Here is a 228,438-nt window from a genome sequence, read left to right on the forward strand (position 1 = left end):
CCGGGCGCTGCTGCCGCTGATGCTCGCGGGCCTGGTGGAGGTCTGGGCGGTCGATCCCAAGCGGATGGAGTTGTCGTTCGGGCGTCCGCTGTTCGAGCGGTACGGGCGCTACAGCGATGACCCCAAGGGCGGCATGGTCGAACTGCTGGAGTCGGCCGCCGAGAACATGAACGCGCGGGCGGAACAGTTCGCCGGGGTGACGCGCTCCTTCCGCCCCAGCACCGAGCATCCGTTCCGGGTGATCGTGGTGGACGAGTTGGCGTTCCTGACCGCCTACTGCCCCGAACGCGACCTCAGAAAGCGCGCCGAATCAGCCATCGCCGTACTCACCTCGCAAGGGCGGTCGGTGGGGTACTGCGTGATCGGCGCACAGCAGGACGCCCGCAAAGAGGTCAACAACCTGCGCAACCTGTTCCCCACCCGGCTCGCGCTCCGCCTGGACGAGAGCGAACAGGTCGACATGGTCCTCGGCGACGGGTCCCGCGACCGTGGGGCGCTGGCCGACCAGATCTCCGCCGTCCCCGAGATCGGCGCGGGGGTCGGATTCATCCGGCTTGAGACCACCCCCGACCCGGTGCGGGTGCGGGCGGCCTACGTCTCCGACACCGACATCCGCCACATGATCACTCTCGGAGTCCCCGGCCTGGGCGGCCTGGAGGCGGGTGAGGCAGCATGACGCAGCTCTCCCTGGACGGTTCGCCCTCGCCTGAGACCGAGGACCCCTCGCCTGAGCCAGTGGTCAAGACGCTGCCGCCGTTGGCGCGGGAAGTCCTGCAAGCCGTCGCCATCGACCACGGCGTCTGTATCCGGCCCGTCCCGATGCGGCGGACCGACCTGCACACCGGTGAGTCCGAAGTGATCTACGTCCCCTGTAATCACACCCTCGCCTCGGTGTGTCCCACCTGCGCCGAACGCAAGCGCAAACTCCGCGCCGTCCAGTGCAACCAGGGATGGCACCTCGCCACCGAACCCGTCATCACCCGCGCCGACCCCGACGAGCAACAACGGTCCCTGCTGGAACTGCGGGCACGAGCCCAGACCGAACGCGACCAAGCCGCCGACACCGGCACCGCCCACGGCGAAGACCTCGACTTCTGGGACGGCCTGCTGCGCGAACTCGATGTCGAGATCGAACGCGCGGGGGTACGCGGCACCCTCACAACCGGGGAGGAGACCAGGGGCCGGCGGACCCGTTCAACTCGGCGACGCCAGGACGCGCCCGACCTTCCCCGGCGCCCCGTCGACTCCCGCACGGTCGGCCAGGTGTTCCGGGGCCGCGACGGCAAGACCTTCCGGCCCTCCATCTTCCTGACCCTCACCCTGGACTCCTACGGACGAGTCCGCTCCGATGGAACCCCCGTCGACCCGGCGACCTACGACTACACGCGGGCCGCGCGGGATGCGCTGCACTTCTCCAAGCTGGTCGACCGGTTCGTCCAGAACCTGCGCCGGTTCGTCGGCTACGACGTCCAGTACTTCGCCACCGTCGAACCCCAACGACGCCTGGCCCCTCACCTGCACATGGCCATCCGCGGAACCATCTCCCGCGCGGAACTGCGTCAGGTGGTGGCGGCGACCTACCACCAGGTGTGGTGGCCCTCCACCGACCAGGTGAAGTACGCGGGAGAGCACCTCCCGGTCTGGGACGACGCAGCGCACCCTGACGGCGGCGGGTACGTCGACAAACGCACCGGCGAACCGCTTCCGACCTGGGATGACGCGCTTGACGCCCTCGGCCTGGACGAGAATGCCGAACCCCTGCACGTGGTGCGCTTCGGCCGCCAGATCGACGCCCAAGGCGTCATGGCCGACTCACCTGAGTCCCGGCGGCTGATCGGCTACCTGACCAAATACCTCGTCAAAGGGGTGGCCGAATGCCACGAGGCCCAGACCAGCGCGCAGCGTGAACACGTCGACAAGATGGCCGAGACCCTCCGGTACGAGCCGTGCTCTCCGACGTGCGCGAACTGGCTGCGCTACGGCGTCCAGCCCAAGAACCCCCGGCGGGGGCTGACTCCCGGGTTCTGCAAGGGCAAGGCCCATCGCCGCGAACACCTGGGCTACGGCGGCCGCCGCGTCCTGGTCTCCCGACGCTGGTCCGGCAAAACCCTGACCGACCACAAAGCCGACCGCAAAGCCTGGGTCCTCGCCCGGCTCGCCGAAGCCGGAATCCCGGTCCTCAACCCGGCCGACCCCACCGCCGTCCACGTCTGGGAACGCGCCGGACCCAGCGACCCCGACGTCAAGACCCTCGAACGACGCCTCATGCACCTGATCAACGAACGCGTCACACGCCGCGCACAACTCGACGCAGCCATCCAACCCACCACCCCAGAACTCTCGGCAACTGCGGAGGCAGCGTGATCCATACGCGTCAGCAGATGAAGACCCTCGCCCCTGACGACCGGCTCCTGACCTACGCCCAAGCGGCCGAGATTCTCAACACCACTCCCCGGTTCCCCCGTCGTCTGGTGGAGGAACGACGTATCCGCTTCGTCAAGGTCGGCCGCTTCGTCCGCATCCCCGAATCCGCCCTCCGTGCCTTCATCGCCGCCGGGCTTGTCGAGCCGATCACCCTGCACGGACAAACCACCAGGAGGGCAGCCTGATGGCTGGCAAGCGACGCTTCGGACGTGTCCGCAAGCTTCCGTCCGGACGGTTTCAGGCGCGGTACCCAGGACCTGATGGCCTGGACCGTCCGGCACCGACCACGTTCGCGACCAAGCGCGATGCCGAACGATGGTTGGTACTCAAAGAGGCGGAGATCCAGGCAGGTGATTGGCTCGCACCCGATGCCGGACAAGTCTCCTTCAAGGAATACGCAGAGACCTGGATCCGGGAACGGCCTGGCCTGCGCCCCAAGACAGTGGAGCGGTACGAGGGGCTCGTCCGGCTGCACCTGGTCCCGACTTTCGGCAATTCGGCCGTCGCCGATATCAAGGACGCGCATGTACGGCGTTGGCGTAAGCGGCTGCTCGACGCGGGGGTCGGCGTCGTCACGCTGGCGAAGGCGTACCGACTGCTCAAGGCGGTCATGAACACGGCAGTCAGTGACGGCATGATCAAACGCAATCCGTGCACCATCAAAGGCGGGGGCGCCGAGAATTCCCCAGAGCGACCGGTCCTCAGCATCACGGAAGTCTTCACCCTGGCTGACGCCATCGACCGGCGTTACCGGGCGCTCGTGCTGCTGGCGACGTTCACGAACCTCCGGTGGGGTGAGGCGGTAGCGCTTCGGCGAAAAGACCTGGATCTCAAGGCGGGCACGGTGAGGGTTGAACGGACGCTCGTAGAGGTGACCGGCAAACCGCTCCACTTCGGCCCTCCGAAGACTGAAGCCGGTACCCGGACGCTCCCTATTCCGGCAATCGTGCTTCCGGACCTCAGGGAGCATGTCGAGAAGTTCGCGCAGAACGGCGACGACGGTCTGATCTTCGTCGGCGGCAAAGGGGCGCTACTCCGGCGCGCAAACTTCCGGCGCAACTGGTTGCGGGCGCTGGACAAGGCGGGGCTCAAGGGTGTCCGGTTTCACGACCTGCGGCACACGGGTAACACGCTCGCTGCGATCGCTGGGGCGACCCTTCCCGAACTCAAGGCGCGCATGGGGCATGCGAGCGATCGCGCGGCCATGATCTACCTGCACGCGACGGACGAACGCCATCGGGAGATCGCGGACACGCTGAGCGCGATGGCCAGGGCCGAGATGAAGAAGGCCCGGAAGCGATCGGGCACGCAACGGGCACGGAAGCGGAAGAAGAAGTCCTGAGAGCTGAGAGCCCGGGTCGGAGTTGTTGTTCTGACCTGGGCTTCTTGGTGGGTGGAGCCTAGGGGATTCGAACCCCTGACACCCGGCTTGCAAAGCCGGTGCTCTACCAACTGAGCTAAGGCCCCTTGTCATCTTGCTGTTTACCTGCGCCGCGACCGGTGTCGATCGTACACCGTGGGCGGAGCACCGGCTTTCCGGGCGGGGGAGGCGTGGTAGGGCCTCGGCCCGTTCGGTCGGCCCGCCCGGGTCAATTGATCACGCTGGGTTCTGTCCGCTGGTCGGGGTGTGGGCGGGTCTTCTTGAGGATCAGGTCTGGGAGGGCGGCCACGCTGGGGAGGATGTGGGTGGCGCCCGCGGTGAGGAGGCGTGCGCGGTCGTGGGCGCCGGTCAGGACGCCCGCGACCACGGACGCGCCGGAGCGGCGGCCCGTCAGCATGTCGTTCGCGGTGTCGCCGCAGACGGCGATGTGGCGGACGTCGTCCACGCCCAGGCGGAGGGCGGCGGTCAGGACGAGGTCGGGCCAGGGGCGGCCGCGCTCGACGTCCTCGGGGCAGAGGGTGAGGTCGGCGTGGTCCCACCAGCCGAGGGTGTCGAGGATGCGGGCCTGGGTGGTGCGGCCGAAGCCGGTGAGCAGGCATACGCGGACGCCGGCGCCGCGGAGGCGCTCGATGGCGTCGGCGGCACCGGGGACGGCGCGGAGGCCGTGCCGGTCGACGAGTTGGTCGTAGGAGCGCTGGAAGGCCATGTTCGCGGCCTGGGCGCGGGCCTCGTCGAAGAGCGAGCGGAAGATCTCGATCTTGGATCCGCCGCGTGACGCGCGGATGTGGGTCATGGCGCGCTGGTGCGCCGCCGTGCCGGGCGCCGTGCCGAGGGCGGCGATCGCCTCGGCGAAGGCGGTCTCGACGGTGTCGTCGTCGGCGACAGTGGTCCCGGCGAGATCGAGGCAGGCGACGGTGATCGACTCTGCTTCGCTCACGCCGGGGCCTCCCTCGAAGTCGGGCGTTCGCTCTCCGCGGGATTATCGCCGGCGTCTCAACTGTCGGACGAGGTGGCCTCGGTCCACAGGTCGAGCTCGGCCCGGTCCTGCTGGAGGCGGCGCCACACGGCGAAACCGCCAAGAGCCACGACAGCGAGAATGAGAAGCTTCTTCACGGTGGGGACCCCTTCACCTCGGTTATGAAGCAAACCCGGGCATGTAACGGATCAGTCTCTACTCCCCCAGGTTCTCCGAAGCCTAGCAACCGTAGCCCAGCGATCCGCACGTGGTCGTCGGTATCGGACCTGGCGTCCAAATCGCGGAGGTGTGGAGGGTGTCACGTCCGCGCCACCTCGCCGTGACGCGGGGACAGCCGCATAATCCGGTGTGACGACCTTCGGGAGTGCCGATGGCTGAGGACGACTTCGGGCTCTGGGAGCGCGAACTCGACTCCCGGGCGCCCGACGACGAGGCGTCCGGCGCGCGTGGGATGCTGCTCGTCGCGGGGCTGACCGCGACCGGCTGCACCGCGATGATCGCGTTGGGCGAGGTGCCGCTGGGCGCGGCGGGTCTGGTGTTGTCCTCGATCATCCTGCTGCTGTGGCGAATCGGGATGTGACCGGTCGCCCGGCCTGACCGGCGCCGGTGGCACCGCGAGCCTGGGGCTTCGGCGGGAGGGTGGCCGATCGTGGCCGCGTCCGACGCTTCCCGTATGGCGTCGGCCTTTCGGTCCGCCCGGCTCGATATGCGGCGTTGACATGGGGGTTCGTCCCGCGATAGATCCGGGACGTCCTGCTTGATCAGTGGGACGCGCCGGGCTCGCCGTCCCCCCGGGCCATCTCGCCCGCCGTGCGCGCCCGCGAGGAGGTCCGTGCATGTTGAGAGGTAAGGCCGGAGTGATCGGGACGGCGGCCGTGGCCGTCCTGCCCTTGACGATGACGATGCCCGCGCAGGCTGCGCAGGCGAAGGCCCCGGACGCCAAGGTGGTCCCGATCCAGGTCACGGGCGATCCGTCCAAGCGGTTCAACCTGGTGATCATGGGTGACGGGTACACGGCGGCGGACATGCCGAAGTTCCGGACGCACCTGGCCGAGCACCTGAACGGCCTGTGGACGATCGAGCCGTTCAAGTCCTACCGCAGCTACGTCAACGTGTACGCGGTCGAGATCCCGTCGCAGGAGTCCGGGGTCGGCTGCGATCCGAACCTGTCCTCGCCACGTCACAAGACGCCGTTGAGCATGGCGTTCTGGAGCGGGTGCAGGGAGGACGGCATTCAGCGCCTCCTCGTCATGGACTCCGCGGCGGCCAAGACGTACGCGGACCTCGTCCCTGGCGCGACCCTGGGGAATCGTCAGATCCTCGCCCTCGCCAACAGCGACACCTACGGCGGCGCGGGAGGCACGTACGCGACGGCGTCCGGGGGGAACGCGATGTCGGCGCTCATCGCCCCGCATGAGCTGGGGCACTCTCTGGGTGGGCTCGCCGACGAGTACGACTATTACCAACGTGGTGTCCCTGGGGGCACCTACACCGGAGCGGAGCCCGAGTCCATCCACCACACGTTGCTCACAGAGCAGCAGATGAAGGCGCAGAAGGCGAAGTGGTGGCGCTGGCTAGGGGAACGCAGCGAATCGGGCGGAACCATAGGGCGCTACGAGGGCGGCCTCTACTACAGCAAGGGCGTGTGGAGGCCGAGCCAGCACTCCATGATGAAAACGCTCGGCTACTACTACGACCAGGTCGCGCGGGAGCGCATGACCCAGCGGATCTCCGCCAAGGTCAATCTCGTCCAGGCGCAGACGCCCACGGACGCGCCCGTGGGCGACGACCGGGTGCTGTGGGTGGAGACGATGCACCCGACCGGGCATCCGCTGCTCACGACGTGGACGGTCGACGGGAGGGCCGTCCAGAGGGGGCCCAACCTTGACCTGTCGCGGCTCCATCTGCGCAAGGGCACGCATGAGGTCACGGCGACGGTCACCGATCCCACCGACTTCGTGCGCGACCCGGCTGTGCGGTCGTCCGCCGCGCTCACCCAGACGCGCACATGGACGGTGGACACCCGCCTGAGCACGCCGCCCTCGGACGTGCCCGCCGACTTCACCTCCTCTACTCCGACCGACCAGACCGTGGGCGCGGAGAGCGTCGTGTATGCCGAGACCACACATCCGGTCGGGCGCGCCCTCAAGGTCCGCTGGGAAATCGACGGCCACCGTGTGCGCGGTGGAGACCGTGACATCGACCTGGGACGTCTCCACCTGTCCAAGGGGAGGACGCATCGCCTCGTCGCACGTGTCGGTTCCAGGAGCCGCGCCTGGACGATCGACTCCCAAGGCCCGACGGTGAAGTACGAGTTGTCCAAGGCGTCGCAAGCGCGCGCGGGACGCACCCCCGAATACGTCTTCGACGGTCCTTTCACCATGCGGCTCACAGGGGCGGACGACCGTCCGGGCGTGGTGGTGTCGGAGTTCCGCGTGGACGGCGACGGCTGGTTCAACTACTTCGGCTGGCCCACCGACTCGTCCGCCCCCTGGCGGTTCAGCGAGACCGGCACCATGATCGACGGCCTGACCTACGGCAGGCTCGGCAAGGGGCGGCACACGATCGAGTACCGCGCCATCGATCCTGCCGGGAACATCGGCAAGGCCGGCAAGTTCGTCGTGACCCTGCGCTGAGACCGGGTAGGCCGCCGGCCTCGGCGAGGTCGGCGGCCTACGAGGCGGGTTCGGACGCGGGCTCGACGAGCACCTCGGGGGTGGGGGTGGCGGCGGGGGCGCGGCGCGCGGTGGCCAGGACCGACCCGCAGAGGATCAGCGCGAACGAGATCATGATCGTCGCGGTGAGCGGCTCGTCCAGGAACAGGACTCCGGCGACCACCGCGACGGCCGGGTTGACGTAGGTGAACACCATCGCCCGGGACGTGCCGACCTCCCGGATCAGCTCGAAGAACAGCAGGAACGCCAGCGCGGTGCACACCACCCCGAGCCCGGCCAGCGCCGCGAGGACGCGTCCACCGGGCACTTCTTCCGGCCAGGTGGCAACTGCCGGCCCCGTGTAGACGACCGCGGCGAAGGCCAGCGAGGACGCCGCCAGGTGCAGGCTCGGCAGCTCCTTGAGTTGGCGGGTCGCGATGATCGGCGCCGTCGCGTATCCGAGCGCGACCAGCATCACCTCGCCGAGCGCCCACGCGTTCCCGCCGCCGAGGTGCGGCCCCGCGAGGACGCCGACGCCCGCCAGCCCGACCAGCAGCCCCGTCCAGCGCACCGGCCCGAGCCGCTCGGCGTCGCCGGTGACCCGGGCCACCAGCACCGCGATGATCGGGACGGCCGCGATCAGCAGCCCGGTCATCGAACTGGTCAGCCGGTGCTCGGCGTCCGACAGCAGGGCCCACGGGCCGAGGATCTCCAGCGCGGCGAACACCAGCAGCGGGCGCCAGTGGCGGCGCACGACGCCGAGATCCCCGGCGCGGATCATCAACGGCAGCAGCAGGACGGCGCCGAGGAAGGTCCGCGCGAACACCAGCACGGGCACCGACACGTCCTCGACCGCCACTTTGATCATGAGGTAGGGAATCCCCCACAGCACGCTCATCAGCGCGAACAGCACCCAGCCGCGGCGACTCACCACAACCCCCCGTTCCGGTTCCCCCCGTCCACCGGACGGGCCCGGAGCCGCGACGGGCCCCGGTGACCCGATCAGGGTGCGGCCCATCGCCCCCGGAGGTCTTGAACGCAGTTGCGCGCCGGGAGCGTTCTCAACGCGGAGTTGTCGGACGCGTGCGGTCCGCTCCGATGGCGATACCGACGATCGTGCACGGCTCGGTGCCGTCGTTTCGCCATCCGTGCCGGGTGCCGTTCTGGACGAGGACGTCGCCCGCCCGCAGCACCGTCCGCTCGCCGCCGTCGAGGTCGAGCGTGACCTCGCCCGAGACGACCATGACGTAGTCGATGCTGTCGGTGGTGTGCATCCCCGCGGTGCCGGGCTCCATCGCCGCCATGGCGCCCGGCATCCGCCGCTCCAACTCGTCGAGCGCGGCGGTCATGTCCAGATCCGGACGCGGGACCACCTCGCCCGGCGGAATCGTATTGATCATGAACCGCGAGCCGTCGCGGGGCGGATACCACGCCTCGGCGGGACGCGGCGCGCCGTCGTCGGGGAACGTGGGCCGCTCGTCCCGCCCCCACAGCCGGTAGGCGGCGACGCCGGGCATCAGATCGGATGTGATGGGCTCGACGTCGCGATCGTCGACCACACGAGCCCGACCTGCGGAGTCATGCCCGGTGACCACACGGCGGACCTTCATCGGCACTCCTTTAGTACGGTGGCGTATGGATACGCCACCGTATCTTTTGCCTCCCGAACCCGTCAATACGGTGGCGTATCCTGTAGCCCGTGGTGAACGAGTCGACCCGGTTGTCCGCCCAGGACTGGGCGCGGGCCGCGCTGAAGGCGATCGCGGACGGCGGGCTCGCCGCCGTCGCCGTCGAACCCCTCGCGCGGACGCTCGGCGTGACCAAGGGCAGCTTCTACGCGCACTACCGGAACCGGGACGAGCTGATCACCGCGGCGCTCACGGAATGGGCGCGCAGCCACGGCGAGGCGGCGCTCACCGAACTCGCCGCGCTCACCGACCCGGCGCGGCGGCTGCGCGAACTTCTCACCGTGGTCGTGCAGGCCGTCCAGCCGCTGGCCCCATCGGTGCACCTCAGCCTGCTCGGCGACCGCAACGACCCCCGGGTCAGGGACGCGGTCCACGAGGTGAACCGGGCCCGGCTGGATCTCCTGACCCGCACCTACCAGGAACTCGGCCTGCCACCGGACCGGGCGGCGTCGCGGGCGCGGGTCGCGTACGCGGCCATCCTCGGGCTGCTGCACCTGGCCCAGACCGACCCTGACGGACCGGACTCCGCCGCCCTCGCCGAAGAGGCGACCGCGGTCTTCCTACCGTCCTGATCGCTGCCCGTCAGACCGTCCTGGCCGCCGGGGCCGTATATATGCCGCCGTTTTGAGACCGGCCAGGCCCGCACTGCTGTTTCCCTTGGGATGAGGCGGGACGAGGGTGGGCGTCACCCAGGACGCTCTTCCGATAAACGCCCGGCGTGACCCCCAATACGCGCCGGAACCAGCGGGTGAGGTGCGCCTGGTCCGCGAATCCGACGAGGGTCGCCGCCTCGGCGGGCCGATGTCCGGCGTCGATGAGCCCTCGGGCACGCGACACCCGGTGCTGAGCGAGCCACGCGTACGGCGGCATGCCCATGGCATTGCGGAATGCGCGGAGGAGTTGGTAGCGGGACATTTCCAGGTCGGCCGCCACTTCGGCGAGCGTCGGCGGGTCCACCAACTCGTCCGCGAGGCGCGTCGTGACCGTCTGGGCGATCCGGCGGGCATCGGGCTGGATCCCCATGGCGGCCCGGGGCACCTTCGCCGCATGGCGCCGGGTGAGCGCGCCGAGCATTTCGAGAAGCCTGGTCTCGCCTTCCAAGGGGTACTCGCCCAGCCACAGGGCGCGGTGGGCAAGGCGAAGCGCCTCTGCCAGCCGAGGGTCACGGATGACGGGCTCCTGGAAGTGCGTCTCGACCGTTCCGGTGATACCGCTCAGCAGCTCGACACTCGGATACAACGCCAGGTAGGCGTACCCGTCGGGCCCGGCCGGCCCGCCCGTGTGCGTCTCCCCGGGCTCGATCACGAGGACGCTTCCGGCTGCGGAGTACAGCCTCTCTCCCCGGTACCGCATCGTCTCCATGCCATCGACGCACACACCGATGGCGAATTCGTCGTGCGTGTGCGGGGCGTAGTGCCGACTTCCGAACCGGGCACTCAGCAGATCGAGCGAAGCGCCCTGAATTCCGTCCACACGCGTCCAGTCGGCCCGATCCCCCCGTGTGACCACCTGCTTCCCCACCTCCCGCGCCATTCCGACATAGTGACACCCCCTCGGACACCGCGCTCGTCCTCCACGCACCACGTCTTGACGATCGTGGCGTGGCCCGGGGAGGTGATCATCGAAGGGTTCTCCTCTGATCTGAGGTTTCGTCACTGAACGGGCGCGGCGCGATCAGCCCTCTCGCGGTCGGGATCGGGCCCATGGGCAAGGGCGGCGGCGTCGAAGGGGCCGGTCAGGCCGGACGAGCCGCGCGGCGTCGCCGGTGGTAGTGGACGGTGACCGCGATCAGCAGCGGGCCCCAGGCCACGACCGGCGCGAACGAGGCGTTCATCAGCCACGCCCATGCGCCGGTCGGGGATCCGGCGCTGCGATGCGTCCAGGTATAGAAGTAGCCGACGGTGTACAACAGCACCGTCATCGCTCCCAGCATCGCGGTGGTGACCGCGAACCGCACCGACACGCGTCTGCCGCCGACGAACGGCATCCAGCGGGGGAATCGCTCCCCCCACGGCTGGATCAGCCCGAGGGTGGCGAAGGACGCGAGCTCGCTCAGCAGGATCAGGACGAGCACGTACACCGAGCCCCATCCGGGGACGTGCAGGTCCGTCATGGCCTCGTCGGTGAAGCCCATCCCGTAGCCCCACGTCATCGGCAGCCGCCACAACGCGGACGGCAGCGTCGTCAGCGCCGCCGCGTGCGCCGCCCAGTACGCCCACCTGGGGACACCTGGCATCGTGCGAGCCCCTGTCTTCCGGCTGCGCCGCTCGGTTTGGACGGCGGCGGGCGCCGTTCCGGTGAAGGTCGTGGTCATCATGGCTCCTCAGGGGTTCGGCTCCGGATCCCTGCCCGGCATGGACGACTCTGCCGGGATCGGAGGCCGGATCCCTCCCCTAACCGGGTGGAGTGTGCCGTCCCGTCTCCCCCGCGAGAGGTAGGGCCGCATCCCGGGCATGACCTGTGGGAACTCACGTGGCCGACCCTGGCGATCTTGTGGTGTTGCTGCCGGGGGGTGGCCCTTAGGCGGGGGCGCCCGCGGTCCAAAGGCTTGGATGGCCGTCGCGTGCGGCGCGTTGCTCGGCCGCTGTCGTGGACCGGACGTGATCGCCGGTCGGTCGCGCTCGCGCCTACCGCCGACCGACCGTCGTCAGGGCTTCAGGCCGGCGAACGCGGCTTGCAGGACGGCGTCGATGAAGGCCGCGTCGTAGTTACCGGGGATCAGCAGGAAGCGGTAGTACAGGGGGCCGTAGAGCAGGGCGACGATGACGTCCAGGTCGTACTCGGTGGATAGCTGCCCCTGCTCCTGTGCCGCACGGAGGCGGATGCGGGTCCTCTCGGTGATCGGTTCGACCCAGCGTTCGTAGAGGGCCTCGGCGATGGCGGGGTCGTGCTGGGCCTCCCCGACCAGCGCGGCGTACAGGGGGCCGAAGTCCGGTCCGCCCACCAGTTCGCGGGCGGCGTTCATCTGCTTGCGGAGGTCGTCGACGATGTCGCCGGTGTCGGTGTAGGCCAGTTCCGTCTGGAGGGCGGAGAGCATGGCGTCGAGGAAGAGCGCGCCCTTGGAGGGCCAGCGCCGGTAGACGGTGTGCTTGCCGACGCCGGCGCGGGCGGCGATGCCCTCGATGCTGAGTTTGGCGTAGCCGACCTCGCGTGCGAGGTCGAGGGCCGTCCGCATGATGACGGCGGTGCGATCAGGGCTCTGGGGCGGTGGGCTGACTGTCACGAGAGCACACCTTACCAAAACGGCACGGCACGTGCCGTTGACAATCGACGGGCGATGTGGCCATGATCGGCGCAGTCAGAACGGCACGTGCCGTTTCATCCTCTTGGGATTCGGAGACATCCATGGGGGTCCTGTTTCTGGTGTCGGCGCTGGTGATCGGCGGGTTGCTGGCCGTCCAGGCGTCCGCCAACCTGCAACTCAACCGGGTGGTCGGCACGCCCTACGGCGCCTCGACCCTGCAACTCGGCATCGCCGCCGTCCTGCTGGCCGCGGTCGCCGGCGTCGCGGGCGGCTGGGGAGCCCTCGCCGGGGTGGCGGACGTCGCGCCCTGGAAGTTGCTGGGCGGGGTCGCGAGCCCGATCTACATCGCCAGCGCGATCCTGCTGTTCCCGCGACTGGGCGCACTGGCCTCGGCGGGGTTGTTCGTGGCCGGTCAGGTCCTGGCGTCCCTGGTCCTGGACATCGGCGGCCTCCTCGGCGTCGAGCAGCGTTCGTTCAACGCCGGGATGGCGCTCGGAGCGCTGGCCGTGCTCGGAGGCATCGCGATGGTGATCCGCAGCCAGCTCGCCGGAACCTCGTCGCAGGCATCTTCCGCCCGCGCCGGCTGGATCGCGCTGGGGCTGCTGGCCGGGGCCGTCCTCCCGGTCCAGGGTGCGATCAACGCCGCGCTGCGCGTCGAACTCGACGACGCGTTCGCGGTCGGCATGGTCAGCTTCACCGTCGCGACCGCCACGATCGCCGTCGTGCTGGTGCTTCTGCTGGCCCTGCGCCGCACGCCCCGTCCGCGGTTGAACTCGTTGAACACCGTTCCCTGGTGGGGCTGGCTGGGAGGGGCCGCGGCCGCGACCTACGTCACCCTCACCTTCCTGCTCATCCCCCGGATCGGTGCCGCGACCACCATCGCCCTGACCGTCACCGGGCAGCAACTGACCGCGGCGGCGATCGACCACTACGGCCTGTTCAGGCTCCCGCCCAGGCCGGTCACCGTCGCCCGGCTCGCCGGGCTGGCCTCCCTCGGCGCCGGTTGCGCCCTCGTGCAACTCGCCTGATCGACGTTCTCGCCGACCACGGACAGACCCCGATCCGTGACCTGGCAGGCCGCCCGCACCTGGGACGTGTCGTCCGCCTGACCAAGGGACTTCACACCAGAGGCCGGATCCGGACCGGATCCGGCCTCCCCCATCGCACGTTCCCCCGGGATGGTGCCAGGCGCGGGACGGACCAAGACGCGAAAGTGAACGCGGATGAGGCGCGGGGGTCGACACGGATGAGGCGCGAGTGAGGCGCGGGAGTGGACGCCGGTGAGGCGCAGGAGTGGACGCCGGTGAGGCGCGGGTGAGGTGCGGGGGTGGACGTGGGTGAGGCGCGGGAGCCTGATGGCGGCTAGGGCGCTTCTGATGAATCTTGGGCGGACCCAACGAGCAACGTGGTTGTTGCTGCTGTGGCAGCAGGTCGCCGAGAGGTGGTTTGTGGAGCCGTTCCAGGACCCGCAAGGTCGCCCTGATGATCCATCAGAAGCGCCCTAGTCGACGGTTGCCTTGGCCCGCCGCGTCCAGGCGCGTCCAGGCGCGTCCGGGCGGGACGGGCCTCACGCGGTGAGGGGGGACGCTCAGGCGGAGAAGATGTGGCGGAGACGCCAGCGGTCGTGTTCGCGGCCCAGCTCCGCGACGGCCACCCCTTCCGCTCCGGTCACGCGGACGCGGTAGACCCGGGCCTCCTGGGACGACCCGTAGGTCTTCAGAACCTCGTCGACGGCGTACCGCGCGCCCCTCCACTCGTACGCGGTCAGTCGCCCGGCCGGGTCGTGCTCGGCCAGGATCGGTTCGTTGAGAAGGTGCGCCATAGGTCCGCGATGCTAGCACGGGTTCGAACTGGTGTTCGCAGGTCGGAGGCCCTTCGGGGCCCGTCGGACGTGCGCGGACCGCGCCCATCGTAGGCGTGCGTACCCGTGTCCGCCGGGCGCGGCGCGGCGACGTTCGCGCACGGATTTCGACGTTCCGCAGAACGCCGAACCCCCGTACCGGCGGGACCGGCGCTGCCGTTGCCCGTCAGCGAACCAGCCCTTCATGCGGGCGACGCACCGCCCTGTCGCCTCACCCCTCCCCATGGGTCCAAGACCAAAGTTGTCCACAGCCTGGGGGCAACCTTGCCCACACTCTCACCGCCTGGAAATCAGGCGCTCGGGGTAGTGGATCCACAAGGAAATCCCCAGGAGGTGGGGCTTCGCGCTCGATCGGAACCCCGTGTCCTCAGGCTTCCACAAGGCCGGACGGCCGGACAGGGCATCCACAACCTGTGGATAACTTCGGTGCACAGCCTGGGTACGGTGCCGTGCGTCACGGTCCACCATTCTTCCCCAGGCGATCCCCAGCCACCGAGCCAACTTATCCACGCCGTGGAAAAGCCTGTGACCAGGCAGAACAACGCCTCCCCCCGGGGAGGGCGCACAGCCCGTCCACACCCTGTGGGCGGCGGGCCTCCACAGCGTGCTCGCGGCGGTGGATTGCGTCACCCACCGCTCATCCCCACCTGGATCCCCAGGCACAGCCCGGTTGCGGGCCGGGCTTCACAGCGCGGGGGTCACAGGTGGCGGTCGACGATGGCCCGTGCGGCCCGGCGGGTGGCGGGCACCGTCTCGCCGATCGTCTCCAGGGCCGCTCCGGCCATGGCGCCGTCCAGGAGGATGGTCAGCTCGCGCGCCAGCAGCTCCGGATCGGCGGCTCCCGCGGCGGCGGCGAGTTCGCCCACCCACGCGCGGACGGCCCGCTTGTGCGCGACGGTGGCCTCGTGGACGGCCGAGCCCGGCAGCGACTCGCTCGCGGTGTTGATGAACACGCATCCCCGGAACGGCCCGTCGCCGTCGGCGGCCTCCATCGCCCCGAACATGCCGACGAGCTGCTCGCGCGGGTCGTCGCCCGCGCCCTCCGCCGCGTCGCGCAGCATCTTCCGCCACTTCTCGTCCGAGTGGCGCAGGAAGGTGAGGACCAGTTCGTCCTTGGACTTGAAGTGCGCGTAGAGGGTCGCCTTGGCCACGCCGGAGTCGGCGATGATGCGGTCGACGCCGACGCCGCGGATGCCGTAGAGGTAGAAGAGGTCGGTCGCGGTGCGCAGGATCCGGTCCCGAGCGGGCTCGCGCGTCGATGTGGTCATTGGACGACTCCTCCCAGCTGGGCGCCATGATACAGACAGACCGGTCCGTATGGTCAGGCGGCGGCCCGACTCAGGGCACGCCGAGCAGCCGTAGCAGGGCCGTGCTCCCCGCCGCTCCCAGGACCACCACGAGGAACGGGGCCTTGCGCCACGCCATCACGCCGCCGACCAGCACGCCCGCGGGACGGGCGGTGCCCGCCCACTCGTGGGCCTCCAACAGCGCGGTGGTGCAGACGAGCGCGGTGAGCAGGACCACGGCGGCCCGCCCATCAGGCTTTCCATGGCCGGTGGGAGGTCGACCCTTGAGCGGAGCGCCGGCCCCGCGAGCCGGAAGGCGTACGTTCCGGCGGCGAGCGTGAGCATCGCGCCGATCAGCATGGGGGTGCCGGTCACCGGATCACCTCTGTCTCCCGCTTCCGTCCCACGGCCAGGACCAGCCCGGACAGGCCCAGCAGCACCGGCAACCCGACGGGCAGGAACGGGGCGGTGGCCAGGGCCAGGGCGGAGCCGGCCAAGGCGGCGCTCCGGGTCTCGCCGTCCCGGAGCGCCGGTAGGACCAGCGCCAGGATCACCGCCGGGAACATGGCGTCCAGGCCGAGCGCGTCGGTGTCCTCGATGACGGTCCCGGCCAGCCCGCCGAGCAGCGCCCCGACCGGCCAGCAGGCCAGGATGCCGAGCCCGCACAGCCAGTACGCCGCGCGCTTGCGGGGCAGGTCCGGCTGCGCGAGCGCGAAGACGACCGTCTCGTCGTTCATCAGATGCGTGCCGAGGATCCGCCGCCGGCCGTGGCCGAGCACGTCGGGCAGCGCCAGCCCGAAGGGCAGATGCCGGGCGTTGACCAGCAGCCCGGCCAGCACGGCCGCGATCGGACTGCCACCCGCGGCGATCACCCCGACGAACAGGAACTCCGAGGACGCGGCGGCGACGAGCAGGCCCAGCAGCACCGGAACCCACAGCGGGAGGCCGCCCGCGACCGCGACCGCCCCATAGGACAGGCCGATGACGCCGACCGCCAGACACACGAGCGCGATGTCACGCAACGTCCCGCGCTGTAGTGTTCTCCATATCGAACACATGCAAGGCATAATGAACGCCGGACGCCGCGTTCGTCAAGGCGAACGACCGACCGCTGGAGCGAACATCCCGATGGAAGACACCGCCGCCACGGGCAAGCCGCCGCTGGCGGTCATCGCCGCCTCGCTGCGCAGGGAGCGCACGCGCGCGGGCCTGACGCTGACCGAGGTCGCGCAGCGCGCCGGAATCGCGAAGTCCACGCTGAGCCAGCTGGAGTCGGGGACCGGCAACCCCAGCCTGGAGACGCTCTGGGCGCTCTGCGTCGCGCTGGACACGCCGTTCTCGCGGCTGCTGGACCCGCCCCGGCCCGCGGTCCAGGTGATCAGGGCCGGCGAGGGCCCCGCTGTCTCCTCCGACCAGGCCGACTACCAGGCGACGCTGCTGGGGGCGTGCCCGCCCGGAGCGCGCCGCGACATCTACCGGGTCGCCGCCGAGCCGGGGCACCAGCGCACGTCGGACCCGCATATGCCCGGCGTCGTGGAGCATGTCGTGCTCAGCGCCGGGCGCGCGCTGGTCGGGCTCGCCGACGACCCCGTGGAGCTGCGGCCGGGCGACTTCATCACCTATCCGGCCGATCTGCCCCATGTGTTCCGTGCGCTGGAGCCCGGTACCTGGGCGGTGCTGGTCTCCGAGCACGTGTGAGCGGCGGACGGGATGGCGTCGTTCGTTCGCGGTCGTTACGGGCGGAAGGCCTGGCCCTGTGCGCCGCCTTCGACGGCTTCGACATAGGCGCGGGCGACGTCGGCGGCCAGGGTGCCCCGCGTGCCCTCCAGATCGAGGCTCTTCCTGACCTCGGGGCCCATGCTCGCGAGGGTCTCGGCGACCCAGCCGGGGCTGACGATGTTCACCCGCAGGTCGCGGGGCATCTCGATCGCCGCGGCCTCGACGAACGCCTCCAGCCCGGTGTTGACCACCGCGGTGAAGGAGGCGCCCGGGATCAGACGGTCGAAGACGCCGCCGGTGAGCGTCACCGAGCCGCCGTCCCGCAGGTGGCGCATGGCGCGTCGGAGCAGGTGGATCTGGCCGAGGAGCTTGCCCTGGAGCCCGGCGGTGATGTCGTCGTCGGAGTCGAGCCGGGTGAGGGAGCCGCTGGCCGCGCAGCACACCACGGCGTCCAGGTCGTGGACGGTCTCGAAGAGCGCGTCGATGGAAGCGTGATCGTCCATGTCGACGCGTACCGGGCCCCGCCGTGACGCGCGGACGATCTCGTGGCCGCTCTTCTCCAGCGCGGTCGCGACCTCGGAGCCGAGGGTGCCGGTGGCGCCGATCAGAAGGATCTTCATCTCTGTCTCTCCCGTTCAGGCCGCGGGCTGCAGGACTCGGTCGAGCAGCAGTTCGCGGTAGCTTCGCACGTGGTCGGCGAGTTCACCGTCGCCGAAGGACGAGGCGCCGTGGACGATGAACGGCTCCTCGTAGTCCATGCCGGTGAGGTTCGCCGTGGCGTCGAACGGCCGCAGCAGGTCGGTCACCGGGAACCGGTTGAGGCCGCCGGGACGGTAGAGCGCCTCGCCGCCACCGACCGTCGTGGCGATCCGCAGGCTCTTGCCGTGGAGGGCCTTCCCCTTGGAGCCGTAGGCCCAGCCGTGCTCGAACACCTCGTCCAGCCACTTCTTCAGCAGCGGCGGCGCCGAGTACCAGTAGAACGGGAACTGCAGGACGACGCGGTCGTGCTCCATGAGGAGGCGCTGCTCTCGGGCGACGTCGATGTTCAGGTCCGGGTAGGCGGCGTAGAGGTCGTGGACGGTGACGTCCGGCAGGTCGCGGATACCGGCCGCCAGAGCCGTGTTGACCCGCGAGGTGTCGAGGTCGGGGTGGGCGAGGAGGACGAGCGTGCGCGTCATGGTCGATACTCCCTAGTGGAGACAGACAGGTCTGTCTGCTTCCGACGACCATGAGACTAGACAGACAGATCTGTCTAGTCAAGCGCCGACCCGGAACAGGGGTCTGAGCTCTAGGGATGACGTGGCGGGAGGGCGGCTTCCAGGTCGTCCAGGCGGCGGAACTCGTCATGGAGGACGGCGCGGTCGGGCGCGGGGAGCGGGTGCGAGCGGGCTTCGCTCGCGAGTTCGCGGGCCCGTGCCCATTCTTCGAGGTGAAGGGCCATGTCCGCACGCAGGACCAGGGCCTTCACACGTTCGGACGGGGTGAGCGGTTCGTCCGAGGCGAGCAGGTGGTCGAGGATTCTCGCGGCCGCCCGGTGGTCCTCCTTCGAGTCGCCCAGGAGCGCCGCCATGTGGAGCGTTCTGGCGACCGTCTCCTTGGGGATGGCTTCCGATTCGCCCGAGATCGGCTGGCCGATGCGGAGTTGGATGCCGTCGGGGTCGGTGAGGAGGAACTGGCGGACCCCGTAGGACATGTTCTTCAGAACGCCCAGCCTGGGGAGGCCGCGCGTCGGCACGCGTCCCAGGGCTTCTTTCAGACCGTCGCGGAACGCCTCGTACAGCGGATCGACATCGGCGGTGAGGACATAGCACATGTGCATGGAGGTGGCCGGGTCGTGGCGCTTCCAGCCGTAGAACTGCAACTCCATGCCGCCCCTGCGAATCGCGAGATAGGGGTTGGGCCGGGTCTGCCAGGACACCCGCTCGAACCCGAGCGCTCGATAGAACTCCCAGGTCATGTCGATCGACCGGCACGGAAAGATCGGGATCGTCGTCTCGCCCATGGCCCGAAGGTAGGTTCACCGCCCGCCTCTGGTCAAGTTTGATTAGATAATCGCCCCCCCGGCGCCCGCTGGACGACGAGCGCCCTCCGTGATCCAGCCTCGGGCCGGGCGAGCGTCCGGGGTCGCGGCCGGTGTCGCGCCCAAGAGGCCGCGCCCAAGGGGCCGCGTCGTTCAGCCGCGCAGACGCCCTCGGACGGGACGATGGGACAGGCGCCTTGCCCGCGATCAAGATCGTGGCGGCGAGCGCCGCTAAGACGATCTCCGCCGTTCCCAAGCCGCACGCGAGGAATTCCATGCGTCCGATCCCACCACTTCAGCACCCCGCGGGACATCGCGGTGGACCGCACATTCATGGTGGGGTTTACCGCAGGGTCTCACCCCATCCACAGACTGTGGAAAACCGTGAGATCTCACGCCGGACGACCGCCGTCCACCCACTCGGTGCCGTCCGGACAAGATCATCTGGTCTTATCGCCACCCGGCGCGGAAACGATCCAGGATCCCTTCCGGGCGGTTCGTTCACTCCTGCCCGCCTTGGCGGGCTCCCACCCATGCGGGTGGGCTCTTCCCTGAGGAGCATGACGTGAAGACGGACGGCGCCGACGGGCAGCCCCCGGGCATACCCCTGGGCGTGCCCACACCGGCGCGTATGTACGACGAGGCGCTGCATGGAAAGGACCACTACGAGGTCGACCGCCGCGCCAACGCCGTCCTGTACGAGGGCATCGGCGAGGCGTCCGTGCGCAACACCGCATTGGAGAACCGCCGCTTTCTCGGACGGGCCGTCCGATATCTGGCAGCGGAATGCGGTATCCGCCAGTTCCTCGATATCGGGTCCGGCCTGCCCACCATGCGTAATACGCACCAGATAGCGCAGGAGGCCGATCCGGACGCGCGGGTCGTCTATGTCGACTACGACCCGATCGTCGCCGTCCACGGCCGGGCTCTGCTGGCCAACAAGCAGACGCGGATCGTGACCGCCGACATGCGCGATCCCGAGTCGATCCTCGACCACGAGGACACGCGCGACCTGATCGATTTCGGCCGTCCCGTCGCCGTGCTGTTCGTGGCGGTCTTCCACTTCATCACGCGCGAGGAGGACCCGGCCGGCATCGTCTCGGCCTTCCGTGCGCGCTCCGCGCCCGGCTCCTACGTGGCGATCTCCCATCTGACGAGTGACGGGACCCCGGCCGAGGAGCAGCGCGCCTGGGAGGCGGCCTTCGAGGGCGCGACCTCACCGCTCGTCTTCCGCGGCGAAGGCGAGATCCGCGCCCTCTTCGGCGGCTACGACCTCGTGAGCCCCGGGCTGGTCCGTCCCTGGCAGTGGCATCCGTCCGATGACGGATCTCCGGAGACGACGTCCCTCTTCGGGGCCGTGGGACGGCTCGGCGCGTCCTAGCGCTCCAGGTGCGTCTTGCGGCAGGAGCGCGGCGCGTTCACCGGGTTGCAGCGCGCCGGGTCCGCTCCCGGTAGCTGGGCCACGTAGTCGCTGCCGTGCCGGGCCGCCAGGCCGACCACCGGGAAGTCGGTGCTGACGATCTGCGCGCCGCTCGCGAGCGCCGCGTCGAGCCGGGCGGTGCTGCCCGAGCGGGCCTGGTCGAACGGGACGTCCGCGCGGGTCCGCACGAGGTATCCGCGCCGGACGAGGTCGCGGATCTGCGCCTGCCCCGCGCCCTCCGGCTCGTTCTGCTCGACGAACGCGGCGTCGGGACGCCCCGGCGCCGCGTCGGTGAAGATGACCCGCCCCTCCAGGTTGGGGTGGCCCGCGAGGTAGGGCGCCTGGACGTCCGCGCCCTTGTTGTCCATCAGGAACAGGAACTTGCCGCGCGACTTCGACACCGACGGCCACCCGTACTTCAGGACGGACTGCTCCAGCGTCAGTCCGGGCCGCCGCAGGTCGTCCGGCTTGATGATCTTGTCGTCGCCGATCGCGGCTCGGATCTCCGCGTCGAGCCTGTCCATGAGCGGGCCGTCCCAGCGCGGGCTGCGCGGTCCGCCGAGCTTCTCCATCGCGGGGTCGGTGGACTTGAACTCCAGCAGGATCGGGATCGGCACGTGCCCCCGGTTCGCCTCCGACCACGTGCGGGCCTGCTTCAGGCAGTTGGTCAGCGAGACGCAGGACGAGCCGTAGTCGTGGTCGGCCCAGTGCAGCACCTTGAAACCGGGCTTCTTCATGTCGGGGTTGTCGATCTCGCCCAGGCCGGCCTCCCTCCGCACGATCGGCTTGGTGTAGAGGCCGCCCTCGGGATCGGGAAATATGTCCAGCTCGATACTGCGAACACGCTGCGCGGAGAACTGCGCGGGCAACGCCGCGTGGGAGTACTCAAGGTTCCACCACCCCGAGTCCCGTTTGGCTTGGACGGCCTTCTCCGCACTGGTCAGCTCGCGGTGGTAGCTGTTGTGCGTGGCGATCATCTGTATCTGGTTGAGCCGCACCGGTCCTTTGTCGCCATGGCCCGTGGCCTGGGCGGGGTAGGCGGCGGCGAGCGTGCCCGCGAGGGCGGTCACGGCGGTGGAGAGCGTGGCGAGGGCGAGAAGGTGGCGTCGCACCTGTTCCTCCTGGATAAACGCATGTCAGGGACGCCTGGAGCGTGATCGCCTTCCATGATCGCCAGCTGTCCGCGCGCGACCCCGCTCATGAACCGCTGCCGAACAGCCGCCGTCCAAAGCCTGTGGATAACTTTCGTCCCCAGGTGTGGATCCGCGCCGTCCACCGGTTGTCCACTGTTCGACCAGATCGCGTTCGCCAGCGGGAACGCTTGTCAATGCTGGTCAGAAGGCGGGGCCTGAACCTTGTCCGCAATAATCCACAGCCTGTGGATAAACAATCGGAAGGCCCTGGGGAAAGCGGTATCCCCACACCGTCCGCAGGGCCGTCCCCAGGTGCGCCGGTCATCCACAGGGTGCGGGGATCATGTGAAGGGTCGCAGAAACCCGGGATCTTCGCTGGCAACGACGCCGCCACCTGGACGGACGTCTTCAGCGGAGCCCCCGTCGGCCCAGAGCGCCCTAGAACGCCGCCAGGGCGGGCAGGGTGGCCCTGGCACGGCGTACGGCCACCGAGCAGGCCGAGCCGTCGCGGCGAGGCCGCTGGACGGCTCGCGTATCCGGACACGCGAAAGGCCCCCGCCGACGTACCGGCGGGGGCCTTTCGCGATGGTGGGCCTAGGTGGACTTGAACCACCGGCCTCATCCTTATCAGGGATGCGCTCTAACCGACTGAGCTATAGGCCCGTACTGCCGCCGCCCTTGCGGCGCAACGAGAGGTTACCCCATCCGGCGCGGCAACCGGAAATCGATTAGCCGGTGGCGGCGGCGCGCGGATCCACTGGTCAGCATGGCGTCCTCGGGCGTTGTCGGGGCGGCGGTCAGGAGGCCCGCGGGGCGGGCTACTCGGCTTCCTTGAGGGTGACCTCCACGCCGCCCACGAGATCGGCGGCGAGGTTGTAGATGACGGAGCCGACCGTCGAGAGGGCGGTGATGAGCAGGACGTTCAGCGCCCCGACGAGGACCGTGTAGCCGAAGACGCGGAAGAAGGAGAACCAGCTCCCGGCATCGACGCCGCCGGTGGTCTCGCCCTGCTGCTTGGTGAGGCTGTTGATCGTGTCGCTGATGGCGTCGAACACGCCGAGCCCGGCGAGGATCGTGTACAGGACGGTGACGGCGACCAGCAGGACGACGAAGCAGACCACCGACATCACGAAGCTGAACTTCATCACCGACCACGGTTCGAGCCGGGCCAGCTGGAGCTGCGCCTTGCGCGCCGGTTTGGCGTTCACCGCGGGCTTGGCAGAGGACGGGGCCACCGCCGGGGCGGCGGGCGCGGGCCGGTCCTTCAGGACGGTCCCGGCGAAGCCGCCCGAGGACTTCGGAGAGCTGGACGTGCCCCCGGAGCCCGACGAGTTGGACGACGGCGTGTCGCGGCGTCCGAAGGGCTTCCTCGGCCGAGTCCCCGACCCCGGGGACTCGGCCGGCTTCGACCACCCCGAGGAGCTCTTGGAACCCGAGGACGGGGAGGACGACCGCGCCGGGTCGCTCGGCTTGTCCGAGGAGGACGACGTGGCCGGGCGGTCGTCGGACGCGGGAGGCTCGGTGGTGTCCTTGATCGGAGCGATCTCCGGCGTGTCGCCCTCGGACGCCTCCGACTTCTCGGACTCGTCCTCGATGTGGGCGAGGTCGGCCCTGGTCTCGTCCGCGGACGTGATCTCGACGGTCGCCTCGTCCCGGCCGGGCTTGGCGGAGGCGGCGGCGACGGTCTTGCCTGACTTGCCGCCGGGGCGCTTGGCGGGGGCCTCGCCACCCGCGTCCGCGCCGGATCCGCCCTTGCTCTTGCCGGGCTCCGTGCTCACGTGTCCTCCTGGCCTAGCGGCTCGGTGACGAGGCCGGGCGCATCACTCACCGTCGCCCCCCTCGCCGTCGGCGTCCTCTGCGTCCACCATGGACTCTACGTTCCTCGCGATGGCGACCACGCTGTCCCCGTCGGCGAGGTTCATCAGGCGAACGCCCATGGTCTGCCTGCCGGACTGCTTGATCTCCGCCGCGGTGGTGCGGATCACGCCCCCGTTGGACGTCATCGCGAACACCTCGTCGTCGTGACCGACCATCAGTGCCCCGACCAGCCTGCCGCGCGTTTGAACGATCTTAGCGGTGAGAACGCCCTTGCCCCCACGACCCTGGCGAGGGTACTGGTCCGCCGGCGTGCGCTTGGCGTACCCGCCCTCGGTCGCGATCAGGACATCCTGGGACGAGTCCTGCACAACAAGCATGTTGAGGACTTCCTGGTCCTCCTCGAACCGCATGCCGATGACGCCGGACGTCGCGCGGCCCATCGGGCGGAGCGAGTCGTCGTCGGCGCGGAACCGGATCGCCTGCGCGCCGGTGGAGACCATCAGCAGGTCGTCCTCGGAGGAGACCAGCCGCGCCGCGATGACCTCGTCGTCGTCGACCAGGTTGATCGCGATGATCCCGCCGGTGCGCGGCGAGTCGAAGTCGCCCAGCGCGGTCTTCTTGACGCGGCCGCGCTTGGTGGCGAGCACGAGGTAGGGCGCGACCTGGTAGTCGCGCAGGTCCATGACCTGGGCGATGTGCTCGTCCGGCTGGAAGGCCAGCAGGTTCGCGACGTGCTGGCCGCGCGAGTCGCGGCCGGCGTCGGGCAGCTCGTAGGCCTTGGCGCGGTAGACGCGGCCCTTGTTGGTGAAGAACAGGATCCAGTGGTGCGTCGTCGTGACGAAGAACTGGTCGACGATGTCGTCCTGCTTGAGCTGCGCGCCGCGGATGCCCTTGCCGCCGCGCCGCTGCGCCCGGTACAGGTCGGTCTTGGTGCGCTTGGCGTAGCCGCCGCGGGTGATCGTGACGACGACGTCCTCTTCGGCGATGAGGTCCTCGTAGGACACGTCCCCGTCGAAGGGAATGATCTCGGTGCGCCGCTCGTCGCCGTACTTCTCGACGATGGGCGCGAGCTCCTCGCCGACGATCCGGCGCTGCCGCTCGGGCGAGGCGAGGATGTCGTTGTAGTCGGCGATCTCCGCCATCAGCTTGTCGTACTCGTCCATGATCTGCTGGCGCTCAAGGGCGGCGAGCTTGCGCAGCTGCATGTCGAGGATGGCCTGCGCCTGGATCTCGTCGATCTCCAGCAGGCCGATCAGGCCCCGCTGCGCCTCCTGGGCGGACGGCGAGCGGCGGATCAGCGCGATGACCTCGTCGATGCGGTCCAGCGCCTTGAGGAGGGCGCGCAGGATATGGGCGCGCTCCTCGGCCTTGCGGAGCAGGAACCGGGTGCGACGGACGATCACCTCGATCTGGTGCGCGACCCAGTACCGGACGAACTGGTCGATGCGCAGCGTGCGCGGCACCCCGTCCACCAGCGCGAGCATGTTCGCGCCGAACGTCTCTTGGAGCTGGGTGTGCTTGTACAGGTTGTTCAGGACGACCTTGGCGACCGCGTCCCGCTTGAGGACGATGACCAGGCGCTGCCCGGTGCGCCCGGACGTCTCGTCGCGGACGTCGGCGACGCCGTCGAGCTTGCCGTCCTTGACCAGCTCGGCGATCTTGAGCGCGAGGTTGTCGGGGTTGACCTGGTAGGGAAGCTCGGTGACGACGAGGCAGGTGCGGCCCTGGATCTCCTCGACCTCGACCACGGCCCGCATCGTGATCGAGCCGCGGCCCGTCCGGTACGCCTCCTCGATGCCCTTGCGGCCGACGATGAGGCCGGCGGTCGGGAAGTCGGGGCCCTTGACCCGCTCGATCAGCGCTTCGAGCAGTTCCTCGTCGGAGGCGCCGTAGTTCGCCAGGAACCACTGGACGCCCTCGGCGACCTCGCGCAGGTTGTGCGGCGGGATGTTGGTGGCCATGCCGACGGCGATGCCGGCCGAGCCGTTCACCAGCAGGTTGGGGTACCGCGACGGCATGACGTCGGGCTCTTGCGAGCGGCCGTCGTAGTTGGGGGAGAAGTCGACGGTCTCCTTGTCGATGTCGCGCAGCAGCTCCATCGCGAGGGGCGCCATGCGGCACTCGGTGTACCGCATGGCCGCCGCCGGGTCGTTGCCGCGCGAACCGAAGTTCCCGTTGCCGTCCACCAGCGGGTAGCGCATCGACCACGGCTGCGCCAGGCGGACCAGGGCGTCGTAGATGGCGGAGTCGCCGTGCGGGTGGTAGTTGCCCATGACGTCGCCGACGACGCGCGCGCACTTGAAGTAGCCGCGGTCGGGCCGGTAGCCGCCGTCGTACATCGCGTACAGGACGCGGCGGTGGACCGGCTTCAGCCCGTCCCGCACCTCGGGCAGGGCCCGCGCGACGATGACCGACATCGCGTAGTCGAGATAGCTCTTCTGCATCTCGACCTGGATGTCGACCGGTTCGATCCGCTCGCCTGGGTGTCCACCCTCTGTGGTCACGTCCGTCACTCTCAAGACCTCTTCTGCTTGGTGGGATGGAAGTACGTCGCCGCGCGGCGGCCCGGACGCCGCTCACGGTCTCGGGCCCCTCGGCCGATGGCCGGCGGTAGGCGGGTAACGGGAGCCGTGCCGGCCGGACGGATCGCGCCGGCCCGCTCGGGCCGGGGCCGCGCCGGGACCGGTCGCGCCGGGTGGCCGCCGGAGCCGCCGGGTCGTCGCCTCACCTGATCGGGGCGCCGCCTGGGCCGGCTCCTGGGCCGCGTACCTCAGATGTCGAGGAAGCGCACGTCCTTGGCGTTGCGCTGGATGAACTCCCTCCGGGGCTCGACCTCCTCGCCCATGAGCACACTGAACAGTTCGTCCGCCTGGGCGGCGTCGTCGAGCTGCACCTGGAGCAGGACCCGGTTGTCGGGGTCCATCGTGGTGTCCCACAGCTCGTTGGCGTTCATCTCGCCGAGGCCCTTGAAGCGCTGGACGAGGTCGCGGGGACGGGGGTCGCGCTTGCCCGCGGCGACACCGGCCTCGATGATCGCGTCCCGCTCCGAGTCGGAGTAGGCGTAGTCGGCGTCCGAGCCCCGGGCATCCCACTTGATCTTGTAGAGCGGCGGCTGGGACAGGTACACGTGGCCGGCCTCGATCAGCGGCTTCATGAACCTGAACAGCAGGGTCAGCAGCAGCGTGTTGATGTGGTGGCCGTCGACGTCCGCGTCCGACATCAGGATGATCTTGTGGTAGCGCAGGCGGGAGATGTCGAACTCGTCGTGCACGCCGGTGCCGAGGGCGGTGATGATCGCCTGCACCTCGTTGTTCTTCAGGATCTTGTCGATCCTGGCCTTCTCCACGTTCAGGATCTTGCCGCGGATCGGCAGGATCGCCTGGAAGTGCGGGTTGCGGCCGCCCTTGGCCGAGCCGCCCGCCGAGTCGCCCTCGACGATGTACAGCTCCGACCGCGACGGGTCGGTGGACTGGCAGTCCGACAGCTTGCCGGGCAGCGACGTCGACTCCAGCAGGCTCTTGCGCCGGGTCAGGTCGCGCGCCTGCCGCGCCGCCACCCGCGCCCGCGCCGCCTGGGACGCCTTGTTGATGATCTCCTTGGCCTCGCCCGGGTTCTCCTCGAACCAGTCGCGCAGGTGCTCGTTGCACGCCTTCTGCACGAACGACTTGGCCTCGGTGTTGCCCAGCTTGGTCTTGGTCTGGCCCTCGAACTGCGGGTCGGCCAGCTTGATGGAGATGATCGCGGTGAGGCCCTCGCGGACGTCCTCGCCGGTGAGGTTGTCGTCCTTGTCGCGCAGCAGCCCCTTGTCGCGGGCGTACCGGTTGACGATCGTGGTCAGCGCCGCGCGGAACCCCTCCTCGTGGGTGCCGCCCTCGGCCGTGTTGATCGTGTTCGCGAACGTGTGGACGGACTCGGCGTAGGACGAGTTCCACTGCATCGCGATCTCCACCGACATGCCCTCGGTGTCGTCGCTGAAGTAGACCACCGACTCGTGGGCGGCGTCCTTGCGCGCGTTGATGTAGCGGACGAAGTCCTCGATGCCGCCCTCGTAGTGGTACTTGACCACATGAGGGGCACCCTCGCCCTCACCGTCGCTGTGCTCGGGGCGCTCGTCCTCCAGCGTGATGCTCAGCCCGCGGTTCAGGAACGCCATCTCCTGCATGCGGCGGGAGAGCGTCTCGAAGTTCCACTCGGTGGTCTCGAAGATCTCCGGGTCGGGCCAGAAGGTGATGCGGGTACCGGTCTCGCTGGTCTCCTCACCCTTGCGCAGCTCCGTCTCGGGCCCCTGCCAGGTATAGGACTGGCGCCACACGTGGCCGTCGACCTTGACCTCGGCCTCAAGCCGGCTGGACAGCGCGTTCACGACCGCCGACCCGACACCGTGCAGGCCGCCGGAGACGGCGTAGGACTTGCCGTCGAACTTGCCGCCCGCGTGCAGCGTCGTCAGCACCAACTCGATGGCCGGGCGTTTCTCCACCGGGTGCTCGCCGACCGGGATGCCGCGCCCGTTGTCGAGCACGCTGACACCGCCGTCCGCCATCAGTGTCACCACGATGTCGTCGGCGTAGCCGGCCAGGGCCTCGTCCACCGCGTTGTCCACGATCTCGTAGACAAGGTGGTGCAGACCACGCTCACCGGTCGACCCGATGTACATGCCCGGGCGTTTGCGAACCGCCTCAAGGCCCTCAAGGACAGTGATCGAACTAGCGTCGTACGCCAAAGGAGATCCTCCTGCCGGGGATGTCGGCCGCCCCCACGCCCGGGAGGGAGCGCGGTGTGCCCCGTAACACACATGGGGCGCCCTTGTGCTCTGTACGTGTCGGTAGAGCCCTGGGCGACCCATGGCGGCGCAGCATCCTGAACCCGAACCCAGTCTACCGGGTCACGCGGCGAAAAGTGGCACTCACGAGCGCTGTGTGCGCGTGTGGCGGCTTGGTGGGCCTGGAGCTGCATCCCCCCATAGCCCTAGGGGGGTTCTCTGGCCTACGGCGCGCTCGCTGCTGAACTCGTCGCCTGATGTCCCGAACAGATGTTCTCACCCGCCACCGACATTCGGTCACAGCGAGCTACCTACCTTTCTACCCGGCCCGGACGAGCCCGCCCGGCAGGCCGCTCGTCTGCGGTGCCCGTGCGCCGGGCCGCCGCCGCTTCGCGCTCGGCCCCCGCGAGGCGCGCCTTCAGCCCCGCCGGGGCCGTGCTCGCGACACCTGATCCCCCGTCTGCTGGGGCGACTGGCGCCGGGCGCGTCGAGCGGCCTGGTGCACGCGGGCACACATGCCCGGCCACAGGGTGTGGATAGCTGAGCGCGCGCATCGTGGCTAAGGCCACATCCGCTCAGTGACTACGGCCGGCGTGTACCCGCCTTCGGGGGTTGTGGGGATGGTTGTGGACAGCGGTCAGCGGACACGCCAGGCGCCGGTTCTGCGCGGGCCGGAAGAGGGGCCCACCACTTTGACGCGGCGGACGGTGCCGTGGCCGAGCTCCTCGTTCAGGCGCCGGACGAGTGTGGAGGACAGCAGGCGCAGCTGGGTCGCCCACGTCGTGGAATCGGCCGCGATGGTGAGGACGCCCTCCTCGAAGTGATCCGGACGGGTGTGCTCCGCCAGATCGGGGCCGACGATCCCGGCCCAGTTTCCGAAGACCCCGCCGACGGCGGCCCGCTGCTCCCACCCGCGCGAGGCCAGCAGCTCGCGGATCGCGGTGCCGAACTGCTTGGGGTCGCCCCCCCGGCCCGGTTCGCGGACACGGACCAGCTTGGTGTTCTTGCGCTTGTTCCCCTGGCCGGGGAGGGTGCCGCGCTTGAGCGCGTCCGCCTTCGCCTGGGCGAGCGCCTCCCTGGCCAACTCGATCCCCGACTTGCCCGAGGCCCCCGGCGAGTCCGCAGACTTCGGCGAGTCCGCAGACTCCGCACGGGCGCCGGACTCCGCACGGGCGCCGGACTCTGAACCGCTTCCCGGGCCTGAGGACGGCGGGGTCGGCGCCGACCGGGGGAGGTCGCCGGAGTTCGCTGGGGGAGTTCGCGGGTTCACGGGTTCGGGGGAGTTGTGCACATCCTGTGGATCGTCCGGCATGACACTCTCCTCACCGGTGTGGATCACTCACGAACGACCTGGCCGTCCGAGACGGTATACGAGCCTCCCGTCAGTTCGGACGGGACGTCCGCCGGAACGGCGGCCGTGATCAGGACCTGCTCGGCCGGGGCGACCATCTCGGCCAGGCGGCTGCGGCGGCCGACGTCCAGCTCGGCGAACACGTCGTCCAGGATCAGGACGGGGTCGTCGCCGTCCGCGCGGAGCAGGTCGAACGCGGCCAGCCGGAGGCCGAGGGCGAACGACCACGACTCGCCGTGGCTGGCGTAGCCGCGCGCGGGCAGCTCCCCCAGCCGCAGGACGAGTTCGTCCCGGTGCGGGCCGACCAGGCTGACGCCGCGCTCCAGCTCCTGTTTGCGGGAGTCCGCGACCACGGCGAGCATCCGCTCGGCGAGTTGTCCACGGTCTGTGGACAACTCCTCCTCGCCCAACGAGCTCTTGTAGCGCAGGTCCGCCGCGCCGCTCGCCGGTGCCAGGGCCTCGTACGCGCGCGCGACGAGGGGACGGAGCGCCGCCACGAGATCCAGCCGCGCGGCCAGCAGTTCGGAGCCCGTCCGCGCGAGGTGCGAGTCCCAGACGTCCAGCGTGGCGAGGACCTCGGGGCCGGGGGAGCGGCGGTGGGCGGCCGCCGACTTCAACAGGGCGTTGCGCTGCTTGAGGACGCGGTCGTAGTCGGCGCGGACGCCGGCGAAGCGCGGGGCGCGCAGCGTCAGCAGTTCGTCCATGAACCGCCGGCGCTCCCCCGGATCGCCTTTGACCAGGGCCAGGTCCTCGGGCGCGAACAGGACGGTGCGCAGCATCCCCAGGATCTCGCGGGGTCTCGGGATGGGGGACCGGTTGAGCCGGGCCCGGTTCGCCTTCCCCGGGTTGATCTCCAGCTCGATCAGCGCCTTGCGGTCGTCCTTCACCACACCGGCGCGGACGATCGCCCGGGGCGCGCCCTGCCGGACCAGCGGCGCGTCGGTCGACGCCCGGTGGCTGCCGTGCGTGGCGACGTACCCGATGGCCTCGACCAGGTTCGTCTTCCCCTGCCCGTTGGGCCCCACGAAGGCCGTGACCCCCGGCTCGATCGAGACCTCGGCGGTCGCGTACGAGCGGAAGTCCTGGAGCGAGAGGTGGGCCACGTGCACGGGACACGAGCGTAGAGCCTCCCGTCCACCACATGGCCCCTTCACCTCCGCCCGCTCCCGGCCGCCGCGTCGGCCACGGCACCCATTGTCCGGCGGATGGGCGGCGTCCGGCCGAGAAATCCACGCCTGTGGATAACTTGCCCGCGGTGTCGCTCCGTCCGGCCGGGCGAGGCGCCGAAGGGGCGGGTCGGGTCGACCGGTGACCGGCCGACCCGGGCCGGAGTGGGTCAGACCGGAGGCGGGGTCACGTCGGCACCGGGGGAGTCGGCGCCCTTGGCGGACTCGACCGCGTGGCCGCCGAACTGGTTGCGGAGGGCGGCGACCACCCGCATCGCGGGCGAGTCGTCCTGCCGGGAGGCGAAGCGGGCGAAGAGCGACGCGGTGATCGCCGGCAGCGGGACGGCGTGGTCGACGGCGGCCTGGACCGTCCAGCGGCCCTCGCCGGAGTCGTTGGCGTACCCGCGGATGTCGTCGAGCTCGGGATCACCGGCGAGCGCGCGGTTCAGCAGGTCCAGCAGCCAGGACCGGATGACCGTGCCCTCCTGCCAGCTGTGGAAGGTCGCGGGCACGTCGGTGACGATGTCGCTGGCCTCGATCAGCTCGTAGCCCTCGCCGAAGGCCTGCATCATCGCGTACTCGATGCCGTTGTGGACCATCTTGACGAAGTGCCCGGCGCCGACCTTGCCGGAGTGGACGAACCCGAACTCCCCCTCGGGCTTGAGGGTCTCGAAGACCGGCATGAGCCGCTTCACGTTGTCCTCGTCGCCGCCGACCATGAGGGCGTAGCCGTTCTCCAGCCCCCACACGCCGCCGCTGACACCGCAGTCCACGAAGCCGATGCCCTTGGCGGCGAGCTCCTCGCCGTGCTTCTGGTCGTCCACGTAGTGGGAGTTGCCGCCGTCCACGACGACGTCGCCCTGCTGGAGGATCTCCCCCAGCTTCTCGATGGTGTCGTGGGTGGGTTTGCCCGCGGGCACCATCACCCAGACGGCGCGCGGGGGCGACAGCCGCTCGACGAGCTCCTCCACCGAGCCGACATCGCTGACGCCGGGATCGCGGTCGTAGCCGACGACGGTGTGGCCGCCCCGGCGCAGTCGCTCGGCCATGTTGCCGCCCATCTTGCCCAGGCCGATGATCCCAAGCTCCATGCTCACTCCCCTGTACGTACGTGCTGCGCGGGTTCCGCGGGGGCGGTTCCCCTGCGGATCGGTCGTTCCCGGGTATTGCCCCAGGATCGGGCCTTACCCAGACAACCGCACAGGCATGATCAGATAACGGTAGTTCGGGTTCTCGCCGTCCTGCGGCGGCTTGCCGGTGAGGACGGCGGGCTTGGTCGGGGTGGTGAAGGAGAGCCTGGCGACGTCCGAGCCGATCGCCGAGAGCCCGTCGAGCAGGAACTGCGGGTTGAAGGCGATGTCGATGTCCTCGCCCTCCAGCGTCGCCTCAAGCGCCTCGACGGCCTGGGCCTCGTCCCCGGTCCCGGCCTCCAGGACGACCTCTCCCTGGCTGAATGAGAGCCGCACGGGGGTGTTCCGCTCGGCGACGAGGGACACGCGCTTGACGGCCTCGATGAACGGGCCCGTCTGGATCTCGGCGAGCCCCGCGTACTCGCTCGGCAGCAGCGACCGGTACTTGACGAAGTCGCCGTCCAGCAGCCGCGAGGTCGTGCGGCGGCCGCCGCCCTCGAAGCCGATCATGCCCTCGCCGGCGCCGCCCGTCCCGGCGAGCGCGATCGAGACCTCCGCACCGGCCGTCAGCGACTTGGCGGTGTCGGCGAGGGTCTTGGCCGGGACGAGCGCGACGGCGGAGAAGTCCGGGCGCTCCGGCTTCCAGTGCAGTTCGCGGACGGCAAGCCGGTAGCGGTCGGTGGAGGCGAGCGTGACGGTCTCCCCCTCGATCTCCACACGGACACCGGTGAGCATGGGGATGGTGTCGTCCTTGCCCGCCGCGATGGCGACCTGGGCGACGGCGGCCGCGAACTCGTCGCTGCCCACGGCGCCCGCCGCCGGAGGCATCTCCGGCAGGGTCGGGTAGTCCTCCACAGGCATGGTGAGAAGTGTGAACTTCGCACTGCCGCAGCGGAGCATCACCTTCGCCCCGTCCGTCGTCACCTCCACAGGGTGGGGAGGAAGGCTGCGGGAGATCTCGGCGAGCAGGCGCCCCGACACCAGGGCGGTCCCCGCCTCCTCCACGTCGATCTCCGTGGAGACCTGCGCGGAGACCTCGTAGTCGAACGCGGAGAGCTTCAACCGGTCGCTGTTGCCCTCACCCCCGGCCACGATGTGCATGCCCGCCAGGACCGGGACGGGGGGACGGACCGGGAGCGTGCGCGCGGTCCAGGCGACGGCGTCGGCGAGGGCGTCTCTGTCGATGCGGAACTTCAAGGGGACCCGCCTCCTGCAGGTTTCGGACAAGGGTGAGGTGGAGAGATCTCGGTCGGCGCACCCGGGGCACGTTGTCCCCAGGCCCTGACTTGAGATGGATCTTTTCTTGAGTAGAGAAGTAGTGCAGTACTAGTCATAGGGGCCGTGGATAGTGTGGATATCACGCATCGTCCCAGGTGAGAGTGCGAATCCTCATCCACCGGGGCTGTGCATGACCCGTGGACGACGCGACGGCGCCTGAGGACGACGGATCCGTCCCCACACGTCATCCCCATGTCTTCCCCCGGTTGTCCACGAGTTCTCCGCAGGTTCTCCCGGTGCGACGCGGCCTCCGGTGACAATGGCGGGTGATCGCCGTGGTCGTCCCCAGGCCGTCCCCAGGAAGTCCCCAGGCTGTCCACGAGTTCGTCCCCATGATGCCGGGCGGCCGTCCCCAGCCGGTCCACAATCCATCCACGAGTCGTCCTCAGGTTGTCCGCAGGTTTTCCCCTGGCTTATCCACGGAGATCCCCAGGGTTTTCCCCAGGCTGTGAATTGCGATCCCCGTGGTCTGTCGCGTTTTCCGGTATTTCCTCCTGCTTCGGGACGGGCGGACCCGGCCCCCACCGGCCCTGTCACGGCCGCCGCGTGCACCTGCGAGCTTTCCACAACCGGGGAGCGGGCGTTCACGCGCCGTCCACAAGCCTCCGATGATCTCCGATGGCGTGCCGGAGCGTTGTCCACAGGGTGTTGATCAGCGCTTGCGGGCCTGGTGCTTGATGCGCCCCGTCAGCTCGGTGACCTGGTTGTAGATGGCGCGGCGCTCGGCCATCAGCGACCGGATCTTGCGCTCGGCGTGCATGACCGTCGTGTGGTCGCGTCCGCCGAACTGCTGGCCGATCTTGGGGAGCGACAGCTCCGTCAGCTCCCTGCACAGGTACATCGCGATCTGCCGCGCGGTCACGAGCATCCGCGAGCGCGACGGCCCGCAGAGGTCCTCGATCGTCGTCCCGAAGTACTCGACCGTCTGCGCCATGATCATCGCCGCGGTGATCTCCGGACCCGAGTCGTTGGGGATGAGGTCCTTCAGGACGATCTCCGCCAGCTTCATGTCCACCGACTGACGGTTCAGGCTCGCGAACGCCGTCACCCGGATCAGCGCGCCCTCCAGCTCGCGGATGTTCGTCGCGATCTGGGAGGCGATGAACTCCAGCACGTCGGGCGGCGCGGCCAGGCCCTCCTGGCGCGCCTTCTTCTGCAGGATCGCGATCCGCGTCTCCAGCTCGGGCGGCTGCACGTCGGTCGTCAGCCCCCACTCGAAGCGGTTGCGAAGTCGGTCCTCCAACGTCACCAGCTCCTTGGGCGGACGGTCACTGGAGATCACGATCTGCTTGCTCGCGTTGTGGAGCGTGTTGAAGGTGTGGAAGAACTCCTCCTGCGTCTGCTCCTTGCCCTCAAGGAACTGGATGTCGTCGACGAGAAGGATGTCCACGTCTCGGTAGCGGCGCCGGAAACCGTCCGCCTTGCCGTCGCGGATCGAGTTGATGAAGTCGTTCGTGAACTCCTCGGAGCTCACATAGCGGACACGCGCGCCATTGAAGAGGCTCTGCGCGTAATGCCCGATCGCGTGGAGAAGGTGCGTCTTGCCGAGACCGGAGTCGCCGTAGATGAACAGCGGGTTGTAGGCCTTGGCGGGCTGCTCGGCGACCGCGACGGCCGCCGCGTGCGCGAACCGGTTCGAGGAGCCGATGACGAACGTCTCGAACGTGTACTTCGGGTTGAGGCGCGCATGCTCGGACGCCCCGGAGGAACTCGTGTCGCTCGACGCCCCGGGGCCGCCGGGGGCGCCCGCAGGGATACCGGGGCCGCTCTGCACGGGGCTGGCGCTGGGAACACCGCCACCGGTACCGGTGCCAGGGCCGCGCGTTTCGGGGGGCTCCTCGTCCCGGAAGCCGGCCTCACCGCGGTAGGGCTCGTCCGCCCTGTACTGGTCCTCTGAGCGGTACTGCTTCTCCGACCTGTACTGGTCCGAGGGCCCTTTGCTCTGGTACGGGTCCTCGGGATGCCCCAGTGGGGGCTCGCCAACGCCGTGCTGGTTCTCCGGCCCCTGCGGTTCAGCTCTGCCTGGACGGAGCGGGCCGAGCGTCCGGTCGTTCAGGTGGGACGGCGCATGCGGTGGCCGTCCGGGAGGCTCGCCGCTGTACGTTTCCGGCCCGGTGCCGTAGTTCTCCGGGCCGTACCCCTCCGAACCACCAGGGGGGCGTCCGCGACCGCTCGGGTAGCCCTGGCCGCCGCGTCCGTCGTAGGGGGCGCCTCGTCCTCCATACGCGGGCGGACGAGGCGCGGGCGGATAGGCACCGCCATGCTCGGCGTCCCGTTGCGGCCATCCACGGTCCTCGTCCCCCTGTGGATATCCACCGGGGCCCCCGGGGTTGTGGGTAACTCCTGACTGGGGCCTGTAAGGCTGCTCCGGATAGGGACGCTGCTCTCCGTAGGAGGGCTCTGTGTAGGAGCGGTCCCGGTCGTGCTCGTCGTGGGGACGTTCGCCATATGCGGAGTCGTGGACCGGCGCCGCCAGAGGCTCGGCCCCGCCTCCCCCGGGCGGTTCCGGCTGGACGGTCACCGCGACACGGATCTCCCTGCCGAGCTCATGCGAAAGCGCCTGGGTGATCAGGTTGCGCAGCCGTGTTTCCAGGGCGTCCTTGGCGAATTCGTTGGGCGCGGCGAGGAGCGCCGTCCCTTCCACAAGGGCCAGGGGCCGGACCATCGGCAGCCATGCTCGGTAGCTGGGAGACAGGTCGCTCTCAGCCAGTGCGGTGAGGGTGCGGGCCCAGACCGATCCGAGATCCTGACCGTCCATGCGCAAGGTCCCCTCCCCACAACTCCGCCGAACGGAGTACCTGACTGCCCAGCTCTCCCACGGGATGCGGCCCGCCTCGTTGGGCCCGGCCGCGACGCGGAAGACTTACTCTCTCACGAGTTGTCCACAGAGTTGTCCACATGCTGTGCATGAACATGGGGCGCCCTGTGTAAAAGCCCGCGACGCGGGCCCGGACAGATGAGAACGGGGGCGCTCCCCAGCCGACTGAACGGCCAATGAAGAGGAGCGAATCTGGGGGGTGTCTGAAGCGGAGTGGTGGACGAACGCCGACCTTCGGATCCTTCATCAGGAGCGTCGGCTCGCCCGGGAGACCCTAACGCTGCCCGCCGCCGTCCGCAACACGACCACCCCCAGCCACCCACACCCCACCACCGCATCGAGGTTCGACGAACAACCCCAGACACCCCCACCAACCAGCGCTCCCCCAACACAGAATCACGACAGACCCGACCACACCAGCGTTGGGGACGAACGGCGTGCTGAGGGGCCGACGAGCCGTCCCCCAATGACGAGGCCAGAACGCCAGCAGGCGACCCCGAGGGCGACGCAGGCAGGCGGCGCGGCGTCCCAAGGCGATCGTTACAGCGGCAGGGGCGCCCAGCGCCACACGACGCGACACGGCGCCCGGACCATCACGACGCGCTCGCCAACGATGCAGAAGACGACACGAGTCGCTAGCGACGAGCAGCAGATGTCGGCGGCCCCGATGAGGCGGTCGCCATGGCCTAGAGGACGCCAGGAGAGGTAGCGCAGCGACCGAGCGCAATCCACAGAGCCAGCAGTGACCAACGGCAGCGACAGCGGAATGCCGGGCCAGCGGCCGACAAGCAGCGACCGATGGCAGCCGGAGGCGACGGCATCACGCGGTGAGGCGGGCGAAAGGCGGGGCGAAACGCCGCTAGCCGCATAAGTCGTCGGTGCTGAACACGGACGGCGGCGCGGAGAACCGTGGCAGGGGGCGGCGGCACGCGTGACGGCGGCGACATCTAGCAACGACTACGGAGGTCGCGCGGCCCACGAAGTCGGGGCAACCGCAGGGCGATTCCCGGTGGTGGCGGCGCCAAATGGCGGGTGCGGTGCTGAACTATCGGCAGCCGTCCAGCACTGTGAACGACGGCCACGGGGGCGAGGACGCGCCGTTTCGCAGCAGGATTCCGCCACGCGCCGCCGCGTCCCCGCCGGCTGGCAGCAAGACGACTCGCCGTCGCGGGCGACGAGGCGACGAGCGGGCCCGGGTGGCCGACCACCGGCGGCGCGGTGGCTGGTGCGACGGGCGCGAGACAGGATGCGACGGCGAGGCGACACGACCAGCCGTGGTCGACGGGCGACGCCGAGGCAGGGACGGGTCGCCGGGAGCCCTGACGCGCCAGACAGGACGCGTCCCGGAAGAGGCGACGGAAGCTCCGACACGGCCAGGCAGGACGCGCTCCAGACGGGGCAGTGAAGCTCTGCGCGGTCAGGCAGGACGCGCTCCAGACGGGGCAGTGAAGCTCTGCGCGGTCAGGCAGGACGCGCCCCAGACCGGGGGGAAACTCCGGCGCGGTCAGGCGGGTCGCGCCGGACGGGGCGGCGGGAGCTCTGGCGCGGTAAGGCACGTCCGCCGGACGGGGCAGCGGGAGCTCTGGTGCGGTCAGGCGGGTCGCGCCGGATGGGGCAGGGAGAGAGCTGGCGCGGTAAGGCAGGTCCGCCAGACGGGCTAGTAGCGACGAGCATCGGGTGATCAGGTGATGTCCTCGGCCAGCAGCTACTGACAGCGGCGGGAGAATGCCGCATGGACCTCGCATGGACCTGGCGGGGACCTGGCGGGGGCCTGGCGGGGGCCTGGCGGGGGCCTGGCGGGGGCCTGCGGGCGTTGTAGTGGTGATGGCGCGGTGCGGGCGACGGGGGTGGGCCCCGATACGGCCAGGTGGGTCGTGCAGCGCGACGAGGTCGTCGGCCGCCGCGACTGATGACGGAGTGGAGAGCCAGGGCCGGGCGACGCCCGCGCGTCGCTATTGGCTGAGGCCCGCGACGGCGGCGGTTGAGCGGTGCGCGAAGGCGCACTTGCGACGCGACTCCTGAGGACAGTGGCGCGGCCCAATGTCGGGGGCGCACTACACGACAGCGACGCGGGCAGGCGACAGGGCGACCATCGGTTGGCCGGTGTCTTCGGCACGTGCGGCGCGCGGGTCGTCCAGCTCTTGGTTTGGCCGCGCGGGGGTGGCGAGGAACAGACGCGGGAATCGCTCAGCGAGCCCTGCGCCCAGGGACGCGCCGGTAGCTGGTGGCGAAGGCCGTGCCGGTGGGCGCCAGCGGTTCCTGGTGGTCTGCGACGACGCCCTGAGGAGATGACGAGGGCGGGTGCTGGAGCGGGTAGCCGGCTGGGTGCTGGGGGGCGGGTGAGTCGGGTATGGCGCGTTGGTTTGGTGGAGTGCGACGCGGTGAGCGGTGTGGCGACGTGTTGGGAGGGGCGGTGGAGGTGGCGTTGGCGGATCGGGGCGGCGGGCGGGGTTCGCTCCGTTTGACCGCATGGGCGGGTAACCCGTAACGTTCTGAGGTCGAGTCGCATCGATGGAGCTGACGCGTGCCCGCCGGCTGCCCCTCCTGGGAAGCACGGGTGGGCCCCCGCTGCGGGGGACCAGACGCGACCCTCGGTGCGAGTTATCGAGCCCTTGAAGACGAACCGACCGCAGCACTGGAGCCTCAGGTGAGCAAGCGTACTTTCCAGCCGAACAACCGTCGTCGCCACAAGAAGCACGGCTTCCGGCTGCGCATGCGTACCCGCGCCGGGCGCGCCATCCTCTCCGGGCGGCGTGGCAAGGGCCGCGCCCGCATCGCGGTCTGATCGACCTCTCTCAATGCTGCCGTCCGGGAACCGGATGCGGCGGCGGGACGACTTCACGTTGGCCGTCCGGCGCGGTCGCCGCGCCGGACGGCCCAATGTCGTCGCTCACCTGCTTCCACCGGACGAGGGTGCCGAAGCGGTGCCCCCGTTGGTCGGATTCATCGTGTCGCGGACGGTCGGGAACGCCGTGGTCCGCAACTCGGTGCGGCGCAGGCTCCGGCACCTGGTGCGGCGGCAACTGGACCGACTCCCAGCGGGTAGCCTGCTCGTAGTGCGCGCCAACCCCGCAGCGGGGAAGGCGCGTCCTGACGAACTGGCCGCGGATCTGGAGTCGGCGCTCGATCGGCTGCTGCGGCCCGCGTCCAAGGGGCGAAGATGAGGAGTCGGCAGGGGGGCTCGTTCCCCTCGCAGCACCCGGTGGGGGCACCAGGCCCCGTGGCCAGGGTGCTGATCCTTCTCGTCCGCGCCTACCGCCGCTTCTTGAGTCCCCTGCTCGGGCAGCAGTGCCGATTCCAGCCCACATGCAGCGCGTACGGCCTGGAGGCGCTCCAGACGCACGGCGCGCCGCGCGGAACGTGGCTGATCGTCCGCCGGATCGGCCGGTGCCATCCCTTCCACCCCGGAGGCTATGACCCGGTGCCGCCGAAGAAGGCGGCCGGTGCGCATTTCTCCGGGGGGCCTGGAGGGTCGGCCTCCCAGTCGCTGTCCGCGGCGGCTTCTTCGAACTCCGGCCGCGAGGAGAGCGGTCCCGCCCTAGCAGAGCCCAAGGAGCTGCCCGGTGCTTGATTGGCTGTACGAGATCGTCGCTCAGCTCATCGTGTGGATTCACACGGCGCTGAGCACCGTCGTCCCCAAGGACAGTGGTTGGGCCTGGGGCGGCTCGATCATTCTGCTGACCGTCCTGCTGCGGCTGGCGATGGTCCCCCTCTTCGTGAAGCAGATCCACGCCTCGCGGAAGATGCAGGAGCTCAACCCCAAGGTCCAGGCGCTGCGCAAGAAGTACAAGAACGACAAGCAGCGCCTCAACCAGGAGGTCATGAAGCTCTACCAGGAGAACGGCGCCAACCCGCTCTCCGGCTGCCTTCCGCTGCTGGTGCAGATGCCGGTGTTCATCGGTCTGTTCCAGACGCTCAAGCGGATCTCGGACGCGAAGGAAGGCCACGACGTCTTCGCGCTCAAGTGGGATCTGGTCGAGAGCGCCCAGAACGCGAACATCTTCGGTGCCCACATCCCGGACACCTTCCTCAACGCCTGGGGCGCCGACCCCAAGAGCTGGACAGCGATCATCGTCACGGCCATAGCCGTGGTGATCAGCTCCTGCACCACGTTCTTCACCGTCCGGGCCAGCATGAAGCGCCAGCCCGTCACCGACGACGCCAACCCGATGATGCAGGCGCAGAAGATGATGGTCTTCCTGGCGCCCCTGTTCGGTCTCTTCGGTCTCGGCTTCCCCCTCGGTGTTCTCATGTACTGGGTGACGTCCAACAGCTGGACGCTCGCCCAGCAGCACTACATCTACAAGCGGTACCCACCGCTCAGCACGACGGGCGACGCGAACGGCACCCCCGCGAAGGGCGCCCCGCCCAAGGGCGGCCCGGCGAAGGGCAAGGCCGCCGGTACCAAGACGGCCGGGTCAAAGGCCGCTCCCGCCGCCTCCGGAGTCAAGGCGAGGCTCAAGAAGGAGACGGCTCCGGAGCCCGAGCCCGAGGACACCAAGGCCAAGGTCGTCCGCAACCAGCCGACCCGCAAGTCGCGCAGCAAGCGCAGCGGTAGCCAGAAGCGCTAGTTTGAACCCCGAGCCCGTGCCCGAGAAGGAGATCCCGTTGAGCCAGACCGACACCACCGAGGTCGACGTCCAGGCGCTCGAACAGGAAGGCGAGATCGCCGCCGACTACATCGAGGGCCTGCTGGACATCGGTGACTACGACGGCGACATCGACATGGACGTCGAGGGCGAGCGCGCGATCGTCGCGGTCGTCGGCGCTTCCCTGGACGAGCTGGTCGGCAAGCGCGGCGAGGTCCTGGAGGCGCTGCAGGAGCTGACCCGGCTCGCCGTGCACCGCCAGACGGGCAACCGGACCCGCCTCATGCTCGACATCGGCGGCTACCGCGAACGCCGCCGCGCCGAGCTGACCAAGCTGGGCACGGACGTCGCCGACGAGGTCAAGCAGGCCGGCGAGCCCAAGCCGCTCGCCCCGATGACCCCGTTCGAACGCAAGATCGTTCACGACGCGATCGCCGCCGCCGGGCTCCGCAGCGAGTCCGACGGGGAGGAGCCCGACCGCTACGTGGTCGTCTACCCCGCCTGAGGACGTGGCGCCGCCCGTTTGATCCATGACGGCGGGCGGGCTCGCCTTCGTTCGAGCGGGATCGGTTCTCCACCGACCGACCTGGCGAAGAAGGTCCAAGAGTTCGGCCTATCATCCGCAGCTCCCTTCGCGGCCCCGGCACCACCTGCCGGGGCCGTTCGCATTTCATGCTTCCGTGCTGGGGAGGCGGAGAGAAGTGGAACGAGGTTCTGTGGATAAGAGCTGCCCAGGGCCGTCCTCGTGGCGGTCGTCCGACGGATCTCCTGGCGGTCGTCGGGTCGCCGCTGTTTTGGTGATTCGGGCGGCTTGCGGGCGCTGAGGCCCTTGTTCTGGGCGGGGAGAAGCGGCTGGTTTGTCCCGGAGCCCGAGGCCCTGTCACCCGTTGTCTTGTGGCAGCGGGACGAGCGCGCCCCCCGACGACGAACGCGTCCGTGGGAGCCCTCATCGGCAGTTGTCTCAGGAGCTTCGCGGATGTTGAGCAGCTTCACCGCGTCTGACGGGGTGGCGGTGCGATGGCGCCGAAGGAGATGTCGTACTGGGCTCGGGTGTCTGCTCGGCGGGGCGTCGAACGACGCGTTCCGGCTGGTCGCTGATGGCCCGGCGGGACCATGCGGTCCCGGGGCGGGGCGTGAACGGAATGGCGGGTTGGCCGGCTCTGTCGATGGCAGAGCAGTACCGGTTGTCCGTGGCTCACGTTGGCGCGACCTGATCGCCGCCGCGCTGGCTGTGCCGTGTGCCCGCGCTGGAAACGCGTGTCGGGTCCTCAGGAACCCGGAAGCGAGGGCTTCGTGACGCTGCCGTGGGCGTAAGCAGGCAGTTCCTGAGCTGAGACGCTCGCTAGCGCTCGGTGTGTCGCGGACGGAGGCGACACACCGAGCGAGCGCTAGGTCCTACCGCCGCCGTTGGTGCGGTGTGCGGTCGTCGGACAGTAGGGGCCGCCTGTTCCCCCCCGCCGGATCCTGCGCGAGCGAGGGATCCTGCGCCCTCGCAGGGTCCTGGGCGAAGGAAGGGTCCTGCTCCACCTGGCCGTGCGGGGTTACCTCGTCCACTGGATGCTCGATCACGCGTTCGATCCGCGTGACGGGCCCACCCGCGGCGGGCGGGGGATCCTGGACGATGTGCTCCTCGCGGACGATCGTGCCCGGCTCGTCGCCATATGCCGGGTCCGTCCCGACGACCCGGCCGGCGCGACGCCGAGGACGGGTGTACGCCAGGGTGAAACCCATGCTGATCAAGCCGACCAGGATCAGGATCCATCCGACCAGGTGAATATCGAGTCCGCTGAGATCGACGCGAAGGGCGAACGCGAGGATCGCACCGAGGGCGATGAACGCGAGACTGACTCCGATTCCCATGTGCCAAGCTCCTTCCGGGGGCAGGCGCCGGTGACACCGACCCTTCCTGTACCCGGTGGACGGCGAATATGCCGACGGGTGTGTGGTTCTGACCATGTGGGAAGGGCCGCCCCGTCTCTGGGCTGGGACGTTTCGTGTGTACGTCCGCGCCGGTTTTTGTGGAACGATTCGTACGGTGGGGACTGCACGGGAGGTATTCGGTGACGCGCTTCCGATCGCGGAGCGCTACGCGGCGTTCCTTGCCAACGCCGGCGTCGAGCGGGGCCTGATCGGGCCGCGCGAGGTCGACCGGCTCTGGGAACGGCACCTGATCAACTGCGCGGTGGTGGCCGAGGCGATCCCGGACGGAGCGCAGGTCGTGGACGTCGGCTCGGGTGCCGGGCTGCCGGGGATCGTCCTCGCGATCGTCCGCCCTGACCTGCGGGTCACGCTGCTGGAACCCCTGCTGCGCCGCACGACCTTCCTGAACGAGTGCGTCGAGCTGCTCGGGCTGCCGAATGTCGAGGTCCGGCGGGCGCGGGCCGAGGAGGTGGTCGAGGAGTTCTCGATGGACGTCGCCACCGCGCGGGCCGTGGCCCCCCTCGACCGGCTCGCGAAATGGGCGCTTCCGCTGCTGCGTCCGGGTGGGGAACTGCTGGCCCTCAAGGGCGAACGCGCCGCGGCGGAGCTGGAGGAGGCGCGTCCCGTACTGAAGCGGTTCGGTGTGCGGACCTCCGAACTGCTTCAAGTGGGGCGCGGTATGGTCGATCCGCCGACAACGCTCGTCCGCGTGGTCACCGACCGGGAGGTCGTCCGGGACGGAGCGGTCGGGCGACAACAACGCGCGCCCCGGCGCGCTAAAGCGTCGAGGAAGAGGTCTTCATGAGCACGGGACCAGGACGGGGCTGGCCTGACCGCGCCGACGAATCCCCCGACGATCAGGCGCCCGCCCAGGCCGACGGGCCTGGGCGGTCTGAGCCCGCCGGTCCTGGCGGAGTGGCTGGGGCGGCCGGACAAGCCGGGCCTTCTGGTCAGACCGGCCCGGCTGAGACCGTCGGCCCTCAGGCCGCGAGTGGCCAGGAGCAGGGTGTCCCCGGGCAGATCGTCCAGGAGAACGGCAGTTCCGGGACGCCGGGGGAGCCGGGGTCGGGCACTGCTCCGTCCGGGCACGCAATGTGGGGCAATACGACGTCCGGGACCGCGGAGAACGTCGGTTATGTACCGACACATGCCGGCGCTCAGCCGCCGTCGGGTCCGCGCAAGGGACCATCTCAGGGGGAGTCAGAACTCGTGCGCGAGGCGCTCAAGGACGCCAAGGTTTCACGTGAAACACCGGCTGGCACGCTCAAGATGATGTCGGGCCGCAGGGAGAAGGAGTGGCCCCGGCCGGATCACTGCCGGATCATCACGATCGCCAACCAGAAGGGCGGGGTGGGCAAGACCACCAGCTCGGTGAATCTCGCCGCGTCCCTCGCGATGCACGGCGCCCAGGTGCTCGTGGTCGACCTCGACCCGCAGGGGAACGCCTCCACCGCCCTCGGGGTCGAGCACCATGCCGAGATCCCGTCCATCTATGACGTGCTGATCGAGGACGCGGCGCTGGCCGACATCGTCGTCCCGGCACCCGAGATCCCTAATCTCTTCTGCGCTCCGGCGACGCTCAACCTCGCCGGCGCGGAGATCGAACTCGTCTCCAAGGTCGCCCGCGAGTCCCGGCTGCGCCGCGCGCTGGAGGCGTACGAGACCGAGAAGTTTCACTATGTGCTGATCGACTGTCCCCCGTCGCTCGGCCTGCTCACGGTCAACGCGCTCGTCGGTGGCGACGAACTGCTCATCCCGATCCAGTGCGAGTACTACGCGCTGGAGGGCCTCGGCCAGCTGGTCCGCACCGTCGATCTCGTCAAGGCGCACCTGAACCCGAGGCTGAGCGTCTCGACGATCCTGCTCACGATGTACGACGCCCGGACGCGCCTCGCCGCCCAGGTCGCGGAGGACGTCCGGAACCACTTCGGTGACGTCGTCCTCAACACCGTGATCCCCCGCAGCGTTCGGGTCTCCGAGGCACCGAGCTACGGGCAGTCGGTCATGACCTACGATCCCGGGTCGAGCGGCGCGCTCGCCTACAGTGAGGCCGCGTCGGAGATGGCGCACCAAGGGGCGACCAAGTGAGCCAGCAGCGACGCGGTCTGGGCAAGGGCCTCGGGGCACTCATCCCCCCCGCCCCGCCTCCCCCGGTGGCGGAAGAACTGGGCGGTGCGGGCGAACCGGGCCTGCCCGGCGGTCCGCACAGCACGGGTTCGGATGCCGGTCCGGAGATGAAGACGGTCGCCGGAGCCCATTTCGCCGAGCTGCCCCTCCGGTCGATCACGGTCAACCCGCGGCAGCCTCGCGAGCACTTCGACGAGCAGGCGCTGGAGGAGCTCGCCGAGTCGATCGGCATCGTCGGACTGCTCCAGCCGATCGTGGTCCGCAGGGCGGACCTGGAGAAATACGACTACGAGCTGATCATGGGCGAGCGCCGGTTGCGCGCGTCCGAGATGGCCGGGTTGGACGTCATCCCGGCGATCGTCCGCGACACAGGCGACAACGACCTGCTCCGTGACGCGCTCATGGAGAACCTTCACCGGCAGCAGCTCAACCCGCTGGAAGAGGCGGCCGCCTACCAGCAACTGCTCCAGGACTTCGGCGCCACGCACGAGCAGCTCGCCAGCCGGATCGGGCGCTCCCGCCCGCACATCACGAACACGCTGCGGCTGCTGAACCTGCCGCCGGCCGTGCAGCGCCGCGTCGCGGCCGGCGTCCTGTCCGCAGGGCACGCCCGTGCGCTGCTGTCGCTCGACAGCGTCGAGGCGCAGGAGCACCTGGCGCAGCGGATCGTCCAGGAGGGGTTGTCCGTCCGGGCGCTGGAAGAGCTCATCGCGCTGCGCGAGGTGGACGAGGAGCCGAAGGCTCCGCGGCAGGGGCGCCGCAGGCAGCCCGTCGCACCGGCCCTGAAGGAACTCGCCGACCGGCTCTCCGACCGCTACGACACGCGCGTCCGGGTGGATATGGGCCGCAATAAGGGAAAGATCGTGGTCGAGTTCGCCACCCTGGAGGACCTGGACCGCATCATCAAGTCGATGGCGCCGGACGACGAGCCCGATGGCGAGGGACTGAACGGATCGGCGTGACACGGCGCGGCAGCGCTACATGAGCGTCCCGGGGCGGCTGCGCCTTGGGGCGCTCTTCCTTTGGTGCTCCGATCGCGATGGCTGTCCGACGGGGCGGGGTGATCGGCGGCTCTGCTGCCGGACGCTTGGAAGAGGGGCCTCGGGGCGAACCGGTAAGCGAGGCCAGTTCGGCTGTGACGTAGGACGGCGCTTCTCGATGCGTGGTTGGTGGCGGTGGCCATCGCCGGACGACGCGTGTCAACGAGCTGAGGCGGCGCGGGTGAAGTCGCGAACGAACCACCGCTAAGAACGGCAGGGCTGCTCCGGCGGAGCATACGTGGGCATATCGGTGATCGAGCGGAGCTGGCGCGCCCAGCGTCAGCCATGGGCTTCGGCGGTGTCCTGGTAGGCGAACGGGACTTCGGCGGTGGCCTGTAGGCGAACACGCGTGCCCGCGTTGCCACCGGGCCCACCTAGGCCGGGAGCGTCTACGGCTGCGTGCTCCTAGCTGATGCACGCTGTCCGACTGATGACCGACGTTGGTGGGCAGGGTGGCTAAGCCTTCCGTGTGACGACTCAAGCCGTCCACAGGCGATGGCGTCGGTGGGGTCGACCGAGCGCGAGGCGAGCCAGGTTGCCTACAGAGGGATGCCGGACGCAGGTCTGGATAGAAGCACTCTGGTGGATGGCGCCTGTGGGCGGTGGCGGGGGCGCCAAGGGGGCGCGATCGCATCCGACATCAAGTGGCCGACATGCGCGACGCGGCTGAGGGGCTGCCTGCGTTTGCGTGGCGCGTAGTGGCTTTCGATGGGCGAGCAGCCGGACGCACACGTAGGGAGCTTCGATGCGTGTTCAGGTCGGCCGACCCGGAGCGGCGGGGCAAGAGTCCGCGCGGGCATCTTCAGCCGGGCGATCGTCTACGACTCGGAGGTCGCATGCCGACGTGCATCGGCGCCCTAACCGCCTCCCCCGCGTGCATCCGGCGCGTCCCAACACCGAGGTTGGCGTTCGGGCACCGCTACGCGTCACACCATGCGGCGGCGTTCAGCAGACTCGAAGCCCCCGATGTTTCACGAGAAACATCGGGGGCTAGACGGCGGGCTGCTTAGAAGCGGGCGAGGATCAGGTCTCGGCAGACCTCGCCGAGGTCGAGGCCGGCGACACTGACGGCGCGGGGGAGAAGGCTCGTCTCCGTCATGCCGGGGGCGACGTTGACTTCGAGGAAGTGGACCTCGCCGTCCTCGTCGACGATGAGGTCCGTCCGGGAGAGGTCGCGTAGGCCGAGCGCGCGATGGGCGGTCACGGCGGCGGCGGTCGCGCGTTCGGCGGCCTCGGGGGCGAGGCGCGCGGGGGTGACGAACTCGGTGTCGCCGGCGTCGTAGCGGGCGGTGTAGTCGTACTTGCCGCCGGGTGCGACGATCTCGACGGCGGGGAGCGCGGTCGGCCGGCCGTGGCGTTCGATGACGCTGACCGAGACCTCGGTGCCGGAGACGCAGCGCTCCACAAGTGCGGCGTCGCCGTAGGCAAAGCAGCCGACCATGGCGGCCGAGAGGTCCGAGGCCTCGTTGACGATGGACGCGCCGAGCGCCGAACCGCCACGGGTGGGCTTGACGAAGAGCGGAAGCCCAAGGCTGCGGACGATCTGGTCCAGGACGGACGCGGCGCCGAGATCGTGAAAGACCTCCTTGGGCAGCGCGACCGACTCGGGGGTCCGTAGTCCCGCGCGGCGGACGACGGACTTGGCGGTCGGCTTGTCCCAGGCGACCCGGCACGCATCGGGGCGGGCGCCGACATAGCGGATGTCGAGGAGTTCGAGGACGTCGCGGATCGAGCCGTCCTCCCCCGCGGCGCCGTGCAGTACTGGGAAGACCGCGTCCGGCGGATCGTCGGTCAGCGAGTCGAGGAGGGTGGCGTCGGCGTCGCGAAGCTCGACGGGGATGTCGAGGGTGCGCAGGGCCTCCGCGACGCGTCGTCCGGAGCGAAGCGAGACCTCGCGCTCATAGGACAGTCCCCCGGCGAGTACGACGACATGCCCGAGTTCCAATGCAGTTGCCCTTCAGACGAATGAAAACGCGCCGGGGCATCCCCGACGCGTTTCACGTGAAACATAGGGTTCAGACGACGTCCGGCCCCGGGGTGTGAACACCGGTGGAGCCGCAACGAGCCGCCCCACCGAAAGTGTCCCGCAGCTTGATCTCCTGTTCCACCACCGCCGCCAGACGCCGGACTCCCTCGCGGATGCGGTGAGGCTCGGGGAAGCAGTAGGACAGCCGCATGTGGCGGTGCCCGCCACCGTCGGCGTAGAAGCCGGTGCCGGGGACGTAGGCGACGCGGTCGGCGATCGCGCGTGGCGCCATCGCCTTGGAGTCGAGCCCTTCGGGGAGCGTCAGCCAGACGAAGAAGCCACCGGCGGGACGCGTCCAGGAGCAGCCGTCCGGCATGAGCTGGTCGAGGGACGCCAGTATCGCATCGCGTCGCGCCCGGTAAAGCTCTCGGAAGTCCTTGATCTGCTCACGCCATGGCTGGGTTGCGAGGTACTCGCGGACGGCGAGCTGCGAGAAGTTCGACGGGCACAGGATCGCGGACTCGGCGGCCAGGACCAGCTTCGCGCGGACGGCGTGCGGCGCCAGCACCCAGCCGACGCGGAGGCCGGAGGCGATCGTCTTGGAGAAGGATCCGAGGTAGATGACGCGCTCGGCCTCGTCCGCGCGGAGGGCGCGCATGGGTTCGCCGTCGAACCCGAGGAGGCCGTACGGGTTGTCCTCGACGATCAGTACGTCGTACTCGGCGCAGATCTCAAGGATCTGGGCGCGACGGGCCGGGGTGAGGGTGACGCCGGCCGGATTCTGGAACGTCGGGACGGTGTAGAGGAACTTGACCCGGCGGCCTTCCCTGCGAAGGCGGTCGAGGGTCTCGCGGAGCGCGGACGGGATGAGGCCGCCCTCGTCCAGGGGGACGTGGACGACGTCCGCCTGATACGCGGCGAATGTGCCGAGCGCACCGACATAGGACGGCGCCTCGGCGAGGATCACGTCGCCCGGATCAATGAAGATCTTCGTGATGAGGTCGAGGGCCTGCTGCGCGCCGACCGTCACGACCACGTCGTCCGCGGACGCCTGGACACCTTCGAGGGCCATCACCTCGCAGATGTGCTCGCGCAGCGTCTCGTCACCCTGCGCCGAGCCGTACTGCAGCACCTCCGCGCCCTTGCCCGCGACGAGGTCGCCGATCATCGCGCCGACCGCGTCGAGGGGGAGCGCCGAGACGAAGGGCGCGCCACCCGCGAGGGAGACGACCTCCGGGCGGGCGACCATCGCGAACAGAGCCCGGATCTCCGACGGGACCATGCCGGCGGCACGGGCGGCGTAGCGATCGGTGTAGGCATCTGTCCGCGAGTGCTGTTCCACGAGGCACCTCCGAGGTGGGCTGACTTCCCTGCAAACTACGGCATCGGCCTTGGGAGCTTCCGGCGAACCCCGTACCTGGAGATCCGTTCGGATGCTCGTGTTCTCGCTGAACGAGGCGTCCCGGTGGTCTTTCGGTGCCCGCCTGCGTCCTGTGGCGGGCCGCTATCCGGGAGGGCTCGGTCGTGCTGCTCGTCGACTGTTTGGGGTAGTTGCTAGCTTTTTCCGGCCTTTCTGAACGGTGCCTCGGTGGGGGCGTGCCGCGCGAAGTCGGAGAGTTCCTCGTCCGATACGATGCCGGAGGGTCCCGGAGGGTTGCCGGGGATTTCCGCGGAGTGGCGTTCCGCCTGAGAGGCCCACCGATGGACCGCGTTCGCGCGGCACCTCGGGGCCTCGGCCGGCGGGCGAGGCTCGCAACAGGGGGGTGCCGACCCGGTGTCGCGTCGACTCGTCAACATCACGCTGGACAACCTGGACGATCTACCGCATCGCTGTCGCGGTTGTGTCTTCTGGGAGCTCGATCCCGTCAGCCGTGACCGTGCGCTGGAGAGCGGCGACTCCGGCCTTGAGAAGGAGGCGTGGATCTCCTCCACGCTGCTGGAGTGGGGCAGTTGCGGCAAGCTCGTCTACGTCGACAACGTTCCGGCGGGGTTCGTGCTCTACGCACCGCCGCTGTATGTCCCACGATCGGTGGCGTTCCCGACAAGTCCCGTGAGCGCGGACGCGGTGCTGCTGATGACCGCGCACATCCTGCCCGAGTTCTCGGGCGGCGGGCTCGGCCGGATGCTCGTCCAGGGCGTCGCGAAGGACCTCACCCGGCGCGCCGTCAAGGCCATCGAGGCGTTCGGCGACCTCAAGGGCGCCGAGGAGGGTGGCGGCTGCATGGTGCCCGCCGACTATCTCCTCTCGGTCGGGTTCAAGACCATCCGTCCGCATCACCGCTACCCGCGGCTGCGGTTGGAGCTCAAGTCCGCCCTGTCCTGGCGTGAGGACGTCGAGGTGGCCCTGGAACGTCTCCTCGGCTCCATGAGTCCGGAAGGCGCACTCCGACCCGTCTGAGGCGGTCTGAGCCGTTTTGTTCAGCGGAGCGGCTCGGAGCCTGGACAACGGCGCTGATGAGCTTCCTTGCGGCTGCCGCAGCGCCCGGCCAACTTCGGCAGCCGAGGGCACGCTGGCGCAACAAGGGCAATTGTGCGGCAGCAGCCGAGCCTCGGAGGCTGGTCCTGTTCGGCGAACGGCGCGCGGCAGCTCGGCTCCGATACGCCCGGCGGCTGCCAAGAGGGCGGGCGCACCCGACGACATGCCGCGACCGGTTTGCCCCGACGGGGGTGCACCCCTGGGTGGGGTGTCTCGGCCAGGGGTGAGCGGAGGCGCGGGTCAGATGTCCGTCAGATATCGGGGGCCGCTCGGACCGGACGGGACGGCCGGGGCAGCTCGGACGGGATGGCTTGGGTGGGATGGCTTGGGTGGGACGGCTCGGGTGGGACGGCTCGGACTGGACGGCTCGGGTGGGACAGCTCGGACCGGGCCGCTAGACCGGGCCGCTAGACCGGGGAGCTTGGACGGGGCTGCTCGGACGGGGCTGCTCGGACGGTGGCTTGGGTGGGGTGGCTCGGGTGGGGTGGCTCAGGCAAGTGGCCTTGGGGGGCCGCCTTGAGGTGTTGGGTGTCGCAGGCACGTGTGTAGGTGCTGAGGGGCGGAGGAGCCGGCGCGCTGTGCGCGTCGTTGGCTGGCGATGGTCCGTCGTGCGACGCCGAGCGGCACCTTGTCGGGACGACGCTTGGATAGGCCGCTCCCCCCGGTGCGGCGACGTTGTCTGGGCGACCGCGACGTCGGAGCGCCCTCTCCTGCCCAAGGCGCGACGGCTGATCGTTCGCACGACGGCCTGGTCTGCGACGGCGCATTCTGGGCGACGGTCGCTGAGGTGTCGTGGCGGCTGGGCGAATGCCGCGACAGGCGTGCAGGTGGTCGCGGGAGTCCGCGAGGCGGTAATGGGGCGACGTAGTCGCTGCCCTACCAGCCCTTCATAGCGGTCACAGTGTTGACGACCTGCGCGTCGCCCGCCCGATCCGCACGAATCCGGCTCGTGTCGCCCCCCGGACTCAGGTCTTGCTACTCCGGTCCGGCTGACGAACCGCGTTTCTCGCCGCGGCGCTTGGTCTGGAGGCGCTGTCGCCGATGTGCGGTTCCACAGCGGACGACGTCCTGCGACGCAGCGTCTGCGTCGTCGCCTGGCTGTCCGGTCGTGACGCGCGGGCTCGGCTGTCGTCGTGCTTGCCCTGCCGTGTCGTCCAGTCGGTTGAGGCGTGTCGTCGTAGCGCCGAGCAGACGACACGTCGGCGGTGCTATCGCCTGGGTCGTGTGAATGTCGGGTTGGTGGAGGACCGTGGCGGCCGCGATGTGGCCGCCGGAGCGTCGAGGTCGAGCCTCCCCGATTCGCCGCCTCGGCCGGGGGCTCTTGACCGGCGGCCGTTCGGCGGGGAACTCGACGATCGTGCGTTCGGTGGCCCCCCATGCGCCCTCAGCAGCCGCCCGCCCGGCTCGGCCACCCGCCGCAGCTCGCGCAGCGCCGCGCCGGTGTCGGCGACGTCGCTGAGGACGCGTTGGGGCGGAGCCTTAGGGCGATGTCGGGAACGACCGGCCGACCGTGTCGTCGTCTGGTGGGAGGACGACACGGTCGAGCATCGTTGGCGTCCGGCGTCCGGCGTGCTGTGCCGAGATCTGGACGCGACGTCGGCCGTCGCGACGGGGACGTCCGGACGTCCACGGCGGCCTCGCGTCGCTGTCCGTCGGGCGTGCGGCCGTCGTGGCGCGCCTCCATGTCGGGGCGACGCGCGTCCGAGATGTCGGGATGGGTCAGGGCTGGGGGACGGTCTCGGTGGCGTCCTGGTCCTGGAGCCAGTGCTCGGCGTCGATCGCGGCCGCGCAGCCGCTGCCGGCGGCGGTGATCGCCTGGCGGTAGACGTGGTCGACCACGTCGCCGCAGGCGAACACGCCGGGGATCTTCGTCTTCGTCGTGGGCGCGTCCACGAGCAGGTAGCCGTCGGTGTCGGTCTCAAGCTGGCCGGCGAACAGCTCGCTGCGCGGGTCGTGGCCGATCGCGATGAACAGCCCGGTGACCTCCAGGCGGCTCTGCTCACCCGTCCGGACGTCGCGCGTCTGGACGCCGGTGATGCGGTCGTCGCCGTGGATCTCCACGACCTCGCTGTCCCAGAGGAACTTGATCTTCTCGTTGGCGAACGCGCGCTCCTGCATGATCTTGGACGCGCGCAGCTCGTTCCTGCGGTGGATCACCGTGACCGAGCGGGCGAACTTGGTGAGGAAGATCGCCTCTTCCATCGCGGTGTCGCCGCCGCCGACGACGGCGATGTCCTGCTCGCGGAAGAAGAATCCGTCACAGGTCGCGCACCACGAGACGCCCCGTCCGGACAGGCGCTTCTCGTTCTCCAGCCCCAGCTCGCGGTAGCCGGAGCCGGTGGCGACGATCACGGCCCGCGCGAGGTAGGTCTCGTCGCCGACCTTGACGACCTTCGGATCGGCGGTCAGGTCGACCTCGGTGACGTCGTCGGTGATCAGCTCGGCACCGAACCGCTCGGCCTGCTTGCGCAGGTTGTCCATCAGGTCGGGGCCCATGACGCCATCGGGGAACCCGGGGAAGTTCTCCACGTCGGTGGTGTTCATCAGCGCACCACCGGCGGTCACAGACCCCTCGAACACCAGCGGCTTCAGATCACCGCGGGCCGCGTAGATCGCGGCGGTGTAGCCCGCGGGGCCCGAGCCGATGACGATGACGTTACGGACGTCGCTCACAGTTCTGTGCCTCTCCTCGTTGGCCCTGGTGCCGGACGATCTCTCGTTGGCCGCCACGGCGTCCGCCTCCCGCGCTCCCATCGTCCGCCGATGGTGCCCGTCCGGCACGACCAGGCCTGCCAGTCGCCACAACCGATCCTAGGCCCCAAGGATTCCCTTCACCCGAACTGCCGAGCCCTGTGGATAACCCGTCCCCCTTCGACCCGCCCCGTCCGCGCGGCACCGTCCCTGACCGTCACCTACGTCATGTCACGCCTCCGACGAAAAGAGATGTCGGCGCGGGTCGTCCGACACCCGTTTCGGCGGCCAACGGAGCCGATGATCTGCCCATAGGCTGGTGCGCATGGCTCGTATCTTGCTTATCCACTCGATGTACGGACTCCGCCCCGCCGTCCACCAGGCGGCGGACCGGCTGCGCGACGCCGGGCACGAGGTCCACGTCCCGGATATCTATGACGGACGGACCGTGGACACCGCCGAGGAGGGCATCGCGATCAAGGAGGAGATCGGCCGGGACGAGCTGCTGCGCCGCGCGGTCGCCGCGGCGGCGCCGCTGACCGTTGAGGGCGGTGTGGTGTACGCGGGGTTCTCGCTCGGCGCCGCGCTCGCGCAGAACCTGGCGCTCGCGGACGACAAGGCACGCGGACTGCTGCTGATGCACGGCACGTCCGACCTGGCGGACGACGCGGCCACCGACATTCCGGTGCAGTTCCATGTCGCCGACCCGGACACCTACGAGCCCGTCGACTGGGTCAACGCCTGGTACCTGCGGATGACCAAGGCGGGTGCGGACGTGGAGGTCTTCCGGTATCGCGGCGCCGGACACATGTTCACCGACCCCGACCTGCCGGATTACGACGCCGAGTCGGCCGAGGCCGCCTGGGCGGCCGCCCTCGACTTCCTGGCGCCCCTCTGAACAGCAGGTTCGCCGAGGTCGGCCGTCAATGGCGGCGCGCTCGGCACCCCGCCGGCCGCGATGGCGATACCCACTGAAAACGAGCCAGGACGGTCAGCTTCAAGATCTGTGACGGACGTCCCGGAGGACCGCCCCCGGATCCGCTGATCCCACCGCGAAGGCCGTGGACGACACGCGTGCGCATGCCGTCCACGGCCAAGCCGACCTCGCGGTCGTACAAAGGAAACAAGAGCCCCCGGGCAAGGGGGCGAAGCCGCCGGCCTCAGAACGGAGATCAGGCCGGCTCGTGCTTGAGAATGTGCGGATTCTGGGCGGTGCAGTCGGGTCCCACGACCCAGATGTTCCAGTTGCCCGGCTTGTCGCCGCGGATCGCGATCACCGTGGCCTGCTTGCCCTCGAAGGTGGCCCGGTCCACGAGCGCCGGTGCCTTTCCGCTGGTGACGCCGTTGACGCAGCCCACGAGCCGCTGGTCGGGCGGGTCGCCGTACTGCTTCGTCCGCTCCTGCTTGCCCACCAGGCGGTCGACCTGGCGGCCCAGGTCACCGGTGGTGTAGTCGGTGCCGCTACGCGCGACGACATAGGACGGGGCGTTCAGCATGGTCTGGCCAGAGGGCGACTGCCGAGCCGCTCCGGGCGCGGACCCCTGCGGCCTGGTGGCGTCCTGGACAGGGCTCCGCGCGACGCTCCGATGATCGTCGCCGCTCGACCCGTCCAAGGCGATCTTGCTGACCACCGCTCCGCCGCCGAGCACGACCACCGTAGCGGCCGCCGCCGACAGTATCCGCCAATGCCGCCTTCCGCGCCGCTGCTCCATGCTCACGACGGTGGCGTTGTTCAGCGACTCCGCCGCGATGGCGGAGTCGATGCGTTCGGCCAGCTCCGCGGGCATGGACGGGACGGGTGCCTCCGCCAGGATCCGGGAGACGTCCGCAAGGTCGGCGGAAAGCTCCCGGCATTCGGCGCAGGTGTCGAGGTGCGCGTTGACGGAGGCGGCCTGGTCGTCTTCGAGTAGTCCTTCAGCCAGGTCGGCCAGGACGTCGTAGTCAAGGTGCGCGGGGTTCATTTGGGCATGCCACCTCCTTCCACACCTCCGACGTTCCTGGGCTCCCGTCGGTTCCGATGGTGGGCGAGAAGTGGGGCGAGCCTCGCCCGTCCGCGCGCGCACCGGCTCTTGATCGTCCCGGGTGGCACCTCCAGGACCTTCGCCGCGTCGTCGACCGAATACCCCATCATGTCCACGAGGACGAGCGCCGCGCGCTGCTCGTACGGCAGGTGCAGCAGGGCCTTGTGGACGTCGAGGGACACGCCGTGCGCGTCCGTCGGGTCGGGCATCTTCGGCGCGATGGCGTCGAAGGTCGCGTCGTCGCCCATGGGCGTCGCGGGCCGGACGGACTTCCGCCGGATCCGGTCGAGGCACGCGTTGACGACGATCCGGTGCAGCCATGTGGTGACGGCCGCGTCGCCGCGGAAGCGCGCGGCGGCGCGGAACGCCGAAAGGCATGCGTCCTGCAGCGCGTCCGCGGCCTCCTCCGGGTCGCCGAGCGTCCGCAGCGCGACCGCCCACATGCGGTCGCGGTGCCGGTGCACCAGCTCGGCGAACGCGTGCGGGTCCCCCTCGGCGTGCCTGGCCAGGAGCTCCTTGTCAGGCATCTCGTCCACGCGACGCATGCTCACCGACGCCATGAGCGACCGCTTTCTCGTCCTGGACGCCCGGGCTGCCCGGTCGTTGCCGGGCTTCCGCGACCGGCCGCGCCTGCTGGGGAAGACACCACAGATTCCTGGGGGGAGAGGACGTTCCGTTTACAGGCACGATACCGACAAGCGCCACCCCACGTCACAGCCCGCGACCCCCGTCCGTTCCCTCGCCCGACCCGCGAATGCCCTGCTCCACGAATGCCCTGATCCACCGGATGACGCCCCCGCCCCGGCTTATCCACAGAACGACGTTCCACTTTCCGTGCCGACGCAGATATTCGACCATGAACGTAGCGGGTTCGGGGCGGGCATGGGCACCCCGCCGACCCGAGATCCATCCTTCCGACTTCGAGGAGGCCATGGGAAACGTGAGCGAGAGCAACTCGTGGCGAGGGTGAATGATCAGAAGTGAGGAGGTAGGGGCGGAGGTAGTGGAGGAATGCCGAGTCGGTGAGAGAGCCGGGCCAACAGGGGCCGGAGGCGGTCAGCGTGCCGTGCCGTAGACGGCGACTTCGCCGATCTTGCCCTTGAGTGAGGAGGGAAGCTTGGTGAACCACACGAGGATGTACTGCCCGGAGACCTGCGGATTCACCGAGTAGGTGAGTTCGCCGCCGGTGCCCGGCTGGCGGTCGACGGGCCGCATGTCCGCACCGGACGGGGAATTGCCGATCTTGACCTGCAGGGCGCCGCCGGCCTCGGGCGTGTACACCTTGACGGCGGAAACCTTGACCGGTCGGCCCATGTTGAGCATGACGCCGATGCCCTTGGAGTAGTTGCCGAAATCGGTGTCGGCGTAACTCTGGGTCTGCCAGAGCGTGCTCGGCTTTCCGTCGATGACCAGTCCGGTGTCCCGCTGGAAGGCCTGGTCGTGGTGGCCGCCGATCGGCTTCTCGAAACCGTCCGCGTTCTGGACGGTCAGCTTGCTCACGGTTGGCTTGGGGGGCGCGGAGGTCTTGGTCTGGTCCGTGACGCCGCCGGTCTTGGGCTTGTTGCCCGAGCTCTTGTCGGTGAGCGCCCAAGCACCGAGACCGACGATGACCGTCAGCGCGGCGGCGGCGACGCCGAGCAGGGCCCGGTTGGCGGGACGGCGCGGCATTCCCGTCGTGGCGTCGGCCGGGGCGGTGGGCGCGGGCGGGATGGTGTTGCCGTGGTCGGCCCGGGCACGCGGTTCCGGGATCTGCGCGGCCGGCCGGGTGGCGGCGTGCTGGCGCTGGCGCTGGCGCGCGGGTACCGGGGCGGCCGGCGGAGGCGGCGGCGCATGCTTGTGCGCCGGCGGGGCCACCGGGGCGGGGCGCGGCGCCGGCGGCGGGGAGTTGCCGAGGCCCGCGAACAGCGGCAGCGGCGTGCGCGGGACCCCGCGCAACGCCTTGGCCAGGTCGGCGGGTGTGGCGAGCGCCTCAGCCTCACCCAGGCCGAGGCAACGGCAGACGATCGCGTCGACCGCGTGGGAGATCCCGGCCTGAACCTGCCGGGGAGCCTGCGGCACGCCGCCGATCGCCGGGGCGGGCGGCAGGTCGGACCCCTCGTCGCCCGGCCAGTGGGCGGTGAGCGCCGCGTACAGCATGCGGCCGAGCCCGCGGACGTCCTCCGCCGCGGGGTCGTCGGCGTAGCGGTCACCGAGAACGGCGTCGGTGGCGATGCCGAGGATCTTGACCGTGCCGCCGGTCGTCCAGACCAGGTCACGGGGGGTGAGGCACAGATGGGCCAGCCCGGCGGCGTGCGCGGCGGCGAGGGCCTCGGCCGCCTCGTACAGCAGCGTCGCGGCGCGTCCCGGCTCCAGCGGCGCCTTGCCGAGCATCTGCTCAAGCGTCTCGCCGACGACCCACTCGCTCACGACATAGGCGCTCTCACCACTGTCGTCGGCGTCGAACACCTGGGTCAGACGCGGATCGGTGAGGCGGCTGGCGGCGCGCGCCGAGGTGACGACCTCGCCGACGCGGGGGAACTCGGGATCGAACGTGCGGACGGCGACGGCCCGGGCAAGGATCTCGTCGATGGCCTTCCAAAGCGCCGATCCGCCCGAATCGTTGATGCGCTTCTCAAGCCGGTAGCGGCCGGCGAGACGTGTGCCGGGCTCGATGACTGACGTGCTCAAGGCAACGTCCTGCACAGGTGGTCAGATCCCATGTTCGTGGCGTGGCAGCTTACGCCTCCGACCCTCCTCTTTGCGTTCCCCAGGGTGTCGCCCCGCAAGCCGTAGTCCCCCACATGGTAGTGGCTACTCGCACGAGTGGCCTCCTTATCGCCGCGCGTCCTGTGTACTTTGCCTCGCTTTACCAACCAGCCCGGACCCGGCAACCGACCAGCAACCCTCCAGCACATTCGATCACTTGACCCACCCGACCCCCAACGAACACGCCCCGACCACCCCCACCAACCACCCCACCCCTCCGCCACACCACTTCCCCCAGTCACCCTGCCCCTGCCTACCACCCCGCTACCTGTCGCCTCTCCCGACCCACGCCTAGCTCTCTCGTCCCGTACCTTGTCCCCTCGTCCTCTAGTTTCGTCCCCCGCGCCTCCTCCGCGCCGCCTCCTCCGCGCCGCCTCCTCCGCGCCGCCTCCTCCGCGCCGCCTCCTCCGCGCCGCCTCCTCCGCGCCGCGCCTCCTCCGCGCCGCGCCCCCTCCGCGCCGCCTCCTCCGCGCCGCGCCCCCTCCGCGCCGCCTCCTCCGCGCCGCGCCCGTCCCGTCGCCCCGCTTCGTCATTCCTCCTTGTCACGTGTCGCGGTGTCCGGCGGCTGCCGCGCGGCTGCGCGTCCCGGCCTTCCACTCCGTCGCGCTGCTCGCGTCGCCCCCTAAATCGCACGTTGAACTGGGCGCTGGATGCCATCTGATGCCTTCGCCGCTGCTGGGCCGCGCTGCTGGGCCGCGCTGCTCGGCCGGGGTTGTGGGTGGTGGGGACGTCGTACCCCCTGGTCCCAACTGAGGGGCCAGGGGGTTGTCGTGGCTTGGGGGCTGCTCAGACTGCGCTGACCCAGTGGGCTGCGATGGTGGTGCGGCCGTCGGCGTTGCTCAGGATGGAGGCGTTGTTGCCCTGGGAGCCGATGCCCTTGGCATAGAGGCTCACGACGTCGTTGGCTTCAAGGTCGACCAGGACGGTCTGCCCGGCGGTGGACTGGAGGATCAGGTTCGCTGGGCCGCCGCCCCCGGCCAGGGCCTGGCTGCCGTCGATGGGGGTCTGCCCCTTGTACAGCACCGTGCTGGCCCAGTAGTTGGTGTTCGCGGCGCCGGAATTGATCACGGAACGGGCCTGGTACGAGAGCTCCCACACGCCTGGGAAGGGGATCGTGATCGTCAGGCCGGACGGGTGGACCTGCGCGTAGGCGGTGGTGAGGGACTGGTTGATGTCGAGCGGACCGGTCTGGACCCACATCTTGGAGGGGCCCCGCTGGGACGGCGCACTGGCCGGTGTCGTCATGCGTGAAAGCTAGCCCGGCGTGATCGAACATGACAGGAACCTTGACAGCCCTACTCATGTCGCTTCACTGGTGATTGACACCGTTCTCGGTGCGGGCGGGTGAAGTTGGAGCCATCGCCCGCCCGTCCTCGCGTGGCTCGCATCCGAGTGGTCGGCGCCGTTGTCGTGGGGGTCAGCGGCCCGGGATGCGGGAGCTGATGGTGGTGATCATGGTCTGGACCTCGCTGACCCGGAGGAGTTTGGCGAAGAGCAGGTAGAGGATGCCGCCTCCGGCGCTGGCCACCGCCAGGGTCGCCAGGCCGGAGAGGAGCCCTTCGCCGAGGGCCGAGTCCACCACCAGGTGGATGGCGTAGGCGAAGCCGATCAGGGGCCAGAGGGCGACGGCCAGTTTGAGGTAGGTGAGGGCGATGCGGCGGCCGTCCATGCCGCCAAGGCGGCGGCGGAGGATGGCCCAGCCGACGAAGGCGCCCACGGTCTGGGCCAGGGCGAACCCGGCCGCGATGCCTACGATGATCTTGTCGGTGGGCAAGATCTTGTAGGCGGTGAAGGCCGTCGCGATGTTGGTGAGGACGACGGCGACGCTGACGAAGGCGGGGGTGCGGGTGTCCTGCATGGCGTAGAAGACGCGCAGCATGAGCTGGTACGCGGCGAACGGGACGAGGGCGATCGAGAACATCTCCAGGACGTTCGCGATGACCTGGGCGTTGGACGCGGTGGTCTGGCCGTGCGCGAACAGGACGGTGGTGATCTCGTCGGCGAGCGTCGCCATCAGGGCGGCGGCGGGCAGGATGATCACTGAGCAGAGCCGGAGGCCGCTGGAGAAGTCGTCGCGGACCTCGGTCATCCGGTTCGCGGCGGCGTGCTCGCTCATCCGGGGCAGCAGCGCGGTGATCACCGAGACGCCGATGATCGCGTAGGGGAGCTGGAAGAGCTGGTAGGCGTTGAAGTAGGGGGTGTAGCCGACGTCGCCCAGGTGCTCCTTGCGGCCGAGGACGCCGGCGGCGTTGCCGAGGGACGTCGTGACCGCGAACCCGATCTGGGTGATGACGACGTAGCTGAGCGTCCAGACGGCCATGCGGCCCATCTGGCCGAGTTCGCCCTTGCGGAAGTCGAGGCGGGGGCGCCAGCGGAAGCCGGAGCCGCGCAGGGACGGCCAGAGCGCGAGGGTCTGCAACGCCATGCCGCCGATGGTGCCGCCCGCGAGGAGCGTCACCTCGGTGCCCGTGATCGAGCCGGGCGTCACCGTCCCGGTGCTGACCAGGAGGAAGGCGCCGGCCGTCCCGCAGATCACGATGTTGTTGAGCACCGGAGCCCACATCGGCGCGCCGAACCGCTTGCGGGTGTTGAGGATCGCGCCGGAGAACGCGCTGACGCCGAGGAAGAAGATCTGCACCGCGAAGAGGCGCGCGAACAGGACGGCGAGGTCGCGCTGGTCGCCCTCCATCGCGCCGCCGTAGATCGAGATGAAGACGGGGCCGAGCAGCACCGCGACGACGGTGATCACCGCGAGGCCGAGGACGGCCAGCGTGAACAGGCGCTGCTCGTAGCGGTCGCCGTAGGCGGGGTCGCGTTCGCGCGCGCGGACGATCAGCGGCACGACCACGGCGGTGAGGACGCCGCCGAGCAGCAGGTCGTAGACGATGAACGGGACGGTGTTCGCGGTGTTGTAGGCGTCGGCCAGCGCGCCGGTGCCGAGGGCGGCGACGAGCATGGCGGTCCGCAGGAAGCCGGTGACGCGGGACGCGAGGGTGCCCACGGCCATGACCGCGCCGGACTTCAGGATGCCCGACGCGCCGCCCTTGCCGCCGTCGTCCCCCGACGGGCCGCCCCCGGGGGCGACGTCCACGACGGTCTCCGACGACGGACGGCCCGGTACCGGGAAGTCAGTCGCGGTTCTCGCCGCGATGTTTGCCGGTGGGCCGCCCGTTGGCGGGGGGTAGGCCGGGTTCCTCCGCCCGGGGGGACCCGTCGGTCGCGGGCCCGGCGTCTGCGGCGCCGGGAAGCCCTGGTTCGGGCCCTGCCCACTCATCCGTTGCGGGTAGCCCTGGTTCGGAGCCTGTCCACCCATCCGTCCCGGACCGCCCTGGGGCGGCCCCATTCGTCCCGGCTGGCCCTGGTTCGGGGGAGGGGTCTGCCTCGGGCGTCCCTGACCCTGCCCAGGGGCCGGCGAAATCGGTCGTCCACCAGGCTGCGCCGGTGCCGAAGGAGGCATCCGGTTCTGCTGGTTCCTGCCCGGACCCGGCCTCGATGGGCTCTGGGGTCGTGGCCCTGGGGTCCGCGGAGGGCCCTGCTGGGGCGGCGGGCCTGGAGGGGGGCCCTGTCCCGGACGTCCCTGGGGCTGGTTCGGCCAGTTCTGACCAGGCGGACGACCAGGATTCCGCTGAGGCGGGCGCCCCTGGGGCGGCGGAGGCGTCCAGCCGGGGTTCTGCTCCGTTCTGCGCGGGGGCTGCGGACGGCCCTGCGCCGGGGGCGGCGTCGCCGGGCGGGCCGGCGGACGGCCCATGGGCGTGCCCTGCTGATTCTGGGAGGGCGGGTTCGGATACCCCTGGTAGGGAGCCTGGCCAGGGTTCTGCGCCGGGGGCTGCCGGCCCTGGGGGTTCCGAGGGCCCTGGGGGTTCCGGGGGCCCTGGGGGTTCCGGGGGCCCTGGGGGTTCCGGGGGCCCTGGGCGGCCCGAGGGTCGCGGGGGCCCTGAGCGGCCCGCGGGTCCCGAGGGGGTTGGGCGGCGCGCGGGTCCCGCGGGGGTGGCGAAGGCCGAGGGGGCTGAGGGGTCGGTGGGGCCTGCGGGGCCCATGGGTCCGCCGGGGCCGGCTGACCCGGGGAAGCCGGGGCCGGGGAATCCGCTCCCTGGTCCTCCGGGTGCTGCTGGTCCCATTCCGGTCGACCCGTCACCGGCTGCCTCCGATTTCCGGCGGCGCCTTGCTCTGATGGCCCGCACTCCGACGCCCACGAAGAGTACGGCAAGTCCGCCGCTCGTGATGAGGAGGGCGAGACGCCCATACCCGGTGGTGCGGACGGTGATGTCCACGCCCTTGCCGAACCTTCTGCCGTTGGATTCGGGGATCTCCAGTTGCAGGTGAACGGGGAAGTTTCCGTTGCCCGCCGCCTGGGCCGGGAACCAGCGCTGGACGACCTCGCCGGGGCGCAGCTCGATGACCTCCTCGCCGGCGGCGAGCCGCCCGAGCCGGAGCTTGGCGCTGTTGGCCGAGGTGGCGCTGAGCCGCACCTTGACCCGCTGGCCGCGCAGCTTGTTCTCGACGGTCACGGGCAGCCGTCCCGAGCTGCCCGCCATGTTCGCGCGTCTTTTCTCGTTGGTGACGATCCGGACCTTGTCCATCTCCCGGGCGAGTTCGTCCGAAAGCTCGTCTCTGGCGCGTTTGGCGCGCTCGCCGTGGGAGCGCCAGGACGTCGACTCCGCCCGGAGCAGGGCGCGCTCGTAGGAGATGGAGACCGGGGGGACCAGAACGGCCTGGAAGGACGCGGCGCGCCGGGCGATGTTGCGGACCTGGCTGAGGTAGGGGAGCCCGAGCTCGAAGCGCTCGTACTTCTGGCCGACGCCGTTGAAGGTCCGGGTCTGCGGCTGCGCCGTTTCGAACTTGCTCAGCGGCATCGCGTTCAGCCAGGGCGAGTGGCTGCTGTACTGGAGCAGGTTCCGGGCGAGACCCGGCGCGGGGTTCCAGTTCCGGTCGGGGGCGACGATCACGGCGCGCTGGACGTTCGGCGTCTCCCCGGCGATCATCGCGGTCTCGGCGAGGAAGCGCTGCTCGGTCAGCAGCGCGCTGTAGGACGACCGCGAGGGGCTGCTGACGATCTCGTTGAGCTTGTCGTCGTAGAGCAGGGCCTTCTTGGTGCCCTGGGAGGTCGTCGGGATCGTCGTGACCGCGTTGGACGGCCCGCCCGACGGCGGCGGCTGGAAGTGCTCGCTGCTCATCAGGAAGGATCCGGCGCCCTGCTTCAGGGTGAGCTTGGCGAGCAGGTCGAGCGTGTCCGGACCGGCGAGGCCCATCGCCGGCCACGCGATGTGCGCGTCGGCGGGGCGTCCGAGCTCCTTCGCCACGAGGGAGGTGTTCCTCGGGTCGTAGGCGATCTGGACGTCGCGCGTCATCTTGTGCCGGACCAGCGCCAGCACGTCCGGGTCGGCGTAGGGGACGGTGAAGTAGGGGTCGCTCTTGGCCGCCAGCTTCAGCGTGTTCAGCCAGGCGGCCGCCTCGGGGCTCTTGCGCTTGTCGGCGCCCGACCTCGCCCCCGGCGCCTTCACCGCGTAGTCGTGCTCGGCCATCTGCCGGACGTCGTCCAGCAGCGCGGGGTCGATTCCCCAGGTGACCGGGGTGTCGGTCGCCGCGGCGGCGTTGACGAGCCCGTTCAGGCGGCCGCCTGCCGCGACGTCCTTGCGGAGCTGGTCGTCCAGGAACGTCCGGTCGTTCGCGCGGTGCTGCCGGTCGATCAGCGGCCAGACCCAGCCGACCGCGACCTTCTTGTAGTTCGCGGTCCTCGGCGTGAAGGTCAGGAACGTCGTCACGCCGCCCACGACCTGCTGGGCGGAGTTCAGCACCTCGACGCCCACCGGGTAGACGCCGGGGGCGCCGCCCGGAGCCTGCAGCCCGAGCGACTTCGTGGTGACCTTGAACGCCCAGTTGTGCCTGCCCCCGGGCGCGGCGGCCTGGGGAAGCTGGACCGGACGGCCGTACCCGGGCAGGACGGACGGCTGCCCTGCCGCGATCTGGTCCAGCTCGCTGCGGCTCCGGATCGGCTGCTGCCGGTACCGCATCCGGATCGTCAGCCCCGCGAGCTCGTGCCCCGAGCGGTTCAGGGCCACGCCGGCGAGTTCGATCCGCGAGTTCTCCCGGACGGTCTTGGGGCTCACCTTCGTCAGCCCGACCCCGACCTGCGCGCGCGCCCGTCCCTGTTCCGGGGGCGACTGGTGATCCGGCTGTGCCAGCACCGGGGTTTGGGACGCCCCGGCGGGAAGTGCCATCGCCGGTGCCGCCGCCGTCATGAAGCAGGGCAGGAGAGCGGCCAGCGCGACCGCGCGTTTGACCGCTCTCACGCCACGTCCGCCCAAGGGCCGCCCGCAGGGGCCGCCTCGGGACGGCGGGCGTCGATTTCCCGCACCACGGCCCCGATGGTAGTCCCGACATAGGCCCCATCAGACCTTCCCGCCCACCTGTGGCAAGGATTCTGGTCGTCCGGATGCCAAACCGCCACGCCAGATTTCCAGAAGTGGCTCCTGGGACGGGGGAAACTCGGCGAAACCCGGGCGAAATCGCGACCAGGGGCGTCCACCCGCGACCGGCCAGGCCCATGATTCAGCCGACCGGGTGGTGGCGGGGGTCCGGAGGGCCCGGACGGTCCGCGCCGGAGCCCGGCTCCGTTCCGCCGTCCTGCGGGGAGGAGAGGTCGACCGGCTTGGCCTCGCAGAGCCTGAACAGCGAGCGTCCGCGGATCCCGAGGGCCGTGGACGGTTCGCCGGTCGCCGTGTAGACCACGGCGTCGCCCGGAAGAGCGTCCACCAGGCGCCGGTCGATCAGCAGCGGCATCGAGCCCGGCAGGAGCAGCGGGCAGACGAGCCCCGCCGCGTACTCGGTGACGGAGTTGACCAGGTCGGCGCGGGCCGGGCGGATCAGCCGGGCGCCGGCGGCCAGCCGCACCGCCTCGGCCGCGGGGCGGCGGCCCGCCGCGACGATCACCCCCGCCAGGAAGCGGCCGCCCTGGAAGGCGCCGACGCAGGCGTAGACGCGGGTCGCCAGGCACCGGTCCGCCGGGAGGCCGAGCGCCGTGGGCAACTCGTCGGCGTGGGCCACCGCGACGGGCAGGCGCACGATCTCGTGCGCGATCTCCCGTTCGAGCAGCGCGCGGTGGATGGCGAGGGCGTCCTTCATGACCGGCTCCGTCCCGCGGGGACTCCCCCGCTGACCCCCCGACCTGGCTTCCCTGTCCCCCCGTGGTGCCTCGGTGGGGAATCGCCCCACCTGTGGTGATACGACCCGTTGGCCCCAGAAATACTCCGGTGCCGCACCCGCGGCGGACCGTGCCCCACCGGATCCCGCTACCGTTGTCGTGGGGGAGGCTCACGGCGATCGCGCCGGCGTCATCGGGGTGTCCAGAACGTAACTCGGGGTCCGCGCCGTGTGAAGAGCCCGCGTCCTCCTTCGTACGGTCTCCGGACCGGGCGCCGACCGGAACGAGGCCACCGCAAGGGCTCCGGCGCGTACCCCCGGGAATCGTCGAAAGTCCTTTGTCAGCTCGCTTCCCAAGGAAATACGCTCGATGGCCGTGCCCAACCAGAACGTGTCCCCCGAGCCCTCGCCGCCGCGCCGCGCCGCGATCGCCGAGCTGCTCCGCAACATCGCGCCCGTCGCCGACGGGCTCGGCGACCGGTTCGCGGCGGCCGGGCACGAGCTGGCGCTGGTCGGCGGGCCCGTCCGGGACGCGCTGCTGCGCCGCCCCACCAAGGACGTCGACCTCACCACCGACGCGCCGCCCGAGCGCATCCTGGAGATCATCGACGGCTGGGCGGACGCGGTCTGGACGATCGGCATCGAGTTCGGCACCGTCGGCCTCCGCAAGGACGGCGTCGAGCTGGAGATCACCACCTACCGCAGTGAGTCCTACGACCCGAAGTCGCGCAAGCCGAGCGTCTCCTACGGCACCTCGCTCGTCGAGGACCTGCGCCGCCGCGACTTCGCCGTGAACGCCATGGCCGCGCGGCTCCCCGGCTACGAGTTCGTCGACCCCTTCGGCGGCCTGACCGACCTCCAGCGCAAGGTGCTGCGGACGCCCGGCCGCCCCGAGGACTCCTTCAGCGACGACCCGCTGCGCATGATGCGCGCCGCCCGGTTCGCCTCCCAGCTCGGCTTCACGGTCGCGCCCGACGTCGTCACCGCGATGACGGACATGTCGGAACGGATCGGGATCGTCTCCGCCGAGCGGATCAGGGACGAGCTGTCCAAGCTGATCTGCGGCCTGTACCCGAGGCAGGGCCTGGCGCTGCTCGTCGACAGCGGGCTCGCCGAGCACGTCCTGCCCGAGCTGCCCAAGCTGCGGCTGGAGATCGACGAGCACCACCGGCACAAGGACGTCTACGAGCACTCGCTGATCGTCCTGGAGCAGGCGATCGCGCAGGAGCAGGAGGGCCCCGACCTCGTCCTGCGGCTCGCGGCGCTGCTGCACGACATCGGCAAGCCGCGCACCCGCCGCTTCGAGGCGGGCGGGCGCGTCTCCTTCCACCACCACGAGGTCGTCGGCGCGAAGATGACCCGCAAGCGGCTGTCCGCGCTGCGCTACCCCAAGGACACCATCGCGGACGTGTCGCGCCTGGTGGAGCTGCACCTGCGGTTCCACGGCTACGGCACCGGCGAGTGGACGGACTCCGCCGTCCGCCGGTACGTGCGCGACGCCGGCCCCCTGCTCGCCCGCCTGCACAAGCTCACCCGCGCCGACTGCACGACCCGCAACAAGCGCAAGGCCGACCGGCTCCGGCGCACCTACGACGATCTTGAGGTCCGGATCGACCGGCTCGCGCAGGAGGAGGAGCTGGCGGCGATCCGTCCCGAGATCGACGGCAACGAGATCCAGGAGATCCTCGGCATCACGCCGGGGCCCCTGGTCGGCCGCGCCTACAAGTTCCTGCTGGAGCTGCGGCTCGACCAGGGCATGATCGGCAAGGACGCCGCCGCCGCCGAACTCCGCCGATGGGCCGCCGCCGAAGGCGTGCTCGGGGAGGGCCAGGAATGATCCCGTTGCAGCTGGGCCGGATGAGCCCGACCGAGACCGAGCGGATGCTGGCCTTCGACCGCGACCACATCTGGCACCCCTACACGCCGCTGCCGGCGGCCGTCCCCGTCCAGCCGGTCGTGTCGGCGGACGGCGTGCGGCTGACCCTCGCCGACGGCACCGAGCTGATCGACGGCATGTCGTCCTGGTGGGCCGCCATCCACGGCTACAACCACCCGCGCCTGAACGCCGCCGTCACCGGGCAGCTCGGCAAGATGGCCCACGTCATGTTCGGCGGGCTCACGCACCCGGCGGCCGTCCGGCTCGCCGAGACGCTGGTCTCGATCACCCCCGAACCGCTCACCAAGGTCTTCTTCGCCGACTCCGGCTCGGTCGCGGTCGAGGTCGCGATCAAGATGACGTTGCAGTACTGGCGTTCCCAGGGGCGTCCGGAGCGGCACCGGCTGCTCACCGTCCGGGGCGGGTACCACGGCGACACGTTCGGCGACATGGCCGTCTGCGACCCGGTCAACGGCATGCACCACATCTTCAGCGACGTCCTCGCCCGGCACGTCTTCGCGCCCGTGCCGCCGCTCGGCTACTCCGCCGCCCCCGACCAGGCGTACCTGGACGAGGTGTCCGCCCTCGCCGCCGCGCACGCGCACGAGCTCGCCGGGATCATCGTCGAGCCGGTCGTCCAGGGCGCGGGCGGCATGCGCTTCTACGCCCCCGAGTACCTGCGGGCCCTGCGCGACATCGCCGACGAGCACGGCGTCCTCCTCGTCCTGGACGAGATCGCCACCGGCTTCGGCCGGACGGGTGAGCTGTGGGCCTGCGACCACGCCGAGGTCGTGCCCGACATCATGTGCCTCGGCAAGGCCCTCACCGGCGGCTACATGACGATGGCCGCGACCCTGTGCAGCGACCGCGTCGCCCACGGCATCACCTCCGGCGAGGCGGGCGCGCTCATGCACGGGCCGACGTACATGGCGAACCCGCTGGCCGCCGCCGTCGCGTCCGCGTCCATCGAGCTGCTGCTCTCGCGCGACTGGCGGGACGAGGTCGACACCATCGAGGCGATCCTCACCAGCGAACTCTCCGCCGCGGCCGACCTGCCGGGCGTCGCGGACGTCCGCGTGCTCGGCGCGATCGGCGTCATCGAGGCGCGCGAACCGGTCGACGTCCAGGCCGTCCAGGACATCGCGATGGCCCACGGCGTCTGGCTGCGCCCCTTCGGCAAGCTGATCTACGCCATGCCGCCCTACGTCTGCACCGAGGACGAGACGACCCATATCGCCGCCGCGATGACCGCGATCGCCGAGTCCCTCTGATCACTGGGCGACGGCGGCCCCGCGGACGCGGGCGGTGCCCGTCCAGTAGGCGACCGCCCCGGTCGCGTAGGCGATGATCACGGCGATGAGCGTGAGCCGGGCGCGGCCGTCGAAGGGCAGCCAGGACGCGGCGGCCGCCGCCGACGCGGCGAACGTCGCGTTGAACAGCATGTCGTAGACGGCGAAGACCCGGCCGCGGTAGGCGTCGTCGATGGACTCCTGGAGCGTCGTGTCGACGCACAGCTTGACCCCCTGCGACACGACGCCGAGCGCGAACGAGCCGGCCGCCCACGCCGGCTCCGCGAACGGCGGCCCGAAGAGGAGCAGGCTCGCCCCCGCCGCCGCCAGCAGCCACGTGACCCACGCCGGTTTGCTGATCCGCCGCACCACCGCCGGTGTGACCACGGCGGCGGCGAAGTATCCGGCGCCCGAGACCCCGAGCATGACCGCGAACGCCGTGAGCCCGGCGTCCGCGTTCTCGGTGAAGTGGTTCCGGCACAGCAGCAACGTCATGATCAGGATGACGCCGTAGAGCAGCCGGTGGAACGAGATCGCCGCGAGCGCGAGCGCCGCCTGCCGCCGCCGCGCGATGTGCCGCGCCCCGTCCGCCAGGCCGCCGAGCACCCCGCCGAGCGCCTCCCGAACCCCCATCGCCGCCTTCTCGGGAGCGGCGTCCTCGGACGGGTGCGGGCCGAGCAGCAGCCGGGGCAGCGTCGTCGCCGTCACTCCGGCGGCGAAGAACAGCACGGCGGCGAAGGCGAGGATCAGCGCCGTCCCCTCCGTCCCGCCGCCGAACACGCGCCTGAGCAGGTAGCCGAGGCCGGCACCGGTGAACGCGATCACCGTCCCGGAGGTCACCGCGAACGCGTTCGCCGTCACCAGTTGATCGCGCCGCACCACATGCGGGAGCGCCGCCGACAGCGCCGCGAGGAAGAACCGGTTGACGCCGAGCACGACGAGCACCACGAGGAAGAAGACCAGGCCGTCCTGGCCCGCCGCGACCAGGGCCCCGACCAGCAGCACCAGGGCGGCGCGCAGGATCGGCGTCCACAGCAGGATCTGCCGCCGCTGCCACCGGTCGATGAACACCCCGGCGAACGGGCCGAGGGCCGAATACGGCAGCAGCGTCACCGCGAACGCCGCCGCGGCCTTGCCCGCCGAGGTCTGCCGCTCGGGGGAGAAGAACACGTAACCGGCCAGCGCGACCTGGAACAGCCCGTCGGTGAGTTGCGAGGTCAGCCGCGTCGCGTACAGGCGCCGGAAGTTCCGACCCCGCAGGATCCGCCGCAACTCCCCAGCCCTCACCCGATCACCCTATTCGTCCTCGGGCCCACCGCTCCCGCCCGAGCGACCCACGACGCTGGACGTTTCGGTCCCTCCGGGGAGGACTTCGCGTCCCCCAGGCGCGGGGAGCGCATGGCAGACTCGTCCCTACGCCCTGCGGTCGCGTGAGGGAGGGCAGATGGGCGGGGACGATCCGCACATCCACGTGGAGTCCACGGTGGTCCGCCGTAGCGCCGCCGTCCGCGACCTGATGGCCTCCGCGTTCGGCCTGGCCGCCGACCTGCCGAGCCTGGTCAGGACCGGCTGCGGCCTGCGGGTGCCCTACGCGATGACCTCCCCGCGTCCCGACAGCGTCACCTGCCTCGCCTGCCGCGAGCACGCCGAGACCGAGCACCTGCGGTTCGCGGACGAGGTCGAGCGCCTGGGCGGCATGCCGGGATCGACCATCACCCCGGCGCAGGCGAAGCTCGCCGCCGACAAGCACCGCGACCTCGCGAGGAGGTTCTCCGGCGCGGACGAGTGACCGCCGCTCAGTCCTCGGCGAGCCAGAGCCGGGTGTAGTCGTATCCGGCGGCCGTCGGCAGGAACCGCGCCCCGCGGACCCGTGCCGAACGGAAGATCGTGTGCGACCGGTCGAGCAGCGGGACGATGGCGGCGTCCTCCATGATCTTCTGGTCGGCGAGCCGCCAGTACTGGTCGGCGCGCGCGGTGTCGGGCGCGGTGAGTGCCGCGTCGATCAGCGCACTGACCTGCGGATTGTCATAGCCGCCGTAGTTGGTGGAGTTCGGCCCGTAGGTGCGTCCGTCAAACAGCGGCTGGATGATCGAGCGGCCGTTGTTGCCGTACCAGTCGGGCGTCCAGCCGGGAGCCGCGATGTCCCACTGGCCCTCGCGGGCCTTCGCGGGCGTGGCGATCGTGCTGGAGTAGAACGACCCGCCGGTGTCGGCGACGAGATCGGCCCTGACGCCGCAGGCCGCGAGGTTCTGCTGGAGGGACTGCGCGATCAGCTTGTGGACGCTGTTGGTGCGGTAGGGAAACTTCAGCGTGAGCCCCGGATGCCCCGCCTTCCCCAGGAGATCACGACATCTCGCCGGATCGCCTGACCCGCCCGGTGTCGGATACTGATCGGACGCGGCATACCCGGCGTTGCCCGGCGGGATCACCGTGTGCAGCGGCCGCGCGATCGACGGCCCACCAACGATCTTGATGAGCGCGCTCCGGTCGACGGCGTACTCCAGCGCCCGCCTGACCTCCCGGTCGCCGAGCGCGCCGCCGTTGTTCGGGCTGCGCGTGTTGAACACCAGGTAGGGACTGTTGTTCGGCGTCTCCCGGACCGCGAACCTCGGGTCGTCGCGCAACCTCGGGATCGCCTGCCTCGGAACCGGCTGGTCCCACGCGAGGTCGGCCGCCCCCTGCTCGATCTGCTGCTGGACGGTCTCGGGGGAGTCCTGCCCGAGCGTGATCTGGATCCTGTCCACATGCCGTTCGCGCAGCGGATCGGTGTTCTGCCGCCACGCCGGGTTCTGGCTGAGCAGGTACGACGCACCCGGCCGGTACTCGCTGATCTGGTAGGGCCCGTCGGAGATCGTGTGCTGCCGGAACTCCTGCCCGTCCGGCAGGAACGCGTCGTACTCCCGTGGCGCCGCCGCGGTGAACGGCAGGGCCAGCAGGTTCAGGAAGTCGCTGGCCGGACTCTTCAGCCCGAACACCAGCGTCTGGTCGTCCTCGGCGCGTATGCCCTCGACGTCGTGCCCGTTCTGGTACGCGGAGATCGCCCCGGGATCCTTCGCGTCGACACCGCCGAACCCCCGGCAGAAGCCCTCCATGCCCCTGATCGTCGAGATGTAGTAGCTCTTGCCGACCGACGGCGAGGCGGGGTTGCACAACCGCTTGAACCCGCGCACGAAGTCCCCCGCCGTCACCGCCCGCGCCGGACGCGTGTTCCACAGGACGTTCCCGCGCAGCCGCACCGTGTAGGTCCGCCCGTCCTCGCTGACGTCGCCGTTCTCCCGCGTCGGTACCCGCGCCGCGACATCGGGCCGCACGGGCACGGTCTCGCCGAAGTCGTTGGACGCGCGGCTCCCGAGCAACGTCCGCGCGTAGATCCGCGCGAGCCCGTACGCGCCCACGCTGGCCACCGACGCCGTGTCCAGATGCTCGACGTCGGACGACCCGACGACCCGCAACGTCCCCCCCTGCCGGGGCGGCCCGTCCGCCCCCGAGGCCGGGTCCCCCCCACCGCAGGCCGTTAACCCGACCGCGAGCCCGGCGAGCCCGGCCGTCACCTTGATCACCTCGCGTGCCATCACGTCCTCCACTCGGTTCCCGGAAGCAGGCGCGCAATCACCGGCGGTGTCACAGTAGGGCCAGAGCGTGACAAAGAGCCGCTACATCGCCGTTTTCCTCTACGAGCTCTACAGAAGTAAGGACGTCCTGACACGGTCGTGTCCACTGTCGGCACGCCCTTTTGACACATTGTGATCAGACCCCCGACACACCCGAACTAACACCCCACACAGGCACCCTGACCTGCGGCGGCACCGGCCCGATCCCCGGTGATTCGCCCCGCCCGCAAGGAAACGCCCACGACCGATCGAGACACGCGCCCCCGAAATACCCTTGAGCGCCCAAACGCACCACCCGGGGCCCCACAACAACTCAAGCTTGCGAAGACCAAGGCCCCAGGAAGCCTCCATCCCGATGGGGTCTTGCACTACAGAGGAGCATGGGCAGACTTGACCCGTGATCAAAACGCTCAGTCCCAAGGACTACAACGAGGTGGTCCACGTCGGACACTTCTTCCGCAAGGGTGACCCCGTGATCATGGATCTCACCCTGCTGCCCGACGACGTCGCCAGGCAGCTGGTGGACTTCTGCGCCGGGCTGATCTGCGGACGAGGCGGCGAGATGGAGCGACTGGACAAGAAGCTCTTCCTCCTCCAGCCCCCCGCCAGACCCCAGATCGCAGCCGCCCACATCCCCGACCTGGCCCACCTGGCCGGTTGACACAAACCGCGCACGACATCACCAACCAGCTCGAACACCCCACAAACACGAACCGCACCCCCCGCGACGCCCACCCTCGCAACTCCGCCCCCCGAACGGCGACCACGGAAGAACAACGCGGAACACCCGCACACTTAGCCGACCACGCAACCGGCGCCAGCAGCGAGCCGCACCGAGACCGCGACAACCCCCCTTGCCAGCACCAGATGCCAGCGGAGCCGACGAAAGCCACCACCCCGCCTCGCCTGCCCAGCCCTTCGGACACGCGGCACGACACAGATGCGAGGCATGTCGGATAAGCGGGCGCCCGCATGCGCGGCGATGATCCCCCCTGTCACGCCGCCGGATGTGGGATGCCGCTGAACGTGGCGAGGCAGGGTGGGTGCGGTGAAGCGAGTGAAGGCGGGCAGATGACACCACCCGCACCGTAGGCAGGCGATGGCGCTTCGCGCGTGCAGGGCCTCAGGTGGTGGGGTCGGTGCAGGGCACGCGGGCGCACCTCTCGGGTGCGCGGCGTGTTGCGCATGCGGCACGTTGGGCGTGCAACATCCGGGGAGGGCGGTGAGCACCCGCGGCGCCTGGGGGGCCAGGGCGGTGAAGGCACTGGAGAACATCACCCCGCACCGTGGGCGTGGCGATGGCGCTTCGCGGGTGCAGGGCCTCAGGTGGTGGGGTCGGTGCAGGGCACGGGGGCCTACCACTCGGGTGCGCGGCGTGTTGCGCATGCGGCACGTTGGGCGTGCGACATCTGGGGAGGGCGGTGAACGTCTGCCGTCTGTCGGTGCCGAGGTGGTGGAGGCGCTAGAGAAAATCACCCGCACCGTGGGCGCGGTGATGACGCTTCGCGCGTGGAGGGCTTCAGGCGGGGGCGATGCAGGGTGCGGCCCACCCCTTGGGTGCGCGGCACCTGGGGTGGGTGGCACCTTGGGCGGGGCGGTGAGCGCCCGTGGCACCTGTGGGTGCCGGGGTGGTGGAGGCGCTAGAGAAAATCACCCGCACCGTGGGCGCGGTGATGGCGCTTCGCGCGTGGAGGGCTTCAGGCGGGGGCGATGCAGGGTGCGGCCCACCCCTTGGGTGCGCGGCACCTGGGGTGGGTGGCACCTTGGGCGGGGCGGTGAGCGCCCGTGGCACCTGTGGGTGCCGGGGTGGTGGAGGCGCTAGAAAAGATCACCCGCACCGTGGGCGCGGTGATGGCGCTTTGCGCGTGCTGGGCTTCAGGCGGGGGCGATGCAGGGTGCGGCCCACCCCTTGGGTGCGTGGCATGTGGGTGGGCGGCAGATTGGGCGGGGCGTGGTGAGCGACTGCTGTGCCTTCGCGGGGGTGGGACGCGGATGGCGGCCTGACGTGGGTGTGTCAGGCCGCCATCGCTAGGGCGCTGGTCAGGGTCAGCGGTCCACTTCGCCGCGGATGAACTTCTCGACGGCCTCGCGGGCCTGGTCGTCGTTGTACTGCTCCGGCGGCGACTTCATGAAGTAGGAGCTGGCCGACAGGATCGGGCCGCCGATGCCGCGGTCCTTGGCGATCTTGGCGGCGCGGACGGCGTCGATGATGACGCCGGCGGAGTTCGGGGAGTCCCAGACCTCAAGCTTGTACTCCAGGTTGAGGGGGGTGTCGCCGAACGACTTGCCCTCCAGGCGGACGTAGGCCCACTTGCGGTCGTCCAGCCACGGCACGTGGTCGGACGGGCCGATGTGGACGTCGGCCTTGGCCATCTCGTGCGGGATCTGCGAGGTGACCGACTGGGTCTTGGAGATCTTCTTGGACTGGAGGCGCTTGCGCTCCAGCATGTTCATGAAGTCCATGTTGCCGCCGAAGTTGAGCTGGTAGGTGCGCAGCAGCTCAACGCCGCGGTCCTCGAACAGCTTGGCCATCACGCGGTGGGTGATGGTCGCGCCGACCTGGGACTTGATGTCGTCGCCGACGATCGGGACGCCGGCGTCGGTGAACTTCTGGGCCCACTCGGGGTCGCTGGCGATGAAGACCGGCAGCGCGTTCACGAACGCGACCTTGGCGTCGATCGCGCACTGGGCGTAGAAGCGGTCGGCGTCCTCCGAGCCCACGGGCAGGTAGGACACCAGCACGTCGACCTTGGCGTCCTTCAGCGTCTGGACGACGTCGACCGGGGTGGCGTCGGACTCCTCGACCATGTCGAGGTAGTACTCGCCGAGGCCGTCGAAGGTGTGGCCGCGCTGGACGATCACGCCGGTCGGCGGGACGTCGGCGAACTTGATGGTGTTGTTCTCGCTGGCGTGGATGGCCTCGGACAGGTCCATCCCGACCTTCTTGGCATCCACGTCGAACGCCGCGACGAACTCGACGTCGCCCACGTGGTAGTCGCCGAACTGCACGTGCATGAGGCCGGGGACTCGCGTCTCGGGCGCCGCGTCCTTGTAGAACTCGACACCCTGGACGAGCGAAGAGGCGCAGTTGCCCACACCCACGATGGCTACGCGCACCGAACCCATCCGGTTGCTCCTTCTCTCTAGCGGAACATGTGGTGTTCTTCACCCGACCCCGAGGGCACCGGGCCGCGGGTCAGCGGCCGTTCTCCCGAGGCATGTCCTGATTAGTTTGCGAAGATGATCTTGCCTGTTGTTCCTGCTCCGCCCGCTCGCGCCCGATGAGCTCGTTGAGCCACCTGACCTCGCGTTCGACGGATTCGAGCCCGTGGTTCTGCAGCTCAAGCGTGTAGGAGTCGACCCGTTCGCGCGTGCGTGCCAGGGCGGCGCGCACGCTCTCCAGGCGCTCCTCCAGCCGGCTGCGCCGGCCTTCGAGGATCCTCAGCCGGACATCGGCGCGGGTGTGCGAGAAGAAGGCGAAGTGCACGCCGAACCCCTCGTCCTCCCAGGACGCCGGACCCGCCTCGGTGAGGAGCTGCTGGAGCCGCTCCTTGCCGTCGGCGGTGAGCTTGTAGACGATCTTCGAGCGGCGGCTCTGCAGCGCCAGCGCCGTGTTCGGCTCCTCCGGCCGGTCCTCCATGATCAGCCCGCTGGTGAGGAGCTGCTTGAGGCACGGGTAGAGCGAGCCGTAGGAGAAGGCGCGGAACATGCCCAGCAAGGTGTTGAGCCGCTTGCGCAGCTCGTAGCCGTGCATGGGGGACTCGTGCAGCAGGCCGAGCACGGCGAGCTCCAGCACGCCCGCGCCCTTCTTGCCCGCCATGTCGATTCCCCCGCAGAGCCGATGTCTCAGTTCGATGTATCGAGTGAATGTATCGGTTCGATACATCGCAAAGATACGTACGGGCGGTCGTCCTGGCAAGTCCAGCACTGGGAACCCTCCCTTGGACGGGGTTTGATCGCGTCCGAAACCGCCGTCCTGGGGGTGTGCGGAGGACCTGGCCAGGGCGGGTGCTGTCTCGTCGCTCCATGTTCCGGGGCGCGGGTGGGCCGGGTAAGTGGAATGGGGTTCTGTGGACAACCTCGCCGCGATGATCTGTCGGCCCGGCCGGGGCCGGGCTTACCCTGCTGGCATGCGGGGTCGACGGCGCCGATGAGACCGAGGCTCGTGGTCGACTACGGGCTGGCGAAGCGGGCCGCCCTCGCCGAACTACGGTCCGGCTCCGTGACCAGGGACGACGCGTGCGACGCGCACCCCTATCTCCTGCGTGCGGCCAAGTACCACGGTGAGCCCACGGACAAGCCCTGCCCGGTCTGCGATCGCGAGCGCCTCACTCACGTGACCTACGTGTACGGGGATGAGCTGGGACGTTACGCGGGGCGCGTGAAGGTTACCGCCGAGCTCGCCGAGATGGATCGCGAATACGGAGAATTCAGGGTGTATGTGGTGGAAGTATGCCAAAGTTGCGCCTGGAACCATCTGGCCATGTCGTATGTCCTCGGCCACGGGGAGCAGAGCCCCGAGCGGTAGACGACCAAGGAGCAAGCCGCCGACCGCGCCGTCCACGAGGGCGTTGACCAGCCGGAACGGAGTCTCGGCGTGCACAACGCTCCCCCCGCTCACCAGCCCGCACAGTACCCTTCGGACGGCATACGAGCCGTTTGTCCCCCTGTCGATGAGGTCGCGTGAGTAATCCAAGCCAGCCCCGGCCGGAGTCCGGGTCGCCGTGGCCGGGCGGGCAGCAGGTCCCCCGTCTCGGCCGCTCAGATGTCCCGGAGGATCCGGATGCCCAGGTTGAGGCGAACCCGGGCGACGGGCCACCACCCCTCGGCGGCCCTTCTTCCAGCCCGGGGCCCTTCGGTGTCCCTCCCGCGGCGGGAAGCGGTGCTCCGGAGCCGGACGCCACCGCCATTTTCGGCCCTCCCCCAGCGGGTGTCGCTGGTGGGCCGCAAAATCCTGGCGCCTCGGTAACTCCCCCGGGCGAAGATCCGCTAGCCCCGGGCATGCCGCCCGCCGCCGGTGGTCCCCCGGGCGCGCGTCCGTCTGAAGACTTCGGTGGGTCGCCGGATCCCTCGGGTGCGCCGGGTGCTTCTCCACGGGGGCCCGGTGGGATCCCGCAGGGTGGCTCTCCTGGTGGGTCCGGCGAGGCGCCGGTTTTGGGATCGTCCGATATATGGCCGACTGACCTTCCTGGCGACCCGGCCGGTTCGGGGGAAGTCACTCAAAGTGATCTTAATAAGACCGTTGGCGATATTGGTGGGTTGAGTGGTGTTCCGGCGCTGGGCGGCGGCCCTGGGGGGCCGGGTGGCGGCTTTGGTGGATCTGATGGGCTGAATGGGCCAGGGGTGCCTCCCGGAGGGAATCCTCCTGGCGGTCCCGGTGCGCCTGGTGGCCCTGGCGGCTTTGGTGTTCCGGCCGGTCCCGGAGGTCCCGGGCCCGGTGGGGCGGTTGTGCCTAGCGCTCCTGGGGGGCCCGTTTTCGGTCCGCCCGGCGGGCCTAGAGCTTCTGGTGGGTTCGGTGTTCCAGGCATTCCTCCGGCTGGTCCCGGTGGTTTTGGGGGGCCTGGTGCTCCTGTTGGGCCTCCTTCTTTCGGTGGGCCTCAGGGCGGCGCTCAGTTCGGAATGGGTGCCCCCGCCGCTGGTGCGGGGGCCGCCGGCGGTGTCAAAGGACGGCTTTCCAAGCTCAGCGTGCCGGGCCTCAAGAAATCCAGTGCTCCTGGACGCAGGCGCATGGGCGCGGCGTCCGGCGCCGGAGGGGTCGGCGGGCCGGGCGGGCCGGGAGGCCCCGGTGGACCGGGTGGTCCCGGATCCGGGAAGCCGCCCCGCGGAAGACGGACGTTCCTCGATCATTTCCGCTCGCGCAGTACGGGATGGCGGCGGTTCATTCCCTCGTGGAAGCTCGTCGCCGGTGTCTGCGTGCTGGGGTTCGCCAGCATCATCACGCTGATCTGGGTCGCGTACGCGAACACCCCGACGCCCGCCGAGCCGACGGTGGCGGGTGTGGAGGACCAGGCGTCGATCTTCTACTACACCGACGGCAGCGAGATCGGACGGATCGGGAAGAAGCGGCAGAGCGTCGAGTTGAACCAGGTGCCGCCGATCGTCCAGGACTCGGTGCTGGCGGCGGAGAACCGGAGCTTCCGCACCGACCCCGGGTTCTCGGTCAAGGGGACGACGCGGGCGGTGTGGGCGAACCTGACCGGTGGGTCGGGCGGCGGGTCCACGATCACGCAGCAGCTCGCGAAGAACTACTACTCCGACCCGAACAACCGGACGATGGACCGGAAGTTCAGGGAGCTGTTCATCTCGCTGAAGCTGGAGGACAAGCATTCCAAGGACGACATCCTCAAGCTCTACCTGAACACCATTTACTTCGGCCGTGACACCTACGGCATCCAGGCGGCCTCCCGGGAGTACTTCGGGAGGGACGTGTGGAAGCTGACCCCCGACCAGGCGGCCGTGCTGGGCGGGATCATCCAGAACCCGAACCGCGACCCGGGCGACAAGGCGAACCGGGCGTGGCTGACCGAGCGGTACCAGTACACGCTCCGGGGCCTGGTCTCGATGAAGAAGCTCAGCCAGGCGGACGCCGACCGGTACATGAAGAAGCTGCCCAGGATTCACGAGGCGGGCACGGGCGACCAGCTCTACAGCGGCCAGCGCGGCTACATGCTGATGCGGGCCAAGGAGGAGCTGCGCCGCCTGAAGATCGACAACAAGGAACTGACGACCAAGGGCCTGCGCGTTTACACGACGTTCGACAAGAAGAAGATGGAGCAGGCCCGGCAGGCGGCCGAGCACACCGTCCCGCAGGTGAATCCGAAGCGGCTCGCGCGGAAGAAGATCCGCGTCGGGCTGGTGTCGGTGAACTCGGCGAACGGCGAGGTCGTCGCCTTCTACGGCGGGCCGGACTATCTCTCGCAGGCGTTCGACAACGTGTGGTCGGGGTCGGCGCAGGCCGGGTCGGCGATGAAGCCCTATGTGCTGGCGACCGCGCTCAAACAGGGATACAGCCTGAAGAGCATGGTCGAGGGACGGTCGATGACGCCGATCGACCCGCAGGGCAATGTCGTGCCGAAGGGCACGCCGAACGCCACCGTCGTTCCCAACAGCCACAATGAGGGCCCGGCGATCGACCTGGTCAAGGCGACCCAGGACTCGGTGAACACGGCCTTCTTGCAGCTCATGGGAAAGGTCGGCATCAAGGAGGTCATCAAGACCGAGACGGACGCGGGTATCGCGCCCGACCTGTTGAAGCCGCACTCCTGTTGCATCAACCTCGCGCTGGGCGTGAACAACATCCGTCCGATCGAGCAGGCGAGCGGGTACGCGGCGTTCGCGAACGGCGGTGTGTACCACCAGCCGCACGTGATCCGGAACGTCAGGATGACCGACAACAAGACGATGCGGCTGAAGCCGAAGTACGAGTCGCACCGCGTCTTCGAGCCGAAGGTCGCGGCGGACGCCACGTACGCGATGCAGCAGGTCATCAAGGGCGGCACGGCGACGGCGGCGGCGCTGCCCGACGGCCGGGCCGCCGCGGGCAAGACGGGCACCACCGACCGCAATGTCGCGACGTGGTTCGTCGGCTACGTCCCGCAGATGTCGACGGCGGTGACGCTCTACAACGACGCGACGGGTCCGGACGGGAAGAAGAAGTCCCTCATTCTGCCGGGCGTGGGAGAGGTCCAGGGCGGCACGATCCCGGCGCGGATCTGGCGGAGCTATATGGCCGACGCGACGCGGTCGATGGAGGCCAGGGCCTTCCCGCCTCCGGTCTGGAGCGGCATCGTCCAGAAGTGGGCGAAGCCTCCGGTCAAGAAAAAGAAGAAGCACGACGAACGGCCGCCGTGGTGCGACACCCCGGTCGGCGACTACGACCCGCGCTGCCAGGGCGATGACGGCGATGACGGCGACGGCGGCGGCAAGCCCCCGTGCCAGTCGCCGTTCCCCGAGGGCGGGAAGTGCGACCCGAACAAGCCGCCGAGCAATCCGCCGCCGCGGTGGTGGTGCAACATGCACAACGGCGATCCGGCCTGCCGCAGAGGCGGCGGGGGCGGCGGACCGGGCTTCCCGGGCGGAGGCGGCTGGCCCAACTCGGAAAGCGTCACCCCCCTGCCTGTGAGACCGCGCGAGTGAATCCGCGCGCCGTCACACGTGACCGCGCATGTGACGACGTCCGAGAAGAGGTCCGGCGGTGGACAGGACCTCGCTCGGCGTCGTCGCACGCGAATGAACCGCATATGTGACCAACGCGAACGAACAGATGGACGTGAATCGGCGGCGGCGGACGGAGGCGCGCGACATGGCCCATGGACGGTGCCCGCGCATGCGTTCGCGCCCGCCCGCCGGTCCATCCGTTTCCGCGCTTGGAGGGGTGTGTGTATGGGAACGGTCCCGGCGAACCGCCCCGACCTGGCAAGATCCAATTTGTCCGGCTTGTCAGGGCGCTGCGGACCTTGCACCACTGACCCCCACGCCTCCACACGAGCAGTACTCTCGGACGACGCACAGCCGTACCCCAGTTGATGAGGTCGCGTGAGTAACCCAAGCCGATACGGACCGGAATACGGAGACAGCCCGGGAAGGAGGGGTTCGCCCCGTCCCTCCTCATCGGGTGGGCCCGGCGCCGTGCCGCCCGGCGGTGCACCGCGCGGCGCCGTCCCCCCCGGAGGCGCGCCCCGTGGCGGGGCGCCGCGCGGCGGACCGCAGGCCGGTTCCCCGATGCCCGGCCGTGTCGCCCGCCCGGGAACGCGGCCCGGCGGACCCGGCGGACCTGGCGGACCTGGCGGACCTGGCGGCCCCGGCGGGCCTGGCGCGGCCCCCCAGCGCGGGGGAGCGCCCGGCGCTCGCCGGCGCGCTCCCAACGCTGTGCGCACCGGCCCGGGAGGGCCTGGTGGTCCGGGTGGACCCGGCGGTCCCGGCGGGCCTGGCGGCCCGGGTGGACGCGGCGGCCCCAGCGGTCCGAACGGCCCCGGAGGCCCCGGGGACGGCGGCGGCCGCGGACGGCGCGGCAAGCGGGCCGGCAAGCCGAAGAAGACCGGCTGGCGGCGGTACGTCCCGTCCTGGAAGATCGTGCTCGCCGTCTTCACCGTGCTGGTGCTCGGCATGGCCACGCTGGTCTTCGTCGCGTACCAGAACACCCCGATCCCGGACGAGGCGCAGCAGGACGCCGTCAAGCAGGAGTCGGTGATCTCCTACAAGGACGGGACGGCGTTCGCCCGGATCGGCACGCACCGCGAGAGCATCCCGCTGACCAAGGTCCCGCCGATCGTGCAGAACGCCGTGCTCGCGGCGGAGGACCGCAACTTCTGGCACGAGCCGGGCATCTCGCCGACCGGCGTCGCGCGCGCCCTGCTGAAGGCGGGGACCGGCGGCGACGTCGAGGGCGGCTCGACGATCACGCAGCAGCTCGCCCGCAACTACTTCCAGGGGCTCAGCCAGGACCGCACCATCAGCCGCAAGCTGAAGGAGATCCTGATCTCCATCCGGGCGGGCCAGGAGTACGACAAGAAGAAGATCCTGGAGCTGTACCTCAACACCGTCGCGTTCGGTCGCTCGGCGTACGGCATCCAGGCGGCCTCCCGCGCCTACTTCCACACGACCGTCGACCACCTCAACGTGTCGCAGGCGGCGATGCTGGCGGCGATGATCCAGCGTCCGTACTACTTCGTGTCCTACGGCCAGAACAACAACCCGGCCAAGCAGGCGCTGATCCAGCGCTGGACCTACGTCCTGAACGGGATGGAGAAGGAAGGCTGGATCACCTCCGCCCAGCGCACGGCGGCGAGGTTCCCGAAGACCCAGAAGGCATGGAGCGACGTCAAGGGCGGCCCCCAGGTCGGGTACATGCAGGACCGGGTCATGGCGGAGCTGGACGACCTCCACATCAGCAAGCAGGACGTCGAGACCGGCGGTCTGAAGATCACGACCACCTTCGACAAGGAGCTCCAGGACTACACCGCCACGGTGGTCAACCAGGTGAAGAAGGACTCGAACCTGGGCAAGGACATCCACTTCGGGCTCACCTCGATCGACCCGGCCACGGGTGGCGTGGTGGCCTCCTATGGCGGCCCGGACTACGCCAGACAGCAGTTCGACGACTCCTTCCAGGGCAGCGTCCAGCCGGGGTCCTCGTTCAAGCCGATCGTGCTGGCGACGGCGCTGGACCAGGGGGTCAGCCTCCAGACCACCATGGACGGCAGCTACCGCAGGGTGATCAACGGGACGCCGTTCACGAACGACAGCAAGGGTGAGAACGGCGTCTACAACCTCAAGGAGATGACGGCGCAGTCCATCAACACGGCGTACGTCGAGCTGGGCCAGAAGGTCGGGCTCGACAAGGTCGCCGACATGGCGATCAAGATGGGCATGCCGTCCGACACCGAGAACCTGAAGAGCGGCTACACCAGCCTCCCGCTCGGTGTCATCAACGCCAGCTCCCTCACGATGGCCTCGGTCTACTCGACGTTCGCGTCGGAGGGCGTGTACCGCAGGCCGCATGTGATCGCCAAGATCGTCGACCGGAACGGCAAGCGCGTCAAGCTGCCCTGGGACAAGGACGACGGCAAGGGGAAGCGGGCGTTCACGACCGGCGTCGCGCGGGACGCGACGTCCGCGATGCGCGCGGTCGTCACCACCGGTACCGGTAAGGCGGCGAGCCTCGGCGCGCGTCCGGTGGCGGGCAAGACGGGTACCACCGACCAGAACAAGTCGGCCTGGTTCGTCGGGTACACCCCGGAACTCTCGACGTCGGTCGCGATGTGGCGCGAGGACAAGCGCAAGGTGCGGCAGTCGCTGGTCGGCATCGGCGGCTACAGCCAGATCTACGGTGGCACCGTCCCGGCCAAGGTGTTCAGGCTCTTCATGACGAAGGCGCTGGAGGGCCGGGACATCACCCAGTTCGGCGCGCCCGTCAACGGCGGCAGCATGGCGCCGTGGGCCGTGGCCAAGCCGACGCCCACGCCGACGACCACGCCGACGCCGACGACCACGCCGACCTGCACCCGCCCCGGGCAGCAGCCGCAGCAGCCGAACGCGCGCCCGTGCCAGTCGCAGTCGCCCACCACCCCGACGGAGACGCCGACGACCACGACGCCGGCGAAGGTGCCGTGCGACAAGTTCCACATGCCGCTCGGCTGCGACCCCAACCTTCCGCCCGACGGGGAGGACATCGAATGGTGGTGCCAGCAGGGCCACCAGGACCACCCGAGGTGCCGGGAAACGGGCCCGGGCGGCCCGAACGGCCACTGACGGCGCCGTAGGAACCGACAGCGCCGTGGGAGCGGCCCGGAACCCGCACGGGTTCCGGGCCTTTCCCTTTGCCCGGACGATCTCGGCGCCCGTGTGGGCGCGGGCGCCGGTGATCGGCCAATAGTCTGCTGTCCATGTCGTCCTCTTCGGAAAGGCTCGGTTCGTCCACCGCCGGCACCGGCGGCGACGGGGTGGACGGACGCGGGCGACTCGCGAGGCTGGCCCCCGTCCTCACCGGCGTGACGGCCCTTGTGTGCGCGCTGGGCTGGTTGCAGAAACAGCCGTGCGCGACGACGAGGTTCGACTTCGTGAAGACCACGACGCGGGCCTGCTACACCGACGTCTATCCGCTCTATTACGTGCGCGGGCTGAACGACGGCAAGGTGCCCTACTTCGACTCGTTCGACGTCGCCGGATCCGATATCCACCACGTGGAGTATCCGGTGCTGAGCGGCGGATTCATGCAGGTGGTCGCGTGGCTCGTCCGTCCGTTCGGGGTGGACGAGCGGGGGATGGCGTTCTACCACGTCACCGCGCTCCTGCTCGCGCTGCTGGCGATGGCGGCCGTGCTGGCGACGGCGTACGCGGCCGGGCGCCGCTCCCTCCGGGTCGGGTTGATGGTCGCGCTGTCGCCCGCGCTGCTGCTGACCGCGTACATCAACTGGGATCTGCTGGCCGTGGCGTTGTCGGCGCTGGCACTGGCGGCGTGGTCGGCGCGCCGCCCCGCGCTCGCGGGCGCGCTGCTGGGGTTCGCCATCGCGGCGAAGTTCTATCCGCTGCTGTTCCTCGGGCCGCTCGTTCTGTTGTGCGTGCGCGCGGGCCAGTGGCGCGCGATGGGACGCATGCTCGCCGGGACGGCCGGCGCGTGGCTGCTCGTGAATCTGCCCGTCATGCTCTTCGCCTGGGACGGCTGGAAGGAGTTCTATATCTTCAGCCAGCAACGCGGCGTCGACTGGGGCTCGATCTTCTTCTTCCTCCAGGACCACGGAATGAAGGGATTGGACGACACCGACCACCTCAACATGCTCGGCACGGGCACGTTCCTGGTCCTCGCCGCCGGAATCGCCGTGCTGACGTTGGCGGCGCCGCGCCGTCCGCGGCTCCCCCAGGTGATGTTCCTTGTGCTGGTCGCGTTCATGCTTCCGAACAAGGTCTGGTCGCCGCAGTATGTGCTGTGGCTGTTGCCGCTCGCCGTTCTGGCCCGTCCGAAGCTTCCGGCTTTCGTGCTGTGGCAGGCCGGTGAGGTCGTCTACTTCTTCGGTATCTGGTGGTACCTGTTGTCGGTGTCCAGCCAGGTGCCGGGGTCCGATCTGGGCGGCACCGTCTCCGCGGTCCTCAGCCTTGACGCCCCGGAGGGCGGGATCAGCCACGACGTCTACGGACTCGCCCTGCTGGCGCGTTTCGTGACCGTTCTGCTGCTGGCGTCGCTGGTCGTGTGGGACATCCTGCGGCCGTCCGGCGACCCCGTCCGGGCGGACGAGGTGGACGACCCCGCCGGGGGTTTCCTGGACGGCGCGCGGGACGTCATCTCGCTCGGCCGCCGGCTCGGTCCCCGCCGCGCGGCCGTCCCGGCGCTCTGACCAGGCGGCCCAACCGGATCAGGCGGCCGAGGCGGGACAGCCGGCTCAGGCGCGCAATGCTTCGGCGAACCATGCGAACGCCGGTGTCAGCGTCGGCGGCACCGGCCAGCCGTTGATGATGGCGAGCAACTGCCAGTAGCGCTCGGCCCGGCGGTCGTTGCCGATCTCGATCCGGGCCGGCAGGTCGCGCCTGAACTCCGGCCCGTCCTGCTCGTTCAGCACGGCGGCATAGGCGCCGGCCAGTTCGTCGGCGACGGGACGCGCGGACGCGGCGTCGGGCGCGATGCCCGCCGCGATCGCCTCCTCGACCTTGCGCCGGGTGAGTTCGGTGAGTTCCGCCCAGACGCCCTGGTCCCGGCCTTCCTCGGGCATCGCGTCCGCCTGGTGCTCGGCCATCCGCCGCACGGACGCGCGGAAGTCCGGGTCGCCGACCAGTTCGGCCAGCTCCACCCAGGCGTCGACCTGCTCGGGCTCGGGGTCGTCGGGCAACTCCGGCAGCGCGGACCGCATCCTGGCCGCGAAGCCGGGGTCCACGTCGAGGCCCGCAAAGGACGCGTCGACGAAGTCGGTGATGATCCGCCGCCGCTCCTCGGCGGACAGTTTGGCGAGCTCGTGCATGAGTTCCATCTCCTCGGGACTGGACCGGAGTTCGGCGACGGCCCGCAGCACCGCGCGGCGCATCCGGAGGGTGCGGATCTGCGCGTCGAGCGCGTCGGCGTGGGCCGCAGCGACCTCGCCGACCGTGATCTCGCGTGCCAGCAGCCGCTGGACGGTCGCGAGGTCGACGCCGAGGTCGCGGAGTGTGCGGACCAGGTCGAGCCGGGCCGCCGCCGCCGGGTCGTACAGCCGGTATCCGGCCGACGTCCGGCAGGTCGGCGGCACCACGCCGGAGTCGGAGTAGAACCGGATCGTGCGGACGGAGAGGCCCGTCCGACGTGCCAGTTCCCCGATCGTGTAGAGGGTGCTGCCGTCCATGTCCCCTTACCTTGCGGCCTCCAGCGGGTGGAGACTCAAGCACCGATAACGCGAAAAGCAGAGAGCGCGTACGGAGGACCGTACGCGCTCTCCCCGGATGCCCCGTCGGACGTCCCGCCGTATCCCGGGGCGGGCCGTCCGGCCGGATCCGAGTCATCCGCCCTGGGCGCCCCCAGGATCGGCCGTCGCCATCAGGCGACTCGCGTCGGGTCGTCGATGGTGGGGAAGCCGCCCTCGCGGTGGGCGCGCCGCACGTCCTTGACGTACTCGCGGGTGAACATCGCCGACAGCGTCGCGATCCCGCCGCGGTGGACGCGGATCTCCGCGTGCCGCATCTCGCCCTTGATCACGACGCGGCGGCCCGCGCCGCCCCGCCCGGTCCAGTCCTTGACGCGGCCCCGCCCGGCGAAGCGCAGGTCCCAGTGGTCGATGTTCGCGTCCTCGGGCACCAGGAGCTTGAGCATCGAGTGGTCCAGGTCGACGTCGATCTCGATGTCGCCGTCTCCGATCAGCGGCGACCGCAGGTCGAGGACGACCGAGCCGCGGCGGCCGCGCACCTCGAAGGCGCGGGCCTCCGTCCAGGAGCCGAGCTTCTTGACCGACCTGTAGTGGGTGTGGACGCGGACGGGGAGGGTGGTGGGCGTGGTGTCCATCTCGGTCTTCCTTCCGGAATCGGGCAACTACCTCGCGCACAGAGTCACTCTTGCCATGAGTCTCTCTAAAAAAGAGAGTAACTAGAACAGAGAGGATCGTCAACAGGGAAGGCGGGCGTGCGCGCGCCAAGAAGGATCGACCCAGGTCTTCGCGTCACCAACGATCCGAGCGGACGCCGGTGTGCGAGCATCGAGCCGCATGCGCGGAGCGGCGGGAGAGGGTGTGAACGCGGACCGGGCGATGGACGAACTGCTCACCGAACGGCTGAGGCCGGGCGTCTACCAGTGGCGCGCGGTCCCGGCATCCGGCGCGGTGGGCGGCGGCGGCTGGGCGGGACGGGCGGAGGAGGCGGGCTGGCGCGCGTTCCATCTGGACGGACGGCGCGTCCGCGACAAGGAGGCGTTCCTACGGCTGTGCGCCGAGGTCTTCGCGTTCCCCGAGTGGTTCGGCGGCAACTGGGACGCGCTGGAGGACTGCCTGGCCGACCTCTCGTGGGCGCCCGCGCGCGCCGGCTACGTGGTGCTGTACGAGTCGTGGGCCGAGTTGGCCGAGGCCGACCAGTGCTCCTTCCGGACGGTCCTGGACGTGTTCGCCGACGCGGTGGAGGCATGGCGGGACACCCCCACCCCCATGACGGTGCTGCTGCCGAGCGTGGGCGTGGAGGTGGCGGGCGTTCCCCGGCTCGCCTGAGCCGTCAGACCGTCAGACCGTCAGAACGTCAGGTCGTCAGTAGGTGGACGAGTCGTGGTTGATGCTCCAGATCGCCGCGCCGTAGAAGCCGACGATGACGATCCAGTAGAGGAGCCCGAGCACCGCGAAGATGTAGCCGAGGACGAGCCCGGTGGTCGCCATGCCGCCGCCCGCCTCCCCGGTGCGCTTGATCTGCCCGTGCGCGACGTGGCCGAAGATGACGGCCGCGGCGGAGAACACGACCCCGCCGCAGGTCAGGACGCCGATGATGCCGAGCACCATCGAGGCGACGGCCATGCCGTTGTTGCGCGGGACCACCGGCGGTCCGCCGCCGTAGTAGTGGTGCTGCACGGGGGGCTGCTGGTAGTGCTGGCCGTAGGGATCCGACCCGTAACCGCCGTACGGGTCGTAGGGGGGTTGTGCCATGGCTTCCCGATCGGTCGCGCGCCCGCCGTCGCAAGGGTGCCGCACGTGCGCTGAGTGCTGGGATTTCGATTGTGTCGGCGTGGTCGAAGCCCGAATGACGTCGCCACAAGGATGATCCTCGCACTTTTAGATGCCCGAAGATCCAGTCCGGTTCCCGGTGGCTCCCAGGTCGGTGCGGGCTTCGGCCCGGTCAGGGCTCGACCGGGGCGGCGGCTCGGGCCGGCCGAGCGCCGACGCGGCCGTGGCTCCAGCCCGTTGAAGGACCGGTCCGGTGGGGGGTTCGGCACGGCGAGAGAGATCAGCCCGAGCCCATGGAAGCCCGGCTCGGGGTCAGCCCAGGTTGGCGCGCAGCCAGGAGATGTCCTCGGCGTGCCCCGCCGCCGGGGTCTCCACGACGACGGGCGCGGCGGCCGCCCTGACCACCGACAGGATGAGGTCGGTGTCGATCTTGCCGGTGCCGAGGTTGGCGTGCCGGTCGGCGCCCGACCCGAACGCGTCGCGGCTGTCGTTGCAGTGCACGAGGTCGATGCGTCCGGTGATGGCCTTGATCCGGTCGACCGCGTCGATGAGCTCCTCGCCCGCCGCGTGTGCGTGGCAGGTGTCGAGGCAGAAGCCGAGCTTGCCGTCGAGGCCGTCCACGCCCGACAGCACCTCCCACAGCCGGGAGATCCGGTCGAACCTGCGCGCCATCGCGTTGCCGCCGCCCGCGGTGTTCTCGATGTAGACCGGGATCGGGCACTCGACCCGCTCGAACACCTTGCGCCAGTTCTCGAACCCCAGCTCGGGGTCGTCGTCCTTCAGCACGTGGCCGCCGTGCACGATCAGCGCCTTCGCGCCGATCGACGCCGCCGCCTCCAGCTGCTGCGTCAGGTTCTTGCGGCTCGGTATGCGGATCCGGTTGTTGGAGGTCGCCACGTTGATCGTGTACGGCGCGTGGACGTACACCTCGACGCCCGACCCGGCCAGCGCCTCGACGCCCTCGGGCAGGACGGGCTTCTTCCAGCCCTGCGGGTCGCCCAGGAAGAACTGGACGACGTCCGCGCCGATGGCACGCGCGTTGTCGAGCGGGTTGGTCTGGTCGACGTGGGCTCCGATGCGCATGACACCGAGGTTAGCCGCGACGTCCGACATCCACGCCCGGATCCCGACCGGATCAGGGGCCGATCAGGGGCCGGGCGAGGGCCGGACGGGTCGGACGGGTCGGACGGGGGTCAGACGGTGAAGCCGCCGTGGCTGAGGGCGAAGCCGCCGCCGACGAAGGCGGTGACCATCCCGATGACGTTCAGCCAGCGCTCGTTGGTGGTCGCCGAGATGAGCTGGGAGTAGAGCGCGAGCGGCAGGCCGATCACGGCCGCGAGCGCCCCGAAGAAGTGCGAGGCCGGGATCGAGCCGAGGATCAGGGCGGCGACCCCGATCGTGATGGCCGCCACCGCCAGCGCGTTCTCCAGCGGATGGCGGTCGGCGTCGAGGTCGACGGCGGCCTGCTCTCGCCCGGCTGCCTCCTGTGACATCGGGTCCCTCCTCCAGATCGTGGCGAGCACGTCCGGCGCCGGCGGCGCGCCTGCGGCCGGACGGGTCGTCGCTAGAGGATTCCCAGGGGATCCATAGATCAACCTGCGTGCTCGTGCGGAAAATGTCGGCGGCACCCGGTAACGTCGAACATGGTTTCGAAAGGTGCCCGCGAGCGGCCGAGCGGAGGCGAGGCGATGAACAAGAGCGAGCTGGGGATCATCGGTGACGCGGAGCTCGTCGAGGAGTTGTCGCTGCTGACGACCCAGACGGCCCGGATGCGCGCCCGCATGGCCGACATCATGGCCGAGCTGGAACGCCGTCGCTGCGCCAGATCCCCCCATCCCACCGGCGCGAGACGCTGACGCGGGCCGCCTCCGGGCACCGGTCCGGCGCCCGCGGCGGGTGCGGCCCGGCGCTCGCGGCCGGTGCGGGCCGGAGGCCGCCGAGGGGGCGAAACGGCTCGTACGCTGCTGACAGTTGGTAGCCTGTATCGGTCTCGCGGCGGGCGCGTCCGGCGAATCCGGATCCGGCGCCACCGCGGGAGACGCAACAGCCCTCCTGTCACGGAGAGACCGTGACCGCACCAGTCCAGAGGAGGTAGGGACCAGCATGCGTCGTTACGAACTCATGACGATTCTCGACCCCGCCATCGACGAGCGCACCGCGAGCGCGGCGCTCGACCCGTTCCTGAAGGTCGTCAAGGACGGCGGCGGCAGTGTCGAGAAGGTCGAGGTCTGGGGCCGCAGGCGCCTGGCGTACGACATCCAGAAGAAGTCCGAAGGCATCTACGCGGTGGTCGACCTGTCGGCTGAGCCTGCCACGGTCAAGGAGCTCGACCGTCAGCTCAACCTGAGCGAGTCGATCCTCCGCACCAAGGTCATCCGTCCCGAGGTCCACTGAGCCCGGCTCAGTCCTCACACCAGCCGGAGCGAGCCCCATGGCAGGCGACACCGTAATCACGATCGTCGGGAACCTCGTCGAGGACCCGAATCTGCGTTTCACCCCGAGCGGCCAGGCGGTCGCCTCGTTCCGCATCGCCTCGACGCCGCGGAGCTTCGACCGCCAGTCGGGCGAGTGGAAGGACGGCGAGTCGCTGTTCCTGACCTGCAACGTCTGGCGTCAGGCCGCTGAGAACTGCGCCGAGAGCCTGCAGCGCGGCATGCGGGTCATCGTGCAGGGACGGCTCAAGCAGCGCTCGTACGAGACGCGCGAGGGTGAGAAGCGCACCGTCTTCGAGATCGAGGTCGACGAGGTCGGCCCGTCGCTGCGCAACGCCACCGCGAAGGTCAACAAGACCCAGCGGCAGGGCGGCGGTGGCGGCGGCTTCGGCGGCGGCGGTGGCGGCGGCCAGGGCGGCGGCTTCGGCGGTGGCGGCGGCCAGGGTGACGGCGGCGGCTTCGGCGGCGGCCAGCAGCAGGGCGGCGGCGGCTTCGGCGGCGGCCAGCAGGGCGGCGGCGCTCCCGCCAACGACCCCTGGGCCACCGGCGGCGGTGGCGGCGGGGGCGGCGGCTACTCCGACGACCCGCCCTTCTAACCGGGCTCCGGCCGGGCCCCGCGGGGGCCTCGGCCATCCGGCCCGGCGGCGCGCGGCGTCCGCCGGGCCCACGGCAAGACCAAGACATGTACACGCCCATTCCCGCGTGAGCGGGGCTCTCATAAAGGAGCACCACGATGGCGAAGCCACCTCCCCGCAAGCCGAAGAAGAAGGTTTGCGTTTTCTGCCAGGAGAAGATCTCCTACGTCGACTACAAGGACACCGGTCTGCTGCGGAAGTTCATCTCCGACCGCGGCAAGATCCGTGCCCGTCGGGTGACCGGTAACTGCACCCAGCACCAGCGGGACGTCGCCACGGCGATCAAGAACGCCCGCGAGATGGCGCTGCTGCCCTACACCAGCACCGCGCGCTGAGTCAGGGGGACACGATCATGAAGCTCATCCTGACCCAGCAGGTCTCCGGCCTCGGCGAGCCCGGTGACGTCATCGAGGTCCGCGACGGCTACGGCCGCAACTACCTCGTCCCCCGCGGGTTCGCCATCAAGTGGACCCGGGGCGCCGAGAAGGAGATCGACTCGATCAAGAAGGCGCGTTCGGCCCGCGAGATCGCGACCGTCGAGCACGCCAAGGAGGTCGCCGGCCGGCTCCAGGCGCTGCGCGTGACGCTGCGCACCCGGACCGGCAGCAACGGCCGCCTGTTCGGCGCGGTGACCGCCGCCGACATCGCCGAGGCGGTCAAGGCCGCCGACGGCCCCGACCTGGACCGCCGCCGCATCGAGATCGGCAACCCGATCAAGACCGTCGGCACCCACCGGGTCAGTGTGCGCCTGCACACCGACGTCAACGCCACGATCGACGTCAACGTCGTCGAGGCCTGACACCCGTTCGACGCGACGGCCCCCACGTCCCCCGGCAGGGAGGCGCGGGGGCCGTTTCGCTTCCCCCCGGCGGTTCGGCTTCCGGGTGGTGCAGACCGCCCGGCCCGCGCTCGCGCCGCGTCATCGGAGCCGGTCCGAGTTCGGGGTGAAAGTCCCTGAATCGCCCTGAGCTTGGTCGTTCGGTCGAGTGATCGCTACGTTCCGTAAGGGATCATCGCGGGGCGAAGGGGGACGGTGTTGATCGAGCAATCGTCGGGCGGCGTGACCGGCCGGGAACGCGACGGCTCGCCGGTGACGCGCCGTTCGGTCCTCGGCGGCGTGGTGGGGGCGGGCGTGCTGGCCCTCGGCTCCTCGGCCGACCACGTGGCCCTGGCCTCCCCCCTCCCCGATCCCGGTGACGCGGGCGACCTGGACGACCCGGGCCGGTTCATGGCGGACGCGCCGAACGTCCACCCCCGTGCCGACTGGAACGCCAGGGCCCCGAGGCGTCCCGCGACCGTCCTCAACCGCGCGCCGGACCGGATCATCGTCCACCACACCGACACCGCGAACTCCGACGACGGGTCGCTCGCCCACGCCTACGGCCTGTCCCGGTTCATCCAGGACTTCCACATGGACAAACGCGGCTGGGACGACGCGGGCCAGCAGCTCACGATCAGCCGCGGCGGCATCGTCATGGAGGGGCGGAACCGGTCGCTGAAGTCCGTCCGGGCGGGCGTCCTGGCGGTCGGGGCGCAGGTGCTGCACCACAACGAGCACACGATCGGGATCGAGAACGAGGGCTCCTACATGACGAAGGAGGTCCCCGACCGGCTGTGGGCGTCGCTGGTGGAGGTGTGCGTGTGGCTGTGCCGCGAGTACGACCTGACGCCGTCCGACGCCATCGTCGGGCACCGCGACTACAACAAGACCGCGTGCCCGGGTGACGTCCTCTACGCGCGCCTGCCGGAGTTGCGCAGGTCGGTGGGGGCCCGCCTGGACGGGGCGCCGAAGAGTTCGCAGGGCAAGCCCCGTCCGAAGCCGCGGCCCAAGCCCCGCCCCGAGCCGTTCCCCGACGACCAGGGACCGGGCCAGATGCCCGACTTCCCCGGCTTCCCGTCCTTCGACGACTTCAACTGACGACGGTCGCCGGTCACGTCTCGGGCGTGGTGTAGCGGGTGCGGCGGCGGGCGATCTCGGGGTCGATGCCCTCGACGAGCGACCAGATGCCCGCGACCCGTTCCACCAGGGTCTCGGGGGGCAGCCCGGCCAGGCCCTCGGCCGCCAGGTCGTCGATCGCCTGCGTCAGCCGGGCCATCCGCTCGCCGTGCGTGGAACACATGTTCGAATAGTAGCGAGTGTGGCGCCCGGTGCGGGTGCGGTTCGCGGATTCCGGTCCGCGGTTCCGCCGGAGGGGCGAGGTTTCGCGGTCATGGTTTCCGCGCCCGTGACCTCCGCATGATGTGATCTAGGGCATGGCATCGCCGAACTCCGTCTCGCTCAGCGGGGACGGGCTCGTCCTGCGCGAGTGGCGCGACGACGACCTCGACACGCTGGTGGAGCTGTTCGACGACAGCGAGGTCGCCCGCTGGACCCCGCTCGCCTCGCCGTTCGACCGCGCCGCCGCCGCGCGGTACCTCGCCCGCGTCCGCGACAACCAGGCGCGCGGCGAGCGGCTGCACCTCGCGATCACGACCGACGGCGGTGAGCCGAAGGGCGAGGTCATGCTGAACCGGGTCACGGGCACGATCGGGTACGCGATCGGGGCGGCGCATCGCGGGCGGGGGCTGGCGGTCCGCGCGCTCCGGCTGCTGACCGACCACGCCCACGAGGCCGACGGGCTGCCCCGGGTGTACCTGGAGATCGAGCAGTCGAACGCCGCCAGCGCCGCCGTCGCCCGCGCCGCCGGCTACACGCTGACCGACGCCCTGCCCGTGATGGTCGAGGACAAGGGGCGGCAGCACAACCTCCTGACCTGGGTCCACGAGGAATCGGCCCCCGCCTAGGGGGTCCGCAGGGAATGGACCGTGGGCCCTAGCTCGGGGTCGGCGGCGAGGGTGTTGAGCGCGGACGAGAGGACCTCCGCGTAGGTGGCGCGCGCGGCCTCGTAGCGCCGGCGGCCCTCGTCGGTGATGACGGCGTAGACGCCCCGCCTGTCGGAGGGGCACAGGTCCTTGTAGGCGAAACCCGCCGTCTCCAGGCGGCCCACCAGCCGGGTCACCGACGACTGGTTCAGGCCGACCTTCTCGGCCAGGTCCTGCATGCGCAGCTCGCTGTTCTCGGAGCCGTGCAGGTGCTCCAGGGAGCGGAACTCCGAGAGGCCGATCGCGTGCCGCCGCTGGAGCGCCGCGCCCAACTCGCGCTCCACGTACGCGTGGAGCGCGAGGACGCGGCTCCAGGCGGCGTGGTCGGAGGTGCGCGGGAGCGCGCGGGTGGAAGTGGCCATGCGGCTGTCCTCCTGGGAGAGCGGGTTGACAACAGGATACATGTACATGCAAACTCTTCTCGTCCCCGCGGTCGCCCTACCGGGTGCTTCTGGGCGGATTTAACTTGCATGTACAAGCACATAGCCCCAAGGAGTCCCCATGCACTGGCTCTACCTGGCCATCGCCGTCGTCTTCGAGATCGCCGTCGCGCTCGCGGCGGGGAAGGCCGAGGGCTTCACCAACCGCAAATGGACCGCCGCGACCCTCCTCAGCGGCGCGCTCGCCACCTACTCCCTCAGCCGGGCCCTGCTGACCTTCGACGTCGGCGTCGGATACGCCCTGTGGACCTCGGTCGCGGGCGTCGGCATCACGCTGCTCGGGGCCCTGCTGTTCGGCCAGCGCCTCACCTGGCGCAAGGCGCTGGGCATCGTGATCGTCATCGTGGGGGTCGTCGGCCTCCAGCTCAGCGGCGCCGCCTGATCCCGCCGTTCCCGACCGTCCGCCCGCACCATCCTCACCGAAAAGGACCCCTGACCATGTTCTCCTTCAGCCGCTCTGAAACCGGCACCAACGCCTGGCCCGTCCTCCTCCTGGCCGGAGGGTTCGAGATCGCCTATGCGCTCGCGGTCGGCGGGAGCCAGGGCTTCACCGTCCTGACCTGGTCGCTCGTCGCCATCGTCTTCTTCCTCCTGACGCTGTGGGCGCTGAGCGTCGCGCTGCGCACCATCGACGTCGGCATCGGCTACGCCGTCTGGGCGGGCATCGGGGCGGTCGGGGCGGCGGTGCTGGGGCCCGTCTTCTTCGACGAGAGCCTCACGCTCGTCCGGTCCCTGTGGCTCGGCGTCATCATCGCCGGCGTCGTCTGGCTCAAGCTCGCCGACAGGACCGAGACCGCGCGGGACGTCCAGGAAGGCGCGAACAGGGCGCGGGCCGTGCAGGGCGCCGGCCTGTGACGGCACATCCACGACGCCGGGGCGGCCCGCGTCCGAGGCGACGGGCCGCCCCGGCGGTCCGCCCTGCCGGCCGGCGGGCCGGGCCGTTCAGCGGACGGCGCCGGTGACCAGCCAGCGGTCGCCGCGGGCGCGGAGGCCGAGGGTGAGCATGCGGGCCGCCATCCACAGGCCGATCGCGAGCCAGAGGCCGACGAGCCCCGCGTCCGCCCAGTACAGGAGCAGGGCCGCGGGGAGGAAGACGACCGTCGCGACGAGCGTGGTGGCCGCGAGGTAGCCCCCGTCCCCCGCGCCGATCAGGATTCCGTCCAGGACGAAGACCACGCCCGCGACCGGTTGCAGGACCGCGACGACGATCAGCGAGACGAGCAGCAGGTGCCGGACGTCGCCGTCGGAGGTGAACAGGCCGGGCAGCCACGGGCGGACCGCGAGGATCCCGAGCCCGAGCACGACGCCGCAGACCACGCCCCAGCCGACCATCCGCCGGGTCACCGCGCGGGTGCCGGCGACGTCGGCGGCGCCGAGGTAGCGTCCGGTGATCGCCTGGCCCGCGATCGCGATGGAGTCGAGGGCGAACGCGAGCAGGCTCCACACCTGGAAGCCGACCTGGTAGGCGGCGATCTCGGCGTCCCCCATGCGCGCGGCGACCGACGTCCCGACGATGAGGACGACCCGCAGCGCCGCCGTCCGGACGAGCAGGCCGAACCCGGCGGTGGCGGACGTCCGCAGCCCGGCCGGGTCGGGGCGCACCGACGTTCCGTGGCGCCGGGCGGCGCGCAGCACCACCGCCACGTACACGGCGGCGCTCGCGGTCTGGGCGATGACGGTGCCCCAGGCCGATCCCGCGATGCCCCAGTCCAGGACGAGTACGAAGACGATGTTGAGCAGCAGGTTGAGCGAGAAGCCGCCGATCGCGACGTACAGGGGGGTCCGGGTGTCCTGGAGGCCGCGGAGCACCCCGGTTCCGGCCAGCACGATCAGCATGGACGGGATCCCGAAGAGGCTCACCCGCAAGTAGGTCTCGGCATAGGGCGCCACGGACGGGGACGCTCCGAACGCGTCCACGATCCATGAGACCAGCGGCAACCCGGCGAGGATCAGCGCGGCGCCGATCGCGAGCGCCAGCCACATGCCGTCGACGCCCTGCTTGACCGCCGCCCGCAGGTCCCCGGCGCCGACCTGCCGCGCCACCCCCGCCGTCGTCCCGTAGGCGAGGAAGACGCACAGGTAGACCAGCGTGCTCAGCGCCTGCCCGGCCACGCCGAGGCCGCCGAGCTGGGCGGTTCCGAGGTGCCCGACGATGGCGGAGTCCGACAGCAGGAACAGCGGCTCGGCGACGAGTGCCCCGAACGCCGGGACGGCCAGCCGCAGGATCTCGCGGTCGTGGGCGGTGACCCGCCGCAGGGGTGAGCCGATCATGTCGCCCACAGACTACCAGTCTGTAACTTTCTAAGAAATTTCACCCATTACATCGAGAGAAGCGGCCGACTTTCTTTTCCGCACAGCCGGTGGATGAAGTCTTCGCAGCTCACAAGGGGTCAGCGCGGTTCGTCCACCCGTTTTCCCCAGAGTTGTCCACAGGTCGTGCACAACCGGATCGGCGTGTCTGCACAGGGCCTCCACAGGCTTGTCCACAGCTCGCTTTGCTCGGGACGGCGCGGGCTGGCGAGAATGTCGGACGCCTCAGGTAAACGTGGGATGGACGGCCGGCGCTGGGGCGGACGGGGACGCCGGGTGGCCGAGATGAAGGGGGTGCGACCGTGAGCGTGTCCGAGCTCGGACCGCACGAGCACGAGTTCGAACGCACGCCCCCGCACGACATCACGGCCGAGCAGGGCGTGCTCGGGGGCATGCTGCTCTCGCAGGACGCCATCGCCGAGGTCGTCGAGGTCCTGCGCAGCGGCGACTTCTACCGGCCCGCGCACCAGATCGTCTACGACACCATCCTCGACCTGTACGGCCGCGGCGACCCCGCCGACGCCGTGACGGTCGCGGGCGAGCTGACCAAGAACGGCGAGATCGCGCGCATCGGCGGCGCCCCCTACCTGCACACGCTGATCTCCCTGGTGCCCACGGCCGCCAACGCCGGGTACTACGCGAAGATCGTCCACGAGCGGTCGGTGCTGCGCAAGCTCGTCGAGACCGGCACCCGCATCGTCCAGATGGGCTACGCGGCCGACGGGGCCGACGCCGACGAGGTGCTCGACCGGGCCCAGGCCGAGGTCTTCGCGATCGCCGAGAAGCGCTCCGGCGAGGACTACGTCCCGCTGAGCGAGATCATGCCCGGCGCCCTGGACGAGATCGAGGCGATCGGCAGCCGGGGCGGCCAGATGGTCGGCTGCCCCACCGGCTTCGCCGACCTCGACGCCCTCACCAACGGCCTCCACCCGGGTCAGATGATCGTGGTCGCCGCCCGTCCCGCGATGGGCAAGGCCCTCGACCTGCGCACCCCGCTGCCGACCCCGACCGGCTGGACGACGATGGGCGAGATCGCCGTCGGCGACCTGCTGCTCGGCGCCGACGGCCGCCCCACCCGCGTCGTCGCCGCGACCGGGGTGATGCACGGCCGCCCCTGCTACGAGGTCGAGTTCTCCGACGGCGAAGTGATCACCGCCGACGCCCGGCACCAGTGGCGCACGAGAGCCCACGACCGGCTCCGCCCGGCCGCGGGGGCCCCGGCGTGGTCGCGAACTCCTCCCCTCACCGCCCCCCGGGCGGATAAGGCACGGGCGACCCACGCGGGCGTCGGCGGAACGGATCTGCTGCTCAGGTGCCGCACCGCGAACGCCGCCCCGTCCGGTGGCGCGACGCGGACGGCGCTCGACCCGAGCGACCTGCCGATGCCCTACGCGTCCTTCTCCGGGAGCACCCGCACGAGCGCGACCATGACGACGGAGGAGCTGGCGGCGACGCTGCGCCGCGCCGACGGCGGCCCGCGCCACGCGGTGGAGGTCGCCGCGCCGTTCGAGCTGCCCGACGCCGACCTGCCGGTCCCCCCGTACGTCCTCGGCGCCTGGCTCGCCGGGGGCGGCGAGGACGAAGACCTCACCCGCGCGCACACCGCCGGGCTCGAAGCGCTGCACCTGGGCCGTGACATGCACGTCCCCGCCGTCTACCTGCGGGCCTCCGAGTCCCAACGGCGGGCCCTGCTGGCGGGCATGCTCGACACCGTCGGCCACCTCTCGCCCCTCGGCGAGGTGGAACTGCCGCTGGTCGGCAGGAGGCTGGCCGAGGGAGCCCGCGAACTCGTCCTGACCCTGGGCCATCGGGCGACCCTGAGACCCGCCGTCCCGTCCGAGGCGACCCACCGGATCGCCTTCACGCCCACTTGCCGGGTGCTCCGGCGCATGGCGGGCGGCGCGGTGGACGCCTCGCCGGGCGCCCGTGTCCGCCACATCGTGGACGTCCGGCCGGTGGAGAGCGTGCCGGTCCGGTGCGTCCAGGTCGACAACGACGACCACATGTACCTGGCGGGCCGCTCGTGCGTCCCCACGCACAACTCGACGCTCGCGCTCGACTTCGCCCGCGCGGCCTCCATCAAGCACGGCCTGACCTCGGCGTTCTTCAGCCTGGAGATGGGCCGCAACGAGATCACGATGCGGCTGCTGTCGGCCGAGGCGCGGGTGGCCCTGCACGCGATGCGCTCCGGCACCATGCAGGACGAGGACTGGACGCGCCTCGCCCGCCGCATGAGCGAGGTCGCCGAGGCGCCGCTGTTCATCGACGACTCGCCCAACATGTCGATGATGGAGATCCGCGCCAAGTGCCGCCGGCTGAAGCAGCAGCACGACCTGCGCCTGGTCATCATCGACTACCTCCAGCTCATGAGCTCGGGGAAACGGGTGGAGAGCCGGCAGGTCGAGGTGTCGGAGTTCTCCCGTTCGCTCAAGCTCCTCGCGAAGGAGCTGGGCGTCCCGGTCATCGCGTTGTCGCAGCTCAACCGTGGTCCCGAGCAGCGGACCGACAAGAAGCCCATGGTGTCGGACCTGCGCGAGTCGGGCTCGATCGAGCAGGACGCCGACATGGTGATCCTGCTGCACCGCGAGGACGCCTACGAGAAGGAGTCGCCGCGCGCGGGGGAGGCCGACCTGATCGTGGCCAAGCACCGCAACGGCCCCACCGCGACCGTGACGGTCGCCTTCCAGGGCCACTACAGCCGCTTCGTCGACATGGCCCAGTAACCCGAACCCCCGGTCCGGCTCGCGTAGGGCGCGGCGGTCGGCTCAGGCGGCCGTGCCGCCGCCACGTTCGTGGCCGTGTCCGCCGCCGTGTCCGCCGCCGTGCGCCTATGCGCTCGGGGGCGCCTTGGCTTCCCCACCGGCTCGTCCAGCTATGGCGGGCCTCCTGCCGCAAGGGAATCGGAAGCCAGTAGGCAGGAGACCCGCTGGTCAAAGCACACCGGAAGCCGTCCCCGTAGGCAAGCACATGATCAAGCGCGGCGGGTGGCGTCGCCGTCTTCCGTCGCGGCTTGCCCGTCTTGTCGGGCCGTGTCCGATGTGGGATCCGGCTCGGCGGTCCGGTGCCGGGCGGCCTCGGTCCGGATTCCGGCCAGGACCGTGTCGAGTAGACGGTCGAACTGGGCCTCGGAGCCGAAGTCCGCTTGCAGGGGGGTGAGGGCGGACAGCGTCGGGTGGTCGGCGGGGTCGAGCGCCGGGCCGTCGGGGCTGCCGTCGAGGACCGCGAGCAGGTGGCCGTTGAGGAAGCCGAACAGCGCCATCGGCGCGTCCGCGACCACCTGGTCGGGCAGGCCGGCCCGGCGCATCGCGGCGGCCAGGCGCTCCAGGGCGGCCAGGGCCGCCGGCGAGGTCTGCGGACGGGTGGCCAGCAGCGGGAACACCCGGGGGTGCCGGTAGGCCATCCGCCGGTAGTCGTGCGCCGTCCGGCGGGCGAGCTGTTCCCAGGTCCGCGCGGTCCGCCGGGCGCCGGTGTCCAGCTCGGCGATCACGGCCTCGGAGATCGCGTCGAGCAGCGCGGCCTTGCCCTTGATGTGGTGGTAGATCGACATCGGGTCGACGCCGAGGTCGTCGGCGAGCCGCCGGACGCCGAAGCGGTCCAGGCCGTCGCGATCGACGAGCGCGACGGCGGCGGCCGCGATGCGGGCGCGGTCGAGCCCGGCCGAGGTGCCGCGGGTGCGCCTGGTCACATCCGTCCTCCCGCCTTGCCAAATCTACAGCGTAGAATCTACCGTGGATCGACAATCTACGGCGTAGGTTTGGGGGAGGCATGGTCGAGTCCGCCGGTGCGGCGAAGCGATCGGTTCTCGCGGCGATGTGCGCGGGGCTGGGACTCACCGTCGTCGCGGCGGTCGTTCCGTATGCGGGCACCCACCTGCTGGCCGACCACATCCGTGATGGCTATCCCGCCTACAGCCGTTCGCGGGTGGACGCGGCCGTCACCGTCTATCTGACCCTGCTGTCGGTCGTCGGGGCGCTCGGCGTCATCGCCTGGCTCTGGACGGCCTGGGCCGTCCAGGCGGGCAAGCGGTGGGCGCGGTCCGCGGCGACCGCGATGCTCGCGCTCGGCGCGGGGGTCGGAGCGTCCGGGCTGCTCATCAAGGACACATCGGGCGACACCGGCCTGCCGCCGGTGCTGGGGTGGCTTGGGACGGCCCCCTGCCTGGCAGGGCTGGCGGCGGTCGTGCTGCTGTGGAGGCGACCGCCGGCCCCGCACGCTGGTGCCGGGCATTTTCGCAGGTGACGGTCAGCGACCAGGGCCAGGGAGAGGGTGCAGTGAGGCGCATCGGGATCATCGGCGTGGGGGAGATCGGCCGGGCCATCGTGGACGGCCTGCGGGCCGGGGGCGGTGACGCCCCCGAGGTGTTCCTGTCGCCTCGGGGAGCCCGGACGGCCGCGGAGCTGTCCGAACGCTACGGGAGCGTGCTGGTCTGCCCCGACAACCAGGCGGTGGTGGACCGCTCCGACATTGTGATCATCGCCGTTCGGGGCCAGGACCGGCACGAGGCGCTCGGCGGCCTGCGGGTGGCCGCCGACAAGATCGTGATCAACGTGATGTCCGGCGTCGGCAACGGCGACCTGCGCCGGACGCTGGACACCGGGGCCCCGCTCGTCCGGGCCATCCCGCTGCCCGCCATCCGCGAGCGCCGCGCCGTCACGGTGACCTACCCGTCCCATCCGGTGGTGGACGGCCTCTTCGAGGACCTGGGCGGGGCGCTCCCGGTCGCGGACGAGACGGCCTTCAACGTCCTCTCCGCGGTCACCGGCACGCTGACCGCCCACTACTCCTACCTCGCCACGCTCACGTCGTGGGTCGCCGGGCACGGCATCGCGCCCGCCGACGCCGACGGCTACGTGCGCGGGCTCTTCCAGGGCGTCGGCCGCGCCCTGGACGACCGGTCCCGCTCGCTGAGCCGGATCGCGGCCGACCACGAGACGCCGAACGGCAACAACGAACGCGTCCGCACCACGTGGTTCACCGCCGCCAACGCCGAGGCCCTCACCCGGGCCCTCGACGACCTCCTCCTGCACCTTGAGGGCCCCGCCGCCGAGTGAGGCCCGGCGCCCTCGTCAGTCCGCCAGGAGGCGTGCGACGAGGGTGCGGGTCCAGTCGGGGGACAGCGGCAGGTGGGTGAAGACGGCGCGGAAGTAGACGGGGGCGATGATGGCGTCCGTCGTGTGGTCGAGGGTCGGGGGCCGCCCGCCCCGGGCCTCCTCCCGTTCGAGGATGGCGTCGAGCTGCTGCCGGCGCTCCCCCAGGCACGCGGCGGCGCCCTGCGCTCCGGCGACGCCGATGGTGGCGCGGATCAGCGCGAGGCTGTCGGGGTCGCCGAGGTCCTTGGCGAGGTTGAACGCGTAGCGTTCCAGGTCGCCGCGGAGGTCCCCGGTGTCCGGCACCACGAAGCCGCCGGAGAAGCGGCTGCCGGTGACGTCGGCGAGCAGCTCGCCGACCGAGCCCCAGCGCCGGTAGACCGTGGTGGGGTGCACGCCCGCGCGGGCGGCCACGACCGGGATCGTCGGCGGTTCGCCGGCCTCGTCCGCGAGCAGTTCCCTGACGGCCCGGTGGACGTCCGCGCGCACCCGGGCGGAGCGGCCGCCCGGCCGGCTGCCGGTGTGGGGCGAAGACGAGGTGGAGGCGGGCATGTCACCATTATTGCACTGATCATTGCTTTATAGATGCAGTGATCGATGCGTTTGTGTTACCTTCGGGACCACTAACGCAACGATCACTGCGAGGCTTGCATGCCTGCCGTATCCCCCCTGATCAAGCCGCCCGCCGGCGGGCCGCGCGTGCCGTGGAGGGGCGCCTTCACCTCCGCGGCCGCCGTCCTCGTCCTGTTCGTGGCCGCCTCCGGTGCCCCGACCCCGCTCTACGTGATCTACCAGCAGCGATGGCACTTCACGGCGTGGGTGCTGACGGTCGTCTTCGCCCTCTACGTGCTCGGCGTTCTGGGCTCGCTGCTCACGGTCGGAGCGCTGTCGGACCATCTCGGCCGCCGCCCGGTGCTCGCCGGCGCGATCGCGGTGCAGGCGGTCGCGCTCGTCCTGTTCCTGGTCGCCGGGAACGTGTTCGTCCTGGCCGCCGCGCGGGTGCTCCAGGGTCTCGCGACCGGCGCGGCGACGACCACGCTGAGCGCCGCGCTCGTCGATCTCGAACCGTCGCGCGGACGGGCGGGCGCCGTCACCTCGGTCGCGCCCCTGACCGGGCTCGCCTTCGGCGCCCTCGGCAGCGGCGCGCTGGTGGAGTTCGGCCCCGCCCCGACCCGGCTGGTCTATGGGGTGCTGCTCGGCGCGACGGCGCTCGCGGCCGTGTTCGCCCTGGTCATGCCGGAGACCTCGGCGCGCCTGCCGGGAGCCGTCGCCTCGCTGCGGCCGCGGGTCGCGATGCCCGCGCACCTGCGCGCCGAGATCGTCCCGGTGGTGCCCGTGATGATCGCGAGCTGGGCCCTGGCCGGGATGTACCTCTCGCTCGGCCCGTCCGTCGCCGCCGGACCGCTGGGGCTGCGCAGCCATCTGATCGGCGGTGTCGTCGTGACGCTCCTGGGAGGCACCGGAGCGCTCACGGTCCTCGTGCTCCGGTCCCGTTCCGCGTCCTCGCTGCTCGGTCCCTCGTCCGTGCTGCTCGCGCTCGGGACGCTGGGCTCGCTCGCCGGGGTCACGGAGGATCTCGCCTGGCTCTGCGCCGCGGGCACCGTCGTCGCCGGTCTCGGCGTCGGCGCGGCGATGCTGGCGTCGTTCGGCACCTTCGCCCGGGTCGCCCGGCCGGACGAGCGCAGCGCGGTCTTCGCCCTGGCGAACGTCATCAACTACCTGGGGAACAGCGTGCCCGCCGTGCTCGGAGGGATCGCCGTCACCGCGCTGGGGCTGCGGACCGCCACCGACATCTACGCGCTGACGATCGCCGTGATCTCCCTTTCCGCCCTCGTCCTGCATCTGAACCGGGTGCGGACGAAGCGCCGCGCCGTCCTGGCCCAGCGCTGCTGAGACGCCGGTTCCGCGGCACACCGAATCGGCCTGACAAGGAGAAGAACATCGTGACCACGGTCAGCAGGACCCGGTCGAACCGTGAGGTTCGGCGGGCGGACCATACGACGATTCGCTACTCGGCCAGCGGTCCGGCCGGGGGTCCGGCCCTGGTCCTCGTCCACGGCTGGGGATGCTCGCGCGGCGACTTCGACGCGGTGACCGACCACCTGCCGGGGGATCACCGCGTCCTCGCGGTCGACCTCGCGGAACACGGCGACTCGCGGTCCACGCGGGACGTTTTCACCATGGCGGAATTCGCCCGCGACGTGGCGGCGGTGCTGGAGGCCGAGGCGGTGGAGTCGGCGGTCGTGGCGGGGCACTCGCTCGGCGGCGCGGTCGCCGTCGAGGTCGGACGGCTGCTCCCCGACACGATCACGCACATCGTCGCGCTGGACGCGCTGCATTACCTGTCCCTGTTCCCGGCGCTGAGCGAGGGAGAGGCCGCGGCGTTGGAACGCCTCTTCCGCGACGACTTCGCCGGAGCGGTGCGGGGACTCGTGGAGGGCGGTTCACCGGAGGGCACCGATCCGGCCTTGAAGGACGCGTACTTCGAGAAGATGGTCGCGGTACGGCAGCCCGGGGGCCTGCGCGCCATCGAGGGCCTGGTCCGCTGGGACATGGACGCGGCGCTCAACGGGACGAGGCAGCCGGTCACGGTGTTCGCGATACGCGACCTGGTGGCGCGCGAGGCGATCGACCGCTACGGCGACCGCCTCGACATCGTGCTCGTCGACTTGGGCAGCCACCACTTTCCGGTGGAGTCCCCGAAGGAGACGGCGAAGCTCCTGGCCGGCGTGAGGGGCTGACGAGAGGGGCGGCTCCGGGGCCGGGGTCCTCGTCCTCGGCGGGGCCGCCGAGGGCGAGGACGCCGCGGGTCGCTAACTGACCATGTCGTGCAGCAGGTTCGCGGCCATGGTCGTCCCGTCGGTGCGGCTGGCGGCGGCCACCGCCCCCGCCCGTTCCCGGGTCTCGGGGGCCAGGGCCAGGGCGAGCGCGGCCGACAGGGACTCGACGGTCGGCTCCCGGCCCTCGTGCGCCGCGCCTATGCCGAGCTCGGCGACGCGGGCGGCCCAGGAGGGCTGGTCGGCGATCTGCGGCACCACGACCTGGGGCGCGCCGGCGCGGGCGGCGGTTCCGGTGGTGCCCGCGCCGCCGTGGTGCACGACGGCGGCGACCCGGGGGAACAGCGCCTGCTGGTTGACCTCGCCGACGGCGAAGCAGTCGGCGAGGTCGTCGACCGGGGCCAGGTCGGCCCAGCCGCGCGCGAGCACGACCCGGCGCCCGTGCGCGCGGCTCGCCTCGATGGCCACCCGGGCGATGCCCTTCGGGGCGTAGGCGGCCATGCTGCCGAACCCCACGTAGACGGGGGGCTCGCCCGCGTCAAGGAACGCCTCCAGATCGGCCGGGAGGGGACGGTCGTCGGGCAGGATCCACGCGCCGGTCTGCACCACGTCGAGGTCCGTCCTGCCCGCCGCCGGGCACAGCGTCGCGTCCGCCGCCAGCCACGGCCGTTCGGTTAGGACGTAGTCGCGGACGTTGTCCACCGGCGGCAGGCCGATTTTCGCCCGGTGGCTGTTGAGCGCCTCGCCGTACAAGGCGTTCACCCGTTCCGCGTCGTGTTTCCAGAGGACCCGATTGTCGGTCTCGCCTTCCGGGGACGGCGCGCCCGGCCGCTTTCCCGGCGGGAAATGCCGCGACGGCAGTCCGAGCGTGTGAAAGCAGGCCAACACATAATGGATGCCCATTTTCTCGGCCACGTCCCGCGCTCCGGCGGGCATCAGCCCGGTCGTCAGCAGCACGTCGCATCCCTCGGCGGCCGTGCTGAGCGTCTCGAACCGCGCCGCCACCAGTTCGGGAGCGAGGCTGAACGCGGCCTTCTCCGAGGGCGGCTTCGGGCGCGCGACCACCGAGCGCACGGACGGGCCGAGCGGAATCAGCGGCACGCCCGCGCGGTCCATGAGCGCCTTGAAGTCCTCGTCCGGCGGCGCGCAGACCCGGGTCTCCGCGCCGAGTTCGCGTAGCCGCGCGGCGAGACCGGCCACCGGTTCGACGTCCCCGCGCGATCCCCACGTCGACAACAAAACACGCACTGCGTGTCCCCCCATTTCGCTGGTGCTGACCTTTCGGCCGCCCATCTTGAGGGATGACCGGGGTCTTGCCGCAAGCCCCCGGTCGTGTTATAAATTAGTAGTGGCAGGGAGTGTCGACTCCCTGCCTTTGTCTTTGCCGGGGTGCCGCTGAAGCGGCGCTCCGCGCGGCGGAGAGTTCTTCCTTCCGGATATTCGCGGGCGGCTTCACGCGGCTTCACCCGGCCGGGCGACCTCGCGCGGGTCGGCGCGGGACACCGCGCCTGGGGTCAGGCCGTGCCGGTTTCCCTTCCCCATGCGGGGCGGAGGCGCCCGGCGACCTCGCCCGCCTGGCGGAGACCCGCCCGGTAGGACGGCTCCCAGGCCGCCGCGTCGCTCACGTCGGGGCCGAAGGCGCGCAACGCCGCCGGGTCGGGGCCGACGGCCACCACGTCGTCGGCCGGCTCGATGTCCTTCCGCTCGCCGAGGAACACCATCGGTTCGATCACGACCAGCGTGCGGGCTCCGGCCGCGAGATCGGTGTTGGTGCCCGACCGCAGCGCACCGTCCATGTAGCGGCGGCCGCCGATGGCGACCAGCGGCGCCAGCCCGGGGAACGCGCTGCTCGCCGCCACCGCGCGGGCCAGCGGCACGCCGCTGTCGCGGTCCCACACCACGGGTTCGCCGCTGGTAGCGTCCACGGCGGTGATCAACAGCCGCCGCTCGGGCCAGGTGTCCGCGCCGATCAGGGTGGCGCGGCTCCTGACCAGCGCCTCGTCGGCTCCGGGCTCGGCGCCGTCGAGGCCGAGGCGGCCGACGCGCCGGCGGGCCTCGGCGGGGTCCAGGGAACGGTCGCCGAGGAGGGCGAACACCGCGTCCAACCGTCCGGGATCGGGGGCGGCGTCGCGCGCCGCCGGGTCGGCCGCGGTCGCGAGCCGCGCCAGATCCTGATCGGTGGCGAGCAGCGCTCCGACGATCGCCCCGGCGGACGTGCCGACGATCAGGTCGGCCTCGGCCAGGTCCACGCCCACCCGGCGCAGGCCGTGGGCCAGTCCGACCATCCAGGCCGTGCCGACGACACCGCCGGGGCCCAGGACGAGAGCTCGGTCATGCGTGTGCGTACTCATTATTGAAACACTTGTAGCATATATAGGTGAACGCCGTCCCGGCTCCGAGGTCCCGAGGAGGAGAGCGGTCGTGGGGAGACCCCCGGACCCCGCCCGGCGCGAACGCACGCTGGCGTTGGCGACCGACTACGTGCTGGTCCACGGGCTGGCCGGGCTGAGCCTGCGGCCGCTGGCCGCGGCCCTGGACACCAGCCCGCGGATGCTGCTCTACGACTTCGGCAGCAAGCAGGAACTGGTCGCCGCGATCCTCGGCGAGGCCCGGCGGCGGGGCGCGGCGCGGATGGCCGAGCACATGCCGGCCGAGGTCTGCTCCGGCTCCGTGCACGACCGGCTGCGGCGGGTCTGGGCGTGGATCAGCGCCGACGACCGCGCGCCGTACGTCCGGCTGTTCTTCGAGGTGCACGCCGACGGCCTCGTCCGCCCCGAGGGCCACCCCCACCCGGACGAGGCGCTCACGGACTGGTTCAACGCCTTCGGCGCGGCGTTCCGGGACGTCGCCGCCGGCCCCGACGACCCCGTCACGCCCACGCTGATCATGGCCGTCATCCGGGGCCTCCTGTTCGATCTGACGACCACCGACGACCGGGCCCGCGTCGATCACGCGCTGGACCGCTTCGCCGACCTGCTCAAGCCCGGGGCGCCGGGCTGATCACCGACGCCGTGGGGACGGCCTGGCACCAGGGCTGGCCCTCCGTCGCTTGATCCACCTTTCGCGCTGGCGAACCGGCCTCGGAGCGACCCGCCGTGGACGAGTGGGCATGCGACCACTAGTGTGGGCGCATGCCCACTCAATCTTCGGAACAGCCGCCCTCCAGCGCGCCGGAACCCCATCGGCACCGGAACGTGGCGGAGTCGTTCGGCGTGGACGCCGAGCGCTACGACCGGACCCGCCCCCGCTACCCCGACGCGCTGGTGGAGCGGATCGTCGCCGCCAGCCCCGGGCCCGACGTCGTCGACGTCGGCTGCGGCACCGGCATCGAGGCCCGGCAGCTGCGGGCGGCGGGCTGCTCGGTGCTCGGCGTCGAGCCCGACGCGCGGATGGCCGGGTTCGCGCGGCGCGCCGGGTTCGAGGTCGAGGTCGCGACGTTCGAGGCATGGGAGGACGCCGGACGGCGGTTCGACGCCGTCGTCGCCGGCCAGTCCTGGCACTGGGTGGAACCGGTCGCGGGCGCGGCGAAGGCGGCGCGGGTGCTGCGGCCGGGCGGGCTGCTCGCGGTGTTCTGGCACGTCTTCCAGATGCCGGACGAGGTGTTCGACGCGTTCGCCGAGGTCTACCGGCGGGTCGCGCCCGACTCTCCGATCCCGGTCCCGTCGGCGAAGCAGCCGCTCAATCTCTACGAGGGGATGTTCGCCCGGACCTCCGACGGCATCCGCGCCGCGGACGCGTTCGGCGAGCCCGAGCACTGGCGCTACGAATGGGAGAAGCGCTACACCCGGGACGAGTGGCTGGACCAGATCCCCACCCACGGCTCGCTCACCCACCTCCCCCCGGACAAGCTGGCGGAGGTCCTGGAAAGCGTGGGGGCCGCCATCGACCGCCTGGGCGGCGGCTTCACGGTCCCCTACGTCACGGTGGCGGTCACCGCGTCCCGCCCGGCCTGACGCCCCGCCCGGCGGTGGCCTCCCGGACCGCCGGGGCGATCTCCTCGGCCCAGCGCCCCAGCGTGACGTCCACGGGGTCGCCGCCGGTGGGGAAGAGGATGAAGCCGCCCGCGCCGTGCTCCAGGACGGCGCCGGTCAGCTCCTCGATCCACTGGCCGGGCGAACCGCCGATCCAGCGCCCGTCGCCGTCGCGGGTGGCCCTGAGCGGGGTCCCGGTGATGCGGCCCGGCAGGTTGTAGATCGTGGCGATGTCGGCGGGGGCGCGCCCGGCGGCGGCCGCGGCCTCGTCGATGACCGGACGGGACGCCCGGTACCGCTCGCTCAGCCAGTCGGCGGCATGGCCGGGCAGCCAGCCGTCGGCGACCCTGCCGGTGGCGGCCAGCGACCTGGCGCCGACCGAGCCGGTCCAGATCGGCGGGACCGCGACGGGAGCCGCTTCCAGCTCCGTGACCTGGTAGAACTCGCCGTCGAAGGTCACCGGCCCGGTGCCCGAGCCGAGCCTTCTGATGAGGGTGATCGCCTCTTCGAAGGCGCGGACCGCCGCCGCCGGCGACAGGCGCGGGACGCCGAGCCGCACGATGTCGTCCCAGGAGCCGCCCGCGCCCATGCCGAGGACGACCCGTCCGTCCGACAGGGCGGACAGCGACGTGACCATGCGCGCGAGCATCGGCGCGGGCCGGCTCGGCAGGTTCGTGACGTTCGCCATCCCGGAGATGCGCGTGGTGCGGCCGAGGATCACGCCGGTGACCGCGTAGGCGTCCAGCCGGGCCGCGACATAGGGGTGGTCGGAGACGCTGAAAAGGTCGAGCCCCTGCCGGTCGGCCTGGGCCGCGAGCCGCAGGGTCTCGGGAACGGCGGCGATGGAGTTGTCGATTCCGATTCCGAACATGACATCGTCCTCAGGTAGTTCGCGTACCGAATTATGGGTGCCGTACTCTGTGTCGCATGAAGGCCGGAGCGGATCGGATGGGAGTCGTCACCGCGCTGGTGCGCTCCTCATTCCTGGTGGACGCGGTGTACGCCGCGTCGGCGCGGGAGTACGGGCTTACACAGCAGCAGGGCCAGTTGCTCTGCGTGCTGATGTCGCAGCCGTACGGGATGAGCGAGTTGGGCGCGATGCTCGGGTTGGCGAAGTCGAGCCTCACCGGCCTGGTCGACCGGACCGCCCGAAACGGCCTGGTGCGCAGGGAACCCGACCCGCGGGACCGCCGGGCCGCCCGCGTCGCGCTCACCCCGAAGGGTTCGGCGCTCGTGGCCGACTTCTACGCCGAGACCTGCCGGCGCATCGAAACTCTGGCCGACGGCCTCGGTGCGGACGAGCGCGAGGCGCTCGCCGACCTGCTCGGCAGGGTGGTGCGGGACAACGAGGTCCCGGTCGTCTTCATGGAGAAGAACGAAGACACGTCCCCCACGCCCTGACCCGTCCGCCACCGGCTCGCCGCCCGCCTCGCGCCTTGGGCGCGAGGACGGCTCCGGGTGTGCGGAGCCTCGTGCTCCGGCTCCGGGCATCCGCGTGCGCACTCGTCCTCCACATGGTCGTTCGCTCTACGAACCATATTGGTTCGTAGAGCGAACTTCAAATGTGGGGTGTGCGGCCGCGCCGACGCCGGCCGATCTCAGGGAGGCGGGTCAGGCGGTGAGCCGTTCGGAGAGTTCGCGCAGGCGGGCGCGGGCGGCGGTGTCGTAGGACTGGTCGTTCGCGCGCGCGGCGTCCAGGCCGTTGAAGAAGCGGCCCGAGACCTCGTCGAGGGCCGGGTCGGTGACGAGGCGGTGGGTCGCGCGGACGCCCTCCTCCAGGGTGCTGATCGGCGCGGGCACCATCTTGGTGGGCATGAAGGTGGCCGGGTGGAGGGCGTTCGCGGTGACGCCCGTCCCGGCGAGTTCGGCGGCGAGGTCGATCGTGCACATGATCTGCGCGAGCTTGCTCTGCCGGTAGGCGCGGGTGCCGCTGTACCCGCGCGTGATCATCACGTCGGCGAAGTCGATCGGCTGCTGGCCGAGGCTGCTGACGTTGACGATCCGCGCGGGCGCCGAGGCGAGCAGGGTCGGCAGCAGCAGGCGGGTGAGCAGGTAGCCCGCCAGGTAGTTGACCGCGAAGCGCAGCTCGTGGCCGTCCGCGCTCTCCTGGCGCCCGTCGGCGTCGGCGAAGCCGATGCCCGCGTTGTTGACCAGGACGTCCAGGCGCGGGTGGTCGGCGCGGACGGCATCGGCCAGCGCCCGCACCTCGGCGAGGGACGACAGGTCGGCGCGGTACCAGGAGGCGCGCCCGCCGATCTCCTCCAGGGTGGCCTTGCCGCGCTGGTCGTCCCGGCCGTGGACGAGGACGGTGGCGCCCTCGGCCGCCAGTTCGGCGGCGAGGGCGCGTCCGAGGCCGTCCGTCGCGCCGGTGATGAGGATGGTCTGCTCCTTGATGGGCCGCATGCCCCCCATCGTGCTCGGCGCGCATGCGCGCTAACCAGGTTCTGCGGATCGTGGTATTGGCGATAACCCCCAGGTTGGGCGGCGGTCCCAGGATCAGCGCCAACCGTAGGTCGAGCCGCGAACCTAGGTTGGGATCGGCTAGGGGCGGGCCAGGAAGTCCCTGAGGAGCTTGACGAAATCGTCCGAACGCTCCGCCAGCGCTATGTGGCCGGTGTCGAATTCCGCGTATTCGCTTCCGGTGATGGCGGAGCACAGCGCGCGGTGGTTCTCGACGGGAATCGTCGCGTCCCGCGTGCAGCCCACCACCAGGGTGGGGGCTTCGATCCTGGGAAGGAGGTCCCGGATGTCCAGCCGCAGGAGGAGATCCACCTGGCGGAGGACGCCGTCGGTCGGCCGCATGTACGCGGTGGCCTGCTCGACCGCGTCATGGCCGATCTCGTTGAGGAACCGGGCGCTGAAGGAGAGAAGCGTCGCGTACCGTCCGAACGCCTTGGGGTCGTCCCCCAGCAGACGCCAGGTGCTCATCATCAGCTGGAGGTACTCGTCGCCGGCGTGGGTCAGGCCCGCGACGGGCACCAGCCGCCGCACCAGGTCGGGACGGAGCGCGGCGGCGGCCGCGACGGTCGAGGCGCCCAGCGAGAAGCCGACGAGGTCGACCGGCGCGGCGCCGGAGTCCTCGATGACGGCGATGACCTGGGCGGCGAGCGCCTCGATGGTCAGCGGCGCGCCGTCGTCCTCGGCGGGGTCGCTGCCGGCCAGGTCGGGCAGGATCACGGTGTAGCGGTCGGTGAACCGCTCGATCAGGGTGTCCCACATGTTCGAGCCGGGACCGGCGCCGTGCACGAGGACGAGCGCGGGCCCCGACCCTTCGGTCCGGTAGGTGATACGGGCGTTTCCAACGGTGAGTGTCGTCATGCCCCCGACCTCACCAGCGCGAGGCGGAGTTGAGGAGCGGACCGCTGTGGCTAGGACAGCCGGTCCCAGGCTGAGGGGTTTTCGGACGGCCCGGCGGGCGCCGATCATAGGAACATGGACCGCCGTGAACTCGCCGACTTCCTCCGCCGTTCCCGGGAGCGGCTGCGTCCGCAGGAGGTGGGGCTCGCCGCCGGGCCGCGACGCCGGACGCCGGGGCTGCGCCGCGAGGAGGTCTCGCAGCTCGCGGGCATGTCGGCCGACTACTACATGCGGCTTGAGCAGGCCCGGAGCCCGCAGCCCTCGACCCAGATGCTCGGCGCGCTGGCCCGCGCGCTGCGGCTGACCGAGGACGAGCGCGACCACCTGTACGTCCTCGCGGGGCACCGCCCGCCCGCCGGGCCGTTCGCGGGCGACCACGTCCGGCCCGGCCTGCTGTACCTGCTGGACCGCCTCCAGGAGACGCCCGCGCAGATCATCGGTGACCTCGGGGACGTGCTGGCGCGGAACGCGATGGCGGAGTTCCTCTTCGGCTGCGTGTGCACGGTCGAGGAGCCCGACCGCAACATCGTGTGGCGCTGGTTCACCGATCCGTTCGTCCGGGAGGCGTATCCGGAGGGCGATCACGAGCACTACAGCCGCATGCACGTCGCCGACCTGCGCGCCGCCGTGGCGCGCCGAGGGTCCGACGCGGCCGCGTCCGCCCTGGTCAAGCGGTTGCGGGACGCCAGCGAGGAGTTCACGCGGCTGTGGGAGCGGCACGAGGTCGCCGTCCACCGGACCAGCCGGATGCGGGTGCTGCACCCCGAGATCGGGATGATCGAGTTCGACACGGAGGCGCTGCTCACCCCCGCCGAGGACCAGCGGCTGTTCGTGTTCACCCCGCCGCCCGGCAGCCCGAGCATCGAGGCGCTGGAACTGCTGCGCGTGGTCGGCCCCGAGACCGTCCACCGCAGCCATATCTGAATCAGGCGCGGCCCCTGAGGCGCCAGAGGGAGGTGACCTCGGCGGAGCGGGCGGCGTGGAGGGGGTCGTCGGGATCGGCGGCGCGGGGGTGGGCGGGCGCGGCGTCGAGGCGTCCGGCGACCTCCAGGCCGGAGGTCCCGATCATGCCGAGCAACTCGTCCCGGGTGCGGAGGCCGAGGTGTTCGGCCAGGTCGGAGAGGATCAGCCAGCCCTCCCCGCCCGGCTCCAGGTGGTCGGCGAGGCCCCGGAGGAACCCGCGCAGCATGCGGCTGTCGGGGTCGTACACGGCGTGTTCCAGCGGCGACGTCGGTTTCGCGGGAACCCACGGCGGATTGCAGACGATCAGCCCCGCACGTCCGTCGGGGAACAGGTCGGCCTGGACGACCTCCACCCGGTCGGATACGTCCAAGCGGTCGAGGTTCTCTTGGGCGCAGGCAAGCGCGCGCGGGTCCTGGTCCGTGGCGATGACCTTCCGCATGCCTCGGCGTCCGAGAACGGCGGCCAGCACACCGGTGCCCGTGCCGATGTCGAAGGCGAGGGCTGTTCCGGGGAGCGGCGCTCGGGCGACCAAATCCACGTACTCGCCCCTGACCGGGGAGAACACCCCGTAATGCGGGTGGATCCTGTCTCCGTCCAGTGCGGGTATCGGCACGCCCTTCCGCCGCCACTCATGCGCGCCGATCAGCCCCAGGAGTTCGCGTAGGGACGTCACGTAGGGCTCGTCGCACGGCCCGTACGCCTCCGTGCACGCCTGGACGACATCGGGTGCGCGCCTGAGCGGAACGACATGTCCCGGATCGAAGGGGATGAGGAGCATGCCCAGCGTCCGCGCGCGCTGGGCGCGGGCCTGGCGGTAGAGGTGGAACGCCTGGACCTGGGACGGTTCCGCGCCCTTCCGCCTCTGGCGCCGGGGCGGGCGGTCGATCCGGCGGGCCAGCGCCGACAGGAGCTGGCGCGCGTTCTGGAAGTCGCCGCGCCACAGCAGCGCCGTCCCCTCGCAGGCCAGCCGGTAGGCGTCGTCCGCGCGGGTCTCGTCATCAGCGACGACGACCCGGCGCGGTGGCGGCGCGCCGCTCTCCGAGCGCCACCGGACGCGGCGCTCCGCGCCGTCCGCGTCGCGCCAGCCGATGACGGCCTCTTCCGTGCGGGTCGGTCCTTCGTTCACGTCGTCCATTCGCCGCTCGTCGACCGTTCCGTGAGATCCCCGCCGATCGTACGGCGCCCGGGGACGGGGCGTGCCCGGCGGCCGCGCCGGGGGAGCGTGTGGTCGCTTGTTCACCCTGGTGGGAGGATTGCCCGATGCGACTACCAGGGCCGATGCACGTGATCAACGAGGGTGCGGCGTTCGTGCTGGAGGTCGTGGCGATCGGCGCGCTCGCCTGGTGGGGGTTCACGGCGGGCGACGGCGCGCTCGTCCGCGCCTTCCTCGGGCTCGGGGCGCCGGCGTTGGCGATCGTGCTGTGGGGCCTGTTCGCCGCGCCCAAGGCCCGGTTCAGGGTGCCGTTGCCGTTCGTCCTGCTAGTGAAGGCGGTGGTGTTCGGCGCCGGTGCGTTGGCCCTCTACGGTGTGGGGCGGCATGCGCTTGGGCCCGCCTTCGCCGTCATCGCCCTGGTGAACACCGCCCTCGCCACCCTCGACCGGCGGACTCTCCAGGTCACGGACCGGTGAGGTCGGCGCTCGACCGGTGCTCGGAGGTCTCGGCCAGCTTCCGCAGCGCCCGCTCCGACGGCGAGCCCGGTTCGGCCGCGTAGAGCATCAGGCGGCTCAGGTCGGGGTCGCCGGGCAGGTGCAGGGTCTCGAACGGGAGGACGAGCGGCCCCACGTCCGGGTGCCGGAGCCGTGCCTCGCCGTGCGTGAGGTCGGTGACGTGGTGCGCGGACCACAGCCGCGCGAACTCCGGGCTCCGCTCCAGCAGGCCGTCGATCAGCGACCGCAGGCGCGGGTCGTCCGGATCCTGGCCGGACCGGAACCGCAGGTAGGCGACGTTGCGGCGCGCCACGGTCAGCCAGTTGTCGGCCAGCCGGGCCCGGTAGTCGGCGTTGAGGTGGATCTGGTGCGACCAGGTCCGCTCGTCCGGCGGGACCTCCGCGAGGTCGACGAACACGGCGGCGGTGAGGCGGTTCCAGGCCACGACGTTGGTGTAGTGGCCGACGATGTAGGCGGGCGCGTGGTCGATGGCGTCGAGCAGGTGCTGGAGCGGGGCCCGCAGCCGGGGCGGTCGCGGGGTGTGCGCGCGGCGCGGCGGGTGCGCGAGGCGGTGCAGGTGGACGTGCTCGTCGGCGTCCAGGCGCAGCGCCCGCGAGATCGCGTCCAGCACCTCGGTGGAGACGTTGTCGGCGGTGCCCTGCTCAAGGCGGATGTAGTAGGCGACGCTGACCCCGGCGAGCTGCGCGAGCTCCTCGCGGCGCAGCCCGGGGACGCGGCGGCGGCTCCCGTAGGAGCGGACACCCACGTCCTCAGGTTGCAGGCGCGCGCGCCGCGACCTGAGGAACTCCCCGAGCTCACCGTTCCTCGCCATGCGTGTGAGGCTATCCGGCGCGGCGTGCCGGGCGGTGCGGAGGTTTCCCGTGAAACCTTCGGCGATCAGGCGGGCCTCGCGGTGATGTCGCCGTTGCTGGTGGTGAGGTCGAGCCGGTGCGGCGCGGACGGGTCGTTCGTGACGCCGATCTTCCGGTCGCCGTTGCTGGTGTGCGTGGTGACCTGGTAGCGCCCGGCCGGGACCGTGAGGGTGATCGACCCGTTGGACGTCCTGGCGCGGATGTCCTGCTGCGTGACGGGCGTCAGCCGGATGGACCCGTTCGACGTGCGCGCCTCGATCCGGTCGCCCCGCAGGCCGCTGCCCTCGATCCGGCCGTTGGAGGTCCGGACGTTGATCGGGCCGTTCACGCCGTCCATGTGGATCGATCCCGAGCTGGTGTGCACGTCGACCTTCCCCACCCGCGTCAGGGTGATCCGGCCGCTCGACGTCCCGCCGGACACCGCGAGCCCGGCGGGAAGGTCGACGGTGTAGCTGGCCGAGCAGCCCGAGCCGCAGCCGTTCAGGACCAGGACGCCGTTCTCGACGCGGTGCGTCTCCCCCTCGGGACGCTCCCCGCGGTACTTGAGCTTGCGGTGCAGCGACGTTCTGGCGGCGCCGCCGCGCAGCGTCACGCTCCCGGCGCCGTTGTCCAGCCGGACGGCGGTGAATCCGCCCTTCGGCGCGGCGTCGTCCTCGTAGGTCGAGGCGAAGGCCATGTCGGCCGCGCCGCAGGCGCTCAGCGTGGTCGCGGCGACCGCGACGGCGGCGATGGCGTAGAGCTGGCGGCGCACGGAGGTCCTCCTCGTTCAGGGTGATCATTGGAGAACCTACGGAGCCGGGGGCCGGACGGTCGCCACGCCCGGGAGCCATGTCGGTTCTCACTCCCAGGTCTCCGGTCCTGCTACTGGCGGTGGTACCAACAGCGGAGGGCTGGGTAGGCGCGCCCGCCCCGGCGACCCTCGTCATCATGACCTTCACCACCGCCGCCCCCGCCGTACAGCGGATGTCGTCGCGGCACAAGCTGACCCTGACCCTCCTGCTCGGCGCGCAGTTCATGCTCGCCATCGACTTCTCGATCCTCAACGTCGCCCTGCCGGTCGTCGGCGAGGGACTCGGCTTCGGCCTGGACCAGTTGCAGTGGATCGCGACCGCGTTCGCGCTGCCCGCGGCCGGTTTCACGTTGCTGTTCGGACGCGTCGCCGACCTGTTCGGGCGCCGCCGGATGCTGCTCGCCGGAATGGCGCTGCTCGCCGTCGGATCCCTCATCGGCGGGCTCGCGACCGACCCGGCCGTCCTGCTGACCGGACGCGTGCTGCAAGGGCTCGCCACCGCGATCGCGACCCCCGCCGCGCTCTCGCTGCTCACCACGTCCTTCCCCGAGGGGCGGCTGCGGACGCGGGCGCTCGGCCTCAGCGGGGCGCTGATGTCGGCCGGGTTCACCGTGGGCGCGATCCTCGGCGGCGTCCTCACCGACCTGCTGAGCTGGCGCTGGGCGTTCCTGGTCAACGTCCCGGTCGCGGTGCTGATCCTCGCTGTCACGCCCGCGCTGGTCGCCGAGAGCCGCGCCGCCGGCACCACCCGGCTGGACGTCCCCGGCGCGGTGACCGTGACCGGCGGGCTGCTCGCGCTGGTCTACGGGGTCACCACCGCGGGCGCGGACGGCTGGGGCGACCCGGTCGCGCTCGGCTCGCTGGCCCTCGCCGCCGTCCTGCTGGTCGCGTTCGGCCTGGTGGAGCGGCGTTCACCGGCGCCGCTCGCGCCGCCGCGGGTACTGACGAGGCGCACCGTGACCTGGGGCAACGTCGGCGGGTTCGTCGCGTTCGCGACCGAGACCTCGCTGGTGTTCCTGATGACGCTCTACCTGCAGCGCGTCCTCGGCTTCTCGGCCCTCGCCACCGGCCTCGCGCTGGGCGTGCTCGGCGCCGGGACGTTCGCGGGCGGCGTCGCCGCGCCCCGGATCATGGCACGCTTCGGCGGCCGGGCCACGCTGGCCGCCGGGCTCGTCCTCCAGGCCGCCGCGACGCTGGCGCTGCTCGGCCTCGGGTCCTCGCGGGACGGGCTCGCGCTGCTGCTCGCCGCCACCGCGATCGGCGGGTTCGGGAACCTGGTCGCGATCGTCGCGTTCATGGGGATCGCGACGTCCGGGCTGCCGGACGGCGAGCAGGGCCTCGCGACCGGCCTCGCCACCATGACCCAGCAGGTCGCCATCACGCTCGGCATCCCGGTGATGAGCGCGGTCGCGACGGCGGCCGGGACCTCCGTCCTCGCCGGGGTGCACGCGGCGACGCTGGTCAACGCCATGATCGCAGTCGCGGGGGCGGCGCTCGTCGCCGTGTTCCTGCGCCGCTCCGCACACTGATCTTCCGCGCCCGTCCGAAGGAGAGAACGCCATGGATCTCGAACTGTCCGGCAGGGTCTACATCGTCACCGGCGCGTCCGCCGGGATCGGCGAGGCCACCGCCCGCCTCCTCGCGGACGAGGGCGCCCACGTGGTCGGTGTCGCCCGGCGCCCTTCGGGGGACGGCGTCGCCGCCGACCTGACCGACCCGTCCGCCGCCCAGCGGATCGTGGACACCGCGCTCGACCGGCACGGACGGCTCGACGGCCTGGTCAACAACGCCGGTGCCCTCGAATCGCGGATCGGCTTCCTGGACGTCACCGACGCCCAGTGGCACGACACGTTCGAGCTGAACCTGCACTCAGCGATCCGGATGACCCGCGCCGCGCTGCCCGCGCTGATCGACCAGGGCGCGGGGAGCCTCGTCCACGTCGCGAGCGAGGCCGCCCGGTTCCCGGACACGCCGCTGGTGGACTACGCCGCGTCCAAGACCGCGATGCTGTCGGTGTCCAAGACGCTCGCGGGGGAGTTCGGGCGCTGCGGCATCCGCTCCAACGTCGTCACGCCCGGCCCCACCCGCACCCGGCTGTGGGACGCGCCGGGCGGGTTCGCCGACCAGCTCGCCGCGCAGTACGGGCTGCCGGTCGAGGAGGCGATCGACCGGTTCGTCCGGGAGGAGCGGCGGCTGCCCGCCGCGCGCCTGGGCACCCCGCTGGATGTGGCGCGCGTCATCGCCTACCTGCTGTCCCCGCTGGCCGTGCAGGTCACGGGCGCGGAATGGGCCGTGGACGGCGGCGCGCTCCGCCAGCTGTGAGATCGGGCGGGCCGTGTGCGGTCTGCCGGGCCCGCGGGGGCCGGCAGACCGCCGCCGCGTGTTCAGCCGGGGACCTTGTCGAGGAAGCCGTGCACGCGGTCGACGCGCCCGTCCTCGGCGAAGACCACCACGTCGAACCCGACCGCCAGCGCCTCGCCGCCCTCCGGGCCGAGTCCCCAGGTGAAGCGGGCGATGTCGTGGTGGGCGTCCACGTCCCCCTCCAGGCTGAACACCAGGCCGGGGAACTGCTGCTGCGCGGCGGCGATGAAGCCGTCCACGGCCTCGCGGCCCTCGGCCACGCCGAGCGGGTCGACGTAGACCGCCTCCTCCGTCCACACCTCGTCGATCGCGGCGCGGCGCGCGGCCGGGTCGGTCTCGTTCCAGATGGCCAGGTACTGCTCGATACGCTGCTGAACGTCGCTCATCACCGCTCCTGTGGTGTTCGTCCGGGTCTGTCCGCCCCGGTGACCACTACGGTGCCAACCGCGCGGCGGAAGATCGATTACCTCGGACGTCATGCCGGGGCCTCGGTGACGTTGATGTCGGATTCCCGCTAGTGATGAGTCCTGGCCATCGGTGATGCTGGGAGCATGCACGAGGATGTCGAAAGGTGCGTGCGGGCCGTCCAGTCGAAGGACGCGCGGTTCGACGGATGGTTCTTCACCGGGGTCGTGACCACCGGGATCTACTGCCGTCCGAGTTGCCCCGTCGTGCCGCCCAAGCCGGAGAACATGCGTTTCTACCCCAGCGCGGCGGCCTCCCAGCAGGCCGGATTCCGGGCCTGCAAGCGCTGCCGCCCCGACACCTCCCCGGGCTCCCCCGAGTGGAACCACCGCGCGGACGTCGTCGCCCGCGCCATGCGGCTCATCTCCGACGGCGTCGTCGACCGCGAGGGCGTCCCGGGGCTCGCCGGACGGCTCGGCTACAGCACCCGCCAGATCGAACGCCAGCTCAACGCCGAACTGGGCGCGGGCCCGCTCGCGCTGGCCCGGGCCCAGCGCGCGCAGACGGCGCGGCTCCTGATCGAAACGACACCGCTCCCCATGGGAGACGTCGCCTTCGCGGCCGGTTTCGCCAGCATCCGCGCGTTCAACGACACCGTGCGGGACGTGTTCGCGCTCACCCCGAGCCAACTGCGCGACCGGGTCGCCAGGGGACACCCGCCCGCGGGTTCCGGATCCCTGTCGCTGCGGCTGCCGTTCCGCGCGCCGCTCTGCCCGGACAACCTGTTCGGCCACCTGGCCGCCACCGCCGTCCCCGGCGTCGAGGAGTGGCGGGACGGCGCGTTCCGCCGCACCCTGCGGCTCCCCCATGGTCATGGCGTCGCCACGCTCCGCCCGCAGCCCGACCACGTGGCCTGCACGCTCACGCTGAGCGACCTCCGCGACCTCACGATCGCGATCAGCCGCTGCCGCTGGATGCTCGACCTCGACGCGGACCCCACCGCCGTGGACGACCTCCTGCGCGCCGACCCGGTGCTCGCCCCCCTGGTCGACAAGGCGCCGGGACGCCGCGTCCCGCGCACCGTGGACGCCCCGGAGTTCGCCGTCCGCGCCGTCCTCGGGCAGCAGGTGTCGGTCGCCGCCGCGCGCACCCACGCGGCGCGCCTGGTCACCGCCTACGGGGATCCCATCACCGACCCCCTGGGCGGGCTGACGCACCTGTTCCCGACGCCGTCCGCCCTGGCCGAGCTGGACCCGGAGAGGCTGGCGTTCCCGCGGTCCCGCCGGACGACCCTCACGTCGCTGGTGAGCGCCCTCGCGCGAGACGAGATCGACCTCGGCGTAGGGAGCGACTGGGAACAGGCCCGCAAACGCCTCGGGGCGCTCCCGGGCTTCGGGCCCTGGACCGTCGAGACCATCGCGATGCGCGCACTCGGCGACCCCGACGCGTTCATCCCGGGGGACCTGGGCATACGCGCCGCCGCCCGCGCGCTCGACCTGCCCGCCACCCCGGCCGCCCTCATACGGCGTGCCACCGCGTGGCGCCCCTGGCGCGCCTACGCCGTCCAGTACCTGTGGGCGACGGGTGATCACGCCATCAACCTCCTCCCGGCCTAGAGAGGATCGACCCCATGAAAACGACGCATGCCGTCCTGGACAGCCCCGTAGGGCCGCTCACCGCGGTCGTGACGGACGGCGGCCTGTCCGGTCTCTATATGCACGAGCAGCGGCACCGCCCGCAGGAGGAGACCTTCGGCACGCCCGCCACCGACCCCGAGCCGTTCAGGACCATCAGTGAGCAGCTCGACGCCTACTTCGCGGGCGACCTCACCGAGTTCGACGTGCCCCTGAACCTGCGCGGCACCCCCTTCCAGAACCTCGTCTGGACGGCGCTCCAGGAGATCCCCTACGGCGAGACGACCACCTACGGCGCGCTCGCCGTCGAGATCGGCAGGCCCTCCGCGTCCCGCGCCGTCGGCCTCGCCAACGGCCGCAACCCGGTCAGCGTGATCGTCCCCTGCCACCGCGTCGTCGGCTCCACCGGCGACCTCACCGGCTACGGCGGCGGCCTGGAGCGCAAGCGCTTCCTGCTCGACTTCGAGCGCAAGACCAAGGGGGCCGCCGCCGCGCTCTTCTGACGGGAATGTCAGAGGGCGGGGATACCGTGCTTGACAGGGCCGGGTCTCCGGCCCTGCCAGGTCATGGAGGGGCAGGTCAAGGTGGAGTTCCGGGTCGACCGTCAAAGGCTCGCCGAGGCCGTGGCGTGGGCGGCGCGGACGCTGCCGTCCCGCCCCGCGCTGCCGGTCCTCGCGGGCATGCTCATCGAGGTCACCGGCGACGGTGAGCTGACGCTGGCGGGCTTCGACTACGAGGTGTCCGCGCACTCCCGCGTCGAGGCGGACGTCGCCGAGCCGGGGCGCGCCCTCGTCCCCGGGCGGCTCCTCGCCGAGATCGTCCGGAACCTCCCCGCCCAGCCCGTGGAAGTCTTCACCAAGGCATCCGAGGTCGTCCTGCGGTGCGGGCCCGCCGAGTTCGGGCTGCTCACGATGCCCGTCGAGGACTACCCCACCCTCCCCGAGCCGCCCGCCCGCGCGGGCACCGTCCCCGGCGACATCTTCGCCGCCGCCGTCGCCCAGGTCGTCCCGGCGGCGGGCCGCGACGACACCCTGCCCATGCTCACCGGCGTCCGCATCGACATCGAGGGCGACACGATGTGGCTCGCCTGCACCGACCGCTACCGCATCGCGGCCCGCGAGCTCACCTGGAGCCCGTCCGACCCGGCCTTCACCGCGGGCGTCGTCGTCCCCGCCCGCACCCTCGCCGACACCGCCAAGGCCATCCGCCCCGGCGCCGAGGTCGCCATCGACCTCGCCGGAACCGCCGACACCCTGATCGGCGTCTCCGGCGGCGGCCGCAGCATGACCAGCCGCCTCCTGGACGACCAGTACATCAACTACAAGTCCCGCCTGGCCGGCACCTGGGCCTCCATCGCCGAGATCGACACGGCCCCCTTCGTCGAGGCCCTCAAGCGCGCCGCCCTCGTCACCGAGCGCGGCACCCCGATCCGGCTGTCGTTCACGGCGGGCGAGGTCCGCATCAGCGCCGCGTCCGGCGACTCCGCCCGCGCCAACGAGAGCCTCGCGGTGGACCTGACCGGCGACGACGTCGAGGTCGCCTTCAGCCCCCAGTACCTCCTGGACGGCCTCGCCGGCATCGACACCCCGCGCACCCGCCTGGAATGCGCGGGCCCCACCAAGGCGTCCCTCCTGACCGCCATCCCCGAAGAGGAGGACTCCGAAGCCGCCGACACGGGCTACCGCTACCTGGTCATGCCCGTCCGCCTGACCTCCTGACCGACCCAAGGAGCCCCTGCCCGCCCCCCCCGAATCCCAAGCACCCCCGTCCCCACCGCCCTGCCACCGAAGACAAGGCCGCGCCTTGTCCGAGCCCACCGGACACGCACCCCGAACCGCGTGCACTAGAGAGCTGCGCGTGACTTTGTCCCCTTCCGAGCCTGAAGCGCACACGGGCGCGGTCACCCTTATCCGTCCCGCTCCAGATTTCCGTCCTGCGGGCCTCACGAGGCGCGGCACGGCCCGCCAGGGAGGAGCAGGACGCCCCCATGCGCGCGGCCCCTTCGCCTCATTCAAGGATTTGATCGCCGGGAGTTCATTGGCGAACCTGGGTCAGTAGGATGACCGGGAAGTTCACTAGATCGACCACAGCGGAGGGGCCGGAATGCTGGAGCGGATCACCGTCGATGAAGCTGTGCGCGCCCTGCGTCCGGACTTCGCCGTGCTGATCATGACGGCCGAGGGGCTGACGAACGGTCCGAGTGACGAGCAGTCGGCGGACTGGCTTGCCGGGGCCGCCGCGAAAGCGGCAGACGACCCGCACGTGGAGGCGTGGCGCGAGGCGTACCGGGCCTTCGGCGCCAAACCGCAGCGCACCCGCCCCTCGGTGGACGCGCTGCTCCGCCGGGCCGACGCGCTGCCGTCCATCAACCGCGTCGTGGACGCCTACAACGCGGTCAGCGTCGAGTACGCGCTGCCGATCGGCGGCGAGGACCTCGACGCCTACCAGGGACCGGCGCGGCTGGTCAGGGCCACCGGAGACGAGCCGTTCGACGTGATCACAAGCGGTGAGCCCGCCGTCGAGCACCCGTCCCCGGGCGAGGTCGTCTGGCGGGACGACGAGGGCGTGACGTGCCGCCGCTGGAACTGGCGCCAGTGCGTCCGGACGCGCCTGACGGAGAACACGGAGAACGGCCTGTTCCTCCTCGAACGCCTGGAGCCCTACTCCCTCGACCGGCTGACCGAGGCAGGCGAGGAACTGGCGACACGACTCCGCGCGATCTCGCCCGGCGCTCACATCCGAAGCCGCCTCATCGGCGGGCGGTGATGGTCACGGTCCTAGCGCTCAGCGCGGCCCTCGCCTACGGCGTCGCGGACTTCCTCGGCGGCGCGGCGGCCCGCCGCTCGACCGCGCTGAAGGCCCTGGCCTGGTGCGTCCCGATGGGCTTGGCCGTCGTGCTCGCCTCCGCGCTGCTCACCGGCGGCGGCACCGGATGGGGCCCGATGGCCTGGGGATTCGGCGCGGGCCTGGCGGGCGGGACGGGCCTGATCACCTTCTACCGGGCGCTCGCGCGGGGCCCGATGAGCGTGGTCGCCCCCGTATCCGCCCTCGCCGCCGCCGTGCTGCCGGTAGCGGTAGGCACGATGCAGGGCGAGCGGCTGGACGCGACGGTCCTGCTCGGCGTCCTCCTCTGCCTGGTCGCGATCGCCCTGGTCAGCATGGAGGAAGGCAGCGCCGACGAGACCGCCCCCGCCGCCTCCGGATGGCGGCGCCTCCTGGACTCGGGCCCGCTGATGGCCGGGGTGTCCGGCACCTGCTTCGGGATCTTCTTCATCCTCCTGAAGGAGGCCGGGGACGGCGGCGGCCTATGGCCGCTGGTCGCCGCCCGCGTAGGCAACGTCGTGGTCGTCTTCACGGCCCTGCTGTACCTGAAGATGTTCGGCGGCGCCTCCGAGCCCACCCCACCAGGAGCCCGACGCACGCTCATCGCCCTGACCCTCCTGTCGGGCGCCCTCGACGCCGGCGCGAACGCCCTCTACTTCATCGCCGTCCAGGACGGCCTGCTCAGCCTCGCCGCCGTCCTCACGTCCCTCTACCCGGCGATCACGGTCCTCCTGGCCCGAATCACCTACAGCGAGCGCCTCCGCACCGTCCAACGCCTGGGCATGGCCATAGCAGTAGCCGGTGTAGCCCTCGTAACCGTCGGCTGACCACACCCCCCACCCAAAACGCCCTGACCCCAGATATCGAACCCTGGTGGGGGCGACGAGGCCGCGCACGCCGAAGGAGCAGTTGCAGACCCTCGTGGGGGCGATGAGGACCGGGTACGGGCTCTGGCCCCCGCACATGACCTCGGTGTTGCGAACCCTCGTGGGGGCGATGAGGACTCGTCAACGCCGGTGTGCCGGCCCATGTCATGTTGCGAACCCTCGTGGGGGCGATGAGGACTATGGCCACCGAACGCCGCTACACCATCACCTGGTTGCGAACCCTCGTGGGGGCGATGAGGACCTGTGAGCGGGGGCTTCTAATGGCGCTTACGTCCGGTTGCGAACCCTCGTGGGGGCGATGAGGACCACGGCGCACATCACGGCGTACAGCCGCAGGCGTCGCTGTTGCGAACCCTCGTGGGGGCGATGAGGACCCCATGGTAAAGCCGCTGGCTGGAAGGCGCACGGATGGCCGGGCATGGAGCGCGATTTCAGCGAGCCTTCGGTTGTGCACGAGACCCCGGCGTGTCGCTGAAACGGTAGCGCTCTCGGACGGCACGCGGCGCCACCGGGCGCTGACGAGGTCGTTGCTCATGGGGGGAGCAGGTTCTGGGTGGCGGTTCGTAGGGCGCGGGCCGCGTTCTGGGTGAGTGGTTCGCCGTGGCCGAAGCAGGCGATCTCGGTGTCGAGGGCTGCCAGCCGCTGGAAGGAGGCGGCCGCTGCTGGTGGGTCGGCGTTGAACACGCCGAGGATGACGCTTCCGTCGGGGGTGCGGGCCACCGTGTCTCCGGTGAACAACACCTTCGGGCCGGGGAGGTGCAGAGCGACGCTGCCGGGTGTGTGGCCTGGCGCGGCCACGGCTTGGGCGCCGCCACCGAAGTCGAGGACGTCGCCGTCGTCGAGCTCGTGGTCCACATGCACCGGTGCGGGTGGCTCTGCTGGCAGTTGCTTGCGGGCCTGCTCCAATATGGGCCGCTCCCAGTCGGCGAGGATCGGGGGCGGGCCTGTCGTCTCGCCGCGGATGAACGGCGCGTCGGCGCGATGTGCGATGACGCGTACGTCTCCCCACTCTGCGATCTCGGCTGCGGCGCCGACGTGGTCTTCGTGGAAGTGTGTCAGCACCAGTCGTCGCAGGTCCGCCGGGTCGTGGCCGAGATCGCGGATCGCCTTGGCGATCAGTGGTGCGCTGCCGGAGGCGTAGGTGTCGATGAGGGTGAGGCCGTCGGGGTCCTGCCACAGATACGCGTTCGCCACGGGGAAGCGGAGCAGGTGCAGGCCGGGAAGCAACCGGATGACGTCCATGCGGCCGATGCTAGGAGCCCGCCGGACACCGCAGAGAGATCTACGCCCTGCGCGGATCGGCTATGAGCGGAAGCAAGACGGCGGCCGGAGGGCGGGACCGTAGGGCCCGCCCTCGTGGCTGTCGGTGGCGGTGGTGGTGGGATTCGAACCCACGGAAGCTTGCACTTCACACGCTTTCGAGGCGTGCGCCCTCGTCCACTAGGCGACACCACCGCGGGGAAGCCTACCGGACTCTGCGGTGCGTGAAGAACTCGGAGAGGAGTGCGGCGCACTCGGGGGCCATCACCTCGGCGACGACCTCGGGGCGGTGGTTGAGGCGGCGGTCGCGGACGACGTCCCAGAGGGAGCCGACCGCGCCGGCCTTCAGGTCGACGGCGCCGTAGACGAGGCGGTCGAGGCGGGCCTGGACGGCGGCTCCCGCGCACATCGTGCACGGTTCGAGGGTGACGACCAGTGTGCAGCCGGACAGGCGCCAGGTGCCCAGGGCGGACGCGGCGCGCCGCATGGCGACGATCTCCGCGTGGCCGGTGGGGTCGGCGGTGCGCTCGCGGTCGTTGTGGCCGGTGCCGATGATCTCGCCGGAGGCGTCCAGGACGACCGCGCCGACCGGGATCTCGCCCGCTTCGAAGGCCACGCGCGCCTCGTCCAGTGCCCGGCGCATCGCCTGCTCGGGGTCAGTCACGGAGGCGGTCGAACTCCTCGCCGAAACCGGCCTGCTCGGCGACCGCGAGCAGGGCGTCGCCGGGCAGGGCCCGCTCGCCGAGGTCGCTGAGGCGGCCGGGGTCGATGCCGAGGTCGTCCAGCAGGGCGGGGTCGCCGGCGGCGTCGCCGTCGGGGACCTCGCCGACGAGTTGGGTGAACAGTGAGCCGATGCCGTCCTCGCGGACGGTCGAGACGTACGCGCGGGGCTCGTCCTGGCCGTCCAGGCGCAGGACGGCGAACCAGTCGTCGTCCTGTTCGATCAGCAGCACCACGGGGTCGCCGTAGGACTCGACGGCCGCCTCCCGCATCAGGTCGGCGACGTCGTCGACGCCCTCGGCCTCGGCGAGGACGGCCTCGGTCCCGATCCAGCCCTGCGGGGTCCGCGCGAAGACGGCGGCGAAGTACGACACGTGGCCATTGTGGCCCAGGCCGGCGCCCCGATCACACCCCTGGCCAGCAAGGTGTCCGATTCGTTCCCAAGGTCAGCCGACGGTGTCGAGGGCGCGCTCGAAGGCGGCGGCGAAGCCGAGCCGGCCCGCGATGCTGAGGAGCATCTCGTCGGGGTACAGCTCCAGGTCGCCGGAGATGGCGCCGATCTCCATCTCGTCCAGCCCGAGGTCGGCGAAGATCGACATGTCGCCGACGGGGAGGACCTGGTCGAGCTCCTCGTCGTCGGGGATCGGGATGTCGAGGTACTCCAGGACCTGCCCGGCGAGCGGCCAGTCGACCGAGGCCGTGACGTCCGACAGGAAGACCATCACCTCGTCGCCCAGCAGCCGGATCGCGACGAAGAAGTCGTCGCCGACCGACACGAGCCCGACGGTGCCGCCGAGGCTCGGCTGCTGGCGCAGGGCATGGATCAAGCCCGCCAGATCCCCGGTGAGGGCCACCGGGAGGATCTCGGCCTCCCAGCGCTCGTCTTCCCGGTACACCACGACGGCGAAGTCCGTCGCGTCAACATCCGTCATTTCCACCCCACCGGCGCGGTTCCTGCCAGGGCATGGTCGCAGATGCGGCGCGCCCTCGCGTGCCCCACGGCCAAACTCGCCACCGCACCCGCGTGTGAGATCGGGAGTCAGTGCCGCATTTCCGGCGCACGATGTAGAAAGCTACTGGATGTCCGTCAGTTCAGGCGGAAGGTGCGGCGGCGCAGCGCCGCGTGGATGCGCGCGCGGCGGGAGCGGTGCGGGGTCACGCGTCGGCGCAGCTCGCGGGCCTCCGCGAGTTCCCGCAGGAAGATCGCGCGGCGGCGCAGCCGTTCGCGCACCTCCTCGGGGGTCACGTCACCCTGCCGGTCCTCGGCGGGGCGTGCTGTGACTTCGGTCACCGGGGGCGTCGGGGGGTCGGGCGCGGGCTCGCGGACCCGCGCCGGCTGCTGATCACTCTCGCTGCTCATATCGGCATACTGCCCAGCTCAGAGACGTCCTATCCTGGTCCACAAGGGTCTGGCAGGCGCTGCACGGTGCACTACGGTGTGCCCATGCAGACCCTCGCCGTCGACCATCCGCTCGTCGCGCACAAGCTCACCACGCTGCGGGACGTCCGCACGGACTCCCCCACGTTCCGCCGCCTGGCGGACGAACTGGTCACCCTTCTGGCGTACGAGGCTACCCGCGACGTCAGGGTCGTCGAGGCGACCGTCGCGACCCCGCTCGTCGAGGCCGGCGGCGTCCAGCTCGCGAGCCCGAAGCCGCTGGTCGTGCCGATCCTGCGCGCGGGCCTCGGGATGCTGGACGGTATGACGCGGCTGCTGCCCACCGCCGAGGTCGGCTTCCTCGGCATGATCCGCGACGAGGGCACCCTCCAGGCCCAGACGTATGCGACGCGCCTCCCCGACGACCTGTCCGGCAGGCAGTGCTACGTCCTCGACCCGATGCTCGCCACCGGCGGGACGCTCGCCGCCGCGATCAAGCTGCTGCTCGACCGGGGCGCCGACCACGTCACCGCCCTCTGCCTGCTCGCCGCCCCCGAGGGCCTGAAGTACCTGGAGCAGGCGTTCGCCGACACGGCCGCGCCCGTCCGGGTCGTCACGGCCGCGATCGACTCGCACCTGAACGAACAGGGCTTCATCATGCCCGGCCTGGGGGACGCCGGAGACCGCCTCTACGGCGTCGTCTGACCCCGGGTCGTTCAGGATTCGTTCGTCACCGGTACGGCGGATGTTCGTTCCAGGTGGCAAGGGGTAATAACGCGCTACGGAACGTCAGTGCGCGTTCCCCTCCGCCGTCCCGGCACAGGGGACCGTTTCGGACCGGGCGGTGCGAGCGAGGCCGAGGATTCATGATGGCTCACCAAGGGGATGGCGACCTGCGGCGCTACGCCGTGATCGGCGAGCGGCTGGGCGAGGAGTTCGAAGGGGTGCACGCGGACGAGACGGTGGCCCGCTGCGTGTCCGCCGCGCGGTACGGAGCCGAGGAGGTCACCGGGGCGGCGCCGCCCGAACTCGTCGAACGGATCGCGCGGCGGCATCTGGAGGTGCTCGCCACGGTGGCGGCCGAGAAGCGGCGCCGGGCGCGCCGGTCCTCCCTCGACAACGCGCCATGACGGTCGGGCCCGTCCCGCTCGTGGTCTGAGGAGTCACGCCAACGCGCCATAGTCCTTGCTTTGCCGGTGATGCGGGCTGTGCGAAACTGAACCGGGGTTCGTGACGCTCCGGGAGGCAGCCTTGCCCGCAGGGAAGTACATGACAGCGGCCGCCGCGGCCTCGGTGCCCGCGGCGGGTTCGCCGGCCGCCCTCGTCCCGGCGCTCGGCTGAGGCCCGGATGAGGCTCGTCACCCCCGGCGACTCCGCCCCCGCGTCCGTCAACAAGTACCTCCTCCCGCACGAGAACCAGGTCATCACCGTCCGGCGGCACCCGGCGGTGCTGATGGTGCCGGTCGGGTTCCTGCTCGGCGGTCTGATCGTCGCGAGCATCCTGAGCAACACCGCCGGGGGCGGCGGCTCGGCCATCTCGTGGATCTGGTGGGCCTGGCTGATCCTGCTCGCCTGGTTCGTCTGGCGGGTCGCGGAGTGGTCGGTCGACTACTTTGTGATCACCAACCAGCGCATGCTGCTGACCACCGGCCTCATCACGCGCAAGGTGGCGATGATGCCGCTGGCCAAGGTGACCGACATGAGCTTCAAGCGCACGATCGCCGGACGCATGCTCGGCTACGGCGAGTTCGTGCTGGAGTCCGCCGGTCAGGACCAGGCCCTGTCCACCGTCGAGTACCTCCCCTACCCCGAGCAGCTCTACCTGGAGGTATGCGAGATGATCTTCCCCAACAAGAACCCCTCGGACGACTGACCGCACGGCCATGCGACCCGCGTTCCGCTCGGCGAGCGCCACGCGGGACGAGCGAGCCGCGCCTCCGAGGGCCGATCGGCCTGCGGTTTTCCACGAGGACGGGCCGGTATCCCGGGTTTCCCGGCGATCTTGGGGGGATCGTCGGATACGGTCGGAGTCGAAAGGCGTCGCGCTCGCCGGGGGTCCCGGCGGGCCGCCGACCCGTCCGCAGGCCGCGCGCAGGGGCGCGGCAGGACAGCGCGGACGGACGCGGCGGGCCGCGCGGGGGCGGCCCCAACCGCCGTCGAACCGGCACCGCGCGGCGCTCGAACCACCGGTCCAAGGGGGGTGGACAGGTCTGAACGCGCGGGTGCTTGTCTTGCCGCTTCATTACTCTCGATGTGCGATAACCCGCAATGTGCAATCATGTCGGCACCCCAGCCGCCTGATTACTTCCGCTAAGTGAGTCCACATGCCGGGTCCAGGCAACGTCGGCGAACGTGTCCGCAACCTGCGGCTGACCAGACGCTTGTCGCAGGCACAGCTCGCCGGTCACGACCTTTCCGACAGCTACATCTCATTGATCGAGTCCGGTAAGCGCACGCCGACGCCGACCGTGCTGCGAATGCTGGCCGAGCGCCTCGGCTGCACTCCGGAGTACCTCGCCGAGGGCGTCGAGCCGGAGCAGCGCGCCCATCTGGAGGTGCGGGAGCGCCATGCGCACCTCGCGCTGCTGGGCGGCGACCCCGTGACCGCCGAGGCGGGCTTCGACGAGGTGATCGCGCGCAGCGACGACCAGGAGCTGACGGCGCGCGCCCGCTGGGGCCGCGCCCGCGCCCTGGAGGAGCTCGGCCGCACCGACGAGGCCATCGCGCTGTTCGAGGAGCTGCGCGAGCAGGCCGAGCGGGATCCGGGCCGCGCGAGCTGGCTGCCGCCGGTGATCGCGCTGGCCCGCTGCTACCACGCGGTCGGCGACCTCGGCCAGGCGATCGCGCTCGGCGAGCGCGCCATGGAGCGGCTGCGGCGGCTCGGCCTCGGCGTGGGCCAGGAGCACACCGAGGCGGGCCGGATCCTCCTGCTCGCCTATGTGGATCGCTCCGACCCGCGGCGCGCCCACGAGATCGGGCGGCGGCTGCTGTTCCCCGAGGTGCCGGGGGACGTCTCGTCCACCAGCGCCTCCTACCAGCGGGCCAGCCTCCTCGCGCTGGACGAGGGCACGATCGGCGATTCGCTGTACTTCGCCGACCAGGCACTGGCGGCGCGCGGCGACGGCCTTCCCGTCCAGACGCACGCGCGGCTGCATCTGGCGGCGGCAAAGGCGCTGCTCAGGGGCGTCCCGCCGTTCTCGGACGCGGCGCCCTCGCCGCTTCCGGGGGACGCCGGCGGGGTGGTCCCCACGTCCGGCGAGTACAGCGGGACGGGTCTGCCGGGCATCGAGCGGCCCCGCGCGGAGGGGACGAGGGAGAGCGCGCAGGAGGCGCTCGGACTTCTCCAGGGCGCCGCCGACCTCAGGGGCGCCGAGGCGACCGAGAGCGTCATAGCCAAGGCGCGCGCGCTCGTGCTGGTGGGCGAGGTGGACCAGGCGATCGTCCTGCTGGAGGAGTTCATCGACGCGGGCATGGCGCTCGCGCCGCCGGGCAACGGACCCCGTCCGGTGCCCGCGCCGCCCGACAACGAGCTCGTCGCGCGTAGCCAGCGCACCGTCCTGGCCCGGCTGGTCCTGGCGCGGGCCCGTGTCGCCCAGGGCGACCCCGGCGCCGCCCAGGCCGTCCTCAGGGCCGCCTCGGAGCAGCTCACGACCCTTCCGGCCGGGCGTCCGGCCGCCCATCTCTACCGTGAGCTGGGCGAGATGTACGAGCTCGTGCGCAGCAACGACGACGCCGCGGCGGCCTACCGCCGGGCACTGGAGGCCGCCGGCCTGCACCCCGCGCGGGCGCAGGAGGCGACCAGCGACCTCGGACGCGTCTGACCGTCCCTGGTTGGTGACACTGGACCCCGGAATAAATCCTGGGTACCAGTGTTCCTAACATAGAGACATGGGATGACCGGATGTCGCTGTGACGGGCGGCACCCGGTGTTCCGGACCGCAGCCGACCGAGGGGGACCGTTGACCCTGCGCACCGCCCGCCGCTCGTCGCTGGTCGACCAGGTGATCGAGCAGCTCAGGAGCGAGATCACCGGTGGGACCTGGCCGCTGGGCGCGAAGATCCCGGCCGAGCCGGTGCTGTCGGAGACCCTCGGCGTCGGCCGCAACACCGTCCGGGAGGCGGTGCGCGCCCTCACCCACGCCGGGCTCCTGGAGAGCCGCCAGGGCGACGGGACGTACGTGCGCGCCGTCAGCGAGCTGTCCGGCGCCGTCCGGCGGCGCCTGGAGACGGCGGAGCTGGTCGAGATCCTGGAGGTCAGGCGCGGGTTCGAGGTCGAGGCCGCCCGGCTCGCCGCCGAGCGCAGGACGCCGGAGGACATCGCCGCGATCACCACCGCGCTCGCCGGGCGGAACGCGGCCTGGGCGGCGGGCGACCACGCCGTCTTCGTCGAGGCCGACCTCGCGTTCCACACCGCCGTCGTCGACGCCACCCACAACCGGGTGCTGACCGACCTCTACCGCGACTTCAGCGCGGCGCTCCGCGCCAGCATCGGCGCCGCCGGGATCCTCCTGGAGCACGCCGACGTCCCGCACGGCCCCATCGCCTCCGCCATCGAGGCCGGGGACGTGACGGCCGCCACGGCCGCGACGCATGCGTGTCTGGACCAGATCCTGGCCTCGACGAAACCCCGCGTCCGCACCACTTGAAGGGACGCCCCCGCCGGGACGTCCGTGCCGCCTCCGGCTTCCGCGATCGCCAGATCTCCTAGCGCCGCCGAGTAGCCCGCCTGCGCCTCGGCACGCCCGGGATCGTTCGTGCGGCCCTCCGAAACCGAAGACCTGCCCAGTTCGACGCGCCATGACGGCGCATGACGAAGGTGAAATGACTACCTCGGCCATGACCCCGACCACCCGCGTCTCGCGCGCCACGGCCGCCTGGTCGCTCGCCGGCCTGGTGCTGCTGACGATCAACCTGCGCGCCGCGATCACCGGCGTCTCGCCGCTGCTCGGCGATCTGCGCGACGCGCTCTCGCTCTCGGGCGTGCAGGTCAGCGTGCTGACCACGCTCCCGGTGCTGTGCCTCGGCCTGTTCGCGTCGCTGGCGCCGGTGCTCGCGCGCCGGGTGGGGGCGGAGGTCGCCATCGCCGGATCGCTCGTGATGATCACGGCGGGGATCGTGGTCAGGGTCGTCCCGTCGCCGGTCGCGCTCTACCTTGGAACGGTCCTGGCCGGGGCGGGGATCGCGATGGGCAACGTGCTGATGCCCGCCGTCATCAAGCGCGCCTTCCCCGAGCGCGTCGGGTCGCTGACCGGCCTCGCGATGATGCTGATGGCCGCGAGCGGCGCCGTCGCGGCCGGGCTCGCCGTGCCGCTGGACGCGGCGGGCGGCTGGCGGCTCGCGCTCGCGGTGTGGGCCGTCCCGTCGCTGATCGCCGCGCTGACCTGGGGGCCTCTGGCCCGCGGCGCCCGCCGCGACCGCCCCCGGCAGGAAGGCGCCCCCCGCGCGGCCCGCGCCGGCGGAACGCTGCTGCGCTCGGCCAAGGCGTGGTTCGTGGCCGCGTTCATGGGCCTGGCGTCGCTGATGTTCTACGTGCTGATGTCATGGTTGCCGGAGATCATGCGGGACGCGGGATACGCGCCCGCGACGGCCGGGATGATGGTCTCGGCCATGCTGATCGTCGGTATCCCGCTCGGGTTCCTCGTCCCGGTGTTCGCCGCGCGGCTGCGCGACCAGCGTGCCCTCGTCGTCGCCGTGGCGGCGACGATGGTCGTCGGGATCCTCGGGCTGCTGGCCGCGCCCGAGGCCGGCTGGGTCTGGGTGCTCACGCTCGGCGTCGGGACCGGCAGCGCGTTCCCGCTCGCCTACACGCTGCTGAGCCTGCGGTCGCCGAGCCCCTCGGTCGCCGCGCGGCTGTCCGGGATGGCCCAGACCGGCGGCTACCTCCTCGCCGCGGCGGGGCCGCTGGCCGTGGGCGTCCTGCACAGCGTCACGGGCGGCTGGGAGGTCTCGCTCGTCCTCCTGCTCGCGCTCGTGGTGCCCGAGCTGGTCTTCGGCCTGCTGGCCGCGCGACCCGGGTTCGTGCGGCCGAGCCCGGACCGGGTGGAGCACCTGGTCGAGGCCAAGGAGATCAGGCTCCCCGAGCCCGCCAGGGCCCGCTGAGGCTCCAAGCCGTCCGTGCGACCGTGGCCTCAGAGTTCGAGCTTGAACCCCTCGTGGCTCCGGACGAAGCCGAGCGAATCGTAGAAGCGGTGCGCGCCGTCGCGGCGGCGATCGCTGGTCAGCTGCATCAACGTGCAGCCCCGCGAACGCGCGCGGTCGATGGTGTGGCGGAGCAGGAGACGCCCGAGCCCGGCGCCGCGCCGGTCGGCCCTGATCCGGACGGCCTCCACATGCGCGCGTTCCTGCCCGTGCCGTCCCAGGCCCGGGATGTAGGTGACCTGGAGGCAGCCCACGGCGGCGCCGCCGTCGTCGAGGACGAGAATCTCGTTGCGCGGGTCGGCGTCGACGGTCTCGAACGCGCGGACGTACGCCTCGTCCACCGTCGCGACGCCGTCGGTGAGCAGCGCGACGATGTCCGCGAGGTCGGCACGGACGGCCGGACGGACGATCACCCGTGCATGTCCACGGCGTCGAGGTCCAGGACCCGCGCGTGCAGGACGACCCGCTGGTGCAGCGCGGCGCGCAGGGCGCGGTGCAGGCCGTCCTCCAGGTAGAGCTCGCCCTTCCACTGGACGACGTGCGGGAACAGGTCGCCGTAGAAGGTGGAGTCCTTCGCCAGGAGCGACTGGAGGTCGAGCTCGCGTTTGGTGCTGACGAGCTGGTCGAGGCGGACCTGGCGGGGCGGGATCTTGGCCCAGTCCCGGGACGAGAGTCCGTGCTCGGGATAGGGCCTTCCGTCACCCACCGCCTTGAAGATCACGCCCTGAGTCTACGGGGTCGCATGGGGCCGGAGAAGGCACGGCAACTGAAGGGGTCACCGGGTTTCGCGAATCCGGTAAACCACTGACACCGCCACTCGGCGACGCGGTGAATAACTACGTCGCCGTGGCCGCGTCCAGCCCGGCCCCGCCGCGCCCGAGAGGGTCGCCCAGATCACACCCGGCCCTTCTTGGCCGCGTCGAGGAAGGCCCTCCAATCCGCCGTTCCGAAGCGCAGCACGCCCGCACCGGGAGCCTTGGAGTCCCGGACCAGAAAGGCGCCCCGTCCATCCCGGGCTATTTCGACGCAGTCCTGGCCGTCCCCGCTGTGCCTGCTCTTTCGCCAGGTGGGGCCCGATGGGGTGGGCGTGATCAAGCTGGGTCTCCGATCCGTGGTGGTCGTGGGGGGCGTCCTACATCTCGTCCGCGGCGCGGCGGATGAAGGCGCTGGATTCGTCCGGGGGGATCGCCCGTTCGCGGAGCTGCTCGAAGGCGAGATGGTAGCGGTAGACCTCCATCTCGTCCTCCACGTAGACGCTTCCCCGGAGAAGTTCCACAAAGACCATATCGGTCTGCGGATGGGGGAATTTGAGCGTGATGAATGATCCGGCCATCGCGGCGTGCGCGCCGGCGTCGAACGGCAGCACCTGGATCACCACGTTCGGCATCTCGGCGAGCGCGGACAGATGTTCGAGCTGCGCCTTCATGACCGCCGGGCCGCCCACGCGCCGCCGGATGGCCGCCTCGTCCAGCACGACGTGCAGATCGACGGGCGGCTCCTCACGCAGGCGCCGCTGCCTGCGCAGCCGGACGTCCACCCGCCTCTCGACCCTGCCCGGGGCGGGGTCGACGACCATGCCGATCAGGGCGCGGGCGTACTCCTCGGTCTGCAGGAGCCCGTTCAGGGACTGCGCGCTGTAGCAGCGCAGGGCCTGGGTCTCGGCTTCGAGGCCGATGTAGTCGGCGTAGTCGCTGCCGACATCGGGGAAGGCGTCCCACCAGCCGCGTTCCTCGGCCCCCCGCGCCATCGCGAGCAGCCGCTCGCGGTGGCTGCCGGTGACGTGGTAGAGGTCGATGAGCTTGCCGAGGTCGCCGGGCCGGACGAGCGTGGCCGCCGTCTCGACCCGCGACACCTTGGCGCTGGACCACCCGAGGCTGCCGGCGACCTCCTCGCCCGTCAGCCCCTCGATCTCGCGCAGCCTGCGGAGTTCGCGGGCGAGCTGCCGCGCCCGCACCGGTGGTGAGCGGCGTTCTGCCATATGGACCTCCGCCAGGCAGCCGACTGCTATGTTGCAAGGCTGCAAGCAATACTACGTGAAAGCTTGCATGTATCGCTACGTTCCCGCATGCTGAGACTTGGGGAGTGGGGCCCTGTGGCCTCGGGAGGCGAGAGCCTTGGCGATACCGGCACCAGAGCACGCACGTCCGGCGCGGGCGTGACCGCGGATGGACGAGCGAAACGGCATGATCGCGGGGGAGCCGCGTCCGGACGAGGGGCGGCTCGGCTACCACTTCCTCGCCGCCGTCGACATCGAGGGCTTCAGCCGCCTCCACACCCTCGAACAGGTGCGGACCCAGCGCGCGCTGAGCGTCGCGCTGGACGCCGCCGCGCACGCGGCCGGCCTCGACCGGCACCGCTGGACGATCCAGGTCACCGGCGACGGCGAGCTCGCCGTCCTGCCGCCCGGAATCGACGGGCCGCGCCTCGTCGCCGACTACCCGCACGAACTCGCCGACGCTCTAGCCGCCGTGAACCGGACCCGGCACCCGGCATCGCCCCCGTCCGCGCCCCGGCTGCGGGTGCGGCTCGCCCTGCACCACGGCCCCGTCGCCGACGGCCACCTCGGCCCGGCCGGCAGCGGCCCCATCGTGATCTCGCGCCTGCTCGACCTCGACCCCCTGCGCGCCGAGCTGTCCCGCCAGGAGGACGAGGACCTCGCCCTGATCGTCTCCCCCGCCCTCTACGACGACGTGGTCAGGAGCCGTTTCCGCGGCCTCGATCCGGAGGGCTTCTATCCGGTGGAGCAGATGGTCAAGGGCGTGCGGCACCTCGGCTACATCCGCGGCGGCCGGGAGCCGTCCGCTCCCGCCGCCCGTCCGCGCGCGGGCCCGCCGCGGACGCCGGTTCCCCTATTCTCTCTCGGCCGAAGGGGACGGACAATCCCGGCGCCGCAATGACCGGCGGGCGAACTCTTGCCGAGCGGACAATACCGGGATAGAACTCGATCAGGGACGAGACTCCGGTATGTGTTCGAACCCCGGCACCATCCGGTCCGGGGTCCTTTTGGCTGAGAGGGATGTAATGTCGGCTCCTGATTGGTCCACCGCCGCGTGGCGCAAGAGCGCTCGCAGCAACGGTATCGGCAACTGCGTCGAGGTCGCGGCATCCGGCGACATGATCGGTGTCCGCGACTCCAAGGACATCTCCGGGGGCGTGGTGCTCGTCTTCGCCAAGGACGACTGGTCGGCGTTCACCGGCACCGTCAAGGCGGCTCGCGCCCGCCACTGAAACGCTCCCTCCCCCGGTTTTCGTCCGCCCCCCGCTGATCAAGCGCGGTCCCTGCGGCCATCACCGGCGAATCCGGAGTACGTTCGCGGCTTGGACGTGTCATTCGTTGGGGGCACGTCCAAGCCGCGTTTCGTCCTGCCGCCATGCGGAGTCTCTGAACGATCATAGTTTTGGCCGCACGCCCACAACAGGAAGGCGAAAACGTTTGATCCCAACCGAGCTGTAAGGCCCAAAAACGGAACCGGAAGATCCCGCCATCGGGCCGCGCCGTCGGCTCGGCCGGCCCACCGGCCCGCCCCGACCGGGTGGCGGCGGCAGCCGGGGTATAGCTTGCAGCAAAGGCATCGGCAGAGCCCCATCGGCAGGGCCCCACCGGAGGCAGGCGCTTCATGGCTGAGTTCAAGGTCTTCCCCGATCCCGCCTCGCTCGCGCGGGAGGTCGCGGCGAGAGCGATAAGGGAGATCGACGAATCCGCCGGCGAGAATGGCGCGGCGACCTGGGTGCTGGCGGGCGGCAGCACTCCGGCGGCGGCCTATCGCATCATCGCCGAACACGCGGCGGACGTCGCCTGGGACCGCGTCAGCGTCATCATGGGCGACGAGCGATGCGTGCCGCTCGACCACCCCGACTCCAACTGGCGCCAGGCGGTCGACCTGCTGCTCTCCAAGGTCCCGATCCCCGAGTCCGGTCGGACGCCGCCTCCCGTGCACCTGCCGCCGGCCGAGGCCGCCGCCGAATACGCGAACGTCCTGGGCGCCCTCCCCGGGCAAACGGAATTCGGCCCCCGCCTCGACCATGTCTGGCTCGGCATGGGAGAGGACGGCCATTGCCTCTCCCTCTTCCCCGGCCACCCGGAACTCGACGTCACGGAACCGAGCGTCATTCCCGTCCTCGATTCCCCCAAGCCGCCGCCGGCCCGCATCACCCTCACCCTCGGCGCGCTCCGCGCGACCCGGAACTGCCTGATCATCGCGGCGGGCGCGGGCAAGGCCGCCGCCGTCGCCGCGGCGCGATCGGGCGACCTGGACCTTCCGGTGGCACTGGCCGCCCACACCATCGAAGAAGCGGGCGGAACAGTCACCTGGCTCCTGGACGAGGCCGCCGCGGGAAACTAGCCGGTCACCGCGCCGAGAGCCGAATCAGGGCCGGACGACCCTCGGACGCTCGACCGTGCCGGGAAGGTCGGTGACCTCCCAGGCCGCCTCGATCATCTGGAAGATCTCGTTCAGCGCGGCGTCCGGATCGGCCGCCTCGCGGGCCAGGGAGAAGGCGTCGATCGCGAACCTGGCGATCGTCCGGCAGGACGTCGTGGAGTCCGGCAGGCCGAACCCGGCGGCCATGGCCGCCGCCAGCGATTCCGCGTGGCGCAGCCGCATCGCGCTCTCGTACTGCCGCAGGGCGGGTGACCCGTCGATCATCTCCCAGATCGGGAGGGCGCCCTCGGCCCCGCAGTGCGCGACCAGGGCCTCGATCTCGCGGCGCAGCGCGGGGATGAGCCCTTCGTGCGGCGCCCGGTCGGTGACGGCCCGGACGAGGCGCAGCTCGAAGTCCTCGTCCTGCTCGAACACCAGGGCCTCTTTCGAGGCGAAGTGGGAGAACAGCGTGGTGACGGCCACGTCGGCCTCGGCGGCCACGTCGCGGATGCCCACCGCGTCGTAACCGCGCTCCAGGAAGAGCCGCAGGGCCGCGTCGGCGATCTTCTGGCGGGTCGCGGCCTTCTTGCGCTCGCGACGTCCGGGCACCGTCATGGCCTGATGCTACCAGATCCAAAACTGAATCAAGTGCTAAAAGCTAACCGTTAGTGCTATCGTCGGCCGCATGAAGAAAGTGATCTACACAGAGTTCGGCGGTCCTGACGTCCTGCGACTCCTGGACGCCGAGGAGCCCCACGCGGGCCCCGGCGAGGTGCGCGTCGCCGTGCGGGCGGCGGGGGTGAACCCCGTCGACTGGCGGCTCCGAGAGGGCCAGGTCCTGGGCGCCCACCCGATCACCCTGCCCGCCGGTGTGGGGCTGGACGCCGCCGGCGTGGTGGACGAGGTCGGCGACGGCGTCGAAGGCGTCGCGGTCGGCGACCAGGTGTTCGGCGAGGGGACCGACACCTACGCCGAGTTCTCCGTGCTGTCCGGCTGGGCCCGTATGCCCGCGGGCCTGACGTTCGAGGAGGCGGCCGGCTACCCCTCCGTGGTGGAGACCGCGCTGCGCGTCATCCGCGAGGTCGGCGTGCAACCGGGGCAGACGCTGCTGGTCAGCGGCGCGGCCGGGGGAGTCGGGTCCGCGGTGCTGCAGATCGCCCGCGACCGGGGCATCACGGTGATCGGCACGGCCGGCGCCGAGAACCAGGACTACGTGCGCGGCCTGGGCGCCGTCGCCACGACGTACGGCGCGGGCTGGGTCGAGCGGGTGCGCGGGCTCGGCAGGCCCGATGCCGCGCTCGACCTGGCCGGCGCGGGCGTGATCGGTGACCTCGTCGAGTTGGCCGGCGACCCGCGGAAGGTCGTCACCATCGCCGACCTCGACGCGCCCAGGCTCGGTGTCCGGTTCTCCAACCAGGCCGGGAGCATGAAGGACGCGCTGGCGGAGGCCGTCCGGCTCATCTCGGACGGCGGGCTCCACATCCCCGTCCAGAAGTCGTACACGCTGGGCGAGGCCGCGGCCGCGCACATCGACAGCCGCTCCGGCCACACCCGCGGCCGCCGGGTGATCCTCATCTGACACCCCGCCGTAAAGGCCGTGAGCGCGCCCCCGAGTCGCCTCGGGGGCGCGTGGTGCACACGAGGGCCGGCCGCCCTCACACCACGTCGAGGAACCGGAGCACGGCCAGCACCCTGCGGTGGTCGGCGTCGGCCTTGGGCAGGTCCAGCTTGGCGAAGATGTTGTTGATGTGCTTGGCGACGGCGCTGTCGCTGATCACCAGACCCGCCGCGATGCCCGCGTTGGAGCGTCCGCTCGCCATGAGCTCCAGGACCTCGTGCTCCCGCCGAGTGAGGCGGTCGAGCGGACCGCTGTGTCGGCGGAGGAGGAGCTGCGAGACGACCTGCGGGTCGAGCGCCGTGCCCCCGGCCGCGACCCGGCGGACGGAGTCGGCGAACTCCTCGACGTCCGCGACCCGTTGCTTGAGCAGGTACCCGATCTTCGAGGTGTTGGCGGCGAGCAGATCGGTGGCGTACCGCTCCTCCACGTACTGCGAGAGGAGCAGCACCGCCGTGTCCGGCCACCGGCGGCGGATCACGGTGGCGGCGCGCACGCCCTCGTCGGTGAAGTCGGGGGGCATGCGCACGTCCACCACGGCGATGTCGGGGCGGTGCTCGGCGACGGCCGCGAGCAGCGCCTCACCGTCTTCCACCTGGGCGGCCACCTCGAAGCCCGCCATCTCCAGCACCTTGACCACTCCGATCCTGAGCAGGACGGAATCCTCGGCTATCACGGCGCGCACGGCAGCTCCACGGTGATGACGGTCGGCCCCCCGAGGGGGCTGTGGCAGGTGAACGTGCCATCGACGGACGCGGCGCGCTTGGCGAGGCCCGCGAGCCCGGTACCTCCGGACGGTCCCGCGCCGCCCACCCCGTCGTCGGCGATGACGACCACCAGTGTCCCGCCTCTCCGCTCGACGGTGACCTCCGCCTTCGACGCCCGGGCGTGCTTGACCACGTTCGTCAGCGCCTCGGAGACGGTGAAGTACGCGACGGCCTCGGCGGTCGCCGGCGGACGGGTCGCCAGGTCCACCGAGAGCCGGACGGGGATGGGCGCGCGGGCCGCGACGCCCGACAGGGCGGCGTCGAGCCCGCGGTCGTCGAGGACGGCCGGGTGCAGCCCGCGCACGAGATCGTTCAGCTCGGCGACGGCCTGCTTCGCCTCGGTGTGGGCGTCGTCGATCACCCGGCGCGCCTCCGCGGAGAGGTCGGTGAGCGTCGCCCTGGCGATCCCGAGGTTGACCGCCAGCGCCACCAGCCGCTGCTGGGCGCCGTCGTGCAGGTCGCGCTCGATCCGGCGCCGCTCGGCGTCGGCCGCGTCGACGACGCCCGCGCGGCTCTCGGTGAGGTCCTCGACCCTGCGTTGCAGTCGCTCGGCCCGGGTCTGACCCAGCAGGACGTTGGCCACCCCGGCCTCCAGCCGCGCCACACGCCCGGTCAGCCACGGCATCACCGCCGTCAGGGCGAGGCCGCCCGCCGTGATGTAGGCGGCCTGTGTCGTGTATCCGACCTGGGTCAGCCGCTGCTCGGGCGGCAGCGCCCAGATCCACACGTAGATGCTCGCCGCGGCGAATCCCGCCGCCCACAGGACGAGCACGGCGGCCTCCACCGGGGCGAGGAGCGGGCCCACCAGACCGTGGTAGGCGATCTGCCGCCAGGCGCCCGGTGATCGCAACCACTGGATCGGGTGCCGCAGCGCCGGCCGTCCCGTCCTCGGCGGCACTTGGAGCGCGCCCGGCCCGCGCAGCGTCCGGTACCTCCACCGCTGCACCGCCGTCAGAACCCCGGCCGAGACGATCAGGAGCGCCGCCGGGAGCGGGGCGAACCCCGGCACCACCACCGCCAGGCCCACCAGCCAGACCCACAGCGCCACCGCGACGAGGTGCGGTGGCAGGCCCGCCGCGACGAAGGCCGTCGAGCGTCCCGCTTCCCGGAACGGCCGCCGCAGGGACTCCGGCGGGTGAAGCGCGAAAGGCATGGGCACGACAGTAAAGCCCCAGGACATGGCGGAGCCATGGCGCCCGTGCCCGCATCGGGGTGCGGTTTTCCGCACCCCGAGCCGGGCCGGACGCCCCGCCCGGTGCCGGTGCCGGTGCCGCACGCGTCGAAGCACCCCGATGGCGGGCGCGGCGGTCAGGAGATCGACATGCCGCCGTCGATGCACAGCACCTGGCCGGTCATGTAGTCGGCGTCCAGCAGCAGCTCGACACCGCGCGCCACCTCGCCGGCGGTGCCCATGCGGCCGAACGCGGTCCGGGCCACGAGCGCGGCGCCGACCTCGGCGGGCACGGTCTCGGTGAGCGCGGAGGCCATCAGTCCGGGGGACAGCGCGTTGACCGTCACCTTCCACCGACCGCACTCCAGGGCCAGGCTCCGCGTCATCCCCAGCACTCCGGCCTTGGAGGCCGAGTAGGCCGTCTGGCCCCGGCTGCCGATGAGCGCGGCGGGCGAGACGACGTTGATGACGCGTCCCCAGCGGGCCCCCACCATGTCCGGGAGCACCGCCCGGCAGGTGTGGAAGGTGCCGATCAGGTTGACGGCGATGGTCTGCGTCCAGTCGTCGACGGACTGCATGGCCATGAGCCCGTCGCGGCGGATCGCGCCCGCGTTGACGAGCACGCTGATCGGACCCAGTTCGGCGCGCACCCGGGCCACCATGGCCTGCGTGGCGGCCCAGTCGGCGACGTCCGCCCGCACGAGCACGCTGGGCCCGCCGAGTTCGGCCGCGACCTCGCGGGCGCGGTCCTCACCGGAGGCGTGGTGCAGCGCCAGCCGGTAGCCGCGCTCGTCGAGGACGCGCGCCACGGCGGCGCCGAGCGCGCCCGAGGCGCCGGTGACGAGGGCGACGCGGCCGTCGCTGCCCGGCGGTGCCATCAGATCGGCGCTCCCGGCGCCCCGCACAGGCCGTGGGCGCTCCGTGCCGAGGCGAAGCCTCCGATGGTCATCGCATCCACTCCGAACTCATGAGATACGGGACAGCCCTCCAAGCGCGGCCGACCCCCTGGCGCCGCGTACGGGCGCCTCGCCAGCGGGTTCCCTGCGGTTCCGCTACCGGCCGGGCTCGTCGGCGGCGTCCACCACGAACCGCTCGGCCGCCGCCGCGTCGACCCCGAGCGAGGTCAGCAGCCCGGTGCCGTTCTCCTCCTCCAGCAGCCCCAGCAGGACGTGGCCGGTGCCGACGCCGTCGTCGTCGAGCCGCAGCGCCGTCCTGAAGGTCAGTTCGAGCGCCTTCTTCGCGGGGGCGCTGTAGGGAATCATCACCGGGTCGGCGTCGCCGCGCGGCGGCAGGGTCGCCACCGCCGTGTCCCGCGCCCGGTCCGGGTCGACGCCCTGGGCCCGCAGCGCGGCGACCGCGGTGCCGTCGGTGCCGAGCAGGCCGAGGACGAGGTGCGCGGGCACGATCTCGGCGTTGCCCGCCTGCTTGGCCTCGTTCATGCCCGCGACGACCGCCTTGTGGGCGGGCCGGGTGAGCTTCTCGAAGGCGGGCGGGCCGGCGGCGGGGGGCTTGGCGACGAAGCGGCTCTGGACGGCCTGCTTGGTGACGCCCATCGCGCGCCCGATGTCGGTCCAGGACGCCCCGGAGCGGCGGGCCTGGCCGACGAAGTGGTCGAGGAGGCGGTCGGAGACCTCGCCGATGTGGTCGGCCATCCGCACCGCTGCGGTCAACCGGTCGAGGGCGCCGGTGTCGTCCGTGGCGATCGCCGTGATCAGGTCGTCGAGCCTGACCGGCGGAGTGCTCTGGGTCATGTCGTCAGCCTTCGTTGTCGATCCGCTGGCGTCAAGGTGAAGTTGACGATCCATCGCCGGAGGTGCGCGACCCATCGCCGGAGGCGCGTGCGCCGCGGTCGGCGGGCGGCGAGCCCCGATATGCGTCGAACACCTGCTCGGGGCCGCCGCGCTCGCCTCCCGGGCACGCGCGACGGCCGGTGCGCCTACCAGGTGATCGGCATTTCGGCCGGGCCGAATGCCTGGATCGAGTGGTACTTGTACGTCAGCTCCGATTCGGGCACCGCCAGCGCGAGCGTGGGGATCCGCTCGAACAGCATCGTGTAGACGATCTCCAGCAGGTCCGGCACCATGCGGTTGGCCGGGCACCGGTGCGGCCCGTGGCCGAACGCCAGGTGCTTGACGGGCTCCTCCCGCATGAGGTCGAGCCGGTTGGGGTGCGGGCACACCGCCGGGTCGCGGTTGACGGGGAACATCGGCAGGGCCAGGCCGTCGCCCGCCTTGACCAGCGTGTCGCCGATGAGCACGTCCTCCGTCGCCAGCCGCATCGGGGTGCCGTCGTTGACCGAGAAGAACCGGAGCATCTCCTCCACCGCGATGGTCAGCCGGTCCGGGTCGGCGAGCAGCGTCACCCGCTCCTGCGGATGGTTCAGCAGGGTGAGCACGCCCAGCGAGATCATCGTGGCGACCGAGTTGTGGATGCCCTGGGCGTTCGCCAGCATCATGGGCGCCAGCCTGAACCAGTCGACCTCGCCGTGCTCGTCGCGCTCCCTCATGATGAGGCGGCTCATCATGTCGTCGCCGAGGTTGTTCGCCTTCTCCTTCAGGACGTCCATGGCGTGGCCGTTCAGTCGCGCGGCCATCGCCTCCTCCTCGTCCTCGCTGGAGAGCAGGAGGTTCCGGACGTTGTCCCGCATCTCATGCAGTTCGGCCGCCGGAATTCCGAGGACCATCTCCTGGAGCCGCCAGGCGACCGGGAACGACAGTTCCGACACCAGGTCGACCGGCTTCTCCCCGCGCTCCAGCAGGGCGTCGATCTTCTCGCTCGTGGCGGCCCGCATGAGCGGACGCATTTTGGCGAGCGCGCGCGGGGCGAATTCCTGGAGGATCGACCTCTTCTTCTCCATGTGCGCCGGGCCGTCCAAATTGATCATGAACGGCGCGCAGTACTTCAACTTGTTCAGCGCGCTCGGCGTCAGCTTCGGGAAGTCGGGCCGCAGCTTGTCCGAGCTGAACCGCGGGTCGGAGAGCACGAGCCGGGCGTACTCGGGCCGCACCACCATCCACGCCAGTTTTCCGGTGGGCAGCGTCACCCGGCCGATGCCGCGCTCCCGCAGCGTCTCGTACTCGGCCGGCAGCACGCCGGGCTCTTGTCGCCGGATGGGGAAGGTCGGTAGCTCCGTCATGCTATGCCTCCGCGGTCCAGTGGTAGAAACGGGTGGCCAGTGAATGGCTGTTCGGGTCATAGGGCGGAATGATCCGCGTCAGGTCGTCGACGAGTTGCAGGAAACGGGGATCCCCGTCCGTCCACACCTTGCTGATCGCCTCGATGCTGTTGGAATCGGAGAAGTCCTGGATGTGCAGGTAGACCCCGCGCCACAGATAGATCTGGCGGCGCAGCGTGCCCATGCTCTGCGGGATGTCGGTCGCATCCGATTCCGCGAAAAGGCGCGCCACCTCGGGGATGTGCTCCCGCAGCTGCTTGTTCACGATGATCGCGCTGTAGGTCTGCTCCAGGTTCTCCAGCCGCTCGGCCGGCCACAGATAGAAGCGCTCGGCCTCCCGCTGGTCGTGCGGGCCGTCCCATTCATCGGTCGCGGTGTAGTCGCCGAAATAGGCCGAGAGGCGCTCGTTCAGACGCGCGCACCGGGGATCGGTGGTCGCCGCCTGGTACGCCTCGGCCGCGTCCGCGACGTCCCAGTCCTGTAGGTGGATGTAGAGATCGCTGTAGGTGAAGACCTGCCTGCGGCGCAGTTGGGGCAGCTCGGACGCGACCTCGCCGTCGAACTCCTGGAAGATCTTCTTGACATCGGGGATGTCATCACTGTCGAACGTGCCGACGGCGACGGTGCTCGGCATAGGCGTCTCCTCACGGTTCGCTGATGGAACTGCGCCGCGTCACGGACCCCGCGGGGTTCGCTTCAAGGTCGCGGCCAAGACTGCGCTCGCGCCTTCGACGCCGGATCGACGACGAATAGATGACCGGTTCGCGCCCTCCGCGGGCCGCGTGGCGGGCTCGACGGGTCCTCGAACCGAGGTCGAACGGCGCCGGACATCGTCGGGGCGACGGTTCCGAACCCGCGACGGTTGTGAGGTGTCTGGTCGTGCCGAGCACGCAGCAGCAAATTGACCACGGCGTGGTCGTCGACGCCGGCTATGAGACGGTGTTCGACCTGGTGGCCGACGTCGGGCGCTGGCCGCAGTTCCACCTTTCCGCCGTGCACGCGGAAGTGCTCCACAGCAACGAGAAGGGCGACCTGATCCAGCACTGGGCGCTGGACGGCGACTCCACCGTCCGCACCTGGCGGACGGTGCGCCGCTCCGACCGGGCCGGACGCCGCATCACGTTCTCCTACATGGACGCCGATCCGCCGGACACCGAGGTTCGCGGCGAATGGGTGTTCACCGAACTGGCGCCGGACCGGACCCGCGTCGAACTGCGGCACACCATCGAGGGACCGGCCCGCGCCGATCTCGGCCCGCTGCTGGACGGGATCGGCCTGGACGGCAAGGAGCATCTCGACACGCTGCGCGACACGGCGGAACGGCGCGCCGAACTCGACGACCTCGTCGTCTCCTTCACCGACCCGCTCTTCATCGCGGGCTCCGTCGAGGACGCCTACGAATATCTCTACCGGGCGGACCTGTGGCCCGAGCGCATCCCGCACGTGGTGGGGCTCGACCTGACCGAGGACGTGCCGAACGTCCAGTTCTTCGACATGGACACCAAAAGCCCGGACGGCACCACGCATTCCGTCCGCTCGGTGCGGATCTGCCTGCCGCCCAACCTGATCGTGTACAAGCAGATCTCGCTGCCCGCCGTTCTGGACGCGCACACCGGTCACTGGCGGTTCACCGAGACGCGGGAGGGCGTCGTCGCCGAGTCCCGGCACAGCAGCACGATCAAGCCCTCGGCGGTGTCGCAGCTCGGCGGCGGGACGGTCGACGGCGCACGCCGGTACCTGCGGCGCCTGCTGAGCGGCCACAGCATGACCAACCTCCGCCTCACCAAGACGTTCGCGGAGGAGCGCGCCGGTCTCCGACCGGGTACGGACCGTTGAACCGACAGGAAACCGCTGAGTCAGGAGGGGTCATGGCCGAGGAGACGACCGCGAGAGGCGGGGGGATCTGGGCGGCCGCCGATCTGCTGACGCCGATGGCCGTCCGGGTGGCGGCGACGCTGCGGCTGGCCGACCACATCGCCGCGGGCACCCGAACGGCGCGGGCACTGGCCGAGGCCGTGCACGCCGACCAGGACGTGCTCGGACGCCTGCTGGACCATCTGGTGACCGCCGGAGTGCTGTCGAGCACGGGGGAAGGCGCCTATGACCTGACGGACATGGGCGGCCACCTCCGGGACGGGGAGCCCGAGGGGATGCGGTCGGTGCTCGACATCGAGGGCGCCATCGGGCACGCCGAGTTGAGTCTCATCCATCTGCTGCACACGGTCCGCACCGGCGAGCCGGCGTTCCCGCAGCAGTACGGCCTGACGTTCTGGGAGGACCTCTCGGCCGACGACGGGCGCGCCGAGTCGTTCGACGCGCTGATGGGCGCCCGGCTGGCGGCGCACGCGCCCGCCGTGGCCACCGCGTACCCCTGGGGAAGCCTGCGCCATGTCATCGACGTCGGCGGTGGCGACGGCAGCATGCTGATCGCCATCCTCCAGGCCCACGGCGAGCTGCGCGGGACGGTCCTCGACCTGCCCGGCCCCGTCCGCCGCGCTGGGAAGGCCATCGCCGCGGCCGGTCTCGACCACCGCGCCGACACCGTGGCCGGCAGCTTCTTCGACGAGCTTCCCACCGGGGCGGACGGCTATCTGCTGTCGAGCATCCTGCACAACTGGGACGACGCGTCGGCCGCCCGCATCTTGCGGCGCTGCGCCGACGCCGCGTCCACGTCTACGTCCGCGTCCGTGTCCACGGGCGCGGGCACGGGCACGGGCGGCAGCGTGCTCGTCGTCGACTACTTCACCGACCAGAGCGTCATGACCGAAGGCGACCTCCGCATGCTCTGCTACTTCGGAGGCAGGCAGCACAGCATCGAGCAGCTCGGCGAACTGGCCGGGGCCACCGGCCTCAAAATCGCCTCGATCATGCCCGCCGGACGCCTCTCCGTCGTCGAGCTGCGCGCGTCCGGCTGAGGCGTCACATCACGGGCGACCTGGTTTCGACGCGGTCACCCGGCCGGGCGTGAACCGCCGTTCCCGGTTTTCGTCAGGAACCGGGCCTGCACCCCGTCCAGGAGTATCGCCAGCCCGTTCTCGAACCGTTCGTCGGCCTCGCCGATCTCCGAGGCCCGCATCATCTCGCTCAGATGGGGGAACTCGCCGGTCGCGATCATGGACTTCAGATACGGCCCCATGCGCAGCCGCCAGGCATGGCGGTCGACGCCGGACCGGTGAGCGGTCGCCCGCTCGGTCAACTCGGCCTGCACGGTGCCGCTGACCCAGGAGTGGAGCAGGTTCAGCACGTCGAGCGTCTCGTCCATGCCGAGCCCGCCGCCGGCGAGCAGGGCGAGATCGCGCTCCATGCCGCGCAGGAGGTTGGGGCCCATGACCGGGCGGGTGCCGAGGAGCGGGGCGAGCCAGGGATGCCGCAGGAAGGTCTGCCTGCGGCGGCGGGCCAGGGCCGTCAGATCGGCGCGGACGTCACCGGTCGGCTCCTGCGGCTCGAAGCCCGTCGCCTGGTCGATCATCACCGTGTACAGGTCTTCCTTGGCCGGCAGGTACCGGTACAGGGTCATCGTGCCGGTGCCGAGCCTCTTGGCGATCGTCCGCATCGACGCGGCCTCGATGCCCTCGGCGTCCGCGATCTCGATCGCCGCCTCGGCGATCTGCTCGCGGCTGTGCTGGGGCGCCGGACCTCGCGTGGGCTTGTCCGCCCGCATCCAGATGATGGGTTCCGAGTCCGACACGACGACCATCGTACGCGCGCGGTTCCGCCTGTTGCGTGCGTCGCTCGCGGCTGGTTATGTTGAAACCGCGTACATTGTACTCGGTCAGGAGGTGCTCCATGGATGACGCGATCGTGCACACCAGCCGGCTGCGGAAGCAGTTCGGGGAAGTCGCCGCGCTGACCGGCCTGGACCTGATGGTGCCCTCGAACATCATCTATGGCCTGCTCGGCCCGAAAGGCGCCGGCAAGAGCACCGCCGTGCAGATCCTGAGCACGCTGACCAAGCCCACCGGCGGACGGGCCGTCGTCGCCGGATTCGATGTGGCCCGGTACCCCGAGGAGGTCCGGAAAATGATCGGGATCGCCGGTCAGGACGCCTCCCTCGACGACAGGCTGACGGCCCGGGAGAACCTGCGGATCTTCGGCCGCCGGTCGCGGCTGGGCACGCGCGGCGCCCGGCGGCGCGCGGACGAGCTGTTGGAACGGTTCGATCTCGCTCAGGCGGGCGACCGTCCGGTCGGCGGCTACCCCGGCGGCAGGCGCCGCCTGGTGCACCTGCTCGCGAGCCTGCTGCCCGGCCCCGCCGTGCTCCTGCTCGACGAGCCCACCAAGGGGCTCGACGTCCGGAGCCGCCGGGCGATCTGGGCGAGCGTCCGCCAGCTGGTGGCCGACGGGACCACGGTCCTGCTCGCCACCCAGTACCTGGACGAGGTGGACCAGCTCGCCTCGGCCGTCGGCGTGATCGACCACGGCAACCTGATCGCCGAAGGCGGACCGGCCCAGCTCAAGTCCCAGATCGGCAGGCACATCGACGTCGTGGTGGAGGCCGCCGAGCACCTGCCGTGCGCCATGGCGCTGCTGGAGAGGATCACCGGCCGGTGCCCGGAGGCGGACGGCCTGCACATCGTCGTCGCCGCCGTCGACGCGGTGCCGACCGTGCCGCAGATCGTGCGCGAACTCGACGCGTCCGGCGCCGTGATCCGCACCATCGGGATTCGCGAGCCGAGCCTCGACGACGTCGTCCTGTCCCTGACCGGCAAGAACGCCCCACCGGCGGAACCGGTCGGGTGCGTCGCAGGCGGGACGGGAGCGCGGTTCCCGGCTCAGGAGGGGCACTGATGCGGGTCGTCATCGTCGGAGGTGGGACCGTCGGGCTGTGCACCGGCGTCATGCTCGCCCGCCACGGGATCTCCGTCCACGTACTGGAGCGCAGGACGCGGGCCGACGACCATCCGAGGGCGTTCGGCGTCAACGACCGGTCGGCGGAGATCCTGCGCGAGGCCGGTATCGAGATCGAGACGGAGGAGCGCGCCCGGGGCCTGATGAGCGGTCCCAGCCTGGCCGAGGCGAAGGCCGTCACCGCCCGGTTCGAGCCGCCGGAGATCGGACCGGCGAGGCTGGGAAGCTGCCCGCAGGACCGGGTCGACCGGGCCGCGGCGGCGCGGCTGCGGGAACTGGGCGGCACGGTGGAGTTCGGCGGCGAGGTGGTCGCGGTCGCCGATGGCGCCGTCACGACGTCCGACGGCAGGACCGTCACGGCCGACCATGTGATCGCCGCCGACGGCGGCCGCAGCACGGTCCGGGACCTGCTCGGCATCGGCGTGACCGGGCCGGGCGCGATCGGCACCGGCCACATGCTCAACGTGCTGTTCCGCGCCGAACTGCCGGCCCCGCCGTCCTCCATGACGTTCCTGCGCAACGAGCGGGCGTCCGGAACCCTGATGAAGGTCGACGCGAGCCGCTGGGTCTTCCACATACCGAACGGCGACCCGAACACGCCCACCGAGCGGATCCGGCAGACGATCAGGGACGCCACCGGGGTCCCCGATGCCGAGCCGGAGATCATCAGCCTGCTGCCCTGGTCGGCACGGGCCCAGGTGGCCGACAGCTTCAGGCGGGGGAACGTCTTCCTCGTCGGCGACGCGGCGCACGTGGTGCCCCCGGTCGGCGGTTTCGGGCTCAACATGGGCATCGCCGACGCCCACAACCTGGCGTGGAAGCTGGCCGCCGGCGGTGACGGGCTGCTCGACACCTACGACGCCGAGCGCCGGGCGGTCGCGCTGTTCACCATGCGGCAGTCCATGATCCGCCTCCGCAACCGCGACCTGCACTGGGACACCGATCCGGGCCGGGCCGCCGACCGCGCGGCCGTCGGCATGGCGGACCTCATGATCCCCGTGGTCGGGTACCGGTACGAGTCGCGCGCGATCATCGCCCCGGAACCGCTCGCTGACCTGCGGAGCCTCACACTGGACGGGGCGCCGGGCAGCCGCCTGCCGCACCGCTGGCTCCCGGACGGGCGGTCCACGGTCGACCTCGTGGACGGCTTCACGCTGATCACCGGGACCGCGGGCGACCACTGGCTGGAGGCCGCGCGGAAGCTGGGGATCACGGCGCACGCGGTCGACCGGTGGGCCGAGGCCGCCGACATCCGCGAGGACGGCGCCGTGCTCGTCCGTCCCGACGGCTTCGTCGGCTGGCGTGTGGCCACGACGCGAAACACCGCGGCCACCGGCGGGCAGCAGTTGCGGGACGCACTCGACCGGATCCTCTGCCGCCGGTAGGACGACCGCCACCGCACACAAGGACGCGCACCGCCGGACGCGATCGCACCGCGTCCGGCAGCACCCTCCTGCGCCGCCGCGCGGGCGCCCTCCTGCGCCGCCGCGCGGGCGGCCCCGGTCGAACCGGACACGAAGCCGCCTCGAATCACCGCCGCGAAGATCGGCACAGCGTCTTCGCCCGTACCTCGCGGAGCGGATGAAACGGCGTTGTGGCGGCCGGCATCGAGATGCCTGTCAATGCGGAGGAGGCGAACGGGTGGATTTCGGAGCTGATCCCTATCCCGAGTACGCGCGGCTGCGTGAACACGAGCCCGTCCGGCACGTTCTGGAAGGCCAGGGGCTCTACGGAGTGCTGGTGACCCGGTATGAGGACGTGCGCATGCTGCTGAACGACCCCCGGATGAGCAAGGACCCGCGCAACGCGCCGGGCGATTGGCAGGAAGCGGGGAAGGGACGGCCGCTGGAGGACCGTTCCGGGCTCGGGACCCATCTGATGACCACCGACGCGTCCGAGCACACGCGGCTGCGCCGGCTGGTCTCGACCGCGTTCACCGCCCGCCGCGTCGAGGGCCTGCGCGGCCAGGTCCAGCAGATCACGGACGGGCTGCTCGACGAGATCGTGCCGGCGGGACGCGTCGACCTCGTCTCCGAGTTCGCGTTCCCACTGGCGATCACGGTGATCTGCGAGCTGCTCGGGGTGCCGGCGGCGGACCAGGACGTGTTCCAGCGCTGGACGAAGGACTTCCGCCGGTGGACGAACAAGGCCGCCGACGACCCGGGCGGCGGGGCGGGCGAGCGGCCGGTCGGCCTGCGCGACCTCCTCGCGTACCTGACCGAGCTGGTCGAGATGCGTCGCCGCGAACCGGCCGACGGCCTGGTGGACGCCCTGATAGCGGCCAGGGACGCGGGCGACAGGCTGAACGAGACGGAGCTGCTGTCCATGCTCGCCCTGCTGCTGGTCGGGGGCTTCGAGACGACGGTCAATCTGATCGGGAACGGAACCCTCGCCCTCATCCGCCACCCCGACCAGCTCAAGCTGCTGCGGGAGCGACCGGAACTCCTCGATTCGGCGCTGGAGGAAATGCTCCGGTACGACGGATCGTTCGAAACGGCGACCTGGCGGTTCCCGCTGGAGCCCATCGAGATCGCCGGCACCCGTATCGAGAAGGGCTATCCGGTCCTCCTCTCCTTGGCGTCGGCCAACCGGGACCCCGGAAAGTTCATGGCGCCTGACCGGTTCGATGTCGCCCGAGCCGAGAACGGGCACGTGGGCTTCGGACGCGGCGCGCACTTCTGCCTCGGTGCCCCGCTGGCCCGGATGGAGGGCCGGATCGCGTTCGAGGGCCTCCTGCGCAGGCTGCCCAACCTCGCCCTGGCCGTACCGCCCGAGCGGCTGCGCTGGCAGCGGAGCCTCACGATCCGCGGCCTGGAATCGCTGCCGGTCACGTTCGACGCCTGACCCCGCCTTCGGCGCGGGCCATCAATGAAGGGCCATCAGTGAAGGGCTATCAGTGAAGGGACTCACATGCTGAACGCTGCGTTCATGGTGCCGACGGTGGGATCACGATGAGCCGCCGGGTCGTCATCACCGGAATCGGCGTGCGCGCCCCGGGCGGCGGCAACGCCAAGGAATTCTGGGAGCTGATCTCGTCCGGCACCTCGGCCATTCGCGCCATCACGCAGTTCGACGCGTCGGGGTTCCGCTCCCGCATCGCGGGCGAATGCGACTTCGACCCGGTGGCGGAGGGCCTGTCGGAGCGGGAGATCCGGCGGCTGGACCGGGGCGCGCAGCTCGCCGTCGCCGCGACCAGGGAGGCGGTCGCGGACGCCGACCTCGACGTCCAGAAGATCGACCCGCAGCGCACCGGGACCAGCGTCGGCAGCGCCATCGGCGGCACGATGAGCGTGGCGGAGGAGTACGGCATCCTCTCCGACGGCGGCCGCGAATGGCTCCTCGACCACGAGTACGCGGTGCCGCACATGTACAACTACCTCATCCCGACGTCGATGGCCGCCGACGTGGCCTGGGAGGTCGGCGCCGAAGGCCCCGTGGCGCTGGTGTCCACGGGGTGCACCGCGGGAATCGAGTCGGTGTCCCATGCGGCGCGGCTCATCCGCGAAGGCTCGGCCGACGTGATGCTGGCCGGCGGCTCGGACGCGCCCATCTCGCCGATCTGCGTCGCCTCCTTCGACGCGGTCAAGGCGACGACGCCGCGCAACGACGAGCCGGCCACCGCGTCCCGCCCCTTCGACCGCACCCGGAACGGGTTCGTGCTCGCCGAGGGCAGCGCGATGCTGGTGCTGGAGGAGTCGGAGCACGCCAGGGAGCGCGGCGCGCGCGTCTACGCCGAGATCGGCGGGTGGGACGTGCGCGCGAACGCCTACCACATGACCGGGCTGCGGCCCGAGGGCGTCGAGTTGGCGAAGGCCATCGAGGTGGCGCTGCGGATGGCCGGGCGCACCCCCGAGCAGGTGGACTACGTGAACGCGCACGGCTCCGGCACCGCGCAGAACGACAGGCACGAGACCGACGCGTTCAAGCGGAGCCTCGGCGAGCACGCCTACCGGACGCCGGTCAGCTCGATCAAGTCCATGATCGGCCACTCGCTGGGCTCGGTCGGCTCGGTCGAGATCGCGGCGTGCGCGCTCGCCCTCGAATCCGGGCTGATCCCGCCGACGGCCAACCTGAACGAACCCGATCCGGAACTGGACCTCGACTACGTGCCGCTGGAGGCACGGCGCGCGGATCTGCGCACGGTGCTCAAGGTCGGCAGCGGATTCGGTGGTTTCCAGAGCGCCATGGTGCTGACCAAGGGGGAGGACCGATGACCGCGACCTTCGCGGAACGCGACGCCCGCGCGGAGCGCGGGCTCCAACGCGCGGTGATCACCGGCCTCGGGACGGTCGCGCCGAACGGGTTCGACGCCGGTGAGTACTGGGACGCCGTCCTGCACGGGCGGGGCGGCATCGACCGCATCACCCGGTTCGATCCGGCGCGGTACCCCGTGAGGCTGGCGGGCGAGGTGCCCGAGTACGACGTCCGCGAGCACGTCCCCGGACGGCTGGTGCCGCAGACCGACCAGGCCACGCGGCTGGCGCTGATCGCGATGGGCGGCGCGGTCGGCGACTCCGCCCTCGACCTGGCCGGCATGCCGGGCGACCAGGTCGGCGTCGTCACCGGCATGGCCGTCGGCGGGCTCGAATACAGCCAGCGCGAGCTGGAGAAGCTGTGGCGCCTGGGCGGCGACCATGTGAGCGCCTACCTCTCGTTCTCCTGGTTCTACGCGGTGAACACGGGTCAGATCTCGATCCGGCACGGGGTGTACGGGCCCGGCGGCGTCCTGACCGGCCAGACGAGCGGGCTCGACGCCATCGGGCATGCCCGCAGGTACGTGGCCGAGGGGCTGCCGGTGGTGATGTGCGGCGCGGTGGACAGCGCGATGTGCCCGCTCGGGTTCGTGATCGAGCTGGCCGCCGGGCGGATGAGCACCGTGGCCGACCGGACGCGCGCCTACCTGCCGTTCGACTCCGCCGCGTCCGGCTACCTGCTCGGTGAGGGCGGCGCGATGTTCACCGTCGAGGAGGCCGGGCACGCACGCGATCGCGGGGCTCGGCCGTACGGCGAGATCGCCGGGTACGCCACGACCTTCGACCCGCGTCCCGGTTCGGGACGCGAACCCGGGCTGCGCCGCGCGATCGAGGCCGCGCTGGCGGACGCGGGCGTGACCCCGTCCGAGGTGGACGTGGTGTTCGCGGACGCGGCGGGCGTCGCCGAACTCGACCGCGCCGAGGCCGCCGCCATCACCCGCGTGTTCGGCCCGCGCGCGGTTCCGGTGACCGCGCCGAAGACGATGACCGGACGGCTGTACGCGGGCGGCCCGGCGCTCGACGTGGCCACCGCGTCGTTGAGCATGCGGCACGGGGTCATCCCGCCCACGATCAACGTGACCGACCCGGTCCGCTCCGATCGGCTCGACCTCGTGCTCGGCGAGCCGAGGGAGACGACCGTGTCCACCGCGTTGGTGCTGTCCCGCGGTGAGGGCGCCAACTCCGCGATGGTGCTGACGGCCGTATAGCGGGCGGCGCCTGCACCGCGGTCGCGGTGCAGGCGCCGGCGCGTACGCTCACGGCCTGCCGACGATCTCCAAGATGGCGACCGTCCAGGTGAAACCGGCGCCGACGCTGGCCAGCGCGCAGATCTGGCCGTGCTCCAGGGCGCCCTCCGAGGCGAGATGGGCCAGCCCGCCGAACTGGTCGCCGGGGCCGAGGTGGCCGACCCGCCTGCCCCACGACCAGGTGGAGCGCTGCGGGTCGATGCCGAACGGGTCGAAGTACTGCGCCCGCATACGGGTGCGGCCCAGGTTGGGCAGCACGTACCAGTCGACGTCGCCGAGCTTCACGTCCGCCTGGTCGCAGGCCCGGCCGAACGCCTCCCGCTGGCCCGCCTCGATGCGGTGGAGCAGGGCCTCAAGCCCGAGCTCGCGCACCAGGGCGTCGCTGTTGAGGCCCAGGTCGATCGGTGATCCCGCGGCCATCGGCGCGTCGCTGAACAGGTCGCCGTGGCTCCCGCGCTCCAACCCGGGGTCGGACACGGTGGCGAGCCCCCGGAGCGTGGCGAACCCGCCCCGGGTGGACAGCACCACGGCGGTGGCGCCGTCGCCGCAGACGGTGCTCGGGTCGCTGTGCCAGCGGTCGAAGCCGGGCGGGCAGTACCGGTCCGCCGTGGTGATCAGGGCGGCCGGGCGATCGTCCGCGACCAGGTAGCCCGCCGCCAGTTCCAGCGCCGCCATCCCGCCGTTGGACATCTGCCGGACCTCGATGGCCGGACACGCGCCACCACCGCAGAACCGCTGGATATAGGACGCCGGCGGCCACATGTCGTGCCCCTGGTGGTAGGCGCACGCGTGCAGGAGCAGGTGGAGGTCCTCCGGCGCCGTCCCGGCGCGGTCGAGCGCGGACCGCGCGGCCAGCACCGCCATGTCCGGCGCCGACTTCTCCGCCGAGACGCAGACCGACTCGATGCCGGTGTTCCAGACCCGCGACCGGTCGGCGAGACCGGCGCGTTCCGCCTCGTCGAGCGTCATGCGCTCGGGAAGCCACGAACTCGCGGCGGCGACGTAGAGTGCACGGCTCATCGGGGTCTCTCACAGCTTGATTCAGGTGCGCGCATTCGGACAGCGTCGTCATGTCCCGCGGAGCCTCGTTCGAGCCCCGGGCCAGGCCGCATCGCCGTCGATTGGAACTCGATCGAGTGTTTAGGCCGTCCGGCGATGTTGGGTTTCAGGACGAGGAGAAGGGCGTTTCCATGGCGACTTTTACCCTGGCGGACCTGGTGGGATACATCCGGCAGGCGGCGGGTGAGGACGAGGATTTCGACCTGGACGGCGACATCGGAGAAATCACCTTCGCCAATCTCGGCTACGACTCGATCGCGATGGTCGAGGTGGTGGTCTCGGTCGAGCGGGAACTCGGGATCAGTCTGCCGGGCGAGGGGACGGACAAGGACTCGACGCCGACGAAGTTCGTCGAAGTGGTCAACGAGCTGATGCCCGCGTCGGTCCAGCCGTAGGCGCACACCGGCGGCCCCCCGAAGGCCCCGGGAGCCCGGGGGCCGCCCCGGTCGGCCCGAGGGTCCCGGTCGGCCCGGGGGCCCGGGAGCCGGGCGGGACGGGACGTTCACCGGGCGCGAGCGACAGGAGAACCCCATGTACAACACAGACCACGAGGAACGCTTCGACAATGACGCGCCGGTGGCGGGCGAGCAGTTGGCCCTGCTCGCCCAGATCCTTAACCGGGAGACGTTCGGCGTGCTGGGCGAGGTGGTCGTCAGCCACGGTTACCGCAGCTGGGACGTGGGCACCGGGGACGGCTCGGTCGCCCGCTGGCTGGCCGCGCGGGGCGGCGTGAACGGGCACGTGGTGGCCAGCGACCTCAAACCGCAGCACGTGCCCGACCACCCGCGGATCGAGGCGATCCGCCACGACCTCACCGCCGACCCGTGGCCGGAGCCGAAGTTCGACCTGATCCACGCCCGGCTGCTGCTGATGCACCTGGTCGACCGGGACGCCATCGCGGTGAGGTTGGCGGAGCACCTGCGTCCCGGTGGCGCGCTGGTGCTCACCGACTGGGCCTGCGCCTGCGCTGACGGGAGCCTGATCAGATCGCCCGTGGACGAATACAAGGAACGCGTCTTCGATGAGTTCCACAGCGCCGTGCACAAACTCGGCGAGCAGACGGGAATGGATCTGGCCTGGGCGTCGCGCACCCGGGACGTGCTGTCCGCCGCCGGATACGAGGACATCACGGTGCGGGACTACCAGGCGCCCGGCCGGGGCGGGGAGCCGAGCGCGAAACTCGCCCGCATGCACATCTCCATGATGGAGTCCTTCCTCTTGAACCAGACCGGCCTGACCGAGGCGGACATCACCATGATGCTGGAGACGCTTCTTGATCCGGAATTTGAGATGGTCACCAACCACGCATACACGACCATCGTCCGGATACCGAAGTGACGTGGCCATTGCATTCGACGCTGTGACACCTCAGGAGGTCTGAGTTTCGAGGTCAAGGCGACTTGCTATCGCATGCCCGGCGGCGGGCGAGGACGGCGGGTGAGGGCTCGGCTTCGGTGTGCTCGGGTTTGGTCGGCCCGGTGTGCGAGAGTGCGGCGAGGCCGCCCGCCCATGTCGGCGGGCCGGGGTCGCCGTGCCCGCCCCGGGCCGCGCCGATGTGCCCTGCCGGAGTCCGCGCCACACACACCTGACGGGGCGGGCGCCGCCGTTCCGGGACCTCACGTCCCGCTCCGGGCCGACCGCGGCCGGTGGCCACCGCTCCGGCGCCGCTCGGCGTCGAGGCCGCCGTGCTCCCGGGCGACGCCCGCGCCGGGACGGGGACCGGCCGAGGCCGCGGCGCGCGCGGATTGCGAAGCTTCAGGGATTGGGTGGTTTACGTTTCGGGCTCAACCGGATGCCGCCCACCGGTTTCCCGGCTGTTAGTGGATGTTCGCCCATGACGTCGGCGGGCGTGTTTCAATCGAGGGTTAGCGGGTCTATTGTCAGGTGCTCGCGCTACGGCCCGAAGTTCGTCGCATCAGATGGTGACAGGCCCGCGCCCCGGGGAAGTACTGGCGCGGCGGCCAGGCACCCGTGACCGCCCATCCGTGCCTGAAGCAACCGCTTGGTCCCGAGGGCTCGGAATGGCGCGACGCTTGCCCTCGGCGGGGCCGAAGCTGACCAGATCCGTCCGCGTTCGGGTGCTGGATTCAGTTGAATGCGCCATGTTTGCTCATACTCCTGCCGTGCGGTAACCTCTGGATGATCATCGTTGCGAACAACGGAATCGTAGTGACAGATGTCACAGACGAGCGTTCGGGGGGGTGATGGGGATGGGGAATGTGGCAGCTTGTGCGGCTCGGGAATTAAGGGAACATCGGCCGATCGGACTCGACCGCCTGTGTCTGCTCGCGGAGCGCGAGCCGGCGGGCGGCCTCGGTCACCGGGCACGCGGAAGACCTCTGCCGGACACCATCCGCGAGGGCGGGTCCGGTGAAGGCCGCCGCCTCGTGCGCGACCTCCGGCACGTCACCGTCGACGGCGCCGTCCAACGAACCCTGCGGAGTCACCTCGGCGAGGAGAGACCCGACCAGGCCACCAGCGTTGTAGTCGCCGGCCGTGTCGCGGGAGGCCGCCCGGCCTTCGCGAAGCCGGATGGCAACGGGCTCCCACCCGCCCCGGCGCGAACGCGGCTGCTCGACGGAGAGTTCTCTGTGCTCGATCTCCCGAGGATGCCCGCACCGCTGTAGGAATCGTCGTTCCCGCTGGGGGAGTGGATGATGCCGAAAGGCCACGACAGTCAGCTACGAATTGTACTGATCGACGACCACACGATGCTGCGCGAGATGATGCGCGAGGCGCTCGACGTGGAACCGGATATGGTCGTGGTCGGCGACGCGGCCAGCGGTGCGTCCGGTATCGAACCCTGCCGGACCGAACAACCCGACGCCGTTCTGCTGGACGCGGATATTTCCGGCGAGTCGGTCACCGAGACCGTGCACGCCATTCGCGCCGTAGCGCCGGGCGCCCGAATCCTGGTCGTGAGCATGACCGATGCGCCGGTGCTGCTGCGTCAATTGCTCGACTGCGGTGTTCGCGGCTATCTCATCAAGTCGGTGAGCCGCACCGACCTGGTTTCCAGTATCCGCGCGGTGTGCGCCGACGACAGCCGCATTGTGCTGCACGTGTCCGCGGACGCGCTGACCCATATCGCCTCGGCGGCGAACTATCCAGAGGTGCTCACCGAACGCGAGCTCGAAGTTCTGACACTGGTGAGCAAGGCGATGAGCAACCGGCAGATCTCACGGCGGCTGACCATCGCCGAGGGCACCGTGAAACGCCATCTGGGGGCCATTTTCGCCAAGCTGGGCGCCCGCACGAGGCTTGAGGCGGTCAACAAGGCGATCGCGGGCGGCATCATCACCCCCGCCGGGCAAGACCTTTATTGGAATCCGTAGAGGCAACCCGTGGAGCGTGGCAAACCGGAGAAGGCTGCCGCGCCCTGGAGCGTGCCGCACCTTGAAGCGTGCCGCGCCCTGGAGTGTGCCGCGCCCTGGAGTACCGGGCGCACCGTCATCATCGACGGTGGCCGGTCGCTCCGCGGCGGACGGTTCCTGGCAGCCGGACCCGGCCCCCGGGTCCGGCCGCGTCGTCCTAGCTGTCGGCCGGGAGCCGCTTCGCGGCCGCGCCCGGGGTGAGCCAGTCCGACCAGGAGTCGCGTCCGGTCAGCACTTCCTGGTGCAGCCGTTGCAGCACGTCCGACGGTTCGAGCCCGAGTTCGATCGACAGTGTCTTGCGCAGGTCCTGGTAGGCGAGCAGCGCTTCGTGCCGCCTGCCGATGCTGGCCAGCGCCTTGATGAGCTGCGCGTGGTACCACTCGTTGAGCGGGTTGGTCAGCAGCATGGCCTTCAGCTCTCCGACGAGCTCCCGGTGCCCGCCGAGCATCGCGTCGGCCTGGATGCGCAGTTCCAGGGTGTGCGACCGCTGCTCCATGAGATGGACGACGTGCGCCTCGATGGCCCGTCCCGCCGTCACGTCGGCCAGCGCCGGCCCCGACCAGAGGTCGAGCGCCTGCCGGAGCAGCCGCGCCGCCGCGGCCGGATCACCGGCGGTGAGCGCGGTGCGCCCCTGCTCGGCCAGCTTGAGAAACGCCTCCAGGTCGAGCTGGTCGGGGTTCACCCGGAGTATGTAACCGGTGCCGTAGGTGCCGAGCACCTGCTCGACGGTATCGGCGGGCAGCCACGGTTCGAACTGGCGCCGTAGCTGGTAGATGTAGGTCTGCGCGGTGGGGACGGCGCTCTTGGGCGGTTTGTCGCCCCACAGCTCGTCGATGATCGCGTCGAGCGTGACGATGTTGTTCGTGCACAGGAGCAGCAGCCCGAGCACACGCCGCACCATCGGCGCGGTCGGCGTGCAGTCACCGAGATCGTTGGTGACGGTGAGGCGGCCGAGCACCTTGAATCGCAACACTGGTGAATCCTTTACCTGGTGTCCGATGGGTCGAGGCCTCGATTCAGATTCTGCCGAGCCCTTTGCCGGGCTTGCAACGCTCAGGGGCGAAGATCCCACGCCGGTGATCATGTCGGGTCGCGTCGATACAACCTTCGTCGCATTGCCATGGACGAAGAGTTCGCGTCCGGTGCTCCGGCCCGTCCCTGAGAGCAGAGTGAGAACCCGCTGCCATGACAGATAACTCCGGGATATCCAATGGTCACGACGTCGTCGCGGTGGTCGGGCTGGCGTGCCGCTTTCCGGGCGCGAACTCGCCCGGGGCGTACTGGGACCTGCTCTCGGCCGGCCGAGAGGCCGTCGGCGAGGTGCCCGCCGACCGCGCCGCGCACGTCGGCACCCGGGCGGGCCGGGCCGGGCTGATCGGCGGGGTCGCGGATTTCGACGCGGGCTTCTTCGGGGTGTCGCCGCGCGAGGCGGCGGCGATGGATCCGCGGCAGCGGCTGCTGCTGGAGCTGGCATGGGAGGCCGTCGAACGCGCGGGAATCGAGCCCTCGACGGTGCGCGGCGACCGCGCGGGCGTCTTCGTCGGCGCGATGGGGGACGACTACTCCAGGCTGGTGCACGACCAGGGCGAGGGAGCGGTCGACAGCTTCACCCTGTCCGCGCTCCAGCGCGGCATCCTCGCGAACCGGATCTCGTTCTTCCTGGGACTGACCGGCCCGAGCGCGGTGGTGGACTCGGCGCAGTCCTCGGCCCTGGTCGCCCTGCACCAGGCGTACGAGAGCGTGCGCCGGGGCGAGTCGGCGTGGGCGCTGGCGGGCGGGGTGAACCTGATCCTCGCGCCGGAGTCGACGGCGACCGCGAGCGGGTTCGGCGCCCTGTCGCCGGACGGCCGCTGCTACACCTTCGACGCGCGCGCCAACGGGTACGTGCGCGGCGAGGGTGCCGGAATGGTCGTCCTCATGCCGCTGGCGGACGCCCGCGTCCACGGCCACGAGGTGCTGTGCGTGATCCGCGGCGGCGCGGTGAACAACGACGGCGGCGGCGAGCAGTTGACCCGGCCGAGCCGGTCGGGACAGGAGAAGGTGCTGCGGCTGGCCCTGTCCGACGCCGGGTCCGACCCCGCCGACGTGGGCTACGTGGAACTGCACGGCACCGGCACACCGGTCGGGGACCGGGTGGAGTCGGCGGCGCTGGCCGCGGTCTTCGCCGACCGGGACCGCCCGCTGGTGGTGGGCTCGGCGAAGACCAACGTCGGGCATCTGGAGGGCGCGGCGGGGATCGCCGGTTTCATCAAGGCGGCGCTGGCCGTCCACCGGGGGCAGGTCCCCGCGAGCTTGAACTTCGTCGCTCCGCCGGACGACCTGCCCCTGGCCGGGCTGGGCATCGAGGTCGCCACCGAACTGCGCGGGTGGCCGCGCGACGGGCTGCGGGTGGCGGGTGTGTCGTCGTTCGGGATGGGCGGGACGAACTGCCACCTGGTGCTCGCGCAGGCCCCCGATGCGGCACCGGGCGAAGGGGGCCGTCCCGAGAGCGCGGGCACGGTCCCCTGGCTGGTGTCCGGCGCCACCGCCGAGGCGTTGCGCGCCCAGGCCGCCCGGCTGGCTGAGCACGTCGCCGCACCGGACGCCCCCCGTCCGCTCGACATCGGATTCTCGCTGGCCACCACCCGCGCCGCGTTCGCGCACCGCGCCGCCGTGTTCGGCGCGGACGCGGCCGAACTGGTCGGCGGCCTGACCGCGCTCGCGGCGGACCGTCCCGCGCCGAACGTGGTGTCGGGCGAGGTCTCCGAGGGCGGCACGGCGTTCATGTTCACCGGGCAGGGTGCGCAGCGAACCGGTATGGGACGGCGGCTCCACGCGGAGTTCCCGGTGTTCGCCGAGGCCCTCGACGCCGTGTGCGCGGAACTCGATCCGCTGCTGGACGCGGAGCTGCGGGAGATCATGTGGTCCGACGCCGCCCCGCTGGAGGAGACCCGGTTCACGCAGGCGGCCTTGTTCGCGCTGGAGACGGCGCTGTTCCGGCTGGTGGAGTCGTTCGGAGTGCGTCCGGATCACCTGATCGGCCATTCGATCGGCGAGGTCACCGCCGCACACGTCGCGGGGGTGCTGTCGCTGCCCGACGCCTGCGCGCTCGTCGCGGCGCGCGGCCGGTCGATGCAGGCGGCGCCGGCCGGAGGGGCGATGGTGGCCGTGAACGCGGCCGAGGACGACGTGCGGGCGCTGCTCCCCGTCTCGGGGGTGGGCGTCGCGGCGGTCAACGGCCCCGGTTCGGTCGTGATCTCCGGCGACACCGGACCGGTGCTCGCGCTGGCGGAAGTTTTCCGGGCCACGGGGGTGAAGACCAAGCGGCTCAACGTCAGCCACGCCTTCCACTCCCACCACCTCGACGGGATCCTGGACGAGTTCGCCGACGCCGTCAGCGGGCTGGCCTTCCACGCCCCGCGGATCCCGATCGTCTCGAACCTCACCGGGCGCTTCGCCGAGACGGCCGAGCTGACCGACCCCGGGTATTGGAAACGCCACATCCGTGATGCCGTCCGCTTCGCGGACGGAATCCGCACCCTCCGGGACGCGGGCGTCTCCCGGTTTCTCGAACTCGGCCCCGAGCCCGTACTCGTCGGAATGGCCAGGGAAACGCTCGCCGACAACACCTCGGCAACGGCCTCCACGCTGCGGAGCGGGCAGGCCGAGGTCCGCACGCTTCTGAGGGTGCTCGGAACCATGCACGCGACCGGCGCCGTCGTGGACTGGACGCCGCTGACCAACGGCGGCCGCAGAGTCGCGCTGCCCACGTACGCCTTTCAGCGCCGTCGCCATTGGATCGGTGAAACGCGGGAGGCCGAACGCGCGGCGCAGCCGCTGCCCGTCCGCGATCGCGAGGGAGTGCGCGACCTGGTGCGCAGGCACCTCGCGGCGGTTCTGGAATACGACACGGTCGACATGACGACGTCGTTCAAGGACCTCGGGCTCACCTCACTGACCGCCGTCGAGTTGACCGACGGGCTTTCCCGCGAACTCGGGCTGGTCCTGTCCGGATCGCTGGTGTTCGACCATCCGACCGTCGAGCGGCTTGCGGCATACCTGCACGCGGAACTCACCGGTGCGGACAACGCGGTGAGCATCGTCGCTCCCGCATCGGCGGGGAGGGAGGAGCCGATCGCCGTCGTCGGTATGGGCTGCCGTTTTCCCGGTGGTGTCCGGTCGCCGGGCGAACTGTGGGATCTGACGCTGTCGGGGCGCGACGCGATATCGGAACTGCCGCGAGACCGGGGCTGGAACCTGGACGACCTGTTCGACGCGGACCCGGCGGCCTCCGGCCGGGCCTACGTCCGGCATGGGGGCTTCCTCGACGGCGCGGGGGATTTCGATGCCGCGTTCTTCGGGATCTCGCCGCGTGAGGCGTTGGCGATGGATCCGCAGCAGCGGTTGTTGCTGGAAACGGTGTGGGAGACGTTGGAGCACGCCGGGATCGAACCGGGCTCGCTGCGCGGCAGCGATACCGGTGTGTTCATCGGCGCCATGGCGGGTGACTACGGCCCACGGTTGGACAGTCCGTATGGAGGCGTCGACGGATATGTCCTCACCGGTACCGCCGGAAGCGTCGCGTCCGGCCGGGCGTCCTTCTTCCTGGGTTCGGAAGGGCCGGCGGTGACGGTGGACACGGCGTGTTCGTCGTCGCTGGTGGCCTTGCATCAGGCCGCCCAGGCGGTGCGGGGCGGGGAATGCTCTCTGGCGTTGGCCGGCGGCGTGACGGTGATGTCTTCGCCGGGGATGCTGGTGGAGTTCTCGCGGCAGCGCGGGTTGTCCGTGGATGGGCGGTGCAAGGCGTTCGGGGCGTCGGCCGACGGCACCGGCTGGGGCGAGGGGGCCGGTTTGGTGCTCCTCGAACGCCTGTCCGACGCTCGCGCCAACGGTCATCGGGTGTTGGCGGTGTTGCGGGGTTCGGCGGTGAACCAGGACGGCGCGTCGAACGGGTTGACCGCGCCCAATGGTCCTTCGCAGCAGCGGGTGATCCGCCGGGCGCTGGCCGACGCCGGGCTCACCGGCGCCGATGTCGACGCGGTCGAGGGGCACGGCACGGGCACCAAGCTCGGGGACCCGATCGAAGCGCACGCGCTGCTGGCCACCTACGGCAACGAGCATTCGCCGGATCAGCCGCTGTGGCTGGGCTCGCTGAAATCCAATGTCGGCCACACGATGGCGGCGGCGGGCATCGGCGGCGTCATCAAAATGGTCGAAGCCCTGCGGCATGGCGTGCTGCCGCCCACTTTGCACGCCGACGAGCCGACCCCTCAGGTGGACTGGAGCAGCGGCGGTGTCCGGCTGCTCACCGAGGCCCGCGAATGGCCTTCGACCGATCGGCCGCGTCGAGCGGGGGTGTCGTCGTTCGGTATCAGCGGCACCAACGCCCACGTGATTCTGGAGCAGGCACCACAACCGGAACAGGTCACCTTGGAGCCTTCTGCGGAGGGGCCGGTGGGGTGGGTGCTATCGGCCCGCTCTGAGGAGGCGTTGCGGGCGTATGCGGGACGGATCGCCGCAGCCGCCGACTCGGACCTGTCTCTCGCCGACGTCGCCGCGACGCTGGCCGCGCGCACGGCTTTCGAGCACCGCGCCGTCGTGGTCGGCACCACCCGCGAGCAGTTGCTGGCCGGGCTGGCATCTCTGGCCGAGGGTGAACCCTCGGCGGCTGTCGTGACCGGGGTCGCCGGGAGCGGTAAGTGCGTGTTGGTGTTCCCGGGCCAAGGTTCGCAATGGGATTCCATGGCCCGCGACCTCTACGCGGCTTCCCCTGTGTTCCGGAACCGTCTCGACGAATGCGCGCATGCCATCTCGGCCCACGTCGATTGGGACCTGTTGCAGGTTCTGCTGGCCGACGACGGCGCGCCGCTTCTGTCACGGGTTGATGTGGTGCAACCGGCGTTGTTCGCGGTGATGGTGTCCTTGGCCGCGCTCTGGGAATCCCACGGACTCCGTCCGGCCGCCGTACTAGGACATTCGCAAGGAGAGATCGCCGCCGCATGTGTCGCCGGAGCGTTGTCGCTGGAGGACGCGGCGCGCGTCGTGACGCTGCGCAGCCAGGCGATCCGTGCCCTGGCCGGGCAGGGCGGCATGGTCTCCATCGCGCTGCCGGTCGACCAGGTCCGGCCCCGCCTGAAGCAATGGAACGGTGATATCTGTGTCGCCGCTATCAACGGCCCAGGGGCCACCGTGGTCTCCGGTGGCGCTCACGCCCTCGATGAGTTGCAGGCAGTTTTTGAGGACGAGAGCACCCGCACCTGGCGCATTCCCGTCGACTACGCCTCACACTCCCCGCACGTCGACCAGATCCGCGAGGAGCTACTGAACCTGCTCGCCCCGATCACCCCCCGGCCCAGCGACGTCCACTTCTACTCCACGGTGACCGGGCAGCGGATCGACACCACCGAGTTGAACGCCGACTATTGGTTCCGCAACCTTCGCGGCACGGTCGAGTTCGAGACCACCACACGGCGGCTCCTCAAGGACGGCTACGACACCTTCATCGAGTCCAGCCCCCACCCCGTCCTGGCGCCCGGGGTGCAGGACACCATCGACACCACGGGTACCCCGGCCCGCAGCATCGCGACGCTCCGCCGCGACGAGGGTGACCTGACCACCTTCCTGCTCGCCACCGGACACGCCTTCACCGCCGGCGCCGGCACCGCCCACCACCACAGCGGCGGCCACGCCACCCTGCCCGCCTACCCCTTCCAACGCGACCGCTACTGGCTCACACCCAGCCGGGGCGATGTCAGCGGCGCGGGGCTGACCACCGCCGACCACCCGCTGCTCACCGCCGTCACCGAAGGCGCCGCCAGCACGGTCTTCACCGGCCGGATCTCCCTGACCACCCACCCCTGGCTCGCCGACCACAAGGTCGCCGAGACCATCGTGCTGCCCGGCGCCGCATTCATCGAACTCGCGTTCTTCGCCGCCGACCATGTCGACTGCGGCACCATCCGCGAACTCACCGTCCAGACGCCGCTCCTGCTCCCCGAACACGGCGCCCTGCGACTACGCGTGGAAGTCGGAGAGCCCGCACCCGGCGACGAGGCGCGGCCCATCCGCATCGACGCCCGCCCCGACACCGGCACCGACACGCCCTGGACCAGCCACGCCACCGGCCTCCTCGACACCGGGACACCCCCCGCCGACTGGGACCTCACCGCCTGGCCCCCGCCCGGCGCACGCCCGCTCGACCCTTCCTACGAAGCCCTCGCCACCCTCGGATACCACTACGGCCCGATCTTCCAAGGGCTCCAGAAGATGTGGCACCACAACGACCGCGTCTACGCCGAGATCACCCTCCCCACCGAGCCCGACACCTTCGACATCCACCCCGCGCTCCTCGACGCCACGATCCACGGCGCCCTGATGGGTCAGGTCCTGCCGAACGACGGCGGGATACGGCTGCCCCACACCTGGGAAGGCGTGACGCTGCACGCATCCGGCGCGTCCACACTGCGGCTCGCGGTGTCGCCGGTGGGGGACAACGCGCTCCGGCTGCGCGCGGCGGACGGTGCCGGAGCGCCCGTCGTCGGGGTGACCTCCCTGGCCATGCTTCCGGCCGACGTCGCCGACCTCGGCGCCCCGGCCGCGGACCACGACTCCGTCCTGCACCTGGAATGGGTACCCGCGCCGACGGCGCCCGCGGAGCCGCCCACCCGGATCGCGCTGGTCGGCCATGACCCGTTCGGCCTGCGCGCGGTGACGGGGACCGTTGATCGGCATGAGGCCGCCGAGCTGCCCGAGCTGCCCGACGGCTCGCGCGACGTGGTCGTGTGCATCGCGGGTGACGACGCGCCGGACGTTCCCGAAGCCGCCCGAACGGTGCTGAACGACGCGCTCGACCTCGTCCAGGCGTGGCTGTCCGACGACCGGTTCGCGGACGCGCGGCTGGTCGTCGTGACCCGGCACGCCGTGATGACCGGACGCGGCGAGCCCGCCCCCGATCTCACCACCGCACCCGTCTGGGGGCTGCTCCGCTCCGCGCAGACCGAGAACCCCGGGCGGCTCGTGCTGGTCGACGTCGAGGACGATGGTCGCTCGCTCGCCGCGCTGCCGTCCGCGCTGGCCGGTGGCGCCGCCCAGTGCGCGCTGCGCGACGGCCAGGTCCTGGTGCCGAGGCTGGCCAAGGCCGGTTCAGAGGACCGACCACGGGTACCGGAAGGTGTACCCCGGCGCCTGGACGGCGGCACCGTGTTGATCACCGGCGGCACCGGAACGCTCGGCGGGCTGTTCGCCCGGCACCTGGCCGCGAAGCACGGGGTGAGGGACCTGTTGCTGGTATCGCGGCGTGGAGGGGACTCCCCCGGAGCCGCGGGCCTGGTCGCCGAGCTGTCCGGACTGGGCGCCGAGGCGACGGTCGCCGCCTGCGACGTCGCCGACCGGGACGCGCTCTCCGCGCTCATCGCGCAGATCCCCGCCGACCGCCCCCTCACCGGCGTGGTCCACGCGGCGGGGGCCCTGGACGACGGGCTGATGACCGGGATGACGCCGGCGCGGCTCGACGCGGTACTGCGGCCCAAGCTGGACGCGGCGTGGAACCTGCACGACCTGACCAGCGACCTCGGGCTCTCCGCGTTCGTGCTGTTCTCCTCGATCATGGGCACGATCGGCAACGCGGGCCAGGGAAACTACGCCGCCGCGAACACCTTTCTCGACGCGCTCGCCCAGCACCGCCACGCCACCGGACTCCCGGCGACCTCGCTCGCCTGGGGCCTCTGGGGCGAGCGCAGCGAACTGACCGGCGACCTGGGCGATGCGGACATCGCTCGGATGGCCCGCACCGGGCTGAAACCGCTGCCATCGGACGAGGGCGTCGCGCTGTTCGACGCTGCGCTCGCCTCCGGTGAGGTCACCGCGACTCTGGCCGCGCTCGACCTGGACCGGTTGCGCGCACAGGCCCGGGAGGCGAGCCTGCCCGAGGTGTTCCGCGGACTCGTCCGGACGCGGCGCGCGGCCACCTCGGTCACGGCGGCCGGCACGTCGCTCGCCGACCGGCTGGCCGGACGCCCGGCCGAGGACGTCGATCGCGAGCTGCTCGAACTCGTGCGCTCGCACACCGCCACCGTGCTCGGCCACGCCGGTGCGGGCTCCGTGCAGCCGGACGTCGCGTTCCGGGAACTGGGCGTCGACTCGCTGTCCGGGATGGAGCTGCGGAACCGGCTGAACGACGTCACCGGGCTGCGGCTGCCGTCCACCGTGGTGTTCGACCACCCGACCCCGTCGGCACTGGCGGTGCTCTTGCGCGGCGAGTTGCTGGGCGAGGTCGTCCACGTCGCCGCCCCGGCGGCGCCGGCCCCGGCGGGGAGGGAGGAGCCGATCGCCGTCGTCGGTATGGGCTGCCGTTTTCCCGGTGGTGTCCGGTCGCCGGGCGAACTGTGGGATCTGACGCTGTCGCGCCGGGACGTCATCGGCGGGCTGCCGCGAGACCGGGGCTGGGACCTGGACGACCTGTTCGACGCGGATCCGAGGCGCACCGGCAAGAGCTATGTCGACAAGGGCTACTTCCTCGACGGCGTGGGGGAGTTCGATGCCGCGTTCTTCGGGATCTCGCCGCGTGAGGCGTTGGCGATGGACCCGCAGCAGCGGTTGTTGCTGGAAACGGTATGGGAGACGTTGGAGCACGCCGGGATCGAACCGGGCTCGCTGCGCGGCAGCGATACCGGCGTGTTCATCGGCGCGCTGTCCCAGGATTACGGGCCGCCGATGCACGAGGGTTCGGTGGAGGCCGACGGATACGTTCTGACCGGCACCAGCGGGAGCGTCATCTCGGGTCGAGTGGCGTTCTTCCTGGGTTCGGAAGGCGCGGCGGTGACGGTGGACACGGCGTGTTCGTCGTCGCTGGTGGCCTTGCATCAGGCCGCTCACGCGGTGCGGAACGGCGAGTGTTCTCTGGCGTTGGCCGGCGGCGTGAGCGTGATGTCCTTGCCGGGAGTGCTGGTGGAGTTCTCGCGGCAGCGCGGGTTGTCCGTGGATGGGCGGTGCAAGGCGTTCGGGGCGTCGGCCGACGGTACCGGCTGGGGTGAAGGGGCCGGTTTGGTGCTCCTAGAACGCCTGTCCGACGCTCGCGCCAACGGTCATCGGGTGTTGGCGGTGTTGCGGGGTTCGGCGGTGAACCAGGACGGCGCGTCGAACGGGTTGACCGCGCCGAACGGACCCTCGCAGCAGCGGGTGATCCGCCGGGCGCTGGCCAACGCCGGGCTCACCGGCGCGGACGTCGACGTGGTCGAAGGCCACGGCACAGGCACCCGGCTCGGCGACCCGATCGAAGCGCAGGCCCTACTCGCCACCTACGGAAAAGAACACTCGCTCGACCGCCCCCTGTGGCTGGGCTCGCTGAAGTCGAACGTCGGCCACACGATGGCGGCGGCGGGCATCGGCGGCGTCATCAAAATGGTCGAAGCCCTGCAACGCGGCGTGCTGCCGCCCACTCTGCACGCCGACGAGCCGACCCCGCACGTGGACTGGAGCAGCGGCGGCGTCCGGCTGCTCACCGAGGCCCGCGAATGGCCTTCGACCGATCGGCCGCGCCGTGCGGGGGTGTCGTCGTTCGGTATCAGCGGCACCAACGCCCACGTGATTCTGGAGCAGGCACCACAATCAGAGTCGGCCACCGAGGAGCCGTCCGAGGACGGGCCAGTGGGATGGGTACTCTCAGCCCGAACCCAGCAGGCATTGCGAGCCTATGCGGCACGGATCGCCGCAGCCGCCGACTCGGACCTGTCTCTCGCCGACGTCGCCGCGACGCTGGCCGCGCGCACCGCTTTCGAGCACCGCGCCGTCGTGGTCGGCACCACCCGCGAGCAACTGCTGTCGGGACTGACCTCGCTGGCGGAGGGCGTCCCCTCAGACGACGTCGTCACCGGGACGGCCGGTGACGGCAAGTCCGTGCTGACCTTCCCCGGCCAAGGTTCGCAATGGGATTCCATGGCCCGCGACCTCTACGCGACCGCCCCCGTGTTCCGGAACCGTCTCAACGAATGTGCGCACGCCATTTCCGCCCACGTCGATTGGGACCTGCTTCAGGTTCTGCTGGCCGACGACGGCGCGCGGCTCCTCACCCGGGTGGATGTGGTGCAACCGGCGTTGTTCGCGGTGATGGTGTCCTTGGCCGCGCTCTGGGAATCCCACGGACTCCGTCCGGCCGCCGTGCTAGGACACTCGCAAGGAGAGATCGCCGCCGCATGTGTCGCCGGAGCGTTGTCGCTGGAGGACGCCGCGCGCGTCGTGACGCTGCGCAGCCAGGCGATCCGTGCCCTGGCCGGACAGGGCGGCATGGTCTCCATCGCGCTGCCGGTCGACCAGGTCCGGCCCCGCCTGAAGCAATGGGACGGTGACATCGGCATCGCCGCGATCAACGGTCCCGGAGCGACCGTGGTCTCCGGCGGCGTCCAAGCCCTCGATGAGCTGCAAACACTTCTAGAGGCCGATGACGTCCGGACCTGGCGCATTCCCGTCGACTACGCCTCGCACTCCCCGCACGTCGACCAGATCCGCGAGGAGCTACTGAACCTGCTCGCCCCGATCAGCCCCCGGCCCAGCGACGTCCACTTCTACTCCACGGTGACCGGGCAGCGGATCGACACCACCGAGTTGAACGCCGACTATTGGTTCCGCAACCTTCGCGGCACGGTCGAGTTCGAGGCCACCACACGGCGGCTTCTCAAGGACGGCTACGACACCTTCATCGAGTCCAGCCCCCACCCGGTGCTGGTCCCCGGTATCCAGGACACCATCGACGACACCGCCGCGTCCGCCCGCAGCATCGCGACGCTCCGCCGCGACGAGGGTGACCTGACCACCTTCCTGCTCGCCACCGGACACGCCTTCACCGCCGGCGCCGGCACCGCCCACCACCACGGCGGCGGCCACGCCACCCTGCCCGCCTACCCCTTCCAACGCGACCGCTACTGGCTCACACCCCACCCCGTCCGGGGCGATGTCAGCGGCGCGGGCCTGACCACCGCCGACCACCCGCTGCTCACCGCCGTCACCGAAGCCGCCGCCAGCACGGTCTTCACCGGCCGGATCTCCCTGACCACCCACCCCTGGCTGGCCGACCACAAGGTCGCCGACATCACCGTGCTGCCCGGCGCCGTCTTCATCGAGCTGGCGTCCCATGCCGCCGACCACATCGGCCACGGCGTGATCCGCGAGCTGACCACCCACACCCCGCTCCTGCTCCCCGAACACGGCGCCCTGCGACTACGCGTGGAGATCGGAGAGCCCGCACCCGGCGACGAGGCGCGGCCCATCCGCATCGACGCCCGCCCCGACACCGGCACCGACACGCCCTGGACCAGCCACGCCACCGGCCTCCTCGACACCCGGACGCCCCCCGCCGACTGGGACCTGAGCACCTGGCCCCCTACCGGCGCGCGCCCCCTCGACGTCTCCTACGACACCCTCGCCACCCAGGGGTACCACTACGGTCCGACGTTCCAGGGCCTCCACCAGATCTGGCGCCACAACGACCGCGTCTACGCCGAGATCACCCTCCCCACCGAGCCCGACGCCTACACGATCCACCCCGCGCTCCTCGACGCCGCACTCCACGCCGCTTACGGCGACGGCCCCGGGCTGGCGACGACCTGGCGCGGCGTCGCGGTGCACAGCGTCGGCGCGACGATCCTGCGGGTGCGGATCAGCCCGAACCAGGCCGGGTCGGTGTCGATCCTGCTGGCCGACAGCGTGGGCGACCCGGTCGCCGAGGTCGGCGGAGTCAGCATCACCCCGACGGATTCGGGGCAGTTGCAGGCGGCCAAGGCCGCGCAGCTCCACGCGCTGTACCGGGAGGCGTGGGTCGACCACCACGACGCGAGATCCCTGCCGCGCAAGGCGAGCTGGGCGGTCATCGGCCCGGACGCGCTCCTCGCCGTGGCGGGGCTGGCGGCCGCAGGCGTGCGGGCGGAGGCATTCCCGGAACTCGGCGCCCTGGCCGGAGCCGCGCCGGACCACCTCGTGTTCAGCGTCCCGCCGGACGGGGAGGTCGGCTTCACCGCACGGGAGGCGTTGCGCCAGGTGCAGGCCCTGCTGGAGACGGAGACGCCGGCCTCGGCGACGGCGGTGTTCCTGACCACCTCGGCGGTACCGGCGTTCGATGACGCCGCCGTCGACGTCGCGGGCGCGGCGGTCTCCGGCCTGCTCCGGTCCGCGCAGGCGGAGAACCCCGGCCGCTTCGTGCTCGTCGACATGGACGCGGACGAACGCTCCTGGCGAGTTCTACCGAGAGCCGTGATGTTCGGCGAGCCGCACCTGGCTCTGCGCGAGGGGAAGGTCAGGGTGCCGAGGCTCGTACCGGTCAAGCCGGTCAGCGACACGGAGCGGCCCACCGAACCCGACACCACCGTGGTGGTCACCGGCGGACCCACCGCGATGGGTGAGTGCTTGGCGCGGCACCTGGCCTCCGCACATGGAACACACCGGGTCGTGCACACCGACGCCAGGAACCCGGCACTGCGCGAGCTGATCGAGGGCCTACCCCCAGGCCGTCCGCTGAGCACGGTCGTCCACATACCGCAGCCGCCGCCGGGCGACCTGACGACCCCCGATTCGCTCGCCGAGACCCTGCGCGCGACGGTCGCGGCCGTGGAGTTCCTCGGGCGGGAGGCCGGGAAGGCCACCGTCGTCCTGTGCTCCTCGTTCGCCGGGACCGCGGGCGGCGGAACCGCGGCCGAAGCCGCCTCCGCCGCCGCCCTGGACGCGCTCGCCCGGCGCCGCCGCGCGGGCGGCGCCCCGGCGGTGTCGCTGGCCTGGGGTCCGTGGGCGCTTGGCGACGAACCGCCCGGTGCTCGGATCGCGGGAGTCGGCGTGCTGGGAGAGTCGGAGGCCGTCGCGCTGTTCGACGCCGCCCGCCTCGCGAGCGAGCCCGTGTTGATCCCGGCCAGGCTGGACCTGGACGATCTCGCCCGGCAGGCCAGAACCGGGACGGCGCTGCCGCCGGTGTTCAGGTCGCTCGTCAGGACCACCGCCAAACGCACCGCGCGCGGAGGCGCGGTCTCCACGACATCGCTACGGCAACGGCTCGCGGCGATGGCGGAGGCCGACCGGGACGAGGCGCTGTCCGACCTGGTCTGCACGCATATCTCGGAGGTGCTCGGGCTCGGGCCGGCGAACGTCGTGCGGCCGAACCAGGTCTTCCGGGAACTCGGGTTCGACTCGCTGTCCGTTCTCACCCTGCGGAACCGCCTGAAGTCGGCGACCGGCCTGCTTCTGGATTCCTCGTCCATTCTTCAGCACTCGACACCGGGCGAGCTGGCTCGGCACCTCAAACAGGCCCTGCTCGAAACCTGATGGGACGGGCCTCTCACCACCCGAGGAGATGATGATGAAATCCGCACGGGTCGTCAGCCCGACGGGCCATGGGTATCTCCTGCTCGAATCGCATCCGGCCGGGTGCTTCCGCGGCGTCGCGCGGATGTGGGACGAGGTGTCCGCGCCCGGGAGGCCGCCGGCGCGGCGTCCGACGGCGCTGGTGATCGGTGCGAGCGGGGGCTACGGCCTGGCGATCACGGTCGCGGGGCTGGCGCGCCACGGCATCGACGGCGTGGGCGTCAGCGTCGAGCGCCCGGCCGGGCGCCGCACCGCCTCGCCAGGCTGGTACCGCACCATCGCGACCGAGGCGATCGCCCGCGAGTCCGGGTCGGACTTCTCCTTCCGCAACGCCGACGCCTTCGCCGACACCACCAAGGCCGAGACGCTGGACCTGCTGGCCGAGCGGTTCGGCGGCGTGGACTACCTGATCTACAGCGTCGCCGCGCCCCGGCGCACCGACCCCCGCACCGGTACCACCCACCGCTCGGTGATCAAGCCCCTCGGCACGCCGTACACGACCTGGAGCCTGGAGTTCTCCGGCGACGGCGCCGCGTCCCTGCGCGAGGCCGTCCACCTCCCGGCGACCGAGGCCGAGACCGCCGCGACCGTGCGCGTCATGGGCGGCGAGGACTGGGGCCGCTGGATCACCGCGCTGGCCGACCGGGGGCTGCTGCGCGACGGTTTCCGCACGGTCGCCCTCACCTACATCGGCTCGCCGATCACCGCGCCGATCTACCGCGCGGGCACGATCGGCGCGGCGAAGAGGGACCTGGAGTCCACCGCGGACGCCCTGACCAAGCAGCTCGCCGAGGTGGGCGGCCACGCCTACACCTCGGTGAACGGCGCCGCGGTCAGCCACGCGCTGACCGGCACCCCCGGCATCCCGCTCTACGCCAGCCTGCTCCGCGCCGTCCTGGGCGACCGCTTCCCGTCCCCCGTCGAGCAGTCGGTCGAGCTGTGGGAGCAGCTCACGACGGACCGGCCCGACCTGGACGAGTCCGGCCGCATCCGCCTCGACCGCTGGGAGCTGGCCGATCCGGTCCAGGCGGCTGTGACCGAGCGCTGGCGGACGATCACCCCCGAGACCCTCACCGAGCTGGCCGACATCCCGTGGTTCCGTGCCCAGGCCCGCTCGCTGTACGGATTCGACGTCCCCGGCGTCGACTACGACGTCCCGGTCGAGACCGACCTCCCCTGGCCGAACCCGAGCTGACCACCTTCGACACCGGCCCGAGCCGACCACACCTGACACCGACGAGTCCCGCTCCCGGATCCGGGGGCGGGACTCGCGCGTCGCGTCAGCCGGCCTCGGCGGCCTGGCTGGTCCAGGTCGCATACATCCGGGCGTAGGCTCCCCCGGCGGCGACGAGCCGGTCGTGCGAACCGGTCTCGACGATCCGGCCCTCGTCCACGACGACCACGCGGTCGGCCTTCATGGCGGTGGACAGCCGGTGCGCGATCAGGATCGCGGTGCGGCCCTCCAGCAGCACGTCCAGCGCGCTCTCGATCCTGGCCTCCGACCGGAGGTCCAGGTTGGACGTGGCCTCGTCCAGCACCAGCACCCGGGGCTGGGCCAGGAAGGCCCTCGCCAGGGCGACGAGCTGCCGTTCGCCGGAGGACAGGGACTGGCCCCGCTCCTGGACGACGGTGTCCAGGCCGTCCGGCAGCCGCTCGACCACCTCGTCCAGTCCGACCGCCCGCACCGCCTCCCAGACCCGGTCATCGGACGCGTCGGAGGTGGCGAAGCGGATGTTGTCCCGCAGCGGCCCGGCGAACAGGAAGGGCTCCTGCGGCACGACGCCGAGTTGCCCGCGCAGCGACTCGATCCGCACGTCCCGCAGGTCGCGCCCGTCGATGAGGATCCGCCCGGCGGACGGGTCGTAGAACCGGGTGACCAGCTTGGCGAGCGTGGACTTGCCCGCGCCGGTCGGACCGACGAACGCCACCGTCTCGCTGGCCCGGATCTCCAGCGACACATCGGAGATCACCGGCCGGTCCGGAAGGTAGCCGAACGACACGTCCTCGAAGGTGATCTCACCCTCGACCCGCGGCAGGTCGACGGCTCCGGGCGCCTCCGCGACCTCCGGCCGGGTGCTGAGCAGCTGCCTCAGCTTCACGACCGACGACTGCCCCTGCTGGTAGGTGTTGTACTGCTGCACCAACTGCTGGATGGGCTGGAAGAACGATCCGAGGTAGAGCAGGAACGCCACCAGCTCGCCGATCGTCAGCGTCCCGTCGGTGACCATGCCCGCGCCGATGGCCAGCAGGACGATCTGCCCGGCCACGCCGACGACCTGGGTGCCGGGCGTGTAGATCGAGTTGATCCGTCCGGTCTGGAGGCTGGCGTCGAAGTACCCGCCGGTGACCTGCCGGTGGTGCTCGGCGTTGCGCCGCTGCCGGTTGTGCGCGGTGACGACGCGCACGCCCTGGAGGCTCTCGGAGAGGTCGGCGATCACGTCGGCGGTGGCGTCCCGCACCCGCAGGTAGCCCTTGGCGGACGCGCGGCGGAACCACAGCGACATCGCGGTCATGACGGGCACGACCAGCACGATCGTGATGAGCGCCAGCTCCACGTCGTAGGTGAACAGCACCACCGAGACGATGACCATCGTCAGGCCCTGGATCGCGAACTGCACCAGGCCCTCTTGCAGCAGCGCCTGGAGGTTCTCGATGTCGGCGGTCATCCGGGTCATGATCACACCGGCCTTCTCGCCGGTGTAGAAGCTCAGCGACAGCCGCTGCAACTGGGTGAAGACCCGGACCCGCAGGTCGTTCATCACCCACGCTGCGATCCGTCCGGTCACCTTGACCCGCGCGGCCTGCGTGAGGCCGGTGACCACCAGGTTGACCAGGTACACCCCCGCGACCACCACCAGGACGCCGAAGTCCTTCGCCGTGATGCCGTCGTCGATGCCGATCTGGGTCAGCAGCGGACCGGCCTGCAGCGTCACCGCCTCCACGATCACGAGCACACCGGCCAGCAGCGCCAACGCCCCGTACGGGCGGACCAGGCGCCGCAGGCTCAGCCCGGCGCCGTCGGGGTCGGGCGTGCCGTGCTCGAAGACGACCTCGGGATCGGGATGCTCCGGCTCGGTCTCCAGCAGCCGCTCGACACCCGGCCGCATCTCCGGCGGCACACCGGCGAACGGGTGGGCCGACGCGCCCGCCTTACCGCCGGTGAACGCCGCTCCGCCACCACCTCCGGGAAACGTCATCGGCCCGTACCCTCCAGCTCCTTGACGCGCTCGTCCGCCTGCGCGAGCACTTCCGCATACAGCGGCGTGCTCGCCAGCAGTTCCGTGTGCGTGCCGTCGGCGACGACGCGCCCGCCGTCCAGCAGCACCACGCGGTCGGCCAGGCTGATCGTGGACGGCCGGTGCGCGATGATCAATGTCGTCCGGCCGCTGAACAGGGTCCGCAGCCCGGCATGGATCTCCTGCTCGACCTGGACGTCGATGGCGCTGGTGGCGTCGTCGAGCACCAGCACCGGCGGATTCACCAGCAGGGTCCGGGCGATCGCGATGCGCTGCCGCTGCCCGCCCGACAGCGTGTAGCCGCGTTCGCCGATGACGGTGTCATACCCCTCGGACAACTCGCCGATGAACCCGTGCGCCCCCGCCAGCCGTGCCACGCGCTCGATGTCGGCGATGCCCGAGTCCGGGCGCCCGTAGGCGATGTTGTCGCGGACCGACGCCGAGAACAGGAACGGCTCGTCCAGGACGATGCCGACGGCGTCGCGCAGGCTGTGCAGGGCCAGCTCCCGCACGTCATGCCCGTCCACGATGACCGCCCCCTCGCGGACGTCGTAGAAGCGCGGCAGAAGCCTGGCCACGGTGGACTTCCCGGAGCCGGTCCGGCCGACCAGCGCCACGGTCTCGCCGCCGCGTAGCCGCAGCGAGAACCCGTCCAGCACATCGGGTCCGTCGCCGTAGCCGAAGCGGACGTCCTTGAACTCGACGTCGCCGCGCGCCCCGGTGAGCTCCAGCGCGCCGGGGGCGTCCACGATCTCCGGCTTCTCGTCCAGCACCTCGTACAGCCGCTTGGCCGCCGCCGACGCCCGCTGACCGAACGTGATCAGCTTGCCGAGCACCCGGAACGGCACCTGGAGCATCAGCAGATACGAGCTGAAGGCCACGATCGCGCCGATCCCCAGACTTCCCTCGATGACGAGGTGCCCTCCGTACAGCAGCACGATCGCCATGCTGACGCTGGGCAGGTTCTGCACCAGGGGCGTCCACCGCGCACGCAGATCGGCGTCCTTCACATAGGCCCAGCGAACCCTCGTCGCCGCCTTCTGGAGCAGCGACAGCTGGTTCCGTTCGGCCGCGAACGACTTGACCACGCGGACGCCGTTGACGTTCTCGTCCACCACGGTCGCGACATCGGCCAGCCGGGCCTGGATCAGCCACGACACCGGGAACATCGAGCGCTGCATGCGCTTGCTCGCCACGTAGAACAGCGGCATCGGCAGCATGGCCATGACGGCGAGCGGCACGTTGATCGCCAGCATGTACACGAACGCCACCAGCGAGACACCGCACTGCACCAGCAGATACGGCGCGAACCCCAGATACATCTGCACCGTGCGGATGTCGGAGTTGGCGCGGGAGATCAGCTGCCCGCTCTGCACCCGGTCGTAGAACGGGAACGACAGGCCGGTCAGATGCGCGTACACCATGTTGCGCAGGTCGTACTCGATCCTGGCGGCGGCGCGGAACAGCAACTGCTTGGACAGGTAGCCGACGACCAGCATGATCACCGTGAGCGCGACCAGCCACCACACGTAGTGCGACAGCGGTACCCGGTCCGCCACGACCGAGTTGTCGAGCGCCTCCTGGATCACCTTCGGCACCTGGACGGCCACCAGCGTGCTGGCCCCGGACGTCACCAGCGCCGTCCCGAACATCCACTTGTGCGCCCGGACCAGCGGCCACGCCCGCCGCAACCAGGAGCGACTCGGATCCGGGTCGATCGCCGCGCTCGGCGGCGGATGGACCTTGCTCACCTGGACTCCTTCCTCCGCGCGCCCTCGCGGGCGGCCCACTCGGCCTGCTTCTCACCGGCCAGCGCCTCATGCCACAGCGACAGCGCGGCCATCGCCCGCTCGGCCTGCTCGGCGTCGAGGAGCGAGGCCAGCTCGCCCAACCTGCGGTTGATCTCCTCGTTGGCCGTGGCCAGCAGGTGCCTGCCCTCGGACGTGATCACGAGCGTGACCTTGCGCCGGTCGTGCGGATCCCGCTCACGCCGCACGTACCTTCCGGCGACCAGACCGTCCATGACCGCGGTGACGGTCGCCGGCATCACCGACAACATCCACGCCACGCGCGACGCCGTCGGCGGTTCCTCCACCGTGAGCACCGACAGCATCCGGTACTGCGGCAGCGTCAACTCCACGCGGAGCAGGGCGTGTTCAACGGACTTCGCCAGCGCGGCCACCACCACGCCCGGCTCAACTGCTTCGGCCATCACACATTTAGATTATCAAACTTAGTACAGTGTGCGCAGTAGCACTCCAGCAGCCTCGCACACACGACGAAGACCATCAAGAGAACCGCCGCGACCCGGCCCCACGGCTCAGCCGACCGTGATCACCGCTGCGCACACAAGCCCGAAGACCCAGGGCGACCCGGCTGCCGGCAACGATGACGAAGACGACAAAAAGCCGGTGCTCTGGCGAGCACCGGCTGTTGTTGCCTGGTCAGGCGAGCGGAGGATACGAGATTCGAACTCGTGAGGGCGTGAACCCAACACGCTTTCCAAGCGTGCGCCCTAGGCCACTAGGCGAATCCTCCACGGGAGAGCCTACCGGGTCCTGGGCAGTGGGAGGACCTCAATAACCGCCGAGGTGGGTATCGGGCCGTACACGTGCGGGAACACCTGATCGCCCACAGGCTCGTACCGGACGGGCGAGCCGAGGCCCGCGACGTCGATGACCAGCAGCACCAGGCCGTCCCTGGCCACGCCGGTGTAGAAGTTGGCGAGCACGCCCTCGACCTGCGCCATGTCGGACGAGCAGTGGACGAAGCCCTCCTCGTCCAGCGTCCTCCCCAGCGTGGACATGGTGTAGGGCGCACCGGCGTCGCGGGCCGGTTCCCAGTGCTGCCGTTCGGCGATGTGCAGGAGCGTCTCCTGCCGAGGCACGGACATACAAGGAGCCTAAAGCCCACCTGCCAAACCACGGCTCACGCATCGCATGGACGGGTTACTGTTCCCTGCGACGACGCGCCCTTAGAGGGGGCTGGCCAGGAGGCAGGCGGAGTTGCCGGATCTACAGGAGCGGCCAGGCTCGCCGGTAATCGGCCCACTGCCGGCCCAGGTCGGCTAGCTCGGCTTTCCAGGGGGTCACAGGGTCGGTGGTGCTGCGGCGCCGCCAGGTTTCGGCGTATGCCCAGGCCAGGCGGTCGATGTCGCTAGGGGCGGCTTGCGTCCAGGAGGGGAACCGTTCCAGCCAGTGCGCCACCTGGTCGGGGGTGTGCCCGGCTTTGAGGAGCCAGGGAATGAGCAGGCCCAGTTCCACCCAGGCCGCCCCACGCGAGGTGAACGCCCAGTCCACCGCGTAGGCACGGCCGGTAGCAGTGATCAGCAGATTGTCAGGGTTCAGGTCCGCGTGGATCAACGAACCACCCGCCATGGCCGACACGTCGTCCAGGAGCGGTTGCCAACGCCGCTCCACCTGGAGCACCACCGCATCGGGCGCGGGCATCACCTGGAAGGTCTCTACGGTCTTGGCCAGCAGGGCAAGATCCGGAGAACCGGGTGAGTAGTCGGCGTGGCGGGCCTGAACGTGCTCGACGCCCAGCAGCAGCCAACCCGCCTCCTCAATGATCCAGTGGAGGCGGGGGGCGTACGGCTGGACGTACGGGTTGATCCGGGCTTCGTTACGCAGTGCCGCGACCTCGGTGCCGTCCCGGTCGGGTTCCTTATGGGCGCCCTTGACGAAGACGGTGCCGGTCGTCGTCGTGAGCATCCCGGTGAAGTGGGCGTGGTTGCCCGCCGGGGGCGGCGTCACCTTGGTCACCTGACCGGTGTGTGCCTGGACGGCTTCTCTCACTTGCTCGGGGAGGTCGGTCCAAGCACAGCGCCCCATCGGGAGCCCTTCCTGGGTGAGTCAGACGCCGGGGTTTTCGGGGCAGCACGATTCACCGGTGGACCAGAATTCCAGCTCGACGGGGTAGCCGGTGGCGTGAAGCGCCGGGATGGTCCTGGCCATCGCGGCGCCGGAGCCGATGTCCTCGATCATGACCGGGACGTGGTGGATGAACCGCCCGGCGACACGTTCGCAGAACTCGGCGTACTCGCGGGTGTGCTCGATGAAGCAGTGCCAGCCGGGGTCTACCGAGACGTCCGGGACGATCCGGATGGCGGGGTTGTCGCCGACGGCCTTGAGGTAGATCAAGGTCTGTTCGATGACGCGCTCGGCGTACCGTCCGGTGACGCGGTGCCGGGTCACCATGAAGCTGACGAGCGTGGAGAAGGTCTCCGGCGAGACGAGGTCACGGGCTTCCTTCACCGCCTCGGTCGTTCTCTCGGAAGTGATGGTCACTGCGGATCTACCTCCCTGGGGCGAGCGCGGTCCGTCGCCGCGCTTGAAATTCCGGACGGCGGCCAAGGATGGGGACGAGTAGGGACTCACCGCGACAATCCAGGCGGAATATCAGGTGATCGGTTCTGTTCCGCTCGCCCTGCGCCGCTCATACCAGGACGGTAGGAGAGGCCCGCCGGCGCGCTCCAGGATGTTTACAGATGTTGCAAGGCGACTATGGCGTCGTTGACGAGGCGCCGGGCCTCCCGTCCGTAGACCGCCTGGCCCTGGAGCAACTTGAAAGCCTTTTCGAAAAGCGCGATCTCTCGTGGCTGTGTCACCTTGATACCCGCGGACGTGGTTTCGATCTTGACAAGCTGATCGTCGAAGATCCAGAACCCCTCGCCGGGCCACAGGCGGCGTACGACCTGCGGCGGGATGATGCCTAGGGAGACGCTGGGAAGCGCCATCACCGCCAGGAGGCGATCGAGTTGGCCGAGCATCACATCTCGGCTCCCGAACACAGTCGAAAGAGTCCGAGCTTCAAGCACGAACGCGAACTTTCGATCGCCTCTGTACAGATAATGCTGACGTTCCATTCTGGCTGCGACGGCTGCGCCGATGTCCGTTTCGGCTTGGTAGAAGGCGGCGGCGATCTCAAGTATCGCCAAGGAGTACTCGGCTGTTTGGAGAATCCCGGGGACGACGTCCGATTCGTACACCCGGAAGCGCCCGGTCGCCTCATACAGAGGGTAGGACTTCTCTTGCAGGCGCCTCAGGCCGCCACGAAGCTGGCGCTGCCACTCCAGCCACATTCCTTCGATGCCGCGCAGTGTCGCGATCAAGGCTGGAACCTGGTCGGTAGCATCACATAACGCGCACCAGGTGTGCACGTCGTTCTCGGAGGGATTCTGACGCCCGTTCTCGATGCGGTAAATCTTGGTGAAATGAATGCCCGAGAGCGCGGCCAGCGCCCGTCCTGTCAGGCGTGCGTCCTTCCGGATCTCGCGAAGGCGGCCGCCGAACTCCTCGCGGGCCCGCTGGACCTGACTCGACACCGGCGGGGTCAGGCGGGGTCGTACTCGTGGTCCGGGACGCCTAGGGTCCAGACCCTCTCGAACGCCTGCCTGCACAGATGTACGACGTCCGGCTCTTTCCAGAGTTGGCGCTCGACAACTTCGCCGCTCGCGGCGAAGACGGTGAAGACCGCCGCCTCGTCATCGAAAAGCCAGAAGTCATTTCCGGGGAGTGCGATGCCCGACACCAGGCGACGAGGGACCCAAACAATCTGCTCCCCCGCTTCGACGAACAGATGCGAGTCCGACAGAACCCAGCGCTGATAGTCGCTGACCGGCTCGGAAACGATCCGTGCTCTCCGGATCACCTTACCTGCCCGTGTCGCGGATCGCACCGTGTCGAACCAGGGTTGCAACCACTTGCGATCGTCCCGCTCCCCGTCCCGCCATTTCTTCAGGTGTGGCTTCTCCACCTGGGTCCCGTAGGAGTCGCGCATCTCCAAGTGCAGCGCTTCCCGGCGGAAAGTACTGAAGAACTCCCGTCGCGCTTCACCTGTGATCAGTTCCAAAATCTACCCTTCACCGAGCAGAGCCCTCAGGGCTGACTTCGGGGTCTCCACGCAGTCCTCATGATCTGGGATGTCCATCTGGCCACGTGCTTCGGCGCTGGCCACCCGAGCACCCCGAACGATGAATTTCCCTTCTTTGCCCACGTGCACGATCGGCGGTGCCCAGTTCGTCACGCGACCTGTGACGCCATCGTTGACCAGGTGGTCGAAGAGGCCGGAGGGACCTCGACGATCTCCTCGCCTTCCGGCACATCGAGCTTGTCCAAGATCTCGGGATCGGTCACGATCCAACCCTGAATGATGTAGGTGTCCTGGTCGGTGGCGTACAGGGTCGGAGATTCATCCGGCTTCGAGTCCTTGCCCAAGAACGTAAGGCGCATGGATGCCCCTCGGTCCGAAGCGTTGACGGATGTTGCAGCACCAACACTCCGCGCCGGGGCGGGATGACGTCAAGAGGTCCCCGCAGTCTGACTTGTGTTCCTCGTGCCAGTTCCCAGCAAAGCCCTGCGCCGTCCCTCCTCAGGGGTCTGTTGGAGCGGACGCCTGGGCTCAGCGGATTCCTCTGGTCGGAGACGACCTGGCCTTGGTGCCGCAAGGTGACCGGATCTCGCCAAGATCGACCCGCTTCCAGGGGATACGCTAAGAATGAATTTCATCCCATGCCCGGGGGCTGATATGGGTTTCTTGGAGAATGCCGGAAAGGCGATCGGCGCGCTCGGTCGCGCCATCGGCGACTACGAAGCAGCCAGAAATCAAGCGCAGTACCTCCTCACCATGAGCGAGGACCAGGCGAAGCTGCGACTGCACGAGCGGGCCCGCGAGGATCGGGACCCCGTGATCCTGATCAGCCGCGCGCTGAAGGAGATCGCACGAACGGACTCCGGCGACCGCGCGGACCTGGCGGCCCGGCTCGCCCTGTTCGCCGACGGCCTCGTATAGCCCCTGCCGAGACACCCACGGGGCCCTTGCGACCAGGCGCCACTGGACGTCGCCCTATTGGTCATCCGGTGCTTCGCGAGGGCAGTGGCGGGCCACGCAGCCCCGAGCCGCGATCAGCGACGAACTGCTCTCAGCGAACCGGACTGCGGGTCGGTCGTGGGCTGGGGATCGGATGCCGTTGGGCGGGGGTGGGTGGGGTGTGGTGGCTGCGGCGTGGCTATCTGGGGATCCGGCCGATCCTGGGGCAGGGATGCCATAGACTCTGGGCAGACCCCTCGCACGGCGTCACCCTGTGAACCTCCCCAGGGCCGGAAGGCAGCAAGGATAAGCAGGCTCTGGCGGGTGTGCGGGGGGTCCTTTTCGCTTCTGACGCTCCGCTTCTTGAGGGAGGGCGGGCCCCCGATGAGTCTGGCTCTGTACCGCAAGTACCGGCCAGCGACGTTCGCCGAACTGAAGGGGCAGGAACACGTCGCCGAGCCCCTGCGGCAGGCGCTGCGCAACGGCCGGATCAACCACGCCTACCTGTTCAGCGGTCCGCGCGGCTGCGGCAAGACGTCCAGCGCCCGTATCCTCGCGCGTTCGCTCAACTGCGAGCAGGGGCCGACCGCGGATCCGTGCGGCGAGTGCGACTCGTGTGTCGCGCTCGGTCCGTCGGGCAGCGGCCACATCGACGTCATCGAGATCGACGCGGCCTCGCACGGTGGCGTTGACGACGCCCGTGACCTGCGGGAACGTGCGTTCTTCGCGCCGGTGTCGGCGCGCTTCAAGGTGTACATCATCGACGAGGCGCACATGGTCACCCGCGAGGGCTTCAACGCGCTGCTGAAGCTCGTCGAGGAGCCCCCGCCGCACCTGAAGTTCGTCTTCGCGACCACCGAGCCGGAGAAGGTCATCGGGACGATCAGGTCCCGGACCCACCACTATCCGTTCCGGCTCATCCCGCCGGGCGTCCTCCAAGATCTCGTCGAGGAGATCCTGCGGTCGGAGAAGGTGCCCTACGAGGAGTCGGCGCTGCCGCTCGCGGTGCGGGCCGGGGCGGGCTCCGCCCGTGACACCCTGTCGATCCTCGACCAGCTTCTCGCGGGGTCGGACGAACAGGGCATCACCTACACGCGGGCCGTCTCGCTGCTCGGATACACCGATTCCGCCTTGCTGGACGAGGTGGTCGCAGCCTTCGCGGCCCGGGACGGCGCGGCCGTGTTCGCCGCGATCGACCGGGTTGTAGAAAGTGGTCAGGATCCGCGGCGTTTCACGGCCGACCTGCTGGAGCGCGTCCGGGATCTGGTGATCCTGTCGAACGTCCCGGATGCCGGGGGTTCCGGCCTCCTCAACGTTCCGGCCGACGAGCTGGAGCAGATGCGGCGGCAGGCCTCGTCCATGGGGCCGGGGGAGCTGACGCGCGCGGCGGACCTGCTGCACACCGGGCTCACGGAGATGCGCGGCGCCACGTCCCCGCGCCTGCTGCTTGAGCTGATCAGCGCACGTATCCTCCTCCCCGCCGCGTACGAGGACGAGGCGTCGATGTTCGCGCGGCTCGACCGGCTGGAGCGAACGGCCGCGCAGGGCGGGTTCGCCGGCGGCGGCCAGGGCGGCGCCCAAGGGGGCGGCGGGTTGGCGCCCGCCTTCCAGGCCGGGCAGGGAGCACCTGTCCCGGGGGCGCCTGGCCGGGCGACGCCGCCCGGTGGGGGTGGACGGCCGGGGCAGGACTCCGCGCAGGGATCTCCGCAGGGCTCCGCGCAAAGCCCTGCCCAGAGTCCCGCGCAAGGATCCGCCCCTGGGCCAGCGCAGAGCTCTGCCTCCAGGCCCGCGCAAGGGTCCGCGCAGGGTTCCGAGCAAAACCCGGCGGGACAGCCCCCGCCCGCCCAGGGGGGCGACCCCACTTCCAGTGTCAACCGCCGTCCCGGGTCTCCGGAAGCGGAACGCGGTTCTGTGGATAACCGCTCGAACACCCCTGTGGACAACCGCCCCGACAACCGCTCGGACCACCGTCCGGTCAACCGTCCGAGCCAACCCGCTGCGCCCACTTCGCCGGCTCCGCCCGCCTCACCCGCCCCCCAGGCCGCCGCTCCGGGCGGCGGGATGGACGTCGGCACCGTCCAGCAGTACTGGCCGGACATCGTCGAGGCCGTCAAGCAGGTCAGCCGCGCCACCTGGATGGTCATCATGTCCGGGGTGCGGCCCGTCGCCCTCGACGGACGCGTGCTGACGCTCTCCTTCGACGCCGAAGGGTCCCGGCTGGGCTTCGTCAACGGCAACCGCGACGTGATCCTCTGCGAGGTCCTGAAGGAGCGGATGGGCGTCGACTGGCGGATCGAGACCGTCGTCGGCGGCGGCTCACCCCCCGCAGGCGGACGTCCCGGCGGACGGCCGGGAGGCGGCGGCAGCCCGCCCAACCGCGGAGGCGGCAACCCAGGGGGCGGCCAGGGAACCAGGCCGGGCGGCCAAGGCGGCGGCAACGGCGGCAATGGCGGAACGGGAAGCGGTTTCGGTTCCTCCCCCGCGGCCGGGTTCGGCGGCGCGTCCGACCAGGCGGCCCCGGCCGGTGCGCCGAGCGGAGCGCCGGCGCCGTCCGCCGGTGCGCAGCCCGGCCGGGCTCCCGCGCCCCGGACCGGCCAGGGCGATCCCGGGCCGATGCCCCCGCCTCCGGACGAGCCTCCCCCGCCGCCCGACCCGGGCCCGGTGGACGAGAGCGACGAGGTCGACCCCGAGGGCGACGCCGACGCGGACGGCACCGAGGCCGAGATGAGCGGGATGGCGCTCATCCAGCGGGAGCTGGGCGGACAGATCATCAAGGAGATCGACAACACCTGAGGCGGGCCCGCGGAGGGCTGAGGGGGAGGCCGGAGGGGGGCGGCGCACCGGGCGGGGCCGGACGTACCGCATCATGGTCGAACCCCGTAGTCTCGGGAGGACGGACGTCCGGTGGTCGGCTGGTCGCCAGACAGAAGGCCCTCGCGAGAGGGCCGGAACAACGCCGGAATAAGGAGTGGACCGTGGAACCCGGTGGTCAGTTGAACATCCAGGAGCTGCTCCAGCAGGCGCAGGCCGTCCAGGAGCAGCTCTTCACCGCCCAGCGCGAGCTGGCGGAGGCCGAGGTGAAGGGGACCGCGGGGGGCGGGCTCGTCACCGCGACCGTCAACGGTGAGGGCGAGGTCACGGGGCTCTCGATCGACCCGAAGGCCATCGACCCCGACGACCCGGCCGACACCGCCGAGACCATCGCCGACCTGGTACTGGCCGCGATCCGCGACGCGGCCCGCGAGGCGCGCGAGTTGCAGCAGGAGAAGATGGGTCCGCTCGCCGCGGGCCTCGGCGGCGCCATGCCGGGCCTGGGCGGCGGCGGGTTGCCCGGCGGTCTTCCGGGCGGTTTCCCCGGCCTCGGCGGCGGCCCCGGTGCGGGCGGTGCGGGCGGTGCGGGCGGTGCCGGTGGGCAGCAGGGCGGCGAGCCCGGGGCCTGATCGCGAGGCGGCGATGGCGAAAGGACGCGCCCCGGTGGAACGTCCTAGAAGGTAGTTGGACGCGAAGAAAGGAAGGGTCCGTTGTACGAAGGGGTGGTTCAGAACCTCATCGACGAGCTGGGCAGGCTGCCCGGCGTCGGCCCCAAGAGCGCGCAGCGGATCGCCTTCCACCTCCTCGCCGCGGATCCGGCCGACGTCGAGCGGCTGGGCAAGGCGCTCAAGGAGGTCAAGGACAAGGTCCGCTTCTGCAAGACATGCGGGAACGTCGCGGAAGAAGAGGAATGCCGGATCTGCCGTGACGCGCGCCGCGACCCGCAGGTGATCTGCGTCGTGGAGGAGTCCAAGGACGTCGTCGCCATCGAGAAGACGCGGGAGTTCCGCGGCCGCTACCACGTGCTGGGCGGCGCGATCAGTCCGATCGAGGGCGTCGGCCCGGACGACCTGCGCATCCGGGAGCTGATGCAGCGGCTCGCCGACGGCACGGTGACCGAGCTGATCCTCGCGACCGACCCGAACCTGGAGGGCGAGGCGACCGCCACGTACCTCGCCCGACTGGTGAAGCCCATGGGCCTCACGGTCACTCGCCTGGCCAGCGGCCTGCCGGTGGGTGGCGACCTCGAATACGCCGACGAGGTGACGTTGGGCCGCGCATTCGAAGGACGGAGGCTGCTCGATGTCTGAAGCCAACAGCCCACAGGACTGGAACGTCCTCGCCGAACGCGTGGCGCGCCATGTGGAGAACTACCTGAACGGCCTGGAGGCCGTCGCGCGCGGCGACGGCGAGGAGCACACGATCCCGCTGCTCCTGCTTGAGGTGTCGCAGGTCATCCTGGCCGGCGCGCAGCTCGGCGCGAGCGCCGACGTGATCCTGCCCGACAACTGGGAGCCCGAGGTCGGCCCCGACCCGGACCTCGACGCCGTCCGGCAGGGCCTCGCCGAGCGGCTCGCGGGGCTGGACGAGTACGTCGAGGTCTTCGACCCGTACAAGGACACCGAACCCACCTCCTACCGGCTTTCGGACGACCTGGTGGACGTGGCCAGCGACCTCGTCCACGGGCTGCGCCACTACCAGCAGGAACGTCCGCTGGAGGCGCTCTGGTGGTGGCAGTACTCCTACTTCAACCACTGGGGCAACCACGCGGGCGCGTCCCTGCGAGCCCTCCACGCGGTGGTCGCGAACGCCCGCCTGGACGTCGCGCACGAGACCGCCACCGCCTGACCTAGCCGGACGCCTCGCGGCGTTCGGTTCGCCCCACCCTCCCCAACCGGCCCGTTCGATATCCCGGGTGACGTCCGTCCCTTATATCCGGGACCGGTCCCGGGCGGTCACTGGCACGCTGTGCTCCCTATCGGCGGATGGGGAGGGAGACCGCGCGTGGACGGCGTGGGGACGACATTACGCGGCGCGCTGGCCGCCATCCCCCTCGTCCTGCTGATGACGGCCTCGGACGCGTCCACCGGGCAGGCGGCGGCACGACCGACCGGCTGTTCGTCCCCCGGCCAGGTGTATCAGGCGAACATCCTCGTGAAGCACGGAGACGCTCCGTCCGAGGCGAAGGCGCTGTTCCTCGTCTGCCAGCAGAACCGGTTCGTGAAGATCGTGGACTCCGACGGTCGCTCCTACGACGACCTGGACGACTTCCGCGCGCACAACCACCTCTTCGGCGAGGACGACATGATCATGGTGCCGCGCTCCTTCCCCGCGGTCGACGCGAGCCAGAGCCCCGGGTTCGGGCCGTGGGTCTCGGGACACACGTCCACGTCGCAGGCGTGGCGCTGGCTGCCCGCCGGAATCGTCCTCGTTCTCGTCCTGGGCAGCGGCGGCGGCTTCGCCTGGCTGGTCACCCACCGGCGGAAGGCGCCGGTCGGCGGTGCCACGAGCACGGGAGCCCCGGGTGACGGAACCCCTGATGGCGGCGAAGTCCCGTGACCTCGGACGGCTCAGGCGAAACCCGCCGAGACAACCCCGACCCCGCGTCACGACCACCACCGACAGCGGAAACAACCCCTCAACAGGGCCTTCTCTCTGGAACACCACCGCGCGGAGGGGCTGAGCGCCCTCCGCGGCAGGGCCGTGATCTTGGCTATCCGTGACAGGTGTTACCTGGTCGTAATCCACTGGAACCGGATCGGTAGACTCGCTGATCGGTACGCCTGACCCCGATCCGAGGAGCGCCCACCCGTGGCTCTAGTCGTGCAGAAGTACGGTGGCTCCTCCGTCGCCGACGCCGAGTGCGTCAAGCGGGTCGCCCAGCGCATCGTCGCGACGAAGAAGGCGGGCAACGACGTGGTCGTCGTGGTGTCCGCCATGGGTGACACGACGGATGATCTCATCGACATGGCCAAGCAGGTCAGCCCCCTGCCACCGGGCCGTGAGCTGGACATGCTGCTCACCGCCGGTGAGCGGATCTCCATGGCGCTGCTCGCCATGGCCATCGCGAACCTGGGCCACGAGGCCCGCTCGTTCACCGGCTCCCAGGCCGGTGTCATCACCGACGGCTCCCACGGGAAAGCCAAGATCATCGACGTGACGCCCGGACGCATCCGGACGGCGCTGGACGAGGGCTCCATCTGCATCGTCGCCGGGTTCCAGGGCGTCTCGCAGGGCACCAAGGACATCACCACCCTCGGCCGCGGCGGCTCCGACACCACCGCCGTGGCGCTCGCCGCCGCGCTGGACGCCGACGTCTGCGAGATCTACTCCGACGTCGACGGCGTGTTCACCGCCGACCCGCGCATCGTCCCGCCCGCCCGCAAGATCCCGCGGATCTCCTACGAGGAGATGCTGGAGATGGCGGCGAGCGGCGCGAAGATCCTGCACCTGCGCTGCGTGGAGTACGCGCGCCGCTACAACATCCCGATCCACGTGCGGTCCTCGTTCAGCCAGAAGGAAGGCACGTGGGTCGTCGACAGCAGCGACATCGAAGGGCACGACATGGAGCAGGCGATCATCTCCGGGGTCGCGCACGACCGGAGCGAAGCCAAGATCACCGTGGTCGGGGTGCCCGACAAGGTCGGTGAGGCGGCGACGATCTTCACGGTGCTGTCCGAGGCCGAGATCAACATCGACATGATCGTGCAGAACGTGTCCGCCGCGTCCACCGGGCGGACCGACATCTCCTTCACGCTGCCCGCGAGCGACGGGCAGAGCGCGCTGACCGCGCTGAACAAGCTGAAGGAGCGGATCGGGTTCGAGTCGCTGCGCTACGACGACCGGATCGGAAAGGTGTCGCTGATCGGCGCGGGCATGCGCTCGCACCCGGGCGTCACCGCCGCGTTCTTCGCCGCGATCGCCGACGCCGGGGTGAACATCGAGATGATCTCCACGTCCGAGATCCGGATCTCGGTCGTCGTCGCCCAGGACGACATCGACACCGCCGTCGCCGCCGCGCACCGCGCGTTCGACCTCGACGCCGACCAGGTCGAGGCCGTGGTCTACGGCGGCACCGGCCGCTGATCGCGGACCGCCCCGTCCTCCTAGGAGACCGCCGAGGACGGGGCGGGACGGGACAGCCGGCTCAGCAGCCGCTGCCCCTGCCGCGGGCTGAGGTTCAGCCGCCGTCCCAACTCGGCGCCGGTGATGTTCGGATCGGCCGCCAGGATGATCTGCGCACGCGCCTCGGTCCCGGCGGTCGCCGACGTGAGACCACGCCGCGGCGCACCCGAACCGCGCGCCTGCGCGGCCGCGGCCGGGCCGCGTTGCCGCACGGGCGCGGCCGGCTCGCGCGGTTGCGCCGAAGCCGCCGGAAGATGAGGCTGGACGGCCGGGCTGCCCGGCTGCGCTGCTGGGGCCGGTGGACGTTGCCGCGCTGGTACGACCGGGTCGCGCAGTTCCGGAGCCGCGACCCGGTCGCCTTCTGGTGCAGACGCCGCAGTGCTGAGTGGCTCCGGGGTCGCACCCGGATCGTGCGGTTGTCCATGCGCGGACTGATTCCGTGGCCGCCCGGCGGCGGGACGCGCCGGCGCCGGACGCGGCGCGCGTCCCCCGGCAGCCCGTCCCGGCGCAATCGAGGTCTCCTCGCCCGGAGTGTCGGACGCCTGTGCTTTGGTGAGCGTGGACGGTTCCTCGGCGGACGCAGCGCCCGTGACCTCGGGCAGAGCCCCGCCCAGCGCGGCCCCGACCGGCGGCGCCTCCTCCAGCGCGGTTCCAGCCGGTGGGCCGGGAGCGGGGGTGGTCAGTTCGGTGACGCGGGCCAGGGCCTGGTCGAGCATGACGCCGTCCGACAGCATCCAGACGACGTCCGCCGGGGCCTTGTTCTTCCACGCGCGGCCGTAGTGGTCGCGTAGCAGGGCCAGCGCGCGCCGGCGGCGCTGCTCGGCGGTGAGCGCCCGGGGGTAGGAGGTGATCTGCCACAGCACCATCCGCCGCCACATGCGGAAGGTCGAGATCGGCGCCAGCAGCCAGCGGGCCAGCGGGACGCCCTCGCGGACCGTTCCGGCCGCGATCCCCGCGCGCCGCCGGATCGCGTGGCGGACGGCCTCCACGAACGTCACGAACAGCACGGGCATGGCCGCGTGCATCACGACACCGGCCGGATCCCCATGCGCGGCCGACACGTTCAGCCATACCGTCGCGCCGGTGAAGGCCATCGCCATCCAGCGCAGCGCGGGCATCGGCATGGCCAGCCATTCCAGGAGCAGGGCCACGGACACGAGCGCCAGGATGCCGAGGTCGACCCCGGCGGGCACGATCCATGCGTGCCCGCCGAACCAGGGCTCGGCGACATCCCGGACGGAGGCGTACGAACCGTAACCACCGAGGCCCGCGAGCCCGGCGAAGAACACGCCGCCGATCACCGCCAGGATCCGCTGGGCCCACGTCAAGGGCGGTACGGGCGGGCCGTGGCCCGCCGTCGTGTCCTCGTCCATGGCGGTCATGTCGATGTCCCTTTCCGCGCACCCGGGGGCCTGGGTGCCTGGTCGACGATCTCCCAGGGACCGTAGCGTGATGGCGTCCTTGATAAGGGGCAAAGCCGACGAATGGTGTAAAAGCCCCGGTCAGCGGCATGCGGTCCGGGCTGCGTCGCGTGACGCGGCCCGTCGGTGTCACCGTGATCGTGGGAACCGGCCGGAGCCGGTGAGAGTTCAGTTGTGTGGACCTGCGTACGCGACTCGATGACGAGAGGGCGGGTGCGACCATGGCTTCGACGGCCGGGCCGAACAGCACGGACGGACGAGAGGGCAGACCCACCCTCACCGTCGTCGGCGCGACCGGCGCGGTCGGCGCGGTGCTGCGCGACCTGCTGTCCACCCGCCTGGACGTCTACGGGGAGATCCGCCTGGTGGCCTCGCCGCGGTCGGCGGGCCGGACGCTGACGGTGCGCGGCGAGCCGTCCGAGGTCGTGCCGCTCGGGCCCGAGGTGTTCGACGGAGCCGACATCGCGATCTTCGCGGTGCCCCCGCCGGTCGCGGCGGAGTGGGCACCGGTCGCGGCGGCCCGCGGCACCGTGGTGGTGGACGCCTCGCCCGTGTTCCGGACGAGCCCGGGTGTGCCGCTGGTCGTCCCCGAGGTGAACCCGGAACGCGTCCGCGACCGTCCGCGCGGCATCATCGCGAGCCCCGGCTGCCCGACGCTGTCGATGATCGTGGCGATCGGCGCGCTGCACCACCGCTACGGGCTGCGCGAGCTGGTCGTCTCGTCCTACCAGGCGGCGTCCGGGGCGGGCCGGAGCGGCATCGAGACCCTGTACGCGCAGATGGAGAAGGTCGGCGGCGACCGCGCGCTCGGCAACCGCGCGGGCGACGTGCGCGGCGCCGTCGGTGAGTTCGGACCGTTCCCGGCCCCGCTCGCGATGAACGTCGTCCCCTGGACGGGCTCGCTGGGCGCCGACGGCTGGACCTCCGACGAACTCGGCATCCGGGACGAGACACGCAAGGTCCTGCGCCTGCCGGCCCTGAAGGTCGCGGCGACCTGCGTCCGCGTCCCGGTGACGAAGGCGCACTCGCTGTCGGTGCACGCGGTGTTCGGCGACCGGGTCGAGCAGCGCGAGGCCCAGGCGATCCTCGCCGGATCGCCCGGCGTCGTCCTCTGCGACAACCCCGAGTCGCACGAGTTCCCCACCCCGGCGGACGTCGTCGGCACCGACCCGACCTGGGCCGGACGCGTCCGGTGCTCGCTCGACGACCCGAAGGCGCTCGAACTGTTCCTGTGCGGCGACAGCCTCCGCAAGGGCGCCGCCCTCAACGCCGCCCAGATAGCCGAACTGATCGCCACCGAGCTCTGACGTCCCCCCCAGGACGGACATCCGTGCCGCCGCCCGTCCCGAGCGCAGGCTCAAATACCCACCACGTCACCTGGTGCCGCGCCACGAACCACTTCCCCATGATCGGCCGGCGTTGCCCCAACCACCTCCGCGTGGTCACGCTCGGCCGGGCCCGCTTGGCGCAGGTGTCGACCGGGGGCGCGTGCCTGTAGGTCCAGATCACATCCGCGTGCACCGGACGACGTCCACGCGATCAACGTCGGTTCTGGACGGGGTTCTTGTGAGGTTGGACGGTGTCCAGGCGGGTTTGGACGGCGGGAGCGAGACCGCGCGACTGGCCTTTAGGGTGGCAAGGGTGACCGAGACGAAGGCCGTGAAGTCCGAGCAGACGCGCGCCCTGATCGTCGTGACCGCGTTGAGGCTGTTCCGCGAGCGCGGGTACGAGGCGACGACGATGCGGGCCATCGCCAAGGAAGCGGGCGTCTCGGTCGGCAACGCCTACTACTACTTCGGCTCCAAGGAAGCGCTGATCCAGGCGTACTACGACGAGCTCCAGGAGGCGCACGCCGCCGCCTGCCGGGCCGTGCTCGCCGCCGAGAAGGACTTCGCGCCCCGGCTGCTGGGCGTCCTGAAAGCCCGGGTGGACACGATGGTCCCCTACCACGAGTTCGCCGGGAAGTTCTTCAAGTTCGCCGCCGAGCCGACCAGCCCGCTCAACCCGTTCAGCGCCGAGTCCGGGCCGTCCCGCAACTCCGCCGTCGAGATCTACCGCGAGGTCGTGGACGGCTCCAGCCTCAAGGTCGACAAGGAGTTCCGCAAGGAGCTGCCCGAGCTGCTGTGGCTGTACTCGATGGGCATCGTCCTGTACTGGGTGCACGACAACTCGCCCGGCTGCCGCAAGACCTACCTCCTCGTCGAGCGGACGGTCCCGCTGGTCAACCGCATGGTGTCGATGTCGCGGATCCCCGGCTTCAAGTCGGTGACCAGGGAGCTGGTCGACATCATTCGCGACGTCCGGGCCTGACGCCCGGGATCAGCGGAACAGGATGTCCCAGTGGTCGCTTTCGCGGGCGAACAGGGCGCCCGCCGGTGACCGGTAGAGCTTGGCGCCGTCCCTCCGCACTCCCACGAACGGGTAGCGCGTGACGGCACCGTCGACGCAGGAGCCCGTCGCGATGTCGAGTTTGTAGCCGTTCTCGTGGCTGTACTGCCCGCCCGCGTGCCCGCGCTCCGTCCCGCCGGTGACGGTGATCTCACAGCCGCTCCCCCTGGCGAAGACGAGCAGCCCCTTGAGCGAGCCCCAGCGCAGCCCCTCGAAGGACGTGCAGGTCGGGATCGCCGCGTCGGAACAATTGCCTGTCGAACGCCAATCGATCCCCTTGGCCCGTAGGACGTACTCGGCGAACTGCTGCTCCACCCGGATCGAAGCGGGCAGATCCTCGATCTCAGAACGCGGCGGGACGGTCCGATACGGCGTGCCCGACACATACCGACGGGACATGGGCTGAGGCTCCGCCGACGCGGAGGCCGACGGAGACCCGGGAAAGAACACCGCAGCGGCCACGGCGAAAACCGTCACGCCAACCGCCGACCGGCCCCCAAGCCCCGCACCACTTCGTCGCCGACCAACCTCCAGCCCATCACCCACCCGAACATCGACCACTGGAGCATCTGCGACCCCGGCCTCGACCGCCCCGATGTCACCCCCTCGCCCACTCCCCGACCGCCCACCGGCGCCGGCTGCTCGACCGCCCAAGCCGCGGACCTCAGACGCGCCGTCGGGTCTCGCCGCATCGGACGCCGCGTTGCGTTCGGGGGAAGGGGCGTTGTCGAGCCGTGCCATGCATCCCCCCGCTTCGGCTCTCCGGCGCGGAGAGCGACGGTTCGAGCGCTGCGCCGCCGCGTCGGACGACGGCGCCGGGGGGGTGCCGATCACGTGGACCGGCTCCTGCTCACTGGCGACCGCTCGGAGGGATGCCCCCCACTTCGATCTTGTAAACCCACAGCCCAGACCCCACCCGCAGCCCAGACCCCACCCGCAGCCGGAGCGGCGCCTCGCAGGAAAGCGTGTGCCGGACGTTCCATTGGTCGACCGCATAAGAGCCGCCCTGTGGACTCGCGGGTGGCTGCCCACGCATTTACGCGCAGTACAAACGAAACCCCGCCTCCCCGCCTCCCCGCCTCTCTGCCTCCCCGCCTCCCCGCCTCCCCGCCTCCCCGCCTGCGGGAACGAACCACGACTTACGCACCCGGCACGGCGACCCCGCGCAGACGCATGCGGCCGGAACCCAGACTCCCAATGCGCAACAACGGACCGCCTATACGCATGCAAGGCGCCAGCTCCCAGCTGCGGACTGCTTCTCGCGTACCGCCACACACGACCGTCCGCCCACGACCGTGCGCCCACGACTGTGCGCCCACGATCGGTGTCGTCGCGCACGCCGGGCGATCATCGCCGGGGGTGGGCGGCGGGTCAGGGCCCGGGGCCCGTCCGCCGCCGGAGGGTGGGTCAGGGCATGTTGAGGTGTTTGCGGGCGAAGGCGATTTCGGTGGCCATCTGTTTGATCCGTTCCTCGACGACGAGGGAGCCGTGGCCGGCGTCGTAGCGGTACACCTCGTGGGGGTGGCCCAGGTCGGTGAGCCGTCCGAGGTAGTTGTCGATCTGCCGGATCGGGCAGCGCGGGTCGTTCTCCCCGGCCAGGACCAGGACCGGGGCCTTGACCTGGGAGACGTAGGTGATCGGGGACGACTCGCGGTAGCGGTCGGGTACCTCGTCGGGGGAGCCGCCGAACAGGGAGCGGTCGAAGGCCTGGAGGCCCTCCATCTCGTCCTCGTAGGCGGCGACGTAGTCGGCGACGGGGACGCCCGCGACCGCGACGCTCCAGTCGTCGGGCTGGGTGCCGATGCCGAGCAGCGTCAGGTAGCCGCCCCATGACCCGCCGGTCAGGACGAGGCGTTCCGGGTCGGCGAGGCCCGAGGAGACCGCCCAGTCGCGGACGGCCTTCACGTCTTCCAGTTCGGTGAGCCCGACCCGCCCTTCGATCGCGTCGCGCCAGGTCGAGCCGTATCCCGTCGAGCCCCGGTAGTTGACGCGCACCACCGCGAAGCCGTGGTCGACCCACGCGGCGACGGCCGCGACGAACGAGTCCTCGTCCTGCGCGGTCGGCCCGCCGTGGATGTCGAACACCGCCGGGAACGGACGATCGCCCTCCGGCTTGCTGATCAGGGCGTGGATGCGGCCTCCCGGGCCGTCCACCCACACGTCCTCGACCGGCACGGACGGCGGCGCCGTGGGACCAGGCGGGGTCAGCACGACCGCGCCCGACGTCGAGCGGATCACCGGTGGCTCGGCGGCGGACGACCAGGAGAACTCGACCGTCCCGTCCGGCCGGACGGCGGCCCCGCCGATCACCCCGCGCGGCGTCTCGATCCGCTCCAGCGCGCCGGTGCCGAGGTCGTAGCGGTACAGCTCGTCCCGCGCCTCGTGCGAGTGGGAGATCAGCAGCGCGGACCCGTCCGGGTACCAGCTCGCGCCGATCTCGCCGGGCAGGTCGAGGACGATCTCCTGCTCGACTCCCGCGACCGCGTCCCAGATGAGCAGTTCGTCCCGGCCGCGCCGCTCGTGGCCGACCAGCAGGCGCGCGTCGCCCTCCACAGGCGCGAACCCCGATCCGTAGACGCCCTTGCCCGGCCCGTCCCACAGGTCGCCGACCGTGGACCCGTCGGCGCGGACGACCCGCAGCGCCATGTGGCGGCTGTCGCCGTGCTCGCTGTGCCCGATCGCGACCAGCGCCTCGTCCCGCGAGAGGCCCGCGACGTGCGCGTCCTCGGCGTGGTGGTAGAGCACCTCGGGCTCGGCGCCGGGGCGGCACAGGTGGACGGAGTTGCCGGATTCGTTCGTCCGCCCGACGACGGCGAGCCCGCTCGCGCCCAGCGCCAGCCCCGACGGGTACGACGGCTCCAGCCCCGGAACGGCCGGGACGCTCTCCGCTCCCTCCGGCGCGTCGAACGCGACGCGCTTCCACACGCCGAACTCGTCGCCGTCGGTGTCGGCGAACCACCACACCCACGCGCCGGACGGATCGACGGCGCCCGTCCACGTCCCGTTGGGACGCTCGGTGACCTGCCGCCGCTCACCGGACTCGCGATCCCAGGTGTAGATCTCCCAGGTCCCCGTGACATTGGACTGGTAGATGCTGCGACTCGGGGCGTCGCGCGCCCACCGGGGGAGGCTCATCCGCGCGGCCCGGAACCGCGCCCGCCAGCGCTCTTCGTCGACCATGCACCCCAGTATCGCCGCTCACGGCCGCCTCGGACGAAACCCGGTGCACCTGTGGACAACCCTCAGCGATCAAGGGGGACGGAACCGTCCGATTCCTCCCAAACGCCATCCGGGACGTTCCTGACCTCCGCCGACCGCGAACCCGGGTTGAGCGTCCGGTGGACGGCCCGCGCCACGCGTTCGATCGTGGTCACCCCGTACGCCATCGACGGCGTGTCCTGCGTCAGCACCACGATCATGTAGTCCTCGCCGTGCCCGTCGAACGCGCCGATGCTGTGGACGCGCCAGTAGCGGCCCTTCCTGGGAAGCCAGCCGTTCTTCACGTGCCACGTCACCTTCGCCGGGGTCCCCGCCGGAGCACCCCACCGCTGGGATGCGATGACGTCGTTCATGAGCCCCAACGCATACGCGCGCGCCTTGTCCGGTAGCAGCTCGTTGTGCCGGGTATAGCGGCTGAGCAGCGCGATCTCGTCCTCTGCCGTTATCTGGGTGAGCCCCCAGTAGCCGGACGGGCCGAGCGTCGTGTGCGACATCCCGGCCAGTTTCAGGAACCGGGCCATCCGGGCCCGTCCCACCGAGCGCCACAGCCGGGACGCGGCGTCGTTGTCCGAACGCGTGACCATCTTCTGGGCCAGGGACTTCTCCGTGGCCGTCAACGACCGGTCCTCGTCCGCGGCCTGGCGGAGCAGCCCGCCCAGGATCGTGGCCTTGACGACGCTCGCCGAGTCGTAGTGGCGTCCGGCGGCGACCGCGCAACGGATGCCGCGCTTCCGGTCGAGAACCGCTACCGATTCCGTCCCGGCGCGGTCGGCCAGCGCGATCCGGATGCGCGAGCCCAGCGTTTTCGCCATCGTCGGATGCGCGGACGACGCGCACACGCTGGCCGGGGCGGCCGAAGCGTCAGGCACCGGTAGCAGAGCGCCGGTCGCGAGCACGGCGACCGGTAGCAGCGTCGAGGAGCGGAGTCCTGGCACGCCGTCACGGTAACGACCCCTGGACGGGAAGTCGCGGACATGACCGGCAACGGACCCCTACGGAACCGTCAGGATGTGGCCAGGCGTCCGACGAACTGGTCGATCGCCACGCGGACCTGCCGGTCCATGGCCCGCGCGAAGCCCGCCTCGACGGTGATCTCGGCGCCGGGCCGCAGCCGCGTGAGGGTGTCGGTGAGGTCGCCCAGGCTGGTGTCGCCGACGCGTCCGACGACGTGCTTGGCGATCAGCCGGACGAACAGCGCGGCGAGATCGTCCATCGTGCGCTGGATCTCGCATCCGGCCGTGAGCACCTCCTCCAGCGGGACCCCCGCGCCGACCAGCGTGACGGCCGCGTCGAGCTGGCGGCGGCTCCAGAGGGTGACGCGGTCGCCGTCCATCTCGACGAAGCCGAGGGAGGCGGCGCGGTGGATGACGCTGGGCGGATCGTCCTCGTCCGGGAAGAGCGCGGCCAGCTCGTCCAGCGTCATCGTCACCGGGACCTCGTGCGACCACGGTGTCGTCGCCGCCTTCTCGACGCCGAGCACGACGCCGATGTCGCGGCCGAGCTCCCAGGCGGACAGCAGCTCGCGGATGCCCTCCAGCGTGTGCCCGCGCTCCAGCAGGCCGCCTATCATGCGCAGCCGCGCCAGGTGTGTCGCCGAGTACAGGCCGACACGGCCCGAGCGTCGCGGCGGCGGAATCAGCTTGCGTTCCTGGTAGTAGCGCAGTGTCCGTACTGGAACCCCGGCGGCCTCCGCGAGCTCGCCGATACGGTACTCGCGCCTGTCACCGGTCGCGTCGGGCCAGCGGCCCTGCACGCCGTCCCGGCCTCGCGCCGGTTCTTCAGTCACGGCCGCCAGCATAGTTCGTGACGAACGGCAACCCTCCGTGCCCGGGACGCCCTAGGGACGGGCGAGGGTCGGACAGGGGAGACGCCCAGACCTGCGCGGGGACGACCAGGGCCGCGCCGGGGGAGCGGGCGGGCAAGAGCGTGGCCGGAGTCGGGCAGCGGCCAAACGCGGTCGGGCGGCGGCGATGCCGTGGACGCGGAACGCCTCCATGATCGCGCACGTCAGACCTGCGTTACCCTCGGCCGGGCTCCGGCATCCGCGAAGAAAGAGGCATTTGATGCGGAAGTTCCCCTCCGTCGTGCTCGCGACGTCCGTTCTGGTCGCAGGGCTGGGCCTCGCCGGATGCTCCGAGAAACGCTGGTGCGAGCACGACGCGACCGACACCAAGGTGAGCGACCGTTACTGCAAGAACGGCACGCCCGGATACGAGTGGGAGTCCGGCAGCAGTCACAAGAAGTCCAAGAAGTCCAAGAAGAAGCACTGACGCATGCGGGCGACCTCCACATGACCCACGGCGCGGGCCTACGTGCCGTACCCCCGCGTCGGCCTAGGTGACGCGCCTCGTGCTTATGACCTTGCGTGGTCGGCGCCGCCGCTTCTCGTCGTTCTCCTGTGCCGCCTCGGCGGCGATCAGCTCGCGGAGCGAGCGGGGAAGGATGTCCTCGCGGCGGTCGGTGAACGGTGAACGCATCGGATCTCTCCCTCGGCAGAAGTCCTGGGTGCGAATCCTCTTGCGGGCCGTGCTCGGATGTGCCGGTGTGCCGGGCTCGATGGGACGGGCGGTCTCAGGCCGCGGCGGCGTATGCGGCGGACACCGTGGTGAGCGCCCAGCGCATGCGGGTGGTGTAGGTCTCCGGATGGTCGCCCGCCTCCTGCGCGACGACGGCGGTGCATATCGAACGGTCCCCGCCGCAGGCGCAGAGCCGCGCGTCGATGGCGGTGCGGACCTGCTCGGCGGACGGCTCGTCGGACGCCTGGAGCCCGGAGCTGAACAGGATCTGGGCCAGGTCGGAGGTGCTCAACGGGGTGAGGCTCAGCGTGTTGTGTGACATCGTGCGCCTTCTTCCTGCGGAGGGGCTCCTCATTCCCCTGCTTGCTACTTACGACTCTGACGGTTGGCGCGAGTCATCGCTATCGGGGAAAACCCCTATCCAAGGTGGAGTCTTCCCCGCGACGATCCGTAGGGTTGGCCCTACTCCCAGAACGGAAGGATCTATTCTGCAAGATGTTCCATGAGGCGGGACAGCAGGGCGCGGCTCGCGTCCGGGGAGAGCGCCTCACGTTCCAGCCTGTTCCAGACCCGCTCGAACGCGTGTGTATCGGCTGGTTTGTCGAGGTAGAGCGCCGTCGTGAGCAGCTCCACGTAGACGACGTCCGGAATGGCCTGCTCGTCGAAGCGCAGCACGGTGAACGCGCGGCCGGTCGGCGCGAGGGACGCCCGGTCCGCCGGGATGATCCGCAGGTCCACGGTGGCGGCCTCGCTCACCCTCGACAGGTGCCGCAACTGCCCGCGGATCAGTTCCGGACCGCCCACGAAACGCCTTAAAGCCGCCTCCTCGACGATCGCCGCCAGCGTCCGGCGCTGGGATCGCGCGAACACCCGCTGGCGCATGAGCCGGACGCTGATCCGGCCCTCGATCTCGATCGGCGGCATACCCTCGCGGATCCCGTCCCTGATGGCGAGGCTGGCGCGCGCGTACTCCTCGGTCTGGAGCAGCTCGGGGATCTGGCACGGATCGTAGGTCCGGACGGACCCGGCGGCCTCCTCCAGGTCCAGGTAGGGGTGGGTCCAGGACGGGATCATGTCGCTGTAGCGGTGCCACCAGCCGCGGGCGTTCGCCTCGCGCGCGAGGCGGAGCAGGTTGCGGCGCTCGGCGTCGTCGGTCACGCCGTACAGGACGAGCAGGTCCGCGATGTCGCGCTCCTTGACCGCCGTGCGGCCGAGCTCCATCCGGCTGATCTTGGAGTGGCTGCCCCGGATCGCGTACCCGGCCTCCTCGCGGGACAGGCCCTTCAGCTCGCGGAGCCTGCGCAGCCGGGCGCCCAGCAGCATGCGCCTGACCGTCGGCCCCCGGGCGTGGGCGGCCGGCCCCGCAGCCATCAACGGCGCTCCTCAAGATCGTCACAGCACGTGCATATGCACGTGCATTGGAACAATCTTCCCACGGCTCACGGACGCTCGACGGACTATTTCGGGGATGGCCAGAATAAGGATATATGTCAGAATTTGGCCATGCATCGTGTCGTCGTGCTGGCCCTGGAGGGCGTGTACCCGTTCGAGTTGAGCATCCCGACGCGGATCTTCGCGTCCGCGCGGTCGGCGGCCGGCGAGCCGCTCTACGAGGTCCTCACCTGCAGTATCGACGGCGGGCCCGTTCGGACGTCGGCCGACTTCTCCATCACCGTGGACCACGGGGCCGAGCTGGTCGGCACGGCCGACACGCTGATCATCCCGCCGTTCGGCCGCAGCGGCCCCGCGGATGAGACGGACTGGTACCCGCCGCCGCTCGCCGTCGTCTTCTCCCGGCTGCGTCCGGAAACCCGGATCGTCTCCATCTGCACCGCGTCCTACGCCCTTGCCGCCGCCGGCCTGCTGGACGGCCGCCCCGCGACCACCCACTGGCAGGAGGCCGACCACCTCCAGCGGCTGCACCCCGAGATCAAGGTGGATCCGGACGTCCTTTTCGTGGACGACGGCGATGTCCTCACCTCCGCCGGGGTCGCCGCCGGAATCGACCTGTGCATGCACATCATCCGCCGCGACCACGGCAGCGAGGTCGCCAACGGCGTCGCGCGGCGCTGCGTCATCCCGCCGTGGCGCGAGGGCGGGCAGGCCCAGTTCATCGAGCGGCCCATTCCCGGGCCGTCCGCCGCCACCACGTCCGCGACGCGCGACTGGGCGCTCCGGCACCTGCACCGCCCCATTCCGCTGACCGAACTCGCGGCCCACGCGCGCATGAGCGTCCGGACGTTCTCCCGCCGTTTCCGGGACGAGGTCGGCATGCCCCCGGGCCAATGGCTGACCCAGCAGCGCGTCGAACTCGCCCGCCGCCTGCTGGAGACCACCGACCTGCCCGTGGACCGCATCGCCGCCGAATCCGGATTCGGCACCGCCGCCTCTCTCCGCCAGCACCTGGTCGCCACGATCGGCGTTCCGCCGTCCGCCTACCGCCACACTTTCCGCACGGCCGAGCCCCGCAGAACCGGGGCCGGGCCCCGCGCATTCGGGACCCGTCCGGCGGAGGCTCGCGAAACGGTCTGACCGCGGACGCCGTCAACGCAGGAACTGCTCGAACCCCCTGGCCAGCGCCACGGCCATACGCTGCCGGGACGTGGCGTCCGACATCGTCGACGCGTCCCCCGGATTGCCCATGTTGCCGCATTCGATGAACACGACCGGAACCGTGGACATGTTGAGGCCGCCGAGGTCATCCCGCTGGTCCAGGCCGTTCCGCCCCACATAGGTGGAATAGGGGATGCCCGTTCCCGTCCGGTAGGCATCGCGCACCACCGTCCCGAGCCGCCCCGACTCGGAAACGATGGAGGCGTTCTTCCCCACCGGAAGGGGCCGGATCACATGAAACCCATGCCCGTTGGGCGGAGCCCCGTCGGCGTGGATGGACAGCACGGCGTCGGCGTGGAGCCGGTTGCCGATCGCCGCCCGCTCGGTGACACAGGGGCCGACGCCCTTGTCGTTCTTCCGCGTCAGCACGACCTGGGCACCCGCCTCTCGCAGGACGTTCGCCAGCCGGTTGGCCAGATCCCAGGTGAACGCATGCTCGGTGTAGCCGTCGGCCGTTTCGGTCCCGGTCGTGTTGCAGGGCTTGTAGCCGTTCCCGATGAAGACCTTCTTGTTGATCTCCTTCAAATGCCGGGCATTTCCGCCATTGTGCCCTGGGTCGAGCACAATGACCTTCCCTTTCATCCCGGCACGCGAAGGGGTAGGCGAAGCCGGGCTCGCCCTCTCCGAACCCACCTCGCCGTCACCTCCGGAAGAACACCCGCCGACCAGGCACAATATAGCCAGAACCCATCCACGCCACCCCATGCCCCGTCCCCCCGGTCCCGAAGCCGCCGACGCTCGAAACCTAACCGCCGCCCAATGCCCAGGCAATCACCGATCAGCCCCAGGCTGATCAAAAAGAAACACGAGATTCGCGATGACGAGACGCGGATATCGCCTGCGAACTGACCCTGAGCGCCACTCGGCCGGGCACCCGCCCACGGCGGACACCCGGCCGGGCACCGCAACGGTTCAGCGTCCGCAGCGGGCGGGCGGCGGAGCCAGATCGACCGCGCCGTCGATGACCTCGATCACGTTGCCGGCGGCGTCCAGGCGGACGGCGTGCGCGGCCATATGGTTCGAGACCCCCCGAGCGACCGGATTCGGGTGGACCTCCCGGATCCCGGTCGCGGTCGAGATGTCGTTGTCGTTCCGGAAGAACTCCGTGCCGTTGTCGGTGAAGCTGACCGACCAGCGCTGCCCGGCCGCCGTGGTGGCGATCTCGAACTCCTCGCCCGCGACCAGCTGGTTCGGCGGGGTGCCGTCGTCGTCGTACTGCGACTTCAGCGTCCACGGCGTGCCCTGCGAACCGGTGCCGGCGGCCATCACGGGACGTCCGCACGGACGCTCCTTCGCCTGCGCGGCGGTGCCCGTCGCCGCGGCGGTGGTCAGCGCCAGCGCCGCCGAGGTCAACAGTCCTACTGCTATTCGCATACGCATCGAGGTCTCCTCCTCTGTTCGGCTCGTCCGGTTGATAGGCCCCCGGGTTACAGGGGCCGTGTAACCCGGGGGCCTATCCCTTGTCGAACCCGACTGTCGGAGAAGGGACGGGGAGATGGGGAAAGCAATGGTGGTCATGGCCGCCACCGTGGGTGCCGCGTTGTCGACGGCCATGGCGTACGTGCCGCAGGCCAGACCCGCGCAAGCGGCCACCGCCACGCGGGGGGAGGTGGTGATCCAGTGGAACCGGACCCTGCTGGGGATCGTGCGGACGCCCGGCGCGCAACCGGCGACCGTCCACGCCACGCGCAACTTCGCCATCATGCACACGGCCATCGCCGACGCCGTCGACGCGAGGTCCGGTTCCGCCTATGCCGCCGCGGCCGAGGCCGGGCACGACAGCCTGACCGCGCTGTACCCCGCCCGGCGCGCCGACCTGGACCGGCAGCTCCACGACGAGCTCGCGAACGTGCCGGACGGCCCGGCCAAGACCGCCGGTATACGCGCAGGTCAGCGCGCGGCCGCGGCCGTGCTGGCCGACCGCGCCCACGACGGCTCCGACGCGACCCCTCCGCCGTTCGTCCCGGGCGACCGTCCGGGCGACTACCGGCCCACCCCGCCGGCGTTCGCGGCCCCGGTGTTCACGCACTGGTCCGGTGTGCGGCCCTTCGTGCTGGAACGCGGCGACCAGTTCCGGCCACGCCCATACCCCGCGCTGACCAGCCGGACCTATGCCAAGGCGCTCAACGAGGTGCAACTCCTGGGCAAGGACACCAGCACCGAGCGCACCGCGGACCAGACCGTCCAGGCGCGCTTCTGGGCCGCGCCGATCTGGAACTACTGGAACGAGATCGCCCAGGACGCCGCGCAACGCCACGGAACCGGGCTGGCCGCCACCGCCCACCTGTTCGCCACGCTCGACCGGACGTTCGCCGACGCGGCGATCGCCTTCTACGACGGCAAATACCACTACCGCATCTGGCGTCCCGTAACCGCGGTCCGCGCCGCCGACACCGACGGAAACCCCAGGACCCACGCCGATCCGGCATGGAACCCGCTGGCGGTGACGCCTCCCGACCCCTCCTACCCCGGCGCGCACAGCGTCGTCGGGGAGGCCGGAGCGACCGTCCTGACCTCCTTCTTCGGCTCGGACGACCACTTCACCGTCCGCTCGGAGGCGCTGCCCGACGTCACCCGGTCGTTCACCGGTTACCAGGACGCGGCGGACGAGGCCGGCCTCAGCCGCATCTACGCCGGCATCCACACCCGCCTCGACCACACCGCGGGCCAGACGCTCGGCTCCCGCGTCGCCCAGTACGTGCTCACCCACACAACAAGCTGACTGACCCGTCCGGGAGAGGGCGGCCGAGTGCGTCCACCACGTGGGCGCACTCGGCCGTGGACGGCGGCGAACGGAGGATCACCCCCCAGGTGATCCTCCAAGCCCGTTTCGACGTGCTCCAAGAAACGGCGGAAAGGATCGTCATGCGCCGCTGGAACCCAGTACGACGCAAACCACCCGAACCGGCGGCACCACCCCCCGACGCCCGGGCGCCGCTGCACCTCGTCCAGGCGGACACCTATGCGAACTGGGAGGCGATCTACCTCCACAACGTCGACCGCATCTACCGGCTGATGTTCTCCAAGGTCGGCAACCGTCCCGACGCCGAGGACCTCACCGCAGAGGTCTTCCTGACCGCCCTGCGCCCGCTACGGGTCTCCGCGAGCGTCGGCGAGGTCCGCGCCTACCTACTCGCCACCGCCCGCACCGTTCTCGCCGCACACTGGAAACGCACCCTCGGACGCGAAATCACCGTCATCGACCTGGACCAGATGGCCATAGGCGACGAGCCCCCCGAGGAAACCAGCAACTCCCAAGGACGAGTCGAACAACTCCTGGCCGCACTACCCGAACGCTACAGACGCGTCCTGGAACTGCGCTTCCTGAATTCCTGCACGATCCGCCAGACCGCGGCCGAACTCGGGACCACGATCGGCAACGTCAAAGTGATCCAGCACCGCGCCTTACGCCTCGCAGCAGAACTGGCCCGCGACGACCCAAGCCTCCAAGGATGAGGGTGACCATGAGAGGACTGCCCCGCTTCGTCGAGACCCTGCTGTCCGGCGGCCGCCCCCGGCCGTTTCCAGCCGACGACGCCGACGCGGAAGCCCTGCGCGTGGCCATCGACCTGCGCGCGGCCCGCCCCGGCTCGGACGCCCCTCACGAAGAGTTCATCACCGCACTGCACCGCCGCCTGGCCCGTGACCTGGCCGAACCCACCCCCTCCACCACCCCGGCCCGCCGCCGCCTCGTCCTGGGCACCGCCGTCGGCGCCCTGGCGGGAGCCGTCGCCGGCGTCTTCACAGGCCGAGCAACCTCAAACGACCCGCCCACCGCGAACAGCGGCGAACTGACCCCCGACCTGGGCATCTGGCACCCCGTCGTAGCAGCCGCCGACCTCCCCGAAGGCGCCGTCCACGGCTTCACCGCCAGCGGCATCGACGGTTTCGTGACCCGAACCAACGGCCGCCTGCGCGCCGTGTCCGGCGTCTGCACCCACCAGGGCTGCCGCCTGACCCCGCACCCCGAAAAGGGCCTCCGCTGCCCCTGCCACGGCGCCCATTTCGCCCCCGACGGCACCGTCCTCTACCACCGCCTGAAAGCCCCGATCCCAGCCCTCCCCCGCCTGGCCCTACGCCAAAGAAACGGAACAATAGAGGTCTACATCCCCCAAGCCTGACCCCAGCCCCTACAACGAACCAGAACCGTCCACCAACCCCAGGCCACTATGCCTCGGAGCACCAAGCGGAGTGCCTCACCCGAGCCTCAAAAAACAGAACCTCCCTGAGCCGCTCACCCGTCCGACCCCAAGTCTTGATGGCGTGGCAGTTGGGGCATAGCGCGATCATCTGGATCGGATGGTCGCGCCCCCACCGCGCCCTGTCGAGAACATGGTCGACCTCAAGAATGGGGTCGCCGTTCTCCTTGACATCCTCGGGCTGCCCGGCGCACAACGGGTTCTCGCACCGCCCACCGCTTCGCATCAGGACGGCCCGGACCGCAGCGGAAGACCGCACAGGCTGTTCACGGGCAGCCCGAGTGCTGGTGCGATCGTGATCCCCACGCGCCTCCGCAGCCTCGATCGTCCCGCAGAGCCGACGATAAGCATCCCGCGAATCCGCCCCCTGAAACGGAGACTCGTCAGCACACCCTTGCCCCAAACCGGCTTCCTCAAGCAGCCCTTCGGGCAGACCACCACCAAAGAACCGACTGCCCAGAAAGCCGACGGCCTCCATACGGACAGACGCGTCAAGCTCATAAACCCAAACCGCAAGACCGCATGAAGGATTCTGCTCATCAAGCCATGCAACCGGGTTGCCATGCGCCGCCGGCACGTCACCAACATGGCCCCGCAACTCCCAAAGGTCCGTACGAGCAAGCGCCAGGACGGGAAACTCAGGCGTCGCCCTGGAACTCGGCTGCCCGTACTCCCGCATGAGCCCCCGCAGCTCACGTCGCGCGCTTCTCCAGGAAACCAACCGGGGACGGCGCTGTGCCGCCCGCCCCAGAGCCCACAGAAGCGTGATGGGCTGGTGCCGAGCAGGCCCCTCCGCGGTGATGGCGACCCGCAACGAACCGAGGAGCTCAAGAAGACGCTGCCCAGGCGCGGGCGGCTCATCGGAGACCACCTCGAACCCCAAACGCGCCAGAAGCCGACCGACCGTCTGCTGCCCGCCGGAGAACTCACCTGCCGACAGCGGCCGTCCGGCCACGTGACGGTAAGCCACCCCAACAATCGCCTTCGAGTCGTAGTAGACCCCGCCATAGCGAAGGAAGTACCGACGAGCTTCCTCGAAGCCGTACCGCTCAAGAAACCGCTCCCGCCCGACCTGATCACACTCGGCGATCGCATCCAGGACGGCCTCACGAGTGATCACCGACAGATCCATGCCGGCATGCTATGCCCGAAATGGCCAACGCCGACCAATCCCAGTGTCCCATCCATTGCCCGTCGACAACCGATCCAGCCGACAGAAGCCAACTGCCAAGCCGGCGATGGTCCCTACCTCCCGATATCACCGACCGTACCTGAACAACTCCAATCCGGATACCCTCTTTTGGATCACAGATCACTTGGCCCGACGTTAGGGATATCCGGACACCAATGCTGTCGCAGACCTAACAATTGCCTTCCCGCACCATGCAGCCAGCGGCCTCTCCGTGACGGGATGGTTTTGCGGCCCGTCTGACCTGTTAGGCATCGCCTCTGAATGAGAGTTGTCGTCGGCAGCGCGCTCCTCCACGATCGAGGACGAGGTCCGGCCCTGCCCCCGCGCTCTTCGACCTACCTCAGAGTCCCGTCCTGAGCACAGGCTGGACGCCGACCGAACGGCGCCGGTGGGGCTCAGAGGAGGGTGACGGTTCGCTGGGACAGGCCGGGACAGGTCGTGTCCATGGTCGGGGTTGGTTCGCGACAAGGCATGGACAAAGCCTTGAGGCCGGTCTCCTTGGTGGAGAACCGGCCTCTGACCTGCATCTTTATGTCGGGGTGGCGGGATTTGAACCCACGACCTCTTCGTCCCGAACGAAGCGCGCTGCCAAGCTGCGCTACACCCCGGTGGTGGCTGCCCGGGAGTCGTACGTGCTCCCGGCGCCTTGACCACTTTAGCGGATGCTCGGGGGTGCTGCGTCCTCAATATCGGGGCGCTGGCTGGGTGTGAAGCTGGTCACGGTTGCGGTGGGGGCGTGGGCCTTGGGTCTGCCTCGGTCGCTGGGAGCCATCGTCGCAGGTCGGGTGCGGCGGCGTGTGAGGGTGAGCGGGCCGCTCAGGGGCGCTGGGGGCGGGTGGGTGCTGTCAGGTCCTTGGCTGGACAGGGGGTTGTCGGTGGTGGGTGATCTGATGGTTATGGAGGGGAGTGGGTGGTGGTTTGGTTGGGGTGCTTGGGGTCAGCGGGGGACGAGGGTGAGGAGGGATGCTTCGGGAGGGCAGCAGAAGCGCATGGGGGCCGTTGGGGAGGTGCCCAGGCCGGCTGAGACGTGCAGCCAGGAGCCGCGGTGGCGGTGGAGGCCCTTGACCCGGGGGCGGTCGATGCCGCAGTTGGTCGCCAGGGCGCCGTAGAAGGGGACGCAGACCTGGCCGCCGTGGGTGTGGCCCGCCAGGAGCAGGTCGTAGCCGTCGGCGGTGAAACGGTCCAGGTTGCGGGGCTCGGGGGAATGCATGACTCCCAGGTGGATGTCCGCCTGCGGGTCGACGGGGCCGGCGACCTTGTCGTAGCGGTCGCGGTTGATGTGGGAGTCGTCGATTCCGCCGAACTCGACGTCCAACTCGCCGACCTTGAGGCGGCCGATGCGGTTGTTCAGGTCGAGCCAGCCGGCGGCCTGGAGGGACGAGCCGAGCTCGCGGTAGGGCAGGTCGGGCTCGCGGCGATGCCGTTTGTAGTCGGCCTTGCTGGTTCGCCAAATGTAGCGAAGGGGGTTCTTGAAGACGGGCGAGTAGAGGTCGTTGGACCCGTACACGAAGACGCCCGGACGGTCGAGGAGGGGGCCCAGGGCATCCAGGAACGGCCCGATCGCATCGCGGTGCGAGAGGGTGTCGCCGGTGTTGACCACGAGGTCGGGTTCCAGCGCGTCCAGGGACCGGACCCAGCGGATCAGCCGTGACCGGCCGGGCGTGAGGTGCGCGTCGGAGATGTGCAGGATCTTCACCGACGGACGACCGGGCTGCAACACCGGAACGTCGAAGCGGCGGAGGCGGAACCAGTTCCGCTCGATCACCGAGGCGTACCCGAAGGTCGCGGCACCCGCGCCCAGGAGGCCCAGGGGCACGGTGTAGATCTTTCGCACGGTTCTCCCTTCTCAGGTCTCCATGCTTCCAGACACGGGCACCCTGCGGTAATCCTGATGAGGCAACTGGGTCTGGACGGGCATGATGTGACCATGGCCCTGAAGGAGAAGCTGGAGACCGACCTGTCGGCCGCGATGAAGGCCCGTGACGGCGTGCGCACCCGCACGCTGCGCATGGCGCTCACGGCGGTGAAGAACGAGGAGGTCGCCGGCAAGCAGTCCCGCGAGCTGTCGGACGACGAGGTCGTCAAGGTGCTCGCCCGGGAGGCGAAGAAGCGGCGGGAGGCCGCCACGGCGTTCGATGACGCGGGCCGTGCGGAGCAGGCTCAGGCCGAGCGGGACGAGGGCGTGGTGCTGGAGGAGTACCTGCCCGCGCCACTGGCCGACGAGGAGCTGACCGCGCTGGTCGCGGACGCGATCGCGGCGACGGGCGCGGCCGGTCCGCGTGCGATGGGCCAGGTCATGAAGGTCGTGAACCCCAAGGTCGCCGGGCGTGCGGAGGGCGGACGCGTCGCCGCGGAGGTCAAGCGCCAGCTCGCCACCTGAGCGGCCCCTGGTCGGTCAGGGCGCGCAGGGCAACGGTTTCGTGGGTGCTGCTGCGGCGCATCGTCCCGCCGTCGGCGGAGGGCGCGAGGCGTGGATCAGCGGGGCGGATGAGGGCAAGCAGTGTGATGCCCTGCGCGCGTTCGGGCAAGCCCGTGCGCGTCTCTGAGATCTCGTGGCCGGGACGTAGAAGGGCCCGGCGGATGCCGGGCCCTTCGTGGGATTTACTGGCCCCAAGGAGGGCTGCCGAAGTTCGGTGACGGGCGGCCGTTGTCGCGACCGCCGCCTCCCTTTCGGCCGCTGCTCACGTAGAGGATGACGGTGGTGCCGGGGCCGACCTCGGTGCCCGCGTCCGGGGACGTGGAGACGACCGTGCCCTTCGGCTGGTTGGAGTCGACGGAGCCGGACGCCACGCTGACCTTGAGGTCAGCGGCCCTCAGCTTGGCGGTCGCGGCGGCGACCGGCAGGCCCTTCACCTTCGGGACGCTGGTGGTGTCGCCGAAGTCGCGGGACGGGGTGTTGAAGCCGGGCGCGGGCGTTCCGGCGAGAGCGTTGCGCATGCTCTGCTGCCACATTCCGCCGGGGATGTCGGCGCCGTATACGCCGTAGACCTTGTACTGCCAGGGGCCGCGGAAGTCCCAGTAGGCGGTGGCGGCGGCGAGCGTCGGGGTGAAGCCGGCGAAGACCGCGCAGGTGAACTCCTCGCAGGTGCCGGTCTTGCCGGCGGCCGGACGTCCGAGGCTGCGTCCCGCGGCGGTGCCCTTGGTGAGGACGCCTTGGAGGATCCCGTTCACCTTGTCGGCGACGGCCGTGTCCACTGCTTGGTGACAGTCCTGTTTGGGCAGTTTGAGTCGCTTGCCGTCCGAGTCGATCACCTCGGTCACCGAGATGGGCGCGCAGTACTTGCCGCGTGCCGCGAAGCCCGCGTAGGCGGCGGCGAGGTGCACCATGTCGATGTCGTTGGTGCCGAGGACCTGGGACGGAGCCGGGTAGAGCGCGTTCCCGTTGCCCTGCTTCAGGCCGAACTTCTCGGCCATCTTGACGGCGTTGCAGACGCCGACGCGCTTCTCAAGCTGGGCGTAGAACGTGTTGACCGAGTGCCAGGTGGCGGTCTTGAGGTTGAAGTTGCCCGCCTCGCTGTCACCCGCGTTGGACAAGGTCCAGTTGCCGCCGCCCGCCATGTCGTTGTCGTACTTTTTGCCCTGGTACGTCCCGGTGTACTTGCAGGGATTGAAGCCGTTGACGCTCGTCGTCTGCGGCGAGTTGATGTTGGTGCTGACCGGGATGCCCTGGTCGAGCGCCTCCGCCAGCGTGAAGACCTTGAACGTCGACCCCGCGGAAACGCCGTTGCCGCCGCCGTGCTGGGCGTCCGCCGGGAGGTTGATCGTGGTCTTGCCCTTGCCGGCGCCGAACTCCTTGCTCAGCCCGATCGCGCGGACCTTGCCGGTGCCGGGCTCGACCATCGCCTCCGCGCCGACGCGGTTCCCGGTGGGCTGGACGGTGCCGCGCAGGGCCTGGTCGACGGCGCGCTGGTCGTCCATGTCCAGCGTGGTGCGGATCGTGTAGCCGCCGCGGTTGAGCTTGTTGACCACGTTCTGCCGCTGCTTGGGCTCCATCTCCCAGTACTTGCCGTTCGACAGGATGTTGAGCATGTCGTACTTCACGTACTCGCAGAAGTACGGCGCCTTGCTCGTCTCGCATCCGCCGACCGGGTCGGTCCGGTTCAGCTGGATCGGCTTGGCGGCCTCCTGGTCGGCCTGGGCCTTGGTGATGTGCTTGAGCTCCACCATCCGGTACAGGACGGTGTCGCGCCTCTTGCGCGCGTCCGTCGGGTTGCGGATCGGGTCGTACGCGGTGGGGTTCTGGGTGATGCCCGCCAGCAGCGCGGCCTCGCCGAGCTTGAGCTTGGACGCGGGCTTGCTGAAGTAGCGCTTGGACGCCGCCTGGACGCCGTAGGCTCCGGCGCTGAAGTAGGCCACATTCATGTAGCCCTCAAGGATCTGGTCCTTGGTCATGCGCTGTTCGAGGTCGAGCGCGTAGCGCAGTTCGCGGAGCTTGCGTCCGACGGTGGGCGCGGTGACCTCGCGGTACTCCTCCTGCGTGGTCGCGCTGTCGACGAGGAGGTTCTTGACGTACTGCTGGGTGAGCGTCGAACCGCCCTGCGTCTGCTCGGACTCGACATTGGACGCCAACGCGCGGATGGTGCCCTTCAGGTCGAGCGCGCCGTGCTCGTAGAAGCGCGAGTCCTCGATGTCGATCATGGCCGTCCGCATGATGGGGGCGACCTGGTCGAGTCGGACGGACTCGCGGTACTTGTCGAAGAACGTGGCGACCGGCTTGCCCCCGGCGTCGTACATCACCGTCTTCTCCGACGGCGGTGTCGTCTTCAGCTGGCTGTCCATGTCCTCGAAGTTGTTCGCGGCGTCGCGCGCGGTCAGGCCCGCGCTCCCGACACCGGGCAGCGCGATGAACGCGACCAGGACCCCCGCGACGACACCCGCAACCAGCAGCCTGAACAGCGTGGAGAGGGCCTTACCCCGATCTGATTTCGCAACGCGCACGGGCTCTAGAGTACGCGGGACGACCAGTGCATTCGGGACAGGTCCCCCGGCGGGCAACATCGATCGACGATCGCGCGTCCGTTCTGTCCCCATCGTGACAACCTGCGCCATGTCTGGCGCGTCAACTACAGGTAACTAGTCCGTTCCGGCGGTATGGCCCCGGTGGGCTATATCGAGAATGGGCCCATCGGGGACTGTTGAATCGTCCCTCGCTTCCGTAAGTTCTTCCCCACGGCTTTCGTTTGGCGGCCTGACGTCCGCGCCCGTCTGGCCAAGGAGCGCAAATCGACACAGACCCTAGGGGAGTGGGGCCAAGATGTGGATCACGGATTGGACCGCCCGCGCCGCCTGCCGTAACGCGGATCCGGACGCCCTGTTCGTGCAGGGCGCCGCGCAGAACCGAGCCAAGCTCATCTGCCGCGGCTGCCCAGTGCGCACGGAGTGTCTAGCCGATGCCCTCGACAACCGGATCGAGTTCGGCGTCTGGGGCGGGATGACCGAGCGGGAGCGCCGAGCGCTGCTGCGTCGGCGGCCGGACGTGAAATCGTGGCGCGAGTTGCTGGAGACGGCCAAGGACGAGTACGAGCGATCAGTGGACATCGAGGAGCAGGAACTCGTCGCCAGCTGACCCTTTTGGGTGGTTGATCCGTTCGGGTGGTTGACTCGTTCGGATGGTCGGCTTGGTGAGTCGGTCCGTCGTGAGTCGGTTCGGTTCGTCCGGGTGATCGCTGGTAGCCGGGTGGCGGGAGGTGGCCCGTCCGGCGGAAGGTCTCTGGGCTGGGCAAGGTCTTCAGGCAAGGGCTTAAGAAGCAAGCGCGGCTGCGGGCCTGCACCGTTTGTTGGGTGCGGGCCCGCTGCTGCGTGCGTTCAGGCCGCCTCATGCTGCTCGCTGTCGTTCCCGCGCCACGTTGAGTGATCATCGGTCGGGTTGGCGGGAGGGCTTCGTTGGTGTTGGTGCTTGGTCGAGGCTCGGCCGAGGTGGCAGAGCTCCGGACTTCTAATCCGTAGGTTGTGCGTGAGGGCATCCCTGCACGCTGCGGCGATCGCGAGCCGAACCGTGGTTGGCGCGCCCGCATGAACATCAGCGGCGCCCGCGAAGTGGCGCCGGCTGATCAGCGTCGCGGGGTGTATATCCGCAGGTCAGTGCTCTGTTTGGTGGGTCGGTCGAGCGTGTTGCTGGACGGTCGTCCGCCGCGATCCCCGCCTCGATGCTGTTTCGGAGTCCCCGCCTTCCCGCACGCCTGGCGGCGGTGGTCCGCCGGTTCCGGCCCAGTGACACCGGACTTCGTCGCAGAGGGTTATCCACAGAACGTCGTTCGACTTACCTTGTCCGGCTGGAGGGCGGACGATGGTGCTGGTCAGACGATGAGAGGGGGAGGTTGCGATGCGACGCGTGTCATGCGGCGGTCGGGGTGGTCGGGGCGGCTAGGTCTTCGCCGACCCTGCGCAGGCCGTCGAGGTCGTGAACGTCCTCGGCCTGTGCCGGGACGGCGGTGACCGGGACGTTCGGGTGCGTGGACGCGAAATGGTCGCGGAGGCGTTCCTCCCGGGCCGCCAACTGCATGCGGTCGGTGTGCAGGCGTAGCAGGGCGGCGGTCAGCCGGTGTTCGCCGCGTTCCTCCAGTGTCTCGGCGGCGGCCTGGCTGCGGGCCGCGGACGGGCTGCCGTCCGCGGACTCGTGGACGCGGTTGACGACGAGCCCGGCGAGCGGCATGCGCTCCTCGGCGAGGCGTTCCACGAAGTAGGAGGCCTCCCGGAGCGCGTCCGGCTCGGGGGCGGCCACCACGAGGAACGCGGTGCCGGGGGTCTGGAGCAGCCTGAACGTCTTCTCGGCGCGCTCGCGGAAACCGCCGAACATCGTGTCGAAGGCGGCGACGAAGGTCTGCACGTCGCGGAGCAGTTGGACGCCGAGCACCTTGTTGATCACGCCGGTGAACATGCCGAAGCCCGCGCTGAGGACCTTCACGCCGAAGCGGCCGCCGGTCTTGGCGGGGGCGGCGAGGATCTTCATGAAGCGGCCGTCGAGGAAGCGGCCCATCCGCTCGGGCGCGTCCAGGAAGTCCAGGGCGTTCCGCGACGGCGGGGTGTCGACGACGATCAGGTCCCAGGCGCCGGAGCGGTGGAGCTGGCCGAGCTTCTCCATCGCCATGTACTCCTGCGTGCCGGACAGACTGGAGGAGAGCGACTGGTAGAAGGGGTTCGCGAGGATCTGCTTGGCCCGGTCAGGGTCGGCGTGGGCTTCGACGATCTCGTCGAAGGTGCGCTTCATGTCGAGCATCATGGCGTGCAGCTCGCCGTCGCCGTCGATCTCGATCTTGCGCGGATTGTTGTCCAGCTCGGACAGGCCCATCGACTGCGCGAGCCGGCGGGCCGGGTCCACGGTGAGGACGACCACGTCGCGTCCCCGCTCGGCGGCCCGGACACCGAGGGCCGCGGCGGTGGTGGTCTTGCCCACGCCACCGGAACCGCAGCACACGATGATCTTCGTGCGCGGATCGTCGAGCAGCGCGTCGATGTTCAGCGCGGGCGGGTTCTTGCCGGTCGAGCTCATCGGTTCGTCTCCCGCGTTCGTGACCCGGCTCCGGTGGAGGGCATCTTTCCGAGCCTCCCGCCAGGCACTCCTGAAGCGCCGCTATGAACAGCGTGGGTCATGAGGGTCGGGACGCGCAGCGCTGGAGCGGCCGGCCTCAGGAACGCCGGACGGGAGGGTGTGCTGGGTGGTGCTGTCGCGGTCGGTCGCGGGGACGCCGGACGGGAGGGTGTGCCGGGTGGTGCTGTCGCGGTCGGCGCGAAGGGATCGGTGCGGGTCCTGCGCGGCCCGGCTCGTGCTATGCGCGGTTCGAGGCCGGCGTGTGGGAGGCGAGGGGTGGTGTGGGACGCGAAGGGTCTGATTCCAGGGGAAGGAGTTGGTTTTGCGGGGGGTACCGGAGTGGGGAGCTGTTCGGGGGTCATGCGGCGCCTTGGGCGCGGAGGGCGGCGGCCAGGTCGTAGAGGCCGGCCAGGTCCATGCCGTCCGTGAGGAGGGGCAGGGTGTAGCGGGGGCGGTCGATCGACTCCAGGCGCTCCTTCTCGCGGCGCTGGAGGGCGGTGCGGCGGGCGTGCTCGACCGCCTCGGCGGCCAGGACGGCGGCGATCGGTTCGGCGTCGTGTTCGAGGCCCGCGGCCTTGACGCCGCGCAGGATCTCGTCGGCGTCGAGGGTGCCGGCGGCGGCCGCGGCGAGGTCTTCTTCGGAGAGGACGGGGGGATGTTCCATATTGATGATCACGCCGCCGATGGGCAGGCCGACCTCGGTGAGGTCGTGGATGCCGTCCATCGCCTCCTGGACGGGCATCTCCTCCAGGAGCGTGACGAAGTGCACGGCCGTCTCGGGGCTGCGGAGCACCTTCATCACGGTGTCCGCGTGGTTGCGGACGGGGCCCATCTTGGCGAGCCCGGACACCTCGTCGTTGACGTTCAGGAACTTCGTGATGCGTCCCGTGGGCGGGGCGTCCATGACGACGGCGTCGTAGATGAAGGAGCCGTCCTTCTTCTTTCGGCGGACGGACTCGCTGGTCTTGCCGGTGAGGATCACGTCGCGCAGGCCGGGGGCGATGGTCGTGACGAAGTCGACGATGCCGAGCTTGGTCATCGCCTTCCCGGCGCGCTTGAGGCTGTAGAACATCTCCAGGTATTCCAGGAGCGCCTCTTCGGTGTCGACGGCGAGCGCGTAGACGTCCCCGCCGTCCGGGGCGACGGCGACCCGCCGTTCCCCGTACGGGAGGGGCGGGCAGTCGAAGAGCTGGGCGATGCCCTGGCGGCCCTCGACCTCGACCAGCAGGACCTTGCCCCCGCCTGCGGCAAGGGCCAGGGCGAGTGCGGCGGCGACCGTGGTCTTGCCGGTGCCGCCCTTGCCGGTGACCACGTGCAGGCGCACGCCGTCCCAGTCGGTGTCTCTCGCGCTCACCTGTACGACCATATCGTTCACTCGGCAAGGACTTTAGGGGGCGTCCTTCCGGATGCAAGTGATCCCTGACACGGTGCGCGCGGCCGTTGTTTCGAGCGTGTCCGCGAGGTTAGCTGGAACTGTGGGCCCGGCTTTTGGGCCGGGCCCGTCTGGGCTCTCTGGGCTCAGGCTCTCTGTACAGAGAGGTGCCCGTGATGGAAGCGGTAGCCCTGGTCATCTTGCTCGTCGTGGTCGTGGGCGGGTTGCTCACGCTGGCGTCGTCGCTCCGGGTCGTCCAGCAGTTCGAGCACGGGATCGTGTTCCGGTTCGGACAGGTGCAGCGGGGCGGACAGTTGCGTCCGGGGGCGGTCCGCACCCCCGGACTGACGGTGATCATCCCGATCGCCGAGCGCATGCAGAAGGTCAACCAGCAGACGATCACGCTGGGAGTGCCCGCCCAGGAGGGCATCACCCAGGACAACGTGAGCGTCCGCGTCGACGCCGTCGTGTACTTCCGGGTGGTCGACCCGGTGAAGGCGATCGTCAACGTCCAGAACTACGGATACGCGGTGTCGCAGGTGGCGCAGACGTCGCTGCGGTCCGTCATCGGCCAGGCCGACATGCAGGAGCTCCTCGGCGAGCGCGAGAAGATCAACCTGCGGCTGCGCGGGATCATCGACGAGATCACCCAGGACCCGTGGGGCCTGCTGATCGAGCGGGTCGAGATCAAGGACGTGTCGCTGCCCGAGGGCATGAAGCGGTCGATGGCGCGACAGGCGGAGGCGGAGCGCGAACGGCGGGCCCGGATCATCACCGCGGACGGCGAGTTCCAGGCGTCCAAGCGCCTCGCGGCGGCCGCGGAGATCATGTCGCAGGACCCCGCGGCCCTCCAGTTGCGGCTGCTGCAAACGGTCGTGGAGGTGTCCGCCGAGAAGAACAGCACGCTGGTCATGCCGCTGCCCGTCGAGATCCTGCGCTTCTTCGACCGCGCGGTCGGCGGCGCCGGGTCCGGGGCCTCTGGGTCCGAAGAGAGCGGCGGGGACAAGCTGGGGCTCGGTGAGCGGCTCGCCAAGGCGGAGGAGGAACTGGCCAAGGCGGCGGAGAAGCCGTCCACGCTGGAGTCGACCGACGAGGTTCCGCCCGTCATCGGGCTGGACGAGCCCAAGCACAAGTCGCAGCACGGGATCGGCTCGCCCGAGCAGACGCCTGAGGTCCCCGGACCATCCGCCGACCAGCCGCGCGGCATCTCCGGCGGCGAGGGGGAGGACCGGCAGAGCTGAGCCGGGGCGAGCCCGGCTGGCCGACGGGCGCCTGGTTCGGGCGGCCGTCGGCCGGGTCGGCTTGCTCGGCGAGAGCTGGTGAGTCCTGCTGGCTGGGCGGTTGGTCGACGGGGGTGCCAGCCTCGGGATTGGCGTGGCTTCGGTTCGCTGGGCCCATCCTTGGCTGCTCGCTTGTTCCACTGAGGTGTCGTGAGCAGGGTCGGGCGGGGCGAGAGCTGCTGAAGGCGCTCGTTGGCGTGGCGGGGCTGGGTCGTGTTGCTGGACGTGTGCGGGTTTCGCGGGTTGGGGTTGGTGGTGGCGGAGGTGGCGTGTCGTGTGGCCGCTTGGCGGCGTGGGCTGGTTTGGGGGGCTGGTGCATGGAGGGCGGTCAGGGGGCTGGGGCGTGTGGGTTTCTCGGGCTGGGCTTGGTGGTGGCGGAGCAGGTGTGCCGCGTGACCGCGTGACCGCGTGACCGTGTGGGCTGGCTGGGGTCGGCGCATGGAGGGGCGGTCAGGGGGCCGGGGCTGGGTTGTGGGAGGTTCGGGCTGGGGCTGGGGCTGGGGCTGGGGCTGGGGCGTGTGGGGTTTGGGCTGGGGTTGGTTGGGTTGGGGGTGGGGTGGTTGGCATTTGGAGGTTGCGGACGCTGGGGACCGCGATCGTTCCCAGGCAGCTCACGGCGACCAGGCAGGCGGCGATCATGAGGGGTGTGGACGAGCCCCAGGCCGACGCCGCCCACGGGGCCAGGGCGTAGGCGACGGGTGCGGCGGCGAGCGAGAGCAGCCAGTCGTAGGACGTCACGCGGGCCAGCGCCTGTTGCGGGACGGTCAGCTGGACGACGGTCTCCCACAGCGGGTTGAGGAGGCCCAGCCCGATGAGGGCCAGGCCGTACGTGCCGATGACGAGGGGCGCCGGTGCGGCGACGGCCAGCAGGGCGAGGGGGACCGCGAACACCGCGAGCCCCGCGTTCGCGACGAGCACGGGGCGGCGCGGGTGGACCCTGGTGGCCAGGAGGGCGCCCATGACCAGGCCGACCGCGCCGACCTGGACGGTCGCGATCCAGGCCCCCTCGCCGCCGAGCCGCTCCACCGCGAGTGCGGGCCCGAGGGTGAGCAGGACGGCGGACGCCCCGTTCCAGACGGAATGCGCGATCAGGCTCGTCCAGTACCAGTCGCGGGAGCGGACCTCCGACCAGCCCTCGGCCAGGTCCGCGCGGAGCGAGCGGTGCGGGATCGGCACGTGCCGGACGCGGGTCGCCGCGAGGAGGGCGCCGCTGAGGGCGAACGAGGCGGAGTCGAGGACGAACGTCCAGCCGGGGCCGATCGTCAGCACGAACGTCCCGGCCAGGGCGGGGCCGATCAGGCGGGTGGCGCCGTTCGTCGTGCCCAGCACGGAGTTGGCCTTGTGCAGACCGGGCGCCTCCACGGTGCCGGCGACCAGGGGCGAGATGGTCGGCGCCTGGAAGGCCGAGGCCGTCCCGCCGATCACCTGTGCGAGGGCGAGGTGCCACAGTTCCGCCCGCCCGCTGAGCAGTTCGAGGCCGGCGAAGAGCTGGGCGGCGCATCCGACCAGGTCCGTGACGAGCGCGACGGTGCGGGCGTTGAAGCGGTCGGCGACGACGCCGCCGATCGGCAGCAGGAGCAGGCGGGGCACCATCGCGCAGCCCAGGACGAGCGCGAGCGCGGACGTGGAGCCGGTCGTCCGCAGGACGGCCAGCGCGAGCGCCGCCGGAACCGCCGCGTCCCCCGTCATGGACAGGGTGCGCGCGGCGAAGAGCAGGCGGAAGTCGCGGCCGTGGAGGGGATGAGCCATGGCGGACAATGTAATTCGTCAAAGAATTATTCGCCAGCGAATTATTCGACACCGACGGTATGCGGGGAGGGCGCGGGGCCTACGATCCGTGCATGGGGCACAGAGAGGACTCGCGCCGGCACCCCGGGGGCGACGAGCCAGGCGGGGACGTGCGGGATCGGACGGACGCCCATGTGGAGCGATGGATGCCGATCATGCTCGACCTCGACCCGGACATCGAGGGTGCCGTCACCCGCATGGTGTTCTTCGTCGAGCACCTCAAGCGCATCCGTGAGAGGTCGCTGAGCGAGTACGGGCTCCAGCGGCACGAGTACGACACGCTGCACGCGCTCGCCGGGCGGCACGGCCGGGCCGCGCCCTCGGAACTCGCCGCCGACCTCGGGATGGCACCCAACTCGATCACCGGACGGCTGGACGCGCTGGAGCGCCGCGGCTTCGTCCGCCGGAAGCCGTCCGCCACCGACCGCCGCCGCGTCGTCGTGGAGCTCACCGAGGAGGGGCGGGCCACCTGGCGCGGGGCGATCGGCGGTGTCGGGCATGAGGAGGAGCGCACGCTCAACGCGCTGGACGCGGAGGAGCGGCGGACCCTTTCCGACCTCCTGCGCCGCATCATGATCCGGGCCGAGCGGGGCTGAGCGGGGACGTCGGCGGACGCGGCGGCTCGGCGGGCTCGGGAAGGGCGGGCGCCGTCAGGGGACCAGGACGAGGCGGCCGCGCAAGGGGGCGCCCGACTCCAGCCGGACGTGGGCCTCGACCGCTTCCGCCAAGGGGAGCGTGGCGGCGACGCGGGTGGTGAGGCGGCCCGCGTCCACGAGGGCGGTGAGCTGCGCGAGTTGGGCGGCGTCCGCGCGGATCCACACGTTGTGGACGCGGATCCCGCGCAACGGCAACGGGACGGCAGGGCCTCCGTTCACGGCGACGAAGGTCCCGCCGCGCCGGACGGTGTCCAGGGCGGCGGCCGCCAGGAGCGCCGCGTCCACCGCGCCGTCGACGCCTCCGGGAACCAGGGCGCGGACGGCGTCGCCGAGGTGTGCGCCGCGCGGGACGAACAGCTCGGCGCCCAGGTCGCGCACCAGGGTCTCGTCGTCCGCCGACGCGGTGGCCACGACGCGCAGCCCGCGCTCGGCGGCGAGTTCGACCGCGTAGCCGCCGACCGCGCCCGCCGCGCCGGTGACCAGCAGCGTGCCGCCGGGCGGGAGGTCCAGCAGGTCAAGGGCCTGGAGCGCGGTGAGACCGTTCAGCGGGAGCGTCGCCGCGTGGACGTCGTCGATGGTGCGCGGCGCGCGGGTCACGGCGTCCACGTCCAGGACGACGGCGTCGGCATAGGTGCCGAGGGGGGCGTCGAGGCGGTCCTGGAGCCCGATGACCCGGTCGCCCGGCGTGAGGCGGGTGACGCCGGTGCCGACCGCGTCCACGACCCCGGCGACGTCCCAGCCGATGCCGACGGGGCGGTCGGCGCTGGATCCGGCCATCAGCCCGGCGTCCGCGAGGGCGCCCGAGCGGGTCGCCGCGTCCACCGGGTTGACCGCGGCGGCCGCCACCCGGACCCGCACCTGGCCCGGCCCGGGGGCGGGTTCTTCCACGTCCGCGGCCGTCAGGGCCTCGGGACCGCCGGGTGCGGTCACGGTGAATGCGCGCATGCCAGTGCTCCTGTGTCAGCGGGGATCTGCGTGCGGCCCACTCTCACCGGAACATCACCGGACGGGAAGGAGTTACCGCCAAGTGCGTTCAGCACCCGGAGGTGAGTCCAGCCCATGACCACGATGACGGCGGCGCGGCGCCGGCAGGAGGCGAAGGCGGAGTTCGACGCCTACATGGACGAGTGTCCGACGCACCGCCTGCGCGGCATCATCGGCAACAAATGGAGCTCGATGATCCTGCTGCGGCTGGAGGACGGACCGCGCAGGTACGCCGATCTGGGCCGCGCCCTGCCCGGTGTGAGCGCGAAGATGCTCACGCAGACACTCCGCTCACTCGAACGGGACGGATTCGTGGCGCGGAGCGTGACACCGACCGTGCCGGTCCAGGTGGAGTACACGCTCACGGTTCTGGGCGAACGGCTGATCCCGCTACTGGACGCGGTCCGGCAATGGGCGGACCGCCATATGGGCGAAGTGGACGAGGCGCGCGCGCACTACGACGCGACGCGCACGTAAGGCCGGCTTCTCAAAGCACTTCCAGACGGTGGGTTCGGGACGGTCGGGGACGGGCCGATCGCTAGGGTGATGGCCATGAAGAAGTGGGAGTACGCGACCGTTCCGCTGCTGGTTCACGCGACCAAGCAGATCCTCGACAACTGGGGCCAGGACGGGTGGGAACTCGTCACCGTCCTGCCGGGACCGAACCCGGAGAACCTCGTGGCGTACTTCAAGCGCGAAGTCCAGTCCTGACGCCGACCGCGCGGCGCCGTCGACGAGTCGCGAATCGGGCGGCGCCGGGCGGCGAGGGCTGTGCGAAGCTTGATCGGTGCGTGGGCCGCCCGGCCCGTCGCCGCTGGGGAGGGGAGTGGCCATGAGTACGCCCGAGGAGCGGATCAGCGAGCTCGGACTGGAGATCCCGGAGGTCGCCGCGCCGCTCGCGTCCTACGTCCCGACGGCCCGGACGGGCTCGCTCGTCTACACCGCCGGGCAGCTTCCCCTCGTCAAGGGCGAACTGGCCGTCGTCGGCAAGGTGGGCGCCGGGGTGACCGAGGAGCAGGCGGTCGAGCAGGCCCGGATCTGCGCGCTGAACGCGATCGCGGCGCTCAGGGCCGAGGTCGGCGAGCTGTCCAGGATCGCGCGGATCGTGAAGGTCGTCGGCTTCGTCGCCAGCGACCCCGGCTTCCACGGCCAGCCGAAGGTGGTCAACGGGGCGAGCGAGCTGTTCGGCGAGGTGTTCGGGGAGGCGGGCCGGCACGCGCGCAGCGCCGTGGGCGTCTCCGTCCTGCCGCGCGACGCGGCGGTCGAGGTCGAGGTCATCGCCGAGGTCCGCTGACCGGGTGATCGTCCGGCTTGACGGGAAGACCTGCGGTATGTCCGAATGGCGGGCCATGAGGATCTTGCGGTGCCCGGCCGCGGCCGGTCGGCGATGAGGGGCCGGCGGCTGCCCCGGGAGTTGTGGACGAGGGCCGAGGACGTCCTGTCCGGACGGGTCGAGCCGGCCCCCGCGCGGCCCGCGGCGACGGTCGCCGTGATCCGCGATCACGACGAGCACGGCCTCCAGGTGTTCCTGCTGCGGCGCGTCCGGTCGATGGCGTTCGCGCCGGGCGCCTACGTGTTCCCCGGCGGGGCGGTCGACCCGCGGGACGGGGAGGCGTCGCTCGCCTGGTCCGGCCCGTCGCCCGCCGCGTGGGGGGCGGCGTTCGACGCCGACGAGACGCTCGCCCGCGAGCTGGTCTGCGCGGCCGTCCGGGAGACGTTCGAGGAGAGCCTCGTCCTGCTCGCGGGCCCGAGCGCCGAGACGGTCGTGGGCGACACCCGCGGGGACGACTGGGAGGCCGATCGCCAGGCGCTGCTGGATCGTTCCCAGTCGCTGGCGGGCTTCCTCGACCGGCGCGGTCTGGTCCTGCGGTCGGACCTGCTCCGGCCGTGGGCGCACTGGATCACTCCGGCGGTGGAGCCGAAGCGCTACGACACGCGGTTCTTCGTCGCCGCGATCCCCGCCGGGCAGCGCGCCGGGGACGTCAGCACCGAGGCCGACCGGGTCGCCTGGGTGCGCCCGGCGGAGGCGGCCGAGCGCGGCCGCACGGGCGAGTGGCTGATGCTGCCGCCGACCGTGGCGACGCTGTCGGAACTGGCCGCGTTCGAGACGGTCGCGGACGTCCTGGCCGCGCCCCGCGAGATCATCGCCTACGAGCCCGAGGCGGAGATCGTCGACGGTGAGGTGTACCTCGTCCTGCCCAGGGACATCGAGCGCTACTACGCCGCGCGATGACGCGCCGGAGCGGTGGAGGCCGGTCCGGCGGGCCGATCGGGTCTCGGGCAGTATGGGGTGGATGAGCGAGATCGACGGGATGGGGACGGAACGGGCGAGGTGCGTACTCGCGCCGAATCCGTCCGCGATGACCTTGGACGGCACGAACACCTGGATCCTCGCCGAACCCGGTGTCGGCGAGGTCGTGGTCATCGACCCGGGGCCCGAGGACGAGCGGCACCTGCGCCGCGTCCTGGCCGAGGCGACGGCCCAGGAACGGCGGGTGGCCCTCGTCCTGCTGACCCACGGCCACGCGGACCACTCGGAGGGCGCGGCGACGTTCGCCCGGCTCGCCGGTGACGGTGTCAGGGTCCGCGCGTTCGACCCCCGGCACCGCCTCGGCGACGAGGGCCTGGCCGAGGGGGACGTGATCACCACGGGCGGCCTGGAGCTGCGCGTTCTGGAGACGCCCGGCCACACCGACGACTCGGTCACGTTCTGGCTGCCGGCCGACGGCGCGATCATGACCGGCGACACGGTCCTCGGGTCCGGGACGACCGTGCTGGCGGGCAAGCTGGGGGACTACCTCGGTTCGCTGGACCGGCTGCGGGCGTTCGCCGCGGAGGCCGGGGCCGCCGCGATCCTCCCCGGTCACGGGCCGAAGCTGGACGATCCGCTCGCCGTCCTCGACCACTACATCGACCACCGCCGCCAGCGCCTCGCCCAGGTCGAGGCGGCCGTCGCGGCGGGCGCGCGGACCGCCCGCGAGGTCGTCGAACGCGTCTACGCCGACGTCGACAGGTCGCTGTGGCCCGCCGCCGAGTGGTCCGTCGAGTCGCAGCTGGAGTATCTGCGAACGCGCGACTGAACCGCGTCCGGAGACGAGGGGGATTCGCACGACCACGGCTTCGATGGCGTGATCGTGCGGGGGGTGGGGGACGCGGCTACTTGGAGCGCTTGCGGAGCCGGTCGATGTCCAGGATCACCACGGCCCGCGCCTCGATCCGCAGCCAGTTGCGCTGCGCGAAGTCGGCCAGGGCCTTGTTGACCGTCTCGCGGGACGCGCCGACGAGCTGCGCCAGCTCCTCCTGCGTGAGGTCGTGGTGGACGTGCAGCCCGGCCTCCGACGGCTGCCCGAAGCGCTCGGCCAGGTCGAGCAGCGCCTTGGCGACACGCCCGGGGACGTCGGTGAACACCAGGTCGGCCATCACGTCGTTGGTCTTGCGCAACCGCTGGGCCAGGGCGCGCAGCAGCTGGACGGCCACCTCGGGGTGCCCGGTCAGCCACGGCCGGAGATCGTCGTGGCCGAGCCCGGCGAGCCGGCACTCGGTCACCGCGATCGCGCTGGCGGTGCGGGGGCGCGGGTCGAACAGCGACAGCTCGCCGAACATCTCGCTCGGGCCGAGCACGCTCAGCAGGTTCTCCCTGCCGTCCGGCGCCGTCCGGGTCAGCTTGATCTTGCCTTCCAGGACGACGTACAGCCGGTCGCCCGTCTCACCCTCGTTGAACAGCGTCTGACCGCGGGCGAGCCGCACCTCGGTCACGTTGGCGCGCAGCGCCTTGGCGCCCTGCTCGTCGAGGGCCTCGAAGAGCGGGGCTCTGCTCAGAACGTCCACGTCGCGGTCGGTCACGCTTTCTCCTCCTCGAACACCTACATGCATAGTGTGACCTACGTCCCACGGCGGACGTGAAGGTAGGGTCACGGCGCGCCGAAACGCGGGACCGAACAACTACCCTTGCCCTCGTGCCTCGCAACGGTAGTCCCGCCCCCGCGGCGGCGCCCTCCCGGCCCCGCCGGCCCCGGGAAGAGACGCGCCTCGCGCTCGTCCGCCGCGCCCGGCGGATCAACCGCGAGCTCGCCGTGCTCTACCCCGACGCCCACTGTGAGCTGGACTTCACGAATCCACTTGAGCTGTTGGTCGCCACGATCCTGTCCGCCCAGTGTACGGACCGGCGGGTGAATGCCGTCACACCGGCTCTCTTCGCCCGGTACCGGACCGCCGAGGACTACGCCGCCGCCGACCGGGCGGAACTGGAGGGGATGATCCAGTCCACGGGGTTCTTCCGGGCCAAGACGAACAACCTGATGAAGCTCGGGCACGACCTCAGCGAACGGTACGGAGGCGAGGTCCCGGGCAGGCTCAAGGACCTGGTCACGCTGCCCGGCGTCGGGCGCAAGACCGCCAACGTCGTGCTCGGCAACGCCTTCGACGTCCCGGGGATCACCGTCGACACCCACTTCGGCCGCCTCGCCCGCCGCTTCGGCTGGACGGAGGAGACCGACCCGGTGAAGGTCGAGACGGAGATCGGCGAGCTGATCCCCCGCAAGGACTGGACGATGCTGTCGCACCGGCTGATCTGGCACGGCCGCCGGATCTGCCACGCGCGGCGCCCGGCCTGCGGCGCCTGCCCGCTCGCCCGCCTGTGCCCGTCCTTCGGCGAGGGGCCGACCGACGAGGCCACCGCCGCCAAGCTGGTCAAGCCGGGTCCGTTCTCCTGATGCCATCCGCCCCGACGCCGCCTCCCCCGCCGGTGCCCGCGCCCGCGTGGCCGACGTCCGGTCGTCTCATGCCCCGCCCGGACGGCTGGAACGCTCCCCGGCCCGTCCCAAATGCCTCACCGGGAAGGAACGCCACCGTTCCGAGGTTGGGACAGCCGTGACCGAGACCCCACTGACCTGCCCGCCGTGGCTCGACTGCTTCCGCGCGGAGGCGCCGCGCATGCCGGTGCCGCCGTTCTTCGAGCCGTCGCGGCAGGCGCGCGCCGCGGCGGTGCTGATCCTTTTCGGGGAGGGCCCGGAGGGGCCGGACGTCCTGCTCACCGAACGGGCCGCCACCCTCAACAAGCACGCCGGTCAGCCCGCGTTCCCCGGCGGCCGCATCGACCCCGAGGACGACGGGCCGGTCGCGGCGGCGCTGCGGGAGGCGTGGGAGGAGGCGGGGGTCGAGCCGTCCGGCGTGGACGTCCTGTGCTCGCTTCCGGAGCTCTATCTGTCCTACAGCGAGCACAGGGTGACGCCCGTCGCGGCGTGGTGGCGGGAGCCGTCCGAGATCGCGCCGGGCCACCCGGGGGAGGTCGCGACGGTGGCGCGGGTGCCGATCTCCGAGCTGGTCGATCCGGCGAACCGGCTGACGGTCCGGCATCCGTCCGGGATCAAGCTGGGCCCGGCGTTCCGCGTCCGCGGCATGCTCGTGTGGGGGTTCACGGGCGCGCTGCTCAACCAGGTGCTGACGGTCGGCGGCTGGAACCGCCCCTGGGACGAGGAGCACGTCGAGGAGCTTCCGCCGCAGGTCGCGAACCCGCGGGGGCGGCGCTAGCCCGCCTCCGGGCCTCCGCCCAGGGCGCTCGGTGTCCGGCAGGTCAGGCGCGAGTGCCCGTCCGTGAGCGGACGGTGACGTTCCCGCATCGCCCCGGACGGCTACCCGCGGGGCCCCAATCTGGTACGGAGAGGGGACGTGCGGGACACCCGGCGCCCTATACGGTGAAGCGGTGCTGCACGACCACGTTCTCGATCTCATCCTCCTCGTGCTCGTCGTGCTGTTCGGAATCTCGGGCTACCGGCAGGGCTTCATCGTGAGCCTGCTGAGCTTCGTCGGCTTCGTCGGCGGCGCGGTCGCGGGCGTGCTCATCGCGCCGCCGATCGCCGAGTTCACCGTGGACGGCGGGGCGCAGCAGGCACTGCTCGCCATCGTCATCGCCTTCCTGGCCGCGACGTTCGGCCAGCTCGTCGCGTCCTCGCTGGGCGCCGTCCTGCGCAACCGGGTCACGGGCATGAACGCGCGGACCGCGGACGCGGTCGGCGGCACCTTCGTCAGCATGCTGTCGCTGCTGATCGTCGCCGTGTTCTTCGGGAACCTGTTCGCCCACTCGGAGTTCAAGCCGGTCCGGACCCAGGTCAACGGCTCCTCGGTCCTCAACGGCATCAACGACGCGATGCCCCCGCGGGCCCAGGGCTGGGTCTCCTCGTTCAACGGGTTCGTGAAGGACAGCGAGTTCCCGCAGGTCTTCAACGGCCTCGGCGGCGAGTCGGTCGTGCAGGTGCCGCCGCCGGACGACTCGATCCTGAACACCGGCGCGCTGCGCAACGTCCGGCGCAGCATCGTCAAGATCGTCAGCCGGGCGCCGGAGTGCGAGCGGAAGATCGAGGGCACCGGATTCGTGTTCGCGCCCAACCACGTCATGACGAACGCGCACGTCGTCGCCGGTGCGCGCGGCGCCTCGCTCGTCCAGTCGCTGGACGGCTCCAACGAGCACGGGCGGGTCGTCCTCTACAACCCCAAGCGCGACATCGCGATCCTCTACGTCCCCGGCCTGGACGCGCCGGCGGTGAAGTTCGCCGAGTCGGCCAGGGCCCGCGACAACGCGATCATCGCGGGCTTCCCGAAGAACCAGCCGTTCCGGACGGGCGCGGCCCGCATCCGCGCCCGGCAGACCGCGCGCGGCCCGGACATCTACCACAGCGGCCAGGTCAGCCGCGAGATCTACGCCATCCGAGGGAAGGTCGAGCCGGGCAACTCCGGCGGCCCCCTGCTGTCGACGGACGGCCGCGTCTACGGCGTCATCTTCGCCGCCGCCCTGGACACCCCGGCCACCGGCTACGCGCTCACCGCCGAGGAGGTCTCCCCGGACGCGCGCGTCGGCGCGACCCTGACGGCCGCCGTGGACACCCAGGACTGCTCGGACTGACGCTCCTCCCGGATCTAGCGCGGCTTCGTGAGGACCAGGTCCACGGGCCCTTCATCAGGGCGGTCCGCGAGGGAGCGGACCCGCTGGACGACCCCGTCCACGTCTATGCCGTGAGGTGGGTTCGCCGTAAAGGGCTCCAGCCTGTCCGCGGCGCGGCTGAGCAGCGCCTGGGCGCCCTTCAGGTTGCCCCTGCGCAGATGGGTGACGCCCACGGCGACCTGGGCCAGGCCCCGCCACAGCTCCCGCTCGTCCTCCGC

The 228,438-nt window shown here is 70.8% G+C and carries 207 protein-coding genes, 5 tRNA genes, 1 other RNA gene, 1 pseudogene and 1 CRISPR repeat array (1 of these 215 only partly in view); of the genes and pseudogenes, 104 read left to right on the forward strand and 110 right to left on the reverse strand.

Going from position 1 to position 228,438, the window contains the following annotated elements; all coding sequences use genetic code 11:
* From GNZ18_RS40830 to GNZ18_RS14770, 4 genes and pseudogenes are all read left to right on the forward strand, one after another.
* Positions 1-676, forward strand: a pseudogene (locus GNZ18_RS40830) (cell division protein FtsK); the annotation flags it as partial.
* Complete coding sequence (locus GNZ18_RS14760) at positions 673-2,364, forward strand: replication initiator (protein WP_246249876.1); 1,692 nt, start codon at positions 673-675, stop codon at positions 2,362-2,364. The pseudogene GNZ18_RS40830 and the gene GNZ18_RS14760, both read left to right, overlap by 4 nt.
* A complete protein-coding gene (locus GNZ18_RS14765) occupies positions 2,361-2,609 on the forward strand; it encodes an excisionase family DNA-binding protein (protein WP_312874529.1) in 249 nt (82 codons plus the stop codon). The genes GNZ18_RS14760 and GNZ18_RS14765 overlap by 4 nt, the downstream gene beginning before the upstream one ends.
* Positions 2,609-3,766 carry a tyrosine-type recombinase/integrase gene (locus tag GNZ18_RS14770; RefSeq protein WP_156217081.1) on the forward strand — a complete coding sequence of 386 codons (1,158 nt, stop codon included), beginning with the start codon at positions 2,609-2,611 and terminating at the stop codon, positions 3,764-3,766. The genes GNZ18_RS14765 and GNZ18_RS14770 overlap by 1 nt, the downstream gene beginning before the upstream one ends.
* 52 nt (positions 3,767-3,818) lie before the next feature.
* On the opposite strand, the gene GNZ18_RS14775 is transcribed toward GNZ18_RS14770, so the two are convergent.
* The 3 genes from GNZ18_RS14775 to GNZ18_RS43150 all read right to left on the reverse strand — a co-directional run bounded on the left by GNZ18_RS14775 (position 3,819) and on the right by GNZ18_RS43150 (position 4,918).
* Positions 3,819-3,891, reverse strand: a tRNA-Ala gene (locus GNZ18_RS14775).
* Between the two features lie 122 nt (positions 3,892-4,013).
* On the reverse strand, positions 4,014-4,742 hold the full coding sequence (locus GNZ18_RS14780; protein ID WP_214615730.1) for a phosphonatase-like hydrolase: 729 nt from the start codon (positions 4,740-4,742) through the stop codon (positions 4,014-4,016).
* A gap of 56 nt (positions 4,743-4,798) precedes the next feature.
* On the reverse strand, positions 4,799-4,918 hold the full coding sequence (locus GNZ18_RS43150) for a DLW-39 family protein (protein WP_211238580.1): 120 nt from the start codon (positions 4,916-4,918) through the stop codon (positions 4,799-4,801).
* Between the two features lie 233 nt (positions 4,919-5,151).
* On the opposite strand from GNZ18_RS43150, the gene GNZ18_RS14785 reads away from it, so the two are divergent.
* Together GNZ18_RS14785 and GNZ18_RS14790 are read left to right on the forward strand one after the other, a co-directional pair.
* Complete coding sequence (locus GNZ18_RS14785; protein WP_156217082.1) at positions 5,152-5,361, forward strand: hypothetical protein; 210 nt, start codon at positions 5,152-5,154, stop codon at positions 5,359-5,361.
* A 256-nt stretch (positions 5,362-5,617) separates the two neighbouring features.
* A complete protein-coding gene (locus tag GNZ18_RS14790; protein ID WP_156217083.1) occupies positions 5,618-7,417 on the forward strand; it encodes a M64 family metallopeptidase in 1,800 nt (599 codons plus the stop codon).
* 37 nt (positions 7,418-7,454) lie between these two features.
* On the opposite strand, the gene GNZ18_RS14795 is transcribed toward GNZ18_RS14790, so the two are convergent.
* Together GNZ18_RS14795 and GNZ18_RS14800 are read right to left on the reverse strand one after the other, a co-directional pair.
* Positions 7,455-8,366 (reverse strand): DMT family transporter, encoded by a 912-nt coding sequence (locus GNZ18_RS14795; RefSeq protein ID WP_312874530.1) that lies wholly within the window; start codon positions 8,364-8,366, stop codon positions 7,455-7,457.
* 130 nt (positions 8,367-8,496) lie between these two features.
* Complete coding sequence (locus GNZ18_RS14800; RefSeq protein ID WP_156217085.1) at positions 8,497-9,045, reverse strand: cupin domain-containing protein; 549 nt, start codon at positions 9,043-9,045, stop codon at positions 8,497-8,499.
* A gap of 89 nt (positions 9,046-9,134) precedes the next feature.
* On the opposite strand from GNZ18_RS14800, the gene GNZ18_RS14805 reads away from it, so the two are divergent.
* Positions 9,135-9,695 (forward strand): TetR/AcrR family transcriptional regulator, encoded by a 561-nt coding sequence (locus GNZ18_RS14805; RefSeq protein WP_216651291.1) that lies wholly within the window; start codon positions 9,135-9,137, stop codon positions 9,693-9,695.
* Positions 9,696-9,705: 10 nt separating this feature from the next.
* Here the strand turns inward: GNZ18_RS14805 and GNZ18_RS14810 are convergent, their stop codons facing one another.
* The 3 genes from GNZ18_RS14810 to GNZ18_RS14820 all read right to left on the reverse strand — a co-directional run bounded on the left by GNZ18_RS14810 (position 9,706) and on the right by GNZ18_RS14820 (position 12,346).
* Positions 9,706-10,656 carry a helix-turn-helix domain-containing protein gene (locus GNZ18_RS14810; protein WP_156217086.1) on the reverse strand — a complete coding sequence of 317 codons (951 nt, stop codon included), beginning with the start codon at positions 10,654-10,656 and terminating at the stop codon, positions 9,706-9,708.
* Between the two features lie 202 nt (positions 10,657-10,858).
* The gene (locus tag GNZ18_RS14815) at positions 10,859-11,437 is read right to left on the reverse strand and encodes a hypothetical protein (protein WP_246249878.1); all 579 of its coding nucleotides are present in this window, start codon (positions 11,435-11,437) and stop codon (positions 10,859-10,861) included.
* A gap of 333 nt (positions 11,438-11,770) precedes the next feature.
* Positions 11,771-12,346 (reverse strand): TetR/AcrR family transcriptional regulator, encoded by a 576-nt coding sequence (locus tag GNZ18_RS14820; RefSeq protein ID WP_312874531.1) that lies wholly within the window; start codon positions 12,344-12,346, stop codon positions 11,771-11,773.
* Between the two features lie 122 nt (positions 12,347-12,468).
* Here GNZ18_RS14820 and GNZ18_RS14825 point away from each other — a divergent pair, with 122 nt between their 5' ends.
* On the forward strand, positions 12,469-13,395 hold the full coding sequence (locus tag GNZ18_RS14825) for a DMT family transporter (protein ID WP_156217087.1): 927 nt from the start codon (positions 12,469-12,471) through the stop codon (positions 13,393-13,395).
* A 560-nt stretch (positions 13,396-13,955) separates the two neighbouring features.
* Here GNZ18_RS14825 and GNZ18_RS14830 read toward each other — a convergent pair.
* The 4 genes from GNZ18_RS14830 to GNZ18_RS14845 form a co-directional block, all read right to left on the reverse strand.
* Positions 13,956-14,189 carry a hypothetical protein gene (locus tag GNZ18_RS14830; RefSeq protein WP_156217088.1) on the reverse strand — a complete coding sequence of 78 codons (234 nt, stop codon included), beginning with the start codon at positions 14,187-14,189 and terminating at the stop codon, positions 13,956-13,958.
* 737 nt (positions 14,190-14,926) lie between these two features.
* A complete protein-coding gene (locus GNZ18_RS14835) occupies positions 14,927-15,496 on the reverse strand; it encodes a TetR/AcrR family transcriptional regulator (protein WP_156217089.1) in 570 nt (189 codons plus the stop codon).
* A 70-nt stretch (positions 15,497-15,566) separates the two neighbouring features.
* A complete protein-coding gene (locus GNZ18_RS41205) occupies positions 15,567-15,752 on the reverse strand; it encodes a hypothetical protein (protein ID WP_216651292.1) in 186 nt (61 codons plus the stop codon).
* Positions 15,753-15,885: 133 nt separating this feature from the next.
* Positions 15,886-16,536: an AzlC family ABC transporter permease gene (locus tag GNZ18_RS14845; RefSeq protein ID WP_216651294.1), complete on the reverse strand. Its 651-nt coding sequence runs from the start codon at positions 16,534-16,536 to the stop codon at positions 15,886-15,888.
* A 106-nt stretch (positions 16,537-16,642) separates the two neighbouring features.
* Here GNZ18_RS14845 and GNZ18_RS14850 point away from each other — a divergent pair, with 106 nt between their 5' ends.
* Positions 16,643-17,212, forward strand: a complete 570-nt coding sequence (locus tag GNZ18_RS14850) for a helix-turn-helix domain-containing protein (RefSeq protein ID WP_216651295.1) — start codon at positions 16,643-16,645, stop codon at positions 17,210-17,212.
* Positions 17,213-17,247: 35 nt separating this feature from the next.
* Here GNZ18_RS14850 and GNZ18_RS14855 read toward each other — a convergent pair whose 3' ends face one another.
* The 3 genes from GNZ18_RS14855 to GNZ18_RS14865 form a co-directional block, all read right to left on the reverse strand.
* A complete protein-coding gene (locus GNZ18_RS14855; RefSeq protein ID WP_156217091.1) occupies positions 17,248-17,853 on the reverse strand; it encodes a short chain dehydrogenase in 606 nt (201 codons plus the stop codon).
* Between the two features lie 15 nt (positions 17,854-17,868).
* On the reverse strand, positions 17,869-18,411 hold the full coding sequence (locus GNZ18_RS14860; RefSeq protein ID WP_156217092.1) for an NAD(P)H-dependent oxidoreductase: 543 nt from the start codon (positions 18,409-18,411) through the stop codon (positions 17,869-17,871).
* Between the two features lie 110 nt (positions 18,412-18,521).
* Entirely contained in the window at positions 18,522-19,235 is a 714-nt protein-coding gene (locus GNZ18_RS14865) for a bleomycin resistance protein (protein WP_216651297.1), read from the reverse strand.
* A 583-nt stretch (positions 19,236-19,818) separates the two neighbouring features.
* Here GNZ18_RS14865 and GNZ18_RS14870 point away from each other — a divergent pair.
* On the forward strand, positions 19,819-20,634 hold the full coding sequence (locus GNZ18_RS14870; protein ID WP_312874532.1) for an SAM-dependent methyltransferase: 816 nt from the start codon (positions 19,819-19,821) through the stop codon (positions 20,632-20,634).
* Here the strand turns inward: GNZ18_RS14870 and GNZ18_RS14875 are convergent.
* The 10 genes from GNZ18_RS14875 to dnaA all read right to left on the reverse strand — a co-directional run bounded on the left by GNZ18_RS14875 (position 20,631) and on the right by dnaA (position 36,066).
* Entirely contained in the window at positions 20,631-21,785 is a 1,155-nt protein-coding gene (locus GNZ18_RS14875; RefSeq protein WP_312874533.1) for a phosphatidylinositol-specific phospholipase C1-like protein, read from the reverse strand. The two genes, GNZ18_RS14870 and GNZ18_RS14875, sit on opposite strands and share 4 nt — an antisense overlap.
* A gap of 607 nt (positions 21,786-22,392) precedes the next feature.
* Positions 22,393-22,469, reverse strand: a tRNA-Ile gene (locus tag GNZ18_RS14880).
* A 155-nt stretch (positions 22,470-22,624) separates the two neighbouring features.
* Positions 22,625-23,584, reverse strand: coding sequence for a DUF3566 domain-containing protein (locus GNZ18_RS43670; protein ID WP_312874534.1), 960 nt, complete (start codon positions 23,582-23,584; stop codon positions 22,625-22,627).
* 42 nt (positions 23,585-23,626) lie between these two features.
* Positions 23,627-26,137: a DNA gyrase subunit A gene (gene gyrA / locus GNZ18_RS14890; RefSeq protein WP_214615700.1), complete on the reverse strand. Its 2,511-nt coding sequence runs from the start codon at positions 26,135-26,137 to the stop codon at positions 23,627-23,629.
* 257 nt (positions 26,138-26,394) lie between these two features.
* On the reverse strand, positions 26,395-28,344 hold the full coding sequence (gene gyrB, locus GNZ18_RS14895) for a DNA topoisomerase (ATP-hydrolyzing) subunit B (RefSeq protein ID WP_156217094.1): 1,950 nt from the start codon (positions 28,342-28,344) through the stop codon (positions 26,395-26,397).
* Positions 28,345-29,020: 676 nt separating this feature from the next.
* Complete coding sequence (locus tag GNZ18_RS14900) at positions 29,021-29,467, reverse strand: DciA family protein (protein WP_246249879.1); 447 nt, start codon at positions 29,465-29,467, stop codon at positions 29,021-29,023.
* A 251-nt stretch (positions 29,468-29,718) separates the two neighbouring features.
* The gene (gene recF / locus GNZ18_RS14905; protein ID WP_214615699.1) at positions 29,719-30,843 is read right to left on the reverse strand and encodes a DNA replication/repair protein RecF; all 1,125 of its coding nucleotides are present in this window, start codon (positions 30,841-30,843) and stop codon (positions 29,719-29,721) included.
* 227 nt (positions 30,844-31,070) lie between these two features.
* A complete protein-coding gene (gene gnd, locus GNZ18_RS14910) occupies positions 31,071-31,991 on the reverse strand; it encodes a phosphogluconate dehydrogenase (NAD(+)-dependent, decarboxylating) (protein ID WP_156217096.1) in 921 nt (306 codons plus the stop codon).
* Between the two features lie 93 nt (positions 31,992-32,084).
* Positions 32,085-33,227, reverse strand: coding sequence for a DNA polymerase III subunit beta (gene dnaN / locus GNZ18_RS14915; protein WP_156217097.1), 1,143 nt, complete (start codon positions 33,225-33,227; stop codon positions 32,085-32,087).
* Positions 33,228-33,960: 733 nt separating this feature from the next.
* A complete protein-coding gene (gene dnaA, locus GNZ18_RS14920; RefSeq protein ID WP_156217098.1) occupies positions 33,961-36,066 on the reverse strand; it encodes a chromosomal replication initiator protein DnaA in 2,106 nt (701 codons plus the stop codon).
* A gap of 2,707 nt (positions 36,067-38,773) precedes the next feature.
* Here dnaA and rpmH point away from each other — a divergent pair.
* Genes rpmH through GNZ18_RS14945 form a run of 5 tightly spaced genes read left to right on the forward strand, consistent with a single transcriptional unit; the run spans position 38,774 to position 41,220 of the window.
* Positions 38,774-38,911: a 50S ribosomal protein L34 gene (rpmH, locus tag GNZ18_RS14925; RefSeq protein WP_131736510.1), complete on the forward strand. Its 138-nt coding sequence runs from the start codon at positions 38,774-38,776 to the stop codon at positions 38,909-38,911.
* 34 nt (positions 38,912-38,945) lie between these two features.
* Positions 38,946-39,290: a ribonuclease P protein component gene (gene rnpA / locus GNZ18_RS14930; RefSeq protein ID WP_246249902.1), complete on the forward strand. Its 345-nt coding sequence runs from the start codon at positions 38,946-38,948 to the stop codon at positions 39,288-39,290.
* A complete protein-coding gene (yidD, locus tag GNZ18_RS14935; protein WP_156217100.1) occupies positions 39,287-39,697 on the forward strand; it encodes a membrane protein insertion efficiency factor YidD in 411 nt (136 codons plus the stop codon). The genes rnpA and yidD overlap by 4 nt, the downstream gene beginning before the upstream one ends.
* Positions 39,690-40,697: a membrane protein insertase YidC gene (gene yidC, locus GNZ18_RS14940; protein WP_214615696.1), complete on the forward strand. Its 1,008-nt coding sequence runs from the start codon at positions 39,690-39,692 to the stop codon at positions 40,695-40,697. Before yidD ends, yidC begins: the two co-directional genes overlap by 8 nt.
* A 37-nt stretch (positions 40,698-40,734) precedes the next feature.
* Positions 40,735-41,220, forward strand: coding sequence for a Jag family protein (locus GNZ18_RS14945; protein ID WP_156217101.1), 486 nt, complete (start codon positions 40,735-40,737; stop codon positions 41,218-41,220).
* Between the two features lie 890 nt (positions 41,221-42,110).
* Here the strand turns inward: GNZ18_RS14945 and GNZ18_RS14950 are convergent.
* Complete coding sequence (locus tag GNZ18_RS14950; protein WP_156217102.1) at positions 42,111-42,575, reverse strand: DUF6458 family protein; 465 nt, start codon at positions 42,573-42,575, stop codon at positions 42,111-42,113.
* Positions 42,576-42,750: 175 nt separating this feature from the next.
* On the opposite strand from GNZ18_RS14950, the gene rsmG reads away from it, so the two are divergent.
* The 3 genes from rsmG to GNZ18_RS14965 all read left to right on the forward strand — a co-directional run bounded on the left by rsmG (position 42,751) and on the right by GNZ18_RS14965 (position 45,724).
* Positions 42,751-43,440 (forward strand): 16S rRNA (guanine(527)-N(7))-methyltransferase RsmG, encoded by a 690-nt coding sequence (gene rsmG, locus GNZ18_RS14955; RefSeq protein ID WP_312874535.1) that lies wholly within the window; start codon positions 42,751-42,753, stop codon positions 43,438-43,440.
* A gap of 404 nt (positions 43,441-43,844) precedes the next feature.
* On the forward strand, positions 43,845-44,723 hold the full coding sequence (locus GNZ18_RS14960; RefSeq protein WP_372492314.1) for a ParA family protein: 879 nt from the start codon (positions 43,845-43,847) through the stop codon (positions 44,721-44,723).
* Positions 44,720-45,724 (forward strand): ParB/RepB/Spo0J family partition protein, encoded by a 1,005-nt coding sequence (locus GNZ18_RS14965; protein ID WP_214615694.1) that lies wholly within the window; start codon positions 44,720-44,722, stop codon positions 45,722-45,724. Before GNZ18_RS14960 ends, GNZ18_RS14965 begins: the two co-directional genes overlap by 4 nt.
* Before the next feature lie 1,084 nt (positions 45,725-46,808).
* On the opposite strand, the gene GNZ18_RS14970 is transcribed toward GNZ18_RS14965, so the two are convergent.
* On the reverse strand, positions 46,809-47,747 hold the full coding sequence (locus GNZ18_RS14970; RefSeq protein ID WP_156217104.1) for a D-alanine--D-alanine ligase family protein: 939 nt from the start codon (positions 47,745-47,747) through the stop codon (positions 46,809-46,811).
* Between the two features lie 70 nt (positions 47,748-47,817).
* Entirely contained in the window at positions 47,818-49,050 is a 1,233-nt protein-coding gene (locus GNZ18_RS14975) for an aminotransferase-like domain-containing protein (RefSeq protein WP_156217536.1), read from the reverse strand.
* Between the two features lie 492 nt (positions 49,051-49,542).
* On the opposite strand from GNZ18_RS14975, the gene GNZ18_RS14980 reads away from it, so the two are divergent.
* Entirely contained in the window at positions 49,543-50,166 is a 624-nt protein-coding gene (locus GNZ18_RS14980) for a GNAT family N-acetyltransferase (protein ID WP_214615692.1), read from the forward strand.
* A gap of 1,797 nt (positions 50,167-51,963) precedes the next feature.
* Here the strand turns inward: GNZ18_RS14980 and trxB are convergent.
* Positions 51,964-52,917 (reverse strand): thioredoxin-disulfide reductase, encoded by a 954-nt coding sequence (gene trxB, locus GNZ18_RS14985; RefSeq protein ID WP_312874537.1) that lies wholly within the window; start codon positions 52,915-52,917, stop codon positions 51,964-51,966.
* Positions 52,918-53,260: 343 nt separating this feature from the next.
* Between trxB and GNZ18_RS14990 the strand changes: the two genes are divergently transcribed.
* Complete coding sequence (locus tag GNZ18_RS14990) at positions 53,261-53,833, forward strand: dienelactone hydrolase family protein (RefSeq protein ID WP_156217105.1); 573 nt, start codon at positions 53,261-53,263, stop codon at positions 53,831-53,833.
* A gap of 274 nt (positions 53,834-54,107) precedes the next feature.
* On the opposite strand, the gene GNZ18_RS14995 is transcribed toward GNZ18_RS14990, so the two are convergent.
* From GNZ18_RS14995 to GNZ18_RS15025, 7 genes are all read right to left on the reverse strand, one after another.
* Positions 54,108-54,896 carry an anti-sigma factor family protein gene (locus tag GNZ18_RS14995; protein WP_156217106.1) on the reverse strand — a complete coding sequence of 263 codons (789 nt, stop codon included), beginning with the start codon at positions 54,894-54,896 and terminating at the stop codon, positions 54,108-54,110.
* Positions 54,893-55,501 (reverse strand): RNA polymerase sigma factor SigM, encoded by a 609-nt coding sequence (gene sigM, locus GNZ18_RS15000; RefSeq protein ID WP_156217539.1) that lies wholly within the window; start codon positions 55,499-55,501, stop codon positions 54,893-54,895. The genes GNZ18_RS14995 and sigM overlap by 4 nt, the downstream gene beginning before the upstream one ends.
* 511 nt (positions 55,502-56,012) lie before the next feature.
* Entirely contained in the window at positions 56,013-57,623 is a 1,611-nt protein-coding gene (locus GNZ18_RS15005) for a protein kinase family protein (protein WP_156217107.1), read from the reverse strand.
* Between the two features lie 864 nt (positions 57,624-58,487).
* On the reverse strand, positions 58,488-58,946 hold the full coding sequence (locus GNZ18_RS15010; RefSeq protein WP_156217108.1) for a hypothetical protein: 459 nt from the start codon (positions 58,944-58,946) through the stop codon (positions 58,488-58,490).
* A gap of 172 nt (positions 58,947-59,118) precedes the next feature.
* Positions 59,119-60,792, reverse strand: coding sequence for a murein biosynthesis integral membrane protein MurJ (gene murJ, locus GNZ18_RS15015; protein WP_308165821.1), 1,674 nt, complete (start codon positions 60,790-60,792; stop codon positions 59,119-59,121).
* Positions 60,793-60,829: 37 nt separating this feature from the next.
* The gene (locus GNZ18_RS15020; protein WP_156217109.1) at positions 60,830-63,991 is read right to left on the reverse strand and encodes a DUF6049 family protein; all 3,162 of its coding nucleotides are present in this window, start codon (positions 63,989-63,991) and stop codon (positions 60,830-60,832) included.
* Between the two features lie 259 nt (positions 63,992-64,250).
* Positions 64,251-64,823 (reverse strand): aminoacyl-tRNA deacylase, encoded by a 573-nt coding sequence (locus GNZ18_RS15025; protein WP_156217110.1) that lies wholly within the window; start codon positions 64,821-64,823, stop codon positions 64,251-64,253.
* Positions 64,824-65,211: 388 nt separating this feature from the next.
* On the opposite strand from GNZ18_RS15025, the gene GNZ18_RS15030 reads away from it, so the two are divergent.
* Entirely contained in the window at positions 65,212-66,678 is a 1,467-nt protein-coding gene (locus GNZ18_RS15030) for a CCA tRNA nucleotidyltransferase (protein WP_156217111.1), read from the forward strand.
* Positions 66,675-67,988 (forward strand): adenosylmethionine--8-amino-7-oxononanoate transaminase, encoded by a 1,314-nt coding sequence (locus GNZ18_RS15035; protein WP_173390778.1) that lies wholly within the window; start codon positions 66,675-66,677, stop codon positions 67,986-67,988. Before GNZ18_RS15030 ends, GNZ18_RS15035 begins: the two co-directional genes overlap by 4 nt.
* Here GNZ18_RS15035 and GNZ18_RS15040 read toward each other — a convergent pair whose 3' ends face one another.
* Positions 67,989-69,293 (reverse strand): MFS transporter, encoded by a 1,305-nt coding sequence (locus tag GNZ18_RS15040; RefSeq protein ID WP_312874538.1) that lies wholly within the window; start codon positions 69,291-69,293, stop codon positions 67,989-67,991.
* Between the two features lie 157 nt (positions 69,294-69,450).
* Here GNZ18_RS15040 and GNZ18_RS15045 point away from each other — a divergent pair, with 157 nt between their 5' ends.
* A complete protein-coding gene (locus GNZ18_RS15045) occupies positions 69,451-69,795 on the forward strand; it encodes a hypothetical protein (protein ID WP_156217112.1) in 345 nt (114 codons plus the stop codon).
* 7 nt (positions 69,796-69,802) lie between these two features.
* Here GNZ18_RS15045 and GNZ18_RS15050 read toward each other — a convergent pair whose 3' ends face one another.
* On the reverse strand, positions 69,803-71,578 hold the full coding sequence (locus tag GNZ18_RS15050) for an ABC transporter substrate-binding protein (protein WP_156217113.1): 1,776 nt from the start codon (positions 71,576-71,578) through the stop codon (positions 69,803-69,805).
* 436 nt (positions 71,579-72,014) lie between these two features.
* Here GNZ18_RS15050 and sepF point away from each other — a divergent pair, with 436 nt between their 5' ends.
* Complete coding sequence (gene sepF / locus GNZ18_RS15055) at positions 72,015-72,278, forward strand: cell division protein SepF (protein ID WP_156217114.1); 264 nt, start codon at positions 72,015-72,017, stop codon at positions 72,276-72,278.
* A 1,385-nt stretch (positions 72,279-73,663) separates the two neighbouring features.
* On the opposite strand, the gene GNZ18_RS15060 is transcribed toward sepF, so the two are convergent.
* Positions 73,664-74,743 carry an inositol-3-phosphate synthase gene (locus tag GNZ18_RS15060; protein WP_156217115.1) on the reverse strand — a complete coding sequence of 360 codons (1,080 nt, stop codon included), beginning with the start codon at positions 74,741-74,743 and terminating at the stop codon, positions 73,664-73,666.
* A 70-nt stretch (positions 74,744-74,813) separates the two neighbouring features.
* The gene (locus GNZ18_RS15065; protein WP_156217116.1) at positions 74,814-75,437 is read right to left on the reverse strand and encodes a PadR family transcriptional regulator; all 624 of its coding nucleotides are present in this window, start codon (positions 75,435-75,437) and stop codon (positions 74,814-74,816) included.
* Positions 75,438-75,782: 345 nt separating this feature from the next.
* Here GNZ18_RS15065 and GNZ18_RS15070 point away from each other — a divergent pair, with 345 nt between their 5' ends.
* The 4 genes from GNZ18_RS15070 (at position 75,783) to GNZ18_RS15085 (ending at position 84,447) form a co-directional block, all read left to right on the forward strand.
* Positions 75,783-76,145, forward strand: a complete 363-nt coding sequence (locus GNZ18_RS15070) for a DUF5318 family protein (protein WP_312874539.1) — start codon at positions 75,783-75,785, stop codon at positions 76,143-76,145.
* A 1,385-nt stretch (positions 76,146-77,530) separates the two neighbouring features.
* Positions 77,531-79,753, forward strand: coding sequence for a transglycosylase domain-containing protein (locus GNZ18_RS15075; RefSeq protein ID WP_173390779.1), 2,223 nt, complete (start codon positions 77,531-77,533; stop codon positions 79,751-79,753).
* A gap of 936 nt (positions 79,754-80,689) precedes the next feature.
* Positions 80,690-82,867 carry a transglycosylase domain-containing protein gene (locus GNZ18_RS15080; RefSeq protein ID WP_312874540.1) on the forward strand — a complete coding sequence of 726 codons (2,178 nt, stop codon included), beginning with the start codon at positions 80,690-80,692 and terminating at the stop codon, positions 82,865-82,867.
* 134 nt (positions 82,868-83,001) lie between these two features.
* Positions 83,002-84,447: a glycosyltransferase family 87 protein gene (locus tag GNZ18_RS15085; RefSeq protein ID WP_156217119.1), complete on the forward strand. Its 1,446-nt coding sequence runs from the start codon at positions 83,002-83,004 to the stop codon at positions 84,445-84,447.
* Between the two features lie 45 nt (positions 84,448-84,492).
* Here the strand turns inward: GNZ18_RS15085 and GNZ18_RS15090 are convergent, their stop codons facing one another.
* Together GNZ18_RS15090 and GNZ18_RS15095 are read right to left on the reverse strand one after the other, a co-directional pair.
* Complete coding sequence (locus GNZ18_RS15090; protein ID WP_156217120.1) at positions 84,493-85,422, reverse strand: MerR family transcriptional regulator; 930 nt, start codon at positions 85,420-85,422, stop codon at positions 84,493-84,495.
* Between the two features lie 191 nt (positions 85,423-85,613).
* Positions 85,614-86,075 carry a hypothetical protein gene (locus tag GNZ18_RS15095; protein WP_156217121.1) on the reverse strand — a complete coding sequence of 154 codons (462 nt, stop codon included), beginning with the start codon at positions 86,073-86,075 and terminating at the stop codon, positions 85,614-85,616.
* A gap of 223 nt (positions 86,076-86,298) precedes the next feature.
* Between GNZ18_RS15095 and GNZ18_RS15100 the strand changes: the two genes are divergently transcribed.
* Positions 86,299-86,766, forward strand: coding sequence for a barstar family protein (locus GNZ18_RS15100; protein ID WP_216651299.1), 468 nt, complete (start codon positions 86,299-86,301; stop codon positions 86,764-86,766).
* A gap of 36 nt (positions 86,767-86,802) precedes the next feature.
* On the opposite strand, the gene GNZ18_RS15105 is transcribed toward GNZ18_RS15100, so the two are convergent.
* The 3 genes from GNZ18_RS15105 to GNZ18_RS15115 form a co-directional block, all read right to left on the reverse strand.
* Positions 86,803-87,192 carry a DUF4190 domain-containing protein gene (locus GNZ18_RS15105; protein WP_156217122.1) on the reverse strand — a complete coding sequence of 130 codons (390 nt, stop codon included), beginning with the start codon at positions 87,190-87,192 and terminating at the stop codon, positions 86,803-86,805.
* A 330-nt stretch (positions 87,193-87,522) separates the two neighbouring features.
* Positions 87,523-88,293, reverse strand: a complete 771-nt coding sequence (locus GNZ18_RS15110) for a deoxyribonuclease IV (protein ID WP_156217123.1) — start codon at positions 88,291-88,293, stop codon at positions 87,523-87,525.
* A 110-nt stretch (positions 88,294-88,403) separates the two neighbouring features.
* On the reverse strand, positions 88,404-88,703 hold the full coding sequence (locus GNZ18_RS15115) for a hypothetical protein (protein WP_156217124.1): 300 nt from the start codon (positions 88,701-88,703) through the stop codon (positions 88,404-88,406).
* 150 nt (positions 88,704-88,853) lie between these two features.
* Here GNZ18_RS15115 and GNZ18_RS15120 point away from each other — a divergent pair, with 150 nt between their 5' ends.
* From GNZ18_RS15120 to GNZ18_RS15145, 6 genes are all read left to right on the forward strand, one after another.
* Complete coding sequence (locus tag GNZ18_RS15120) at positions 88,854-89,066, forward strand: hypothetical protein (protein WP_156217125.1); 213 nt, start codon at positions 88,854-88,856, stop codon at positions 89,064-89,066.
* Positions 89,067-89,313: 247 nt separating this feature from the next.
* On the forward strand, positions 89,314-89,604 hold the full coding sequence (rpsF, locus tag GNZ18_RS15125; protein WP_156217126.1) for a 30S ribosomal protein S6: 291 nt from the start codon (positions 89,314-89,316) through the stop codon (positions 89,602-89,604).
* Between the two features lie 37 nt (positions 89,605-89,641).
* Positions 89,642-90,238, forward strand: a complete 597-nt coding sequence (locus tag GNZ18_RS15130; RefSeq protein WP_156217127.1) for a single-stranded DNA-binding protein — start codon at positions 89,642-89,644, stop codon at positions 90,236-90,238.
* A gap of 137 nt (positions 90,239-90,375) precedes the next feature.
* Positions 90,376-90,612: a 30S ribosomal protein S18 gene (gene rpsR, locus GNZ18_RS15135; protein WP_019631633.1), complete on the forward strand. Its 237-nt coding sequence runs from the start codon at positions 90,376-90,378 to the stop codon at positions 90,610-90,612.
* A gap of 17 nt (positions 90,613-90,629) precedes the next feature.
* Positions 90,630-91,076: a 50S ribosomal protein L9 gene (gene rplI / locus GNZ18_RS15140; RefSeq protein WP_156217128.1), complete on the forward strand. Its 447-nt coding sequence runs from the start codon at positions 90,630-90,632 to the stop codon at positions 91,074-91,076.
* A gap of 237 nt (positions 91,077-91,313) precedes the next feature.
* Entirely contained in the window at positions 91,314-92,195 is an 882-nt protein-coding gene (locus GNZ18_RS15145) for a peptidoglycan recognition protein family protein (protein ID WP_246249880.1), read from the forward strand.
* Positions 92,196-92,208: 13 nt separating this feature from the next.
* Here GNZ18_RS15145 and GNZ18_RS15150 read toward each other — a convergent pair whose 3' ends face one another.
* Positions 92,209-92,397 carry a hypothetical protein gene (locus GNZ18_RS15150; protein WP_052357975.1) on the reverse strand — a complete coding sequence of 63 codons (189 nt, stop codon included), beginning with the start codon at positions 92,395-92,397 and terminating at the stop codon, positions 92,209-92,211.
* Between the two features lie 133 nt (positions 92,398-92,530).
* Between GNZ18_RS15150 and GNZ18_RS15155 the strand changes: the two genes are divergently transcribed.
* Positions 92,531-93,061 (forward strand): GNAT family N-acetyltransferase, encoded by a 531-nt coding sequence (locus GNZ18_RS15155; protein WP_156217129.1) that lies wholly within the window; start codon positions 92,531-92,533, stop codon positions 93,059-93,061.
* On the opposite strand, the gene GNZ18_RS15160 is transcribed toward GNZ18_RS15155, so the two are convergent.
* Positions 93,058-93,501: a MarR family winged helix-turn-helix transcriptional regulator gene (locus GNZ18_RS15160; RefSeq protein WP_156217130.1), complete on the reverse strand. Its 444-nt coding sequence runs from the start codon at positions 93,499-93,501 to the stop codon at positions 93,058-93,060. The genes GNZ18_RS15155 and GNZ18_RS15160 overlap by 4 nt on opposite strands.
* A gap of 139 nt (positions 93,502-93,640) precedes the next feature.
* Between GNZ18_RS15160 and GNZ18_RS15165 the strand changes: the two genes are divergently transcribed.
* Entirely contained in the window at positions 93,641-93,961 is a 321-nt protein-coding gene (locus GNZ18_RS15165; RefSeq protein WP_156217131.1) for a DMT family transporter, read from the forward strand.
* A gap of 56 nt (positions 93,962-94,017) precedes the next feature.
* The gene (locus GNZ18_RS15170) at positions 94,018-94,434 is read left to right on the forward strand and encodes a DMT family transporter (protein WP_156217132.1); all 417 of its coding nucleotides are present in this window, start codon (positions 94,018-94,020) and stop codon (positions 94,432-94,434) included.
* Positions 94,435-94,521: 87 nt separating this feature from the next.
* On the opposite strand, the gene GNZ18_RS15175 is transcribed toward GNZ18_RS15170, so the two are convergent.
* Positions 94,522-95,850 (reverse strand): MATE family efflux transporter, encoded by a 1,329-nt coding sequence (locus tag GNZ18_RS15175; protein WP_156217133.1) that lies wholly within the window; start codon positions 95,848-95,850, stop codon positions 94,522-94,524.
* Between the two features lie 341 nt (positions 95,851-96,191).
* Between GNZ18_RS15175 and dnaB the strand changes: the two genes are divergently transcribed.
* A complete protein-coding gene (gene dnaB / locus GNZ18_RS15180; protein ID WP_312874541.1) occupies positions 96,192-98,612 on the forward strand; it encodes a replicative DNA helicase in 2,421 nt (806 codons plus the stop codon).
* Between the two features lie 248 nt (positions 98,613-98,860).
* Here dnaB and GNZ18_RS15185 read toward each other — a convergent pair whose 3' ends face one another.
* Entirely contained in the window at positions 98,861-99,574 is a 714-nt protein-coding gene (locus tag GNZ18_RS15185) for a TetR/AcrR family transcriptional regulator (RefSeq protein WP_312874542.1), read from the reverse strand.
* A gap of 80 nt (positions 99,575-99,654) precedes the next feature.
* On the opposite strand from GNZ18_RS15185, the gene GNZ18_RS15190 reads away from it, so the two are divergent.
* Positions 99,655-100,128, forward strand: a complete 474-nt coding sequence (locus tag GNZ18_RS15190) for a hypothetical protein (protein WP_216651300.1) — start codon at positions 99,655-99,657, stop codon at positions 100,126-100,128.
* A gap of 32 nt (positions 100,129-100,160) precedes the next feature.
* A complete protein-coding gene (locus GNZ18_RS15195) occupies positions 100,161-100,940 on the forward strand; it encodes an NAD(P)-binding domain-containing protein (protein WP_312874543.1) in 780 nt (259 codons plus the stop codon).
* A gap of 15 nt (positions 100,941-100,955) precedes the next feature.
* On the opposite strand, the gene GNZ18_RS15200 is transcribed toward GNZ18_RS15195, so the two are convergent.
* Positions 100,956-101,528, reverse strand: coding sequence for a TetR-like C-terminal domain-containing protein (locus GNZ18_RS15200; protein ID WP_156217135.1), 573 nt, complete (start codon positions 101,526-101,528; stop codon positions 100,956-100,958).
* Between the two features lie 99 nt (positions 101,529-101,627).
* On the opposite strand from GNZ18_RS15200, the gene GNZ18_RS15205 reads away from it, so the two are divergent.
* Complete coding sequence (locus GNZ18_RS15205; protein WP_156217136.1) at positions 101,628-102,869, forward strand: MFS transporter; 1,242 nt, start codon at positions 101,628-101,630, stop codon at positions 102,867-102,869.
* A 50-nt stretch (positions 102,870-102,919) separates the two neighbouring features.
* A complete protein-coding gene (locus GNZ18_RS15210; RefSeq protein ID WP_216651301.1) occupies positions 102,920-103,717 on the forward strand; it encodes an alpha/beta fold hydrolase in 798 nt (265 codons plus the stop codon).
* A 72-nt stretch (positions 103,718-103,789) separates the two neighbouring features.
* Here the strand turns inward: GNZ18_RS15210 and GNZ18_RS15215 are convergent, their stop codons facing one another.
* Both GNZ18_RS15215 and GNZ18_RS15220 read right to left on the reverse strand, forming a co-directional pair.
* Positions 103,790-104,953 (reverse strand): glycosyltransferase, encoded by a 1,164-nt coding sequence (locus GNZ18_RS15215; RefSeq protein ID WP_312874544.1) that lies wholly within the window; start codon positions 104,951-104,953, stop codon positions 103,790-103,792.
* 314 nt (positions 104,954-105,267) lie between these two features.
* The gene (locus GNZ18_RS15220; RefSeq protein ID WP_156217138.1) at positions 105,268-106,104 is read right to left on the reverse strand and encodes a patatin-like phospholipase family protein; all 837 of its coding nucleotides are present in this window, start codon (positions 106,102-106,104) and stop codon (positions 105,268-105,270) included.
* Between the two features lie 70 nt (positions 106,105-106,174).
* On the opposite strand from GNZ18_RS15220, the gene GNZ18_RS15225 reads away from it, so the two are divergent.
* Together GNZ18_RS15225 and GNZ18_RS15230 are read left to right on the forward strand one after the other, a co-directional pair.
* The gene (locus tag GNZ18_RS15225) at positions 106,175-106,753 is read left to right on the forward strand and encodes a TetR/AcrR family transcriptional regulator (protein WP_156217139.1); all 579 of its coding nucleotides are present in this window, start codon (positions 106,175-106,177) and stop codon (positions 106,751-106,753) included.
* 131 nt (positions 106,754-106,884) lie between these two features.
* A complete protein-coding gene (locus tag GNZ18_RS15230; protein WP_156217140.1) occupies positions 106,885-107,706 on the forward strand; it encodes a class I SAM-dependent methyltransferase in 822 nt (273 codons plus the stop codon).
* Here GNZ18_RS15230 and GNZ18_RS15235 read toward each other — a convergent pair.
* On the reverse strand, positions 107,684-108,595 hold the full coding sequence (locus GNZ18_RS15235) for an LLM class flavin-dependent oxidoreductase (protein WP_156217141.1): 912 nt from the start codon (positions 108,593-108,595) through the stop codon (positions 107,684-107,686). The two genes, GNZ18_RS15230 and GNZ18_RS15235, sit on opposite strands and share 23 nt — an antisense overlap.
* A 56-nt stretch (positions 108,596-108,651) precedes the next feature.
* On the opposite strand from GNZ18_RS15235, the gene GNZ18_RS15240 reads away from it, so the two are divergent.
* Positions 108,652-109,125 carry a MarR family winged helix-turn-helix transcriptional regulator gene (locus GNZ18_RS15240; protein WP_214615661.1) on the forward strand — a complete coding sequence of 158 codons (474 nt, stop codon included), beginning with the start codon at positions 108,652-108,654 and terminating at the stop codon, positions 109,123-109,125.
* A gap of 210 nt (positions 109,126-109,335) precedes the next feature.
* On the opposite strand, the gene GNZ18_RS15245 is transcribed toward GNZ18_RS15240, so the two are convergent.
* Together GNZ18_RS15245 and GNZ18_RS15250 are read right to left on the reverse strand one after the other, a co-directional pair.
* The gene (locus GNZ18_RS15245; RefSeq protein ID WP_156217142.1) at positions 109,336-110,127 is read right to left on the reverse strand and encodes an SDR family NAD(P)-dependent oxidoreductase; all 792 of its coding nucleotides are present in this window, start codon (positions 110,125-110,127) and stop codon (positions 109,336-109,338) included.
* Positions 110,128-110,265: 138 nt separating this feature from the next.
* Positions 110,266-111,042, reverse strand: coding sequence for an alpha/beta fold hydrolase (locus tag GNZ18_RS15250; RefSeq protein ID WP_156217143.1), 777 nt, complete (start codon positions 111,040-111,042; stop codon positions 110,266-110,268).
* Between the two features lie 114 nt (positions 111,043-111,156).
* On the opposite strand from GNZ18_RS15250, the gene GNZ18_RS15255 reads away from it, so the two are divergent.
* On the forward strand, positions 111,157-112,005 hold the full coding sequence (locus GNZ18_RS15255; protein ID WP_156217144.1) for a helix-turn-helix transcriptional regulator: 849 nt from the start codon (positions 111,157-111,159) through the stop codon (positions 112,003-112,005).
* Between the two features lies 1 nt (position 112,006).
* On the opposite strand, the gene GNZ18_RS15260 is transcribed toward GNZ18_RS15255, so the two are convergent.
* Positions 112,007-113,179 (reverse strand): methyltransferase, encoded by a 1,173-nt coding sequence (locus tag GNZ18_RS15260; protein ID WP_156217145.1) that lies wholly within the window; start codon positions 113,177-113,179, stop codon positions 112,007-112,009.
* Positions 113,180-113,304: 125 nt separating this feature from the next.
* Here GNZ18_RS15260 and GNZ18_RS15265 point away from each other — a divergent pair, with 125 nt between their 5' ends.
* Positions 113,305-113,673 (forward strand): YrdB family protein, encoded by a 369-nt coding sequence (locus GNZ18_RS15265; RefSeq protein WP_246249881.1) that lies wholly within the window; start codon positions 113,305-113,307, stop codon positions 113,671-113,673.
* Here the strand turns inward: GNZ18_RS15265 and GNZ18_RS15270 are convergent.
* Entirely contained in the window at positions 113,660-114,523 is an 864-nt protein-coding gene (locus GNZ18_RS15270; RefSeq protein ID WP_156217146.1) for a helix-turn-helix domain-containing protein, read from the reverse strand. The genes GNZ18_RS15265 and GNZ18_RS15270 overlap by 14 nt on opposite strands.
* A 65-nt stretch (positions 114,524-114,588) precedes the next feature.
* A complete protein-coding gene (locus GNZ18_RS15275; RefSeq protein WP_214615659.1) occupies positions 114,589-115,314 on the reverse strand; it encodes a DUF4097 family beta strand repeat-containing protein in 726 nt (241 codons plus the stop codon).
* Positions 115,315-115,490: 176 nt separating this feature from the next.
* Between GNZ18_RS15275 and GNZ18_RS15280 the strand changes: the two genes are divergently transcribed.
* The gene (locus GNZ18_RS15280) at positions 115,491-116,882 is read left to right on the forward strand and encodes an MFS transporter (RefSeq protein WP_216651302.1); all 1,392 of its coding nucleotides are present in this window, start codon (positions 115,491-115,493) and stop codon (positions 116,880-116,882) included.
* 31 nt (positions 116,883-116,913) lie between these two features.
* Positions 116,914-117,675: an SDR family NAD(P)-dependent oxidoreductase gene (locus GNZ18_RS15285; RefSeq protein WP_156217147.1), complete on the forward strand. Its 762-nt coding sequence runs from the start codon at positions 116,914-116,916 to the stop codon at positions 117,673-117,675.
* Positions 117,676-117,737: 62 nt separating this feature from the next.
* Here the strand turns inward: GNZ18_RS15285 and GNZ18_RS15290 are convergent, their stop codons facing one another.
* Positions 117,738-118,100, reverse strand: a complete 363-nt coding sequence (locus GNZ18_RS15290) for a nuclear transport factor 2 family protein (RefSeq protein WP_156217148.1) — start codon at positions 118,098-118,100, stop codon at positions 117,738-117,740.
* Positions 118,101-118,265: 165 nt separating this feature from the next.
* On the opposite strand from GNZ18_RS15290, the gene GNZ18_RS15295 reads away from it, so the two are divergent.
* The 5 genes from GNZ18_RS15295 to GNZ18_RS15315 all read left to right on the forward strand — a co-directional run bounded on the left by GNZ18_RS15295 (position 118,266) and on the right by GNZ18_RS15315 (position 123,403).
* The gene (locus tag GNZ18_RS15295; RefSeq protein ID WP_156217149.1) at positions 118,266-119,735 is read left to right on the forward strand and encodes a DNA-3-methyladenine glycosylase 2 family protein; all 1,470 of its coding nucleotides are present in this window, start codon (positions 118,266-118,268) and stop codon (positions 119,733-119,735) included.
* Positions 119,736-119,749: 14 nt separating this feature from the next.
* Positions 119,750-120,256, forward strand: a complete 507-nt coding sequence (locus tag GNZ18_RS15300; protein ID WP_156217150.1) for a methylated-DNA--[protein]-cysteine S-methyltransferase — start codon at positions 119,750-119,752, stop codon at positions 120,254-120,256.
* An 81-nt stretch (positions 120,257-120,337) separates the two neighbouring features.
* A complete protein-coding gene (gene dnaN, locus GNZ18_RS15305; RefSeq protein WP_312874585.1) occupies positions 120,338-121,471 on the forward strand; it encodes a DNA polymerase III subunit beta in 1,134 nt (377 codons plus the stop codon).
* Positions 121,472-121,856: 385 nt separating this feature from the next.
* Complete coding sequence (locus GNZ18_RS15310) at positions 121,857-122,519, forward strand: B3/B4 domain-containing protein (RefSeq protein ID WP_156217151.1); 663 nt, start codon at positions 121,857-121,859, stop codon at positions 122,517-122,519.
* Positions 122,519-123,403, forward strand: a complete 885-nt coding sequence (locus GNZ18_RS15315; RefSeq protein ID WP_156217152.1) for an EamA family transporter — start codon at positions 122,519-122,521, stop codon at positions 123,401-123,403. The genes GNZ18_RS15310 and GNZ18_RS15315 overlap by 1 nt, the downstream gene beginning before the upstream one ends.
* A 40-nt stretch (positions 123,404-123,443) precedes the next feature.
* Positions 123,444-123,837: a CRISPR direct-repeat array (repeat unit 23 nt; unit sequence ACCCTCGTGGGGGCGATGAGGAC).
* A gap of 157 nt (positions 123,838-123,994) precedes the next feature.
* On the opposite strand, the gene GNZ18_RS15320 is transcribed toward GNZ18_RS15315, so the two are convergent.
* The 6 genes from GNZ18_RS15320 to GNZ18_RS15345 form a co-directional block, all read right to left on the reverse strand.
* On the reverse strand, positions 123,995-124,705 hold the full coding sequence (locus tag GNZ18_RS15320; RefSeq protein WP_156217153.1) for an MBL fold metallo-hydrolase: 711 nt from the start codon (positions 124,703-124,705) through the stop codon (positions 123,995-123,997).
* Positions 124,706-124,830: 125 nt separating this feature from the next.
* Positions 124,831-124,918: transfer RNA gene (locus GNZ18_RS15325), tRNA-Ser, on the reverse strand.
* Between the two features lie 10 nt (positions 124,919-124,928).
* Complete coding sequence (gene tadA, locus GNZ18_RS15330) at positions 124,929-125,387, reverse strand: tRNA adenosine(34) deaminase TadA (RefSeq protein WP_374225407.1); 459 nt, start codon at positions 125,385-125,387, stop codon at positions 124,929-124,931.
* Positions 125,380-125,817 (reverse strand): tRNA adenosine deaminase-associated protein, encoded by a 438-nt coding sequence (locus tag GNZ18_RS15335; RefSeq protein ID WP_214615651.1) that lies wholly within the window; start codon positions 125,815-125,817, stop codon positions 125,380-125,382. Before GNZ18_RS15335 ends, tadA begins: the two co-directional genes overlap by 8 nt.
* Before the next feature lie 72 nt (positions 125,818-125,889).
* Complete coding sequence (locus tag GNZ18_RS15340; RefSeq protein WP_156217155.1) at positions 125,890-126,375, reverse strand: tRNA adenosine deaminase-associated protein; 486 nt, start codon at positions 126,373-126,375, stop codon at positions 125,890-125,892.
* Between the two features lie 155 nt (positions 126,376-126,530).
* Positions 126,531-126,803 carry a hypothetical protein gene (locus GNZ18_RS15345; RefSeq protein WP_156217156.1) on the reverse strand — a complete coding sequence of 91 codons (273 nt, stop codon included), beginning with the start codon at positions 126,801-126,803 and terminating at the stop codon, positions 126,531-126,533.
* An 84-nt stretch (positions 126,804-126,887) separates the two neighbouring features.
* Between GNZ18_RS15345 and upp the strand changes: the two genes are divergently transcribed.
* From upp to GNZ18_RS15375, 6 genes are all read left to right on the forward strand, one after another.
* The gene (upp, locus tag GNZ18_RS15350) at positions 126,888-127,526 is read left to right on the forward strand and encodes a uracil phosphoribosyltransferase (RefSeq protein WP_156217157.1); all 639 of its coding nucleotides are present in this window, start codon (positions 126,888-126,890) and stop codon (positions 127,524-127,526) included.
* 164 nt (positions 127,527-127,690) lie between these two features.
* Complete coding sequence (locus GNZ18_RS15355) at positions 127,691-127,951, forward strand: hypothetical protein (RefSeq protein WP_156217158.1); 261 nt, start codon at positions 127,691-127,693, stop codon at positions 127,949-127,951.
* A gap of 218 nt (positions 127,952-128,169) precedes the next feature.
* Positions 128,170-128,694, forward strand: a complete 525-nt coding sequence (locus tag GNZ18_RS15360; RefSeq protein ID WP_156217159.1) for a PH domain-containing protein — start codon at positions 128,170-128,172, stop codon at positions 128,692-128,694.
* A 451-nt stretch (positions 128,695-129,145) separates the two neighbouring features.
* Positions 129,146-130,642: a helix-turn-helix transcriptional regulator gene (locus GNZ18_RS15365; RefSeq protein ID WP_156217160.1), complete on the forward strand. Its 1,497-nt coding sequence runs from the start codon at positions 129,146-129,148 to the stop codon at positions 130,640-130,642.
* Between the two features lie 138 nt (positions 130,643-130,780).
* Positions 130,781-131,467 carry a FadR/GntR family transcriptional regulator gene (locus GNZ18_RS15370; protein WP_156217161.1) on the forward strand — a complete coding sequence of 229 codons (687 nt, stop codon included), beginning with the start codon at positions 130,781-130,783 and terminating at the stop codon, positions 131,465-131,467.
* A 190-nt stretch (positions 131,468-131,657) separates the two neighbouring features.
* Positions 131,658-132,920, forward strand: a complete 1,263-nt coding sequence (locus GNZ18_RS15375; protein WP_156217162.1) for a CynX/NimT family MFS transporter — start codon at positions 131,658-131,660, stop codon at positions 132,918-132,920.
* Positions 132,921-132,949: 29 nt separating this feature from the next.
* Here GNZ18_RS15375 and GNZ18_RS15380 read toward each other — a convergent pair whose 3' ends face one another.
* The 4 genes from GNZ18_RS15380 to GNZ18_RS15395 form a co-directional block, all read right to left on the reverse strand.
* Positions 132,950-133,372, reverse strand: a complete 423-nt coding sequence (locus GNZ18_RS15380) for a GNAT family N-acetyltransferase (RefSeq protein ID WP_312874545.1) — start codon at positions 133,370-133,372, stop codon at positions 132,950-132,952.
* A complete protein-coding gene (locus GNZ18_RS15385) occupies positions 133,369-133,680 on the reverse strand; it encodes a type II toxin-antitoxin system VapB family antitoxin (protein WP_214615646.1) in 312 nt (103 codons plus the stop codon). The genes GNZ18_RS15380 and GNZ18_RS15385 overlap by 4 nt, the downstream gene beginning before the upstream one ends.
* Positions 133,681-133,853: 173 nt before the next feature.
* Positions 133,854-134,054, reverse strand: a complete 201-nt coding sequence (locus GNZ18_RS15390; RefSeq protein WP_156217163.1) for a DUF397 domain-containing protein — start codon at positions 134,052-134,054, stop codon at positions 133,854-133,856.
* 37 nt (positions 134,055-134,091) lie between these two features.
* Positions 134,092-134,937 carry a helix-turn-helix domain-containing protein gene (locus tag GNZ18_RS15395; protein ID WP_156217164.1) on the reverse strand — a complete coding sequence of 282 codons (846 nt, stop codon included), beginning with the start codon at positions 134,935-134,937 and terminating at the stop codon, positions 134,092-134,094.
* 187 nt (positions 134,938-135,124) lie between these two features.
* Here GNZ18_RS15395 and GNZ18_RS15400 point away from each other — a divergent pair, with 187 nt between their 5' ends.
* The 3 genes from GNZ18_RS15400 (at position 135,125) to pgl (ending at position 137,302) form a co-directional block, all read left to right on the forward strand.
* Complete coding sequence (locus GNZ18_RS15400) at positions 135,125-135,856, forward strand: hypothetical protein (RefSeq protein WP_156217165.1); 732 nt, start codon at positions 135,125-135,127, stop codon at positions 135,854-135,856.
* 124 nt (positions 135,857-135,980) lie between these two features.
* Positions 135,981-136,187 carry a DUF397 domain-containing protein gene (locus GNZ18_RS15405; RefSeq protein WP_156217166.1) on the forward strand — a complete coding sequence of 69 codons (207 nt, stop codon included), beginning with the start codon at positions 135,981-135,983 and terminating at the stop codon, positions 136,185-136,187.
* A 389-nt stretch (positions 136,188-136,576) separates the two neighbouring features.
* Positions 136,577-137,302 carry a 6-phosphogluconolactonase gene (gene pgl / locus GNZ18_RS15410; RefSeq protein ID WP_156217167.1) on the forward strand — a complete coding sequence of 242 codons (726 nt, stop codon included), beginning with the start codon at positions 136,577-136,579 and terminating at the stop codon, positions 137,300-137,302.
* Positions 137,303-137,326: 24 nt separating this feature from the next.
* Here the strand turns inward: pgl and GNZ18_RS15415 are convergent, their stop codons facing one another.
* Positions 137,327-137,935: a TetR/AcrR family transcriptional regulator gene (locus tag GNZ18_RS15415; RefSeq protein WP_156217168.1), complete on the reverse strand. Its 609-nt coding sequence runs from the start codon at positions 137,933-137,935 to the stop codon at positions 137,327-137,329.
* Between the two features lie 70 nt (positions 137,936-138,005).
* Here GNZ18_RS15415 and GNZ18_RS15420 point away from each other — a divergent pair, with 70 nt between their 5' ends.
* Positions 138,006-138,899: an NADP-dependent oxidoreductase gene (locus tag GNZ18_RS15420; RefSeq protein WP_156217169.1), complete on the forward strand. Its 894-nt coding sequence runs from the start codon at positions 138,006-138,008 to the stop codon at positions 138,897-138,899.
* 76 nt (positions 138,900-138,975) lie between these two features.
* Here the strand turns inward: GNZ18_RS15420 and GNZ18_RS42175 are convergent, their stop codons facing one another.
* From GNZ18_RS42175 to GNZ18_RS15450, 6 genes are all read right to left on the reverse strand, one after another.
* Entirely contained in the window at positions 138,976-139,620 is a 645-nt protein-coding gene (locus GNZ18_RS42175; RefSeq protein WP_308165816.1) for a response regulator, read from the reverse strand.
* Entirely contained in the window at positions 139,608-140,855 is a 1,248-nt protein-coding gene (locus tag GNZ18_RS42180; RefSeq protein ID WP_156217170.1) for a sensor histidine kinase, read from the reverse strand. Before GNZ18_RS42180 ends, GNZ18_RS42175 begins: the two co-directional genes overlap by 13 nt.
* Before the next feature lie 155 nt (positions 140,856-141,010).
* Positions 141,011-141,751 (reverse strand): SDR family NAD(P)-dependent oxidoreductase, encoded by a 741-nt coding sequence (locus GNZ18_RS15435; protein WP_156217171.1) that lies wholly within the window; start codon positions 141,749-141,751, stop codon positions 141,011-141,013.
* A 174-nt stretch (positions 141,752-141,925) separates the two neighbouring features.
* A complete protein-coding gene (locus tag GNZ18_RS15440; protein WP_156217172.1) occupies positions 141,926-142,624 on the reverse strand; it encodes a Clp protease N-terminal domain-containing protein in 699 nt (232 codons plus the stop codon).
* 185 nt (positions 142,625-142,809) lie between these two features.
* Positions 142,810-144,009, reverse strand: a complete 1,200-nt coding sequence (locus GNZ18_RS15445; RefSeq protein WP_156217173.1) for a cytochrome P450 — start codon at positions 144,007-144,009, stop codon at positions 142,810-142,812.
* 1 nt (position 144,010) lies between these two features.
* Entirely contained in the window at positions 144,011-144,682 is a 672-nt protein-coding gene (locus tag GNZ18_RS15450) for a TcmI family type II polyketide cyclase (protein ID WP_156217174.1), read from the reverse strand.
* Between the two features lie 245 nt (positions 144,683-144,927).
* Between GNZ18_RS15450 and GNZ18_RS15455 the strand changes: the two genes are divergently transcribed.
* The gene (locus GNZ18_RS15455; protein ID WP_214615641.1) at positions 144,928-145,884 is read left to right on the forward strand and encodes an aromatase/cyclase; all 957 of its coding nucleotides are present in this window, start codon (positions 144,928-144,930) and stop codon (positions 145,882-145,884) included.
* 32 nt (positions 145,885-145,916) lie between these two features.
* Positions 145,917-146,963 carry a methyltransferase gene (locus tag GNZ18_RS15460; RefSeq protein WP_156217176.1) on the forward strand — a complete coding sequence of 349 codons (1,047 nt, stop codon included), beginning with the start codon at positions 145,917-145,919 and terminating at the stop codon, positions 146,961-146,963.
* Positions 146,964-146,998: 35 nt separating this feature from the next.
* Here the strand turns inward: GNZ18_RS15460 and GNZ18_RS15465 are convergent, their stop codons facing one another.
* Positions 146,999-147,736 (reverse strand): TetR/AcrR family transcriptional regulator, encoded by a 738-nt coding sequence (locus GNZ18_RS15465; protein WP_216651306.1) that lies wholly within the window; start codon positions 147,734-147,736, stop codon positions 146,999-147,001.
* A 98-nt stretch (positions 147,737-147,834) separates the two neighbouring features.
* Here GNZ18_RS15465 and GNZ18_RS15470 point away from each other — a divergent pair, with 98 nt between their 5' ends.
* The 5 genes from GNZ18_RS15470 to GNZ18_RS15490 all read left to right on the forward strand — a co-directional run bounded on the left by GNZ18_RS15470 (position 147,835) and on the right by GNZ18_RS15490 (position 154,357).
* A complete protein-coding gene (locus GNZ18_RS15470) occupies positions 147,835-148,836 on the forward strand; it encodes an ATP-binding cassette domain-containing protein (RefSeq protein ID WP_156217177.1) in 1,002 nt (333 codons plus the stop codon).
* Positions 148,836-150,281: an FAD-dependent monooxygenase gene (locus tag GNZ18_RS15475; protein ID WP_156217178.1), complete on the forward strand. Its 1,446-nt coding sequence runs from the start codon at positions 148,836-148,838 to the stop codon at positions 150,279-150,281. The genes GNZ18_RS15470 and GNZ18_RS15475 overlap by 1 nt, the downstream gene beginning before the upstream one ends.
* Positions 150,282-150,537: 256 nt before the next feature.
* A complete protein-coding gene (locus GNZ18_RS43160; protein WP_216651307.1) occupies positions 150,538-151,740 on the forward strand; it encodes a cytochrome P450 family protein in 1,203 nt (400 codons plus the stop codon).
* A gap of 107 nt (positions 151,741-151,847) precedes the next feature.
* Positions 151,848-153,110: a beta-ketoacyl-[acyl-carrier-protein] synthase family protein gene (locus GNZ18_RS15485; protein WP_156217180.1), complete on the forward strand. Its 1,263-nt coding sequence runs from the start codon at positions 151,848-151,850 to the stop codon at positions 153,108-153,110.
* The gene (locus tag GNZ18_RS15490; protein WP_156217181.1) at positions 153,107-154,357 is read left to right on the forward strand and encodes a ketosynthase chain-length factor; all 1,251 of its coding nucleotides are present in this window, start codon (positions 153,107-153,109) and stop codon (positions 154,355-154,357) included. Before GNZ18_RS15485 ends, GNZ18_RS15490 begins: the two co-directional genes overlap by 4 nt.
* Positions 154,358-154,405: 48 nt before the next feature.
* Here the strand turns inward: GNZ18_RS15490 and GNZ18_RS15495 are convergent, their stop codons facing one another.
* Positions 154,406-155,416 (reverse strand): ketoacyl-ACP synthase III family protein, encoded by a 1,011-nt coding sequence (locus GNZ18_RS15495; protein ID WP_156217182.1) that lies wholly within the window; start codon positions 155,414-155,416, stop codon positions 154,406-154,408.
* A gap of 170 nt (positions 155,417-155,586) precedes the next feature.
* Here GNZ18_RS15495 and GNZ18_RS15500 point away from each other — a divergent pair, with 170 nt between their 5' ends.
* Together GNZ18_RS15500 and GNZ18_RS15505 are read left to right on the forward strand one after the other, a co-directional pair.
* Complete coding sequence (locus GNZ18_RS15500; RefSeq protein WP_156217183.1) at positions 155,587-155,850, forward strand: phosphopantetheine-binding protein; 264 nt, start codon at positions 155,587-155,589, stop codon at positions 155,848-155,850.
* A 136-nt stretch (positions 155,851-155,986) separates the two neighbouring features.
* Positions 155,987-156,793 (forward strand): class I SAM-dependent methyltransferase, encoded by an 807-nt coding sequence (locus tag GNZ18_RS15505; protein WP_156217184.1) that lies wholly within the window; start codon positions 155,987-155,989, stop codon positions 156,791-156,793.
* Between the two features lie 905 nt (positions 156,794-157,698).
* Here the strand turns inward: GNZ18_RS15505 and GNZ18_RS15510 are convergent.
* Complete coding sequence (locus GNZ18_RS15510) at positions 157,699-157,902, reverse strand: hypothetical protein (RefSeq protein ID WP_156217185.1); 204 nt, start codon at positions 157,900-157,902, stop codon at positions 157,699-157,701.
* A gap of 210 nt (positions 157,903-158,112) precedes the next feature.
* Here GNZ18_RS15510 and GNZ18_RS15515 point away from each other — a divergent pair, with 210 nt between their 5' ends.
* Positions 158,113-158,790: a response regulator gene (locus GNZ18_RS15515; protein ID WP_216651308.1), complete on the forward strand. Its 678-nt coding sequence runs from the start codon at positions 158,113-158,115 to the stop codon at positions 158,788-158,790.
* Positions 158,791-158,986: 196 nt separating this feature from the next.
* Here the strand turns inward: GNZ18_RS15515 and GNZ18_RS15520 are convergent, their stop codons facing one another.
* Positions 158,987-159,802, reverse strand: coding sequence for an AfsR/SARP family transcriptional regulator (locus GNZ18_RS15520; protein ID WP_214615631.1), 816 nt, complete (start codon positions 159,800-159,802; stop codon positions 158,987-158,989).
* Between the two features lie 212 nt (positions 159,803-160,014).
* Here GNZ18_RS15520 and GNZ18_RS15525 point away from each other — a divergent pair, with 212 nt between their 5' ends.
* Complete coding sequence (locus GNZ18_RS15525; RefSeq protein WP_156217188.1) at positions 160,015-173,106, forward strand: type I polyketide synthase; 13,092 nt, start codon at positions 160,015-160,017, stop codon at positions 173,104-173,106.
* A 34-nt stretch (positions 173,107-173,140) separates the two neighbouring features.
* Complete coding sequence (gene fabV, locus GNZ18_RS15530) at positions 173,141-174,340, forward strand: enoyl-[acyl-carrier-protein] reductase FabV (RefSeq protein WP_216651310.1); 1,200 nt, start codon at positions 173,141-173,143, stop codon at positions 174,338-174,340.
* Positions 174,341-174,425: 85 nt separating this feature from the next.
* Here fabV and GNZ18_RS15535 read toward each other — a convergent pair whose 3' ends face one another.
* From GNZ18_RS15535 to GNZ18_RS15580, 10 genes are all read right to left on the reverse strand, one after another.
* Positions 174,426-176,342 (reverse strand): ABC transporter ATP-binding protein, encoded by a 1,917-nt coding sequence (locus GNZ18_RS15535; RefSeq protein WP_156217190.1) that lies wholly within the window; start codon positions 176,340-176,342, stop codon positions 174,426-174,428.
* On the reverse strand, positions 176,339-178,132 hold the full coding sequence (locus GNZ18_RS15540; protein WP_216651313.1) for an ABC transporter ATP-binding protein: 1,794 nt from the start codon (positions 178,130-178,132) through the stop codon (positions 176,339-176,341). Before GNZ18_RS15540 ends, GNZ18_RS15535 begins: the two co-directional genes overlap by 4 nt.
* Positions 178,129-178,593, reverse strand: a complete 465-nt coding sequence (locus tag GNZ18_RS15545; RefSeq protein ID WP_156217191.1) for a MarR family winged helix-turn-helix transcriptional regulator — start codon at positions 178,591-178,593, stop codon at positions 178,129-178,131. Before GNZ18_RS15545 ends, GNZ18_RS15540 begins: the two co-directional genes overlap by 4 nt.
* A gap of 241 nt (positions 178,594-178,834) precedes the next feature.
* Positions 178,835-178,919: transfer RNA gene (locus GNZ18_RS15550), tRNA-Ser, on the reverse strand.
* Between the two features lie 10 nt (positions 178,920-178,929).
* Positions 178,930-179,274, reverse strand: a complete 345-nt coding sequence (locus GNZ18_RS15555) for a DUF952 domain-containing protein (RefSeq protein WP_156217192.1) — start codon at positions 179,272-179,274, stop codon at positions 178,930-178,932.
* A gap of 121 nt (positions 179,275-179,395) precedes the next feature.
* Positions 179,396-180,145: a phosphotransferase family protein gene (locus tag GNZ18_RS43165; RefSeq protein ID WP_173390780.1), complete on the reverse strand. Its 750-nt coding sequence runs from the start codon at positions 180,143-180,145 to the stop codon at positions 179,396-179,398.
* A gap of 90 nt (positions 180,146-180,235) precedes the next feature.
* Complete coding sequence (locus tag GNZ18_RS15565) at positions 180,236-180,670, reverse strand: UCP032817 domain-containing protein (RefSeq protein WP_156217194.1); 435 nt, start codon at positions 180,668-180,670, stop codon at positions 180,236-180,238.
* Between the two features lie 194 nt (positions 180,671-180,864).
* Positions 180,865-181,707, reverse strand: coding sequence for a helix-turn-helix domain-containing protein (locus GNZ18_RS15570; RefSeq protein WP_312874546.1), 843 nt, complete (start codon positions 181,705-181,707; stop codon positions 180,865-180,867).
* An 8-nt stretch (positions 181,708-181,715) separates the two neighbouring features.
* Positions 181,716-182,234, reverse strand: a complete 519-nt coding sequence (locus GNZ18_RS15575; protein ID WP_156217195.1) for a DUF6879 family protein — start codon at positions 182,232-182,234, stop codon at positions 181,716-181,718.
* Positions 182,235-182,404: 170 nt separating this feature from the next.
* Entirely contained in the window at positions 182,405-182,614 is a 210-nt protein-coding gene (locus GNZ18_RS15580; RefSeq protein ID WP_156217196.1) for a hypothetical protein, read from the reverse strand.
* 295 nt (positions 182,615-182,909) lie between these two features.
* Here GNZ18_RS15580 and GNZ18_RS15585 point away from each other — a divergent pair, with 295 nt between their 5' ends.
* The 8 genes from GNZ18_RS15585 (at position 182,910) to GNZ18_RS15620 (ending at position 190,088) form a co-directional block, all read left to right on the forward strand.
* Positions 182,910-183,173 carry a hypothetical protein gene (locus tag GNZ18_RS15585; RefSeq protein WP_156217197.1) on the forward strand — a complete coding sequence of 88 codons (264 nt, stop codon included), beginning with the start codon at positions 182,910-182,912 and terminating at the stop codon, positions 183,171-183,173.
* A 266-nt stretch (positions 183,174-183,439) separates the two neighbouring features.
* An RNA gene (gene ffs, locus GNZ18_RS15590) (signal recognition particle sRNA small type) lies at positions 183,440-183,535 on the forward strand.
* Positions 183,536-183,575: 40 nt separating this feature from the next.
* Positions 183,576-185,984: a DNA polymerase III subunit gamma and tau gene (locus GNZ18_RS15595; RefSeq protein ID WP_156217198.1), complete on the forward strand. Its 2,409-nt coding sequence runs from the start codon at positions 183,576-183,578 to the stop codon at positions 185,982-185,984.
* A 182-nt stretch (positions 185,985-186,166) separates the two neighbouring features.
* The gene (locus GNZ18_RS15600) at positions 186,167-186,631 is read left to right on the forward strand and encodes a YbaB/EbfC family nucleoid-associated protein (protein ID WP_214615618.1); all 465 of its coding nucleotides are present in this window, start codon (positions 186,167-186,169) and stop codon (positions 186,629-186,631) included.
* A gap of 81 nt (positions 186,632-186,712) precedes the next feature.
* Positions 186,713-187,312, forward strand: coding sequence for a recombination mediator RecR (recR, locus tag GNZ18_RS15605; protein ID WP_117397332.1), 600 nt, complete (start codon positions 186,713-186,715; stop codon positions 187,310-187,312).
* The gene (locus tag GNZ18_RS15610; RefSeq protein WP_156217199.1) at positions 187,305-187,850 is read left to right on the forward strand and encodes a DUF5063 domain-containing protein; all 546 of its coding nucleotides are present in this window, start codon (positions 187,305-187,307) and stop codon (positions 187,848-187,850) included. Before recR ends, GNZ18_RS15610 begins: the two co-directional genes overlap by 8 nt.
* 156 nt (positions 187,851-188,006) lie before the next feature.
* A complete protein-coding gene (locus tag GNZ18_RS15615; protein ID WP_156217200.1) occupies positions 188,007-188,561 on the forward strand; it encodes a hypothetical protein in 555 nt (184 codons plus the stop codon).
* A 252-nt stretch (positions 188,562-188,813) separates the two neighbouring features.
* Complete coding sequence (locus tag GNZ18_RS15620; RefSeq protein WP_214615616.1) at positions 188,814-190,088, forward strand: aspartate kinase; 1,275 nt, start codon at positions 188,814-188,816, stop codon at positions 190,086-190,088.
* A 20-nt stretch (positions 190,089-190,108) separates the two neighbouring features.
* On the opposite strand, the gene GNZ18_RS15625 is transcribed toward GNZ18_RS15620, so the two are convergent.
* Positions 190,109-191,509 carry a DUF2637 domain-containing protein gene (locus GNZ18_RS15625; protein WP_156217201.1) on the reverse strand — a complete coding sequence of 467 codons (1,401 nt, stop codon included), beginning with the start codon at positions 191,507-191,509 and terminating at the stop codon, positions 190,109-190,111.
* Between the two features lie 260 nt (positions 191,510-191,769).
* Between GNZ18_RS15625 and GNZ18_RS15630 the strand changes: the two genes are divergently transcribed.
* Both GNZ18_RS15630 and GNZ18_RS15635 read left to right on the forward strand, forming a co-directional pair.
* Positions 191,770-192,855 carry an aspartate-semialdehyde dehydrogenase gene (locus tag GNZ18_RS15630; RefSeq protein WP_156217202.1) on the forward strand — a complete coding sequence of 362 codons (1,086 nt, stop codon included), beginning with the start codon at positions 191,770-191,772 and terminating at the stop codon, positions 192,853-192,855.
* 334 nt (positions 192,856-193,189) lie between these two features.
* Complete coding sequence (locus GNZ18_RS15635; protein ID WP_214615613.1) at positions 193,190-193,858, forward strand: TetR/AcrR family transcriptional regulator; 669 nt, start codon at positions 193,190-193,192, stop codon at positions 193,856-193,858.
* 9 nt (positions 193,859-193,867) lie between these two features.
* Here the strand turns inward: GNZ18_RS15635 and GNZ18_RS15640 are convergent, their stop codons facing one another.
* From GNZ18_RS15640 to GNZ18_RS15655, 4 genes are all read right to left on the reverse strand, one after another.
* Positions 193,868-194,335 (reverse strand): hypothetical protein, encoded by a 468-nt coding sequence (locus GNZ18_RS15640; RefSeq protein ID WP_216651314.1) that lies wholly within the window; start codon positions 194,333-194,335, stop codon positions 193,868-193,870.
* A gap of 1,008 nt (positions 194,336-195,343) precedes the next feature.
* Complete coding sequence (locus tag GNZ18_RS15645; RefSeq protein ID WP_156217203.1) at positions 195,344-197,116, reverse strand: S9 family peptidase; 1,773 nt, start codon at positions 197,114-197,116, stop codon at positions 195,344-195,346.
* Between the two features lie 62 nt (positions 197,117-197,178).
* A complete protein-coding gene (locus GNZ18_RS15650; RefSeq protein WP_312874547.1) occupies positions 197,179-198,090 on the reverse strand; it encodes a serine hydrolase in 912 nt (303 codons plus the stop codon).
* Positions 198,091-198,158: 68 nt separating this feature from the next.
* On the reverse strand, positions 198,159-198,941 hold the full coding sequence (locus tag GNZ18_RS15655) for a MerR family transcriptional regulator (protein WP_312874548.1): 783 nt from the start codon (positions 198,939-198,941) through the stop codon (positions 198,159-198,161).
* Between the two features lie 277 nt (positions 198,942-199,218).
* Here GNZ18_RS15655 and GNZ18_RS15660 point away from each other — a divergent pair, with 277 nt between their 5' ends.
* On the forward strand, positions 199,219-199,425 hold the full coding sequence (locus GNZ18_RS15660; RefSeq protein WP_156217206.1) for a hypothetical protein: 207 nt from the start codon (positions 199,219-199,221) through the stop codon (positions 199,423-199,425).
* 63 nt (positions 199,426-199,488) lie between these two features.
* Here the strand turns inward: GNZ18_RS15660 and GNZ18_RS15665 are convergent, their stop codons facing one another.
* From GNZ18_RS15665 to GNZ18_RS15675, 3 genes are all read right to left on the reverse strand, one after another.
* On the reverse strand, positions 199,489-199,632 hold the full coding sequence (locus GNZ18_RS15665) for a hypothetical protein (RefSeq protein ID WP_156217207.1): 144 nt from the start codon (positions 199,630-199,632) through the stop codon (positions 199,489-199,491).
* A gap of 94 nt (positions 199,633-199,726) precedes the next feature.
* Positions 199,727-199,993: a hypothetical protein gene (locus GNZ18_RS15670; protein WP_156217208.1), complete on the reverse strand. Its 267-nt coding sequence runs from the start codon at positions 199,991-199,993 to the stop codon at positions 199,727-199,729.
* 161 nt (positions 199,994-200,154) lie between these two features.
* Positions 200,155-201,042 carry a DUF5753 domain-containing protein gene (locus GNZ18_RS15675; protein ID WP_156217209.1) on the reverse strand — a complete coding sequence of 296 codons (888 nt, stop codon included), beginning with the start codon at positions 201,040-201,042 and terminating at the stop codon, positions 200,155-200,157.
* A gap of 132 nt (positions 201,043-201,174) precedes the next feature.
* Here GNZ18_RS15675 and GNZ18_RS15680 point away from each other — a divergent pair, with 132 nt between their 5' ends.
* Entirely contained in the window at positions 201,175-202,203 is a 1,029-nt protein-coding gene (locus GNZ18_RS15680; protein WP_156217210.1) for a GlxA family transcriptional regulator, read from the forward strand.
* Between the two features lie 12 nt (positions 202,204-202,215).
* Here the strand turns inward: GNZ18_RS15680 and GNZ18_RS15685 are convergent, their stop codons facing one another.
* Both GNZ18_RS15685 and GNZ18_RS15690 read right to left on the reverse strand, forming a co-directional pair.
* On the reverse strand, positions 202,216-202,866 hold the full coding sequence (locus GNZ18_RS15685) for an N-acetylmuramoyl-L-alanine amidase (protein ID WP_246249882.1): 651 nt from the start codon (positions 202,864-202,866) through the stop codon (positions 202,216-202,218).
* 330 nt (positions 202,867-203,196) lie between these two features.
* Positions 203,197-203,664 (reverse strand): hypothetical protein, encoded by a 468-nt coding sequence (locus tag GNZ18_RS15690; protein WP_156217212.1) that lies wholly within the window; start codon positions 203,662-203,664, stop codon positions 203,197-203,199.
* A 115-nt stretch (positions 203,665-203,779) separates the two neighbouring features.
* On the opposite strand from GNZ18_RS15690, the gene GNZ18_RS15695 reads away from it, so the two are divergent.
* The 3 genes from GNZ18_RS15695 to GNZ18_RS15705 all read left to right on the forward strand — a co-directional run bounded on the left by GNZ18_RS15695 (position 203,780) and on the right by GNZ18_RS15705 (position 206,405).
* The gene (locus GNZ18_RS15695; RefSeq protein ID WP_156217213.1) at positions 203,780-205,006 is read left to right on the forward strand and encodes a vanadium-dependent haloperoxidase; all 1,227 of its coding nucleotides are present in this window, start codon (positions 203,780-203,782) and stop codon (positions 205,004-205,006) included.
* 143 nt (positions 205,007-205,149) lie between these two features.
* The gene (locus GNZ18_RS15700; protein WP_156217214.1) at positions 205,150-205,740 is read left to right on the forward strand and encodes an RNA polymerase sigma factor; all 591 of its coding nucleotides are present in this window, start codon (positions 205,150-205,152) and stop codon (positions 205,738-205,740) included.
* 8 nt (positions 205,741-205,748) lie between these two features.
* Positions 205,749-206,405, forward strand: a complete 657-nt coding sequence (locus GNZ18_RS15705; RefSeq protein WP_173390781.1) for a Rieske (2Fe-2S) protein — start codon at positions 205,749-205,751, stop codon at positions 206,403-206,405.
* Between the two features lie 46 nt (positions 206,406-206,451).
* Here GNZ18_RS15705 and GNZ18_RS41215 read toward each other — a convergent pair whose 3' ends face one another.
* The 3 genes from GNZ18_RS41215 to GNZ18_RS15720 form a co-directional block, all read right to left on the reverse strand.
* Positions 206,452-207,615 carry an HNH endonuclease signature motif containing protein gene (locus GNZ18_RS41215; RefSeq protein WP_216651315.1) on the reverse strand — a complete coding sequence of 388 codons (1,164 nt, stop codon included), beginning with the start codon at positions 207,613-207,615 and terminating at the stop codon, positions 206,452-206,454.
* Between the two features lie 594 nt (positions 207,616-208,209).
* Positions 208,210-208,283, reverse strand: a tRNA-Pro gene (locus GNZ18_RS15715).
* A 329-nt stretch (positions 208,284-208,612) separates the two neighbouring features.
* Entirely contained in the window at positions 208,613-209,509 is an 897-nt protein-coding gene (locus GNZ18_RS15720; RefSeq protein ID WP_214615588.1) for a metallophosphoesterase, read from the reverse strand.
* A 57-nt stretch (positions 209,510-209,566) separates the two neighbouring features.
* On the opposite strand from GNZ18_RS15720, the gene GNZ18_RS15725 reads away from it, so the two are divergent.
* Positions 209,567-210,055 carry a GatB/YqeY domain-containing protein gene (locus GNZ18_RS15725; RefSeq protein WP_246249883.1) on the forward strand — a complete coding sequence of 163 codons (489 nt, stop codon included), beginning with the start codon at positions 209,567-209,569 and terminating at the stop codon, positions 210,053-210,055.
* A 221-nt stretch (positions 210,056-210,276) separates the two neighbouring features.
* Here GNZ18_RS15725 and GNZ18_RS15730 read toward each other — a convergent pair whose 3' ends face one another.
* Positions 210,277-212,613: a penicillin-binding protein gene (locus tag GNZ18_RS15730; protein WP_173390782.1), complete on the reverse strand. Its 2,337-nt coding sequence runs from the start codon at positions 212,611-212,613 to the stop codon at positions 210,277-210,279.
* Between the two features lie 316 nt (positions 212,614-212,929).
* Here GNZ18_RS15730 and GNZ18_RS15735 point away from each other — a divergent pair, with 316 nt between their 5' ends.
* Positions 212,930-213,241, forward strand: coding sequence for a WhiB family transcriptional regulator (locus tag GNZ18_RS15735; protein ID WP_156217217.1), 312 nt, complete (start codon positions 212,930-212,932; stop codon positions 213,239-213,241).
* 768 nt (positions 213,242-214,009) lie between these two features.
* Here GNZ18_RS15735 and bagB read toward each other — a convergent pair.
* Both bagB and bagA read right to left on the reverse strand, forming a co-directional pair.
* Positions 214,010-215,164, reverse strand: coding sequence for an ATPase BagB (bagB, locus tag GNZ18_RS15740; RefSeq protein ID WP_156217218.1), 1,155 nt, complete (start codon positions 215,162-215,164; stop codon positions 214,010-214,012).
* A gap of 397 nt (positions 215,165-215,561) precedes the next feature.
* Entirely contained in the window at positions 215,562-216,557 is a 996-nt protein-coding gene (gene bagA, locus GNZ18_RS15745; protein WP_308165813.1) for an ATPase BagA, read from the reverse strand.
* 194 nt (positions 216,558-216,751) lie between these two features.
* On the opposite strand from bagA, the gene GNZ18_RS15750 reads away from it, so the two are divergent.
* Entirely contained in the window at positions 216,752-217,816 is a 1,065-nt protein-coding gene (locus GNZ18_RS15750) for a slipin family protein (protein WP_156217220.1), read from the forward strand.
* A gap of 489 nt (positions 217,817-218,305) precedes the next feature.
* Here GNZ18_RS15750 and GNZ18_RS15755 read toward each other — a convergent pair whose 3' ends face one another.
* Positions 218,306-219,604: an MFS transporter gene (locus tag GNZ18_RS15755; protein ID WP_156217221.1), complete on the reverse strand. Its 1,299-nt coding sequence runs from the start codon at positions 219,602-219,604 to the stop codon at positions 218,306-218,308.
* A gap of 92 nt (positions 219,605-219,696) precedes the next feature.
* Here GNZ18_RS15755 and GNZ18_RS15760 point away from each other — a divergent pair, with 92 nt between their 5' ends.
* On the forward strand, positions 219,697-220,239 hold the full coding sequence (locus GNZ18_RS15760) for a MarR family winged helix-turn-helix transcriptional regulator (RefSeq protein WP_156217222.1): 543 nt from the start codon (positions 219,697-219,699) through the stop codon (positions 220,237-220,239).
* Positions 220,240-220,293: 54 nt separating this feature from the next.
* On the opposite strand, the gene GNZ18_RS15765 is transcribed toward GNZ18_RS15760, so the two are convergent.
* Positions 220,294-221,244: an NADP-dependent oxidoreductase gene (locus tag GNZ18_RS15765; RefSeq protein ID WP_156217223.1), complete on the reverse strand. Its 951-nt coding sequence runs from the start codon at positions 221,242-221,244 to the stop codon at positions 220,294-220,296.
* Between the two features lie 114 nt (positions 221,245-221,358).
* On the opposite strand from GNZ18_RS15765, the gene GNZ18_RS15770 reads away from it, so the two are divergent.
* The 5 genes from GNZ18_RS15770 (at position 221,359) to GNZ18_RS15790 (ending at position 224,363) form a co-directional block, all read left to right on the forward strand.
* A complete protein-coding gene (locus GNZ18_RS15770; RefSeq protein ID WP_156217224.1) occupies positions 221,359-221,760 on the forward strand; it encodes a winged helix-turn-helix transcriptional regulator in 402 nt (133 codons plus the stop codon).
* A gap of 75 nt (positions 221,761-221,835) precedes the next feature.
* Positions 221,836-221,994 carry a Sp36 family protein gene (gene sp36 / locus GNZ18_RS15775; RefSeq protein ID WP_021591512.1) on the forward strand — a complete coding sequence of 53 codons (159 nt, stop codon included), beginning with the start codon at positions 221,836-221,838 and terminating at the stop codon, positions 221,992-221,994.
* A 121-nt stretch (positions 221,995-222,115) separates the two neighbouring features.
* Complete coding sequence (locus GNZ18_RS15780) at positions 222,116-222,577, forward strand: RidA family protein (protein ID WP_156217225.1); 462 nt, start codon at positions 222,116-222,118, stop codon at positions 222,575-222,577.
* A gap of 93 nt (positions 222,578-222,670) precedes the next feature.
* The gene (locus GNZ18_RS15785; protein ID WP_156217566.1) at positions 222,671-223,516 is read left to right on the forward strand and encodes an NUDIX hydrolase; all 846 of its coding nucleotides are present in this window, start codon (positions 222,671-222,673) and stop codon (positions 223,514-223,516) included.
* Between the two features lie 61 nt (positions 223,517-223,577).
* Positions 223,578-224,363, forward strand: a complete 786-nt coding sequence (locus tag GNZ18_RS15790; RefSeq protein WP_312874549.1) for an MBL fold metallo-hydrolase — start codon at positions 223,578-223,580, stop codon at positions 224,361-224,363.
* 76 nt (positions 224,364-224,439) lie between these two features.
* On the opposite strand, the gene GNZ18_RS15795 is transcribed toward GNZ18_RS15790, so the two are convergent.
* Positions 224,440-225,126 carry a Crp/Fnr family transcriptional regulator gene (locus GNZ18_RS15795; protein WP_067450375.1) on the reverse strand — a complete coding sequence of 229 codons (687 nt, stop codon included), beginning with the start codon at positions 225,124-225,126 and terminating at the stop codon, positions 224,440-224,442.
* Positions 225,127-225,239: 113 nt separating this feature from the next.
* Between GNZ18_RS15795 and nth the strand changes: the two genes are divergently transcribed.
* The 3 genes from nth to GNZ18_RS15810 all read left to right on the forward strand — a co-directional run bounded on the left by nth (position 225,240) and on the right by GNZ18_RS15810 (position 228,181).
* Positions 225,240-225,995 carry an endonuclease III gene (gene nth, locus GNZ18_RS15800; protein WP_312874550.1) on the forward strand — a complete coding sequence of 252 codons (756 nt, stop codon included), beginning with the start codon at positions 225,240-225,242 and terminating at the stop codon, positions 225,993-225,995.
* Positions 225,996-226,152: 157 nt separating this feature from the next.
* Complete coding sequence (locus tag GNZ18_RS15805; RefSeq protein ID WP_374225405.1) at positions 226,153-226,812, forward strand: NUDIX hydrolase; 660 nt, start codon at positions 226,153-226,155, stop codon at positions 226,810-226,812.
* Between the two features lie 172 nt (positions 226,813-226,984).
* A complete protein-coding gene (locus GNZ18_RS15810) occupies positions 226,985-228,181 on the forward strand; it encodes a MarP family serine protease (RefSeq protein WP_214615578.1) in 1,197 nt (398 codons plus the stop codon).
* A gap of 14 nt (positions 228,182-228,195) precedes the next feature.
* Here GNZ18_RS15810 and GNZ18_RS15815 read toward each other — a convergent pair whose 3' ends face one another.
* On the reverse strand, positions 228,196-228,438 hold the 3' end of the coding sequence (locus tag GNZ18_RS15815) for a DUF309 domain-containing protein (RefSeq protein WP_156217228.1). 267 nt of this gene lie beyond the right edge of the window; only the last 243 of its 510 coding nucleotides appear in the window; its start codon lies beyond the right edge, outside the window; the stop codon is at positions 228,196-228,198.

The sequence above is a fragment of the Actinomadura litoris genome (assembly GCF_009733595.1).
GTDB lineage: Bacteria > Actinomycetota > Actinomycetes > Streptosporangiales > Streptosporangiaceae > Spirillospora > Spirillospora litoris.

Coding starts and splice junctions, on each gene's coding strand:
- GNZ18_RS15060 (WP_156217115.1), bottom strand. CDS start 74,743: ATGGGTTCGGTGCGCGTAGCCATCGTGGGTGTGGGCAACTGCGCCTCT.
- GNZ18_RS15595 (WP_156217198.1), top strand. CDS start 183,576: ATGAGTCTGGCTCTGTACCGCAAGTACCGGCCAGCGACGTTCGCCGAA.
- GNZ18_RS15555 (WP_156217192.1), bottom strand. CDS start 179,274: ATGTCCGTGCCTCGGCAGGAGACGCTCCTGCACATCGCCGAACGGCAG.
- GNZ18_RS15670 (WP_156217208.1), bottom strand. CDS start 199,993: ATGTCACACAACACGCTGAGCCTCACCCCGTTGAGCACCTCCGACCTG.
- GNZ18_RS15400 (WP_156217165.1), top strand. CDS start 135,125: ATGGACGAGCGAAACGGCATGATCGCGGGGGAGCCGCGTCCGGACGAG.
- GNZ18_RS15535 (WP_156217190.1), bottom strand. CDS start 176,342: ATGACGTTTCCCGGAGGTGGTGGCGGAGCGGCGTTCACCGGCGGTAAG.
- GNZ18_RS15415 (WP_156217168.1), bottom strand. CDS start 137,935: ATGACGGTGCCCGGACGTCGCGAGCGCAAGAAGGCCGCGACCCGCCAG.
- GNZ18_RS15345 (WP_156217156.1), bottom strand. CDS start 126,803: ATGAGCAGCGAGAGTGATCAGCAGCCGGCGCGGGTCCGCGAGCCCGCG.
- GNZ18_RS15050 (WP_156217113.1), bottom strand. CDS start 71,578: ATGGCACGCGAGGTGATCAAGGTGACGGCCGGGCTCGCCGGGCTCGCG.
- GNZ18_RS15690 (WP_156217212.1), bottom strand. CDS start 203,664: ATGCGTATGCGAATAGCAGTAGGACTGTTGACCTCGGCGGCGCTGGCG.
- GNZ18_RS15765 (WP_156217223.1), bottom strand. CDS start 221,244: ATGCGCGCATTCACCGTGACCGCACCCGGCGGTCCCGAGGCCCTGACG.
- GNZ18_RS15500 (WP_156217183.1), top strand. CDS start 155,587: ATGGCGACTTTTACCCTGGCGGACCTGGTGGGATACATCCGGCAGGCG.
- GNZ18_RS15360 (WP_156217159.1), top strand. CDS start 128,170: ATGAGGCTCGTCACCCCCGGCGACTCCGCCCCCGCGTCCGTCAACAAG.
- GNZ18_RS15290 (WP_156217148.1), bottom strand. CDS start 118,100: ATGAGCGACGTTCAGCAGCGTATCGAGCAGTACCTGGCCATCTGGAAC.
- GNZ18_RS15495 (WP_156217182.1), bottom strand. CDS start 155,416: ATGAGCCGTGCACTCTACGTCGCCGCCGCGAGTTCGTGGCTTCCCGAG.
- GNZ18_RS15260 (WP_156217145.1), bottom strand. CDS start 113,179: ATGGACGACGTGAACGAAGGACCGACCCGCACGGAAGAGGCCGTCATC.
- GNZ18_RS15420 (WP_156217169.1), top strand. CDS start 138,006: ATGAAGAAAGTGATCTACACAGAGTTCGGCGGTCCTGACGTCCTGCGA.
- upp (WP_156217157.1), top strand. CDS start 126,888: ATGCAGACCCTCGCCGTCGACCATCCGCTCGTCGCGCACAAGCTCACC.
- GNZ18_RS15755 (WP_156217221.1), bottom strand. CDS start 219,604: ATGGCTCATCCCCTCCACGGCCGCGACTTCCGCCTGCTCTTCGCCGCG.
- GNZ18_RS15320 (WP_156217153.1), bottom strand. CDS start 124,705: ATGGACGTCATCCGGTTGCTTCCCGGCCTGCACCTGCTCCGCTTCCCC.
- GNZ18_RS14995 (WP_156217106.1), bottom strand. CDS start 54,896: ATGAACCCCGCGCACCTTGACTACGACGTCCTGGCCGACCTGGCTGAA.
- GNZ18_RS15580 (WP_156217196.1), bottom strand. CDS start 182,614: ATGCGCCTTACGTTCTTGGGCAAGGACTCGAAGCCGGATGAATCTCCG.
- GNZ18_RS15295 (WP_156217149.1), top strand. CDS start 118,266: ATGCACGAGGATGTCGAAAGGTGCGTGCGGGCCGTCCAGTCGAAGGAC.
- GNZ18_RS15265 (WP_246249881.1), top strand. CDS start 113,305: ATGCGACTACCAGGGCCGATGCACGTGATCAACGAGGGTGCGGCGTTC.
- gnd (WP_156217096.1), bottom strand. CDS start 31,991: ATGGAGCTTGGGATCATCGGCCTGGGCAAGATGGGCGGCAACATGGCC.
- GNZ18_RS15175 (WP_156217133.1), bottom strand. CDS start 95,850: ATGATCGGCTCACCCCTGCGGCGGGTCACCGCCCACGACCGCGAGATC.
- GNZ18_RS15095 (WP_156217121.1), bottom strand. CDS start 86,075: ATGGACACCACGCCCACCACCCTCCCCGTCCGCGTCCACACCCACTAC.
- GNZ18_RS15150 (WP_052357975.1), bottom strand. CDS start 92,397: ATGTGTTCCACGCACGGCGAGCGGATGGCCCGGCTGACGCAGGCGATC.
- GNZ18_RS15065 (WP_156217116.1), bottom strand. CDS start 75,437: ATGGCGGGCAAGAAGGGCGCGGGCGTGCTGGAGCTCGCCGTGCTCGGC.
- GNZ18_RS15250 (WP_156217143.1), bottom strand. CDS start 111,042: ATGACGACACTCACCGTTGGAAACGCCCGTATCACCTACCGGACCGAA.
- GNZ18_RS15405 (WP_156217166.1), top strand. CDS start 135,981: ATGTCGGCTCCTGATTGGTCCACCGCCGCGTGGCGCAAGAGCGCTCGC.
- GNZ18_RS14865 (WP_216651297.1), bottom strand. CDS start 19,235: ATGGGCGAGACGACGATCCCGATCTTTCCGTGCCGGTCGATCGACATG.
- GNZ18_RS15085 (WP_156217119.1), top strand. CDS start 83,002: ATGTCGTCCTCTTCGGAAAGGCTCGGTTCGTCCACCGCCGGCACCGGC.
- GNZ18_RS15735 (WP_156217217.1), top strand. CDS start 212,930: ATGTGGATCACGGATTGGACCGCCCGCGCCGCCTGCCGTAACGCGGAT.
- rpsR (WP_019631633.1), top strand. CDS start 90,376: ATGGCGAAGCCACCTCCCCGCAAGCCGAAGAAGAAGGTTTGCGTTTTC.
- GNZ18_RS14790 (WP_156217083.1), top strand. CDS start 5,618: ATGTTGAGAGGTAAGGCCGGAGTGATCGGGACGGCGGCCGTGGCCGTC.
- GNZ18_RS42180 (WP_156217170.1), bottom strand. CDS start 140,855: ATGCCTTTCGCGCTTCACCCGCCGGAGTCCCTGCGGCGGCCGTTCCGG.
- GNZ18_RS14815 (WP_246249878.1), bottom strand. CDS start 11,437: ATGACCACGACCTTCACCGGAACGGCGCCCGCCGCCGTCCAAACCGAG.
- GNZ18_RS15270 (WP_156217146.1), bottom strand. CDS start 114,523: ATGGCGAGGAACGGTGAGCTCGGGGAGTTCCTCAGGTCGCGGCGCGCG.
- GNZ18_RS14810 (WP_156217086.1), bottom strand. CDS start 10,656: ATGGCGCGGGAGGTGGGGAAGCAGGTGGTCACACGGGGGGATCGGGCC.
- GNZ18_RS15695 (WP_156217213.1), top strand. CDS start 203,780: ATGGGGAAAGCAATGGTGGTCATGGCCGCCACCGTGGGTGCCGCGTTG.
- GNZ18_RS15120 (WP_156217125.1), top strand. CDS start 88,854: ATGGTTTCGAAAGGTGCCCGCGAGCGGCCGAGCGGAGGCGAGGCGATG.
- GNZ18_RS15450 (WP_156217174.1), bottom strand. CDS start 144,682: ATGCCGAGCACCGTCGCCGTCGGCACGTTCGACAGTGATGACATCCCC.
- dnaA (WP_156217098.1), bottom strand. CDS start 36,066: ATGGACGGTCAGGATCTCGGATCGGTCTGGGCCCGCACCCTCACCGCA.
- GNZ18_RS15760 (WP_156217222.1), top strand. CDS start 219,697: ATGGGGCACAGAGAGGACTCGCGCCGGCACCCCGGGGGCGACGAGCCA.
- GNZ18_RS15115 (WP_156217124.1), bottom strand. CDS start 88,703: ATGTCACAGGAGGCAGCCGGGCGAGAGCAGGCCGCCGTCGACCTCGAC.
- GNZ18_RS15035 (WP_173390778.1), top strand. CDS start 66,675: ATGATCCCGTTGCAGCTGGGCCGGATGAGCCCGACCGAGACCGAGCGG.
- GNZ18_RS15515 (WP_216651308.1), top strand. CDS start 158,113: ATGCCGAAAGGCCACGACAGTCAGCTACGAATTGTACTGATCGACGAC.
- GNZ18_RS15205 (WP_156217136.1), top strand. CDS start 101,628: ATGCCTGCCGTATCCCCCCTGATCAAGCCGCCCGCCGGCGGGCCGCGC.
- GNZ18_RS15585 (WP_156217197.1), top strand. CDS start 182,910: ATGGGTTTCTTGGAGAATGCCGGAAAGGCGATCGGCGCGCTCGGTCGC.
- GNZ18_RS14785 (WP_156217082.1), top strand. CDS start 5,152: ATGGCTGAGGACGACTTCGGGCTCTGGGAGCGCGAACTCGACTCCCGG.
- GNZ18_RS15725 (WP_246249883.1), top strand. CDS start 209,567: ATGAGGCAACTGGGTCTGGACGGGCATGATGTGACCATGGCCCTGAAG.
- GNZ18_RS14975 (WP_156217536.1), bottom strand. CDS start 49,050: ATGGTCCCGTCGGAGATCCGGGCTCTGTTCGCGATGGTCGCCCGCCCG.
- GNZ18_RS15045 (WP_156217112.1), top strand. CDS start 69,451: ATGGGCGGGGACGATCCGCACATCCACGTGGAGTCCACGGTGGTCCGC.
- GNZ18_RS14860 (WP_156217092.1), bottom strand. CDS start 18,411: ATGACGCGCACGCTCGTCCTCCTCGCCCACCCCGACCTCGACACCTCG.
- GNZ18_RS14800 (WP_156217085.1), bottom strand. CDS start 9,045: ATGAAGGTCCGCCGTGTGGTCACCGGGCATGACTCCGCAGGTCGGGCT.
- GNZ18_RS15445 (WP_156217173.1), bottom strand. CDS start 144,009: ATGACGGAGCTACCGACCTTCCCCATCCGGCGACAAGAGCCCGGCGTG.
- GNZ18_RS15340 (WP_156217155.1), bottom strand. CDS start 126,375: ATGACGGATGTTGACGCGACGGACTTCGCCGTCGTGGTGTACCGGGAA.
- GNZ18_RS15475 (WP_156217178.1), top strand. CDS start 148,836: ATGCGGGTCGTCATCGTCGGAGGTGGGACCGTCGGGCTGTGCACCGGC.
- GNZ18_RS15130 (WP_156217127.1), top strand. CDS start 89,642: ATGGCAGGCGACACCGTAATCACGATCGTCGGGAACCTCGTCGAGGAC.
- GNZ18_RS15525 (WP_156217188.1), top strand. CDS start 160,015: ATGACAGATAACTCCGGGATATCCAATGGTCACGACGTCGTCGCGGTG.
- GNZ18_RS15300 (WP_156217150.1), top strand. CDS start 119,750: ATGAAAACGACGCATGCCGTCCTGGACAGCCCCGTAGGGCCGCTCACC.
- GNZ18_RS15200 (WP_156217135.1), bottom strand. CDS start 101,528: ATGCCCGCCTCCACCTCGTCTTCGCCCCACACCGGCAGCCGGCCGGGC.
- GNZ18_RS15705 (WP_173390781.1), top strand. CDS start 205,749: ATGAGAGGACTGCCCCGCTTCGTCGAGACCCTGCTGTCCGGCGGCCGC.
- GNZ18_RS14825 (WP_156217087.1), top strand. CDS start 12,469: ATGGGGGTCCTGTTTCTGGTGTCGGCGCTGGTGATCGGCGGGTTGCTG.
- rplI (WP_156217128.1), top strand. CDS start 90,630: ATGAAGCTCATCCTGACCCAGCAGGTCTCCGGCCTCGGCGAGCCCGGT.
- GNZ18_RS14850 (WP_216651295.1), top strand. CDS start 16,643: ATGGAAGACACCGCCGCCACGGGCAAGCCGCCGCTGGCGGTCATCGCC.
- GNZ18_RS15675 (WP_156217209.1), bottom strand. CDS start 201,042: ATGGCTGCGGGGCCGGCCGCCCACGCCCGGGGGCCGACGGTCAGGCGC.
- GNZ18_RS15630 (WP_156217202.1), top strand. CDS start 191,770: ATGGCTTCGACGGCCGGGCCGAACAGCACGGACGGACGAGAGGGCAGA.
- sp36 (WP_021591512.1), top strand. CDS start 221,836: ATGAAGAAGTGGGAGTACGCGACCGTTCCGCTGCTGGTTCACGCGACC.
- GNZ18_RS15610 (WP_156217199.1), top strand. CDS start 187,305: ATGTCTGAAGCCAACAGCCCACAGGACTGGAACGTCCTCGCCGAACGC.
- GNZ18_RS15030 (WP_156217111.1), top strand. CDS start 65,212: ATGGCCGTGCCCAACCAGAACGTGTCCCCCGAGCCCTCGCCGCCGCGC.
- GNZ18_RS15110 (WP_156217123.1), bottom strand. CDS start 88,293: ATGCGCATCGGAGCCCACGTCGACCAGACCAACCCGCTCGACAACGCG.
- GNZ18_RS15625 (WP_156217201.1), bottom strand. CDS start 191,509: ATGACCGCCATGGACGAGGACACGACGGCGGGCCACGGCCCGCCCGTA.
- GNZ18_RS15770 (WP_156217224.1), top strand. CDS start 221,359: ATGACCACGATGACGGCGGCGCGGCGCCGGCAGGAGGCGAAGGCGGAG.
- GNZ18_RS15255 (WP_156217144.1), top strand. CDS start 111,157: ATGGACCGCCGTGAACTCGCCGACTTCCTCCGCCGTTCCCGGGAGCGG.
- GNZ18_RS15440 (WP_156217172.1), bottom strand. CDS start 142,624: ATGACCCAGAGCACTCCGCCGGTCAGGCTCGACGACCTGATCACGGCG.
- GNZ18_RS15700 (WP_156217214.1), top strand. CDS start 205,150: ATGCGCCGCTGGAACCCAGTACGACGCAAACCACCCGAACCGGCGGCA.
- GNZ18_RS14830 (WP_156217088.1), bottom strand. CDS start 14,189: ATGGCGCACCTTCTCAACGAACCGATCCTGGCCGAGCACGACCCGGCC.
- GNZ18_RS15155 (WP_156217129.1), top strand. CDS start 92,531: ATGGCATCGCCGAACTCCGTCTCGCTCAGCGGGGACGGGCTCGTCCTG.
- GNZ18_RS15010 (WP_156217108.1), bottom strand. CDS start 58,946: ATGACGACACCGGCCAGTGCGCCGTCCCAGCGGGGCCCCTCCAAGATG.
- sigM (WP_156217539.1), bottom strand. CDS start 55,501: ATGCGTCGCGTGGACGAGATGCCTGACAAGGAGCTCCTGGCCAGGCAC.
- GNZ18_RS15375 (WP_156217162.1), top strand. CDS start 131,658: ATGACCCCGACCACCCGCGTCTCGCGCGCCACGGCCGCCTGGTCGCTC.
- GNZ18_RS15025 (WP_156217110.1), bottom strand. CDS start 64,823: ATGAAGGACGCCCTCGCCATCCACCGCGCGCTGCTCGAACGGGAGATC.
- rnpA (WP_246249902.1), top strand. CDS start 38,946: ATGCGGCGGCGGGACGACTTCACGTTGGCCGTCCGGCGCGGTCGCCGC.
- GNZ18_RS15790 (WP_312874549.1), top strand. CDS start 223,578: ATGAGCGAGATCGACGGGATGGGGACGGAACGGGCGAGGTGCGTACTC.
- GNZ18_RS15310 (WP_156217151.1), top strand. CDS start 121,857: ATGCTGGAGCGGATCACCGTCGATGAAGCTGTGCGCGCCCTGCGTCCG.
- GNZ18_RS14770 (WP_156217081.1), top strand. CDS start 2,609: ATGGCTGGCAAGCGACGCTTCGGACGTGTCCGCAAGCTTCCGTCCGGA.
- GNZ18_RS15435 (WP_156217171.1), bottom strand. CDS start 141,751: ATGGCACCGCCGGGCAGCGACGGCCGCGTCGCCCTCGTCACCGGCGCC.
- GNZ18_RS14760 (WP_246249876.1), top strand. CDS start 673: ATGACGCAGCTCTCCCTGGACGGTTCGCCCTCGCCTGAGACCGAGGAC.
- GNZ18_RS14855 (WP_156217091.1), bottom strand. CDS start 17,853: ATGAAGATCCTTCTGATCGGCGCCACCGGCACCCTCGGCTCCGAGGTC.
- GNZ18_RS15395 (WP_156217164.1), bottom strand. CDS start 134,937: ATGGCAGAACGCCGCTCACCACCGGTGCGGGCGCGGCAGCTCGCCCGC.
- GNZ18_RS15680 (WP_156217210.1), top strand. CDS start 201,175: ATGCATCGTGTCGTCGTGCTGGCCCTGGAGGGCGTGTACCCGTTCGAG.
- GNZ18_RS15190 (WP_216651300.1), top strand. CDS start 99,655: ATGGTCGAGTCCGCCGGTGCGGCGAAGCGATCGGTTCTCGCGGCGATG.
- GNZ18_RS15645 (WP_156217203.1), bottom strand. CDS start 197,116: ATGGTCGACGAAGAGCGCTGGCGGGCGCGGTTCCGGGCCGCGCGGATG.
- GNZ18_RS14950 (WP_156217102.1), bottom strand. CDS start 42,575: ATGGGAATCGGAGTCAGTCTCGCGTTCATCGCCCTCGGTGCGATCCTC.
- GNZ18_RS15165 (WP_156217131.1), top strand. CDS start 93,641: ATGCACTGGCTCTACCTGGCCATCGCCGTCGTCTTCGAGATCGCCGTC.
- fabV (WP_216651310.1), top strand. CDS start 173,141: ATGAAATCCGCACGGGTCGTCAGCCCGACGGGCCATGGGTATCTCCTG.
- pgl (WP_156217167.1), top strand. CDS start 136,577: ATGGCTGAGTTCAAGGTCTTCCCCGATCCCGCCTCGCTCGCGCGGGAG.
- GNZ18_RS15545 (WP_156217191.1), bottom strand. CDS start 178,593: ATGGCCGAAGCAGTTGAGCCGGGCGTGGTGGTGGCCGCGCTGGCGAAG.
- GNZ18_RS15780 (WP_156217225.1), top strand. CDS start 222,116: ATGAGTACGCCCGAGGAGCGGATCAGCGAGCTCGGACTGGAGATCCCG.
- yidD (WP_156217100.1), top strand. CDS start 39,287: ATGAGGAGTCGGCAGGGGGGCTCGTTCCCCTCGCAGCACCCGGTGGGG.
- GNZ18_RS15105 (WP_156217122.1), bottom strand. CDS start 87,192: ATGGCACAACCCCCCTACGACCCGTACGGCGGTTACGGGTCGGATCCC.
- GNZ18_RS15240 (WP_214615661.1), top strand. CDS start 108,652: ATGAAGGCCGGAGCGGATCGGATGGGAGTCGTCACCGCGCTGGTGCGC.
- GNZ18_RS15660 (WP_156217206.1), top strand. CDS start 199,219: ATGCGGAAGTTCCCCTCCGTCGTGCTCGCGACGTCCGTTCTGGTCGCA.
- GNZ18_RS15355 (WP_156217158.1), top strand. CDS start 127,691: ATGGCTCACCAAGGGGATGGCGACCTGCGGCGCTACGCCGTGATCGGC.
- GNZ18_RS41215 (WP_216651315.1), bottom strand. CDS start 207,615: ATGGATCTGTCGGTGATCACTCGTGAGGCCGTCCTGGATGCGATCGCC.
- GNZ18_RS14835 (WP_156217089.1), bottom strand. CDS start 15,496: ATGACCACATCGACGCGCGAGCCCGCTCGGGACCGGATCCTGCGCACC.
- bagB (WP_156217218.1), bottom strand. CDS start 215,164: ATGAGCTCGACCGGCAAGAACCCGCCCGCGCTGAACATCGACGCGCTG.
- GNZ18_RS15230 (WP_156217140.1), top strand. CDS start 106,885: ATGCCCACTCAATCTTCGGAACAGCCGCCCTCCAGCGCGCCGGAACCC.
- GNZ18_RS15315 (WP_156217152.1), top strand. CDS start 122,519: ATGGTCACGGTCCTAGCGCTCAGCGCGGCCCTCGCCTACGGCGTCGCG.
- GNZ18_RS14990 (WP_156217105.1), top strand. CDS start 53,261: ATGGCTCGTATCTTGCTTATCCACTCGATGTACGGACTCCGCCCCGCC.
- GNZ18_RS15750 (WP_156217220.1), top strand. CDS start 216,752: ATGGAAGCGGTAGCCCTGGTCATCTTGCTCGTCGTGGTCGTGGGCGGG.
- GNZ18_RS15235 (WP_156217141.1), bottom strand. CDS start 108,595: ATGTTCGGAATCGGAATCGACAACTCCATCGCCGCCGTTCCCGAGACC.
- GNZ18_RS15285 (WP_156217147.1), top strand. CDS start 116,914: ATGGATCTCGAACTGTCCGGCAGGGTCTACATCGTCACCGGCGCGTCC.
- GNZ18_RS15460 (WP_156217176.1), top strand. CDS start 145,917: ATGGCCGAGGAGACGACCGCGAGAGGCGGGGGGATCTGGGCGGCCGCC.
- GNZ18_RS15665 (WP_156217207.1), bottom strand. CDS start 199,632: ATGCGTTCACCGTTCACCGACCGCCGCGAGGACATCCTTCCCCGCTCG.
- GNZ18_RS15280 (WP_216651302.1), top strand. CDS start 115,491: ATGACCTTCACCACCGCCGCCCCCGCCGTACAGCGGATGTCGTCGCGG.
- GNZ18_RS15470 (WP_156217177.1), top strand. CDS start 147,835: ATGGATGACGCGATCGTGCACACCAGCCGGCTGCGGAAGCAGTTCGGG.
- GNZ18_RS15685 (WP_246249882.1), bottom strand. CDS start 202,866: ATGAAAGGGAAGGTCATTGTGCTCGACCCAGGGCACAATGGCGGAAAT.
- GNZ18_RS15090 (WP_156217120.1), bottom strand. CDS start 85,422: ATGGACGGCAGCACCCTCTACACGATCGGGGAACTGGCACGTCGGACG.
- GNZ18_RS15490 (WP_156217181.1), top strand. CDS start 153,107: ATGACCGCGACCTTCGCGGAACGCGACGCCCGCGCGGAGCGCGGGCTC.
- GNZ18_RS15785 (WP_156217566.1), top strand. CDS start 222,671: ATGAGGGGCCGGCGGCTGCCCCGGGAGTTGTGGACGAGGGCCGAGGAC.
- GNZ18_RS15160 (WP_156217130.1), bottom strand. CDS start 93,501: ATGGCCACTTCCACCCGCGCGCTCCCGCGCACCTCCGACCACGCCGCC.
- GNZ18_RS15505 (WP_156217184.1), top strand. CDS start 155,987: ATGTACAACACAGACCACGAGGAACGCTTCGACAATGACGCGCCGGTG.
- GNZ18_RS15640 (WP_216651314.1), bottom strand. CDS start 194,335: ATGTCCCGTCGGTATGTGTCGGGCACGCCGTATCGGACCGTCCCGCCG.
- GNZ18_RS15245 (WP_156217142.1), bottom strand. CDS start 110,127: ATGCGGCCCATCAAGGAGCAGACCATCCTCATCACCGGCGCGACGGAC.
- GNZ18_RS15170 (WP_156217132.1), top strand. CDS start 94,018: ATGTTCTCCTTCAGCCGCTCTGAAACCGGCACCAACGCCTGGCCCGTC.
- GNZ18_RS15485 (WP_156217180.1), top strand. CDS start 151,848: ATGAGCCGCCGGGTCGTCATCACCGGAATCGGCGTGCGCGCCCCGGGC.
- rpsF (WP_156217126.1), top strand. CDS start 89,314: ATGCGTCGTTACGAACTCATGACGATTCTCGACCCCGCCATCGACGAG.
- GNZ18_RS15365 (WP_156217160.1), top strand. CDS start 129,146: ATGCCGGGTCCAGGCAACGTCGGCGAACGTGTCCGCAACCTGCGGCTG.
- GNZ18_RS15220 (WP_156217138.1), bottom strand. CDS start 106,104: ATGAGTACGCACACGCATGACCGAGCTCTCGTCCTGGGCCCCGGCGGT.